This is a genomic window from Lysobacter sp. DMC97 (genome assembly GCF_056313745.1).
In genome coordinates, this window is sequence record NZ_JBQUZR010000005.1 from 230,687 (window position 1) to 461,372 (window position 230,686).

Annotated in this window: 191 protein-coding genes, 3 tRNA genes, 1 pseudogene and 1 riboswitch (2 of these 196 cut by a window edge); of the genes and pseudogenes, 73 read left to right on the forward strand and 122 right to left on the reverse strand. The window is 69.4% G+C overall.

The annotated features are described in order from the left end of the window. A protein-coding gene (locus ACT53Q_RS12700; protein WP_476187016.1) for a glycosyltransferase crosses the window boundary here: on the forward strand, positions 1–4,791 show its 3' portion. The gene continues 333 nt to the left of window position 1, outside the view; the window shows 4,791 of its 5,124 coding nt (coding positions 334–5,124); its start codon lies off the left edge, out of view; it ends in the stop codon at positions 4,789–4,791. Positions 4,792–4,818: 27 nt separating this feature from the next. Here ACT53Q_RS12700 and ACT53Q_RS12705 read toward each other — a convergent pair whose 3' ends face one another. The 10 genes from ACT53Q_RS12705 to ACT53Q_RS12750 all read right to left on the reverse strand — a co-directional run bounded on the left by ACT53Q_RS12705 (position 4,819) and on the right by ACT53Q_RS12750 (position 15,865). Then, entirely contained in the window at positions 4,819–6,087 is a 1,269-nt protein-coding gene (locus ACT53Q_RS12705) for a glutamate-5-semialdehyde dehydrogenase (RefSeq protein WP_476187017.1), read from the reverse strand. Further along, positions 6,084–7,253 (reverse strand): glutamate 5-kinase, encoded by a 1,170-nt coding sequence (gene proB, locus ACT53Q_RS12710; protein WP_476187018.1) that lies wholly within the window; start codon positions 7,251–7,253, stop codon positions 6,084–6,086. Before proB ends, ACT53Q_RS12705 begins: the two co-directional genes overlap by 4 nt. 7 nt (positions 7,254–7,260) lie before the next feature. Continuing rightward, positions 7,261–8,547 carry an argininosuccinate lyase gene (gene argH, locus ACT53Q_RS12715; RefSeq protein ID WP_476187019.1) on the reverse strand — a complete coding sequence of 429 codons (1,287 nt, stop codon included), beginning with the start codon at positions 8,545–8,547 and terminating at the stop codon, positions 7,261–7,263. Positions 8,548–8,715: 168 nt separating this feature from the next. Next, positions 8,716–9,684, reverse strand: a complete 969-nt coding sequence (argC, locus tag ACT53Q_RS12720) for an N-acetyl-gamma-glutamyl-phosphate reductase (protein ID WP_476187020.1) — start codon at positions 9,682–9,684, stop codon at positions 8,716–8,718. Beyond that, a complete protein-coding gene (locus ACT53Q_RS12725) occupies positions 9,665–10,282 on the reverse strand; it encodes a GNAT family N-acetyltransferase (protein ID WP_476187021.1) in 618 nt (205 codons plus the stop codon). The genes argC and ACT53Q_RS12725 overlap by 20 nt, the downstream gene beginning before the upstream one ends. Next, the gene (locus ACT53Q_RS12730; RefSeq protein WP_476187196.1) at positions 10,279–11,565 is read right to left on the reverse strand and encodes an acetylglutamate kinase; all 1,287 of its coding nucleotides are present in this window, start codon (positions 11,563–11,565) and stop codon (positions 10,279–10,281) included. Before ACT53Q_RS12730 ends, ACT53Q_RS12725 begins: the two co-directional genes overlap by 4 nt. A 68-nt stretch (positions 11,566–11,633) precedes the next feature. Next, the gene (locus ACT53Q_RS12735) at positions 11,634–12,758 is read right to left on the reverse strand and encodes an acetylornithine deacetylase (RefSeq protein WP_476187022.1); all 1,125 of its coding nucleotides are present in this window, start codon (positions 12,756–12,758) and stop codon (positions 11,634–11,636) included. Continuing rightward, positions 12,755–13,975 (reverse strand): argininosuccinate synthase, encoded by a 1,221-nt coding sequence (locus ACT53Q_RS12740; RefSeq protein ID WP_476187023.1) that lies wholly within the window; start codon positions 13,973–13,975, stop codon positions 12,755–12,757. Before ACT53Q_RS12740 ends, ACT53Q_RS12735 begins: the two co-directional genes overlap by 4 nt. A 135-nt stretch (positions 13,976–14,110) precedes the next feature. Continuing rightward, positions 14,111–15,115, reverse strand: coding sequence for an N-acetylornithine carbamoyltransferase (locus ACT53Q_RS12745; protein WP_476187024.1), 1,005 nt, complete (start codon positions 15,113–15,115; stop codon positions 14,111–14,113). A gap of 360 nt (positions 15,116–15,475) precedes the next feature. After that, positions 15,476–15,865, reverse strand: a complete 390-nt coding sequence (locus ACT53Q_RS12750) for a hypothetical protein (RefSeq protein WP_476187025.1) — start codon at positions 15,863–15,865, stop codon at positions 15,476–15,478. Positions 15,866–15,971: 106 nt separating this feature from the next. Between ACT53Q_RS12750 and cysS the strand changes: the two genes are divergently transcribed. From cysS to ACT53Q_RS12770, 4 genes are all read left to right on the forward strand, one after another. Further along, positions 15,972–17,363, forward strand: a complete 1,392-nt coding sequence (gene cysS / locus ACT53Q_RS12755) for a cysteine--tRNA ligase (protein WP_476187026.1) — start codon at positions 15,972–15,974, stop codon at positions 17,361–17,363. A 522-nt stretch (positions 17,364–17,885) separates the two neighbouring features. After that, a complete protein-coding gene (locus tag ACT53Q_RS12760; protein ID WP_476171770.1) occupies positions 17,886–18,329 on the forward strand; it encodes a SufE family protein in 444 nt (147 codons plus the stop codon). 10 nt (positions 18,330–18,339) lie between these two features. Next, positions 18,340–19,626 (forward strand): MFS transporter, encoded by a 1,287-nt coding sequence (locus tag ACT53Q_RS12765; RefSeq protein WP_476187027.1) that lies wholly within the window; start codon positions 18,340–18,342, stop codon positions 19,624–19,626. Positions 19,627–19,807: 181 nt separating this feature from the next. Then, a complete protein-coding gene (locus tag ACT53Q_RS12770) occupies positions 19,808–22,027 on the forward strand; it encodes a glycoside hydrolase family 3 N-terminal domain-containing protein (protein WP_476187197.1) in 2,220 nt (739 codons plus the stop codon). 79 nt (positions 22,028–22,106) lie between these two features. Here ACT53Q_RS12770 and dksA read toward each other — a convergent pair whose 3' ends face one another. Then, the gene (dksA, locus tag ACT53Q_RS12775; protein WP_476187028.1) at positions 22,107–23,111 is read right to left on the reverse strand and encodes an RNA polymerase-binding protein DksA; all 1,005 of its coding nucleotides are present in this window, start codon (positions 23,109–23,111) and stop codon (positions 22,107–22,109) included. 126 nt (positions 23,112–23,237) lie between these two features. Here dksA and yidD point away from each other — a divergent pair, with 126 nt between their 5' ends. Genes yidD through ACT53Q_RS12790 form a run of 3 tightly spaced genes read left to right on the forward strand, consistent with a single transcriptional unit; the run spans position 23,238 to position 25,700 of the window. Beyond that, positions 23,238–23,471, forward strand: coding sequence for a membrane protein insertion efficiency factor YidD (gene yidD, locus ACT53Q_RS12780; RefSeq protein WP_476187029.1), 234 nt, complete (start codon positions 23,238–23,240; stop codon positions 23,469–23,471). A gap of 7 nt (positions 23,472–23,478) precedes the next feature. Then, positions 23,479–24,834 (forward strand): dihydroorotase, encoded by a 1,356-nt coding sequence (locus ACT53Q_RS12785; protein ID WP_476187030.1) that lies wholly within the window; start codon positions 23,479–23,481, stop codon positions 24,832–24,834. Between the two features lie 38 nt (positions 24,835–24,872). After that, positions 24,873–25,700 carry a M23 family metallopeptidase gene (locus ACT53Q_RS12790; protein WP_476187198.1) on the forward strand — a complete coding sequence of 276 codons (828 nt, stop codon included), beginning with the start codon at positions 24,873–24,875 and terminating at the stop codon, positions 25,698–25,700. Between the two features lie 472 nt (positions 25,701–26,172). On the opposite strand, the gene ACT53Q_RS12795 is transcribed toward ACT53Q_RS12790, so the two are convergent. The 13 genes from ACT53Q_RS12795 to efp form a co-directional block, all read right to left on the reverse strand. Next, positions 26,173–27,714, reverse strand: coding sequence for a hypothetical protein (locus ACT53Q_RS12795; protein ID WP_476187031.1), 1,542 nt, complete (start codon positions 27,712–27,714; stop codon positions 26,173–26,175). A 221-nt stretch (positions 27,715–27,935) separates the two neighbouring features. Continuing rightward, positions 27,936–30,071, reverse strand: a complete 2,136-nt coding sequence (locus ACT53Q_RS12800) for a peptidase domain-containing ABC transporter (protein ID WP_476187032.1) — start codon at positions 30,069–30,071, stop codon at positions 27,936–27,938. After that, positions 30,068–31,321 (reverse strand): beta-barrel domain-containing protein, encoded by a 1,254-nt coding sequence (locus ACT53Q_RS12805; protein ID WP_476187033.1) that lies wholly within the window; start codon positions 31,319–31,321, stop codon positions 30,068–30,070. The genes ACT53Q_RS12800 and ACT53Q_RS12805 overlap by 4 nt, the downstream gene beginning before the upstream one ends. A gap of 16 nt (positions 31,322–31,337) precedes the next feature. Beyond that, positions 31,338–32,369 carry an MvdC/MvdD family ATP grasp protein gene (locus tag ACT53Q_RS12810; protein ID WP_476187034.1) on the reverse strand — a complete coding sequence of 344 codons (1,032 nt, stop codon included), beginning with the start codon at positions 32,367–32,369 and terminating at the stop codon, positions 31,338–31,340. 100 nt (positions 32,370–32,469) lie between these two features. Further along, positions 32,470–32,670 (reverse strand): hypothetical protein, encoded by a 201-nt coding sequence (locus ACT53Q_RS12815; protein ID WP_476187035.1) that lies wholly within the window; start codon positions 32,668–32,670, stop codon positions 32,470–32,472. A 257-nt stretch (positions 32,671–32,927) separates the two neighbouring features. After that, positions 32,928–33,866: a GTP cyclohydrolase FolE2 gene (gene folE2 / locus ACT53Q_RS12820; RefSeq protein ID WP_476187036.1), complete on the reverse strand. Its 939-nt coding sequence runs from the start codon at positions 33,864–33,866 to the stop codon at positions 32,928–32,930. A gap of 152 nt (positions 33,867–34,018) precedes the next feature. Beyond that, positions 34,019–34,717 (reverse strand): phytoene/squalene synthase family protein, encoded by a 699-nt coding sequence (locus tag ACT53Q_RS12825; protein ID WP_476187037.1) that lies wholly within the window; start codon positions 34,715–34,717, stop codon positions 34,019–34,021. After that, positions 34,714–35,409 carry a phosphoglycolate phosphatase gene (locus ACT53Q_RS12830; protein ID WP_476187038.1) on the reverse strand — a complete coding sequence of 232 codons (696 nt, stop codon included), beginning with the start codon at positions 35,407–35,409 and terminating at the stop codon, positions 34,714–34,716. Before ACT53Q_RS12830 ends, ACT53Q_RS12825 begins: the two co-directional genes overlap by 4 nt. Before the next feature lie 154 nt (positions 35,410–35,563). Then, the gene (gene ubiG, locus ACT53Q_RS12835; RefSeq protein WP_476187039.1) at positions 35,564–36,274 is read right to left on the reverse strand and encodes a bifunctional 2-polyprenyl-6-hydroxyphenol methylase/3-demethylubiquinol 3-O-methyltransferase UbiG; all 711 of its coding nucleotides are present in this window, start codon (positions 36,272–36,274) and stop codon (positions 35,564–35,566) included. 7 nt (positions 36,275–36,281) lie between these two features. Continuing rightward, positions 36,282–36,410 carry a hypothetical protein gene (locus ACT53Q_RS12840; RefSeq protein ID WP_476187040.1) on the reverse strand — a complete coding sequence of 43 codons (129 nt, stop codon included), beginning with the start codon at positions 36,408–36,410 and terminating at the stop codon, positions 36,282–36,284. A 108-nt stretch (positions 36,411–36,518) separates the two neighbouring features. Then, on the reverse strand, positions 36,519–37,874 hold the full coding sequence (locus tag ACT53Q_RS12845; RefSeq protein ID WP_476187041.1) for a TRZ/ATZ family hydrolase: 1,356 nt from the start codon (positions 37,872–37,874) through the stop codon (positions 36,519–36,521). Positions 37,875–38,044: 170 nt separating this feature from the next. Then, the gene (locus tag ACT53Q_RS12850; RefSeq protein WP_476187042.1) at positions 38,045–38,338 is read right to left on the reverse strand and encodes a hypothetical protein; all 294 of its coding nucleotides are present in this window, start codon (positions 38,336–38,338) and stop codon (positions 38,045–38,047) included. 169 nt (positions 38,339–38,507) lie between these two features. Continuing rightward, a complete protein-coding gene (gene efp, locus ACT53Q_RS12855; RefSeq protein ID WP_476187043.1) occupies positions 38,508–39,074 on the reverse strand; it encodes an elongation factor P in 567 nt (188 codons plus the stop codon). Positions 39,075–39,200: 126 nt separating this feature from the next. Here efp and epmB point away from each other — a divergent pair, with 126 nt between their 5' ends. From epmB to ACT53Q_RS12870, 3 genes are all read left to right on the forward strand, one after another. Beyond that, entirely contained in the window at positions 39,201–40,241 is a 1,041-nt protein-coding gene (epmB, locus tag ACT53Q_RS12860; RefSeq protein WP_476187044.1) for an EF-P beta-lysylation protein EpmB, read from the forward strand. Between the two features lie 90 nt (positions 40,242–40,331). Beyond that, positions 40,332–42,425, forward strand: coding sequence for an EAL domain-containing response regulator (locus ACT53Q_RS12865; RefSeq protein WP_476187045.1), 2,094 nt, complete (start codon positions 40,332–40,334; stop codon positions 42,423–42,425). Positions 42,426–42,601: 176 nt separating this feature from the next. Beyond that, a complete protein-coding gene (locus ACT53Q_RS12870) occupies positions 42,602–42,769 on the forward strand; it encodes a hypothetical protein (protein ID WP_476187046.1) in 168 nt (55 codons plus the stop codon). 85 nt (positions 42,770–42,854) lie between these two features. Here the strand turns inward: ACT53Q_RS12870 and htpX are convergent, their stop codons facing one another. Beyond that, positions 42,855–43,748 (reverse strand): protease HtpX, encoded by an 894-nt coding sequence (gene htpX, locus ACT53Q_RS12875; protein WP_476187047.1) that lies wholly within the window; start codon positions 43,746–43,748, stop codon positions 42,855–42,857. Positions 43,749–43,871: 123 nt separating this feature from the next. Between htpX and gluQRS the strand changes: the two genes are divergently transcribed. From gluQRS to ACT53Q_RS12900, 5 genes are all read left to right on the forward strand, one after another. Beyond that, a complete protein-coding gene (gene gluQRS / locus ACT53Q_RS12880) occupies positions 43,872–44,780 on the forward strand; it encodes a tRNA glutamyl-Q(34) synthetase GluQRS (RefSeq protein ID WP_476187048.1) in 909 nt (302 codons plus the stop codon). 117 nt (positions 44,781–44,897) lie between these two features. Then, entirely contained in the window at positions 44,898–45,638 is a 741-nt protein-coding gene (gene phbB / locus ACT53Q_RS12885) for an acetoacetyl-CoA reductase (RefSeq protein ID WP_476187049.1), read from the forward strand. Positions 45,639–45,819: 181 nt separating this feature from the next. Next, complete coding sequence (phaR, locus tag ACT53Q_RS12890) at positions 45,820–46,320, forward strand: polyhydroxyalkanoate synthesis repressor PhaR (RefSeq protein ID WP_476173470.1); 501 nt, start codon at positions 45,820–45,822, stop codon at positions 46,318–46,320. Positions 46,321–46,440: 120 nt separating this feature from the next. Next, entirely contained in the window at positions 46,441–47,181 is a 741-nt protein-coding gene (gene phbB, locus ACT53Q_RS12895; RefSeq protein WP_476187050.1) for an acetoacetyl-CoA reductase, read from the forward strand. 499 nt (positions 47,182–47,680) lie between these two features. Then, positions 47,681–47,854: a hypothetical protein gene (locus ACT53Q_RS12900; RefSeq protein WP_476187051.1), complete on the forward strand. Its 174-nt coding sequence runs from the start codon at positions 47,681–47,683 to the stop codon at positions 47,852–47,854. Positions 47,855–47,872: 18 nt separating this feature from the next. Here the strand turns inward: ACT53Q_RS12900 and ACT53Q_RS12905 are convergent, their stop codons facing one another. The 4 genes from ACT53Q_RS12905 to ACT53Q_RS12920 all read right to left on the reverse strand — a co-directional run bounded on the left by ACT53Q_RS12905 (position 47,873) and on the right by ACT53Q_RS12920 (position 52,439). Beyond that, positions 47,873–48,778 carry a TolB-like translocation protein gene (locus ACT53Q_RS12905; protein ID WP_476187052.1) on the reverse strand — a complete coding sequence of 302 codons (906 nt, stop codon included), beginning with the start codon at positions 48,776–48,778 and terminating at the stop codon, positions 47,873–47,875. Between the two features lie 4 nt (positions 48,779–48,782). Then, positions 48,783–49,580 (reverse strand): carboxypeptidase-like regulatory domain-containing protein, encoded by a 798-nt coding sequence (locus tag ACT53Q_RS12910; RefSeq protein WP_476187053.1) that lies wholly within the window; start codon positions 49,578–49,580, stop codon positions 48,783–48,785. After that, on the reverse strand, positions 49,577–50,473 hold the full coding sequence (locus ACT53Q_RS12915) for a M48 family metallopeptidase (RefSeq protein WP_476187054.1): 897 nt from the start codon (positions 50,471–50,473) through the stop codon (positions 49,577–49,579). The genes ACT53Q_RS12910 and ACT53Q_RS12915 overlap by 4 nt, the downstream gene beginning before the upstream one ends. 112 nt (positions 50,474–50,585) lie before the next feature. Next, entirely contained in the window at positions 50,586–52,439 is a 1,854-nt protein-coding gene (locus ACT53Q_RS12920) for a formylglycine-generating enzyme family protein (RefSeq protein ID WP_476187055.1), read from the reverse strand. A 103-nt stretch (positions 52,440–52,542) separates the two neighbouring features. Between ACT53Q_RS12920 and rnd the strand changes: the two genes are divergently transcribed. The 3 genes from rnd to ACT53Q_RS12935 all read left to right on the forward strand — a co-directional run bounded on the left by rnd (position 52,543) and on the right by ACT53Q_RS12935 (position 57,976). Beyond that, positions 52,543–53,649: a ribonuclease D gene (gene rnd / locus ACT53Q_RS12925; RefSeq protein ID WP_476187056.1), complete on the forward strand. Its 1,107-nt coding sequence runs from the start codon at positions 52,543–52,545 to the stop codon at positions 53,647–53,649. Positions 53,650–53,727: 78 nt separating this feature from the next. After that, positions 53,728–53,803 (forward strand) — tRNA-Ala (locus ACT53Q_RS12930). A gap of 159 nt (positions 53,804–53,962) precedes the next feature. Then, positions 53,963–57,976: a non-ribosomal peptide synthetase gene (locus tag ACT53Q_RS12935; RefSeq protein ID WP_476187057.1), complete on the forward strand. Its 4,014-nt coding sequence runs from the start codon at positions 53,963–53,965 to the stop codon at positions 57,974–57,976. A gap of 78 nt (positions 57,977–58,054) precedes the next feature. Here the strand turns inward: ACT53Q_RS12935 and ACT53Q_RS12940 are convergent, their stop codons facing one another. After that, complete coding sequence (locus ACT53Q_RS12940) at positions 58,055–58,927, reverse strand: HNH endonuclease (protein WP_476187058.1); 873 nt, start codon at positions 58,925–58,927, stop codon at positions 58,055–58,057. A gap of 72 nt (positions 58,928–58,999) precedes the next feature. On the opposite strand from ACT53Q_RS12940, the gene ACT53Q_RS12945 reads away from it, so the two are divergent. Continuing rightward, positions 59,000–59,395 carry a hypothetical protein gene (locus ACT53Q_RS12945; protein ID WP_476187059.1) on the forward strand — a complete coding sequence of 132 codons (396 nt, stop codon included), beginning with the start codon at positions 59,000–59,002 and terminating at the stop codon, positions 59,393–59,395. A 218-nt stretch (positions 59,396–59,613) separates the two neighbouring features. Here ACT53Q_RS12945 and ACT53Q_RS12950 read toward each other — a convergent pair whose 3' ends face one another. The 6 genes from ACT53Q_RS12950 to ACT53Q_RS12975 form a co-directional block, all read right to left on the reverse strand. Continuing rightward, entirely contained in the window at positions 59,614–61,098 is a 1,485-nt protein-coding gene (locus ACT53Q_RS12950) for an efflux transporter outer membrane subunit (RefSeq protein WP_476187060.1), read from the reverse strand. A 66-nt stretch (positions 61,099–61,164) separates the two neighbouring features. Continuing rightward, complete coding sequence (locus ACT53Q_RS12955) at positions 61,165–61,896, reverse strand: SDR family oxidoreductase (protein WP_476187061.1); 732 nt, start codon at positions 61,894–61,896, stop codon at positions 61,165–61,167. Between the two features lie 39 nt (positions 61,897–61,935). Further along, the gene (locus tag ACT53Q_RS12960) at positions 61,936–65,109 is read right to left on the reverse strand and encodes an efflux RND transporter permease subunit (protein ID WP_476187062.1); all 3,174 of its coding nucleotides are present in this window, start codon (positions 65,107–65,109) and stop codon (positions 61,936–61,938) included. Positions 65,110–65,321: 212 nt separating this feature from the next. Further along, complete coding sequence (locus ACT53Q_RS12965) at positions 65,322–66,539, reverse strand: efflux RND transporter periplasmic adaptor subunit (protein WP_476187063.1); 1,218 nt, start codon at positions 66,537–66,539, stop codon at positions 65,322–65,324. Then, on the reverse strand, positions 66,536–67,405 hold the full coding sequence (locus ACT53Q_RS12970; protein ID WP_476187064.1) for an SDR family NAD(P)-dependent oxidoreductase: 870 nt from the start codon (positions 67,403–67,405) through the stop codon (positions 66,536–66,538). The genes ACT53Q_RS12965 and ACT53Q_RS12970 overlap by 4 nt, the downstream gene beginning before the upstream one ends. Next, positions 67,402–67,647 (reverse strand): hypothetical protein, encoded by a 246-nt coding sequence (locus tag ACT53Q_RS12975; protein ID WP_476187065.1) that lies wholly within the window; start codon positions 67,645–67,647, stop codon positions 67,402–67,404. Before ACT53Q_RS12975 ends, ACT53Q_RS12970 begins: the two co-directional genes overlap by 4 nt. A 139-nt stretch (positions 67,648–67,786) precedes the next feature. On the opposite strand from ACT53Q_RS12975, the gene ACT53Q_RS12980 reads away from it, so the two are divergent. Then, positions 67,787–68,857 carry a LysR family transcriptional regulator gene (locus ACT53Q_RS12980; protein WP_476187066.1) on the forward strand — a complete coding sequence of 357 codons (1,071 nt, stop codon included), beginning with the start codon at positions 67,787–67,789 and terminating at the stop codon, positions 68,855–68,857. A gap of 95 nt (positions 68,858–68,952) precedes the next feature. Here ACT53Q_RS12980 and ACT53Q_RS12985 read toward each other — a convergent pair whose 3' ends face one another. The 4 genes from ACT53Q_RS12985 to ACT53Q_RS13000 are packed head-to-tail and all read right to left on the reverse strand — an operon-like array spanning position 68,953 to position 77,761. Beyond that, positions 68,953–71,127, reverse strand: coding sequence for a hypothetical protein (locus tag ACT53Q_RS12985; protein WP_476187067.1), 2,175 nt, complete (start codon positions 71,125–71,127; stop codon positions 68,953–68,955). 34 nt (positions 71,128–71,161) lie between these two features. Beyond that, positions 71,162–75,049: a hypothetical protein gene (locus ACT53Q_RS12990; protein ID WP_476187068.1), complete on the reverse strand. Its 3,888-nt coding sequence runs from the start codon at positions 75,047–75,049 to the stop codon at positions 71,162–71,164. A gap of 20 nt (positions 75,050–75,069) precedes the next feature. Then, on the reverse strand, positions 75,070–76,857 hold the full coding sequence (locus ACT53Q_RS12995) for a cytochrome c3 family protein (RefSeq protein ID WP_476187069.1): 1,788 nt from the start codon (positions 76,855–76,857) through the stop codon (positions 75,070–75,072). 4 nt (positions 76,858–76,861) lie between these two features. Further along, a complete protein-coding gene (locus ACT53Q_RS13000) occupies positions 76,862–77,761 on the reverse strand; it encodes a hypothetical protein (protein ID WP_476187070.1) in 900 nt (299 codons plus the stop codon). Positions 77,762–77,943: 182 nt separating this feature from the next. Here ACT53Q_RS13000 and ACT53Q_RS13005 point away from each other — a divergent pair, with 182 nt between their 5' ends. Then, positions 77,944–79,239: an NAD(P)-binding domain-containing protein gene (locus tag ACT53Q_RS13005; protein WP_476187071.1), complete on the forward strand. Its 1,296-nt coding sequence runs from the start codon at positions 77,944–77,946 to the stop codon at positions 79,237–79,239. A 24-nt stretch (positions 79,240–79,263) separates the two neighbouring features. Here ACT53Q_RS13005 and ccmI read toward each other — a convergent pair whose 3' ends face one another. The 5 genes from ccmI to ACT53Q_RS13030 all read right to left on the reverse strand — a co-directional run bounded on the left by ccmI (position 79,264) and on the right by ACT53Q_RS13030 (position 84,523). After that, complete coding sequence (gene ccmI, locus ACT53Q_RS13010) at positions 79,264–80,517, reverse strand: c-type cytochrome biogenesis protein CcmI (protein ID WP_476187072.1); 1,254 nt, start codon at positions 80,515–80,517, stop codon at positions 79,264–79,266. Further along, on the reverse strand, positions 80,514–80,972 hold the full coding sequence (locus ACT53Q_RS13015; protein WP_476187073.1) for a cytochrome c-type biogenesis protein: 459 nt from the start codon (positions 80,970–80,972) through the stop codon (positions 80,514–80,516). Before ACT53Q_RS13015 ends, ccmI begins: the two co-directional genes overlap by 4 nt. Beyond that, complete coding sequence (locus tag ACT53Q_RS13020) at positions 80,969–81,517, reverse strand: DsbE family thiol:disulfide interchange protein (RefSeq protein ID WP_476187074.1); 549 nt, start codon at positions 81,515–81,517, stop codon at positions 80,969–80,971. The genes ACT53Q_RS13015 and ACT53Q_RS13020 overlap by 4 nt, the downstream gene beginning before the upstream one ends. Beyond that, positions 81,514–83,517, reverse strand: coding sequence for a heme lyase CcmF/NrfE family subunit (locus ACT53Q_RS13025; protein ID WP_476187075.1), 2,004 nt, complete (start codon positions 83,515–83,517; stop codon positions 81,514–81,516). Before ACT53Q_RS13025 ends, ACT53Q_RS13020 begins: the two co-directional genes overlap by 4 nt. A 343-nt stretch (positions 83,518–83,860) precedes the next feature. Continuing rightward, the gene (locus ACT53Q_RS13030; RefSeq protein WP_476187076.1) at positions 83,861–84,523 is read right to left on the reverse strand and encodes a tellurite resistance TerB family protein; all 663 of its coding nucleotides are present in this window, start codon (positions 84,521–84,523) and stop codon (positions 83,861–83,863) included. A 305-nt stretch (positions 84,524–84,828) separates the two neighbouring features. Between ACT53Q_RS13030 and ACT53Q_RS13035 the strand changes: the two genes are divergently transcribed. Continuing rightward, a complete protein-coding gene (locus ACT53Q_RS13035) occupies positions 84,829–85,989 on the forward strand; it encodes a PQQ-dependent sugar dehydrogenase (protein ID WP_476187199.1) in 1,161 nt (386 codons plus the stop codon). A gap of 84 nt (positions 85,990–86,073) precedes the next feature. Here ACT53Q_RS13035 and ACT53Q_RS13040 read toward each other — a convergent pair whose 3' ends face one another. Then, positions 86,074–86,751: a TetR/AcrR family transcriptional regulator gene (locus ACT53Q_RS13040; protein WP_476187077.1), complete on the reverse strand. Its 678-nt coding sequence runs from the start codon at positions 86,749–86,751 to the stop codon at positions 86,074–86,076. 400 nt (positions 86,752–87,151) lie between these two features. Between ACT53Q_RS13040 and ACT53Q_RS13045 the strand changes: the two genes are divergently transcribed. Next, entirely contained in the window at positions 87,152–88,375 is a 1,224-nt protein-coding gene (locus tag ACT53Q_RS13045; RefSeq protein ID WP_476187078.1) for a lipase family protein, read from the forward strand. 18 nt (positions 88,376–88,393) lie between these two features. On the opposite strand, the gene ACT53Q_RS13050 is transcribed toward ACT53Q_RS13045, so the two are convergent. The 23 genes from ACT53Q_RS13050 to aspS form a co-directional block, all read right to left on the reverse strand. Next, on the reverse strand, positions 88,394–88,768 hold the full coding sequence (locus tag ACT53Q_RS13050) for a hypothetical protein (protein WP_476187079.1): 375 nt from the start codon (positions 88,766–88,768) through the stop codon (positions 88,394–88,396). 219 nt (positions 88,769–88,987) lie between these two features. After that, complete coding sequence (locus ACT53Q_RS13055) at positions 88,988–89,401, reverse strand: hypothetical protein (RefSeq protein ID WP_476187080.1); 414 nt, start codon at positions 89,399–89,401, stop codon at positions 88,988–88,990. A gap of 176 nt (positions 89,402–89,577) precedes the next feature. Further along, positions 89,578–89,653, reverse strand: a tRNA-Lys gene (locus ACT53Q_RS13060). Positions 89,654–89,722: 69 nt separating this feature from the next. Beyond that, positions 89,723–90,409, reverse strand: a complete 687-nt coding sequence (gene queC, locus ACT53Q_RS13065; RefSeq protein WP_476187081.1) for a 7-cyano-7-deazaguanine synthase QueC — start codon at positions 90,407–90,409, stop codon at positions 89,723–89,725. 13 nt (positions 90,410–90,422) lie between these two features. Beyond that, a complete protein-coding gene (queE, locus tag ACT53Q_RS13070; RefSeq protein WP_476187082.1) occupies positions 90,423–91,103 on the reverse strand; it encodes a 7-carboxy-7-deazaguanine synthase QueE in 681 nt (226 codons plus the stop codon). Positions 91,104–91,138: 35 nt separating this feature from the next. Beyond that, positions 91,139–91,912: a tol-pal system protein YbgF gene (gene ybgF / locus ACT53Q_RS13075; RefSeq protein ID WP_476187200.1), complete on the reverse strand. Its 774-nt coding sequence runs from the start codon at positions 91,910–91,912 to the stop codon at positions 91,139–91,141. A gap of 170 nt (positions 91,913–92,082) precedes the next feature. Beyond that, positions 92,083–92,631, reverse strand: coding sequence for a peptidoglycan-associated lipoprotein Pal (pal, locus tag ACT53Q_RS13080; protein ID WP_476172968.1), 549 nt, complete (start codon positions 92,629–92,631; stop codon positions 92,083–92,085). A gap of 69 nt (positions 92,632–92,700) precedes the next feature. Beyond that, a complete protein-coding gene (gene tolB, locus ACT53Q_RS13085; RefSeq protein ID WP_476187083.1) occupies positions 92,701–94,032 on the reverse strand; it encodes a Tol-Pal system beta propeller repeat protein TolB in 1,332 nt (443 codons plus the stop codon). Positions 94,033–94,179: 147 nt separating this feature from the next. Continuing rightward, positions 94,180–95,109 (reverse strand): TonB C-terminal domain-containing protein, encoded by a 930-nt coding sequence (locus tag ACT53Q_RS13090; protein ID WP_476187084.1) that lies wholly within the window; start codon positions 95,107–95,109, stop codon positions 94,180–94,182. A gap of 47 nt (positions 95,110–95,156) precedes the next feature. Further along, positions 95,157–95,594 (reverse strand): ExbD/TolR family protein, encoded by a 438-nt coding sequence (locus tag ACT53Q_RS13095; protein ID WP_476187085.1) that lies wholly within the window; start codon positions 95,592–95,594, stop codon positions 95,157–95,159. A gap of 65 nt (positions 95,595–95,659) precedes the next feature. Next, entirely contained in the window at positions 95,660–96,439 is a 780-nt protein-coding gene (gene tolQ, locus ACT53Q_RS13100; RefSeq protein WP_476187201.1) for a protein TolQ, read from the reverse strand. 5 nt (positions 96,440–96,444) lie between these two features. Further along, complete coding sequence (gene ybgC / locus ACT53Q_RS13105) at positions 96,445–96,951, reverse strand: tol-pal system-associated acyl-CoA thioesterase (protein WP_476187086.1); 507 nt, start codon at positions 96,949–96,951, stop codon at positions 96,445–96,447. Beyond that, complete coding sequence (ruvB, locus tag ACT53Q_RS13110) at positions 96,941–97,981, reverse strand: Holliday junction branch migration DNA helicase RuvB (RefSeq protein ID WP_476187087.1); 1,041 nt, start codon at positions 97,979–97,981, stop codon at positions 96,941–96,943. The genes ybgC and ruvB overlap by 11 nt, the downstream gene beginning before the upstream one ends. Positions 97,982–98,015: 34 nt before the next feature. Then, positions 98,016–99,047, reverse strand: coding sequence for an LLM class flavin-dependent oxidoreductase (locus tag ACT53Q_RS13115; RefSeq protein WP_476187088.1), 1,032 nt, complete (start codon positions 99,045–99,047; stop codon positions 98,016–98,018). Between the two features lie 90 nt (positions 99,048–99,137). Continuing rightward, positions 99,138–101,057, reverse strand: coding sequence for a potassium transporter Kup (locus ACT53Q_RS13120; RefSeq protein ID WP_476187089.1), 1,920 nt, complete (start codon positions 101,055–101,057; stop codon positions 99,138–99,140). A gap of 49 nt (positions 101,058–101,106) precedes the next feature. Beyond that, on the reverse strand, positions 101,107–101,694 hold the full coding sequence (gene ruvA, locus ACT53Q_RS13125) for a Holliday junction branch migration protein RuvA (RefSeq protein WP_476187090.1): 588 nt from the start codon (positions 101,692–101,694) through the stop codon (positions 101,107–101,109). A gap of 28 nt (positions 101,695–101,722) precedes the next feature. Then, positions 101,723–102,310 carry an LURP-one-related family protein gene (locus ACT53Q_RS13130; protein ID WP_476187091.1) on the reverse strand — a complete coding sequence of 196 codons (588 nt, stop codon included), beginning with the start codon at positions 102,308–102,310 and terminating at the stop codon, positions 101,723–101,725. Positions 102,311–102,369: 59 nt separating this feature from the next. Beyond that, positions 102,370–102,915, reverse strand: a complete 546-nt coding sequence (gene ruvC, locus ACT53Q_RS13135; RefSeq protein ID WP_476187092.1) for a crossover junction endodeoxyribonuclease RuvC — start codon at positions 102,913–102,915, stop codon at positions 102,370–102,372. A gap of 25 nt (positions 102,916–102,940) precedes the next feature. Then, a complete protein-coding gene (locus ACT53Q_RS13140) occupies positions 102,941–103,672 on the reverse strand; it encodes a YebC/PmpR family DNA-binding transcriptional regulator (RefSeq protein ID WP_476187093.1) in 732 nt (243 codons plus the stop codon). 75 nt (positions 103,673–103,747) lie between these two features. Continuing rightward, positions 103,748–104,413: an esterase/lipase family protein gene (locus ACT53Q_RS13145; protein ID WP_476187094.1), complete on the reverse strand. Its 666-nt coding sequence runs from the start codon at positions 104,411–104,413 to the stop codon at positions 103,748–103,750. Positions 104,414–104,507: 94 nt separating this feature from the next. Beyond that, entirely contained in the window at positions 104,508–105,101 is a 594-nt protein-coding gene (locus tag ACT53Q_RS13150) for an SGNH/GDSL hydrolase family protein (protein WP_476187095.1), read from the reverse strand. Then, the gene (locus ACT53Q_RS13155) at positions 105,098–105,613 is read right to left on the reverse strand and encodes an N-acetyltransferase family protein (RefSeq protein WP_476187096.1); all 516 of its coding nucleotides are present in this window, start codon (positions 105,611–105,613) and stop codon (positions 105,098–105,100) included. Before ACT53Q_RS13155 ends, ACT53Q_RS13150 begins: the two co-directional genes overlap by 4 nt. A gap of 102 nt (positions 105,614–105,715) precedes the next feature. Next, complete coding sequence (aspS, locus tag ACT53Q_RS13160; RefSeq protein ID WP_476187097.1) at positions 105,716–107,485, reverse strand: aspartate--tRNA ligase; 1,770 nt, start codon at positions 107,483–107,485, stop codon at positions 105,716–105,718. A gap of 133 nt (positions 107,486–107,618) precedes the next feature. Between aspS and ACT53Q_RS13165 the strand changes: the two genes are divergently transcribed. Continuing rightward, on the forward strand, positions 107,619–108,785 hold the full coding sequence (locus ACT53Q_RS13165) for a DUF3011 domain-containing protein (protein ID WP_476187098.1): 1,167 nt from the start codon (positions 107,619–107,621) through the stop codon (positions 108,783–108,785). 31 nt (positions 108,786–108,816) lie between these two features. Then, positions 108,817–109,482 (forward strand): DUF3011 domain-containing protein, encoded by a 666-nt coding sequence (locus ACT53Q_RS13170; protein WP_476187099.1) that lies wholly within the window; start codon positions 108,817–108,819, stop codon positions 109,480–109,482. Between the two features lie 71 nt (positions 109,483–109,553). On the opposite strand, the gene ACT53Q_RS13175 is transcribed toward ACT53Q_RS13170, so the two are convergent. Continuing rightward, a complete protein-coding gene (locus ACT53Q_RS13175; RefSeq protein ID WP_476187100.1) occupies positions 109,554–109,862 on the reverse strand; it encodes an FmdB family zinc ribbon protein in 309 nt (102 codons plus the stop codon). A gap of 238 nt (positions 109,863–110,100) precedes the next feature. Here ACT53Q_RS13175 and ACT53Q_RS13180 point away from each other — a divergent pair, with 238 nt between their 5' ends. Both ACT53Q_RS13180 and ACT53Q_RS13185 read left to right on the forward strand, forming a co-directional pair. Continuing rightward, on the forward strand, positions 110,101–112,413 hold the full coding sequence (locus tag ACT53Q_RS13180; RefSeq protein WP_476187101.1) for a glycogen debranching protein: 2,313 nt from the start codon (positions 110,101–110,103) through the stop codon (positions 112,411–112,413). A 563-nt stretch (positions 112,414–112,976) separates the two neighbouring features. Further along, positions 112,977–113,522 carry a hemerythrin domain-containing protein gene (locus ACT53Q_RS13185; RefSeq protein WP_476187102.1) on the forward strand — a complete coding sequence of 182 codons (546 nt, stop codon included), beginning with the start codon at positions 112,977–112,979 and terminating at the stop codon, positions 113,520–113,522. 19 nt (positions 113,523–113,541) lie between these two features. On the opposite strand, the gene ACT53Q_RS13190 is transcribed toward ACT53Q_RS13185, so the two are convergent. Further along, positions 113,542–115,557: an ABC-F family ATP-binding cassette domain-containing protein gene (locus ACT53Q_RS13190; RefSeq protein WP_476187103.1), complete on the reverse strand. Its 2,016-nt coding sequence runs from the start codon at positions 115,555–115,557 to the stop codon at positions 113,542–113,544. A gap of 182 nt (positions 115,558–115,739) precedes the next feature. Between ACT53Q_RS13190 and ACT53Q_RS13195 the strand changes: the two genes are divergently transcribed. Beyond that, positions 115,740–118,175 (forward strand): TonB-dependent receptor plug domain-containing protein, encoded by a 2,436-nt coding sequence (locus ACT53Q_RS13195; protein WP_476187104.1) that lies wholly within the window; start codon positions 115,740–115,742, stop codon positions 118,173–118,175. A gap of 87 nt (positions 118,176–118,262) precedes the next feature. Here ACT53Q_RS13195 and ACT53Q_RS13200 read toward each other — a convergent pair whose 3' ends face one another. Continuing rightward, the gene (locus ACT53Q_RS13200) at positions 118,263–119,195 is read right to left on the reverse strand and encodes a lipase secretion chaperone (RefSeq protein WP_476187105.1); all 933 of its coding nucleotides are present in this window, start codon (positions 119,193–119,195) and stop codon (positions 118,263–118,265) included. Positions 119,196–119,272: 77 nt separating this feature from the next. Then, positions 119,273–120,205: an esterase/lipase family protein gene (locus ACT53Q_RS13205; RefSeq protein WP_476187106.1), complete on the reverse strand. Its 933-nt coding sequence runs from the start codon at positions 120,203–120,205 to the stop codon at positions 119,273–119,275. A gap of 262 nt (positions 120,206–120,467) precedes the next feature. Here ACT53Q_RS13205 and ACT53Q_RS13210 point away from each other — a divergent pair, with 262 nt between their 5' ends. Further along, positions 120,468–122,114: a cation:proton antiporter domain-containing protein gene (locus ACT53Q_RS13210; RefSeq protein WP_476187107.1), complete on the forward strand. Its 1,647-nt coding sequence runs from the start codon at positions 120,468–120,470 to the stop codon at positions 122,112–122,114. 105 nt (positions 122,115–122,219) lie between these two features. On the opposite strand, the gene ACT53Q_RS13215 is transcribed toward ACT53Q_RS13210, so the two are convergent. After that, positions 122,220–122,654 carry a hypothetical protein gene (locus tag ACT53Q_RS13215; RefSeq protein ID WP_476187108.1) on the reverse strand — a complete coding sequence of 145 codons (435 nt, stop codon included), beginning with the start codon at positions 122,652–122,654 and terminating at the stop codon, positions 122,220–122,222. Positions 122,655–122,799: 145 nt separating this feature from the next. On the opposite strand from ACT53Q_RS13215, the gene ACT53Q_RS13220 reads away from it, so the two are divergent. Beyond that, positions 122,800–123,471 (forward strand): YceH family protein, encoded by a 672-nt coding sequence (locus ACT53Q_RS13220; RefSeq protein WP_476187109.1) that lies wholly within the window; start codon positions 122,800–122,802, stop codon positions 123,469–123,471. 14 nt (positions 123,472–123,485) lie between these two features. Here ACT53Q_RS13220 and clpB read toward each other — a convergent pair whose 3' ends face one another. From clpB to rluD, 5 genes are all read right to left on the reverse strand, one after another. Then, entirely contained in the window at positions 123,486–126,071 is a 2,586-nt protein-coding gene (gene clpB, locus ACT53Q_RS13225) for an ATP-dependent chaperone ClpB (RefSeq protein ID WP_476187110.1), read from the reverse strand. A 104-nt stretch (positions 126,072–126,175) separates the two neighbouring features. Next, positions 126,176–126,628: a thiol-disulfide oxidoreductase DCC family protein gene (locus tag ACT53Q_RS13230; protein WP_476187111.1), complete on the reverse strand. Its 453-nt coding sequence runs from the start codon at positions 126,626–126,628 to the stop codon at positions 126,176–126,178. After that, entirely contained in the window at positions 126,625–127,173 is a 549-nt protein-coding gene (locus tag ACT53Q_RS13235; RefSeq protein ID WP_476187112.1) for a DUF4166 domain-containing protein, read from the reverse strand. The genes ACT53Q_RS13230 and ACT53Q_RS13235 overlap by 4 nt, the downstream gene beginning before the upstream one ends. Next, on the reverse strand, positions 127,170–128,093 hold the full coding sequence (pgeF, locus tag ACT53Q_RS13240) for a peptidoglycan editing factor PgeF (RefSeq protein ID WP_476187113.1): 924 nt from the start codon (positions 128,091–128,093) through the stop codon (positions 127,170–127,172). The genes ACT53Q_RS13235 and pgeF overlap by 4 nt, the downstream gene beginning before the upstream one ends. Then, positions 128,090–129,079 (reverse strand): 23S rRNA pseudouridine(1911/1915/1917) synthase RluD, encoded by a 990-nt coding sequence (gene rluD, locus ACT53Q_RS13245; protein WP_476172937.1) that lies wholly within the window; start codon positions 129,077–129,079, stop codon positions 128,090–128,092. Before rluD ends, pgeF begins: the two co-directional genes overlap by 4 nt. A gap of 97 nt (positions 129,080–129,176) precedes the next feature. Here rluD and ACT53Q_RS13250 point away from each other — a divergent pair, with 97 nt between their 5' ends. Further along, a complete protein-coding gene (locus ACT53Q_RS13250; protein ID WP_476187114.1) occupies positions 129,177–130,064 on the forward strand; it encodes an outer membrane protein assembly factor BamD in 888 nt (295 codons plus the stop codon). Positions 130,065–130,143: 79 nt separating this feature from the next. Here the strand turns inward: ACT53Q_RS13250 and ACT53Q_RS13255 are convergent, their stop codons facing one another. The 7 genes from ACT53Q_RS13255 to sucC form a co-directional block, all read right to left on the reverse strand. Further along, positions 130,144–130,605 carry a hypothetical protein gene (locus ACT53Q_RS13255; RefSeq protein WP_476187115.1) on the reverse strand — a complete coding sequence of 154 codons (462 nt, stop codon included), beginning with the start codon at positions 130,603–130,605 and terminating at the stop codon, positions 130,144–130,146. Positions 130,606–130,650: 45 nt separating this feature from the next. Next, a complete protein-coding gene (locus ACT53Q_RS13260) occupies positions 130,651–132,285 on the reverse strand; it encodes an NAD+ synthase (RefSeq protein ID WP_476187116.1) in 1,635 nt (544 codons plus the stop codon). Next, on the reverse strand, positions 132,282–132,698 hold the full coding sequence (locus ACT53Q_RS13265) for an endonuclease domain-containing protein (protein WP_476187117.1): 417 nt from the start codon (positions 132,696–132,698) through the stop codon (positions 132,282–132,284). Before ACT53Q_RS13265 ends, ACT53Q_RS13260 begins: the two co-directional genes overlap by 4 nt. Before the next feature lie 340 nt (positions 132,699–133,038). Next, a complete protein-coding gene (locus tag ACT53Q_RS13270) occupies positions 133,039–134,049 on the reverse strand; it encodes a ribonucleotide-diphosphate reductase subunit beta (protein ID WP_476187118.1) in 1,011 nt (336 codons plus the stop codon). A 170-nt stretch (positions 134,050–134,219) separates the two neighbouring features. Next, entirely contained in the window at positions 134,220–136,559 is a 2,340-nt protein-coding gene (locus ACT53Q_RS13275) for a ribonucleoside-diphosphate reductase subunit alpha (RefSeq protein ID WP_476187202.1), read from the reverse strand. Between the two features lie 369 nt (positions 136,560–136,928). Continuing rightward, positions 136,929–137,170: riboswitch (cobalamin riboswitch) on the reverse strand. Positions 137,171–137,303: 133 nt separating this feature from the next. After that, positions 137,304–138,179, reverse strand: coding sequence for a succinate--CoA ligase subunit alpha (gene sucD, locus ACT53Q_RS13280; RefSeq protein WP_476187119.1), 876 nt, complete (start codon positions 138,177–138,179; stop codon positions 137,304–137,306). Between the two features lie 105 nt (positions 138,180–138,284). Next, a complete protein-coding gene (gene sucC / locus ACT53Q_RS13285; RefSeq protein ID WP_476187120.1) occupies positions 138,285–139,448 on the reverse strand; it encodes an ADP-forming succinate--CoA ligase subunit beta in 1,164 nt (387 codons plus the stop codon). 206 nt (positions 139,449–139,654) lie between these two features. On the opposite strand from sucC, the gene ACT53Q_RS13290 reads away from it, so the two are divergent. The 11 genes from ACT53Q_RS13290 (at position 139,655) to ACT53Q_RS13340 (ending at position 151,280) form a co-directional block, all read left to right on the forward strand. Beyond that, positions 139,655–141,256 (forward strand): sensor histidine kinase, encoded by a 1,602-nt coding sequence (locus ACT53Q_RS13290; protein WP_476187121.1) that lies wholly within the window; start codon positions 139,655–139,657, stop codon positions 141,254–141,256. 90 nt (positions 141,257–141,346) lie between these two features. After that, positions 141,347–142,765, forward strand: coding sequence for a sigma-54-dependent transcriptional regulator (locus ACT53Q_RS13295; protein ID WP_476187122.1), 1,419 nt, complete (start codon positions 141,347–141,349; stop codon positions 142,763–142,765). Positions 142,766–142,848: 83 nt separating this feature from the next. Continuing rightward, positions 142,849–143,601: a hypothetical protein gene (locus ACT53Q_RS13300; protein WP_476187123.1), complete on the forward strand. Its 753-nt coding sequence runs from the start codon at positions 142,849–142,851 to the stop codon at positions 143,599–143,601. 243 nt (positions 143,602–143,844) lie between these two features. After that, complete coding sequence (locus ACT53Q_RS13305; protein WP_476187124.1) at positions 143,845–144,294, forward strand: pilin; 450 nt, start codon at positions 143,845–143,847, stop codon at positions 144,292–144,294. Between the two features lie 114 nt (positions 144,295–144,408). Then, positions 144,409–144,858 (forward strand): pilin, encoded by a 450-nt coding sequence (locus ACT53Q_RS13310; protein WP_476187125.1) that lies wholly within the window; start codon positions 144,409–144,411, stop codon positions 144,856–144,858. A gap of 295 nt (positions 144,859–145,153) precedes the next feature. Continuing rightward, positions 145,154–146,881 (forward strand): type IV-A pilus assembly ATPase PilB, encoded by a 1,728-nt coding sequence (pilB, locus tag ACT53Q_RS13315; RefSeq protein ID WP_476187126.1) that lies wholly within the window; start codon positions 145,154–145,156, stop codon positions 146,879–146,881. 3 nt (positions 146,882–146,884) lie between these two features. Further along, on the forward strand, positions 146,885–148,147 hold the full coding sequence (locus tag ACT53Q_RS13320) for a type II secretion system F family protein (protein ID WP_476187127.1): 1,263 nt from the start codon (positions 146,885–146,887) through the stop codon (positions 148,145–148,147). Positions 148,148–148,165: 18 nt separating this feature from the next. Then, positions 148,166–149,029 (forward strand): prepilin peptidase, encoded by an 864-nt coding sequence (locus ACT53Q_RS13325; protein ID WP_476187128.1) that lies wholly within the window; start codon positions 148,166–148,168, stop codon positions 149,027–149,029. A gap of 274 nt (positions 149,030–149,303) precedes the next feature. After that, on the forward strand, positions 149,304–149,924 hold the full coding sequence (coaE, locus tag ACT53Q_RS13330; RefSeq protein WP_476187203.1) for a dephospho-CoA kinase: 621 nt from the start codon (positions 149,304–149,306) through the stop codon (positions 149,922–149,924). A 90-nt stretch (positions 149,925–150,014) separates the two neighbouring features. Further along, positions 150,015–151,070 carry an acyltransferase family protein gene (locus ACT53Q_RS13335; protein ID WP_476187129.1) on the forward strand — a complete coding sequence of 352 codons (1,056 nt, stop codon included), beginning with the start codon at positions 150,015–150,017 and terminating at the stop codon, positions 151,068–151,070. A 39-nt stretch (positions 151,071–151,109) separates the two neighbouring features. Beyond that, the gene (locus ACT53Q_RS13340; protein WP_476187130.1) at positions 151,110–151,280 is read left to right on the forward strand and encodes a DUF2256 domain-containing protein; all 171 of its coding nucleotides are present in this window, start codon (positions 151,110–151,112) and stop codon (positions 151,278–151,280) included. Between the two features lie 94 nt (positions 151,281–151,374). On the opposite strand, the gene ACT53Q_RS13345 is transcribed toward ACT53Q_RS13340, so the two are convergent. The 9 genes from ACT53Q_RS13345 to ACT53Q_RS13385 all read right to left on the reverse strand — a co-directional run bounded on the left by ACT53Q_RS13345 (position 151,375) and on the right by ACT53Q_RS13385 (position 165,813). After that, a complete protein-coding gene (locus tag ACT53Q_RS13345) occupies positions 151,375–151,917 on the reverse strand; it encodes an REP-associated tyrosine transposase (protein ID WP_476187131.1) in 543 nt (180 codons plus the stop codon). A 206-nt stretch (positions 151,918–152,123) separates the two neighbouring features. Further along, positions 152,124–152,504, reverse strand: a complete 381-nt coding sequence (locus ACT53Q_RS13350) for a hypothetical protein (protein ID WP_476187132.1) — start codon at positions 152,502–152,504, stop codon at positions 152,124–152,126. Between the two features lie 9 nt (positions 152,505–152,513). Continuing rightward, positions 152,514–157,622, reverse strand: coding sequence for an RHS repeat-associated core domain-containing protein (locus ACT53Q_RS13355; RefSeq protein WP_476187133.1), 5,109 nt, complete (start codon positions 157,620–157,622; stop codon positions 152,514–152,516). Positions 157,623–157,745: 123 nt separating this feature from the next. Then, positions 157,746–159,056, reverse strand: coding sequence for a Xaa-Pro dipeptidase (locus ACT53Q_RS13360; protein ID WP_476187134.1), 1,311 nt, complete (start codon positions 159,054–159,056; stop codon positions 157,746–157,748). A 100-nt stretch (positions 159,057–159,156) separates the two neighbouring features. Further along, positions 159,157–162,273: a fused MFS/spermidine synthase gene (locus ACT53Q_RS13365; RefSeq protein ID WP_476187135.1), complete on the reverse strand. Its 3,117-nt coding sequence runs from the start codon at positions 162,271–162,273 to the stop codon at positions 159,157–159,159. A gap of 140 nt (positions 162,274–162,413) precedes the next feature. Then, positions 162,414–163,334 (reverse strand): heme o synthase, encoded by a 921-nt coding sequence (gene cyoE, locus ACT53Q_RS13370; RefSeq protein WP_476187136.1) that lies wholly within the window; start codon positions 163,332–163,334, stop codon positions 162,414–162,416. Positions 163,335–163,340: 6 nt separating this feature from the next. Then, a complete protein-coding gene (locus ACT53Q_RS13375; protein ID WP_476187137.1) occupies positions 163,341–164,501 on the reverse strand; it encodes a COX15/CtaA family protein in 1,161 nt (386 codons plus the stop codon). Beyond that, positions 164,498–165,076, reverse strand: coding sequence for a hypothetical protein (locus tag ACT53Q_RS13380; protein WP_476187138.1), 579 nt, complete (start codon positions 165,074–165,076; stop codon positions 164,498–164,500). Before ACT53Q_RS13380 ends, ACT53Q_RS13375 begins: the two co-directional genes overlap by 4 nt. Then, on the reverse strand, positions 165,073–165,813 hold the full coding sequence (locus tag ACT53Q_RS13385) for an SURF1 family protein (RefSeq protein WP_476187139.1): 741 nt from the start codon (positions 165,811–165,813) through the stop codon (positions 165,073–165,075). Before ACT53Q_RS13385 ends, ACT53Q_RS13380 begins: the two co-directional genes overlap by 4 nt. A 69-nt stretch (positions 165,814–165,882) precedes the next feature. On the opposite strand from ACT53Q_RS13385, the gene ACT53Q_RS13390 reads away from it, so the two are divergent. Continuing rightward, complete coding sequence (locus ACT53Q_RS13390; protein ID WP_476187140.1) at positions 165,883–166,113, forward strand: twin transmembrane helix small protein; 231 nt, start codon at positions 165,883–165,885, stop codon at positions 166,111–166,113. A gap of 159 nt (positions 166,114–166,272) precedes the next feature. On the opposite strand, the gene ACT53Q_RS13395 is transcribed toward ACT53Q_RS13390, so the two are convergent. The 5 genes from ACT53Q_RS13395 to coxB are packed head-to-tail and all read right to left on the reverse strand — an operon-like array spanning position 166,273 to position 170,625. After that, positions 166,273–167,157 carry a cytochrome c oxidase subunit 3 gene (locus ACT53Q_RS13395; protein WP_476187141.1) on the reverse strand — a complete coding sequence of 295 codons (885 nt, stop codon included), beginning with the start codon at positions 167,155–167,157 and terminating at the stop codon, positions 166,273–166,275. 34 nt (positions 167,158–167,191) lie between these two features. Beyond that, a complete protein-coding gene (locus ACT53Q_RS13400; RefSeq protein ID WP_476187142.1) occupies positions 167,192–167,803 on the reverse strand; it encodes a cytochrome c oxidase assembly protein in 612 nt (203 codons plus the stop codon). Then, a complete protein-coding gene (locus tag ACT53Q_RS13405; protein ID WP_476187143.1) occupies positions 167,800–167,937 on the reverse strand; it encodes a hypothetical protein in 138 nt (45 codons plus the stop codon). The genes ACT53Q_RS13400 and ACT53Q_RS13405 overlap by 4 nt, the downstream gene beginning before the upstream one ends. Before the next feature lie 34 nt (positions 167,938–167,971). Continuing rightward, the gene (gene ctaD, locus ACT53Q_RS13410) at positions 167,972–169,588 is read right to left on the reverse strand and encodes a cytochrome c oxidase subunit I (RefSeq protein WP_476187144.1); all 1,617 of its coding nucleotides are present in this window, start codon (positions 169,586–169,588) and stop codon (positions 167,972–167,974) included. Between the two features lie 29 nt (positions 169,589–169,617). After that, positions 169,618–170,625: a cytochrome c oxidase subunit II gene (gene coxB / locus ACT53Q_RS13415; RefSeq protein WP_476187145.1), complete on the reverse strand. Its 1,008-nt coding sequence runs from the start codon at positions 170,623–170,625 to the stop codon at positions 169,618–169,620. A 289-nt stretch (positions 170,626–170,914) separates the two neighbouring features. On the opposite strand from coxB, the gene putA reads away from it, so the two are divergent. Both putA and ACT53Q_RS13425 read left to right on the forward strand, forming a co-directional pair. Then, positions 170,915–174,118 (forward strand): bifunctional proline dehydrogenase/L-glutamate gamma-semialdehyde dehydrogenase PutA, encoded by a 3,204-nt coding sequence (gene putA / locus ACT53Q_RS13420; RefSeq protein ID WP_476187204.1) that lies wholly within the window; start codon positions 170,915–170,917, stop codon positions 174,116–174,118. A gap of 258 nt (positions 174,119–174,376) precedes the next feature. Continuing rightward, the gene (locus ACT53Q_RS13425) at positions 174,377–176,788 is read left to right on the forward strand and encodes a Tex family protein (RefSeq protein WP_476187146.1); all 2,412 of its coding nucleotides are present in this window, start codon (positions 174,377–174,379) and stop codon (positions 176,786–176,788) included. 66 nt (positions 176,789–176,854) lie between these two features. Here the strand turns inward: ACT53Q_RS13425 and ACT53Q_RS13430 are convergent, their stop codons facing one another. Further along, positions 176,855–177,736, reverse strand: a complete 882-nt coding sequence (locus ACT53Q_RS13430) for a 2OG-Fe(II) oxygenase (RefSeq protein WP_476187147.1) — start codon at positions 177,734–177,736, stop codon at positions 176,855–176,857. A 235-nt stretch (positions 177,737–177,971) separates the two neighbouring features. Here ACT53Q_RS13430 and ACT53Q_RS13435 point away from each other — a divergent pair, with 235 nt between their 5' ends. The 7 genes from ACT53Q_RS13435 (at position 177,972) to ACT53Q_RS13465 (ending at position 185,192) form a co-directional block, all read left to right on the forward strand. Next, complete coding sequence (locus tag ACT53Q_RS13435; RefSeq protein WP_476187148.1) at positions 177,972–178,352, forward strand: BlaI/MecI/CopY family transcriptional regulator; 381 nt, start codon at positions 177,972–177,974, stop codon at positions 178,350–178,352. Beyond that, positions 178,345–180,219: a M56 family metallopeptidase gene (locus ACT53Q_RS13440; RefSeq protein ID WP_476187149.1), complete on the forward strand. Its 1,875-nt coding sequence runs from the start codon at positions 178,345–178,347 to the stop codon at positions 180,217–180,219. Before ACT53Q_RS13435 ends, ACT53Q_RS13440 begins: the two co-directional genes overlap by 8 nt. A gap of 218 nt (positions 180,220–180,437) precedes the next feature. Next, positions 180,438–181,388, forward strand: a complete 951-nt coding sequence (gene dusA, locus ACT53Q_RS13445; protein ID WP_476187205.1) for a tRNA dihydrouridine(20/20a) synthase DusA — start codon at positions 180,438–180,440, stop codon at positions 181,386–181,388. Beyond that, entirely contained in the window at positions 181,388–182,299 is a 912-nt protein-coding gene (locus ACT53Q_RS13450) for an arginine deiminase-related protein (protein WP_476187150.1), read from the forward strand. The genes dusA and ACT53Q_RS13450 overlap by 1 nt, the downstream gene beginning before the upstream one ends. A 154-nt stretch (positions 182,300–182,453) precedes the next feature. Further along, entirely contained in the window at positions 182,454–182,825 is a 372-nt protein-coding gene (locus ACT53Q_RS13455; protein ID WP_476187151.1) for a hypothetical protein, read from the forward strand. A gap of 165 nt (positions 182,826–182,990) precedes the next feature. Next, a complete protein-coding gene (locus ACT53Q_RS13460; RefSeq protein WP_476173290.1) occupies positions 182,991–183,677 on the forward strand; it encodes a response regulator transcription factor in 687 nt (228 codons plus the stop codon). A gap of 102 nt (positions 183,678–183,779) precedes the next feature. Next, a complete protein-coding gene (locus ACT53Q_RS13465; RefSeq protein ID WP_476187152.1) occupies positions 183,780–185,192 on the forward strand; it encodes an ATP-binding protein in 1,413 nt (470 codons plus the stop codon). Between the two features lie 42 nt (positions 185,193–185,234). Here ACT53Q_RS13465 and ACT53Q_RS13470 read toward each other — a convergent pair whose 3' ends face one another. Beyond that, positions 185,235–186,044 (reverse strand): M90 family metallopeptidase, encoded by an 810-nt coding sequence (locus tag ACT53Q_RS13470; RefSeq protein WP_476187153.1) that lies wholly within the window; start codon positions 186,042–186,044, stop codon positions 185,235–185,237. Between the two features lie 13 nt (positions 186,045–186,057). Beyond that, positions 186,058–186,348: a hypothetical protein gene (locus tag ACT53Q_RS13475; protein WP_476187154.1), complete on the reverse strand. Its 291-nt coding sequence runs from the start codon at positions 186,346–186,348 to the stop codon at positions 186,058–186,060. Between the two features lie 141 nt (positions 186,349–186,489). On the opposite strand from ACT53Q_RS13475, the gene ACT53Q_RS13480 reads away from it, so the two are divergent. The 9 genes from ACT53Q_RS13480 to rocF all read left to right on the forward strand — a co-directional run bounded on the left by ACT53Q_RS13480 (position 186,490) and on the right by rocF (position 193,137). Continuing rightward, complete coding sequence (locus ACT53Q_RS13480) at positions 186,490–188,364, forward strand: DegV family protein (RefSeq protein ID WP_476187155.1); 1,875 nt, start codon at positions 186,490–186,492, stop codon at positions 188,362–188,364. Beyond that, positions 188,361–188,759: a hypothetical protein gene (locus ACT53Q_RS13485; protein WP_476187156.1), complete on the forward strand. Its 399-nt coding sequence runs from the start codon at positions 188,361–188,363 to the stop codon at positions 188,757–188,759. Before ACT53Q_RS13480 ends, ACT53Q_RS13485 begins: the two co-directional genes overlap by 4 nt. A gap of 49 nt (positions 188,760–188,808) precedes the next feature. Next, positions 188,809–189,114, forward strand: a complete 306-nt coding sequence (locus tag ACT53Q_RS13490; protein WP_476187157.1) for a hypothetical protein — start codon at positions 188,809–188,811, stop codon at positions 189,112–189,114. After that, complete coding sequence (plsY, locus tag ACT53Q_RS13495; protein WP_476187158.1) at positions 189,111–189,740, forward strand: glycerol-3-phosphate 1-O-acyltransferase PlsY; 630 nt, start codon at positions 189,111–189,113, stop codon at positions 189,738–189,740. The genes ACT53Q_RS13490 and plsY overlap by 4 nt, the downstream gene beginning before the upstream one ends. Beyond that, a complete protein-coding gene (locus tag ACT53Q_RS13500) occupies positions 189,737–190,561 on the forward strand; it encodes a biotin--[acetyl-CoA-carboxylase] ligase (RefSeq protein ID WP_476187159.1) in 825 nt (274 codons plus the stop codon). Before plsY ends, ACT53Q_RS13500 begins: the two co-directional genes overlap by 4 nt. A 7-nt stretch (positions 190,562–190,568) precedes the next feature. Continuing rightward, positions 190,569–191,309 carry a type III pantothenate kinase gene (locus ACT53Q_RS13505; RefSeq protein ID WP_476187160.1) on the forward strand — a complete coding sequence of 247 codons (741 nt, stop codon included), beginning with the start codon at positions 190,569–190,571 and terminating at the stop codon, positions 191,307–191,309. Between the two features lie 2 nt (positions 191,310–191,311). Continuing rightward, positions 191,312–192,019, forward strand: coding sequence for a hypothetical protein (locus ACT53Q_RS13510; RefSeq protein ID WP_476187161.1), 708 nt, complete (start codon positions 191,312–191,314; stop codon positions 192,017–192,019). 93 nt (positions 192,020–192,112) lie between these two features. Beyond that, a tRNA-Thr gene (locus ACT53Q_RS13515) sits at positions 192,113–192,188 on the forward strand. A 25-nt stretch (positions 192,189–192,213) separates the two neighbouring features. Then, positions 192,214–193,137 (forward strand): arginase, encoded by a 924-nt coding sequence (gene rocF / locus ACT53Q_RS13520; RefSeq protein WP_476187162.1) that lies wholly within the window; start codon positions 192,214–192,216, stop codon positions 193,135–193,137. Between the two features lie 152 nt (positions 193,138–193,289). On the opposite strand, the gene ACT53Q_RS13525 is transcribed toward rocF, so the two are convergent. Both ACT53Q_RS13525 and ACT53Q_RS13530 read right to left on the reverse strand, forming a co-directional pair. Then, complete coding sequence (locus ACT53Q_RS13525) at positions 193,290–194,105, reverse strand: hypothetical protein (RefSeq protein ID WP_476187163.1); 816 nt, start codon at positions 194,103–194,105, stop codon at positions 193,290–193,292. Next, positions 194,102–194,449: a Rieske (2Fe-2S) protein gene (locus ACT53Q_RS13530; RefSeq protein WP_476187164.1), complete on the reverse strand. Its 348-nt coding sequence runs from the start codon at positions 194,447–194,449 to the stop codon at positions 194,102–194,104. The genes ACT53Q_RS13525 and ACT53Q_RS13530 overlap by 4 nt, the downstream gene beginning before the upstream one ends. A 97-nt stretch (positions 194,450–194,546) precedes the next feature. On the opposite strand from ACT53Q_RS13530, the gene ACT53Q_RS13535 reads away from it, so the two are divergent. The 6 genes and pseudogenes from ACT53Q_RS13535 to ACT53Q_RS13560 all read left to right on the forward strand — a co-directional run bounded on the left by ACT53Q_RS13535 (position 194,547) and on the right by ACT53Q_RS13560 (position 199,332). After that, positions 194,547–194,825: a hypothetical protein gene (locus tag ACT53Q_RS13535; protein WP_476173275.1), complete on the forward strand. Its 279-nt coding sequence runs from the start codon at positions 194,547–194,549 to the stop codon at positions 194,823–194,825. A gap of 63 nt (positions 194,826–194,888) precedes the next feature. Next, entirely contained in the window at positions 194,889–195,623 is a 735-nt protein-coding gene (locus ACT53Q_RS13540) for a fumarylacetoacetate hydrolase family protein (RefSeq protein WP_476187165.1), read from the forward strand. Positions 195,624–195,743: 120 nt separating this feature from the next. Further along, positions 195,744–196,157 carry a large-conductance mechanosensitive channel protein MscL gene (gene mscL, locus ACT53Q_RS13545; RefSeq protein WP_476187166.1) on the forward strand — a complete coding sequence of 138 codons (414 nt, stop codon included), beginning with the start codon at positions 195,744–195,746 and terminating at the stop codon, positions 196,155–196,157. Positions 196,158–196,311: 154 nt separating this feature from the next. After that, positions 196,312–197,745, forward strand: coding sequence for a M28 family peptidase (locus ACT53Q_RS13550; RefSeq protein ID WP_476187167.1), 1,434 nt, complete (start codon positions 196,312–196,314; stop codon positions 197,743–197,745). A gap of 55 nt (positions 197,746–197,800) precedes the next feature. Next, positions 197,801–198,115 (forward strand): annotated as a pseudogene (locus ACT53Q_RS13555) (RebB family R body protein); the annotation flags it as partial. 398 nt (positions 198,116–198,513) lie between these two features. Then, positions 198,514–199,332 carry a 3D domain-containing protein gene (locus ACT53Q_RS13560; protein ID WP_476187168.1) on the forward strand — a complete coding sequence of 273 codons (819 nt, stop codon included), beginning with the start codon at positions 198,514–198,516 and terminating at the stop codon, positions 199,330–199,332. On the opposite strand, the gene ACT53Q_RS13565 is transcribed toward ACT53Q_RS13560, so the two are convergent. From ACT53Q_RS13565 to ACT53Q_RS13575, 3 genes are read right to left on the reverse strand one after another with little or no spacing between them, the layout of a single operon-like run. Beyond that, positions 199,277–200,071 (reverse strand): TrmH family RNA methyltransferase, encoded by a 795-nt coding sequence (locus ACT53Q_RS13565; RefSeq protein WP_476187169.1) that lies wholly within the window; start codon positions 200,069–200,071, stop codon positions 199,277–199,279. The genes ACT53Q_RS13560 and ACT53Q_RS13565 overlap by 56 nt on opposite strands. 23 nt (positions 200,072–200,094) lie before the next feature. After that, positions 200,095–200,577, reverse strand: coding sequence for a ribosomal protein L7/L12 (locus ACT53Q_RS13570; protein WP_476187170.1), 483 nt, complete (start codon positions 200,575–200,577; stop codon positions 200,095–200,097). 16 nt (positions 200,578–200,593) lie between these two features. Further along, the gene (locus ACT53Q_RS13575; RefSeq protein WP_476187171.1) at positions 200,594–200,947 is read right to left on the reverse strand and encodes a hypothetical protein; all 354 of its coding nucleotides are present in this window, start codon (positions 200,945–200,947) and stop codon (positions 200,594–200,596) included. A gap of 76 nt (positions 200,948–201,023) precedes the next feature. Between ACT53Q_RS13575 and ACT53Q_RS13580 the strand changes: the two genes are divergently transcribed. Both ACT53Q_RS13580 and ACT53Q_RS13585 read left to right on the forward strand, forming a co-directional pair. Beyond that, entirely contained in the window at positions 201,024–201,569 is a 546-nt protein-coding gene (locus ACT53Q_RS13580) for an O-acetyl-ADP-ribose deacetylase (RefSeq protein ID WP_476187172.1), read from the forward strand. A 43-nt stretch (positions 201,570–201,612) separates the two neighbouring features. Further along, positions 201,613–202,092: a hypothetical protein gene (locus ACT53Q_RS13585; RefSeq protein WP_476187173.1), complete on the forward strand. Its 480-nt coding sequence runs from the start codon at positions 201,613–201,615 to the stop codon at positions 202,090–202,092. A gap of 19 nt (positions 202,093–202,111) precedes the next feature. On the opposite strand, the gene ACT53Q_RS13590 is transcribed toward ACT53Q_RS13585, so the two are convergent. From ACT53Q_RS13590 to ACT53Q_RS13650, 13 genes are all read right to left on the reverse strand, one after another. Next, a complete protein-coding gene (locus ACT53Q_RS13590) occupies positions 202,112–205,234 on the reverse strand; it encodes an efflux RND transporter permease subunit (protein WP_476187174.1) in 3,123 nt (1,040 codons plus the stop codon). Positions 205,235–205,237: 3 nt separating this feature from the next. Then, a complete protein-coding gene (locus ACT53Q_RS13595) occupies positions 205,238–206,320 on the reverse strand; it encodes an efflux RND transporter periplasmic adaptor subunit (RefSeq protein WP_476187206.1) in 1,083 nt (360 codons plus the stop codon). A 381-nt stretch (positions 206,321–206,701) separates the two neighbouring features. Next, complete coding sequence (locus ACT53Q_RS13600; RefSeq protein WP_476187175.1) at positions 206,702–207,706, reverse strand: class I fructose-bisphosphate aldolase; 1,005 nt, start codon at positions 207,704–207,706, stop codon at positions 206,702–206,704. Positions 207,707–207,817: 111 nt separating this feature from the next. Beyond that, the gene (gene fabD / locus ACT53Q_RS13605; RefSeq protein ID WP_476187176.1) at positions 207,818–208,675 is read right to left on the reverse strand and encodes an ACP S-malonyltransferase; all 858 of its coding nucleotides are present in this window, start codon (positions 208,673–208,675) and stop codon (positions 207,818–207,820) included. A gap of 147 nt (positions 208,676–208,822) precedes the next feature. Continuing rightward, positions 208,823–209,152 carry a DHCW motif cupin fold protein gene (locus ACT53Q_RS13610; protein WP_476187177.1) on the reverse strand — a complete coding sequence of 110 codons (330 nt, stop codon included), beginning with the start codon at positions 209,150–209,152 and terminating at the stop codon, positions 208,823–208,825. 530 nt (positions 209,153–209,682) lie between these two features. Next, positions 209,683–211,149 (reverse strand): pyruvate kinase, encoded by a 1,467-nt coding sequence (gene pyk / locus ACT53Q_RS13615; protein WP_476187178.1) that lies wholly within the window; start codon positions 211,147–211,149, stop codon positions 209,683–209,685. 104 nt (positions 211,150–211,253) lie between these two features. Next, positions 211,254–213,644 (reverse strand): SEL1-like repeat protein, encoded by a 2,391-nt coding sequence (locus ACT53Q_RS13620; protein ID WP_476187179.1) that lies wholly within the window; start codon positions 213,642–213,644, stop codon positions 211,254–211,256. Beyond that, the gene (locus ACT53Q_RS13625; RefSeq protein WP_476187180.1) at positions 213,641–215,692 is read right to left on the reverse strand and encodes a DUF3857 domain-containing protein; all 2,052 of its coding nucleotides are present in this window, start codon (positions 215,690–215,692) and stop codon (positions 213,641–213,643) included. Before ACT53Q_RS13625 ends, ACT53Q_RS13620 begins: the two co-directional genes overlap by 4 nt. 37 nt (positions 215,693–215,729) lie before the next feature. Continuing rightward, a complete protein-coding gene (locus tag ACT53Q_RS13630) occupies positions 215,730–216,404 on the reverse strand; it encodes an HAD family hydrolase (protein ID WP_476187181.1) in 675 nt (224 codons plus the stop codon). A gap of 401 nt (positions 216,405–216,805) precedes the next feature. Then, positions 216,806–217,804, reverse strand: coding sequence for a serine protease (locus ACT53Q_RS13635; RefSeq protein WP_476187182.1), 999 nt, complete (start codon positions 217,802–217,804; stop codon positions 216,806–216,808). 411 nt (positions 217,805–218,215) lie between these two features. Continuing rightward, the gene (locus ACT53Q_RS13640) at positions 218,216–219,391 is read right to left on the reverse strand and encodes a phosphoglycerate kinase (protein ID WP_476187183.1); all 1,176 of its coding nucleotides are present in this window, start codon (positions 219,389–219,391) and stop codon (positions 218,216–218,218) included. Between the two features lie 23 nt (positions 219,392–219,414). Beyond that, positions 219,415–220,989, reverse strand: a complete 1,575-nt coding sequence (locus ACT53Q_RS13645) for a DUF3999 domain-containing protein (RefSeq protein ID WP_476187184.1) — start codon at positions 220,987–220,989, stop codon at positions 219,415–219,417. Then, positions 220,986–223,790 (reverse strand): DUF2339 domain-containing protein, encoded by a 2,805-nt coding sequence (locus ACT53Q_RS13650; protein ID WP_476187185.1) that lies wholly within the window; start codon positions 223,788–223,790, stop codon positions 220,986–220,988. Before ACT53Q_RS13650 ends, ACT53Q_RS13645 begins: the two co-directional genes overlap by 4 nt. Positions 223,791–224,056: 266 nt before the next feature. Here ACT53Q_RS13650 and ACT53Q_RS13655 point away from each other — a divergent pair, with 266 nt between their 5' ends. After that, on the forward strand, positions 224,057–225,091 hold the full coding sequence (locus ACT53Q_RS13655) for a LacI family DNA-binding transcriptional regulator (protein WP_476187186.1): 1,035 nt from the start codon (positions 224,057–224,059) through the stop codon (positions 225,089–225,091). 134 nt (positions 225,092–225,225) lie between these two features. On the opposite strand, the gene ACT53Q_RS13660 is transcribed toward ACT53Q_RS13655, so the two are convergent. Then, positions 225,226–226,818: a sodium:solute symporter gene (locus ACT53Q_RS13660; protein ID WP_476187187.1), complete on the reverse strand. Its 1,593-nt coding sequence runs from the start codon at positions 226,816–226,818 to the stop codon at positions 225,226–225,228. A 349-nt stretch (positions 226,819–227,167) separates the two neighbouring features. On the opposite strand from ACT53Q_RS13660, the gene ACT53Q_RS13665 reads away from it, so the two are divergent. Both ACT53Q_RS13665 and ACT53Q_RS13670 read left to right on the forward strand, forming a co-directional pair. Further along, entirely contained in the window at positions 227,168–229,648 is a 2,481-nt protein-coding gene (locus tag ACT53Q_RS13665) for a TonB-dependent receptor domain-containing protein (RefSeq protein WP_476187188.1), read from the forward strand. Positions 229,649–229,729: 81 nt separating this feature from the next. Next, a protein-coding gene (locus tag ACT53Q_RS13670) for an alpha-amylase family glycosyl hydrolase (RefSeq protein WP_476187189.1) crosses the window boundary here: on the forward strand, positions 229,730–230,686 show its beginning. The gene runs 987 nt beyond the window's last position; 957 of the gene's 1,944 nt are visible here — the first part of the coding sequence; its start codon is at positions 229,730–229,732; its stop codon lies beyond the right edge, outside the window.

Consider the following 230,686-nt stretch of genomic DNA (forward strand, 5'->3'; position numbering starts at 1 on the left):
ACTCCGGATCACCTTGCCAACGGGCTAGAGGTCGCACTCGGTGGCGCCGAAATCATCGCCTCCGCATTCGTCAGGAGCAGCGAAGATGGAGGCGAAGTCATCATTGAGCCGCCAGACCTTCTGCTTGAGCACGAATTCAAAACCGGGAATCCAGGCATTCAAGCCAGCAACCTCATTGTTCGTCTAGATCGCCTGCTTCATGCGGGAATGTTCGACGAGTCCCTCTGCAGCTGCACCGATCGCGACATTCTGATAAGGCTGAGTCGTGTATCCGGAATACGCTACGGCACGACCTCCGCTGCAACAGCGCACCACGATGCCAGCCGTCATAGACTTCGGCTTTCAACACCAGGATCAGAAGCGCGCGAACGAGGGCTTTCTTCGTTTCACGCGAAGTACCTCCATGAGATGACAACGCGCGAAATTTCGGCATCAACGGAACGCGCCTTCAGACTGTTCGGCTGGTCACCTCCCGAGACCTCGCCACACGAACGCGAGGAGATCGACACCGGACCGGATATCCCCGATGAGATACACCTGATCGTCGGACTGATCTCGGATGGCTCTCGCGAGCGTTCACTGAAAGGGCTTTTCGATGACCTTTCAAAGCTTTCACATGGCCCCGGCTTCAAGGGACTGGAAGTCGTTGTCCTCGAAAACGGGGATAACAGTCCGAATTCAGCCGCCTTGGCAGCCTCCATAGCATTTGCCGCAACACACGGCCTCCGCGTCAGGCTGATTGAAACAGCCATGCGTGATGAATGCTTTGCAGAGGCGCTCGGAGCCGAAGCAGGGAGGAAGTGGGCGATAGCCCCCTCTCGCACGGCATTGCAAGCCTATCTTTACCATATCGCAAGGAACAGGGCGGATTCCGTCGTCTGGCTTCTGGACGACGACATGCGGATCGCCCCGCTTGTGGATTTGGGGAACGAGATCGTTCGCCACGAGCTTCCTCTCGCATGGCGACTGCAACAATTGCGAGAAGCAGGCGCAGACATTGCCATCTGTCCCTATACAGGTGCACCACCGTTACCGACCTTGAGTGCGCTACGCGTACAGATGGTAGATCTTGCGGCCACAATCAGGGCGCTGGCAAAGGAAAGTACTCAGACAGTGGCGCCGGACTTCAGGGAGCATAACCGGCGACTCCGGCAGGAACGTCGCGACTACTACTACGACTTGTCCCATATCGAAACCGACAGGCTTGAAACACCGTTCCTTTTCGAACGGGAGACGAATGGAGAATCTTGCAAACACATGATTGACCGGCTGATGGATCAGATCGAAGGGATACTCTCCGGGAGACAACTATTCAGGCCGCTGATAGCGAGATCAACGGAAATAAACAAATTTGCAATTCAAGAGAAAGGATGCTATCGCGGCGGAAACTGCTTTGTGTTCGACCTCGAAGCATTGGTCGACACCGACAATTCCGCTCCGGAAATCGGCGGACGTCCCACGCGAAGATCAGACATGATATGGGCACTCATTCAGCGTCACACCCATGGTCGCCGCGTCGTCACGGCATGCCTTCCCACCTACCATGCGAGGGAAGATGCCATTGAAGATCCTGAAAATGCGATCTCGGCCCTCGTAGACGACATCCGAGGGTACGCTATATATTCCGCCATGAGCGACGTTTTCACGGGAGCTTCTTCCGACCCGACGAAGCGCGCCATGAAGTATCTGGAAGAGCGAATTGCAGCGCTCAGGCTCTCGTTCCAGCGAATACATGCGCTTGCCGGAGAGGTGCGCAATCTTTCCTCTCACCCGATGCTCTTGCGGCATTCCGGCAAGCTGCTGGCAGTGATCGAACGCATTTCATCCACGACCGACGAAGAGACGTTTGAAAGGATAAGCTCCGCGTGCCGGCTGCTGACCCCGGAAGTCGTGAGGAAGTTCACCTCCGGAATCCTCACTCCAAACGAGACCAGTGCCGCAAGCAAGGTGAATCAGGACAAAATTCAAGGACACCTCAGAAAGGCACGCATAGAGAGTGCCAAGCGATGCCTCTTCCTCGGGCATCCTCGACTCCGACAGCATGCGGAATCAATCACCTCCCCTCGGATGCTCGGCATGGGAGAGGAGGGCGTTGTTTTCGAAGAAGGCGACAGGATCTACAAGATCTTCGACGGATGGGGCAAGACAGACGCAAAAAGCACCATACCCAGACTCGATCGGCTTTCACACCGGCTATCCGCAGCCGCCCCCCTTCCACCATTCGAATTAGTTCAGCTGGCAGGCACCGTATGGGCGCTCTCCTACCCCAGAAAAACGACAGCACCATACTCTGGTCAAATGGGTTTTGCACTGGTTCAAATGCTTTCTTCCCTGTGGCGAGCCGGGGTCGTCTGCTCGAATTTCCATCCAAAAAATATCCGTACCTTCGGCGATCAGCTTATTCTTGTCGATATCGGCAGAGATATCCTCTTGATCGAGGATGAACCCGATTTCATCAGCATCTTTGAATTGATGTGTCGGCGCGCATACCTGACATTTCGATGTTGGAACCGCAAAGGACTCGACGACATGATGCGCGAAGCAAAGGAGAGAACAGATCTGCCCGGCATGACGGGATATCCTGTCTTTTGGCTAGCTGTTCAGCACGCGGCCGGAATTGCGCCGAGCCCCGAGCCTGAACTCGATGCGATCACGCAGCTGGCACCACGCACCATCCTTGATTTCGGTTGCGGGAAGGGAAAACACGCCCGCCACTTGGCACAATGGGGCGCAAAGGTCGTGGCATATGACCCAGACCGGGCACTGCATCAAAGACTCAGGGCACAGCTTGAACCTGACGCACGCGTGGCCACGACACTACGCGATGCCTCTATAAATGACGGCCATGAACTCGTTCTCTGTCGACGAGTTCTTTGCCAACTCGATGCCGAGTCGGCTCGCGAATCTCTTGCGGAAATAAGATCACTTGTTTCCTTGCAAGGAAGTATTGTGCTTTCCCTCTGCCATCCCCTGCACGCACGCTCCATCAGAACGACGGAATGCGAGCCGATCACGGGATACAATCGATGTGAAGGCTCGCGGAATTCCTGGGGAAAACGGCATCGCAGTTCGAACAGAGTGCTGATAGAGTTCAGCCATCCAGAACGGACCATCAATCGGTGGATACGTCGCGAAGGACTCGAAGTCGTAGATCGCCGTGAACGAGAGGCGATCGATATCGACCGGATAGAGATCGGGCTCGACCTTCTCGTGCTGACCCTCAAGCCGAGCGAACGGGAGCCGACCACCCTTCTCATCAAGTGCTGCGCGATGGAAGCTGACCGTCTTCGGGATTGCGTGACACACCTCATCGAACAACTCGAGAAACCACACGCTTTCGATGAGGTCGTCCTTTCAATAGACTCGAGGACAGGAGGATTTCCACGCCAATACGCGCACCCAGACATGGATCTCCTCGTCCGCAACGCCATGAGCCTAGTCGACGACGGATGGATCGACCGGCTCATCCACGCCACACCCCATGAAGATGAAGCGAGACGACTAAACAGAGATTGGCTCGGCATCGACTCCGCATCATCGCATGCAAGCAATGGCGCCCCATTGCTTTCGGTCTTTTCCGCACTGGAAACCATCACAACCAGATGGGTCCTTCAGGTCGATCTCGATGTAATCATCGGTCGCACAGACTTTCGACATGACTACTTGGCCGACATGCAGTTTGCCGCCAAGTCCAACGCCGACACCGTCACTGTTTCGTTCAACATTGCGCAACGGCATAGCACACCCTATACCGCTGGCGCACCATGGCGCACGGAAGTCAGGGCGTGCCTACTAGACATCGATAAAATGAAGTCGATGTGCCCACTAACTCCTCACATGATCACGCCTCCAGCTTGGCATCGAGCGCTCGATGATGCGATCAAAAGGACCGGAGCTAAGTCGCTGCGCGGGGGAGATCATCGAACATTCTTCGTACATCCAGAAAATCACCACAAACGAGGAGACAAGAACACCTACTTCCATGCCGTTGATCGCATCGCTGGAGGCCACATCGCCAACACGCAATACGGAAAAGTTGATCTCTGCACGCCACCGGCGGCGTTCGAATTTGACTCCCGCACGGAGCGCTTCGTTTTCGTGGTGACGGGAAGAAACGTCCCCTTCCCGAGATTCAGGAGGTGCATAGACTCCATTCTCTCCCAGAAAGGAGATTGGGGCACCATCTTCATCGACGATGCATCGGACCCTGATCTTTTCAACGCTTACCGCTCATTTCTGGAACCACATAGCGAACACTTCACGCTCATCAGGAATCGCGAAAGACGCGGCCTTTTGGCGAACACAGCCGGAGCGATAAGGCTTCACCTCCATAACCCGGAGACGGTTGTCATCCTCCTGGACGGCGACGACTGCCTCATCGGAACCTCCGTACTCGAGATACTTGGGCAACACTATGCAAGGGGTGCGGATTTGACCGTAGGCACGATGCACAGATCCGACAAGGATGCCGACTACCCGGCAATCTTTGAACAAGCACGCCATCGACGTGGTGGCAATGTTTGGCAGCATTTGCGCACGTTCAAGAGATCGCTTTTCGACCGCATTTCAGATGATATGCTCAAAATCGACGGCGATTACGTCGAACTCGCCTCCGACTGGGCACTCATGCTTCCGCTCACCGAAATCGCAGCCAAACCCACGTGGATAAGGGACGTCATCTACTTCCACGAACCAAGCACGGATCGCGACGACGCATATCGATCGAAACGCGAAGAAGTCATTGCACGCCTTGTGAAGAAGCGAGGAATTTCTCCGGAATTCGCCCAATAAATCCGTGAGATGGAAACCTCGACAATACTAGACTCTGTTGCTCAGGTTCCGCGTCTGTCCTGCCCCACGGACGACAAACCGCTCGATCGTCAGCGACTCCGCGCCCATCGGGCCGTAGGCGTGCAGGCGGGTGGTGGAGATGCCGATCTCGGCGCCGAGGCCGAGTTCGCCGCCGTCGGAGAAGCGTGACGAGGCGTTGACCATCACCACCGCGCTGCACAGAGCATGGACGAAGCGCGCCGCGGCCGGGTCGTCGCGGGTGGCGATGACTTCGGTGTGATCCGAGCCGTGGCGGCGGATGTGGGCGATGGCGTCGTCGAGCGTGTCGACCACGCGCACGGCGAGTATGAGGTCGAGGAATTCCGCGTCCCAGTCGTCGTCGTGCACGGGCACGGCACCGGGCATGCACGCAAGCGCCCGCGGGTCGGCGCGCAGCTGCACGCCGCGCTCGGCCAGCATCGCCGCCGCCCGCGGCAGGAAGGCGTCGGCGACGTCCGCATGTACCAGCAGCGTCTCCAGCGCGTTGCACACGCCGGGACGCGACACCTTGCCGTCCAGCAGCAGGTCGAGCGCGAGGTCGAGGTCGGCCGCGGCATCGACGTAGAGATGGCAGACGCCCTTGTAGTGCTTGATCACCGGCACGCGCGCGTGCTCGGCGACGAAGCGGATCAGCCCCTCGCCGCCGCGCGGGATCGCGAGGTCGACGATGTCGTTGAGCTGCAGAAGTTCCAGCATCGTCTCGCGGCGCAGGTCGTCGACCAGCGTGATCGCCGCCGCCGGCACGCCATGCGCCTCCAGCGCGCGCTTGAGCGCACCGCCGATCGCGACATTCGAGCGCACCGCCTCCGAGCCGCCGCGCAGGATCACGCCGTTGCCGGCCTTCAGGCACAGCGCCGCGGCGTCGGCGGTGACGTTCGGTCGCGCCTCGTAGATCATCGCGATCACGCCCAGCGGCACGCGCACGCGTTCGATCGACAGTCCGTTCGGCCGCGTCTCGCGGCGCGTGACCATGCCGACCGGATCCGGCAGCGTCGCGACCTCGCGCACCGCGTTCGCGATCGTCGCCAACCGTGCGGGATCGAGCTTCAGCCGGTCCAGCATCGCACCGGCGATGCCCTTCGCTTCGGCCGCGCGCAGGTCTTCGGCATTCGCGGCGAGGATCACCGGCGCATCGGCATCGAGCGCATCAGCCATCGCGCGCAACAGCGCGTCCTTGGCCTCGGTGGACAGCGCCGCCACCGCCTGCGCCGCTTCGCGGCAGGCCAGCGCCTGCGCGCGGATCGTCGAATCGTTCATTCTGCGCGCTCCTTCTGCGGGGTGGCCAGCAGCGACAGGTCGTCGCGGTGGATGATGACGTCGCCGTAGTTGTAGCCGAGGATCGCTTCGATCTCCGGCGAACGCCGATGCACGATGCGGCGGATGTCCGCAGCGGAATACTGGGTCACGCCGCGCGCGATCGGCGTCGCGTCGGGCGCATCCGCGCGCAGGATCGACACGAGATCGCCGCGCCGGAATTCACCATACGCACCGGACACGCCGATCGGCAACAGCGACGCGCCTTTCTCGACCAGCGCCGTGGCAGCACCGGCGTCGACAAGGATCGCGGCATCAGGTTCGATCGGCGCATGCCGCAGCCAGTGTTTGCGCGCAGCGATGCGGCTGCGGCCGGCGACGAGTCGCGTACCGACGACGCGATTACCCGCCAGCGCACGCAGCGTCTCGGCACGCGTGCCGTTCATCAACACCGTGTCGATGCCTGCGGCAGCCGCACGCTGCGCCGCAACGATCTTCGTCCGCATCCCGCCCGTGCCCACGGCGCTGCCGGCGCCACCCGCCATCGCGAGGATGTCCTCGCCGATCTCGGTCACGGTCAGCACCGGGCGCGCATCGGTGTGCTTGCGCGGGTCGCGGTCGTAGAGGCCGTCGATGTCGGTGGCGATGAACAGCACGTCGGCATCAATCAGCGCGGCGACGATCGCGCCCAGTGTGTCGTTGTCGCCGAGCTTGAGTTCGTCGACCGAGACGGTGTCATTCTCGTTGACGATCGGCAGCGCACCGCAACGCAGGAGTTCCTGCAACGTCGCACGGGCATTGAGGTAACGGCGTCGGTTGCGCACGTCGTCGTGCGTCAGCAGCACCTGCGCGACGGGTCGCTCGAAGAAGCCCTGCCAGAACGCCATCAGCTTCGCCTGGCCGAGTGCGGCCAGCGCCTGGCGTTCGGCCATCGCGGCGCCGGGGCGCGGTGCGGCGTGCAGCATGCCGCGCCCGGCGGCGACCGCACCGGAGGACACGATCACGACCTCGCGGCCCTGCGCCTGCGCGTGGCGCACGAACGCGGCGAGATGTTCGGCGTTGCGCGGCGTGAGGCCGCCCTCGCCCGCCAGCAGGCTGCTGCCGACCTTCAGCACGGCGCGCTTCCATGCGGGCAAGGGTTCTTCGGTGAAGGCGGCGGGCGTGGTCATCGTGCTCTCACAGCGCGGCCAGTCGCGCCTTCAGCACGTCGAGCCGCAGCGCCGCGGCCGCACCGGGCGATGTGCGCGCGGCGAGGCTGGCATCGGGATCGCCCGCGGACCAGCGCGCGGGATCGGCGGCCTGTCTGTACGCGTCGCGGAACGGCACGCCCTGGCGCGCGAGGTCGACCGCGAGATCAGTCGCGTACATCGACGGATCGAGCGCGGCGCGCATCGCGTCGGTCTTCCATTCGAGGTTGCGCAGCAAGTCGGGCAGCAGTTCCAGCGCACCCAGGCCGCGGCCGAAGGCGTGGAAGATCGCGCCCTTGCTGAACTGCAGATCGCGGTGATAGCCGGACGGCAGCGACAACAGCTGTTCGATCTCGCTGCGCGCGGCGGCGACGCTGGCGTAGCTCGCGCGCATCAACTCGACGACATCGGGGTTGCGCTTGTTCGGCATCAGCGAACTGCCGGTGGTGTACTGCGCCGGCAGCGCGACGAACGCGAATTCGGCGCTGGTGAACAGGCTGAGATCCCACGCGAGCCGACGCAGGTCGAGCAGCGCCGAACCCAACGCTTCGACCGCGGCGATCTCGAACTTGCCGCGCGACAGCTGCGCGTAGGCCGCGGACAGTTGCAACCGGCCGAAACCGAGCGCTTCGGTCACGTGATCGCGATCGAGCGGCAGATTGACGCCGTAGCCGGCGGCGCTGCCCAGCGGATTCGCGTCGACCCAGGCCAGCGTGTCGCGCGCGCGCTGCGCATCGTCGATGAAGCCTTCGGCCCACGCCGCCCACCACATGCCCAGCGACGACACGACGGCGCGCTGCAGGTGGGTGTAGCCGGGCAGCGGCACCGACGCCTCGGCTTCGGCGCGTGCCAGCGCGACCTGCGCGCTCTCGACGCACAGCGCCTGCACCCGCGCGAGGCGATCCTTCAGCCACAGGCGCGTCGCGACCAGCACCTGGTCGTTGCGGCTGCGGCCGGTGTGGATCTTGCGGCCGGCGTCGCCAAGGCGATCGATCAGGCGCGCCTCGATCGCCGAATGGCCGTCCTCGAAGCGTTCGTCGAGCACGAAGTCGCCGTTGCGGAAATCCTCGGCGAGGTTGGTCAGTTCGACGTCGATGCCCGCGAGTTCGTCGGCGGCGAGGATGCCGATGCGCAGCAGGCCGTGCGCATGCGCACGGCTGGCCTCGATGTCGAACAGGAAGAACTCGCGATCGAGCACCACGTCCTCGCCGGCGAGGAAGCGCTGGATGCGCGCGTCGACCTGCACGCCGGGTTTCTGCCACAGGAGACCGCTCATGGGGTTGTCCTCCGAGGATGGATCATGCGGATCTGCCGAACACGCGGAACAAGAAAGCACCGTCATCCTCGCGCATGCGAGGACCCGAGCTCGATCGTTGGTCATGATTGGGTCCTCGCGTGCGCGAGGATGACGGTAGAGGGGGCGTGCGCAAAGCGGAAAACGCGTTCACGCCGGGATCCCCGCCATCTCGTCGAGCCCGAACGCGAGGTTGAGGTTCTGCAGCGCCTGCGTGGCCGCGCCCTTGAGGAGGTTGTCCTCGGTGGCGACGACGACGAGGCGGCGACCGTCGTCCGACAGCGCGAAGCCGCCGAGGTCGACGTGATGCTTCCCGGCGATCTCGCTCACCCACGGCGCGTCGTCGACCACGCGCACCAGCCGCTCGCCGGTATAAGCGTCACGGTAGCGCGCAAGGACGGCGTCGCGGGTCGTCGCCTCGCGCAGCGGCAGGTTCGCGGTGATGGTCAGACCGCGGAAATGCGGCGCGACGTGCGGGATGAACTCGACCGGATGGCCGAGGTGGCGCGTGACCTCGCGCTCGTGCACGTGACCGGTCAGCGCGTAGGGCATCAGATTGTCGCGCAACTTCTCCGGATCGTTCTTGTCCGACGGCGTGGTGCCCGCGCCGGAATAGCCGGACACGCCGAAGCACTGCACCGGGCCGGCGAGCAGGCCGCGCATCGGCGCCACCGCCAGTTGCATCGCGGTGGCGTAGCAGCCGGGATTGCTGATCCGGCGCTGACCACGGTACGCGCCGCGGGTGAGTTCGGGCAGGCCGTAGTACCACGTCTCGTCGAAGCGGTAGTCGGCGGAGAGATCCACGATGACCGGGTCGATGCCGGCCGCATCGAACGCTGCCACGCAGTCCGCGGCCTTGCCGTTGGGCAGCGCCAGCACCACCGCATCCGCGCCGAGCGTCGGCAGGTCCTCGTGCGACGGCGCGGTGTAGCGCAGCTCGCCGCCGACACCGTCATGGTGGTCGGCCACGCGCTCGCCCGCACGCTCGCGCGAGCTGACGAAGTGCAGGACGAAGCGCGGATGCGCGGCGATCAGGCGGATCAGTTCCGCGCCGACGTGGCCGCGGGCGCCGACGATGCCGACCCGGATCGGCGCGGCGTCAGTCATGGGGCTGGACATGCGAGGAGGCTTCCAGTTTCGCGCGCAGGTTCGCGGCGACCGCCGGCCACTCCGCGCGCAGGATCGAAAAGACGTGGGTGTCGCGCAGCGTGCCGTCGCGGTGGCGCATGTGCGCGCGGAGGATACCGTCGCGCTGCGCGCCGAGGCGCAGGATCGCCGCCTGCGAGCGCAGGTTCTCGTGACTGGTCTCGAGCGTCACCGATTCGCAGCCCAGCGTGTCGAAGGCGTGGCCGAGCAGCAACAGCTTGGCTTCGGTGTTGAGCGCGGTGCGCTGCACGCGCGCCGCATACCAGGTGTAGCCGATCTTCAGCCGCGGCACGCCGCAGTCGATGTCGTAGTAACGCGTGCTGCCGACGAGATCGCCGGCAGCATCGAACACCGCGAACGGCAGCGCATGGCCGGCGGCGCGCTGTGCGAGGGCCGCGGCGATGTAGGCCTCGGCCTCGCCGGCTTCGGGGCCCGGCACGCTGGTGAAACGCAGCGTCCACAGCGCGCCGTCGGCCGCGGCGGCGCGCAGCGCGTCGGCGTGATCCGCGCACAGCGGTGCCAGCCGCACGTGGCGACCAGTCAGCGTCGGCGTGGACCACGCGGCGCTCATGCGCGATCCACCAGCGTCGCGGGCCGCTCGCGGCAGTGCGCGAGGCAGGCGCGGATCGTCGTCATCGCCTCGCCTTCGGGATCGCCGAGGCCGTACCAGTAGGCGCGCCAGCGCGGCTGGCGGACGCTGCCGTCGGCTTCGGCGTCGTAGAAGGCGTTGACCTGGTTGCCGTGGCGCGAACGCCAGAACAGCCGCGGCTCGGCTTCGCGCATCAGCTGCCACACCGCGCGACCGAGGCCTTCGCCCTGCGCTTCGTCGAGTACCGCGAACTTGTCGAGGTACGGCACGCCGTTCTCCAGCGTCAGCACCACCGCGGCGCGGTAGTTCTCGCTGACCCAGGCGCGGTGCAGCGTCGTGCGCGTGAAGTAGTCGGACACCAGCGTGCGGCCGAACGCGGACTCGATCAGCGTGCGCAGACGATCGGTGTCGAGGTCGTCCCACGTGCGCGCTTCGAGCACGCGCTCGCCGCGGCGCACCAACGTGCCGGACCCCTTGTGCGTGAACAGTTCCTTCGCAAGTTCGTCCGGGCGCGTGATCGACACCGACGACGACAGCGGCAGCGCGTCCAGCAGCGACTTGATCTGCTCGATCTTCACGCGCATGCCGCCGTTGATCCACGGCTGCGCCATCAACGTGTCGTACTCGGTCGAGAGGTTGATCGAGTCGATGACGTTGCCTTCGCCGTCGAGCAGGCCGCCGGTGCCGGTGAGGAACACGATCTTGTACGGCTGCAGCTTCTGTACCAGTTCGTTCGCGGCGAAGTCGGCGTTGACGTTGAGGATCTGGCCGCCCGCGGTTTCGCCGAGGCTGGCGATCACCGGGATCGAGCCGGCCTGCAGGCTGGCGTGGATCGGCGCGAGATCGACGCGCTTCACCTCGCCGACCAGGCCGTAGGTGTCGCGGTCGAGATAATCGGCCTCGAACACGCCGCTGACGATCGACGTCGCGCGCGCGTCGCGCGCCTGCAGCGCCTCGACCAGCTTGAGGTTCTGCACGTGGAAGACCTTGCGCACGATCGCCAGTGCCTCGGGCGAGGTCACGCGCAGGCCGTTGACGGTGTGCTTCTCGATGCCCGCGGCCGACAGCGTCTCGTCCAACTGCGGACCGGCGCCGTGGATCACGATCGGCGTCAGGCCCACGTCCTGCAGGAACGCGAGCGACGACGTCAGCGCATCGAGATCGTCGCGCAGCACCGCGCCGCCGACCTTCACCACCGCGAAGCGCGCGGCATCCAGCTGCGAGAAGCGCTTGAGGTACTGCGAGATTTCCTTGGCGCCGGCCATGCTGGAGAGCAGACGCACGATGGTCTGCCGGGTCTGGGGGTCGTGGACCCCGGATTCGGGCAACAGGTTCATGCCGCTTGACTACCGGAAAGGATACGGACGATCGACGCGGTGTAGCGCTCGAGATCATCGAGCGCGACCCATTCGTCGGCGGTGTGGGCCTGGGCGATGTCGCCCGGGCCGTAGACGATCGCGTTCATGCCGGCGGCCGAGAACAGCGAGGCCTCGGTCCAGAAATCGACGGCGTTGCCGATCGGCAGGCCGAGGTCGTCGGCGAGGTCGCGCGCGGCGAGGCGGCGATTCTCCGCCTCGGCCACGTCGCCCGCAGGCAGCGACGGCCCGCGGAAGGTTTCCTGGTAACGCTCCAGCGTGCCCGGCGCGGCGCAGGCGCCGAAGCGCACGTGCAGGTCGTCGATGCCGTGCGACGGCAGCGGCCGGAAGCCGAAGCGCACCTCGGCGCTGGGCGCGATGACGTTCGCCTTGATGCCGCCCTCGACCTTGCCGATGTTGAAGCGCAGGCCGGTGAGCCCGCCGAAGCGGCGGTGCGCTTCGCCTTCGACCAAATCGAGCGCCTTCGCGCCCCAGCGCATCGCGTGGTGCAGCGCGTTGCTCTGCATCGCGTTGGCGCCGGAGGCATGGCCGGCGGCGCCGCGGAACTTCAGCAGCACCGAACTGATGCCGCGATGCGCGAGTACCGCCTCGCAGCGCGTGGGCTCGGCGACGATGGCGTCGCGAAAGGGATGACCAGCGGCGAGGAACGCGGCGATGCAGCGCGCGTCGTTCGCTTCCTCGTCGGTGGTGAACAGGAACGCGGCATCGCCTTGCGTGCGACGCGCGGCGACGATCAGGCCCGCGGCGGCACCCTTGATGTCGCAGGCACCGAGGCCGATCGCGCGGTCGCCGGTCACGCGCAGCCGCAGCGGGTCCGCGGTCCACGCCTCGGACGAGGGCACGGTGTCGAGGTGCACGTTGAACACCCGCGTCGGCTTGCCGCGCACCGCCAGCAGCGACACCGCGCCGTCGCCGTGGTCGGTGACGGTGCAGTCGAAGCCGGGCAACTGCGCGCGCAGGTAGCCGAAGATGCCGCCCGCCGGCACGATCGCGCGCGGCGGATTGCGGGTGTCGAACGCGACCAGGGCCGCGAGGTGCTTGAGGATCTCGTCGCGCATGTCGGTCGTCGCGGTCGCGCTCATTGCGCGCCGTTGACTTCGGCCCAGAGCGTGCTGCTCATGCCGAACAGCTTGATGAAGCCCTCGGCTTCCTCCACGCCCCAGTCCGCCGACTGCGCGTAGGTCGCGCCCTTGGCGTTGAGGATGTGCGGCGAACGCACGGCCACCGCATCGACGCGGCCGCCGCGGGTCTCCAGCACCACCTCGCCGTTGACCTGGCGCTGCGACGAGGCGAGGAAGGCTTCGAGGTCGGTCTTCAGCGGATCGTGCCAGAAGCCCTCGTACACCAGTTCCACCCACTTGCGCGCGACATCGGGCTTGTAGCGGTTCTGCTGCTTGGTCAGCACCGCTTCCTCCAGCGCGCGGTGCGCGGTCAGCAGCGCGACCAGGCCCGGCGCTTCGTACACGATGCGGCCCTTGAGCCCGATCGTGGTGTCGCCGGTATACATCCCGCGGCCCACGCCGTAGGGCGCGAACATCGTGTTGAGCCGCGCCAGCAGTCGCGCGCCGGCCATCGCGTTGCCGTCGATCGCCACCGCCTCGCCTTCGACGAAGCGCAGGGTCACGTGCAGCACCTCGTCCGGCCAGTTGCGGCGCGGTGCGCACCAGCCGCGCGCGCCGTCGCCGGGCGCTTCCCACTTGTCGATCTCGCCGCCGGACAACGTCACGCCCAACAGGTTCTCGTTGATGGTGTAGGCCTTCTGCTTGGCGCGCACGCCGAAGCCGCGCTCTTCGAGGTATTTCTGCTCGTAGGCGCGGGTCTGCGTGTGTTCCTTCTGGATTTCGCGGATCGGCGCGACGATGCGGAAATCGCCGCTGGCCTTCACGGCCAGGTCGAAACGCACCTGGTCGTTGCCCATGCCGGTACAGCCATGCGCGATCGCGTTCGTGCCCAGCTCGCGCGCCCGCGCGAGGCTGGCGTCGACGATCAGGTAACGGTCCGAGACCAGCAGCGGGTACTGGCCCTGGTAGGCCTCGCCGGCGCGCACGAACGGCTTGACGAAGCCGTCCCACAGCGCGGGGCCGCCGTCGACGGTGACGTGCGAGGCGACGCCGAGTTCGTGCGCGCGCGCCTCGATGTAGGCGCGCTCTTCGGCATCGACGCCGCCGGTGTCGGCGAACACGGTGTGGACGTTCCAGCCGCGCTCCTTGAGATAGGGCACGCAGAAGCTGGTGTCGAGGCCGCCGGAGAAGGCGAGGACGATGTCTTGGCTGGCGGACGCTTGGGTCGAAGCGGTCATTGCGTGGGGTCTCTTGTTGCCCCCTCCCCCGACGTGCGGGGGAGGGTTGGGGTGGGGGCGGGTCGATAAAGTCATCGGAAGGAGGCTTCGCCCCCATCCCGGCCTTCCCCCGCGAGCGGGGGAAGGAGACAACCATCACTGGTGCGCGAGCGCGGCCATCACCGCCTTCTGCACGTGCAGGCGGTTCTCGGCTTCGTCCACGGCGATGCAGTACGGCGCGTCCATCACCGCGTCGGTGGCCTTCACGTTGCGGCGCAGCGGCAGGCAGTGCGAGAACACGGCGTCGTGGGTCAGCGCCATCTTGCGTTCGTCGACCATGAAGTGCTTGAACTGGTCGCGGATGGGCTTCTCGGGCGCCCAGTTGCCGAAGTACGGCAACGCGCCCCAGCTCTTGGCATAGACCACGTCGGCGCCGGCGTAGGCGCTGTCGGTGTCGTGGCTGATGGTCAGCGAGCCGCCGCTCTCGGCGACGTTCTGCTCGGCCCAGCCCATGTAGCGTTCGTCGAGCACGTACTCCGGCGTGGGGCACAGCAGGGTCACGTCCATGCCCAGGCGGGTGGCGATGGTCAGCGCGGAATTCGCGACCGCGGTGTTCAGGGGCTTCGGATGGTAGGTCCAGGTCAGGACGTACTTCTTGCCGCGCAGGTCGTGGGTGCCGAAATGTTCCTGCAGCGCCAGCGCATGCGCCAGTTCCTGGCAGGGATGGGTGATCGTCTCCATGTTGATGACCGGCACCGTCGCGTACTTCGCGAACGACTTGAGCACGCGGTCTTCGCGGTCGATCGACCAGTCGACGAACTTCGGGAAGGCGCGCACGCCGATCAGGTCGACATAGCGGCTGAGCACCTTCGCGACCTCGGCGATGTGCTCCTCGGTGTCGCCGTCCATCACCGTGCCGAGGTCGAACTCGATCGGCCACGCATCCTTGCCCGGGGCCAGCACCACGGCATGGCCGCCGAGGTGGAACGCGCCCAGCTCGAAGCTGGTGCGGGTGCGCATCGACGGGTTGAAGAACACCAGCGCGATCGACTTGCCCTTGAGCTGGTCGCCCAGGCGGTTGCGCTTGAACAGCGCGGCCTGCGTGAGCACGGCATCGAGTTCGTCGCGGCTCCAGTCCTGGGTGTTCAGGAAATGCTTCATGGCGGGTCTCGGGAGAGGGATGTGGGGAATGGCGCGTGGAAAAACGAAAAGGCCCGGCGGGGAGCCGGGCCTTTCCTGGAAACTTGTGTCGTTGCGTAGGGACGACGTTCCGGATTACCCAGCGTGGATGTGGGGTTCCGGTCGGCGCGCGCGCGAGGTCATGCCGGAGGCCATCCGGGCGCTGCTCGTCGAGAGGGGCTGGGCGTGCGTCATGGGGGCGCATGCTCGCACGCGTGGCGCACGCGTGCAAGGGCGAAATCGGGGTTTTGGCTGCAACAAGCGAGGATTTCCGCCCCCTTTCCGACCAAGGTCGGAGGGACCGCCGGCGCGTTGCCGGCGGCTGCGCCGGGACCCCCGGGCTCAGCGGCGCTCGCCGGGCGGGATGTCGGGGGTGATCGAGATCCTGATCCGCAGGCGCTTGCCGGGGTCGACCGGCAGGCGGGAGCGGTATTTCACGCCGCGGTGGATGTAGTCGACGTCGTAGGCCACCGGTCGCTGGAATTCGCGGGTCACCCGCACCGGCCGGCAGTTGCGGTTGGTCGGGGCCACGCCGGTCGCTTCCGCCGGGTGGTCGCAGCGCTGCTCGACCGCCTGGGCGCGCAGGGTCTGGTAGACCGGCTCGACCTGCAGCACCTGCGCGTACTCGGTGCGAACGTTCGGCGAAATGCCCGCATCCTGCGCGCGCGCCGGCATGGCGGCGGTCAGGCAGGGAAGGAGGCCGAGGAAGAAGGCGACGGGATGGGGACGCATGGGACCGCCGAGTGTAGGCGGCCGGGCGATGCGCTGGCTGAATCGCGGCTGTCGTGACGTGTGCGGGACGGCTAGAATCGTGATGCCTTCCATGGATGACCCCCACATGTCCCTGCAGCTCTACAACAGCCTGACCCGCCGGGTCGAGGCCTTCGAACCCCGCGACCCCGCTTCCGGGCCGACGATGTACGTCTGCGGACCCACCGTCTACAACTACGTGCACATCGGCAACGCGCGCGGCCCGGTGGTGTTCGGCGTGCTCGCCGCCCTGCTCCGCCGCCGCTACGGCAAGCTGCGTTATGCCCGCAACATCACCGACGTCGACGACAAGATCAACGCCGCGGCAAGGGAACTGGAAGTTCCGATCTCGGTGATCACCGACAAGTTCGCCGCCGCCTACCGCGAGGACATGGCCGCGCTGGGCGTGTCCGGCGACTTCGCCCCGGACATCGAACCGGCCGCGACCGCGCACATCCCGCACATGATCGCGATGATCCAGCGCCTGATCGACAACGGCCACGCCTACGCCGCCGAGGGCCACGTGCTGTTCGCGGTCGACAGCTTCCCCGAGTACGGCAAGCTCTCGCGCCGCGACACCGACGAAATGCTGGCCGGCGCCCGCGTCGAAGTGGCGCCGTACAAGCGCAACGCCGGCGACTTCGTGCTGTGGAAGCCCTCCACCGAAGACATGCCGGGCTGGGATTCGCCCTGGAGCCGCGGCCGCCCGGGCTGGCACATCGAGTGCTCGGCGATGGCCGAGGCCCACCTGGGCGAGACCATCGACCTGCACGCCGGCGGCAACGACCTGATGTTCCCGCACCACGAGAACGAGGTCGCGCAGAGCGAGTGCGCGCACAAGCACGGCGAGACTCACGCGACGTTCGCGCGCTGGTGGCTGCACAACGGCATGCTGAACTTCGGCGGCGCCAAGATGGCGAAGTCGGTCGGCAACATCAAGCGCGTGCACGACCTGGTGCAGGAATATCCGCCGGAAGCGCTGCGCTATGCGCTGCTGTCGGCGCACTACCGCCAGCCGCTGGAATGGTCGGACGCGCTGATCGAGCAGTCGATCAAGACCGTCGAACGCCTGTACGGCACGCTGCGCGACCTCGCCGACGTCGAGGCGGCGGCGGCGATTCCCGACGGCGTCGAAGCCATGCTGTCCGACGACCTCAACACGCCGCAGGTGCTGGCCGAGATCGCCCGCATCGCCGGCGAGGCACGCAAGGCAACGGACGCGGGCGAACGCGCGCGCCTGAAGTCGGAACTGCTGGGCGCCGGCCTCGCCGTCGGCCTGCTGCAGCAGGCGCCCGAGGCGTGGTTCGCCCGCGGCGCGTCCGGCGACGACGACGCGCGCATCCAGGCGCTGGTCGACGAACGCAACGACGCGAAGAAGGCCCGCGACTTCGCCCGCGCCGACGCCATCCGCAAGCAGCTCGCCGACGAAGGCATCCTGCTGGAAGACACGCCGCAGGGCGTGCGCTGGAAGCGCGGCTGACGCCATTGCCTTCTCCCCGCGGGGGAAAGTGACGCGCAGCGCCGGACGAGGGTGCAGGATGCACGATGCCGATCCGGCATCGCGGCGACACCGGCCCTCTCCCCTGCCCCTCTCCCGACGGGAGAGGGGACAACATGCAAGAAAGGCATGCTGCTGGAAGAAACGCCGCAGGGTGTCAGATGGAAGCGGGCCTGGAATCACTCGCCGACGACGGATCCAGACCCGAAGGGCGACGCGCAGGAGGCGCGTCGTTTTCCGACCGAGCCATGGAGGGCGAGTCGGAAAATCCCGACTGCGGATCCGCCAACGGGTTCGCTTCGTCGGGGAAAGCGCTTTTCTTTGGTTCGTTTCTTTGACTCGCGCCATGCGCTCGCCCCTTCGGGGTCGGCTTCGCCGTTCGGGCATGCTTCGCACGCATCGTGGGCCAGCAAAAGAAATGAACCCGGCCGCGCAGCGGACGGAACGCTCTAGCTCCAGGGACGACGTCCGTCGCGGCTTCCGCCGCTCCTACAATAGCCCGCGATGACCACCTTCCCCCTCGAACCCACCGCCAGCGACGCCCAGGACGCCATCCGCGACGAGTTCGCGTTCTTCGGCGACTGGTCCGAGCGCTACCAGTACCTGATCGACCTCGGCCGCAAGCTGCCGCCGATGGACGATGCGCTGAAGACCGACGCGCACCGCCTGCACGGCTGCCAGTCGATGGTGTGGATCGTCGCCGACGGCGACGCGGCGCGGCTGGACTTCACCGCCGCCAGCGACTCGGCGATCGTCTCCGGCCTGATCTTCCTCGCCCTGCGCGTGTATGCCGGCCGCAGCGCGGAGGAGATCCTCGCCACCGAGACGCGCTACATCGCCGACATCGGGCTGGCGAAGCATCTCTCGCCGACGCGCAACAACGGCCTGGCCGCGCTGCTGGCGTTCATCAAGGCCCGCGCGCAGGCCGCCCGCGACGCGGCGCACTGACCGCGCCGCGATGGAAACCACCGACGCCGAGACCGCCGACCCCGCGCCCGCATCGGGTTCGCCATCCTCGGGTTCGCCGCTGCGCAGCCGCGCGTTCGTCGCGCTGATGGCGTACCGGCTGTTCACGATCCTCTCGTACCAGATCGTGGCGGTGACCGTCGGCTGGCACATCTACGAACTCACCCGCGACCCGTGGAAGCTGGGCCTCGTCGGCCTGGCCGAGGTGCTGCCGTTCTTCGCGGTGGCGCCGTTCGCGGGCCATCTGGTCGACCACCTGCCGAAGCGGCGGCTGGGCATCGTCGCCTGCCTCGGGCTGGCGATCACGCCGGCGCTGCTGCTCGCGATCGCGCAGGGCTGGCTCTCGGGCGGCGCGCCGCATGCACAGGCGTGGATGATCTACGCCGCGATCGTGTTCACCGGCGCGGTGCGCTCGTTCCTCGGGCCGGTCTACAACACGCTGTTCGCCCGCGCCCTGCCCCGCGACCGCTTCACCCGCGGGTCGAGCATCGGCGCGGTGGTGTTCCAGGCGGCGCTGGTGCTGGGCCCGGCGATCGGCGGCGTGCTGATCGGCGTGGCCGGCAAGTCCGTCGCCTACGCCACCGGCATCGCGGTCGCGCTGGCGGCCGCGGGCGCGCTGGTCGCGCTGCGCGTGAGCGAACCGCCGCCGGCCGAGGCCCGCGGCCCGGTGTTCGCCAGCATCGCCGAGGGCCTGCGCTTCGTGTTCTCGCAGCAGGTGATGCTGGGCGCGATGGCGCTGGACATGTTCTCGGTGCTGCTGGGCGGCGCGGTGTCGATGCTGCCGGCTTTCATCAAGGACGTGCTGCACGCCGGCCCGGACGCGCTGGGCTTCCTGCGCGCGGCGCCGGCGCTGGGCTCGGTCTGCGTGGCGCTGTGGCTGGCGCGGCATCCGCTGGAACGCAACGCCGGGCGCATCCTGCTGCTGGCGGTGGCCGGGTTCGGCATCTGCACGATCGCCTTCGCGCTGTCGCGCCACCTGCTGCTGTCGTTCGCGATCCTGCTGGCCTACGGCGTCTGCGACGGCATCTCGGTGGTGATGCGCTCGACCATCCTGCAACTGGTGACGCCCGACCACATGCGCGGCCGGGTATCGTCGATCAACAGCATCTTCATCAGCTCGTCGAACGAACTCGGCGCGTTCTACGACGGTGTCATGGCGCGGGCGTTCGGGCTGATCCACGCCGTCGTCATCGGCGGCTGCGTCACCCTGGGCGTGGTCGGCATCACCGCTTGGCGGGCGCCGAAGCTGCGCGACCTCGACCTGCGCGACCTGCATTGACCCTGCCCGCGCGCCGGCCGCAGGGCCGGGGCGGCGGGGTGACACGCTCGATGTAACCGTTTACATTCGACGACTCCGCCGGTCCGGAGTCGTCCGCATGTCGCATCCCGATGCCCGCAGGCCCGCGTCCGCGCCACGCCGCCATCGCCTCGCCCCGCCCCTGCTGGCCGCCGCGCTGACGATGCTCGCCGGTGCCGCCGGCGCGACAACACCCGCCGCGGGCGAGGACGCCTTCGTAGACGCCCTCCTCGCCCGGATGACGCTGGAGGAGAAGCTGGGCCAGCTCAACCAGCCACCCGGCCCCGACAACCGCACCGGCCCGGAGGCCGAGGCCGCCGGGCTGGACGCCATCCGCCGCGGCGAGGTCGGGTCGATCCTCGGCATGCAGGGCGTGGCGCGCACCTGCCGGCTGCAGCGGATCGCGGTGGAGGACTCGCGGCTGCACATCCCGATGCTGTTCGCCTACGACGTGATCCACGGCTTCCGCACGATCTTCCCGGTGCCGCTGGGCGAGGCCGCGAGCTTCGACCCGGCCGAGGCCGAACGCAGTGCCCGGATCGCCGCCACCGAGGCCGCCGCGCACGGCGTGCACTGGACGTTCGCGCCGATGGTGGACATCGGCCGCGACGCGCGCTGGGGTCGGGTGGTCGAGGGCGCGGGCGAGGACCCGTACCTCGGCGCGGCATTCGCCGCGGCGCGGGTGCGCGGCTTCCAGGGCCGCGACCTGGCCGCCGACGACACCGTGCTGGCCACCGCCAAGCACTTCGTGGCCTACGGCGCCGCCGAGGCCGGCCGCGACTACAACACCGTCGACATCTCCGAACGCACGCTGCGCGAGGTCTACCTGCCGCCGTTCCGGGCCGCGGTGGACGCCGGCGCGGGCGCGGTGATGGCGTCCTTCAACGAACTCTCCGGCGTGCCCATGCACGCCAACGGCGCGCTGATCGACGGCGTGCTGCGCCGCGAATGGAGCTTCGACGGCGTCGTCGTCAGCGACTACACCGGGGTGATGGAACTGATGCGCCACGGCGTCGCCGCCGATCGCGCCGCCGCCGGCCGCCTCGGGCTGGCCGCCGGCGTCGACGTGGACATGGTCAGCGATCTCTACCGTCGCGACCTGCCCGCCGAGGTCCGCGCCGGGCGCGTGCCGGAGGCGACCGTCGACGCCGCGGTGCGCCGCGTGCTGCGCGCGAAGTACCGGCTGGGCCTGTTCGACGACCCCTACCGCTACTGCGACGAGGCCCGCGAGCGCGCCCGCACGCTGACGCCCGCGCACCGCCGCGCGGCGCGCGAGATCGCACGCGAGACGCTGGTGCTGCTGAAGAACGACGGTGGCGTGCTGCCGCTGGCGAAGGACCTGCGCACGCTGGCGGTGATCGGCCCGCTGGCCGACGACCGCCGCGACATGCTCGGCAACTGGGCCGCGGAAGGCCGCGCCGAGGACGCGATCACCCCGCTGGCCGGCATCCGCGCCGCGGTCTCGCCGCGCACGCAGGTGCTGTACGCGCGCGGCAGCGACATCCGCGGCGACGACACCTCGGGCTTCGCCGAGGCCGCGCGCATCGCGGCGCAGGCCGACGCGGTGCTGCTGTTCGTCGGCGAAAGCGAGGACATGAGCGCCGAAGCCAACAGCCGCACGTCGCTGGACCTGCCCGGCGTGCAGCCGCAACTGGTGGCCGCGGTGCGCGCCACCGGCAAGCCGGTCGTCGCGGTGCTGTTCAACGGCCGGCCGCTGGCGATCGAGCCGCTGCAGCGCGACGCGGCGGCGATCCTCGAAGCCTGGTTCCCGGGCGTGGAAGGCGGCCACGCCATCGCCGACGTGCTGTTCGGCGACGTGAATCCGTCGGCGCGGCTGCCGATCACCTTCCCGCGCAACGTCGGCCAGGTGCCGATCCACTACGCGCACAAGAACACCGGCCGCCCGCCCAGCGCCGCCGACCACTACACCTCGAAGTACATCGATGCGCCGTGGACGCCGCTGTATGCGTTCGGCCACGGCCTGAGCTACACCACGTTCCGCTACGACGGCCTGCGCGTCGCGACGCCCGTGCTCGCCGCCGGCGAGACGCAGCGCGTCGAGGTGACGGTGACGAACACCGGCGCGCGCGAGGGCGACGAAGTGGTGCAGCTGTACCTGCGCGACGACGTCGCCAGCGTCACCCGGCCGGTGCGTGCGCTGCGCGGCTTCCGGCGCGTCCACCTGCGGCCCGGCGAACGTCGCGATGTCGCCTTCGAGTTGACCCTCGACGACCTGGCGTTTTACGGACCCGACCTGCGGCGCATCGCCGAACCCGGCACGTTCACGGTGTTCGTCGGCGGCAGTTCGGAAGCCACGCTGGAAGCGTCGTTCGCCCTGGGCGGCAACGCGCCCGTGCCGGTGCCCGGCACCTCGTCGCGCTGAGCGGGCCGGACACGCAAGGTGACGGCACGAAAAAGCCCCGCCGGAGCGGGGCTTTTCGTGGAGGCGTCGCAGACGGGACTCAGTCGCCCTGCTGCTTCTGCAGGTGTTCCCAGCGTTCCTGCTCGTCGATGGTGCGCTCGGCGGTGAGGCGGGCCTCCAGCCGGTGCAGGCCGATCTCCTCGCCCGAGTCGACGCTGTAGCCGTATTCGCCGGAGTCCACGCGCTTGAGCGTGCTGTCGATCTTGCCGATGAGCTTGCGGTAGCGGTCGCGGGTGCGCAGTTCCAGCGAATTCTCGGTCTCGCGGGTGGCGCGCTCGGCGTCGTCGCCGACGTCGCGCACTTCGTCCTTGAGGTTCTCGATGGTCTGCTTCGATTCCTCGATCAGCTCGGCGCGCCACTGCAGCAGGCGCTGGCGGAAGTACTCGAGCTGCAGCGGGCTCATGTACTCCTCTTCCGGCGACGGCTTGTAGCCGGCGGGCAGGATCGGGCGACCGGTGGCCTCGTCGACCTTGTACGGCACGACCTTCACCTGGTGCTTCGGCGCGGGCGAGGGCGAGCGCGAGGTCACCGCCACCGCGACCTTGCCGGCCGCCGGACGCGGGGTCACGGCAGGGGCGGAGGCCTTGGGCGCAGCGGTCTGGGTCGGCTGCGGAGCCGGCGCCGCCGGCTTCGACGACTTGGGCTGCGCGGCCGGCGGCGCGGGCGGGGTGGCCGGCGGCGGGGCCGACGACTTCACCGGCTTGGACGCCGACGCCTTGGCGGCGGGCGCCTTGGTCTTGGCGGGCACGGCGGCCTTGGCAGCGGGCGCGGGCTTCGCGGGGGCCTTCGCCGCCGGCTTGGCGGCCGGCTTCGGCGCGGGCTTGGCCGGCGCCGGCTTCGCGGCGGCCGGCTTCACGGGCGCCTTGGCAGCGGGCTTGGCGACGGCCTTCTTCGCCGCCGGCTTGGCGGCGGGCTTGGCAGCCGGCTTCGCCGCCTTCTTGGCAGCGGGCTTGGCCGCCGGTTTCGCGGCGGACTTGGTGGCGGCCTTCTTCGCGGGTTGCTTCGCGGCCTTGGCGGCCTTCTTCGCGGTTTTTTTCACTGCCACGTCGCGGAATCCTCTGAACTTCCCTTGAGGCGGGAAAGCGGGCTGTTATACCCTGCAAAGACGGCAGCGGCAACCTCGCATCCGGTTGCGTCCGCAGCCTGCAAACCCACGCCGGACCGGACTTCCTTGATCGACCGCCTGCTGATCGCCGCGCTCCGCTTCTACAAACGCTGGGTCAGCCCGCTGCTGGGGCAACGCTGCCGCTTCGTCCCCACCTGTTCCGAATATTCGATGGAGGCGATCGGTCGCTTCGGCGCCCTGAAGGGCAGCTGGCTGACCGTTCGTCGGCTGTCCCGCTGCCACCCGCTGTGCCCCGGCGGCCACGATCCCGTGCCGCCCGCGCCGCCCCGCTCCGGATGATCCCCCCATGACCGAGCCCGCCCCCACCCTCATCGTCAACGCCCGCCTGGTCAACGAGGGCCGCGAGACCGACGGCGACCTGCGCCTGGCCGGCGGCCGGATCGAAGCCATCGGTACCGGGCTGGTCGCACGCCCCGGCGAGACCGTGATCGACGCCGCCGGCCGTCGGCTGATGCCCGGCATGATCGACGACCAGGTCCACTTCCGCGAACCCGGCCTGACCCACAAGGGCGACCTCGCGACCGAGTCGGCCGCGGCCGTGGCCGGCGGCATCACGAGCTTCATGGACATGCCCAACACCAGCCCGCCGACGCTGGACAGCGCGGCGCTGGAGGCCAAGTACGCGGCGGCCGCCGGTCGCGCCCGCGGCAACTACGGCTTCTACATGGGCACCAGCACCGGCAACATCGACGCGATCCGCGCGCTGGACCCGAAGGCGGCGCCGGGCGTGAAGATCTTCATGGGCGCCTCCACCGGCAACATGCTGGTGGACGATCCGGTGATCCTCGACGCGGTGTTCCGCGACGCGCCCACGCCGATCATCACCCACTGCGAGGACACGCCGACGATCGACGCGCTGCTGGCCGAATACCGCCAGCGCTACGGCGACGACATCCCGGTGGAATGCCATCCGGACATCCGCTCGCGCGAGGCCTGCATCAAGTCGACGCGGCTCGCGCTGGAACTGGCGCGCAGCCACGACAGCCGGCTGCACGTGCTGCACATCTCCACCGCCGACGAACTGGCGCTGTTCGAGCGCGGCCCGCTGATCCGCGCCGACGGCAGCCGCAAGCGCATCACCGCCGAGACCTGCATCCACTTCCTGCGCTTCGATCGCGCCGACTACGCGACCCGCGGCAACTTCATCAAATGCAATCCGGCGATCAAGGACGCGAGCGACCGCATCGCGCTGACCGCGGCGCTGGCGGACGACGTGATCGACGTGCTCGCCACCGACCACGCGCCGCACACGCTGGAAGAAAAGCAGTCGCCCTACCTGCGCGCGCCCAGCGGCCTGCCGCTGGTGCAGTTCGCGCTGGTGGCCGCGCTGGAATGCGTGCACGAAGGCGCGCTCACCGCCGCGCAGGTCGTGCAGAAGTTCGCGCATGCCCCGGCGCAGTTGTTCGACGTGAAGGACCGCGGCTTCCTGCGCGAAGGCTACGCCGCCGATCTCGTGCTGGTCGAGGACGTGCCGTTCACCGTCGAACGCGCGCAGGTGCTGTCGAAGTGCGGCTGGTCGCCGTTCGAGGGCACGACCTTCCGTTCGCGCGTCGCCTCGACCTGGGTCAACGGCCATCTCGCCTGGGACGGCCGGCAGCTCGTGGGCGCGCCGCAGGGCCGTCGACTGGCGTTCGATCGATGATCCGCCGCGTGACCTTCCGCATCGCGACCATCACGCTGATGCTCGCGCTCGGCGCCTGCGGCACCGCGCCCGTGCGCACGCCCGCTCCGCCGCCCGTGGCCGTGTCCGCGGAAGCGCGCACGACACTGCCCGCCAGCGTGCAGCAGGGTTCGCTGGTGATCGGCCGCACCCGCGCGGATGCGCAGGTCGAGTACGCCGGCCGCCGCGTGCGCGTGGCGCCCGACGGCGTGTTCGCGTTCGGCGTGGGCCGCGACGCCGCCGGCCCGCTGGTCGTGCGCATCGCCTTCGCCGACGGCGCGGCCGCCGAGCACCGCATCGCGGTGACGCCGCGCGACTGGCCGATCGAACAGATCGACGGCGTGCCGCCGGACACGGTGAATCCGCCGCCCGACATCGCCGCGCGCATCGAACGCGAGCAGGCGTCGGTCGCCGCCGCGCGCACCCGCGACGACGCGCGGGAAGACTTCACGCAGACGTTCATGTGGCCCGTGGAAGGCCGCATCAGCGGCCGCTTCGGCAACCAGCGCGTCTACAACGGCACGCCGAAAGCGCCGCACTCGGGCATGGACATCGCCGCCGCGCAGGGCACGCCGGTGAAGGCGCCCGCCGCCGGCATCGTCACCTTCGCCGCACCGTCGCTGTACCTCACCGGCGGCACCGTGGTGATCGACCACGGCGCCGGCGTCAGCTCCAACTTCCTGCATCTCTCGCGCATCGACGTGCAGGTCGGCGACCGCGTCGAACAGGGCCAGGTCTTCGCCGCCGTCGGCGCCACCGGCCGCGCAACCGGCCCGCACCTGCATTGGGGCATGAACTGGTTCGATGTGCGGATCGATCCGCTGCTGGTGCTGCCGGCGGCGAAGTAAGGCCTGCTTCGCGATCCCGCACGGCTCTGCATCGCGCACGGCACGTCCCACACGCCGTCATCCTCGCGCATGCGAGGACCCAAGCCTGATCATCGCTGGAAGCAGGGTCCTCGCTTGCGCGAGGATGACGGATTTCTTGTCGATGCAGCGCCGATTCGGCGCCCTGGCATCGGCGCGTCGAAAAAGAACGGCCCGGCATCGCAGCCGGGCCGTCTTCGCTGCATGCGTCGAAGCGCTGACGGCTTCGCGATCCCGCACGCCAAGGCACCCCATGCGGCGCGATCCTCACACCGTCATCCTCGCGCATGCGAGGACCCAAGCCTGATCATCGCTGGAAGCTGGGTCCTCGCTTGCGCGAGGATGACGGGTTACTTGGCGGGGCAGCGACGATTCGGCGCCCTCGCATCGGTGCGTCGAAAAAGAACGGCCCGGCATCGCTGCCGGGCCGTCGTCGTTGCACGTACGGAAACGCTTACTGCTTGGTCGGTGCCGGTGCCGGTGCCGGTGCGGCTGCAGGCGGCGCCGCCGGCACGATCGCGTTGGACGGGATCGCCCACGAGAAGTCCGTCTTCGTGTAGTCGGCGAAGCAGGTCTTGCTGCCCGGCGGCGTCGACTCGGTGCAGGCGTTGGCCTTGAAGTCGATCGGCGCCTTGTAGCTGGCCGGGTAGTTCATCGTGGCGAGGCTGCCGTTCGACAGCGCGCCGGCGGTGGCGGTGCCGTGGCAGCTCATGCAGTTGCTGGTCTGGCCCGCGGGGATGCCCGACGACGTCTCCAGGAACGGGTTGAAGCAGATCACCATCTTGTCCGAGCTGTTGCCGTGGGTCTGGTTCCACGCGGTGCACATCGCGTAGTTGCGCCAAGTGCCCGTGACGTTCGCGGTCATGCCCTGCTTGCTGCCGGGGAAGTTGTTCGGCGCATCGTCGCCCGGCTGCCACCAGAACGTTTCCCACGTCCAGTTGACGATCGTCTTGCTGTTCACGTGCATGCCGACCAGCACGCCGTAGTCGCCCTTCGCGGCCTGCAGGTTCTGGCCGCCGTCGCCGGAGCTGTTGACCAGCGCGTTCCACGACGTCGCTTCGGCCTCGTCCATCTGGAAGCTGTAGATCGTCGACAGCGGCGCGTACAGGTACGTCTTGCAGGCCATGCCCGAGTTCGGAACCATCTGCGCGATCTGCTGCTCGGTGGCCGGCACCGGCTTGGTGTCGGGGCCGGCGGTGTTCGCCGGATCGAGCAGCACGCAGTTGAACCACGAATTCGGCACCGCGTTCGCGGGCGTGCTCGAGAACTCCGGCCCCATCCACAGCGGGATCGGCGTCAGCCCCTGCGCCTTCACCACGAAGATGACCGGCTTGGTCTCCATCGCGGTCGAGCCCTGGGTCGAGCCGCTGTCCGGCGTGTACGGCGCGTCCACCACCTTGCGGTCGGCGACCGAGGTGGGCGGCGTGGTGGTGGCCCACGAGGCGTTGAGGCTGCTCAGGTCGGTCGCGGAGATGTAGCTGTAGGGCGTGCCGTTGGTGGTCTGCGGCGTGCTCAGGTACGACACCATCGGCGGATTGAACTTGTTGAACGCGACCACCTGGCCGTCGCTGGGCAGCGACTTGCCGAGCCGGCGCGCGGTGTGGCCGATCTGGCTGGCGATGCGGAAATTGCGCGATGGGCGGCTGAGGCCGTTGCAGCCGGCGGCGCTGAAGACTTCGTTGGTGCCGCACCACGTTTCCCAGATCGGCAGCGCACTGCCGTTCCACTTCTGGCCGGAATCGCTGGTCATGCCGGCCCACAGATTCCAGGCGGCGGTCGTGATGTTGTCGATCTGCCAGGCATCGGCCCACGCCTGGAATTCGTCGCGGTTGCCCGGATAGCCGAAGCCGGCGGGCACGTCCATCGGCTTGATGCCGGCGGACGCGGGCGCAGGGACCGGTGCGGACGCCGGTGCGGGAGGCGGCGGTGGCGTTTCCTGATGGCAGGCAGCGAGCAATACCGCTGCGGTGGACAGCGCGAGCAGACGCGTCTTCATGTGACCTCCTGTGTCGAACGGTGATGGACGGGAATGCCTTGCGCCCCTGACTCCACGCTCCGCACCCCCTGTGACGGCAGCCGTCCACGACGCGCAGGCCGAGGACCGGGCGAGCATACGCAAGCGCGCACACGCCGACAAATGCACGCGCCATGCGCCGGCGTATGCGATCGGAAGCATCGATGTTGCGTCGCGGAAGATTCGTCGCGTGACGATCGCGCTCAGGCGCGCGCGGCGGCCGGGACGCTGCGCAGGACGCCGTCTTCGTGCAACTCGCAACGCGACGGTTCGACCAGACGCCCGCCATCGAGCAGCAGGCAGCGATCGGCGCTGGCGATGGTGTCAGGACGATGCGCGACGATGACGCGCGTCAGCGGCAGCGCGTCCACCGCCTCGTTGACGCGCCGCTCGCGGGCGACGTCGAGATGGCTCGTCGCCTCGTCGAGGAACAGGAACAGCGGATTGCGATACAGCGCGCGGGCCAGGATCAGCCGCTGGCGCTGGCCACCCGACAGCGAACTGCCCATGTCGCCGATCAGGCTGCGGTAGCCCATCGGCATCGCCGCGATCTCGTCGTGCAGGTCGGCCATGCGCGCCGCGGCCTCGACGCGCGCCTCGTCGAACTCGGGATCGAACAGCGCGATGTTGTCGGCGAGGCTGCCGGCGAACACCTGGTCGTCCTGCATCACCACGCCGGCACGCGCGCGGAAGTTGCGCGCACCGATGTCGACGAGATCGCGCCCGCCGATGCGGATGCGGCCTGACGTCGGCACCAGCAGGCCGAGCATGAGTTTCAGCAGCGTCGACTTGCCGCAGCCCGACGGGCCGACGATCGCCACCGATTCGCCCGCGGCGATGCGGAAGCTGCAGTCCTTCAGCACCCACGGCTCGCCATCGGCATAGCGGAACGACAGGCCTTCGACCTCGATGTCCTGCGCGGCCGCGATGTCGTACTCGTCGCCGGCATCGGCATCGGGCGCTTCCAGCAGGATGTCGCCGAGGCGGTCCGCGTGCAGGCGCAGCATGCGGAATTCCACCCAGCGATCGACCAAGCCCGCAGTGCGCTCGGCGAACTGGTCCTTGTAGGCGAGGTAGGCGATCAGCATGCCGACCGAGAAGGTATTGTCGATCGCCAGCAGCGCCGCGATCCAGATCACCACGATGCGCTCGACGCCGAAGATCAACTGGTTCGCCGAGCCGAAGCCGACGCCGAACCAGGCGATGCGCGCATCCTGGTCGACGGTCTCGGTGACGAGGTTCTCGTAGGTCGACCGGCGCTGCCCTTCCAGCCCCGAGACCTTCACGCTCTGCATGCCGCGCACGGTCTCCACGAGGTGCGTGTGCTGCCGCGCCGAGGCGTTGAGCTGGCGTTCGCCGAGCCGGCGCAGCGTGCCGTAGCCGGCCGCGCGCACCACGAGGTACAGCGCGACCGCGCACAGCGTCACCAGCGCCAGCTTCGCACTGTAGAACAGCATCATGCCCAGCGTGACCACGGCCATCATGCCGTCGATCACGGTCTCGACGAAGCTGCCGGTCAGCGTGCGCTGGATCACCTGCACCGAACTCATGCGCGACACCACGTCGCCGAGATGCCGCTTCTCGAAGAAATCCAGCGGCAGCCGGGTGATGTGCGCGAACACGTTCGACAGCCACTGCACGTTGAGACGCGAGGACAGGTAGACGATCGCCCAGCCGCGCAGCGCGCCGGTGCAGACCTGCAGCACCAGCGTCAGCAGGAAGCCCAGCGCGAGCACCACCATCAGGTCGCGATCGGCGGACACCAGCACCTGGTCCACCACCCACTGGGTGTAGAACGGCGCCAGCATCACGAACGCCTGCAGCGCCAGCGACAGCATCAGGACCAGCAGCAGCGAGCGGCGCAGGCCGCGGACGTCGCGCACCATCGCGCGCAGGCTCAACCGTTCCTCGTCCTCGACGGCGGCGAAGCCATCGCCCGGCGACAGTTCCAGCGCGATGCCGGTGAAGTGTTTCGACACTTCCTCGTAACGCAACGTCTGCCGGCCGGAAGCGGGATCGAGCACGGTGATCGTGCGCGGCCCGGCCTCCACCAGCACCACGAAATGGTTGAGGTTCCAGTGCAGGATCGCCGGCGTCTGCAGCTTCGACAGCTGTTCCAGTTCCAGCCGCAGCGGCCGCGGGCGGAAGCCCAGCTGCTGCGCCATGTGGATGATCCGGCCCAGCGTCGCGCCCTTCATCGACAGCGGGAAGCGCCGGCGCAGTTCGCGCAGGCCGATCTTCATGCCGTGCGCATGGCAGACCATCGCGATGCACGCGAGTCCGCACTCGGTCGTCGCCGACTGCAGGATCGCGTCCGGCGTCTTCGCGCGGCCGATCATGGCGCCCCCACGTGGCCGCGCAGCGAGTACAGCGGCTCGAACACCCAGTCGATCAGGCTGCGGCGTTCACCGAGGATGTCCGCCTGCAGCGCCATGCCCGGCATCAGCCGCTCGCGGTTGCCGTAAGCCATGACGTACTGCGAATCCAGCGCCACCACCACCTTGTAGGTCGGCGTGCGCTCGTCTGCCGAAGCGTCGGCGGGCACCGTCGCACTGCGGCCGACACGACGGATGGTGCCCATGTACTGGCCGAATTTCTGGAACGGGAACGCCTCGTAGCGCAGCCGCACGCGATCGCCCGGCGCCACGAATCCGATCGCCGAACTGGGCACGGTCAGCTCCGCCTCCAGCCGACTGTTGGCCTGCAGCACCGAGAGGATCGGCTGACCCGCCTGGATCGATTCACCGCGCTTGGCGATCTGCACCGACACCACGCCGTCGGCGGGCGCGAGGATCGCGACCTGCCGGTTCGCCGCCGATTCGATCGACTCCTGCTCCAGCGCGGCCAGGTCGCGACGACGCTCGGCGTCGGTGGCACCGGCGCGCAGTGGCAGTTCGCGCATCGACTGGTCGAGCTGCGCCATCTCGCGGCGCAGGCCACTGACCTGGCGATCGAGTTCGCGCAATGCGGACGTGCGCTCGATCACCTCCATTTCCTTTTCCTTCACCTGCAGCTCGCTTACGTAGCTGCCTTCGCGCAGTTGCGCCAGCTTCTGCCACAGCGCCCGCGCGATCTCGACCTTCTCGCGGTTGGCGACGATCTCGGCTTCCAGACTCGCGAGTTCCGATTCCATCGCGCTGCGCTGGCGCGCCATCGCGGATTGCTGCACGTCGAGCATCGCCCGCTGCGCGTTCGCGTCGCGCTCGACGCTGTCGCGGCGCACCGCGATCTGCTTGCCGATCGCGGCCAGCGAATCGCCGGCGGAGGTCGTCGCGCTCGGCACCGACACCACCGCGACGCGACGGCCCGCGGCCACCGCGCCCCCCTCTTCCACGCCGATCTCGCTGACCACGCCGGCCACCGGCGCGACCACCGTCGCGATGCCGCGGTCCGGCACGATCACGCCCTCGACCCGGGTGCGGCGCGTGTAGCTGCCGAGCACGAGGAAGACGACGATCGTCACCGCCGCGACGACCAGTGCAGACGCGATCCACCAGACCCGCATCGGCTGGACCACCGACACCGACCCGAGCGCAGCGAAACGCTGCGCGTCGACCGCTTCCCGCCGGAACAGCTCCCTGCGTGTCATCGCCGGTGCGGGTGACTCAGGCGCCGGCGGCGATGCGATCGCGCGACGCTTTAGGCGTCGCCTGCACCGCGGACAGCAGGCGCTGTTCGAACGCCTCGGCGAAGGTCTCGGTGACCTGGCCTTCGGCGACGTCGTCGAGCCAGCCCCAGGCGCCGTCCTGGTTGCATTCGAGGAACCACACGCGGTCGTCCTGGTCGACGATCAGGTCGATGCTGCCGCTGAACAGGCCCATGCTGCGCATGTAGCCGTCGATGGAAGCGCGGGTCGCGTCGCCGATCTCGTCGCAGGCGAAGCCGACGAAGCCGATGCCCTTGCGCCAGTCGACCTCGGTCACGCGGCTGTGCTGCGATTCGATCCGGAACGCATGCATGCGCCCATCGACGTAGACCACGCGCAGCTCGTGCTTCTTCTTGATCTCGTGCTGGAAGAAATGCGGGCAGTGGGCGACTTCCTGCTCGGTCGCGCCCAACAGGTCGCGTTCGGCGACACGCATCGTCATCACCACGTAGGGAATCTGTTCGCCCTCGCCGCTGGGCTTGACCTTGCCCGCGGACACCGACTTCATGATCATCTCGCCGCCGCATTCGCCGAGGAAACCCAGCGCGCGGTCGCGGTCGTTGGTGATCATCGTCTCCGGCACCAGCAGGCCCGCCTTCGCAGCCATCATCTGCTGGTAGGGCTTGATCATGCACTGGCGCGCGACCAGCGAATTGACCGCCATCTCGCCGTTCACGCCGCACAGCAGGCGGTAGAACGCGCGCCATTCCTGCGCCGCGTAGCCGCTGGAACGCTCGTCGCCCTGCACGTACAGGTGCGTGCCGGGCATGATCTTGGTGCGGTCCCACACCAGGTAAGGCGTGTCCAGTTTGCGACCGCAGAGTTCGAACGAGACGGCGCCGTACGCATCGGAGCGGAACACGAAGCGCGCGTCGTGGAGGTAGTCGACGACCAGCGCGTCGATGCGGCCGCGCCTGCGCAGGCTCTGCACGACCCGCTCGACATGCGGATCTTCCATGGTCCCCAGCACCACCAGCACGGGCTTGCTCATCTTCGCTCCCATCTCGCGTCGTCGCGTCGTTGCGTGTTCGTCTGTTCGAGGGAAGGGGCGATGGCATCGCCCCTTCGTTGTTCGGCTTGGACTGGCCGGATCAATCCTCGTCCTTGCCGTCGTCGCCACCATCCTGATTGCGGGTGATGGTCACGGTGTTGAGCTTGTAGTCGATGACGCGGACCATGCCGGTCGAACCGCCGATGGCCATGCCGCCCGAGACCTGCTCGATTTCGCTGCTTTCCAGCTCCTGCAGGTCGGCGCGATCCTTTTCGTGCTGCTTCAGAATGAACGGAATCATGTGGTTTCCTTGAATCCTTGAGGTTGATGGACGCCGGGCATCCGGCCGACACCCGGCCCGAGCCGCCACGGCGGGCCCTCCGCGACGGTTCGAGGGGGTATTCGCATCGCGGGGCGATTTCCGGACATGAGCGCGTGCGACCGCGTCGCGCGGCCGGCCTGTCATCGTCGTCATCGCGCGGACGGGCCGCGCCCGAACGAAAACGTCCCGGCCTCGCGACCGGGACGTGCGTGGAAGCGGTGCGGGCGGGCCGCGGCTCAGCCGGCGGCGCGGCCCCGGCCGGAGACCTGCGCCACCGCGTCGTGCGGATGCAGGCTCTCGAAGTGGGCGACGCGGGCCTCGTAGCGCAGCACGCGCGCGTCGTCGGCGAGCGCGCCGGCGACGCGGCGCGCGGCGTCCTCGCAGAACATCAGGTGCTCGGCGTTGAGCCGCGCGAACGCCTGCTCGTCCTCGCGCTTGACCGCGGTCTGCACCGGCGTGCCCAGCGCGGCCTCGACGCGGTCGATCCACTCCGCCATCGGCAGTTCGTCGAACGCCGGCTGCAGCGCCACGCGCACGTCGGCGCGGCTGCGCTGCGCATGCGGGGTGGCGGCGAGGCCGCGCGACGATGCCAGCCAGTCGCGCACCACCTGCGTGGACAGCGGATGCGCGGCGGCGAAATCCTCGGCGAAGCGTTCGGCGTTGAGCTGCCGCGACAGCGCGGCCGACGCCGGGCAGGTGCTGGAGTATTCGACCGCGAAGCCCAGCGTCAGCGCGAGATGGCCGTCGACGAGCGCGGCCTCGAGCTCGATCGGATAGCGCTTCCAGCCGGTATGTTCGCTGGCCAGCGCGCGGCGTTCCAGCAGCAGGTCGTAACGCAACGCCAGCCGCGCCGACACCGACAGCGCGCCCTGCGAATCGACGCAGGCCTGCAGCACGCGGCGCAGGCGCGCCGGGGCCAGGGTCTCGCCGGCCAGCGTGCGCTGGAGTTCGAGGTACAGCCGCGACATGTGGATGCCGCGGGCGTCGGGATCGCGCAGGTCGACGAACACGTCGACGGAGGCCGGCACCTGCATCTCGGTGCCGTCGGCGCCGCGCAGGCGCAGCGGCAGCGCGATGCCGTGCATGCCGACCCAGTCCAGCGCGCGCGCCGCGGCGGCGGCATCGCCGGCCACGTCGGGCAGGAGGCGGGAAGGCTGTGCGGGAGGCGGCGTCACGGGCGGCAGCGGGGATCGCGGAACGGACGGGCATTGTACCCACCGACGCCCGCGGCTTCGGCCACGGGCCGGCGCGGCGGCGCGGAACGATGCGTCTTGCCCGGGCTGAACGCGGCGGTGATGTGCATCGAATACGGGCCCGCGGGCGCCATTCAGCCGCGCGCGGCGCGCCAGCCGGTCCACAGCGCACGCAGCGGCGACAGCGGAACGACCTCGCCCGCGGCGCCAAGGCGCGCCAGCCGCGCATGCGCCAGCGCGTCGAGCACGCGCCGCGGGCGGGTGCCGGCGCGGACGGGCGCGGGCGCCGTGCGGGCCCACGCGCGGGCCGCGTCGACCGCGGTGTCGCGCGGCCACAGCGCGTGCGCCGCGAGCAGCGGGAAGACGTCGGCCGATGCTGCGTCGGGCGGTGCCACGGTCGCGCCTTCGCCGAACAAGACCGCCTCGGCGTGCGCGATCGCCGTCGCCAGCGGCCGCAGCCGCGCGATCGCGGCCGGGTCGTGCATGTCGGCGGCCAGCGCGTCGCGCACGGCTTCCAGCGCCGGCAGCGCGTCGGCCAGCGCGGCCCAGGGCGCCGGCCGCTTCTGCAGCGTGCGGCCGAGCGGATGCCGGCGCAGGCCCTTCGCCCAGCCGCGCAGTTCCTCCTGCCACCACGCCAGCTTGGCGAAGCCCGGCGTCGGATCGGCGCCTGTCCAGGCCGCGTCGGTCCATTCCTGCACCAGCGCGAACCATGCCTCCGCGTCCGCGTGCTGCGCCTCGGGCACGAAGGTGCGCGCGATGCGCCACTCCGGCCAGCGCCCGCGCCACTTGTCGAGGAACTCGTCGAGGACATCGTCGAGGCCGGCTTCGCTCATGGCGTGACGGCAGCGGTCGACGCGGCGGTCGGCCACGCGGCCGGAGCGAGCAGCGCGCGCGGATCCTCGAACAGCACGTCGCCGCCCCAGCGCAGCGGATCGTCGCCCGGCTGGCGATAGCCCCACAGCGCGACGATCGACGGCATGCCGGCGGCGCGCGCGGCGACGATGTCGCGCTCGTCGTCACCGACGTACACGCAGTCGCCCGGCGCGACGCCGATCACCTCGGCCGCGTGCAGCAGCGGCAGCGGGTGCGGCTTGCGCTCGGGCAGCGTGTCGCCGCCGATCAGCACGCCGCAGCGTTCGCTCCAGCCGAGCATCGGCATCAGTTGCTGCGCCAGGTATTCCGGCTTGTTGGTGACGATGCCCCAGCGCACGCCGTCGGCCTCGAGCGCGTCCAGCATCTCCGCGATGCCGTCGAACAGCACGCAATGCTGGCCGAGTTCGCGCTCGTAGGTGTCGAGGAACGGCTTGACCATCGCCTCGCGCGCGGCGTCGTCGAGCTGCGGCCACGTGGCGCGGATCATCGCCCGCGCGCCCTTGGACACGTGCGGGCGGAGTTCGGCATGCGGCATCGGCGGCTCGCCACGTTCGGCGCGCATCACGTTGACGGCGGCGACCATGTCGGGCGCGCTGTCGAGCAGCGTGCCGTCGAGATCGAACAGCGCGCCGCGGGGGAAACGGGTGGACATCAGGATGGGCTCCGATCGATCTCATGTAGAGCGGAGCAAAGCTCCGCTGCCCCTTCTCCGAAGAAGAAGGGCGCATCCGCGTGTCCGAGCATGGCGCCCTTGCGGAAAGGGGGCAGCGGAGCTGCGCTCCGCTCTACCGAGACAACGGGGAACATCAAGGCTTCACCGCGCAGGCGAGGTAGTTCACGTCGGTACGGCCGCCGACGCGCGCAGTGTGGCGCAGCGGGTCGTAGACGAGGCCGCTCACGTCCTCCAGCACGAGGTCCGCGGCGCGCAGCCACGCGCCGAGTTCCGACGGGCGGATGAAGTCGCGGTAGTGGTGCGTGCCCTTCGGCAGCATGCGCGCGACGTACTCGGCGCCGACGATCGCCAGCGCGAATGCCGCCGGCGTGCGGTTGAGCGTGGACAGGAACAGCCGCCCGCCCGGCTTCAGCAGCGTCGCGCAGGCGGTGATGATCGCGGCGGGATCGGGCACGTGCTCCAGCATTTCCATGCAGGTGACGGCATCGAACGTGCCGGGCATTTCCGCGGCCAGTGCCTCGACCGCGCTGAGGCGGTAGTCGACCTGCACGCCGGATTCGAGGCGATGCAGCTTCGCGACCTTGACGAGATCGGGCGCGAGATCGATCGCGGTCACGTCGGCGCCTTCGCGCGCCAGCGCCTCGCTCAGCAGCCCGCCGCCGCAGCCGACGTCGAGCACGCGCGCGCCGCGCAGCGTCGCACGGTCGCGCACGTAGCCCAGCCGCGCAGGATTCAGCGCGTGCAGCGGCTTCTGCGGGCCTTCGGGGTCCCACCAGCGATTCGCCAGCGCGTTGAACTTGTCGAGTTCGGCCTGGCTGAAGTTGTCGGTCGTCGTTGTGGTCATCATCACATCACCATGGCAGAGAACCATCCGTGGTGCGCTGTCCCTGCCCGTGCATCCATGCACGGGCGTTCGCCGGCGCATTGAACTTGTCGAGTTCGGCCTGGCTGAAGTTGTCGGAAGCGGTTGCGGTCGTCATGCGTTCACCGAAGTTGTATCCGCTGTCATCCCGAGCGCAGCGAGGGACCTGCTTTTGCGTTCGCGACGAGAGAAAAAGCAGGTCCCTCGCTGCGCTCGGGATGACAATTCAGAGGGAAATGGCCCCGATCCGTTCCTGCCACTGCCGCGCATTGGCGACGATGGCATCGAGATCCATGTCGACCAGCACGCGGTCGCGCAGCTTCGGCTTGCCGGCGATCCACACGTCGCTGACCTGCTGGCGGCCGGTGGCGTAGACCAGTTGCGACAGCACGTGGTGCAGCGGCTGGGTTTCCAGCGCGGACAGATCGACGCAGGCGAGGTCGGCCTGCTTGCCAGGCTCGAGGCTGCCGACGAGCGCGTCGAAGCCCATCGCCTTCGCGCTGCCCAGCGTCGCCGCGCGCAGCGCCGCGGCGGCGTCAAACGCGGCCGCGTCCTGCGCGACCGCCTTCGCCAGCAGCGCGGCCGTGCGCAGTTCGCCGAACATGTCGAGGTCGTTGTTGCTGGCGCAGCCGTCGGTGCCGATGGCGACGTTCACGCCTGCGGCGAGCAGCTTCGCCACCGGGCAGAAGCCCGAGGCGAGCTTCAGGTTGGATTCGACGCAGTGCACCACGCTCACGCCGCGCGCCGCGCACAGCGCGATCTCGGCGTCGGTGAGCTGGGTCATGTGCACGGCGATCAGGCGGTCGTTGACCAGGCCGAGCCGGTCGAGCCGCGCGATCGGGCGCTGGCCGTGCTTCTGCTGCGACTGCTCGACTTCCTGCGCGGTCTCGTGCGTGTGCAGGTGCACGGGGATGTCGAGCTGGTCGGCGAGCATGCGGATGCGCGCGAAGTTCTCGTCCGACACCGTGTACGGCGCGTGCGGCGCGAAGGCCGTCGCGACCAGCGCGTCGTGGCGCCACTGGTCGTGGACCTCGCCGGCGCGGTCGAAGTATTCGTCGTCGCTCTTCGCCCACGCCGTGGGGAAGTCGATCACCGGCAGGCCGACGCGGGCGCGGAAACCGTGGCGCTTGTAAGTCGCGGCCTGCACGTCGGGGAAGAAGTAGTTCTCGTTGCAGCAGGTGGTACCGCCGCGCAGCATCTCGGCGATCGCCAGCGCGACGCCGTCGGCCACGTACTCCGGGCCCATGATGGCGCCCTCGATCGGCCAGATGTGCTCCTGCAACCAGACCTTGAGCGGCAGGTCATCGGCGACGCCGCGCATCAGCGTCATCGGGTTGTGGACATGGGCGTTGACCAGGCCCGGGATCAACGCGCCGTCGGGGCGGGAGACGGTCTCCCTGGCCTCGAACCGGGCGCGGGCCTCGGCGATCGGCAGCACCGCGAGGATGACGCCGTCGCGGATCGCGACCGCGTGGTGATCGAGCACGACACCGTGGGGCTCGACCGGCACCACGTGCCGGGCTTCGATCAGCAGGTCGCAGGGGACGGGGGCGGCGGATTCGGCAACGGGCTGGTAGCTCATCGGCGCATTGTCGCATTCCCGGGTGACCGGGCGCGCGGCCGGGCGGGATGTCTGACCTCCACCTGCTCGGTAGAGCGGCCTTCAGGCCGCTGCTCCTGCCGAAGTCTGGAAAAGCAGCGGCCTGGTGTTCAACAGCCGAACGGCTGGTCAGGCCGCTCTACCGGGCCTGGTCACGGCCGCGGATGGCCGCAGGCGGCGCAGAGCTTTGCCTGTGGGGTGCGGAGCGGCTTGCCGCAGGCGACGCAGGGCGGGCCGAGGAGAGAGAAGCGGTGGTGCCAGAGGGCTTCGGGGGCAACCCCCGTCACGCCGGTCAGCTTCGCGAACATCTCCGACGCGGCCCAGTACATCTCGGGGATCGGGACGGCGTCGAGCCCGACATCATGTTGACGCCGATAGCGCTGGATGTTTCCGATGGCGCCGTCGAGCAGTGGCTCAAGTCGCGCCCACTCCTCCTCGTCGAGCATGGGGAGGTCCATCTTGCAGCGCCAGCAGTACACGGTTCTCGGCATGGCGAGCACCTCGGGGAACGACGAAGCCCGCCTTGCGGGGCGGGCTTCGGGAAGGCGGGACCCTCGCTTTCGCGAGGGTGATTGATTCGCGACGGGCGCGGCAGGGCCGCGCCCTGCGAATCAATCACTTCACGCGCGAGACGTATTCGCCCGAGCGGGTGTCGACCTTGATGATTTCGTCCTGGGCCACGAACAGCGGCACGCGGACCACGGCGCCGGTCTCGAGGGTGGCCGGCTTGCCACCGGTGCCGGCGGTGTCGCCCTTCACGCCCGGATCGGTCTGGACGATCTTCAGTTCGACGAAGTTCGGCGGCTGCACGTTGATCGGGCTGCCGTTCCACAGCGTGACCACGCAGGCTTCCTCGCCCTTCAGCCACTTGTCGGCGCCGCCCATGCCGGCCTTGTCGGCCTGCACCTGCTCGAACGACTCCTGGTTCATGAAGTGCCAGTACTCGCCGTCGCTGTAGAGGTACTGCATGTCGGTGTCGACGACGTCGGCCACTTCGACGTTGTCGGTCGCCTTCATCGTGAGTTCGACCACGCGGCCGGACTTGATGTTGCGGTACTTGATGCGGGTGAAGGCCTGGCCCTTGCCCGGCTTGACGTATTCGGTCTCGGTGATGACGCAGGGGTCGTTGTTGACCAGGATCTTCTGTCCGGTCTTGACGTCGTTCATGCCCAGGCTGGCCATGGGGTGCTCCTGAAAGAAGGTGTGCTTTGGTGGCGCCCCGGACCGGCCGCGGTCCCGGACGCTAGACTATGGGGCTGGGCCCCGGAACGCCGGCGCGTCCCGATGAACGACCCGACTGAACTCCCTATGATACCCGTTGCCCCCCGCCCGACGCAGCCCGCCGCCGGCGCCGACTGGAAGCGCCTCTGGCGCGACGCCGTCCGCGACCCGGCCGAACTGCTGGCCCTGCTGGACCTGACCGGCCGGGTCCCCGACCTGTCCGCCGACGCCGCGGCGCAGTTCCCGCTGCGGGTGCCGCGGGGGTTCGTCGCCCGCATGCGCCCGGGCGACCCGCACGACCCCCTGCTCCGCCAGGTGCTGCCGCTGGACGCCGAGCTGCGGCCGATGCCCGGGTTCGCCCTCGACGCCGTCGGCGACGGCGCCGCCAAGGCCGCCGCCGGGGTCATCCGCAAGTACCGCGGCCGGGCGCTGCTGATCGCCACCGGCAGCTGCGCTGTGCACTGCCGCTACTGCTTCCGCCGCCACTTCCCGTATGCCGAGGAGACCGCGGCCGCCGGCCAGTGGGCCGAGGCCGTGGCGGCGATCCGCGACGACGCGTCGATCGACGAGGTCCTGCTCTCCGGCGGCGACCCGCTGGCGCTGGCCACGCCGAAGCTGGCCGAGCTGACCGCGCAGCTGGCGACCATCCCGCACCTGCGCCGGCTGCGGATCCACACCCGGCTGCCGGTGGTGCTGCCGGAGCGGGTCGACGACGGCCTCGTCAGCTGGCTCCGCGCCCTGCCCTGGCCGGTGACGGTGGTGATCCACGCCAACCATGCCCGCGAGTTCGACCCATCGGTGGACGCCGCCCTCGCCCGGCTGCGCGCGGCGGGGGCGACCCTGCTCAACCAGGCGGTGCTGCTGCGCGGGGTCAACGACGACGTGCAGGCGCTGGCCGATCTCTGCGAACGCGGTCACGCTGCCGGCGTGCTGCCCTACTACCTGCACCAGTTGGACCGCGTGGCCGGCTCGGCCCACTTCGAGGTCGACGACGCCCGCGCCCTCGCCCTGCATGCGGCGCTGATGGCGCGGCTTCCCGGCTATCTGGTGCCGAAGCTGGTGCGCGAGGTCGCCGGCGACCCGGCCAAGCGGCCGCTGCTGCCGGACGCGGCGACGCCCTTCGGCTGACCGGCGCACGCCACGCGGGAGGGCGGACGCGGACCCGATCCCGTCGTACCATGGCGGTTCCCCCGTTCGACCTCCCCCCGGAGCCTGCGCATGTCCAAAAGCCACGATCCCGCACTGCGTCTGATGCTGGTCGATGACAGTGTCGAGGAGGCCGAGGGCATCGTCAGCGGGCTGCGCAACGCCGGGATCGCGGTGCGGCCGCTGCGGCCGACCACCGGCGACGAACTGACCCACATGCTCGTCGGCCAGCCGGTGGACCTGGTGCTGGCCGCCCATCCCTGCCGCTCCGTCCCGTTCGCCGACGTCGAGCAGCGGGTGACGACCAGCGGCAAGGACATCCCCCTGATCGCGGTGATCGAGCAGATCGACACCGACAGCTTCGCCGACCTGCTCGGCGGCGGCGTGCGCGCCCTCGCACTGCGCCACAAGCCGCCGCAGTTGCTGGCCGCGGTCCGCCGCGAATGGGCCGACCTCGAGGCCCGCCGCGCCCAGCGCGGGCTGGAGGCGCAGGTCCGCGAGACCGAGCGCCGCTGTGACGCGCTGATCGAGTCCTCGCGCGACCCCATCGCCTACGTCCACGAAGGCATGCACATCCGCGCCAACGCGGCCTACCTCGAGATGTTCGGCTACGAATCGTTCGAGGACATCGAGGGCATGTCGCTGCTCGACCTCGTCGCCCCCGAGCACGTCGCCGACTTCAAGCAACTGCTCAAGCGCATGAGCAAGGGCGAGACCCCGCCCGCGCGCTACGAGCTGGAAGCCCACGACATCGAGGGCAACAGCTTCCCGGCGGTGATGGAATTCACCCTCGCCCAGTACGAAGGCGAGCCGTGCCAGCAGGTGATCTTCCGCCGCCATGAACCCGCGGTGGACCCGGACATGGCGCGCAAGATGGAAGACCTGCGCCAGCGCGACCAGGTCACCGGCCTGCTCAACCGCCCGACCTTCCTGCACGCGCTGGAAGACGCCGTCTCCGACGCCGCCCGCAACGGCAGCCAGCACGGCCTGCTGATGATCGAGCCCGACCACTACCAGCGCCTGCTGCACGAGATCGGCCTGGACTCGGCCGACACGATCATGGCCGCGATCGCCGAACGCCTGCGCGGCGAACTGGCCGAACTGGGCGAACAGACGGTCGCCGCGCGCTTCTCCGAGAACACGCTGGCGGTGCTGGTGCGCGGCGGCGACTACACCGCCACCCACACCCTCGCCACCCGCATCTGCAACAGCTTCGCCGCCGAGGTGTTCGCGATCGGCCAGCGCTCCAGCGTCATCACCGCCAGCATCGGCGGCGTGCAGATCACCCAGAAGAACCCGATCGTCAGCCAGATCCTGGCCAAGGCCACGCAGGGCGTGCAGTCCGCGGCCGGCACCGGCGGCAACCGCGCGGACCTGTTCGACCCCAACGCGGTGGACCGCGCCGAGGCCGAGCGCATCCAGGCCTGGGTGCAGCGCCTGCGCGACGCGATCGAGCAGAAGCGCTTCGTGCTGCACTTCCAGCCGGTGATCAACCTGCAGGGCGACAACCACCCGGTCTACGACACCTTCCTGCGCCTGGACGCCGGCAACGGCGAACTGATCCCGCCCAACACCTTCCTCCAGATCGCGGAGGAGCACGGGATGATGGAAGAGATCGACCGCTGCGTGGCGGAGCGCGCGATCGAACTGATCGCCCAGCGCGAACACGCCGGCAAGCCGGTGACGCTGCTGATCAAGGTCTCGCAGGATTCGCTGGCCAGCGACGCGCTGGCGGCGTTCATCGGCGAACAGCTCGCCGCCCGCGGCGCCTCGGGCGAGTACCTCGCGCTGCAGTTGCAGGAAGCCAAGGTGTTCACCCACCTGCACGCCGTGCAGCAGTTCGCCGCGGCGGTCAACGCCTTCGGTTGCCGGATCGGGCTGGAGCAGTTCGGCGCCGGCCTCGACTCGTTCCAGTTGCTCAACCACGTGCAGCCGCAGTTGCTGAAGATCGACCGCAGCTTCATCGAGGACCTGCCGAAGAACGCGGAAAGCCAGCAGCGCGTGCGCGACATCGCCGGCAAGGCCCGCGACCTGGACATCCTCACCATCGCCGAGTTCGTGCAGGACGCGGCCAGCATGTCGATCCTGTTCTCCGCCGGCGTGGACTACGTGGAAGGCCACTTCCTGGCCGCCGCGGGCCCGGAGATGAACTACGACTTCGAGTAGGCCCGGACGACGCCCGATGCGCATCGACCTGCAGCCCGGCGAACGCCTGATCCGCGAAGGCGCCGCGAACCTCATGCGGGGCCGGGAAGCCGTGGGCGGCCGCCTGTTCCTCACCGACCGCCGCCAGCCACGCCTTCAACGTCGCGCGCGGCACCACCGACCTGCCGCTGGCCGACGTGGCCGGCACCGAACCGTGCTGGACGAAGTTCCTCGGCGCGATCCCGCTGCTGCCGAACTCGCTGGCGGTCCGCACCCGCGACGGCACCGAGTACCGGTTCGTGCTGTATGGCCGGCGCACGTGGCAGGCCGCCATCGATGCGCAGCGGCAGGCGATGCCGGCTTGAGCCGGCCACCGGACCGGACAGGAAAAAGCCCGCCTTCCGGCGGGCTTTTTCGTTCTCCCGCGGCGTCATGGCCGCGGCGCAGCGCTCACGACACCACGCGCAGGCCCGAGGTGGCGGTCGTCGGCGCGGCGTTGCGCAGGGCGGCGATGCGCTGCTGCAGCGGCGGGTGGCTGCGGAACAGGCCGGTGATGCCGCCGGAGATGCCGAACGCCTGCACCTGCTTCGGCAGCGTGCTCTCGCCGTAGGTCTGGGCCAGGCGTTCCAGCGCGGCGATCATCTTGTCGCGGCCGGCCAGCTGCGCGCCGCCGGCGTCCGCACGGAACTCGCGCCAGCGCGAGAACCACATCGCGATGATGCTCGCGAGCACGCCGAACACCAGGTCGAGCACGAACACCGTGAGGTAGTAGCCTGCGCCCACCCGGCCATCCTCGCGCACGCCGCCGAGGACACCGTCGACGATGCGGCCGATGATGCGCGCGGCGATGATCACGAAGGTGTTCAGCACGCCCTGCAGCAGGGCCATCGTCACCATGTCGCCGTTGGCGACGTGGCTGACCTCGTGGGCCAGCACGGCCTCGGCCTCGTCGCGGCGCATCGCCCGCAGCAGCCCGGTGGAGACGGCCACCAGCGCATGGTTGCGGTTGGCGCCGGTGGCAAAGGCGTTGATCTCGGGCGCGTCGTAGATGGCGACCTCGGGCATGCCGATGCCGGCGGCCTCGGCCTGGCGGCGCACGGTCTCGACCAGCCAGCGCTCGCTTTCGCCGTGCGGGTCGGAGATGACCTGCGCGCCGGTGGCCATCTTCGCCATCCATTTCGACGTCAGCAGCGAGATCAGCGAGCCGCCGAAGCCGAAGATCGCGGCCATGACCAGCAGGCCGATATTGCTTTGCGGGTTGAGTCCGAAGACCGCCATCACGACGCTGAAGACCAGCAGGACGGCGAGGTTGGTGGCGAGGTAGAGCGCGATGCGTTTGAACATGGCGGGACCCGGGGTCTCGTCGGAAGGAAAGGGAGTGACGTGTAGAGTGGGGAGCCGATCGCGCGGACCAAGCCGCGACCGCCCGTCACCGCCGTTGCATACAGTCGCCAGACAGCTTCCCGCATGCCTCTCGCCCCCCGATATCGCGGTCGTTTCGCCCCCTCGCCCACCGGCCCGCTGCACTTCGGCTCGCTGCTGACCGCGCTCGGCAGCTGGTTGATGGCGCGCCGGGCGGGCGGCGAGTGGTGGGTGCGGATCGAGGACCTCGACCCGCCGCGCGAAGTCGCCGGCGCCGCGGAGGCGCAACTGCGCACGCTGGCCGGTTTCGGGCTGGTGTCCGATGGCCCGGTCGTCCGCCAGCGCGACCGCCACGACCGCTACCGCGCGGCACTGGATCGCCTGCTGGCAGACGGCCACGCGTTTGAATGCAGCTGCAGCCGCGCGGCGCTCGCGGAAAGCGGCGGGATCCATCGCGCCTGCGTGGCCGGCGCCCGGGCCGGCCGCATGGCCGTGCGCCTGCGCGTACCCGACGGCAGCACGGTCGCATTCGACGACGCCCTCTGCGGCCGGTGCGTGCAGGACGTGGCCGCAGAGGTCGGCGACGTCGTGCTGCTCCGCGCCGACGGCTACTGGGCGTACCAGCTGGCGGTGGTCGTGGACGACGCCGACCAGGGCATCACCGACGTGGTCCGCGGCGCCGACCTGCTCGATTCCACCCCGCGCCAGATCCTGCTGCAGCGGGCGCTGGGCCTGCCGACCCCGGCCTATGCCCACCTGCCGCTGGTCGTCGATGCCGAGGGCCGCAAGCTGTCGAAATCGCTGGCCGCGGTGCCGGTGGACGGCGACGATCCGCTGCCGGCGCTGCGCCTGGCATGGCGCGCGCTGGGGCAGCCGCCCGGTCCGTTCGAGGCGCCGGGCACGCCGGCCCGGGGACTGGCGCGAGCGGTCGACGCCTTCGACCCGGGGTTGATTCCGCGCAAGCCCGTGCCGTTCGCCGCGGTGCACAATGGCGACACGATCGGCGGCGCATAGAATCCGATCGGATCGCACGGCGAGAACGGGATGCCACGACATCCCGCTCCCGGACACGACGCGGCGCCGGGTGCGACGCGGGCGAACAGGACATTTCACACCGGAGGGGTATCCAGCATGACCACACGCGTCGCACTCGTCACCGGCGGCACCGGCGGCATCGGCACCGCCATCTGCAAGCGCCTGGCCGACATGGGCCACAAGGTCGCCACCAACTACCGCAACGAAGAGAAGGCCAAGGCCTGGCAGGCGCAGATGAAGGCCGAAGGCTACGACTTCGCGCTGGCCAAGGGCGACGTGACCTCGCCCGACGAGGCCGCGGCGATGGTGAAGGACGTCGAGGCGCAGCTCGGCCCGATCGACATCCTCGTCAACAACGCCGGCATCACCCGCGACGGCACCTTCCACCGCATGACGTCGCCGCAGTGGACCGACGTCATCAACACCAACCTCAACTCGGTGTTCAACGTCACCCGCCCGGTGATCGAGGGCATGCGCGACCGCAAGTGGGGCCGGATCATCCAGATCAGCTCGATCAACGGCCTCAAGGGCCAGTACGGCCAGGCCAACTACGCCGCGGCCAAGGCCGGCATGCACGGCTTCACCATCTCGCTGGCGCGCGAGAACGCCAAGCTGGGCATCACCGTGAACACGATCTCCCCCGGCTACATCGCCACCGACATGGTGATGGCGGTGCCGGAAGAGGTGCGGGCCAAGATCGTCGCCGACATCCCGACCGGCCGCCTCGGCACGCCGGACGAGATCGCCTACGGCGTGGCCTTCCTGGCCGACGAGCGCGCGGGCTGGATCACCGGCTCCAACCTCGACATCAACGGCGGCCACCACATGGGCTGGTAAGCCCCCGACGCCGCGCCGGCCCCCGTCCGGAGCGGCACGGCCTGCGGGGTCCATGCGTGACCCCGGTCGCGTTCCCCGCCCCGGCGTTCTCCCGCCGGGCGGAGGCGATCCGCCGACGAGTTGCAACCCGGCCCGGGCTGCGCCATGCTCGCGGGCCGGCTCCCGCTAGAGTAAAGGCTCCATGCCCGTCACGCGGATCATCAAGAAGTACCCGAACCGCCGCCTCTACGACACCAAGATCTCCAGCTACATCACGATCGAGGACGTCCGCCAGCTCATCGTGGACGGCGAGGATTTCGAGGTGCGAGACGCCAAGTCCGGCGAGGACCTCACCCGCCAGGTGCTGCTGCAGATCATCGCCGAGCACGAACAGGACGGCGAGCCGGTGCTGTCCACGCAGTTGCTGAGCCAGATCATCCGGTTCTACGGCGACTCGCTGCAGGGCTTCATGGGCAACTACCTCGAACGCTCGATGCAGATCTTCCTCGACCAGCAGCAGCAGTTCCGCCAGCAGATGGGCGGACTGATCGGCCAGACGCCGTGGACGATGATGAACCAGCTGACCGAGCGCAACCTCGAGATGTGGCGCGAGTTCCAGCACAACCTGATCGGCGCCATGGGCCGGCCCACCGCCGCCAAGCCGAAGGACAAGGCCGCCACCGGCGGCAAGCACGACGACTGACCGCCGTCCCGCGCATCGCGCGCCGGCCCTGCGCCGCGCGCGGGCATGCGCGTGCCCGCGGGTCGCGCCGTCGCCCTTCCGTTTCCGTTTTCCAGTTTCCGTCTTCCCAGGGGATTCCTCATGCAACATCGCGTGGCCGTCGTGACCGGCGGCATCGGCGGACTCGGCACCGAGATCTGCAAGGCGCTCGCCCGCGCCGGGCACACCGTCATCGCCGCCGACCTCGGCGCCCGCGCCGAACGCCTGGCCGAGTTCGAGCGCGAAGTCGCCGGCCTCGACATCCGCTTCGAACCGGTCGACGTCTCCGACTTCGACGCCTGCGGCGCACTGGTGCGCAAGATCGAGGCCGAGCACGGCTCGCTCGACATCCTCGTCAATGGCGCCGGCATCACCCGCGACGGCACCCTGCGCAAGATGGAGAAGTCGCAGTGGGACGCGGTGCTGTCGGTCAACCTCGACAGCGTGTTCAACCTCTGCCGCCACGCGGTCGACGGCATGACCACGCGCGGCTTCGGCCGCATCGTCAACATCAGCTCGGTGAACGGCCAGACCGGCCAGTTCGGCCAGACCAACTACGCCGCCGCGAAGGCCGGCATGCACGGCTTCACGATGGCGCTGGCGCGCGAGGTCGCACGCAAGGGCGTGACCGTGAACTCGGTGTCGCCCGGCTACTGCGAGACCGCGCTGGTGATGTCGATGTCCGAAGAGATCCGCGCGGGCATCGTCGAGAAGGTGCCGGTGGGCCGCCTCGGCAAGCCGTCGGAGATCGCCCGCACCGTCGCCTTCCTGGTCGACGAGGACGCGGGGTTCATCACCGGCGCGAACATCCCTGTGAACGGCGGGTTGTTCATGAGTTTCTGAGGCGGGCTTCACCGCCTTTGCGACCTGCAATCGGCGGTGGAGAAGGCTGATTCACCACATCCGGCCTCTCATCTCCCCGTCATCCCGGCGAACGCCGGGATCCGTTCGATCGTTTCCGTTGTCATCCCGAGCCGCAGGCGAGGGATCTGCTTTTCTTCCGCGAAAGCCCGGAATCCTTTTCCGCGCTGGCGCGCGGGCCCCTTTCTTTTCAAAAAGAAAGGGGCGAAAGAAAACTCTTCAGTGCCGAGGCAAATCTGCCGTCGGGGACGTGGCCGGGATTTTTCGACGAGGCGTCCTGCCTCGTCGAAAAACGGCGGACCTCCTGTCCGCCGCCCGCCGGGTCTCCGGGCGCGGGAAGGGACATTGATCCTGCCGCGGCGTCAGGACGAATCGCGTGAGGGCGGCCGCCTCGATTGGCCATCAGCCACGGCCCCCATTGCAGCCAACCGACGCCCGCTCTACCTTCCCCGTCCTCCGTCCCGTCCTGCAGACCACCACGATGCTCCGACTCACGCCGCCCAGCACACCCGCCTTCCTGATCTCGCTGCTGCTCGGCGGCGCCGGCATCGCCGGGCGGCTCGGGTATTTCCCGATCGCCGCACCCAATGCGTTCTGGCTGCTGACCACCGCGTTCGCGCTGCTGCTGCTGTCGACGGTGTTCAAGGACCTCTGATCGCGCGCGATTGCGGCCTCAGTGCCGCGTCGCGAGGAAGATCACGAAGCGGTCGCCGGCCTTGCGGTGGAAGTAGATGCCGCGTTCGTCCGGGGTGAAGGCGGGCGCTTCGACGTGCCCGTCCAGCGCGACCAGCTTCGCCGCCGGACCGAACGGTTCGTTCACCGACCCGCGCTGCGCGATGTAGATCGACGCGTGCACCACGATGCCCGGCGGTGCGCGGGTGAACAGCAGAGTCAGGCCGTCCGCGGAGATGCACGGCGCGTATTCCAGCGCGTCGGTGTTGACGTTGCGCAGCAGCGCCGTGTCCTCGGGCTGCGGCGCGAAACCGTCGCCCTTGCGTCCGGCCAGCAGGATGTCGGCGGCCACCGGCCAGAGCAGGCCGAAGCGGCCGTCGACGTAGTAGAGATGTTCGCCGTCGGACGAGACGTCCAGGTCGAAGTTGATGTACCGCGCGCGCCGTCGCGACAGGCCGTGCAGCGGATGCACGCCGGACACTTTGCCGTCGGCGAACGTGCCGCCGAACAGGCTGATCCGCGTGTGGTCGTGGTCGCGCATCGACACGAAATAGAAACGGCCGGCGCGGTCCATCGTCGCGACGCCGTCCAGCTTCCCGCTGTTGGCGCCGGCGAGCCGGCCGAGGTAGCGGAAATGCGTGGCGTCGATACGCTCGGCGAAACGCAGGTCGGTGTCGACCCACGGCGCGTTGAGGTCGTTGAAGAACAGGTAGCGGCCGTCGCGGCTGAGGAACGGCTCCATCGCGTCGCCGTCGTAGCCGGCGATCGTCACCGGCTGCGGCACGTCGTACAGCCGCGAGGTCGCGGCTTCGCGTGCGCCACCGGGCGCGGACAGCGCCGCGACACAGGCCAGCAGACCGCAGGCGACCAGCCCGGCGACTCGCCACGCGCGCGCCGTGCGTGGCATGGCGTCAGTGCTTTTCGGCCTGCAGCACGACCGTGGCGTTTTCCGGCACCGGCATCAGCTCGGAATCGAGCTCGACCACGTCACCGTCGGCATGGACGTCGATGAACAGACGGTAGTTGAGCCCCTGGTCCCAGTAACGCTGCTCGGTCACGTAATGGTCGACATGCGTCGGCGCGTAGGGATTGTCCGCGACCTCCGACGAACCGACCTGCACCCGCTCGTTGTAGTAGCAGCGCAGCGAGGCATCCGCGTTCACCCAGTAGCGGCCCGGGCGCAGGTTGTTGAACTCGTACCGGCCGAATTCGTCGGTCTTCGCCGACAGGCCGTAGTCCAGCATGCGGGCGTCGTAGAACAGCACCTCGCGCTTCCCGCCCGACGGACGGGCGAAAGGATTCCGCAGCGCCGGCGTCGCCTTGTAGCGGTGCGCTTCCAGCAGGCCGACGTATTCGACGAGGTGCGGCGTCGCCGGGAACAGCGACAGTTCGATGCCGGCGTTGGCGCGCTTGCGGATCGCCAGCAGGCCGCGCGTGCGCCGGCAGTCGTCGTTCAACTGGTGGAACAGCACGCCGCGGACACGGCCGCTCCCGGGCTGCATCGCACGCTGCGCCGCCTGCGGATCGAACGCGTCGGCAGGCCGGAATTCGAGCGGACGCGCCGCTTCGGCCTGGCGGTCGGCGTTGTCCAGCAGGCGGCCGGCGAACGCGGGCGCCGCGACCAGGATCGACAGGAAGATCGGTGCCGCGACGGTCCCGGGGACACGAACGAACGGACGGGAACGATGGCGCGATGCGTGCTGGCTCAACGGCTTTCCTCGCAGAACTTCTTCCGGTATTCCATCGCCTTCGGCATCAGCGACTGCAGGTTGGCGATGCGGGTGCCCGGGTTCGGGTGGGTCGAGGCGAACTCCGGCTGCGAACGACCGCCGCTGGCCTGGTCCATGCGCTCCCACAGCGGGATCGCTTCCTCGGGGTTGAAGCAGGCGGCGGCGGCGAGCAGCAGGCCCATCTCGTCGGCCTGCGTCTCCTGCCTGCGTGCGTACGGCAACGAGCGGCCGTAGCCGTACACCGCCATCACCGCCTGCATCGACTGCTGGTCCATGCCGCTCATCGCGCCGGCCATCTGGCCGAGCTGGGTGAGCTTCTGTTCGGTCATGCGCTGCGCGCCGTGGCGCAGCAGCGCGTGGGTGATCTCGTGGCCCATCACCACCGCCATCGCATCGGCGTTCTTCGCCACCGGCACCAGCCCGGTGTAGACCGCCATCTTGCCGCCGGGCAGGCAGAAAGCGTTGACCTGGTCGGACTGCAGCACGTTCACGTCCCAGTCGAAGCTGTCCTCGACGTGCGGCGCCTGGCCGCCGTGCTCGGCGGCCAGCGCGTCGGACACCTGCGGGATCTTCGCGATCAGCCGCTGCGCGATCGTGCGGATCTGCTGCGCGACCTGCGAGTTCGGGTCGACCGGCCGCTCCTGCGACAGGATCTCCTGGTACGCCTGCAGGCCCATCGCCTTCTCGTCGTCGGGCGAGATGCTGCGGTCGATCACCACCTTCTCGCCGGTCAGCGGGTCGGTGCTGCGGTTGGAGAACCAGTAGTACGCGGCATAGCCGGCGAACAGGATCAGGATGATGAAGCGCGGGTTGATGCCGCGGCCGCGCGGACGGCCGCCGGACGACGCGTTGCCGAAGGGGTTCTGCTGCATGGTCTGTCCTCCCGGGCGCGGCGCCCTGCGCGGGGACTATAAGTGACTGGCGACACGAAACCGAAGCCGCACGACGGTTTTTTGCCGGCGTCGCATCGCGCACGGCGGCCGGCTACAGATCGCGCACCACCCGGAAGCCGGTCAGCGCGTTGGTGGCGTCGGACTGCGCCTGCCGGCGCCAGGCCGCCCGGCTCTGCGCCGGCGCGTTGCCCCAGGCGCCGCCGCGGATCACCCGCGTGCGGCAGCCGGGATTGATCCACGCCTCGCCGCTGGTGGGCGCGCGCCGGTAGCCCTCGTGCCAGCAGTCGGCCACCCATTCGCTGACATTGCCTTCCAGATCGTGGATGCCGAAGGCGTTGGCGCGGAAGCTCGCCACCGGCGCCGGCCCCCACCAGCCGTCGCCGTAGCCGACGAAGGCGTTGCCCCAACTGCGCCCGCCCGGGGCGTGGTCGCCGCCACCGGTGAGGTTGCCGATGCCCGGCGTCGGCGGCAGGTCGCCCCACGGATAGCGCCCGGGCCGGCCGCTGCGCAGGGCGTATTCGAATTCGGCCTCGCTGGGCAGACGGTAATGCTGGCCGCTGCGTTCCGACAGCCAGCGCGCGTAGGCCTCGGCGTCCTTCGCGCTGACGTGCACCACAGGCATCGTGTCCGCGGCGGGCCTGCCCAGGTAGTCGTGCCGCCAGTCCACGCCGCTGCGGCGCACGAAGTTGCCGGCGCGGTCGTCGTAGACCAGCGAATGCCCGCGCCGCACCGCCCGCGGGCGATAGCCGCTGGCCTGCACGAAGCGGCGGAACTGCTCCACCGTCACCTCGGTGCGGGCGATGGCGAAGCCGCGCTCGAAGCGCACGTAGCGCTGCGGGCGCTCGGCGTCGCTGGCGTCGGGCTCGATCCGCCGCGCCCCCATCAGGAAGCCGCCGTGCGGCACCACGATCAGCTCGGGCCCGCGGCCGCCGCCCTGCAGCGCATCGGTGAAACGCTGGCCCGGGCGCATCAGGCCATAGTGCGTGGCCAGGTCGATGCGCGTGCGCAACTCCGCGGCCGCGGGATCGCCCGGGCGGGCGATGCGCAGCATCTGCGCCAGCCGCGCGTGCGCGCCTTCGAGATGGTTCGGCCGATGCGGTTCGGCCAGCAGCATCAGGCCTTCGTCGCGCAGGCGGGCGACGTGGTAGCGGCGGATGTCCTCGACGATGCCGCGGCTGGTCTCCACCGTGTCCATGCCCGGCCGCACCGTCTTCGCCTGCCCCAGCCAGCGCTCGGCCTCGTCGAAATCCATGCGCGTCGCGGCGTCCTCGGCCCGGCGCAGCATCGCGCTCTCCACCGCGGCCACGCCCTGCGTCGCCCGCGCCTGCCCGGGCGAAAGGCTCAGCGCCTCGCGGAACCGCGCCAGCGCGCCTTCGCCGCGTTCGCCCAGCCGGCCGGCGGCCAGTTCGGCCTCGCCGTCGGTGTTCAGCGTCCACAGCCGTTCGGCGACCTCGACCTTGCGCAGGAACGCCGTGCCGTCCGGCCCCGCGTCGGCACCGACGGCGCGCAGCACCGCGGCCACGGCCTGCGCCCGATGCAGCGCGTCGGCATCGTCGCCGGCGTCGGCCAGCGCGGCCTCGCCGCTCTGACGCAGGCGGACCAGCGCGCGTTCGAGCAGCGCCCGCGCCTGCGCGTCCGCGGGGTCGCGATCGCGTAGGGCGAGCGCGAGGGGAATCGCGGCGTCGGCGTCTTCGTACAGCCGGCCTTCGGCCAGCGCCTGCGCCGCGCGACGGCGCGCGGCGGCCACGCCGGCGGCATCGATCGTCACCTCCGGCCGGCGCCATTCCAGCCGCGGCGCGGCGCCGGCGTCATCGCCGCTCACGGTCACCAGCCCGTCGGCCTGCACCACCGGCGCGGGCGTCTTCGCGGGCGCAGCCGGCGCTCGATCGCGGCCGCAGGCGCAGAGCAGCGCGAGCGCGAGTGCGCCCGCCGCTGCCTGCTTCATCATTGCTGCCGACCGCCGCTTCACGCCGGGCACCTTAGCGCATCGGGCATGACCGATGCCCGCACTCCGGTAGCATGGCGACTTTCCGCCGCAGGACCCGCCCTTGCCCCGCTGGATCGATTCCCCCGCCGACCTCGCCCCGCTGATCGCGGCACCGCCGGCCCGCCTCGCGCTCGACACCGAATTCGTCCGCGAACGCACCTACTGGCCGCAGCTGGCGCTGGTGCAGATCGCCCCGGGCGATCCCGACGCGAGCGACGACGACATCCTGCTGGTCGACCCGTTGGTGCCCGGCATGGCCAAACCGCTGGCGCGGCTGCTGTCCGACCCGCGCTCGCTGAAGCTGATGCACAGCGCCGGCGAGGACCTCATCTCCTTCCGCCACGCCTGCGGCGCCCTGCCCGCCCCGCTGTTCGACACCCAGATCGCCGCCGCGCTGTGCGGGATCGGCGCCGGGCTGGGCTACCAGCGGCTGATGGCCGAACTGCTGGGCGTCGAGGTCGACAAGGGCGAGACCCGCTCCGACTGGCTGCGCCGCCCGCTGTCGGCCTCGCAGCTGCGCTATGCCGCCGACGACGTGCGCCACCTCGACACCGCCTGGCGCCTGCTGCACGACCGCCTCGCCGCCGCCGACCGCCTGCCGTGGCTGGAGGAAGACTGCGCGCGGATGCTCGCCAACGCCGCCGACGACACCCCCGAACGCTGGCCGCACCTCGGGATGCGCTCGGCGCAGTTCCTCGACCGCGACGGCCAGATCCGCCTGCTGCGCCTGCTGCGCTGGCGCGAGGTCCGCGCCCGCGTCTCCGACCGCCCGCGCAGCTGGCTGCTCGACAACGAACTGGCGCAGGCCCTCGCCCGCACCCCGCCGCGCGACCTCGGCGCCCTGCAGCGCCTGTTCGACGGCCAGCCCAAGGCGCCGAAGAAGCTGGCGACCGAGGTGTTCGACGCCCTGACCACCCCGCTCCCCGACGAGGCCGAGCTGCCGCTGGCCCGCGGCGACGACCGCGACCGCGGCGTCTACAAGCGCCTGCAGCAGGCCGTGGCCGCCCGCAGCGCCGAACTGGGCCTGCCCGACGGCGTGCTGGCCTCGCGCCGCTGGATCGAAGCCCTGCAGGACGGCGAAGACTGGCCCGGCCCCCTCGCCGGCTGGCGCCGCACCGAGCTCGAACCCGCCCTCGCCGCCGAGCTGGCGGCGATTGGCAACCGCTGACGACCGCCTTATACTGCCCGTCCCGCGCGGGAGCCCACGCACTCCCCCGCAGCGCCAGCCGCACCGGCGTCGAAACATGGGGCCATAGCTCAGCTGGGAGAGCGCGTCGTTCGCAATGACGAGGTCGGGAGTTCGATCCTCCCTGGCTCCACCAAACAAGAAGCCGACCTTCACGGGTCGGCTTTTTTGTTGGCCGTGCATGCCCGGGGCAAGCATGTCCGGGACCGTGACCGGCGCAGGATCGTCCTGTCATCGGCCCCGTGTAGCCTCCGCGCTGGCGCGCATCGGCGCCCGGGCCAGGGACGAGGACGACATGCAGGCATTGCAGGTTTCGGACTACCAGACGCGGTTCTTCATCGAATGGGCGCTGCGCCCGGACGAAGACGGCTACAACGTCTTCGGCGTGTACCGGATCCGCGGGCCGCTGGACACCGACCGCTTCCGACGTGCCTGCGCGCGCTTCGTGCGGCAGCACGAGGAAGTCCGGGCCGTGTACGCGGAAGACGGCAGCGCCTGCCATCCCGCGGACCACGACTTCGACGCGCTCTTCCGCCATGTCGCCGCAGAGTCCGACGCCGACGCGATGCAGCACGTGGAAGACGCCCTGCGCGCGCCGTTCGATCTCGTGCACGGGCCGATCCTGCGCTTCCTGCTCGTCTCCGTCGGCGATGAAGAGCACGTCTTCACTCACGTCGCCCACCACATCGTCTGCGACGGCGAGATGCTGAAGATCCTCGGCGAGGACATCGCCGGCCACTACCACGCGCTCGCCTCGACCGCCGCGGACGACGACGACGCCGTCGACGTCGACACGCGCTTCCGCGACGCCGTGGCCGCGGAACAGCGACTGCTCGCGCAGGCGCGCGCGGGCGAGGCCGACACGTTCTGGCGCGACTTCCTCGGCGACGTGCCGACGCGCCTGCGGCTGCCGCTGCGGCCAGGCGTCGATGCGGACGGCTTCGATACGGGCAGCATCGACAATGATGTCGCATCGCGCCGCGTCGCCAGCACGTTCTTCGCGCTGTCGCCGGCGCAGACGCAGCGCCTGCACGACTTCGCCGAAGCGCGCGAGACCTCGGTATTCGTCTGCCTCGCGGCGATGTACGGGCTGGTGCTGTCGAAGTTCTGCCACCAGAAGCGCTTCTTCCTGCACTACCCGGTCAACGTGCGCCCCCCCGGCTGCGGGCGCGCCGGCGGCTGCTTCGTCAACAACCTGCCGATGAAGATGGAGGCCGATCGCCACGCGACGCTGGACGACTGGATCGCGGCGCTCACCGCGCAGCGCATCGAGGTGAAGCCGCACCAGCGCCATCCGTTCGCGAAGATCGCGAAAACACAGGCGCAGCAGGACGGCATGCCGCTCGACGGCATGCTCTTAAACGGCGCGTTCAACGTCGGCTTCGTGTCGACCAACCTGCGCGCGCGCAACGCGCTGCGGCTGGACGGGCTGGAGACGGAGACCGTCGACATCGCGCGGCGGCACGCGATCTACGACCTGTCGCTGCTGTACGACGGCCACGACGCCGGCGGCCTGCGCTTCCGGCTCGACACCCGTGCCGCGCTGTTCGACGACGGCTTCGCGGACGCCTTCATCGCGTCGCTGCGCGCGTTGATCGACGACGCCGTCGACCACGGCCACGCGATCGATCTCGCGCGGCATGGCGTGCTCGTCGATGCCGCGCTCGACGACGCCCTGCATCTCGCGAATCCCGACACACGCGACTACGACACCGACACGTCGATCCCGGCGCTGTTCCGCCGACAGGCCGCGCGCACGCCCGACGCGATCGCGACGATCGAAGCCGGCGGCGTCGCACGCACCTACGCCGCGCTGCGCGCCGACGTCGATCGCCTCGCCTGGCGACTGCTTGCCAGCGACGGCGCGCTGATCGGCATCCTCGCCGAGAAGGGCCATCGCCAGTCCGTGGCGACGCTGGCCGTCATGCAGTCCGGCCACGCGTACCTGCCGCTCAACGTGGAGTGGCCGCTGGGCCGCGTGCTCGACGTGCTCGCCTGCGGCGGCGTGCGCACGCTGCTGGTCTCGCGCGAGCAGCACGCACGCATCGCGCTCGACGCCGACCGCTTCGCGCAATTCGCGATCCTCGATCTCGACGACGACCTGTCCTCCGCGGTCGCCAACGACGACGCAGCTGACTTCCCGTCCGTCACCGGCGACGACATCGCCTACGTGATCTTCACCTCCGGATCGACCGGCACGCCGAAGGGCGTCACCATCTCGCACGCCGGCGCACTCAACACGCTGCACGCGGTGAACGAGCGCTTCGGCATCGGTGCGGACGACCGCGTGCTCGCGCTGTCCGACCTCGCCTTCGATCTCTCGGTGTACGACCTGTTCGGCCCGCTGCTGGTCGGCGGCGCCACGGTCTTTCCCGCGCAGGCGGACATCCGCCAGTTCGAATCACTCGCGGAGACGGTGCAGCGCCACCGCGTGACCGTCTGGAACTCCGTGCCGCAGCTGGCCGACCTGCTGGTCAACGCGACCGCGCTGCGCGACGGCGAACTGGACACGCTGCGGCTGATGCTGCTCAGCGGCGACTGGATTCCCGTCGGCCTGCCCGCGGACATTCGCAAACACTGCACGCGCGACGACCTGCAACTCGTCAGCCTCGGCGGCGCGACCGAAGGCAGTATCTGGTCGGTGTGGCATCCGATCGGCGACGTCGATCCCGCGTGGACCAGCATTCCCTACGGCCGCGCGATGCCGAACCAGACGCTGTACGTACTCGACAACGACGACGGCCTGCTGCCGGTCGATGCGCCCGGGCATCTGTGCATCGGCGGTGCCGGCGTCGCCGTGGATTACTGGAACGACGCCACGCGCACGGCCGCGAGCTTCTTCGTGCATCCGACGCTGGGCCGGCTCTACCGCACCGGCGACCGCGGCACGCTGCGCCGTGCCGGCCACATCGAGTTCGGCGGACGCACGGATTTCCAGCTGAAGATCCGCGGCTATCGCGTCGAACCCGGCGACATCGAAGCGCACCTGTCCGCGCATCCCGGCATCCGGCAAGCCGTCGTGCAGGCGATGCCGCATCCCGGCAGCACGCGCCGGTCGCTGGTGGCGTGGTACGTCGCCGATCGCCGCCTCGATGACGCCGCGCTGGCCGCGCATCTCGGCGATCGCCTGCCGGACTACATGGTCCCCGGCGCGTTCGTGCACGTGGCCGAACTGCCGCTCACCGCCAACGGCAAGGTCGATCGCACCGCGCTGCCGATGCCTGCCGCAAGCGACATCGCGGAGGCGCACGCCGCACCCGAAGGCCGCACCGAACACGTCGTCGCCGGCCTGTTCGCCGCGGTGCTCGGCCTCGAACCGGCGACGGTGTCGGCGCAGGCCGATTTCTTCCACCTCGGCGGCGACTCCATCGCCGCGGTGCGCCTGATCGGGCGCATCAACCGCGCCTTCCCGCACGCCGGCGTCCGCGTGATCGACGTCTTCCGCTTCCGCACCGTGCGCACGCTGGCCGACGCCATCGACCGCGACGGCCAGGAGCGTCATTCGCTGATCAAGCCGATGAACGACGCGACGTGTACGCGTCTGCTGTTCATGATCCACCCCGCCACCGGCGGCTGCGAGGTCTACCACGGTCTCGCCGAATTGCTGGTCGACGACTACCGCTGCTACGGCATCGACAACCGCAACCTGCACGGCGACACGCAGGTGTCCGACCTGCACGCGCTGGCGGAAAGCTACCTCGCGCTGATCCGCGCCGTGCGCCGCGAGCGCGGCGTCCCCGACGACGCGGAGTACACGCTCACCGGCTGGTCGCTGGGCGGACAGATCGCGTTCGCCATCGCCGCGCGCCTGGAAGCCGAAGGCGCCACCGCGATCCGCATCATCAGCCTCGACGCCATCCTCAACGACGGCGACGACGCCCTGCGCGCGATCCGCTCGCGCATCGCCGTGAACCGCGACGCCTTCCGCCGCGGCCTCGAAGCCCGCCGCGCCGAGAACCGCCTCTACGACAACGAGGACTACATCCAGCGCATCCTCGCCATGGTCGAGACCGAGAAGACGCTCGCACTGGCGCCCATCGGCCGCCCCCTCCGCCACACTCGTGTCCTGCTGTTCAAGACGATGCGCCCCTACCTCAACCTCGACATCAACCCCGACGCCGCCACCCTCAGCGACCACGTCGCCACCCTGCCCTGGAACAACGTCGACCACCTCGTCCACGACCCCGCCCGTCGCCACGTCCACCCCCTCGACTGCGACCACGGCACCCTGCTGCTCGAATGGCCGCGGATCGCGGAGGTGATCCGGGAGAGGTGCGGGGTGGAGAGGGGGGAGGCGGTGGGGGTTTGAGGGGTCGGACGGTGCGGCCTTGCGGAGATTGGTTGGCGTATTCGCCGCAGATTCTGCGGCGAATAGGCGCGGCTTAGATCACCGCTTGAACCGATGCTCCCGATGCCACCCGAGATAGAACGGGTGCGGCCTCCAATCTACGTTGTCCGGAACGACCAAGCGGCGCTCGGGCAAGATCAGCTTGTCGAGATCGTCCGGCACACCATGCGGAGAAATCAGCAGGTGGTAGTCGTCCTCGAACGCGATCAGTCCGCGATCGAAAAGCCAATGCGCGGTTCCGGTCAATGCGATGCCGTTGCGTACGGTGTCGGGGCCTTTCTTCTCGACGGGACGAATGTGCGCCGCCTGCACTTCCGGCCGACCGCCGCCATTGATGAGACGCAAGCCGGTGACCGCACAACGATTGTCATAGGCACGACGCACATGCCGCTGGAAGGCGCGATCACGAAACGGCCGCGCTACGACGCGCTCGATGATCGGGCGATCCGCGTATTCCTCAATGACGTCTGACACTTCCCAGGCTTCGCGCGTCACGGGAAATCCTGCGGCGAGAATTGCATCGAACTCGATGTCGGGCACGATACGAACCGATCGACCGAACGCACCTCTGTTCGTGCTGCCATCCGCCTTTTTCAGAATGGATTCGTAGTAGTGCCCGTTCTCCGAGAAAGGAACGACCCGATCAAACTCGATGTAATCGGCAACATCGACGTAGAAGTGGTCATCTAAAGCCTTGTCTGGGCGGATGCTGATGGCTCGCGCAACTGCGAAGTAGGAAGATCCACCGCCAGAGGGACGAGAACCGTCAGAGCGCCTTGGCTCGTAATAGACGATCAGATCGCCAAGAGACTCTTTGACCTGATTGAGGTACGTCTTAGGGAAGTGATACCACTGCCCGGTACTGTCTTTGTATTTGCTATTTTCCGACGCCGTGAAGACTGCTTTCGCCATTGCCTTAACCCCTGTCGCAGCCTGCGAGACTCGCGCCGCCAATCCTGTCGAAGCACTCGGCAGGAATCTACCATGGCAGCCTCACGCAAAGCACCCGCGGCCCACTGCGTTTTCGAGTACCTCTATCGCGATGCCGGCAACTGGAAGACCTTCGGCATGTTGTTGCTCAGTGGCACCGCCACGGACGAGGCCACATCCACCATCACGAAGACGCTCGACTGGAACAACACCTTTGTCGCCGAGCAGGTCGGCATCCCCTCGCTATGCCCGCAGCACTTCAAGGACTGCGGCTCGGACGGACCGGGCGACTTGGACCATGCCTACCATGAGTTCGACGCGCTGCGTCCAGCGACGGAGCAAGAGGCGCAGACGCTGACCGTCTTCGGATCGGTCGACGATCTTGTGAGGAAGTTCGCGCTCACCCATGGGAGCTGGAACGTTCGGCTCTCACCCAATGTGGATTGGTGATTGCGTCGCGCGTGCGGTCGTCTCCGGCGTATCGCCATAAGCACAATATCGAAGCGTAAGCATTCAAAGCTGGGTCCCGGCGTTCGCCGGGATGACGGCTTGGGGAACGACTCGCACGGGAGGATCTGGCGCTGGCGCTCGCCGACGGGGGCGAGGCGCGGTCGCTCCCTACCACGACATCACGCGGGGCGCGGCCTGCGCCGCGCCCCGCGCATGCCTTACTTGGCTGCGACCGGTCGCTCCGCCGGCAGCGTTTCCGGCCAGCCGCCGGCGAGGGCTTCGTACAGCGCGACGGCGCTGGTGGCGGTGCGGGTGCGGGCGTCGGCGAAGGCGTCTTCGGCCTGCAATCGCGTGCGTTCGGCGTCGAGCACTTCCAGCAGGCCTGTGGCGCCGGCGTTGAAGCGGACGCGGGCGAGGCGTGCGGCCTGTGCGCTGTCGTCGGCGGCCTGCGCCAGCAGCGTGTCCTGCTCGCGGGCGCGGGCGTGGCGCACGAGGGCGTTCTCGGTGTCTTCCAGCGCGAGCAGCACGGTGCGTTCGTATTCGGCGAGCGCGCCGGCGGCGTCGGCATCGGCAGCGGCGATGCGCGCACGCACGCGGCCGATGTCGAGGAACGACCAGTCCACGCCCAGCGCGACGAGGCGGGTTTCGCTGTCGCGCGTGAACAGTGCATCGGTGTCGATCGCCTGCGAGCCGATCAGTCCGCGCAGCGTGAACTTCGGGAACAGGTCGGCCGTGGCCACGCCGATGCGCGCGGTCGACGCATGCAGGCGCGCTTCGGCGGCGGCGATGTCGGGACGGCGGCGCAGCAGATCGCCCGGCGTGCCGGCCTCGATGCGCGCGGGCAGTGCGGGCAGCGGTTTCTCCGGCGAGAGTTCGGCGAGCAGCGCTTCCGGCGGACGGCCGGTGAGCACCGCGAGGCGATGCATCGCCAACGCCGCCTGCGCTTCCAGTTCGGGGATGCGCGCGGCGGTGGACGCCTGCTGCGTGCGGGCGCGGGCGAGGTCGAACGCGCTGTCGCGTCCGGCATCGTGGCGTGCCTGTACCAGCTTCAGCGTCTCGGTCTGCGTGCCGGCGTTCTCGCGCGCCACGTGCAACCGCGTCTGCAGGCCGCGCAGTTCGAAGTACGTGCGCGCCACGTCGCCGGCGATCGCGACCTGCGCGGCGGCGAGGTCGGCAGCACTGGCGGCCACGTCGGCGCGACCGGCTTCCACGTTGCGGCGGATGCGGCCGAACAGGTCGAGTTCCCACGCGGCGGAGGCGCCGACGCTGTACGACTCGGCGTCGCGATCGGCGCGCGCCACGCCCGGCGCCTGGTCGGCGCTGCTGCGTGCGTCGCTGGCGTCGGCCTGCGCGGTGAGCGTGGGGATGCGGTCGAACTTCGCGCCGCGCAGCAGCGCGTTGGCGCGGTCGTAGCGGCTGAGCGCGATGCGCAGGTCGTGGTTGGCGGTCAGTGCGTCCGCGACCAGCGCGTCGAGCTGCGCGTCGCCGAAGCCGTGCCAGAACGCGGTGTCGGCCGCCGGCAGCGGCGCGTCGGTGCCGATGTCGGACGCGGTGCCCTGCGCGAAGCGTTCGGGCATCGCCATCGTCGGCCGCACGTGGTCGGGACCGACGGCGCAGCCGCTCAGCGCAAGCGCGAGCGCTGCAACCTTCAGCAACCTTGTTTTCGACAGCGCGACCGAGGCCGCGCGCGACGGATGGGACATGGGAATTCTCCGTGGATCGGGGACGACGCGACGCGGGCATTCCCGCGTCGCGATCATCGGTGCGGCTTACCAGCGCAGCGTTTCGCCGAGATGGGTGAAGCTGCCGGTCGGGCCGTCGGCGTCGATCAGCGCCATCGCGACGCTGCTCTTCGCGCCGGTGACGATGTCGAGGTCGCCGTTGGCGTTCATGTCGGTCTTCACCGAGCCGGGATGGATCGCGTTGACCTTGATCGCGGTGTCGCGCAGTTCGTGCGCAAGGTGCACGGTCCAGGCATTGAGCGCGGTCTTCGACACGTTGTACGCCGGCACCTTGTAGTCGTAGATCGGCGACGCCGGATCGAGGTGCTCCGCGATCGAACCGAGCAGGCTGGACACGTTGACGATGCGCGCGGCCTCGGACTTGCGCAGCAGCGGCAGGAACGCCTGCGTGGTGGCGACCACGCCGAACAGGTTGGTGTCGAACGTGGTGCGCCACATCGACAACGCCTGTTGCGAAGGCGTCTTCTCGAAGTCGTCGATGAACACGCCGGCGTTGTTGACGAGGATGTCGAGGCGGCCGTGACGCTTGCCCACCTCCTCGGCGGCGGCGGTGATGCTGGCGCCGTCGTTGACGTCGAGCGCGATGGCTTCGACCGGCAGGCCTTCGGCCTGCAGCGCGCGCGCGGCCTGCACGGCCTTGTCGCGATCGCGGCCGGCGAGCAGCACGTGCACGCCGGCGGCGGCGAGCTGGCGGACGGTTTCGTGGCCGATGCCGCGGGTGGCGCCGGTGACGAGGGCGATGCGGGATTGCGAATTCATGGGAATGACTCCGTTGCGGGGGAATGAAGGAAGAGACGATCAGGCGTGCGGGGCGTGCGGCGCGTCCGCGGCCGGCGCATGCGAGACCAGCGGGCGATGCGCGAGCTTGCGCAGCGCCACGTAGAACACGGGGGTGAGGAACAGGCCGAACAGGGTGACGCCGAGCATGCCGGCGAACACGGTGATGCCGGTGACGGTGCGGATCTCCGCGCCGGCGCCGTGCGAGAACACCAGCGGCACGGTGCCGGCGATGAACGCGACCGACGTCATCACGATCGGGCGCAGGCGCAGGCGGCAGGCTTCGAGCGCCGCTTCCACGATCCCCTTGCCCTGCAGTTCGAGTTCACGCGCGAACTCGACGATCAGGATCGCGTTCTTGCACGCGAGGCCCATCAGCACCACCAGGCCCACCTGCACGAACACGTTGTTGTCGCCGTTGGTCAGCCACACGCCCAGCAACGCCGACAGCAGCGTCATCGGCACGATCAGGATCACCGCCAGCGGCAGCGTCCAGCTTTCGTACAGCGCGGCCAGCACGAGGAACGCCAGCAGCACCGCGAGCGGGAACACCACCAGCGCGGCCTTGCCCTGCGTCGCTTGCTGGTAGCTCAGGTCGCTCCATTCGATCGCCATGCCCGGCGGCAGCACGTGCTGCGCGAGTTCGGTGACCTTCGCCATCGCTTCGCCCGAGGACAGCACGCGCGGATCGGCCTCGCCCAGCACGTCGGCGGCGGGATGGCCGTTGAAGCGGATCACCGGATCGGGGCCGTAGGTCTGCCTGATCGTGACCATCGAGCCGATCGGCACCATCTCGCCGGCGACGTTGCGGGTGCGCAGGTTCGCGATGTCCTCGACATCGTCGCGGAACGGTGCGTCGGCCTGCGCGATGACCTGCCAGGTGCGGCCGAACATGTTGAAGTCGTTGACGTAGGCCGACCCGAGGTAGGTCTGCAGCGTGTCGAACAGGTCGGTCAGCGGCACGCCCTGCGCCTTGGCCTTCACGCGGTCGACCTCGGCATCGAGCTGCGGCACATTGGCCTGGTAGCTGGTGATCGGGAAGCCCAGCCCCGGCGTCTGCGAGGCCGCGCCCTGGAACGCCTGCACCGCGGTCTGCAGTTCGCCGTAGCCGAGGCGATTGCGGTCCTCGACGAACAGCGACCAGCCGGAGCCGTTGCCGAAGCCCTGGATCGGCGGCGGCATCAGCGCGAACGGGAAGCCGTCGCGGATCGCGCCGAAGCGCTGGTTGAGTTCGGCGGTGATCTCGGCCGCGCTGCGCTTGCGCTCGCCGAACGGCTTGAGCGTGAAGAACGCGACGCCGCTGTTCGGGGTGTTGGTGAACTGCAGCGGGTTGAGGCCCGGGAACGCGACCTCGCTGTCGATGCCGTCGACCTGCTTCGCGATCGCGGCCATCTGCTTCAGCGTGGCGTCGGTGCGCTCGATCGACGCGCCCTCGGGCATCTTCACGCCGGCGATGAGGTACAGCTTGTCCTGCACCGGGATGAAACCCGCCGGCACCGCCTTGAACATCAGGGCGGCGCCGACCAGCAGCACGGCGTACACCGCGAACACCGCGCCGCGGCGGCCGAGCGTGCGCGACACCGCGCCTTCGTAGCGTTCGGAATTGCGCTTGAAGAAGCGATTGAACGGACGGAACAGCCAGCCGAACAGGCGGTCGATCAGGCGCGACGGGCGATCCTTTTCGGCGCCGTGCGGGCGCAGCAGCTTGGCGGCCAGCGCCGGCGACAGCGTCAGCGAGTTGACCGCGGAGATCACGGTCGAGATCGCGATGGTCACCGCGAACTGCTTGTAGAACTGGCCGGTGACGCCGGTGAGGAAGGCCATCGGCACGAACACCGCGCACAGCACCAGCGCGATCGCGATGATCGGGCCGGACACTTCGCGCATCGCGAGGTGCGCGGCCTCCAGCGGGCTGGCGCCGTGCTCGATGTGGCGCTCGACGTTCTCGACGACCACGATCGCGTCGTCGACGACGATGCCGATTGCCAGCACCAGCCCGAACAGCGTCAGCGTGTTGATCGAAAAGCCCAGCAGGTACAGCACCGCGAACGTGCCGACCACCGACACCGGCACCGCCAGCAGCGGGATGACCGACGCGCGCCAGGTCTGCAGGAACAGGATCACCACCAGCACCACCAGCAGCGTGGCTTCCAGCAGTGTGCTGATGACCGAGCGGATGGAGTCGCGCACGAACACGGTGGTGTCGTAGACCGAGGTGATTTCGACGCCCGGCGGCAGGGCCTGGCGGATCTCGGCCATCTTCTCGACCACCGCGTCGCGGATCTCCAGTGCGTTCGCGCCCGGCGCCTGGAAGACGCCGATCGCCGCGGCGTTCTTGCCGTCGAGGCGCGCGCGCAGCGTGTAGTCGCCAGCGGCGAGTTCGATGCGGGCGACGTCGCGCAGGCGGACGATCTCGCCGTCGGCGCCGCTCTTGAGCACGATCGCACCGAACTCGTCCTCGTTCTCCAGCCGGCCCTTGGCGTTGATCGGCAGCAGGAAGTCGCTGCCGTTGGGCATGGGCTCGGCGCCGAGCTGACCGGCGGACACCTGCACGTTCTGCTCGCGCACGGCGCGCAGCACGTCGCCGGCCGTGAGGCCACGGGCCGCGATCTTGTCCGGGTCCAGCCACAGGCGCATCGCGTAGTCGCCACCGCCGAACGCGCGCGTGTCGCCCACGCCGGGGATGCGCGCCAGCGCGTCCTTCACGTGCAGGCGCATGTAGTTGCGCAGGTACAGCGAGTCGTACTTGCCGTCCTTCGACACCAGGTGCACCACCATCAGGAACACCGGCGACTGCTTCTGCGTGGTCACACCCTGCCGGCGCACGTCCTCGGGCAGGCGCGCGAGCGCCTGGCTGACGCGGTTCTGCACGCGCACGGCGGCATCGTCGGCGTCGGTGCCCGGCTTGAAGGTGACGGTGATCTGGACCACGCCGTCGGAGCCGGCGACGGACTTGATGTACATCATGTCCTGCACGCCGTTGATCGCTTCCTCCAGCGGCGTGGCCACGGTTTCGGCGATCACCTTGGGATTGGCGCCGGGATAGACCGTGCGCACCACCACCGAGGGCGGCACCACTTCGGGGTATTCGCCGATCGGCAGCAGCGGGATCGCGATCAGGCCGGCGGCGAAGATCACGATCGACAGCACCGCGGCGAAGATCGGTCGGTCGATGAAGAATCGGGAGAAATCCATGGGCGTTCCTGGTGACTGCGAGGCGGGCGATGGCAAGGCCGTGACGACGGCGGCCCGCGAGGACGGCGTGAAATCGGCATGACGGCGGGGACCGCCGCCTCCGCCGCCGGGGGAAGTCGGTCGGAGGACGGCGGGCGCCGGACGCGGGGGTACGCGTCACGCCGCGCGGCCAAGGGGAGGGAGCCGCGCGAGCGATGGGGGAAGGCAGGACGTCAGCGTGCGGCGACGGCCTTGTCGGCAGGTGCCGATGCCGGCTTGTCGGGCGACGGCGCCGTCATCGGCACGGGCTTCGGCGCCACCGGCATGCCGGGGAAGAAGACCTTCTGGGTGCCACTGATGATCACCGTGTCCTTCGCCGTGAGACCGGACGTGATCACGCGCAGGCCGTCGAGATCACGCCCGATCGTCACGTCGCGGCGCTGCGCGGTGTTACCCGGGCCCAGCACGTAGACGTACTTGCGGTCCTGGTCGGTCATCACCGCCTTGCCGTCGACCAGCAGCGCGCGCGACGACGCGCCGCCTTCCAGCTGCACGCGCGCGAACAGGCCCGGCGTGAACACGCGATCCGGATTCGGCACCAGCGCGCGGGCACGCACGGTGCCGGTGGCGGGATCGATCTGGTTGTCGACGAAGTCCATGGTGCCCGCGTGCGGGTAGCCGGACTCGTCCGCCAGGCCGACGCGCACCGCGTTGCGCATGGTGTCGCCGCCGCCGGCGCGCGCCTGCGCCGCATGGCGCAGGAACGCCTGCTCGTCGGTGTCGAAGTAGACGTACATCGGATCGAGCGAGACCACCGAGGTCAGCACCGAAGCATCGGCCTGGGCGAGGTTGCCGACGGTGACCAGCGCGCGTCCGGCGCGGCCACTGATCGGCGAACGCACTTCGGTGTACTGCAAATCGAGCCGCGCGCTGGCGACCGCGGCTTCCGCCGCGCGCACGGCGGCGGAACCCTGCGCGGAGGCGGCCTTGCGGGTGTCGAACTCCTCGCGCGAGATCGCCTTGGCGTCGATCAGCGCCTGCGCGCGGGCGCCCTGCGAACGCGCGAGCTGCGCTTCGCTGCGGGCACGGTCGAGTTCGGCCTCGGCGCGCGCCAGCGCCGCGCGGTACGGGCGCTGGTCGATCACGAACAGCAGCTGGCCCTTGCGGACTTCCTCGCCTTCGCGGAACGCGATGCGTTCGATGTAGCCGCTGACGCGCGGACGCAGCTCCACGCTGTCGACGGCGGCGACGCGGCCGGTGTAGGCGTCCCATGCGGTGACGTCGCGGTCGAGCACGCGCGCGACGCCGACTTCCGGCGGCGGCGGCGCGCCCGCGGCGGGGGCCGCTTCGCTGCTGCAGGCGTTGAGGGCGATGACCATCGCGGCGTTGAGCAGCAGCACGGCCAGCGGTGTACGGGTGCCCGATCGGGCGAAGGATCGACGGGAAGTCATGACGAGAGCGGGTCCTTGAGTCGGGGAGAGGACGTGATGCCGCGCAGCAGTGCGCGGGCGTCGTGCAAGGCGCGATCCGTCGCGATCGGGGGTGCGGACTCCGCCGCATCGATGTCGTCCGACCAGAACGCCGACGGCGTGCTGGCACCGCCGCAGGCGACGACGGCATCGGACGCGGATTCCGCACGGCTGGCCAGCGCCAGCGCACGCCGCGCCACCGCGCCGGGCGACGGCCAGCCTGCGCAGGCATGGCGGGCGTTCTTGATCGTGCGCAGCGGCGCATTCACGCCGAGCAGGTGCACGCGCACGCCGAGCGCACGCGCTTCGTCGTGCAGCACGCGCGCGAGCATGCGCAGCGCGGCTTCGGCGATGGAGTGGTGGCCGTAGCCGGCCCACGGGAAATCGGCGCCCGGGCCACCGACCAGCACGTAGCTGCCCAGGCCGGAAGCGGACAGTCGCGGCAGCAGCTGGCGCGCGGCGAACAGGTGCGGCAGCAGGTCTTCGTCGATGCGGCGGCGCAGGAACTCGCCGGGCTGGTCGAGCAGGCGCCCGCGCATCGGCGTGCCGCGGATGGCGGCGATCACGCCGGCGATCGGGCGATCCAGCGCGTCGAGGCGCTCGCCCAGCGCATCGCCGCCGGCATCGCTCGACAGCGACGCGACGAGCGGGGTGATCGGCGCACCGGGATGCGCGGCGCAGAGCGCGTCGAGGCCGTCGGCATCGCGGGCCACCGCCACCACCGCGTGGCCGTCGCGCAGGGCTTCGGCCACCGCGTCGCGGCCGACGCAGCCGGTCGCGCCGAGCACCACCAGCACGCCCGCGTCGGGGGTCGCCGGAATGGGATGATCCGCCATTGTCCCGCTCATGGGATTTTCTCTCCCGAAAACCGGACTTCAAGCACTTCGAGGCGGCCTTCGACCACCGCCTGCGCCCAGCCGCGGATCTGCCGGAACGCGACCCCCACGGCCACGACACCGAGCGCCCAGGCCCAGGCATCCTCGATTCCAACCAATTGATTGAAAAGGAAAGCCGTCGCCAGAATGACGTCGGCGACCAACAGCGCGATCAGGCCGGTCAGCAGCATCCGATGGGCAGGGACCGCACGCATGGCGGACTCCGGTGGCGGGAAGGGACGCTCAATCTAGGCGCCCGGGCCCGACTTGATTAGCCTATGAATCGCGGAATAATTATCCCTTCCGCGGTCCAATCCCCGGATTGGCCCATCCGCCCCTGCCCGGGAGTCCGTCATGCAGCGCGATCTCAACGACACCCTCGTCTTCGTGAAAGTGGTCGAACACGGCAGCTTCATCAGTGCGGCCAACGCGCTGCGCCTGCCCAAGACCACCGTCAGCCGCCGCGTGCAGGATCTCGAGACACGCCTCGGCGCGCAGTTGCTCCACCGCACCACGCGCAAGCTCGGCCTCACCGAGGCCGGCAGCGTCTACTACGAACACTGCCAGCGCATCGCGCGCGAACTCGACGAAGCCGAGAGCGCCGTCGGCCAGTTGCAGGGCGGCCCGCGCGGCTGGCTGCGCATGACCGCGCCCTACTCCATCGGCATCACCTGGATCGCGCCGCTGCTGGGCGAATTCCACGCGCTCCATCCGGAAGTGCGGGTCGAGATGGTGCTGAACAACGAACCGATCGACCTGATCGACCAGGAGATCGACGTCGCGCTGCGCGGCGGCACGCTGCCGGATTCCAACCTCGTCGCGCGCCGACTGTCGGTGTTCCGCACGCAGGTCTACGCCAGCCCGCACTACATCGAGCGCCACGGCGAGCCGCTGCACCCGGACGACCTGCAGCACCATCGCACGCTGGCGATGCCGAAATGGCGTCGCGGCGGACAGTATTTCTGGACGCTGAGCGACGGCGAGCGCACCGACGATTTCCGCATCGACCCGATCCTGGTCGCGAACGATCCGGGCGCGCTCAACGGCGCGCTGATCTGCGGCGAAGCACTGCTGCTGAGCAGCGACGTGACGATGAAGGCGCACATCGAACTGGGCCACGTGCAGCGCGTGCTCGCCGGCTGGATCGGGCCGGAGTACGAATTCAACGCCGTCTTCCCGCGCGGCCGGGTGACCTCGCCGAAGGTGCGCGCATTCGTCGACTTCCTCGTCGAGCGCCTGAACTTCGACGCCGACTACATGCAGGTGAAGTGCCCCGACCGCAAGCGCCTGCTCGCCGCGCAGGAAGCGTCGCGCGTCGCCAAGGCCGAACTCAGCAAGGCGCGGCGCAATGCCGATGCCCTGCCCGCCGCGGTCACGGAGGCGACGTTCGAGGACGATGCGAACGCGGTGCTCGCCGGGCGCTGACTGCGGTGTCGCCCGTGCATGACGCATGAGGCATGACGCACGAAAAAGCCCGGGCTTCCCCGGGCTTTTTCGCATCTTCAGCTGTCGCGCGCGGATCAGAAATCGTAGCGATAGCCGGCGTAGTAGAACAGCGACAGCAGGTCTTCGTTGCTGGCCTGCGCTTCGGTGCGGGTGCGCTCGAGGTTGAACTCCGCCTCGAAGGTGAGGTGTTCGGTGCGGTGGTAGGCGAAGCGGCCGACCGGCGACAGTCGCCGTGAGGTGGACCCGCTGCTGTTGTCCTGCACGTAGTACTTCAGGCCGGGCTCGATGATCCAGGCCTCGCCGAACTTCAGGCGCGTGGACAGGCCGAACAGCCAGGCGTCGTAGGCGCGGCTGGTGAGGTAGCTGGTGTTGAGCACGAACACGTCCGACGGCATGAACACGCCGGTGCCGATGACCTGCCCTCCGAGCGTGCGGATGTTGCCGGTGGCGTCGCTGGCCGGCAGCGTCGGCGTGGCGATGGTGCCGCTGACGCTGGAGATGCGGTAGTCCACGGCCGCCTGCCACTTCGGCGAGAACGTCATGGTGACGCCCAGCGACGACGCCCGCGCGATCGGGGTCAGGCCGATCGCCTGGCGCATGATCTGGTCGCGCGTCATCGTCTGCCCGAGCTGGGCGACGGTGGTCTGCGACTGGCCGAGCAGCGCATTGCTCAGCTGCAGCGTGGGCGCACGGCGGTAGTCGTAGAGGAAGTTGACCGCGAACTTGCCGCCCCAGCCGAAGTTGCCCTGCACCGAACCGATGTTGAGCTTGTCGAACATCACGTCGTAGTCGAGCAGGCCGAACACCGAGCGATTCGCGGCGAAATAGCGGAACTCCGCGCCGACCGCGCGCCGGTCGACTTGGCCCTCGGCGTCCTGCTGGATGCCGAACACGCCGATGCCGAGCGTGTCGTGGATGCGATCGGCATCCAGCGTGGCGCCGTAGAAGCGCTTGTCGCCGCCGAGGCCCGGCTCCACCAGCCGACCGGCCTCGAAGCCCGCGCGCAGCTTGTCGGTGCCGAGGCCGATGCTGGCCACGGCGCCGTCGAAGCGACCGAGCACGCCGCCGCTCGCCGCGGTCTGCCGGCCGAAGCGCGTGGCGAAGCGGCTGGTCTCGTGGCGCAGGTCGACGTAGGCGGACGACAACCGGTTCCGGTCCGGCTGGTCCTGGATGAAGCTATGGCGATAGGTGTCGCGCAGGGTGACGCGCGTGTCCCACGCACCGGCGCGATGGCGCAGGTTGTAGTTGACGTCGGTGACGATCGCGGACTGGTCGGTGGAGCTCAGCGACTGGCTGTCGATCTGGGTCGCGCCGGTCACCGGATCGGTGGTCGTGAATTCGTCGCGGATCTTCGACTTGCCGCCGTAGTAGTACTGCGAGACGCCGCCCCACTGCGTCGTCACCGGCTTGCGCGCGCGCGGGCCGCCGGTGCCGGCGGTCGCGGGCCCCGTCGGTGCTGCCGCCAGCGAGGCCATGCGCGCCTTCACGCGATCGGCACCGGGACCATCGGGATACAGCTTGAGGTACAGCTCGTATTCGGCGCGGGCGCGGTCCTTCTCGCCGAGCTGCTCGCGCGCGAAGCCGATCAGCTCCTGCGCTTCCTGCGTGAACAGGCCGGGCGGCATGTTGAGCAGGCGATTGAGTTCGGCCACCGCGTTCTCGTAATCGCCGCGGGAAGCGGCGTCACGCGCGGTGCGGATGATGTCGGCCTGCGACTGGTCGGACGCCGACAGCGGGCCGTTCACCGGCGTGGCCGGCGGCAATGGCGCCTGCGCCACGGCGGGCGCGCCGCGCGGCGGCTTGCCGGTGGCGCCGGCCGGCTTACGGAACGACATCACGAAGCTCTGTTCGTCGACGCCCGGCCCCGCCTGCAATCCCTTCACCGGGGCGCGGAACGACACTTCCAGGCGCTTTTCGGTGGGCTGGTTGGCTTCGCTGAAATAGCGCATCTGGAACGGCGGCGCGAGGTCGGAATCGCTCCAGCTGCGCGATTCCTCGAACACCGACCGGCCATCGCTGTTCATGCCGGTGAGTTCGAAATAGATCGTGATCAGATCGCTTCCGGACGACACCACCGCGCGCTTGAAGCGGACGTTCGCGTTGAACCGCACCGTCACTTCGGTGGTGTCCTGCGACGCGCTCACCGCGACGTCGTCGAAGATCTGCGCCATCGCCGCGGGAGCGGCGGTGACGAGCAGCAACGCGAGGGAGAGCGCCGCAAGGCGCGGGAAATGGCGGCGTGACGTCATCGGCAGGGGCATTCCGGATGGGTTTGGAACAGGATCAGAATTCGCCGTCGGTCGAGCGGTGCTGCCCGGTCCGTGTGCGCCTGATCGTGGAGAAGGTGGCATCGGTGTACTGGTGGCAGGCGCCCGAACAGTCCTGCAGTTCCTGCACGGTGTAGAGGATCGTCGGCGAATCGACCTTCTTGTGCGCGTCGGGCTTGAAGCGGTTGGCGTGGCAGCCGGCGCAGTTCGGGCGATAGCTGGCGTACTTCCACGGAATCACTTCGTTGTTCGTCGTGTGGCACGACGTGCAACTCAGCCCGGACTGGTGCGGCCGGTAGGCGATCGAGATGTGCGAGTAGGTCGTCGTCGGCAACCACGCGGTGGTGCGATGGCAGGCATCGCACGACTTCGTGGTGATGAAGTGGTTCGCGGACTTGCCGGTCGCGGTGGTGCCGTTGTGGCAGGTCGCGCACGAGCCCGCGGTCACGCCGCTGTGGCTGAAGGTCGCGGGAATCCACGCGGTCGTGCGATGGCAGACGTCACAGGACTGGGTCGTCGGCAGATGGTTCGCCGGCTTGCCGGTCGCGTTCGTGCCGTTGTGGCACGTGGCGCAGGAACCGGCGGTGACACCGCTGTGATTGAACGTCGCCGGGATCCACGCCGACGTGCGATGGCAGGCGTCGCAGGACTGCGTCGTCGGAATGTGGTTCGCCGGCTTGCCGGTCGCCGTGGTGCCGTTGTGGCACGTGGCGCAACTGCCTGCCGTCACGCCGCTGTGGTTGAACGTCGCGGGAATCCACGCCGTGGTGCGATGGCAGGTGTCGCAGGACTGCGTCGTCGGCAGATGGTTCGCCGGCTTGCCGGTCGCGTTCGTGCCGTTGTGACAGGTCGCGCAGCTGCCCGCGGTCACGCCGCTGTGGTTGAACGTCGCCGGGATCCACGCCGACGTGCGATGGCACGCGTCGCAGGACTGCGTCGTCGGAATGTGGTTCGCCGGCTTGCCGGTGGCCGTGGTGCCGTTGTGGCACGTGGCGCACGAGCCCGCGGTGACACCGCTGTGGTTGAACGTCGCCGGGATCCACGCGGTGGTGCGGTGGCAGGCATCGCAGGACTGCGTCGTCGGCAGATGGTTCGCCGGCTTGCCCGTCGCGCTCGTGCCGTTGTGGCAGGTCGCGCAACTGCCTGCCGTCACGCCGCTGTGATTGAACGTCGCCGGGATCCAGGCTGACGTGCGATGGCACGCGTCGCACGATTGCGTCGTCGGCAGATGGTTGGCCGGCTTGCCGGTGGCGGTCGTGCCGTTGTGGCACGTCGCGCAACTGCCCGCGGTCACGCCGCTGTGGTTGAACGTCGCCGGGATCCACGCCGACGTGCGATGGCACGCGTCGCAGGACTGCGTGGTCGGCAGATGGTTGGCCGGCTTGCCGGTCGCGGTCGTGCCGTTGTGGCAGGTGGCACAGCTGCCCGCGGTCACGCCGCTGTGATTGAACGTCGCCGGGATCCAAGCCGACGTGCGATGGCAGGCGTCGCAGGACTGCGTCGTCGGCAGATGGTTGGCCGGCTTCCCGGTGGCGGTCGTGCCGTTGTGGCACGTCGCGCAACTGCCTGCGGTCACGCCGCTGTGGTTGAACGTCGCCGGGATCCACGCCGACGTGCGATGGCACGCGTCGCACGATTGCGTCGTCGGCAGATGGTTGGCCGGCTTGCCGGTCGCGCTCGTGCCGTTGTGGCAGGTCGCACACGAACCCGCGGTCACGCCGCTGTGGTTGAACGTCGCCGGCGTCCACGCCGACGTGCGATGGCACGCGTCGCAGGACTGCGTGGTCGGCAGATGGTTCGCCGGCTTGCCCGTCGCGCTCGTGCCGTTGTGGCAGGTCGCGCACGAACCCGCGGTCACGCCGCTGTGGTTGAACGTCGCCGGGATCCACGCGGTAGTGCGATGGCAGGCATCGCACGATTGCGTCGTCGGGATGTGGTTCGCGGGCTTGCCGGCGGCGGTCGTACCGTTGTGGCAGGTCGCGCAGGAGCCGGCGGTGACACCGCTGTGATTGAACGTCGCCGGCGTCCACGCCGACGTGCGGTGGCACGCGTCGCAGGACTGCGTGGTCGGCAGATGGTTCGCCGGCTTGCCTGTCGCCATCGTGCCGTTGTGGCAGGTCGCACAGGTGCCGGCGGTCACGCCGTTGTGGCTGAAGGTCGCCGGGATCCACGCGGTGGTGCGATGGCAGGCGTCGCAGGCCTGCGTCGTCGGGATGTGGTTCGCGGGCTTGCCGGCGGCTGTCGTACCGTTGTGGCAGGTCGCGCACGAGCCGGCGGTGACACCGCTGTGGTTGAACGTCGCCGGTGTCCACGCCGACGTGCGGTGGCACGCGTCGCAGGACTGCGTGGTCGGCAGGTGATTCGCCGGCTTGCCGGTAGAGATCGTGCCGTTGTGGCAGGTCGCGCATGTGCCGGCGGCGACGCCGTTGTGGCTGAAGGTCGCCGGGATCCACGCGGTGGTGCGATGGCAGGCATCGCACGACTGCGTCGTCGGGATGTGGTTCGTCGGCTTGCCGGCCGCGGTCGTGCCGTTGTGGCACGTGGCGCAGCTGCCCGCAGTCACACCACTGTGATTGAACGTGGCCGGTGTCCAGGCGTTGGTGCGATGGCAGGCGTCGCAGGATTGCGTCGTCGGGAGATGGTTCGTCGGCTTGCCGCGCGCGGTGGTGCCGTTGTGACAGGTGGCGCAACTACCCGCGGTCACGCCGTTGTGACTGAAGGTCGCCGGCGTCCACGCGGTGGTGCGATGGCAGGCATCGCAGGACTGCGTCGTGGGAACGTGATTGGTGGGTTTGCCGGTGGAAATCGTGCCGTTGTGGCACGTGGCGCAGGAACCGGACGCCACGCCGTTGTGGCTGAAGGTCGCCGGCGTCCAGGCATTGGTGCGATGGCAGGCATCACAGGCCTGGGTCGTCGGAATGTGGTTCGTCGGCTTGCCGCGCGCGGTCGTGCCGTTGTGGCAGGTGGCGCAGCTGCCCGCGGTCACGCCGGTGTGATTGAAGGTCGCCGGCGTCCACGCCGACGTGCGATGGCAGGCATCGCAGGATTGCGTCGTCGGCAGGTGGTTGGTCGGCTTGCCGGTCGAGATCGTGCCGTTGTGGCAGGTCGCGCACGAACCGGCGGCGACGCCGTTGTGGCTGAAACTCGCCGGCGTCCACGCGTTGGTGCGATGGCAGGCATCGCAGGCCTGCGTCGTCGGAATGTGGTTGGTCGGCTTGCCGGTCACGTTCGTGCCGTTGTGGCAGGTCGCGCACGAGCCCGCGGTCACGCCATTGTGGTTGAACGTCGCCGGCAGCCAGGCCGTGGTGCGATGGCAGGCATCGCACGACTGCGTGGTCGCGATGTGGTTCGCCGGCTTGCCGTTCGCCGTGGTGCCGTTGTGGCACGTCGCGCAGCTGCCGGCGGCCACGTTGCGATGATCGAACTTCGCCGGTGTCCACGCCGACGTGCGATGGCAGGTGTCGCAGCCCTGGCTGGTGACGATGTGACCCGCGGGCTTGCCCGTCGCGGTGCTGCCGTTGTGGCAACTCGCGCAGGTGCGATCGGCCACGGTGGCGTGATCGAACATCGCCGGCACCCAGCCGCTGGTGCGATGGCACGCTTCGCAGCCGGTGGAAATCGGAATGTGCGACGCGGCGGGGCGCGTGGCGTCGGGCAATCGGCTGCCGTTGCCGTGGCAACTGGCACAGTCTTTCGGCGTGCCCTGCAGGATGCCGCGGTCATGGCAACCCTCGCAGCGCGCGGTGCGGTGGGCACCGGTGAGCGGGAAGCCGGTCTTCGCATGATCGAAACCGCCGGGCGTCGTCGCGCCCGACTTCGCCGCCCATGCAGGCGCGCAGAACAACAGCATCGTGAGCATCGCCAGCGCGGCGATGCGACGGATGCAGGCAGTCAGGACGGGCATCGGCGAAGTGTCCATGCAGGTCAGCGCGCGGCGGGGAGGAGGTCTTTGAACGAGGTGCTGGTGTGGCATCTCTCGCATCGGTTGCCGAACGACCCGTTATGGATGTCGTCCCCGCTGTGGCAGCTTCCGCAAGCTAGAGGCAAGGCTATCCGGTCTTTTTGCACTGTCTTGTGACATGAATCGCACTTCAAACTTGCGTGCGCACCCGATAACGGAAAACGAGTTTCATTCTCGTGGTCGAAACGCCAGAGCGACCACGCACGCGCGTTGTGGCACGTTTCGCAGGTGCTTCCCATGCGGCCGCGATGCGTGTCGTCCTTCGCATGGCAACCCACGCAGGCCTTCGGCGCGCCCTGGTAGAGCTTGTCCTGATGGCAGCCCGTGCATGCGGCCAACTGATGCCGACCGAGCAGCGGAAACGCGGTGCGATTGTGGTCGACGACGACCTTCTTCCACGCATCGGCAACGTGACAGCGCGCGCAATCGGTGCCGAGTTTCCCGCGGTGCGGATCCTTCGCGGCGTGGCACGATGCGCACTGCATGTCGAGCTTTTCGCGATGCGCATCGTTCTTGTGGCAGGCCTGGCACGCGAGTGGGCGATGGCCGCCGACCAGCGGGAAGCGGGTCAGCTTGTCGTGATCGAAGCTGATCTGCTTCCACGACGCGGCGTTGTGGCAACTCCGGCAATCGGTGCCGTTGCGGCCCTTGTGCTTGTCGTCCTTCGCGTGGCAATCGTTGCAGCCGGCGGCGATGCCGCGGAACGCCTTCGGTCCGCGATGGCAGCCGGAACACGCGGCCTCGCGATGCTTTCCGAACAGCGAGAACGACGTCTTCGCATGGTCGAAGCCCGGCGCGGGCTTCCAGCCGCGCGCCTGGTGGCAATGCTTGCAGTCGTCGCCGAGCGTGCCGGCGTGGGCGTCGTCCTTGCGATGGCAGGCCACGCAGTCGGTGGGGGCGCCGCGGAACACGTTCGGCTGGCGATGGCAGGCCGAACACAGCGCCGACGCATGCCGGCCGACCAGCGGGAAGCGCGTGGTGCCGTGGTCGAATTTCGTTTCCTTCCAGCCGTTCTCGGTGTGGCAGTTCGCGCAGTTGCTGCCCATCGCGCCCTTGTGCGCGTCGTCCTTGCGATGGCAGTCGACGCATTCCCCCCCGAGCTTCGCCTCCGCGAGCGGACGCGTGTGGCAGGCCGCGCAGCGCGCCTGCGCATGGCGGCCGCGCAGCGCGAACTCGGTGCGGCCGTGATCGAACTTGCCTTCCTTCCACACCGTCACCGCATGGCAGCTGGCGCAGTCGCGACCGAGCGTGCCCTTGTGGGTGTCGTCGTCGCGATGGCAGCCGATGCACGTGGACGCCGCGGCGCGGAACTTCGCCGGCGGCGCATGGCAACGATCGCAGGCCACCGCGCGATGCGCGCCGACCAGCGTGAAATCGGTCGAGACGTCGTGGCGGAACGTGTTGCGGTCCAGCTTCACGATGATCGCGTCGCGGCCCTTGTGGTCGGTGTGGCAATTGCGGCAGACCTTCGCGGCGCTGCGGCCGTGGAAGCCGCGGCGCGCGGCGAGGTCGGCGGCGACGTCCTTGTGGCAGGCCAGGCAGAGCGCGGGCTGCGCGTTCTTGTCGAACGAACGATGGCAGGCGGAACAGGTGCTTTCGGTCTTCGCGTGGGCGCGCACCACCTGCCCCGGCATCAGCATGTCCTCCAGCCCCGAGCCGCCGGCGCTCACCGAGGCCGGCATCGCGCACAGGCACGCCATCGCCGCGAGGACGAGGAGCAGACGCCTGAGCAGGGAGCGGGAATGATGCATCGGCTCAGTACATGTGCACGGCGACGATGTGCGCGATCACGCTGAAGACCAGCAGCACCACCAGCGGCACGTGCAGCACGTGCCACAGCGCGAACAGGCGCTCGAACGGCAGGAACTGCGCGGAACGTTGCACGGCAGCGATCGATTCGGCGACCAGCGCCTGCGCGTCCGGACGCAGCGGCGCGCGCGCAGCGCGGCGATCACGCGCCGCGGACAGTGCGCGCGCACGCGCGAGCCACGCGCGCGGCGCCAGCAGCAGCATCGCGTCGGGGCGCTTCCAGCCGCGGGTGTCGACCACGGTGGCACTGCGCAGGAAGTCGTCGACGATGGCGCGCACGTCATCGGCACCGTCCGCGGCCAGTCGTTCGCGCAGCTTGCCCAGCGCAGTCGCGGCATCGGTGCGCACTTCGCCGAGGCTGAGCGGGCGTCCGTACAGGCCGACGTGCAGGTGGCGGTAGAGAAAACGCCCCAGCAGGCCGCTGCCGGCGACGATCACCATGCACCAGAACGCGATCGCGGCGTTGAGCGAGCGCCAGTGCAGCGTGCAGTGCAGCAGGATGAGCGTCGGCCCGGCCACGCCCAGCACCATGTGCGCGGAGAACCAGCGACTGACACGCCCTGCCGACGACAGCAGGCGCACGCGCTTGCGCAGCGGATAGCCCAGCAGCGCGAGCATCATCAGCGCGCCGGCGAGGCCGAGGTAGTAACCGGTGTCGGAGCCCGGCGTGTACAGCCCCGAACGCGACAGCCACCAGATCGAGCCCGCCCACAGCGCGGTGAGCAGCACGCCCGCCAGCATGCGCAGGCGCGCGGCGCGCGCATCCGCCGACGACGCGTCGTCGCGTGCATCGTCGCGGGCAGGCCGGGCAGCAGGGGTGCGGAATGCGGAGTCTGGGCTGGACATGCAGACGCTCGACGTCATGCGCGTTCGTGTGAAGGGGACCGCACGCCCCCTGCGTGCCTTAAGCAACGTTAATCGATTGCGATGAGGCTTACATTAAGGGATCGCTTGCAATCGCATCGACGATCGTCGACAACTCCCGTCCTCCGGGGGATCTCCACTGCACCGAATACGATTTCTTGCGAATGACTATCAATTCTGCATACGCCTTCTACATCGTCCCCGTCGCGATCGCGCTGGTCTATTACGTGCGCCATCGCGTCCGCGCCGAGCGCGTCCACGTCGAGACCCTCGAGTCCTCGCTGCAGGCCGGCCTCACCGAACCGCCGTCGCTGCATCCGGTGATCGACACCGAACTGTGCATCGGTTCCGGTTCCTGCGTGCGCGCGTGCCCGGAAGGCGCACTGGGCCTGATCGCCGGCAAGGCGGTGCTGACCAATCCCAGTGCATGCATCGGCCACGGCGCCTGCCACGCGGCGTGTCCGGTCGACGGCATCACGCTGGTGTTCGGCACCGAGCGTCGCGGCATCGACATCCCCGACGTGCGTCCGAATTTCGAATCGAACGTGCCCGGCGTGTTCATCGCCGGCGAACTCGGCGGCATGGGCCTGATCCGCAAGGCCGCGGAACAGGGACGCCAGGCGATGGAGTCGATCGCGCGCATGCGCGGCGGTCATGCCGACCACGACGTGGTGATCGTCGGCTCCGGCCCGGCCGGCATTTCCGCGGGCCTGGGCGCGATCGAGAAGGGCCTGCGCTACGTGCTGCTGGAGCAGGAGCACTCGCTCGGCGGCTCGATCTTCCACTATCCGCGCAACAAGGTCGCGATGACCGCGCCGGTGAACCTGGCGATGGTCGGCAAGATGCGCTTCACCGAGGTCGGCAAGGAAAAACTGCTGGAATTCTGGGAAAACGTGGTGCTGCGCACGCGCCTGAAGATCCACTACGGCGAGCGCATGGAGTCGATCGTGCGCGACGGCGATGCGTTCGTGGTGCAAACACCGAAGGGAACCTATCGCACGCGCGCGGTGCTGCTTGCGATCGGTCGCCGCGGCAGCCCGCGCACGCTCGACGTCCCCGGCGAAGAGTTGCCGAAGGTCAGTTACCGCCTTGCCGATCCGGCGCGGGTGAAGGGCGAGCGCGTGCTCGTCGTGGGCGGCGGCGACAGCGCGGTCGAGGCCGCAATCGCCAGCGCCGAGCACGCGCAGAGCGTGCACCTGAGCTATCGCGGCGACGCATTCAGCCGCGTGAAGGTGAAGAACCGCGACAGGCTGGAACAACTGCGCGCCGCCGGTCGCGTCAAGGTGCTGCTCGGATCGCAGGTGACCGCGATCCACGCGAAGACGGTCGACATCACCTTGCAGGGCGAATCGACCGCGTTGCCCAACGACGTCGTGATCATCTCGATCGGCGGCGTGCTGCCGACCGACCTGCTCAAGAGCATCGGCATCCGCTTCGAGACGAAGTACGGCGAGGCCTGACGGCGCCCGGCGCCGCCGGCCCGGTCAGGGCACGACGGCGTCGATCGAGACGGCGATGACGTTGGCGTTGGTGGTGGCGGTCTCGACCGGCGTCGCCTGCAGGTCGCCGGTGTGCGGACTCGCGTCGCCGCTCTTCGACACGCGCGCGACCACGCTCACTTTCGGGAAGTTCGACAGCCGCATCGTCGGCACCATCGCGTCGGCGTCGCCGAGTTCGATGTCGGCCGGCAGCGCGGACACCTGCAGGCGCTTGATCGCCACCGGCATCGGCGGACCGCCGACGGCCTTCGCAAACACGAACACCGCATCGCCCGGCGCGGCCTTCGCGCGCAACGCGTCCGCGAGCGTCACCCGCAGGCGCAGCGTGCCACCCGCGGTCGCGGCCGCGGGCATCGACGCGCCACCCGCGGCCGGCGTCGCCACGGCAGCCGCATCGCCACCGGGCAGATGCGCGCGGGCATCGGCGATCATGCCGGTGACCGACTGCAGCACGTCCGAATCCGGACCGAGCTGCACGCGGATCTTCTCCCACGACGCGATCGCCTCTGCGTAGCGGCCCTGCTGGTAGTCGCTCATGCCCAGCAGCCACAGGCCGTCCTGGTTGTTCGGCTCGACCTGCAGCGCGTGGCGGATCATCTCCAGCGGCTTGCCGTCGATGCGGCGCTCCGGCGAATTCAGCGCGAGCGCCTCGGCGTACGCGATCTCGATCGCGGGACGATCCTTTGCCAATCCGTAGGCTTTCTCCAGCGCCTGGCGACCGTCGGCGTTACGTCCCATGGATTCGTAGGCGCGGCCCAGCAGCAGCCAGCCGTCGGCATCGTTCGGGTTCTTGTCGAGCTTCGCGCGCAGGCTGTCGATCGCGGCGCTCATGTCCATGCCGGGCTTCTGCGCGGCGTCGGCCGGCGGCATGCCACCGCTCGCGGGCATCGCGGCAGTCGCGGGCGCGCCGCTGATCGACACCGCATCGGGACGTCCGAGCATCGCGTACAGCCCGACCGCGGCCAGCGGCACCACGACCGCGATCGCGACCAGCACGCGCTTCGTGCCTGGACGCGCGACGTCGGCCGATTGCGGCGGCGCTTCGGCGTCCAGCGCGGCGCGCTTGGCCTCGAACTCCTCGCGCGACAGCACGCCGGCATCGAACGCACCCTGCAACGCCTTGCGTCGCGTCTGCAGGCCGTCGTCGTTGCCGCCGCGACGCGCGCGCAGCAGCGGCCACAGCAGTGCGAGCACCGCCACCAGCACGAGCACGAGGCCCGCGATCACGAAACCGATCATGCTTCCCAATCTCCCGACACGGGATCCGCTGCGGGATCCGGGGCCGCCCCTGCGGCCGGCGGCGACCGGCGCAGGATGCGGAACAACACGACACCGGCGATCAGCAGCATCGCCAGCGGACCGAACCACAGCAGCCACGTCGTGGGCTTCATCGGCGGCCGGTAGAGGATGAAGTCGCCGTAGCGATCGGTGAGGTAGCGCTTGATCTCGTCGTCGCTGGCGCCACTGCGGATCTGCTCCATCAGGTCGCGGCGCAGGTCCTGGGCGAGGCCGGCGGAGGAATCGGCGAGGCTCTCGTTTTGGCACACGAGGCAGCGCAGTTCCTTCGCCAGCGACTGGAAGCGCGCTTCCTCGGCATCGTCGCGGAACCGGATCGGGTCGATCGCCTGCGCGGCGAACGCGGCGAGCATCAGCAGCAAGGCCAGCGCGAAAGTCGGCAGCCGGCGGCGGGTCATCGCGAACCTCCCTTGCGCATCGCGTCGATCTGCGGCTTCAGCGTCGACGCCAGCGCCTCGGACGTGACCGCGCCGATGTGCTTGTAGCGCACGCGGCCGTCGGCATCGATCAGGAACAATTCCGGCGCGCCGTACACGCCGAGATCGATCGCCACCTGCCCTTCGAGGTCGGCCAGCACCATCGCGTACGGATTGCCGTATTGCGACAGCCAGCGTTTCGCGTCGACCGGATCGTCCTTGTAGTCGTAGCCGATCAGCGGCACGCCGAGGTTCGGCGCTTCGCGCATCAGCACCGCGCTCTCGTCGCGGCAGACATAGCACCAGCTGGCGAACACGTGCAGCGCGTAGGGCTTGCCGCGGAAGGTGCGGCTGTCGACGACGAGGTTCGGCGCGTCCAGCCGCGGCAGCGCGAACTGCGGCGCGGGCTTGCCGACCAGCGGCGACGGCACTTCGCTCGGATCGTGCGTGCGGATGTAGAGCAGGCCCGCGCCGAGCAGCGCGAACAGCGCCACGAAGCCGACGAAGGGCAGCATGCGTGCATTCATGCCGCGCCCTCGGCCGCGAGCACGGGCGTCGCCGGCAGCGGGTCGGGCTTGCGGCCGGGCACCGGTGCCGGTGCGGCAGCGCTCACGCGGCGGAAGCGCGGATCTGCGGCGACGAACAGGCCGCCGAGCATCATCAGGAGTGCGCCGGCCCACACCCAACGGATGAAGGTCTTGAGATAGACGCGCACCGACCAGGCGTCATCGGTGCCGCCCAGCGGCTCGCCCAGCGCAACGTACACGTCGCGGAAGGTGCCCGGCTCGATGCCGGCCTCGGTCTGCACGTTCGAGCCTTCGGAATACTGCCGCTTCTGCGGCCGCAGTTCGGCGACCTGGCGACCGTCGCGGAGGACGCGGATCACCGCTTCCTCGGCGATGTAGTTGGGGCCTTCGACGCGGCCCAGCGATTCGAAGCGGAAGCCGTAGCCGCCGACCTCGACCGTCTGTCCCGGCGCGAGGCTGAGGTCCTTCTCGACGCTGGTGCCTTCGGTGACCAGCACGCCGGCGAAGAAGATCGCCACGCCCGCATGCGCGAGCAGCATGCCGATCATCTCCGACGTGAAGCGGCGACCGGCGGGACGCTCGCGCACGCGCAGCAGCACGAACCGCGCGACGCCTACCGCCACCCAGCCGCCGGCCGCGGCGCCGAGCAGCGGCTTCCACGACGGCGCCGGCATCAGCGCCCAGGCCAGCACGACCGCGGCCACACCGGCGACGAACGCCGGCAGCAGGCGACGCAGCGCGGCGCGCGCATCGTCGGCGCTCCAGCGCAGCAGCGGGCCGAACGGCAGCATCAGCGCGATCGGCACCATCATCCACAGGAACATCGTGCCGAAGTACGGCGGACCCACCGACAGCTTGCCCAGTCCGAGCACGTCGCCGATCAGCGGATACAGCGTGCCCAGCAGCACCATGCCCGCGGCGCAGACGAACACGAGGTTGTTCGCCAGCAGCACCGCTTCGCGCGACACCGGCCCGAACGGCTGGCCGCCGGCGACCTTCGGCGCGCGGATCGAATACAGCAGCAGCGACCCGCCGACGACGATCCCGAGGAACACGAGGATGAACATGCCGCGCTCGGGATCGCTGGCGAAGGCGTGCACCGAGGTCAGCACGCCCGAACGGACGAGGAACGTGCCGAGCAGGCTGAAGGAGAAGGCGAAGATCGCGAGCAGCTGCGTCCACGCGCGGAAACCGCCGCGTTTCTCGGTGACCGCCTGCGAATGGATCAACGCGGTGCCGGCCAGCCACGGCATGAAGCTGGCGTTCTCGACCGGGTCCCAGAACCACCAGCCGCCCCAGCCGAGTTCGTAATACGCCCACCAGCTGCCCATCGCGATGCCCAGCGTGAGCGCGGCCCAGGCGACGTTGGTCCACGGCCGCGACCAGCGCACCCACTGGCGGTCGACCTCGCCGCCGAGCAGCGCGGCGATCGCGAACGCGAACGCCACCGAGAAGCCGACGTAGCCGGTGTAGAGCATCGGCGGATGCACGATCAGGCCGAAGTCCTGCAGCAGCGGGTTGAGGTCGTTGCCGTCCGGCACCGCCGGCAGCAGCCGCGCGAACGGGTTCGACGTGAACGCGGTGAACGCGAGGAAGCCGACGCCGATCAGGCCGAGGATCGCCAGCACCCGCGCGCGGAACACCGTCGGCAACTGCTTGCCCAGCACCGCGACCGCGACCGTCCACAGGTTGAGGATCAGCACCCACAGCATCAGCGAGCCCTCGTGTGCGCCCCACACGCCCGAGAGCCGGTAGTACCAGGGCAGGCGCAGGTTCGAGTTCTGCGCGACGTAGGTGACCGAGAAATCGTGGTCGAGCATCAGCCAGGCGAGGAGCGCGAAGGCCAGGGCCACGAAGAAGGCCTGCGCGAAGGCCGCCGGCTTCGCCACCCCCATCAGCAGCGCGTCGCCGCGATGCGCCCCGATCAGCGGCACCACGCCCTGCACGACGGCGACCAGCAAGGCCAGGATGAGGACGATTTGGCCAAGCTCGGGGATCATGCAGGCACTCCGGGGGTGGGGGTCGGGAACTCGTGGACGATGCGCATCGCCCGCGTCACGCGCGCTCCCTCGCGTCCGGCGCCCCTGTACGCCAGTGTCCGCAATGGCGCCGCCGAAGGGCGGCAGGCCATCGTCATCGCCCGCAGCGGGCGGCGACGCGCCAAGATGCCGACGGACCCAACCTTAAACCGTGACGTGCACCACGAAACATCGCCACGCCGTTCAGCGAGCGAGTCAAAATCCCACGAAGCCGGTCGCCGCTCAAGCGCGCCGGCCTACGACCATGGTCGCCTGCGGGACCGGTGTCCGATCGCCCGCGCGGCCGGACACGCCGGCCGGCGGCTCAACCCGCGGGGCTGCGCGCCTGCTGCTCCAGCGTCCCCTTCAGGCCGTCGTCGAGCTTCAACTGGCGCGCGAGTTCGTCGAGGTAGGCGCGCTCCATGAAGTTCTGCTCGTCGACCACCATCACGCTGGCGGCGTACATCTGCGCCGCGAGTTCCGGCGATGCGGCCGCGGCGGCGACCTCGGCCGGATCCAGCGGCTTCTGCAGTTCGGCCTGCAGCCACTGGCGGGTCTCGGCATCGGCGTCGAGGCGGACGAACTCGCCCTCGATGGTCGCGCGTTCGCGCTCGTCGACGTGGCCGTCGGCCTTGGCCGCGGCGATCAGCGCCTTCAGCAGCGCCTGGCTGTGGGTCTCGGCCTCGGGCGCCGACAGCGCCGGCGCGAACGGCGGCGGCTGGACGACCGCGGCACCGGCCGACGCGCCGTCCTGCTGCCGCTTCCAGTCGCCGTAGGCGCGGTAGGCCAAGGCACCGACCGCGGCGAGGCCGCCGAGCGTCGCCATCTTCCGTGCGCGCCGGTTGCCCAGCAGCAACGCGAGCGCGCCGCCGGCCAGCGCGCCCTTGCCGAAGTCGGCGCCGCTGCCGATGCCCGCACTGCCGGCGAGGTCGCCCGCGCTCTGCTGTGCGGTCTTGAGCAACTGGTCGAGGAATCCGCGGGTATCCATGATCGTGTTCCGGTTCGGGGGAAGGACCGCATTGTGCGCCCGCCCGGCGACGCGCCATCGGCTAGAGGTCATGCCGGCGATGCCCGCAGCGGCCGACGCGCGATCGCGTTCATGCAAGACGGCGCCGGCCCCGGCACCATGGCCGCGGGGGGATGCCGGGCGCGGACCGCGACTGCGGGACCTGCGCCCCCACGCCATGCTTCGAGGTCATCGCCATGCGCCCCCTGCCCCTCGCCCTGCTGTGCCTCGCGCTCCTGCCCACCGGCTGCACGCAGTCGCAGGATCGCCCCGCCGACGACAAGCGCCTGTCCGTGCGCGAACGCGCCGTCGCGCCGCGCGAGCGCGAAATCCCGACGAAGCCCGGCGCCGCCGCGGCGCCCGAGCTGCACCGCACCGGCGGCAACCGCCCGCCGACGCAACTGCCGCGCCCGCCGTTCACGGTCACGTCCTTCGCCAGCTTCAACGAACCGTGGGCGATGACCTTCCTGCCCGACGGCCGCCTGCTGGTCACCGAAAAGGCCGGGCAGCTGCGGCTGTTCGATCCCGCGACGAAGACCACCGGCACCATCACCGGCGTGCCGACCGTCGCCTACGGCGGCCAGGGCGGCTTCGGCGACGTGGTGCTGCATCCGCAGTACGCCACCAACCACCTCGTGTATGTCAGCTACGCCGAAGCCGGCGCCGGCGACACCCGCGGCGCGGCGGTGGCGCGCGCCACGCTCACGCTGAGCGGCACCGGCGGCAGCCTGTCCACGCCGGAAGTGCTGTGGCGGCAGACGCCCAAGGTCAGCGGCAGCGGCCACTACAGCCACCGCATCGCATTCGGCCCCGACGGCATGCTCTGGATCACCTCCGGCGAACGCCAGCAGGGCTCGCCGGCGCAGGATCTGAACACCAACCTCGGCAAGGTGATCCGGCTGTTCGACGACGGCCGCGTGCCGACCGACAACCCGTTCGCCTCGCGCGGCGGCGTGAGCACGCAGATCTGGTCGTACGGCCACCGCAACCTGCTCGGCATCGCCTTCGACAGCGCCGGCCGGCTGTGGACGCACGAGATGGGCCCGATGGGCGGCGACGAACTCAACCTGATCGAACGCGGCAGCAACTACGGCTGGCCGCTCGTCTCCAACGGCGACAACTACGACGGCACGCCGATCCCGCGCCACAGCACCCGCCCCGACCTCAACGCGCCGGAAGCCTCGTGGAACCCGGTCATCGCCCCCGCCGGCTTCGTCATCTACAGCGGCAACCTGTTCCCGTGGTTCCGCGGCCACGGCTTCATCGGCGGCCTCGCCTCGCAGTCGCTGGTCCGCATCCAGTTCGAAGGCACCACCGCCCGCGAAGCCGAACGCTACGCCATGGGCCAGCGCATCCGCGAAGTCGAACAGGGCCCCGACGGCGCGCTGTGGCTGCTGGAGGACGGCACGGGCGGGCGACTGCTGAAGTTGATGCCGGTGCCGCTGTAACGCATCGCCGGGCATCCGGCACGCGCCGCCGTGCGCCCTTGCGGCCCATGGCAGGCGTCGCGGTCTAGGCCTTGACGGGCTTCGCTACGCGTCCGCCGAAAGAGCGGCCGGACGCGCATCGGGCGCCTCCTGGGCGGCGTTGGATCCCGGATCCGCGATCATCGTCGCCGCCACCATGCGGCACAGCCGATCCTCCAGTTCCGGTGTGTCGAGCAGATCGGACTCCTCCATCACGGCCGACCACAGTACGGACGTCAACGACCGCGACAACACGAACTGGCCGGCCGGGGACAACGTCGCACCGTGGCCGGCCGCCAGTTCCGCCAGCGCGCGTGCGATGCAGTCATCGAGGACCCGCATGCCGGCAAGCATCCGCACGGCCATTCCCTTGCTGGTCACGGCGCGGACCACCGCCCGCAGCGTTTTCCGCTTGCAGCGCGCGTCGGCGACGAGCTCGCCGACCAGACACGAGACGGCCTCGCGGCAAGACCGGTCGCGGGAGGCCGCAAGCACCGCTTTCAGGCGCTCGATCAACCGGTCGCGATGCGCGATCGACATGGCCATCAGCAGCGAATCGCGATCCTGGAAATACTGGTAGAGCGTACCGATGCTGTAGCCGGAGACATCGGACACCCGCTTCATGGTGATCCTGTCGCTTCCCTCCCGCTCGATGATCTGCACCGTCGCCTCGTAGAGGGCGTCGACCGTGCTCTGGGACCGCGCCTGCCGGGGCCGGCGCCTGACGACTTTCGTGGCTTTCATGACGCCGCCCTGCAGCGGCCCGGCCTCGGGCGATTGCGGCAGTGGCGGCGACGCCGGCACCGCGATCGGCGGCCGCGGTGCGGCGGGGGCGAGGCCGCTGGCCGGGGAAGCGACGCCCGGGACGTGACGGGAAACTGAGGGCGCACGCGGAAATCGCGCTCCGGACTCGAAGATTTCCCAGCGCTGTCAATCACTTGAACGCAGTCCACTTGCGTACGGAAACATGAGCATAACGCGACTTGTCGCGCACCCGAAAGCTGACGAAACTGGGGAAGCCATGCATCGGAAGACGGCAGGAGAGGGCGCACGGCACGACCGCGCGGGTCGTCTGCGTTGATGGCGCACTTCCGGAATCCGGAAGCCATCGGACAAGACCAACAACACGACATCAAGGAAAGTCATGAAGAAAGCACGCAGTTCGATCAAGCTCGGCCTCCTGGCCGCGGGCATCGCCGCAACCACGATGGTGTCGGCCGGCAATGGCGTCGTCGCGACCCGCGCCGCCGCCGTGAAGCCCGACCAGGCCGCCCCGGCCGTCCAGACCAAGCGCATGCCGGTCATCGCGCTGACCCGCACGATGGGCGACGTCGGCTTCGAGATCTTCGACGGCCAGACGAAGCGCTACACGCTCGCCTCGCTGCCGAAGGACGCGACCGACGCCATCGTGTACATCGACGTCGACAGCGTCGAGATGAACCGGAAGAAGATGAAGGCCGTGCTCGATCTCGCCCGCGACCTGAACTGGGTCGTGATGGCGGAAAGCGGTTCGTGGAACGTGCCGCGCCTGCACGCTTTCGTCGCCGCGTACGCGCCCGAAGCGAAGACGCAGAACCTGCAGAACGTCGCGGTCCGCATCTCGTGGGACAACGGCCGTGCCGTCGCGACCGACCTCGCGCCCGACGCAGCCGCGGTCGAAGTGGGCATCGACTATGCGCAGACCTCGGCCGGCAAGGCGCTGCTCGCGAATACGTTCATGACCAAGACCATCGCCCCGGGCAGCAACTACGCCTGGTTCGCCAACAACGCCTACCAGGCCACCGCCAGCAGCCGGCAGGAAGGCACCCGCTTCTACTCGGTGGCGCTGAACCGCGACGTCGTGAAGGTCTGGAAGAGCACGAGCAACGGCACGACCGACTGCGTCGTCGCGTGGCGCGGCAGCTCGACCGCGGGCGACTGGCTGACCAACATCGAAAACCAGTTCGGCTCGGCCGTGGCCGTTCCGGGTGAGCCGGGCAATGCCGCGAGGATCGGTGTCGGCTACGCCGACCGGCTCAACAGCTACAAGGCCGCGGTCGATGCCGTCGCCTGCAACAACGTCTACCGCGTGACGGGCCACAGCCTGGGCGGCGCCATGGCCGAAGCCTATGCGTTCACCATCCGCGGCAAGGCACCGAACCTGGAAGCCTACAACCCCGCGCGCGTCGGCAATGCCAGCCTGCGCACGCAGCTGGTGTCCGCACTGGGCAGCGCGAAAGTCGAAGTGTTCTGCCGCAACCTGGACCCCGTGTGGACCGTGCCGATCGGGCTGGAGCACGTCGGCAACAACAACGGTTGCACCTACTGGGGCGCCTATGTGTCGATCATCAACCCCGTCGCCAACCACGCGATGAATCTGTGGCTGTAAGCGACTGCCGCTTCTGATTCATTGAAGATCGGCGATGAGACGTGGCGGACTTCGGTCCGCCACGTTTTTCCGAGATGGGTTGTAATCACCTTTCGATTTTCTCGGGTGATCGCCAACGAATGCATGTCGGCAACCGGCGACAGAATCCGCAATTGATCCGCACCAACGCACTGCGTTGTCGCCGTCACCCTTCGGCAAGCGCCACGCGCAGCGCAGAGAATGCAGCAGCACCACGATTGCGATCACCTCGAAGGGCTGTGCCAGCCAAGCGATACGGTACGACGCCCTCAGATCGTCGACATGATCCGCCAGCAACCGCCGCTGGCGTTCCAGCAAACGCATGATGAAGAAGAACGTGCCACCCGGCACGTATTCGCGGCGATAGCGAGGCATGGCCCAGCATGTCTACGCGCGCCATGACGCAACATCAGAAGAATCCGAAATACATCGGAGTTTCCAGCGATGCATGCGTCACCCGCAGAAGGTGCACCAAGGGCGCACCCTATGAGGCTTAGGGCGCTTCCGGCGCGCCGTCATGTGCGGGTTAGGGCCTTCCGGCGCGCCACCATGTACGGGTTAGAGGCCTTCCACCGCACCCGGGGTTACGAGCGTTTACTTTGAAAAGACATGATCATCATCGATCAGGAAAATCTTTTTGCCGATCACCATGTCTGACAACTTGAACGAACCGGTCTGGCCAAAGATGTCACGGACAATCACCCTTTCGCCGGCAACAGCGACCCTCGACGAAGAAATCTCGTAGAGCCCGAGATATTTTCCGCCCTTGAATACGACCAGCGCCCAGGACGTGGTCCCACCCTGGGTATTCGCTGAATGCATGTAGCTATAAAAGCAATAGTAGCCAGCCGACGCCTTGAGCTTGAATTCGCCGGAGGCAAGACCCGTGAACCCGCCGCCCCTCAACTCCCGCGAGAAATCAGCCCGCCCCGCAGGGCGGCAACCAGCGAACGCGCTGCCCCAGCCCGCAAGCAGGAGCACGAGAGCAACAGCCTTCACGGTCTTCATGGATGTTCCTTCGAATTCCCGCATTTGACGATTCCATTTTGCCCCCGCACTTGCATGCCCGACACAAAGTCGGCCTTGCCAACGACACATCGATCATCCATTTGCCACTGCCCGTGCATCACACGGATGCAGCGCATCCGATATCCATCGCGCAGGAACAAGGACGAAGGGGGAAATGGTGGGCCGTGAAGGATTCGAACCTTCGACCAAAAGATTAAAAGTCTTCTGCTCTACCGACTGAGCTAACGGCCCACATGTACCGGCGAGGCCGGCCTCGGCGTTGCGCCGAGGGCCGCATTCTAGCCCAATCCGCCGGGTGGGTCAGCCGACGTAGCGGGTGGGGTCGGCGACGCCCGCGGCGGCGAAGCCGTCGGCGCGGAGGCGGCAGGCGTCGCAGTGGCCGCAGGCGCGGCCGTCGGGATCAGCCTGGTAGCAGGAGACGGTCTGGGCGAAGTCGACACCCAGGCGCAGGCCTTCGCGGACGATGTCGGCCTTGGTCATGCGCATCAGCGGGGCGTGGACGCGGAAGGCGGCGCCTTCGACGCCCGCCTTCGTCGCCAGGTTGGCCAGCGCCTCGAAGCCGGCGATGAATTCGGGACGGCAGTCGGGGTAGCCCGAGTAGTCGACGGCATTCACGCCGCAGAACAGGTCGGTGGCGCCCAGCACTTCGGCCCAGCCCAGCGCGACCGACAGCATGATGGTGTTGCGCGCCGGCACGTAGGTCGACGGGATGCCGGCGCCGATGACGTGGCCGTCGGCGTCGGTGGGCACGTCGATGCCGTCGTCGGTCAGCGCGGAGCCGCCGAGACTGCGCAGGTCGACATGCACGGTCTTGTGCGCGGTCGCGCCCAGGGCCTGCGCGACGCGCGCGGCGGCGTCGAGTTCGGACGTGTGGCGCTGGCCGTAGCGCACGCTCAGCGCATGCGGGGCGAAGCCCTGCTCGCGGGCGATCGCGAGGACGACGGCGGAGTCCATGCCTCCGGAGACGAGGACGACGGCGGGTTTCATCGAAAGCGATTCCTCAACGGCCGGGGGCGTCGCCCCACAGGAGTTTGTGCAGTTGCAGCTGGAACTTGACCGGCAGGCGGTCGGCGACGATCCAGTCGGCGAGGTCGTGCGCGGCGACCTGGTCCTTGCTCGGCGAGAACAGCACGTCGCAGCGCGCGTCGAGGCGGTGCTCGGCGAGCACGGCGCGCGCCCAGTCGTAGTCGGCGCGATCGCAGATCACGAACTTGATCTGGTCGTGCGCGGTGAGCAGCGGCAGGTTCTCCCAGCGGTTGCGCGCGACCTCGCCGGAGCCCGGCGTCTTGATGTCGAGCACGCGCGACACCCGCGGATCGACGTCGGCGATGTCGAGCGCGCCGGAGGTCTCCAGCGAGACGACATGGCCGGCGTCGCAGAGCCGGCGCAGCAGGTCGAGGCAGCGTTTCTGCGCCAGCGGCTCGCCGCCGGTGACGCAGACGTGGCGGACGCCGTGGCCGGCGACCTCGTCGACGATGGCGTCGATGTCGCGCCACTCGCCGCCGAAGAAGGCGTAGGCCGTGTCGCAGTAGCCGCAGCGCAGCGGGCAGCCGGTCAGGCGCACGAATACGGTGGGCCAGCCCGCGTCGCGGGCCTCGCCCTGCAGCGAGAGGAAGATTTCGGTGATCTTGAGGCGCTCCGCCGTGGCAGCGGTCGGCGCCGAGGCGGTGTCGACGTTCACCCGCCCATTCTACCGGGCAGGCGGGCGCTCCCGCCTCACTTCACCCGCGACAGCTGGATCGCGCGGAGGCGGTCGTCGGCGCTGCGCGCGGCCTCGGTACCGGGATAGCGCGACACCACCTTCGCCAGCGTGACCTGGGCGGCGTCGAGCTGGCGCAGGCCGTACTGGCAAAGGCCGACCTTCAGCAGCGCGCCGGCGGCCTTGTCGTGGGTGGGATAGCGGTTGAGCAGCGTCTGGAACTGTTCCAGCGCCAGCGCGTAGTTCTGGGTGACGTAGTAGCTCTCGCCCAGCCAGTAGAAGGCGTTGGGCGTGAACACGCCGTTCGGGTAGGCGTCGAGGAAGGCCTGGAACGCGCGAGAGGCATCGGCGTAGCGGCCGGCCTTCAGGGCATCGAAGGCCTGGTTGTAGGCGCCGCGTTCGTCCTCGGCGCGGCCGGTAAAGGCCGCCGAATCGCCGTAGACGCGCGGCGCGGGTTCCTGCGAGGTCGCGGGCGCGGCGGCCGACGAGGTCGCCGGTGGCACGGCCGCGGGCGTGGTCGGCACGGGCACCGCCGGCGTGACCGGCGCGGGCGCAGCGTTCACCGGGGCGTCGCCGCCTTCGAGCCGGGCGAGGCGGCTGTCGAGATCGAGGTATTGGGTCTTCGACGCCTGCTTCTGCTGTTCGAGCTGCTGCTGCAGTTCCTCGACCTGGCCGCGCAGCGACTGCACTTCGCTCTTGAGGTCGCCGATCTGGTTGAGCAGGTCGAGGTTGCCCGAACGCATCGCCGACAGCTGCTGCTCCAGCGCGGTGAGCCGGTCCGACGTGCTCATCCGCTGCGCCGAGGCCGGCAGGCACACGCCGAGGGCGAGCACGAGGACGACGAAGGCCAGGGAACGCGGGAAACGACGGACATTCACGACGGCAGCACCTGATCGGCGGCGGGACGGACGGCAGACACGACGCGGGGCGCACGACGGCGCCCCGCGGATGGAACGATGGCTTACTTCGCGGTGTAGACGATCTCGACGCGACGGTTGCGGCCCCAGCACTCTTCGGTCGACTCGGTGCAGGTCGGACGCTCTTCGCCGTAGCTGACGACGGTGACCTGCGTACCGGAGCCGCCGTTGGCCTGGACCGACGACGAGACGGCGTTGCCGCGGCGTTCGCCGAGGCCGATGTTGTACTCGCGGCTGCCGCGCTCGTCGGCGTTGCCTTCGAGGGTCATGCGCGCGCTGGGACGGTCGCGCAGGTACTTGGCGTGGCAGGCGACGATGGCCTGGAATTCCGGCTTCAGCGCGTCCTGGTCGAAATCGAAGTAGACGACGCGCTCGCGGAGGCAGGCGTCGGTGTCGAGGTCTTCGGGACCGTACACGCCGCTGCGCGGGCCCATGGGGGTGTTGCCGATCCCGGAGGACGTGGTCCCGGAGGACTGGCTGGTGCCGGTGCCGACGGTGGCGTTGGTGTTCGGGTCTTCCTTCACCTTCTTCGTACAGGCGGCGGCGGTCACGCACAGGATCGCGGTGAGCAGCACTCGGGAGGTCGTGTTCATGCAGGGTCTCGGGTGGTCACGGGAGGGGTCGGAGGTGAAGAGGTACGGACGGCGCGATCGGTTGCGGCGTCAGCGCGGCAGGCGGTACGGGCCCCAGGCCGGCTCGCGCACGTCGCCGTTGGCGAGGACGAGACGCTGGCGGACGCGGGCATCGGCGGAGACGGCGTAGAGCACGCCCCGGCCACCTTCCCGCGCGGCGTACAGCACCATCGCCGCGTTCGGCGCGAAGCTCGGGGATTCGTCGAGCGAACCCGGCGACAGCATGGTCCAGCGCGGCGACCCCAGGCTGCGGTCGAGCATCGCGATACGGTACACGTTGCCACTGCCCTGTGCCACGGCCAGGCGCTTGCCGTCGGCGGACACGGTGGCGCGGGCGTTGTAACTGCCCTGGAACGTGACCCGGCTGGCCGATCCGCCGCCCGCCGGCGTCTGGTAGATCTGCGGCTTGCCGCTGCGGTCGGAGGTGAAATACAGCGAGCTGCCGTCGGCGCTCCACACCGGCTCGGTGTCGATGCCGAACTGGCTGGTGACCTGGGTCAGCGCGCGGCTGCCGAGGTCCATCACGTAGATCTCGGGATTGCCGCTCTTGGACAGCACCATCGCCAGGCGGCGGCCGTCGGGCGAGAAGCTGGGCGCGCTGTTGATGCCCTTGAAGCCGGCGACGACTTCGCGCGCGCCGGTGGCAATGTCCTGCACCACGATCGAGGAGTTGCCGCGCTCGAAGCTGACGTAGGCCAGCCTGCGGCCGTCGGGGCTCCACGCCGGCGACAGCAGCGGCTTGTCCGAGCGCACGATGGTCTGCGGGTTGTAGCCATCGGCGTCGGCGATCATCAGCGCGTACTGCGCGCCCTTGCCCACGCCGGTCTGCACGATGTACGCGATGCGCGTCCAGAACGCGCCGCGCACGCCGGTGAGCTTTTCGTAGATGGCGTCGGCGATCTGGTGGGCGACGTCGCGCATGGCGTTGGCACGCGCGGTCAGCGCGAACGCCAGCAGGCGACTGCCGCCCATGTCGTACAGCTCGTACTCGACGCGGTAGCTGCCGTCGGCGGCGTCCAGCACGCGGCCGACGACGATGTCGTTCTGCTTGAGCTGGCGAAAGTAGGCGAAATCGATGTCGGCGCCACGGCTCGGGCGCTGCGAGCCGAGGTCCGCCGGCGGCAGCGGCCGGAACTGGCCGGAGCGGGCGAGATCGGCGCGGACGACTTCCGCGATGTCGGCCGGCGGCGGCGTGCCGGCGCCCTGGTACGGCATCGGCACCACCGCGATCGGCGTGGCCGCCGCGTTGCCGCCGACGATGTCGATCTCCAGGCCACGCTGCTGGGCGGACGCGGCCCACGGCAGCAGGGCGAGCAGCAGCAGGCAGAGGACGAGGGCGCGATTCGGCAGGGACGTCGGCATGCGGGTCATCGGGAGTCGGGGCGGCGGGCGCAAGGGAGGGAGGCGACCGAGGGGACAGCTTGGCCGCGAAAACGGTCAGAAAGATGAACGGACCCGGACTCGGGCAGACCGCACGGACGTCCGCACGATGCGTCGAACAGGCGGCGATCAGCGGTCTTCGGCACGGAAATTCAGGATCAGCGTGCGGTTGAAGACGCTCTCGAAGCCCTGGTACGGCAGCGGCTGGGCCTTGAGCACGGCAGCCTCGACCGAGCGCCGGCCGGCTTCGTCGTAGGGGCAGGACGGGTCGACCTGGGCGTCGATCACGGTGCCGCCGGGGATCTGGCGGATCACGATCTTGCAGGCCTGCCCGGGCGAGACGTTGTCCGGGCGGGTCCAGTTGTCGCGGATCTTCTCCATCAGCGCCTGCCGGTACAGCTCGCCGGTGTTGGGATCGGCACCGCGCTGGCCGGGCGGCGCGCTGGCGGCGGCCGCGGCCGAGGCCTGCTGGGCGCGGCGCTGGGCCAGTTGTTCCAGCCGCTGCTGGGCGAGCGCGATCTCGCGCTGGTTCTGTTCCTTCTGGCGCTGGAGGTCGGCGAGCTGTTGCTCGCGCTGGCGCTGCATCTCGGTCTTGCGCTGTTCGGCCTGCTGGCGTTCGCGCTCGGCGGTCAGGTCGACCTGGCCCTGGCGCTGCTTCGCCTCCTGCTCGCGCTGCGCGGTGTCGGTGGAGGTCGCGTCCGGCTTCACTTCCTGCTGGTCGACCTTGTCCGGGTCGGGCAGTTGCTCCTGCGGCAGCGGCTGCGCCTCGGGCGGGGTTTCCTCCAGCGCGTCGGGCAGCGGCTCCGGCGGCGGCTCGGGGGTCGTCTCCGGCGGCGGCGGCTCGACCGACGCATCCGGCGCGGGCCGGGTCCGCAGTGCGGCGAGGACGTCGGCCGGCAGCGCGTTCGGGTCGATGACGTCCGCGCTCACCGGCTCGCCGGCCGACGACGGCGGCGAGCTAGGCAGCAACGACGCCAGCAGCAGCACCGCCACCGGCACGAGGTGCAGCAGCAGCGAGAAGCCGACCGCGAGCGCGGTGTCTTCGCGACGTTCGCGCATCTACGCCCCGCCCTGCCCCGCCGCGACCCGGCGCCCGGCGCGCGCGTTCATCGCGATTCCTCCGGCAGGCTCACGAGGCTCACCTTGGCGATGCCCGCGTCCTTGATCAGGTCGATGCCGCGCATGACCGTCTGGTAGCTGGCGTCGCTGGCGCCGTTGACCAGCACCGTGATGTCGTCGTTGCGTTTGTGCACCGCGCGCAGCTCGGCGACGAGATCCTTCGCGCCGACGCTGCGGTTGCGGCCGCGCTCGAGCATCAGCGCGTAGCCGCCGTCGGCGTAGATGCTGACCACCACCGGGTCCTTTGGCGTCTGCAGCGACTTCGCGCGCGACTGCGGCAGGTGGATGTCGGTGCCGAGGTTCAGCAGCGGCGCGGTGACCATGAAGATGATCAGCAGCACGAGCATCACGTCGATGTACGGCACGACGTTGATCTCGGCTTTCAGCTTGCGCTTGCGGCGACGGCCGGCGGCTTGGAGGGCCATGGTCGATGTCCGGTGAGGCGGGAGACGGGGACGATGCGGTCAACGATCCGCGGCGGGCCGCGGGGTCAGTGCTCGTCCATGTGCGCCTGGCGCTGGAGGATCGAGGAGAACTCCTCGGCGAAGGCGTCGTAGCGCACCGCCAGCCGCTCGACGCGGGTCGCGAAGCGGTTGTAGGCCCACACCGCGGGAATCGCCGCGAACAGGCCCATCGCCGTCGCCAGCAGCGCCTCGGAGATGCCCGGCGCGACGGTGGCGATCGTCGCTTCCTTCATGCTGGCCAGGCCGTGGAACGACATCAGGATGCCCAGCACCGTGCCGAACAGGCCGACGTAGGGGCTGATCGACCCAACGTTGGCGAGGAATTCGAGGTTGTGTTCCAGCCCGTCGAGTTCGCGCGAGGCGGTCGCGCGCATCGCGCGCTGCGCGCCTTCGAGCTGGCTGCGCGCGTCGACGCCGCGGCGCTGGCGCACGCGGTTGAACTCGCGCAGGCCGCCTTCGAAGATCGCTTCCAGCCCGCTGATGTGCTGCTTGCGGCCCGCGGCCTCGGCGTAGAGCCGGCCGAGGTCGCCGCCGGCCCAGAAGCGCTCCTCGAAGCCGTCGGCCTCCTTCTGCGCGCGATCCAGCACCCGCTTCTTGCGGAAGATGATGACCCACGACGCCACCGACGCCAGCAGCAGCAGCGCCATCACCGCCTGCACCGGCAGGCTGGCCTCGACGATCAGCTTCAGGTAGTTCAGGCCGGCCTCGGGCGCGGCACCGGCGGCCGGGGCCGCGGCGGACAGCGCCTGCGCCGGCAGCGGCTGGAGGTCGGTGGCCTGGACGGCGGCCAGCAGGACGGCGGACAACACATTCATCGCGGGATTCGCTCCACGTTCGGTTCGTCGCGCCGGATTTCGTCCGACGCGGGGGATTCCTGGGATCGCAGCATCGACAGCAGATCGTCCGGGATCGCCATCGGGCGGAAGGTCGACGCGTCCAGCGCCGCGACGCGCACCTCCGCATCGATCAACCGCCGGCCGTCGCGATCGATCGCCTGCGCGATCACGAGGCTGGCGCGGCGGCATTCGGCGAGCCGCACGCCGACCCGGAGGGCGTCGTCCAGCCGCGCCGGCTGGCGGAAGTCGATCGTCATCGCACGCACCGCGAACACCAGACCGTACTCGCGGCGCAGGCGTTCCTGGCCCCATCCCTGCGCACGCAGCCATTCGGTGCGCGCGCGTTCGAGGAAGGCCAGATACTGCGCGTGGTAGACCACGCCACCGGCGTCGGTATCCTCCCAATAGACCCGTGTCGGCCAGCTGAACCCGGCCGCTCCGGATCCGGACGGATCCGCGACCACCGCTGCGTCACGCGCCATCGCCGCCCTCCGCGAACAGGTCGCGCGCCGGCGCCTTCGGTTTCAGGCCGAAATGGCGATACGCCTTCTGCGTGGCCATGCGCCCGCGCGCGGTGCGCACGAGGAAGCCCTGCTGGATCAGGTACGGTTCGATCACGTCCTCCAGCGTGCCGCGCTCCTCGCTCAGCGCCGCGGCCAGCGATTCCACGCCGACCGGGCCGCCGTCGAAGTTCTCGAGGATCAGCTGCAGCATGCGCCGGTCGAGTTCGTCGAAGCCCTCGGGATCGACCTTCAGCATCTTCATCGCGGCATCGGCGACGTCGCGGTCGATGTGGCCGGCCGCGCGCACCTGCGCGTAGTCGCGCACGCGCCGCAGCAGGCGGTTGGCGATGCGCGGCGTGCCGCGCGAGCGCCGCGCGATCTCGCCGGCGCCGTCGGCCTCGCAGGCGATGCCGAGGATCTGCGCCGAGCGGCGCACGATGCGGGTGAGTTCCTCGGCGCTGTAGAACTCCAGGCGCTGGACGATGCCGAAGCGGTCGCGCAGCGGCGCGGTGAGCAGGCCGGCGCGGGTGGTGGCGCCGATCAGCGTGAACGGCGGCAGGTCGAGCTTGATCGAACGCGCCGCGGGGCCCTCGCCGATCATGATGTCGATCTGGAAATCCTCCATCGCCGGATACAGCACTTCCTCGACCACGGGCGAGAGGCGATGGATCTCGTCGATGAACAGCACGTCGTGCGGCTGCAGGTTGGTGAGCAGCGCGGCGAGGTCGCCGGCCTTCTCGATCACCGGCCCGGACGTGACGCGCAGGTTGACGCCGAGTTCGTTGGCGATGACGTGGCTGAGCGTGGTCTTGCCCAGCCCCGGCGGGCCGAAGATCAGCACGTGGTCCAGCGCCTCGCCGCGGCGCTTGGTGGCCTCGATGTAGATCGCCATCTGCTCGCGCACCGGCTGCTGGCCGAGGTATTCGTCCAGCCGCTTCGGGCGCAGGCCGGCGTCGACGAGGTCGTCCTCGCGGGTGGCGCCGGAGGCGATGATGCGGTCCGTGGTCATGCCGCCATTATGCCCGGCGGCACGTGCGACGCGGTTACGGCGCGGCCACGGCGACGGGCCGCACGGCCGGACCGTCCCCCGCGACGTCGCGGCACGCGTCGGCCGCCAGCTCGAGCGTGCGACGCCGCGCCGCGTGGTCGTAGAGGTTGATGGTGATCATCAGCTCGTCCGGGCGATGGCGGGCGACGAACCCGCCGATGCCGGCGCGCACGCCGGCCGCGTCGCCCATCACCACGCCGGACAGCGCCTGTTCGATCATCGCCTTCTCGTGCGGCTGCCAATGCGCCTGGATGTCGTCGACCGGCGGCGGGACCCGCCCGGGCTGGCCGCGGATCATGCGCAGGAAACCCAGTTGCTGGCTGGTGAACAGCCGGCGCGCCTCGGCGACGGTGTCGGCGGCGACCACGTTCAGGACCGCCATCGCATACGGCGCCGCCAGGTATTTCGACGGCTGGAACCGCTTCCGGTAGAGGGCCAGCGCCTCGTCCGTCAGCCCCGGCGCGAAGTGCGACGCGAAGGCGAACGGCAGGCCCATCGCGGCCGCCAGCTGTGCGCCGAACAGGCTGGAGCCCAGCATCCACACCGGCACGTCGATCCCGGCGCCGGGCACGGCCTGCACCGCCTGGCCGGGGCGCACGGGCTCGAAATAGCCCAGCAGCTCGGCGACGTCCTGCGGGAAGTGGTCGGCGCCGTCGCCGTAGCGGCGCAGGGCGCGCATCGTGATCTGGTCGGTGCCCGGGGCGCGGCCCAGGCCCAGGTCGATGCGGCCCGGATGCAGCGCGGCCAGCGTGCCGAACTGTTCGGCCACCTGCAGCGGCGCGTGGTTGGGCAGCATGATGCCGCCGGCGCCCACGCGGATCGTGCGCGTGCCGGCAGCGACATGGCCGATCAGCACGGCCGTCGCGGCGCTGGCGATCCCGGGCATGTTGTGGTGCTCGGCCAGCCAGAAGCGGCCGTAACCCAGGGCTTCGGCGTGGCGCGCGAAGTCCAGCATGTTGGCGAAGGCGTCGTGCGGCGTGGCGCCTTCGCTGACCGGGGCGAGGTCCAGCAGGGAATAGGGAATCATCGGCGACGACTATCCATGTGTGCGGCCACCGATTATGGGGGCCGCCGCGCGAATTGCCATGCCTGAGCCGGACGCGCCGGCGTCGTTCGGCTAGATCTGCACCTGCGCGCCCAGTTCCACCAGGCGATTGCCCGGGATGCGGAAGAACCCGGTCGCCGAGGCGGCGTTGCGATGCATCAGCGCGAACAGCTTGTCGCGCCAGACCGGCATGCCGCGGTGGGCGCTGGCGACGATGGTCTCGCGGCTGGAGAAGTACGTCGTGTCCATCGGGTCGAAGTGGATGCCGCCCTTGTCGCAGCTGCGCATCAGCGCCAGCGGCACGTCCGGCGTCTCCATGAAGCCGAAGCGGATCACGATGCGGTGGAAATCGTTGCCGATGGCTTCGATCTTCAGGCATTTCTCCTTCGGCGCGTACGGGACGTTGAGCGTCTCCACCGTCAGGAACACGTTGCGCTCGTGCAGCACCTTGTTGTGCTTGAGGTTGTGCAGCAGCGCGTGCGGCACCACCGACTTGTCGGCGGTCAGGAACACCGCCGTGCCCGGCACGCGCACCGGCGGCGCGAGCATCAGCCCCGGGAGGAAGCCGTCGACCTGGATGCCTTCCTTGCGGATCTCGGCGCGCAGCAGTTCGCGGCCACGGCGCCAGGTGCGCATCATGGTGAACGCGGTGATGCCGATGAACAGCGGCACCCAGGCACCGATGCCTTCGAGCAGCTTGGCGCCATTGGCGAGCAGGAACGCCAGGTCGATCACCAGGAACAGGCCGCACAGTGGCAGCACCCAGCGGCGGGTGTCGTGCCAGCGGGTGTAGGCGACGATCGCCAGCAGCAGGGTGTCGATCAGCATCGTGCCGGTGACCGACAGGCCGTAGGCGGTGGCCAGCGCAGTCGCGCTGCGGAAGGTCAGGGTCAGCACCACGACCGCGGCGAACAGCGTCCAGTTGATCGACGGCACGTAGATCTGGCCGATGGTGTCCTTCGACGTGTACTTGATCGCCAGCCGCGGCAGGTAGCCGAGCTGGATCGCCTGACGCGTCACCGAGAACGCGCCGGTGATCACCGCCTGCGAGGCCACCGTCGCGGCCAGCGTCGCCAGGATCAGCATCGGGATCTGCGCCCACGCCGGGATCGACATGAAGAACGGGTTGGCGACCGCGGCCGGGTTCTTCAGCAGCAGCGCGCCCTGGCCGAAGTAGTTGAGCACCAGCGCCGGCAGCACGAAGGCGAACCAGCCCAGGCGGATCGGCTTCTTGCCGAAGTGGCCCATGTCGGCGTACAGCGCCTCGCCGCCGGTGACGGTCAGCACCACCGCGCCGAGGATCAGGAACGCGTGCCAGTTGTGGGTCGCGAAGAAGTTCCACGCCCAGTACGGGTTCAGCGCCCACAGCACCGACGGGTTGTGCAGGATGTTGCCGATGCCGAGCACCGCCAGCGCGACGAACCACAGCATCATCACCGGGCCGAAGGCCTTGCCGACCTTGTCGGTACCGAAGCGCTGCAACGTGAACAGGCCGGCGAGGATGACCAGGCTGATCGGCACGACCCAGGTCTTGAAGAAAGGGTCGATGATTTCGAGGCCGGCGACCGCGCCGAGCACGGTGATCGGCGGCGTGATCATGCCGTCGCCGAAGAACAGCGCGGCGCCGAAGATGCCGAGGATGCCGACGGTGTAGCTCAGCCTCGAGCCGGAGCGCAGGCTGCCCTGGGCCAGCGCGGTCAGCGCCATGATGCCGCCCTCGCCGTCGTTGTCGGCGCGCATGATCACGATCACGTACTTCAGCGTGACCACCAGCAGCAGCGACCAGAAGCCCAGCGACAGCAGGCCCTGCACGGTCGCGGCGTCCGGCGTCAGGCCGAAGTGCTTGCCGAACATTTCCTGGATCGTGTACAGCGGACTGGTGCCGATGTCGCCGAACACCACGCCGACCGCGCCGAGGACCAGCGTGGCCATCGCCGTGCGGCCGTGGCCGTCCTGCGCGTGGTTGGAATCGTGGGAGGAGGATGTGCTCATCGGAGGAAACCGGATGGCCCTTCGGGTGCGTGGGAGTGGGGACGCAGAATCAGCGCAGCGCCGACTGCAGCGCCTTGCGGATGACAGTGGCGGCATCGTCGCCGGGCGCCGTGGCGTCGCGCGCCATGCGTGCGGCCTCCGCGGGCTTGTAGCCGAGCTGCTGCAGGGCGATCGTCGCTTCGGACTGCGCGTCGCCGATGGCGCCCGCATTGAGCGTGCTGCCGGCGCCGGCGAAATCGGCCGCGCGGTCGCGCAGTTCGACGACCATGCGCTCGGCGGTCTTCTTGCCGATGCCCGGGATGCGGGTCAGCGCGGTGACGTCGCCGGCCTGCACCAGCCGCGCGAATTCGTCGACGCTGACGCCGGACAGCACCGCCAGCGCGATCTTCGCGCCGATGCCGCTGACCTTCTGCACGTCGCGGAACAGACGGCGCTCGGCCTCGCGCAGGAAGCCGTACAGCGAGACGCTGTCCTCCTTCTGCGCGTAGTGCGTGAACAGCACGATCTCGCGCCCGACGTCGGGCAGGTCGTAGAACGTGCTCATCGGCGCCTCCAGCTCGTAACCGACGCCATGGACGTCGATCACCAGCCACGGCGGCTGCTTGTGGACGAGCACACCCCTGAGTCGACCGATCATGACCGTCTCCGTCGCGCGGCGGCGCGACTCACTCCTTCAACACCATGTCGATGCACATCACCGCGGCCATGATCAGGATGCGGACGTCGTCGTCCGGAGCCACGGCATCGGAGACCGACAGCACGTAGTTGTCGGCGCTGGTGAACAGTTCCTTGCCCAGGCCGGCCCACTTCTTGCTGACCCGCGCGAGTTCCTTGTCGCCCTTGAGGAACTGGAATTCCCAGCTGGTCCACTTGCCCTTGAGCACGCAGACCTCGTTCTCGCGGGCATCGAGCACGCGGAACGCACCGCCGATCGAGAACAGCTTCTGCTTGAAGCCGCCGATGACGCGGCCGTTCTCGTCCAGCACCTCGACCTTCGACAGGAACAGCGAGATGCCGCGGCGCACGGTCAGCGCCTTGCGGCCGTCGGTGCCGGTCAGCACGACCTCGAACGGGGTCATGCGCTTGTAGTCGGTAAAGCGGAACAGCTTGGTGAAGAAGCCGAGGTTGGGTTCGCGGCATTCCAGCAGCTTGGCGCCGCCGGACGGATCGAACACGTCGTAGTTGTTGGCGGCCTTGAAGATGCCGGCGTGTTCCTTGATCAGGAACAGGTTCTGGCGCAGGGCGGAATGCATGCGAACTCCGGAGGGAAACGAATGGGAAGGAGAGTGCGGGAGGTTGTCGGGGCGGGCGCTCAGCGCTTGCCCCAGGCCTGGCGCGTGCCCACGCCGAGCCGGCGCGCAGTCGCGCGCACGTGGGCGTGGGTGATGGCGACGGCGAGCGCGTCGGCGGCGTCGGCCTGGAGCTTGCCCTTCAGGTTGAGCATGAGTCCGACCATGTGCTGGATCTGGGCCTTGTCCGCGCCGCCGGTGCCGACGACGGCGAGCTTCACTTCCTTGGCGGCGTATTCGTGGACCGGCAGGTCGCGCAGGACCACGGCGCACAGCGCCGCGCCGCGCGCCTGGCCTAGCTTGAGCGCCGAATCCGGGTTGCGGGCCATGAATACCTTTTCAATCGCCACTTCGTCGGGACGATGGGCGTCGAGGATAGCGCCGAGGCCTTCGAGCAATCGCTTCAATCGGGCCGGGAAACCGCCGTGGCCATCGTCGTCGGCCTCGTCCGCCACCAGCAGCTTGATCGGCGCGTGGAACACGTGCGTCGCCTTGCCGGCCGCATCGACATCGATGATGCCCACGCCGGTGCGCTGCGAACCGGGATCGATGCCGAGGATGCGAGTCACGTCGATGCGCCCGGCGATCGCAGGCTCAGGCGTACGCGTCGGCGCCGAGCTCGGCGTTGGAATAGACGTTCTGCACGTCGTCCAGGTCCTCCAGCCAGCGCAGCAGCTTGACCACCTGCTGCGCGGTCTCGCCGGCGACGGGGCTGTCGTTGTCGGCGCGGTAGGTCACTTCGGCGATGTCGGCGGCGAGGCCCGCGGCTTCCATCGCGGCCTTGACCGCGGCGAAGGCGTCGGGCGAGGTCAGCACGTCGATCGCGCCGTCCTCGGGATACACCACCACGTCGTCGGCGCCGGCGTCGATGGCGGCCTCGGTGATCTTCTCTTCGTCGGCGCCGCCGGCGAACGACAGCACGCCGGTCTTCCTGAACATGAAGGACACCGAGCCTTCGGTGCCGAGGTTGCCGCCGAACTTGCTGAAGGCGTGGCGCACGTCGGCCACGGTGCGCACCTTGTTGTCGGTGAGGCAATCGACGATGACCGCGACGCCGCCGGGCGCGTAGCCCTCGTAGCGCACTTCCTCGTATTCGACGCCTTCGAGTTCGCCGGTGGCCTTCTTGATCGCGCGCTCGATCACGTCCTTCGACATGTTGACCGCGAGCGCCTTGTCGACCGCGCTGCGCAGGCGCGGGTTGCCGGCGGGATCACCGCCGCCGGCGCGCGCGGCGACGCCGATCTCGCGAATGATCTTGGTGAAGATCTTGCCGCGCTGCGCGTCGACCGCGTTCTTGCGCGCTTCGATGGAAGGACCTCTGCCCATGGGTGAACCGCACCTGAGTCGGAATGCCGAGCCGGGCATTTTACCCCAGTCCCGGGGCCGGCCACCGTCCACCAGTCATCCGGCGAAGCGGCCCTCGCGCAGGAACCGGGCGGTCCGGGCGGCGACCTCGGCCGACAGCACCAGCCCGCTGTGGCTGGCCGGGAGCACGCAGTGGTCGGTCAGGCCCTCCAGCCGGGTCTCGGCCACGGCCACGGTGCCGTCGGAGGCGCCGTCTAGCGTGGCGAACAGGCCGCCCAGGCCCTTGGCGCGGTCGCCGGCGATCACTCCGACCTCGGCCGAGCCGGTCCACGGCGGGCAGCCGCGCTCCAGCAGCGCCCGGCTGCGGCCCAGCGCCAGCCCCAGCGGCGGCCGCGCCGCCAGCCCGGCCGCGGCAGCACTGCCGCGCAGTGGCGACCCCAGGCAGACCACCCGCTGCACCGGCAGGTCGGGCGCCCGGCGCAGGGCTTCGAGGATGACCAGCCCGCCCAGACTGTGGCCGACCAGATGGCTCACCGGGTGGCGGCGCAGGTGCGCGATCAGCCGGTCGCCGGCAGTCTCGGGGTCGCGCCAGACGCTGGCGTAGCCGAAGACGGACGGCGCCAGGCCCTCCGCGCGCAGGCGCAGGGCGAACGGCGCCAGCCAGGCGCGGGCGTTCCAGATGCCGTGCACCAGCAGGACGGCGGGGGCTTCGGCGGGGGCGGGATCGGGAGTGGAATCGCGGCGGGAAGCGGACATCGACATCGGGTCGAAGCTCGGCGGTGGCGGGGGAATTCGTCCGGACATGGGCACGCCCCGGCGGCGACGCAACCATGCCGGAAGGGACAGGCCGTCGCGATCAGGGCGGCGGCGCGGCGGCCCGCAAGGCGTCGGCGACCAGCGTCCCGATCCGCGCGTAGCCGTCCGCGGTGAAATGCACGCCATCGGGCAACAGCAGGTCGCCGAGCGGCGCCTGCGACAGCGCGGCGTGCAGATCGTTGATGCGGAAGCCCGCCGCCTGCGCCAGCTCGACGGCGATGCGGTTGTACGCCGACACGTCGGCGGCGTACCGGCGCGACGCCTTCGCGGCGTTGTGCACGGCCTCGTCGATTGGCGTGGTCGTCGCCCAGATCACGGTCGCACCGCGATCGGCCAGCGCAGTGAAGATCGCGCGCAGGTTGCCGGCGTATTCGTCGGGCGTGGCGACCGGACGGCCGCGTCCGGGGTCGTGGCGCAGGTCGTGCAGGCCGCAGTTGAGGTGGATCAGGTCGAACGCGCCCGCCGGCAGCCACGCATCGAGCTGCGCACGCAGCTTGTGCGAGGACTCGCCGTTCTCGGCCGGCGACCACACCCGCCACGCCGACGGCAACGCGGCGCGCACGTACGGCTCGGCGCCCATGCGGATCGAATCGCCGACCAGCGCGACCCGCAGCGGGCGGGCGTCCACGCTCACGCGTCGCGCCGGAAGATGAACTCGTGGTCGTTGGTCTGGCCGACCGGGAACAGGTATTCGCCGACCCGGCCGAAGCCGTAGCGCGCGTAGAACCGCTGCGCGCCGAAGTTCTCGCTCCACACGCCCACCCACAGCGTGCGCGGGCCGTCGCGCAGCAGCCAGTCCATCGCGGTCTGCATCAGCCGCGCGCCCCAGCCGCCGTTGTGGGCGCGGGCGAGGATGTACAGCCGCTTGATCTCGCCGTCGCCCTCGCGCACGTCCGCGTGCGGCAGGCCGCACGGGCCGACGAGGATGTGGCCGATCGTCTCGTCGCCGTCCTCCAGCAGCCACACCGCATGGCGCGGATCCTCGAGCAGTTCGCGCTGCGTCGCCGGGATGTAGCTGGTATCGAGGAAGTACGCGAGGTCTTCCGGCGGATACAGCGCCCCGAAGGTCTCGGTGAAGTTGCGGCGCGCGATGTCGGCGACGCGTTCGGCATCGGCGGGCGTTGCGCGGCGGATGGCGTAGGTCATCGCGAACTCCTCTTTCCGGGACAGGTAGAGCGGCCTTCAGGCCGCTGTTTTTCGCTTGATCTCGAAAGAACAGCGGCCTGAAGGCCGCTCTACCAAAGCAGGTCACGCCTCGGTCGGACGCGGACGCACCTGCACATGCACCTCGGCCAGTTGCGCGTCGGGGATCGGCGACGGCGCGCCGGTCATCAGGCACTGCGCGGTGGTGGTCTTGGGGAAGGCGATGACGTCGCGGATCGATTCGCTGCCGGCCATCAGCGCGGCGATGCGGTCGATGCCGAAGGCGATGCCGCCGTGCGGCGGCGCGCCGTACTTCAGCGCGTCGAGCAGGAAGCCGAACTTCAGCTCCGCTTCCTCCGCGCCGATGCCCAGCAGGTCGAACACCGCGCTCTGCATCTGCGAATTGTGGATACGGATCGAGCCACCGCCGATCTCGTTGCCGTTGAGCACCATGTCGTAGCCGCGCGAGACCGCGGTCTTCGCGTTGGCGCGCAGGTCGGCGATGTCGTCGACCGCCGGCGCGGTGAACGGATGGTGCAGGGCGACGTAGCGCTGCTCTTCCGCATCCCACTCGAACATCGGGAAGTCGGTGACCCACAGCGGCTTCCAGCCGGCCTCGACGAGGTTCAGGTCCTTGCCCAGCTTCAGCCGCAGCGCGCCCATGAAATCGCTGGCGGTCTTGTAATCCGCGGCGCCGAAGAAGATCGCGTCGCCGGTCTGCGCGCCGGTGGCCTGCACGATCGCGGCCAGCGTCGCGTCGTCGAGGAACTTGGCGATCGGCGAGGCGATGCCCTCGCGGCCCTTCGCGGCGTCCTCGATCTTCATCCACGCCAGGCCCTTGGCGCCGTACTTCGCCGCGTGCGCGCCGCAATCGTCGATCTGCTTGCGGCTCAGCGCCGCGCCACCCGGGGCGCGCAGCGCGACCACGCGGCCGTCTTCATGGTTCGCCCAGTCGGTGAACACCTTGAATTCGCAGGTCTTCACGAGCTCGGCGATGTCGACGAACTCCAGCGCGATGCGCAGGTCCGGCTTGTCCGAGCCGTAGCGGCGCATGGCCTCGGCATACGTCATGCGCGGGAACGGGTCGGCCAGGTCGACGTCCATCACCTCCTTGAAGACGGTGCGGATCATCCCTTCGGTGGTGTCCTGCACGTCGCGCTCGGACACCCACGCGAACTCCATGTCGAGCTGGGTGAATTCGAGCTGGCGATCGGCGCGCAGCGCTTCGTCGCGGAAGCAGCGCGCGATCTGGTAGTAGCGATCGAAGCCCGCCATCATCAGGATCTGCTTGAACAGCTGCGGCGACTGCGGCAGCGCATAGAACTCGCCCGGATGCATGCGCGCCGGCACGAGGAAATCGCGCGCGCCTTCGGGCGTGGCCTTGGTGAGGATCGGGGTCTCGATGTCCTGGAAGCCGCGCTCGTCCAGCCAGCGGCGCAGCGCCTGCACCAGGCGGATGCGGGTGCGCATCGCCTGCTGCATCTCGGGGCGGCGCAGGTCGAGGTAGCGGTACTTCAGGCGCACGTCCTCACCCGGGTTCTCGTGCGCGTGGAACGGCAGCGCCTCGGCCTTGTTCAGCACTTCGATAGCAATGGGCACGATCTCGATCTTGCCGGTGCGGATCTTGTCGTTGACGGCGTAGCGCGCACGCACGGTGCCGGTGACGCGCACCGCATCCTCGGCGCCCAGCGCACCGGCGATCGCGAACAATTCGGGCTGATCGCTTTCGACCAGCACCTGCACGATGCCTTCGTGGTCGCGCAGGTCGACGAAGGCCTGGTGGCTCTGGGCGCGGGCCTTGTTGACCCAGCCGCACACGGTCACGGTCTGGCCGATCAGCGCCTCGTCGACGAGGCCGCAGAAATGGGTACGCATGGGGGAACTCCGGGTGTAGGATCGTCCGGCGTCAGCCGGGCCGCGCATTCTAGCGGTTGCGGCGCCCGCACGTGGCCGGAGCGGTCGGCGCGCGGGCCCGGCGCGCCATTCCCGCCGTCACGGAGACACCCGCATGTCCGCTCTGCCCCGCCGCACGTTCCGCCGCCCATTCCGGTACGCCCGGCACGCCCTGCCCGCCTTCGCGCTGCTCGCGGCGCTGGCCGCGCCCGCGCTGGTGCCGCTGTCCGCCGCCCAGGAACCCGGGGCGCCCGGCGACGTCGGCGCGCCCGGCATGGCCAAGGCCTACGCGCCGGAGCGCCTGTGGGAGCTGGACGAAGGCGCGCAGCGCCGTGCGATCGCCCAGGAATACAGCGACCAGTCCGACGGCCGCACCATCCCCGACGACCAGATGCGCTTCTACCTGGGCCAGGTGCGCTTCTCGCGCTGGACCTTCAGCCAGGTGCGCGCGGACATCGCCGAATCGCTGGCCGGCCACGGCGTCAGCGACGGGGCGGCGGCGAACACGATGCGCTGCGAGAGCAGCGACGGCCGCCAGCGCAACTGCACGACGACCTGGCAGGGACGCTCGAAGCTGGTACGGCAGTTGTCGAACACCGCCTGCGTGGAAGGCGAGAACTGGTCGTCGTCGCCGGGCCAGGTCACGGTCAGCGGCGGCTGCCGCGGCGAGTTCACCGAGGAACTGGACACCTCCGCCGGCGGCATCCGCTGCGAAAGCACCAACGGCCAGATGCAGACCTGCCCGATGCCGTGGTCGGGCAAGTCCAAGATCATCCGCCAGCTCTCCGGCACCCGCTGCGTGGCCAACCAGAACTGGTGGACCGCCCCGGGCCAGGTCCGCGTGACCGGCGGCTGCCGCGCGCTGTTCGCCTCGGTCGACGGCGAGACCGCGGGCTCGCAGATCCGCTGCGAGAGCCTGGACGGCAAATACCACGAGTGCGGCGACAGGCTGTACGGCACGCCGGAAGTGGTGCGCCAGCTCTCGGACACGCATTGCACCCTGGATCGCAACTTCGGCCTGCGCAACGGCAAGCTGTGGGTGAACCTCGGCTGCCGCGGCATGTTCAAGGTCAGCGACGGCTCGCGTGACGGTTACAAGGTCACCTGCGAGAGCGTGGACGGCAAGTTCAACGAATGCACCTGGGACCACAGCCGCGGCGCGCCGCGCCTGCTGCAGAAGCTGTCCGACCGCAGCTGCCAGCAGGGCTATTCCTGGGGCTACAACCGCCGCGCCAAGCTGTGGGTGAACTACGGCTGCCGCGCCGTGTTCGCGCCGCGCTGACCCGCTTCCCGCCTTTCCGGAGCCGCACCGCATGACGACCTTCCGCTTCCTCTCCGTCCTCCTCCTCGCGCTGGCCGCCACCGCGCCGGTCGCCCCCGCCGCCCGCGCCGAACTGTTCGACAAGGACACCGTGCGCTGCGAGAGCAAGGACACCCGCCGCGAGACCTGCAAGGTGTCCTGGCCCGGCCAGACCCGGCTGCTGCGCCAGTTGTCCGACACCGGCTGCATCGCCGGCCGCACCTGGGGCTCGGCCCCGGGCAAGGTCTGGGTGGCGGGCGGCTGCCGCGCCGAGTTCGGGCCGCAGTTCTCGGGCAAGGAAATCCGCTGCGAAAGCGCCGACGGCCACCACGAGACCTGCGGCCGCGATCTTTACGGCAACGCCGACCTGATCCGCCAGCTGTCCGACGCCCCCTGCCGCGAGGGCAGCACCTGGGGCCAGGGCAACGGCTCGATCTGGGTCGACAAGGGCTGCCGCGGCGTGTTCCGTGTGGGCCAGAGCAACGGCCGCTACAGTACCACCTGCGGCAGCGAGAACGGCCGTCGCCAGAGCTGCAGCTGGGACGCCCGCCGCGGCCGCCCGGTGCTGCTGGAGACGCTGTCGAAGTCGCCCTGCACCCAGGGCCGCAGCTGGGGCTACGACGCCCGCGGCGGGCTGTGGGTCGACGAAGGCTGCCGGGGCCGGTTCGGCGTGCACTGACGCCCGGGACCCGCAGCGCCCACGAAAAAGCCCCGCCGGTGCGGGGCTTTTTCATTGCGCCGAACGACAGGTCAGGTGCCGGCGGGCTTGGTGGCCGGCGCCGGGGCGGGCGCGGGAGCCGCCTCGGCCTTCGCGGCCGGGGCCGACTCGGCCTTGGGCGCGTCGCCCTTCTCGACGAGGTTGCGCTTGCGGTCGCCGTCCTTCTTGAAGTCGGTCTCGTACCAGCCGCTGCCGGAAAGGCGGAACGCCGGCGCGGTCAGCTGCCGGCGGACGCGCGGCTCGCCGCAGGCCGGACAGGTCTCGGGATCGGGGTCGGAGAGTTTCTGCAGGCGGTCGAAGGCATGGCCGCAGGCGTCGCACGCGAAGGCATAGATGGGCATGGGCGCGGAGAAAGGCTCGGAACGGGTGGGGAATCTGGCGTCCATGTTACCGATTTCAAGCGCAGGCCTCGCACGGAGGCGCACGAGCGGCGCGCCGGGGCCCTCGTCGGGCCCTCAAGGTGAATACGTTTGCACGTGCCCGCGAGGGCGGGCGCGACCGCGATGTGCGTTCGCACATCCGGCGATAGTGCCGGCGCGCGCAGGACCCGCGCGCCCCCACTTCCCGGAGAACACGACGATGCAGCACTGGATCAGGACCGTCGGCGCGCTGCTGCTGACAGCATGGCTGGCGCTATTGCCGCAAGCCGCGCACGCGGCGATCAACGCGCAGAACCTCGGCGCGAAATACGACGCCACCAACAGCAACATCACCTTCCGCGTGTATTCCTCGCGCGCCACCCGCATCGAGGTCTGGATCTACAAGACCGCCTCGGGCGCGCAGGAGAAGGTCAGCTACGTGATGACCAAGGACGCGGCCAACGTCTGGTCGAAGACGGTGTCGGTGGCGACCCTGCAGACCACCTACGGCATCACCGGCCCGGTCTATTACGGCTACCGCGCCTGGGGCCCGAACTGGACCTACAGCAGCGCCTGGACCAAGGGCAGCGCGACCGGCTTCGTGACCGACATCGACGCCAACGGCAACCGCTTCAATCCGAACAAGCTGCTGCTCGATCCCTACGCCCGCGAGATGAGCCAGGACCCGAACACGGCCACCTGCACCAGCGGCACGATCTACGCGTCCGGCGCCACCTACCGCAACCTCGACAGCGGCGCCTGCGCGCCCAAGGGCGTCGTGCTGGCGACCGACGCCACCTCGTTCGGCACCAAGCCCACGCGCGCCTTCAAGGACGACGTCGTCTACGAAGTGCACGCCCGCGGCCTGACCATGAACGACACCTCGGTGCCGCTGGCCAAGCGCGGCACCTACGCCGGCGCCGCGCTGAAGGCGTCGTACCTCGCCGGCCTCGGCGTGACCGCGGTGGAGTTCCTGCCGGTGCAGGAAACCCAGAACGACCAGAACGACATCGATCCGAACTCCGACGCCGGCGACAACTACTGGGGGTACATGACCCTCAACTACTTCGCGCCCGACCGCCGCTATTCGTCCGACAAGACCGCCGGCGGCCCGACCCGCGAGTTCAAGGCGATGGTGAAGGCGTTCCACGACGCCGGCATCAAGGTCTACATCGACGTGGTCTACAACCACACCGGCGAAGGCGGCGCATGGGGCGGCACCGACGGCCTGACCGTCTACAACCTGCTGTCGTGGCGGGGCCTGGACAACCCGACCTACTACTCGCTGACCAGCAACCTGCAGTACTCGTGGGACAACACCGGCGTGGGCGGCAACTACAACACCCACAACCCGATCGCGCAGAACATGATCGTCGACTCGCTGGCCTACTGGCGCGACACGCTCGGCGTCGACGGCTTCCGCTTCGACCTGGCCTCGGTGCTCGGCAACACCTGCGAACACGGCTGCTACAACTTCGACAAGATGGACGGCGGCAACGCGCTGAACCGCATCGTCACCGAACTGCCGCCGCGTCCGGCCGGCGGCGGCAGCGGCCTGGACCTGATCGCCGAACCGTGGGCGATCGGCGGCAACTCGTACCAGGTCGGCGGCTTCCCGTCGGGCTGGGCCGAGTGGAACGGCGCCTTCCGCGACGCCATGCGCAAGAAGCAGAACAAGATGGGCGTCGAGGTCGTCACCACCGGCACCCTCGCCTCGCGCTTCGCCGGCTCGTCCGACCTCTACGGCGACGACGGCCGCAAGCCGTGGCATTCGGTCAACTTCATGGTCGCGCACGACGGCTTCACCCTGAACGACCTCTACGCCTACAACAGCAAGCAGAACAGCCAGGCGTGGCCGTACGGCCCGTCCGATGGCGGCGAGGACAACAACATCAGCTGGGATCAGGGCGGCGTGGTGCTCGACCAGCGCCGCGCGGCACGCACCGGCATGGCGTTCATGCTGCTGAGCGCCGGCGTGCCGATGTTCACCGGCGGCGACGAGGCCCTGCGCACGCAGTTCGGCAACAACAACGCCTACAACCTCGACTCGCCGGCGAACTGGCTGTACTGGACGCGCAGCGCGATCGAGGCGAACCACCAGACGTTCACCTCGCGCCTGATCGCGTTCCGCAAGGCGCACCCGTCGCTGCGGCCGACCAACTTCTATTCGGCCTCCGACACCAACGGCAACGTGATGGAGCAGCTGCGCTGGTTCAAGCCGGACGGCGGCGTCGCGGATGCGGCCTACTTCGGCAGCAGCAGCAACCACGCCATCGCCTGGCGCGTCGACGGCAGCGAGTTCGGCGACAGCGCGAGCGCGATCTACGTCGCCTATAACGGCTGGTCGGGCAACGTGAACTTCACCCTGCCGTGGCCGGGCACCGGCAAGCAGTGGTATCGCGTCACCGACACCGCGACCTGGAACGAAGGCCCGAACACCGTCGTCGTGCCGGGTTCGGAAACGCTGATCGGCGGTGAATTCACCGTCTATGGATTGCAGGGCCGTTCGCTGCTGGTATTGATCGCGAAGTGAGTCCTCCGCATCGCGGGCGTGGCCGATGCCGCGCCCGCGATGCCGTTCCGCCCGCCGCAATGGCGAGGCGTGATCGATCTTCCTGACGAAGACGATCCGTCGCACGTATCGAAGCGACGCAAACCGGCCAACTCTGTCCCGCATCGACGCGGGACAGCATGCATTCCGACCGATCTGCCGCGTTGCGTCACACACCTCGACGCGTTGTGGAATCCAGGCACATCGCGTGTTGTCTTTCGTGGGCACGGCGCGTTCGAGAAACGCAACAGGCAACGATTCGCATCCACCCCGCTGCGTCGCACATGACGGGCGACGCAGCGATCCGCACGCGAAAATGCGTCCAACGTGCAGACTGCAATGCAGGAACTGCAACCGATTGCACGAAAATGCGGCGCGATCTGGCACCGCGCTTGCTCTTATCCGAAGCAAGGGAACACGACGTCGGAAGCTCGGCATCGCCCGGAAGGTCATCGAAGCGAACGCGCAGCGACGCCGCCGCGATCGACGATCGGAATCACATCCATGCAATTCCACCGGCGCCCCACGCCCGCGAGGTCGAATCGATGTTCACGTTCAACAGCCGCTCCACCGAAGCACGCGCCGCCCGCGACGACACCCGCACCCCGGCGGACGCGTCGCCCCCGACCGGCCACGATCCCGCGCTGATCGCGCATCTCGTCGCCGACCACGCGCTCCTGAAGGACCTGCTGGGACGGCTCGAGGATCTCGCGATCCATCGGCAGTACGCACGGATCCCCGGCACACTGCTGCGCTTCCGCGACGAAGTGGTGCGGCACATCGCGGAAGAGGATGCGCACTTCTACGGCCCGGTGCTGAACGCGCTGGAAAACGACGCCCCGGAACGGCAGCGGCTGGAGCGGGCACACGCGCGCATGGCCGGGATCGCGCGCCTCGCGCTGCTGTTCGTGAAGCACTACGACGGCATCTACGTGACCACCTCGACCCGCGAGGCATTCATGCGCGATCTCGACGTGGTCGCGTCGCTGCTGGCCGACCGCATCGAGCTGGAGGAAATGTCGCTGTACGCCCTCTACGAGCGGACGAACACCGCCGCCGCGACCGCGCCGCAGCTGCGCGTGGTCGGCTGAGCCGCGCCGGGCACGGCGCTCAGCCGTACAGCGCCAGCAGTTCGGATTCGGCCGCGTCCAGTTCGGCGCGCAGCGTCTGCTGCTCGCGGCCCAGATCGGCGGCGCGCTTGCCGCCATCGGCATAGGCCGCGGGTTCGCCCAGCTCCACTTCGATCGCCGCCAGCCGCGCTTCCAGTTCGGCGACGCGCGCCTCCAGTTTCGCCAGCTTGTGCGGATTGATCTTCTTCGCCGGCGCCGCAGGTGCGGGTGCCGGGGCCGGGGGCGCCACGGCCGGCTTCGCTTCGACCTTCTTCGCGTCGCCCTTCTTCGGATCGGCGGTGGCGCGGGTGCGCAGCCAGGCGGCGTATTCGTCGAGGTCGCCGTCGAAGGGCTCGACCACGCCGTCGGCGACGCGCACGAACGTGTCGCAGACCAGGCCGATCAGGTGGCGGTCGTGCGACACCATCACGATCGCGCCCTCGAAGTCGCTCAGCGCCTCGGCCAGCGCCTCGCGCATGTCCAGGTCGAGGTGGTTGGTCGGTTCGTCCAGCAGCAGCACGTTCGGCTGCCGCCACGCGATCAGCGCCAGCGCCAGCCGCGCCTTCTCGCCGCCGGAGAAGCCGTCGATGCTCTCGAACGCGCGATCGCCGGGGAAATACCACTTGCCGAGGAAGTCGCGGAACGCCTGCGTGGCGGTGTCCGGCGACAGCTCGCGCAGGTGGTCGATCGGCGAGGTGCCGGCCACCAGCGATTCCACCGTGTGCTGCGCGAAGTAGCCGATGCGCAGGTCCGGATGGGCGTAGCGCTCGCCCGCCAGCAGCGGCAGTTCGCCGACCAGCGTCTTCACCAGCGTCGACTTGCCGGCGCCGTTGGGGCCGAGCAGGCCGATGCGGTCGCCCGCCTCCAGGCCGAAGCCGACATCGTGGAGGATCGTCTTGGCTTCTCCTTCTCCCTCCGGGGGAAGCGCCTGCCCCGGACTCGATCCGGGGTGGCGCGCAGCGCCGGATGAGGGTGCGGCGGCCGCCGAAGGCGACGCCTGCCCGGGGCCCTCTCCCCAACCCCTCTCCCGGGGGGAGAGGGGCTTCAATGCGTAGCCGCAGTCCGCGTCATTCAATCGCATCAGCGCGAACGGCATCTTTGCCGGCGCCGGGAACTCGATCCGGAATTCGCGCTCGGCGCGCACCGCCTCGGTGCCGGCCAGCTTCTCCAGCCGCTTCATGCGCGACTGCGCCTGCTTGGCCTTGCTCGCCTTGGCCTTGAAGCGGTCGATGAACTTCTGCAGGTGCGCGCGCTCGACCTGTTCCTTCTCGAACGCGATCTGCTGTTGCCGCAGGTGCTCGGCGCGCTGGCGCTCGAACTGGGTGTAGTTGCCGACGTACAGCTTCGCCTTGCCGTCGTGCAGGTGCAGGATGTGGGTGACGACGTTGTCGAGGAACTCGCGGTCGTGCGAGATCACCAGCAGCGTGCCGGGATAGCGGCGCAGCCAGTCTTCCAGCCAGACCACGGCGTCGAGGTCGAGGTGGTTGGTCGGTTCGTCCAGCAGCAGCAGGTCGCTGGGCGTCATCAGCGCCCGCGCCACGTTCAGGCGCACGCGCCAGCCGCCGGAGAAGTCGGACACGGGCTTCGGATGCGTCTCGGCCGGGAAGCCCAGGCCGTGCAGCAGCTTGCCGGCGCGGGCGCTGGCGTCGTAGCCGTTCAGTTCTTCCAGCCGGTGGTGGGCCTCGGCGACGGCTTCCCAGTCCTCGGCCGCGAACGCATTCGCCTCGGCCTGCACCGCCGCGTGCACCGCGGCGTCGCCGCTCAGCACGAAGTCCAGCGCCGGGTCCGGCAGCGACGGCGTTTCCTGCGCCACGCTGGCGATCCGCGCCTTGCCCGGCAGGTCCAGATCGCCCTTGTCGGGCTCGACCTCGCCCATCAGCGCCGCGAACAGCGAGGACTTGCCGGTGCCGTTGCGGCCGACCACGCCCACGCGCCAACCGGCATGCATGGTCAGGTCGACATCGGACAACAGCAGGCGCTCGCCCCGGCGCAGGGCGAAATTGCGGAAGGAAATCATGGGGATGCGGGCGAGAAGAGGGAACGCGGGACCCGCGGCGGCGGGCGGCCGGCGATTGTACGCCGGGCCGCCACCGAACGTGACGGACATCTTTTCATGCCGATGCGTGCGTTGACCCCCCGGAAAGCCCTGTGCTACACCGGGGTCGGACAGCTCTGTCACCCCCACGCAAGGAACCCGTCATGATCCGCCATCCCCTCACGCTGGGCCTGCTGCTCGCGCTGAACGCCGCGCCGGTCCTGGCCCAGGCCCAATCTCAGGCCGAAACCCAGGACAAGACCACCGACGACAGCAGTCTCGAAACCGTGGTCGTCACCGGTACCCGCACCTCGACCCGCACCGTCGCCACCTCGCCGTCGCCGATCGACGTGATCACCCCGGCGGCGCTGGAAGCCACCGGCACCACCGAACTGGCGAACGCGCTGTCGCGCGCCCTGCCCTCGCTGAACTTCCCGCGCCCGGCCATCACCGACGGCACCGACGCCGTCCGCCCGGCGCAGCTGCGCGGCCTCGCGCCCGACCAGGTGCTGGTGCTGGTCAACGGCAAGCGCCGCCACACCACCGCGCTGATCAACCTCAACGGCAGCCAGGGCCGCGGCTCCTCGCCGGTCGACCTCAACGCCATCCCGATCTCCGCCATCCAGCGCGTCGAAGTGCTGCGCGACGGCGCCTCGGCGCAGTACGGCTCCGACGCCATCGCCGGCGTGATCAACATCGTGCTGAAGAACGGCGACGAAGGCGGCAGCGCGCAGCTGGTCGCCGGCCAGTACAGCGCCGGCGACGGCCGCAACGTGCAGCTGTCGGGCGACATCGGCCTGAAGCTGGGCGCCGAGGGCTTCGTGCACCTCGCCGCCGAAGGCCGCAACCAGGACCAGACCGACCGCGCCCGTCCGTACCGCCTCGCCCCCGGCGTCACCACCTGGCCGGCCACCGCGCCGCCGCCGGGCAAGGTCGTGCAGCGCTTCGGCGATCCGGAGATCGAACAGTATTCGTTCTCGGCCAACGCCGAGCTGCCGGTCAACGACGCCCTGACCTTCTACGGCTTCGCCAACGCCGCGCGCCGCGACGCGCTGTCCAACGGCTTCTTCCGCACCGCCGCCGACACCCGCAACATCCCGGCGATCTATCCGGACGGCTTCCTGCCGCAGATCCGCAACATCGCCGAGGACCGCGCCGCGGTGGTCGGCCTGCGCGGCCTGACCGTGCTCGACTGGGACGTGGACCTGAGCGTCAACTACGGCCGCAACGACCTGAGCTTCGGCGTCGAGCACAGCCTCAACCGCAGCCTGGGCCCGACCTCGCCGACCAAGTTCGACGCCGGCGACCTGCAGATCACCCAGCACGTGCTGAACCTCGACGTCTCACGCGGCTTCGACGTGAAGTGGCTGTCCGGGCCGCTGAACGTGGCGTGGGGCCTGGAATGGCGCGGCGAAGGCTTCCGCCAGTCGGCCGGCGAGCTGTCGTCCTACGTCAACGGCGGCGTGCTGCTGCCGGGCGGCACGCCGGCGCCGTCGGGCTCGCAGGTGTTCCCGGGCTTCCGCCCCTCCGACGCCGGCGACTTCAGCCGCGAAAGCTACTCGGCCTACCTCGACCTCGAATCGAACATCACCGACCGCTTCAACCTCGGCTTCGCCGCGCGCAACGAGAGCTACAGCGACTTCGGCAGCACCGCCTCCGGCAAGCTGTCGGGCCGCTTCGACTTCAGCGACGCCGTCGCCCTGCGCGGCACGGTATCGACCGGCTTCCGCGCGCCGTCGCTGCAGCAGCAGTACTTCCGTTCGACCGCCACCAACTTCATCGGCGGCGTGCCGTTCGACATCCGCACCTTCCGCGTCAATGATCCCGCCGCCATCGCGCTGGGCGCCGAGCCGCTGAAGCCCGAGAAGTCGCGCAACCTCAGCCTCGGTCTGGTGCTGAAGCCGGTGTCGAACCTGTACGTCACCATCGACGCGTACCAGATCTCGATCGACGACCGCATCATGCTGTCGGAGAACCTGACCTCCACCGCGGTGCGCGCCTACCTCAACGCCAACGTCGACCCGGCGCTGGGCGGCGGCCGCTATTTCACCAACGCCATCGACACCCGCACCCGCGGCGTGGACGTCATCGGCACCTACCGCTGGCTGATCGGCGACGGCAGCCTCGACCTCACCGCCGGCTACAACCACAACAAGACGACGGTGGAGCGCATCGCGCCGAACCCGGCCGCCCTCACCGCGATCGACCCGACCGCGGTGCGCATCGGCCGCGTGGAAGTGGGCCGGCTCACGGTCGGCGCGCCCAGCGACAAGTTCCAGCTCGGCGGCGTCTACACCCTGGGCAACTGGAAGTTCTCGGCGAACGCCACCCGCTACGGCAAGTTCAGCGTGCTGTTCGGCAACAACCCGGCCGACACCTCGCGCGACCAGACCTTCGATCCGCAGTGGACGCTGGACCTGGCCGGCACCTGGCGCCTGCGCAACTGGGACTTCACCCTCGGTGCCGACAACGTGCTGGATTCGTACCCGGACGAAGTGCTGTTCGCCAACGCCACCAACGGCCAGCTGCCCTACAGCGCCACGTCGCCGAACGGTTTCAACGGCGCGTACGTCTACGGCCGCATCGGCTTCAAGTGGTAAACCGCTTCGCCTGATGCACGACGACGACGGCCCCCGCTCGCGGGGGCCGTTTCGTTTCCGGGGAACGCAGGGCGACGCGCGAAGCGCTCAGCCGCCGGGCTTGAGCTGCCCGATCGCTTCCAGCGACACGATGCGCCGCTGCTCGGCGGCGTCGAAGCGCTGCGCGCGCAGCGCCGCGCGGGCCTGCACGCGGGCGGCCTCGGACAGGCGCGGGTCGGCGTCGATGCGTGCCCGTGCCTGCAGGTAGTCGGCGATGCGGGCGTCCCAGCGCGCGCGCTCCTCGTCCAGCTTCGCCAGCCGTTCGGCCGCGTCCTTGCCCCACAGCGCCTCGCGCGCCTCCGCGCGCTGGCGCGGATCGGCATGCGTGCGCGCGAGCTCGCCGTCCTGCGCCGCGACGAGGCTGGCGGTGTCGGCCTCCTGCCGCTGCGCGTAGCCGGCGTCGGCATCCAGCGCGGCGAGCCGCCGCGCCTTCTCGTCGGCCGACAGCGTGGTGTCGCCGGCGATGCGCATCCGCGCCAGCGTCAGCCGGCCCAGCGCTTCCTCGTCGGCGAAGAACGCGGTCGCCAGCGCTTCGCCCAGCAGCTCGCGGCGCAGGGCCACGGTCCGGTCGAAGCGGTCCTGCGGACTGGCGAGCGCGTCGATGCGTGCGTCCGCCAGTCGCTTGAGATAGGCGGCGTAACGATCGAAGTAGGCCAGCGCTTCCGCCGCCTGCGTCGCGCCGTGGTGCTGCTGGAGATGGGTCTGGAGCAGTTGCCGGATCTGCGCCGGGTCGCGCTCGCCGATCAGGCTGAGGTGGTAGTCGAACAGCCGCCGCATCGCCATGTCGGGCACGACCCGGCCGGCGGCATCGACCGACAGCCCGCCGTCGACCTCGCTGCCGCGCAGCGAACTCCGTGCCATCGAGAAATCGGCGGCGGCGCCGGAAGACGACGGCGCGGGCGACATGCCCGCGTCCGTCACCGGCGACATCGCCGCATCGCGCGCCTCGCCGGTCGGCGACGCCTCCGTGACCGGATGCATCGCCCGCCAGCCGCCGGCCATCGCCGCGATGCCCAGCACCGCGGCGATGGCAATGACAATCGGTCGTCGCCGTCCGCTCACAGACCGAGCGTTTTCAGGCGGTTCGCATGCGCGCGCAGCACGCTCGCGGGGCTGGAGGAGAACAGCCCGCGCAGGCCGAACACCTGGTTGACCTCGTCGAGATGGTTCCACGGGTAGTTGTCGCGCAGCACCGCGCCCCAGTGCGACGAGCAGCGGCCGACCAGGCCGTCGTTCGACTCGGTGCCGAACACCAGGCTGCCGGCGCCCAGCAGGCCGTCGCCGACGTCGAGGATGTTGGTGAGCACCGACGTACCGCTCATCGAGTAGTAGCGGATGCCGTTGACCGTTTCCGGGCCGCTGCCGCAGCTGGTCGTGGGCTTGCCCTGTGGATGGCGCTGGTTGAACGTGGTGGACCCGGCGGTGCTGAGCGAGGCCAGCGCGCCGAGCGCGTTCTGCGGATCGGTGTTGCCCGACAGCGCGCCGAGGAAGCTGCTGAACGCATTGACGAAGCCGGCGACGAGGTTGCGCTGCGGCGAGCCCGGCGGCAGCGTGGTGCTCAGCAGGTCGGCCATCGGCGCGCCGGTGTTCGGCGAGCCCAGCACCGTCACCGAGGCGACGAGATCCGGGCGCACCGACGCGACGTAACGCACCGTCGGGCCGCCATGGCTGTGGCCGATCAGGTTGAACTTCTGCACGCCGGTGACCGCGCGCAGCCGGTCGAGGTCGCGGATCAGCTGCTCGCCGCGGACTTCCGAGTAATTGCTGGCCGACACGCTGGCGGTGTAGACCTTGGCGCCGCCGGCCTTCAGCTCGTCGCCGATGCCGTACCAGTAGTCGTAGACGCCGAGGATCGAGTCGAACCCGAGCAGGCCGTGCACCAGCACGATCGGGTTCTTGGTCTGGGTATAGGTCGATTGCGCGTTGGCGACCATCGCGCTCAGGCACAGCATCAGGGTCGCCAACAGGCGAGCCCACGTCCGACGATTCATCCGCCCCTCCTGGGAGTCGTTTTCGATCAATGAAAATGAAAGGGAATGCCGCTTCGGGCTACCGCGGGCCAGGCCAACCTGTTCCAACCCGTTTCAATACGGTACCGAATGGCGACCGGACTGTAGGGGGGCGCCGGGGCGGCTGTCATTCTGCACAGCAGCAAATCCGGGCTGGAACCGCCGTCGGCACGCCGCGCCGTGACCGCGGTCGCGCCTGAACACGCAGACAGGGAGCACCGCGACCGTTCCGTATAGTGCAGGCATGCCCCATCACACCTCGCTCATCGCCATGCTGTGCGCCGGCTTCGTGCTCGCGTGCTTCTTCGGCCTGATCGCGCATCGGCTGCGACTGTCGCCGATCGTCGGCTACCTGTTCGCCGGCGTGATCGCCGGCCCGTACACGCCGGGCTTCGTCGGCGACCAGACGCTGGCGCCGCAGCTGGCCGAGATCGGCGTGATCCTGCTGATGTTCGGCGTCGGCCTGCACTTCTCCTTCCGCGACCTGATGGCGGTGCGCCGCATCGCCCTGCCTGGCGCACTCGTGCAGATGGCGGCCGCCACCGCGATGGGCTGGTTCCTCGGCACGCGGCTGGGCTGGTCGAACGCCGAGGGCGTGCTGTTCGGCCTGTCGCTGTCGGTCGCGAGCACGGTGGTGCTGCTGCGCGCGCTGGAATCGGTGCGCCTGCTCGACACCGACCGCGGCCGCATCGCGGTGGGCTGGCTGGTGGTCGAGGACCTCGCGATGGTGCTGGCACTGGTGCTGGTGCCGGCGCTCGCCGGCGGCGGCGATGCACGCGAGGGCGGCCTGCTCGGCCCGCTGCTGGTGACGTTCGCCAAGGTCGGCGCGTTCGTGGCGCTGATGCTGATCGTCGGCCGCCGCGTGCTGCCGTGGCTGCTGGAGCGCGTCGCCGGCACCGGCTCGCGCGAGCTGTTCACGCTGTTCGTGCTGGCCAGCGCCACCGGCGTGGCGTTCGGCGCGGCGTCGCTGTTCGGCGTGTCGTTCGCGCTCGGCGCGTTCTTCGCCGGCATGCTGCTCAACGAATCGCCGTTCGGACACAAGGCCGCCGAAGACTCGCTGCCGCTGCGCGACGCGTTCGCGGTGCTGTTCTTCGTCTCGGTCGGCATGCTGTTCGACCCGCACATCCTGCTGCGCCAGCCGCTGCAGGTGCTGGAGACGCTGGGGATCATCATCGTCGGCAAGTCGATCGCGGCCTGGGCGGTCGTGCGCCTGCTGGGGCGGCCCAACCGCGTGGCACTGACCATCGCCGCCAGCCTGGCGCAGATCGGCGAGTTCTCCTTCATCCTCGCCGGGCTGGGCGTGGCGCTGGGCGTGCTGTCGGAAGCCGCGCGCGACCTGATCCTCGCCGGCGCGATCCTCTCGATCGTGGTCAACCCGCTGCTGTTCGCCGCGATGGCGCGCTACACCCGCGAGCCGGACCTGCCCGTCGCCACCGCGACGCGCCCGCCGCAGGGCCACGTGCTGCTGGTCGGCTACGGCCGCGTCGGCACCAAGCTGGCCGACGTGCTGCAGCGCGCGGAGATCCCGTTCCTGGTGATCGACACCGACGGCGACCGCGTGATCAACGCCCGCGCCGCAGGCCACGCCGCGGTGCGCGGCAACGCCGCCGACGACGACGTGCTGGCCGAGGCGATGCCGCTGGACGCCTCGCTCGCGGTGCTGACCATTCCCGACGCGCTGGAGGCCGGCAAGGTCACCCAGCAGCTGAAGTCCGGGCCGCACCCGATCCCGGTGCTGGCGCGCGCGCACAGCGAGGCCGCGGTGAAGCACCTGCTGCAGCGCGGCGCCGATGCCGCGCTGCTGGCCGAACACGCACTGGCGCATTCGCTGGGCGAGATGATCGCGGCGATGCCGGAATACCGGCGCGGACAACTGCCGCCGGCGGGCTGAGCACGGGCGCGCCGATGTCGGACGCACCGAGGGCGGATGGCCGAATCGCAGGCGAAAAAAAGCCCCGGCCGGGGCCGGGGCGCAACAGCGTCGATGGAGGGAAGATCAACGCCGTTTGATCGTGAACTTGCTGAAGGCGACACCCAGCGACCAGCCTTCGCCCTTGCCCGACAGCGCCAGCGAGACATCGCCGTTGGTCATGGCCTGTGCCGAGGCGTTCTTCTCGGCACCGGCATGCGCTTCGGCGGTGGCGTAACTGCCGACGACGTCGCGGATGTCGGAGACGTTGGCGAATTCGCCGAAGCCGTTGTCGATGCGGTACTTGCCGACGGTGAGGCCGCCGCCCTTGGCGACGATCTTCACGTCCATGCTCTGGCCGTTGCTGCAGGTGACGGTGCCGCTGCCGCTGGCGGTCTTGTAGAACGCCGACCAGCCGGCCAGGTGGTACTGCATCTTGCAGGTGATGGTGCCGGCGGCCATCGCCGGCGCGGAAGCGAGTGCGAGGCACAGGGCCAAGGCACCGAGGCGGAGATTGCGCATGGGGAACTCCTTGCTGCCGCGGGCAGCGGACGGATCGGATGTGCACAGGCTGCCGCCGGCCGGATGAACGGCGACACAGCAACGGCCGGCATCACGCGCGATGCCGCTAGAATCGTGGGCTTCGCCCGATCGAGACATCGCGACCATGCAAGTTCCCTCCGCTGCCGATGCCCGTGCCCTGCCGCCGCAGCTGACACCCCTCGAGGCGCGCATCCTCGGCAGCCTGGCGGAGAAGGCGGCAACCACGCCGGACGTCTATCCGCTGACGGTCAACAACATCCAGCTGGCCTGCAACCAGAAGACCGCCCGCGACCCGGTGACGAGCTACGACACTGGCGAGATCGGCCACGCGCTGCGCCAGATGGAGCCGCGCGGGCTGGTGAAGTCGGAGTACGGCGCCCGTGCCGAGCGCTACCAGCACAAGCTCGAACGCGTCTACGACCTCACCTCGGCGCAGACCGCGCTGATCGCGCTGCTGCTGCTGCGCGGTCCGCAGACGCTGCACGAACTGCTGACCCGCAGCGAGCGGCTGCATCGCTTCGCGGGCGTCGACGACGTGCGCCACGCGCTGGAGCGCCTGGCCGAGCGTGACGCGCCGCTGGTGCGGCTGATGCCGCGCGCCGCGGGCCAGCGCGAGGATCGCTACGCGCACCTGCTGTGCGGCGAACCGGCGATGCCCGAACGCCTCGCCGACGCCGCGCCGTCGCGCGCCCGCGACGACGACATGGTCGACACGCTGCTGGCGCGGATCGAAGCGCTGGAAGCGCGCGTGGCCGCGCTGGAAGGCCGCGCCGGGGACGCCCCCGAGGCGACCTGAGTCCAGGCCTTCGATCAGGCCTTGCCGAACACCAGCCGCCCGGCATCGGCATCGACGCGCACGACGTCGCCGTTGCCGTAGTCGCCGCCGAGGATCTTCTGCGCCAGCGGGTTCTCGATCTGCTGCTGGATCGCGCGCTTCAGCGGCCGCGCGCCGTACACCGGATCGAACCCGACGTTGCCGAGGAAATCCAGCGCCTTCTCCGCCAGCTCCAGGCGGATGCCGCGCTCGGCCAGCCGCTTCTCCAGTCCGCGCAGCTGGATCTTCGCGATCTCGCGGATCTGCGCCTTGTCCAGCGGATGGAACACGACGATGTCGTCGAGCCGGTTGATGAACTCGGGCCGGAAGTGCGCCTGCACCACGCCCATCACCATGGCCTTCATCTTCGTGTAGCTCTCGGGCGTGTCGTCCGACGACAGCTCCTGGATCATCTGCGACCCGAGGTTGGACGTCATCACGATCACGGTGTTGCGGAAGTCGACCGTGCGGCCCTGGCCGTCGGTGAGGCGACCGTCGTCGAGCACCTGCAGCAGGATGTTGAACACGTCCGGATGCGCCTTCTCGACTTCGTCGAGCAGGATCACGCTGTACGGACGACGGCGCACCGCCTCGGTGAGATAACCGCCTTCCTCGTAGCCGACGTAGCCCGGAGGCGCGCCGACCAGCCGCGATACCGCGTGCTTCTCCATGAACTCGCTCATGTCGATGCGCACCATCGCATCGGTGCTGTCGAACAGGAACTCGGCCAGCGCCTTGCACAGCTCGGTCTTGCCCACGCCGGTGGGGCCGAGGAACAGGAACGAGCCGCTCGGACGATTCGGATCGCTCAGGCCCGCGCGCGAGCGGCGCACGGCGTCGGAGACGACCTTGATCGCCTCTTCCTGCCCGACCACGCGGCCGTGCAGCGCGCTTTCCATCTTCAGCAGCTTGTCACGCTCGCCTTCCAGCATCTTCGACACCGGGATGCCGGTCCAGCGCGAGACGACCTCGGCGATTTCCTCGTCGGTCACCTTGTCCTGCAGCAGCTGGAAGCCCTGCGTCTCGGCCGCCTGCGCGGCCTGCAGCTGCTTCTCCAGCTCGGGGATGCGGCCGTACTGGATCTCGCTCATCTTCGCGTAATCCTGACGGCGCTGCGCGGCCTCGAGTTCGAGCTTCGCGGCCTCGATCTGTTCCTTGAGCTTGGTCGTGCCGTGGACCGCGGCCTTCTCGGCCTTCCAGATCTCCTCAAGGTCGTTGAACTCGCGTTCGAGCTTCGCGATCTCGCCTTCGAGATCGGCGAGGCGCTGCTTCGAGGCGTCGTCCTTCTCCTTCTTCAGCGCCTCGCGCTGGATCTTGAGCTGGATGAGCCGGCGTTCCTTGCGATCGAGTTCCTCGGGCTTGCTGTCGATCTCCATGCGGATGCGCGACGCGGCCTCGTCCATCAGGTCGATGGCCTTGTCGGGCAACTGGCGATCGGCGATGTAGCGGTGCGAGAGCGTGGCCGCGGCAACGATCGCCGGGTCGGTGATCTCGACGCCGTGGTGCACGGCGTACTTTTCCTTCAGGCCGCGCAGGATCGCGATCGTGTCCTCCACGCTCGGCTCGCCGACGAACACCTTCTGGAAGCGGCGTTCCAGCGCGGCGTCCTTCTCGACGTACTTGCGGTATTCGTCCAGCGTGGTCGCGCCGATGCAGTGCAGCTCGCCGCGGGCGAGCGCAGGCTTCAGCATGTTGCCGGCATCCATCGAGCCTTCGGCCTTGCCGGCGCCGACCATCGTGTGCAGTTCGTCGATGAACAGGATGATCTGACCCTCGTTCTTCGAGAGATCGTTGAGCACGGCCTTCAGCCGCTCCTCGAACTCGCCGCGGAACTTGGCGCCGGCGATCAGCGCGCCCATGTCGAGCGACAGCACGCGCTTGCCGCGCAGGCCTTCGGGCACCTCGCCGTTGACGATGCGCTGTGCCAGACCTTCGACGATCGCGGTCTTGCCCACGCCGGGTTCGCCGATCAGCACCGGATTGTTCTTCGTGCGCCGCTGCAGCACCTGGATGGTGCGGCGGATCTCCTCGTCGCGACCGATCACCGGATCGAGCTTGCCCGACTCGGCGCGCGCGGTGAGATCGATGCAGTATTTCTCCAGCGCCTGGCGCTGGTCCTCGGCGTTCTCGCTCTGCACCTTCTCGCCGCCGCGCATGGCGTCGATCGCGGCTTCGAGCTTCGCCTTGTTCGCGCCCGCGGCCTTCAGCGCGCGGCCGGCGTCGCCGCCGTCGTCCAGCGCCGCCAGCACGAACAGTTCGCTGGCGATGAAGGCATCGCCGCGCTGCTGCGCCAGCTTGTCGGTGACGTTGAGCAGGCGCGCGAGATCGTTGCCGACGTTGACGCTGCCGGCCTGGCCGGAGACCTTCGGCAGCTTCTCCAGCGCTTCGCCGAGGCGTTCGCGCAACGCCGGCACGTTGACGCCGGACTGCGCCAGCAGCGGGCGCGTACCGCCGCCGGACTGGTCGAGCAGCGCGACCAGCAGGTGCGCGGGTTCGATGACGTTGTGGTCGCGACCGACCGCCAGCGACTGCGCGTCGGCGAGGGCCTGCTGGAACCACGAGGTGAGTTTGTCCATGCGCATGGCGGGGACTCCGGAAGAAGGGGGCGGCCGTGCCGCGATCTTCCGGAGATTGGGGCCGCGCCCTCGTTTCCAAGGTGCGCCGCGCACTACCGGCGGGGAACGAGTTACAGGAAGCGGTGCGCCTGCGCCGGGTCCGGCAGGCGGCAGGCGTCGTGCCGCCCGAACCAGCGGTAGCGATGCCGCGCGACGAAGCGGTACAGCGGATCGCGCAGGACCGGCGGCACCAGCACGGAGAGCAACGCCAGCCGCCACGCGCCGCCCAGCCCGGCCAGCACGCGACGGATGGCGACGGTGTCGGTCGACACCCGCGGCACCGGGCCGCGGTCGTGTTCGATCAGCAGGAACGACACCGGATCATCGGGATCCAGCCCGTGCGCCGAAAGCAGCGCGCGGCCGGTCTCGCCCTGCATCGCCGCGAAGCGGTAGCGCTCGCGGTGGTCGTGCTTCAGCAGGAAATCGACCCAGCCGTTGCACAGCACGCAGACGCCATCGAAGACGATGATCGCGCCGGACGGAGGCGCGTGGCCGGTGGCGTCGGGCGGGGACGGCGGCGTCACGGCACGTCCAGCCAGCCGCGGTAGTGCACCAGCAGGCCGGCGACCGGGAGTTCGGCGCGCACGTCGAACCGGTAGCGACCGTCGCGCTCGGATTCGCGCGCGATTACGCCCGTGAACCCGCGCGCGGGCAGCGGCAGCCAGCCGAGCACGCGCACCCGCGCGACCCGCCAGATGATGGCGCCGTCCTCGACATGCATCGCGAACCCGAACAGCACCGCGCCGAGGCGTTCGCACAGCAGGCCGGCCATCGCGCCCTGCCCGGCCCACAGCCGCGACGGCATGGCGCGGCCGCCGATCCGACGGACCCAGGCCTCGCGTCCATCCACCGCCTCGATCTCCACGACCACCGGCCCCGCGCCCGCCGGCGGCAGGTGCGTGACCCACGCGAACAGCCGCGCCAGCGGATGGCGGCCGCGTTCGACCACGACCTCGCCCTGCCAGCGCCCCGCGCCGGGCGCGAGATGCAGGCGCTTCACGGTGGGCGGCAGGATGTCGAAGTCCGGCCCCAGCACCCGCGGGAACAGGGGCGCCGCCGGGTCGGTCACCGGTCGATCCAGACCAGCGTCGCCATCCGTCCGGTGCGGGCGTCGCGGCGATGCGAGAAGAACCGCGCCGGGTCCGACAGCGTGCACAGATCGCCACCGTGGACGCGGGTCACGCCGACCTGCGCCAGCCGCATCCGCGCGATCGCCGGCAGATCGACCAACCAGTGGCCGGGCCGGGTCGGCACGAAGGCGCGCGCGGCCTCGGCGTCGTGGGCGAGGAAGCGATCGCGCACCTCGGCGCCGATCTCGTAGCGCTGCGGGCCCGCGCACGGGCCGATCCAGGCGATCAGCCGGTCCGGCGGCGTGCGCATGGCGGCGACGGTCGCTTCCAGCATGCCCGCGGACAGCCCGGGCCAACCGGCATGGGCGGCGGCGATCTCGTCGCCGGCCTCGGACGCGAAGACCACCGGCAAGCAGTCGGCGGTCAGGATCGCGAGCACGGTGCCGGGGGCGGACGTCACTGCCGCGTCGGCAACCGGCTCGGCGCCCCCACCCCAGCCCTCCCCCGCGCGCAGGAGAGGGGGAAGCACAACGTGTCCCTGCGGATCTCCCTGCCCCGCTTGCGGGGGCGGGGGAAGCACAACGCGTCGCTGCGGGTCTCCCTCCCCCGCCCGCGGGGGAGGGTTGGGGTGGGGGTTGGGGTGGGGGTCGCCGTCGACCCGCACCACGTCGATGCCATGGACCTGCTTCAGCCAGTGCGGCACGGCGGGCAGGCCGGCGAGGCGGACCAGCTCGGCGCGGTTGGCCTCGACCGTGGCCGGGTCGTCGCCGTCCGCGGCTGTGCGGTTGCCGAGGTTGAAGGTGTCGAACGGCGCCCGCGACGCGCCCGCGCCGTGGCGCAGCGTCGTGAACGCCTGCACGCCGGGCGGCGCCGGCCAGTCGGCGGGCAGGAAGGGGCCGCCGGTCGGCGTGCCGCTCACCGCGCGCGTTCCTCCGCCTCGCGGGTGTCCTCGCGCAGGGTCGCGACCAGCGCCTGCATGTCGGCGGGCATCGGCGCGGCGCAGCGGATCGGCTCGCCACTCACGGGGTGCACGAACTCCAGCACCTCGGCGTGCAGCGCTTGCCGGCGGAAGCCGCGCAGCGCGGCGACCAGATCCTCGGTCGCCTGCTTCGGCAGCTTCAGCGGCCCGCCGTACAGCGGGTCGCCGATGATCGGATGCTTGATGTGCGCCATGTGCACGCGGATCTGGTGGGTGCGGCCAGTTTCCAGCCGGCACTCCAGCAGCGTGTGGGCGCGAAAGCGTTCGCGCAGGCGGTAGTGGGTGACGGCCTCGCGGCCGTCCTCGCGCACCGCCTGGCGCAGGCGGTCGCGCGGGTGGCGGTCGATCGGCGCGTTGACCGTGCCGCCGGACACCAGCGCGCCAACCACCACCGCGAGGTACTGGCGATGGACCTCGCGCGCCGACAGCTGTTCGACCAGCGCAGTGTGCGCCGGCAAGGTCCGGGCGACGACCATGACGCCCGAGGTGTCCTTGTCGAGGCGATGGACGATGCCCGCCCGCGGCAGCGCCGCCAGCGCGGGGTCGCGGTGCAGCAGGGCGTTGACCAGCGTGCCGGCCGGGTTGCCGGCGCCCGGGTGGACGACCAGCCCGGCCGGCTTGTCCAGCACGAAGACGTGCTCGTCCTCGTGGAGGATGTCGAGCGCGATGTCCTCGGGCTCCGAATGGGTCTGGATCTCCAGCACCGCGGTCAGGCTGACGGTCTCGCCGCCGCGGACGGGATCGCGCGGCCGTACCTCGCGGCCGTCCAGGCGGGCGTCGCCGGACTTGATCCACTCCGCCAGCCGCGACCGCGAGTATTCGGGGAACAGTTCGGCCAGCACGGCGTCGAAACGCCGCCCGGCGGCCGCATCGGGCACCTGTGCGGTGCGCGGCGCCGGGGCGGGCGCGATGGGGGCTGCGGGCATGCGGGGACTCCTGGGGGGCGCGGTTTCGCGCGGTTAAGGGGGCTGGGCGGCCCGGGCTGCTATTATCGCCCGCTCGTCCCGCACCGCAGCAGCCCGCATGCTCCTTCGCCGCCCGTCGTTCTCCGCCTTCCTGCGTCCTGTCCTGCTGCTGGTGGTCCTGTTCGCGCTCGGTACCTCCGGCTGCGCCCGGATGCGGGGGGCGATGAAGGGCGAGAAGGCCAACGAAGGGGTCCCGGTCGCCGAGCTGTACGCCAAGGGCCAGCAGTCGATCCGCAACGGCAACTACGACAGCGCCGTGCAGACCTTCAAGCGCCTCGTCGCGCAGTATCCCTACGGTCCATACACCGAGCAGGCGCTGATCGAAACCGCCTACGCCCAGTTCAAGCAGGGCACGAACGACGACGCGATCTCCACGATCGACCGTTTCCTGCGCACCTACCCGACCCACCGCAACGCGCCCTACCTCTATTACCTGCGCGGCCTGGTCAACTCCAGCCGCGACACGGTCTTCCTGCAGCGGGTGTGGAAGCTGGACGCCAGCCGCCGCGACCTGGCGACGCCGCAGCAGGCCTACAACGACTTCAAGACCGTCACCGAGCGCTACCCGAACTCGCGCTACGCCGCCGACGCGGCCCAGCGCATGAAGGACCTGCGCGACCTGTTCGCCCGCCACGAGATCGAGAGCGCGCTGTACTACCTGCGCCGCACCGCGTGGATTGCCGCCATCGAGCGCGCCAAGTACATGCGCGAGACCTACCCGGACAGCCGCTACGACGCCGACGGCATCGCGGTGATGGCGAAGGCCTACACCCACCTCGGCAACACCGCGCTGGCCGACGGCGCCCGCCAGGCGCTGCAGCAGCGTGACGCGAACCACCCGTGGCTGGCCAACGGCGACGCCTGGCCGGACTACCCGTCGAACTTCCGCAAGCTCAACCCGTTCGCGCGCGAGCGCTCGGCGCTGGACAACGATCCGCACCACTGAGTCGTCCCGCATCGCGACGTGCATGAAGAAGCCGCCTCCGGGCGGCTTTTTCGTGGGCGCGGCATCCCGGCGAAGCGGCCTATAGCCGCTGTTCGGGCCGCAGCCACTGCGCCGGCTGTTCCACGACCTCGCCGACCAGCCACTGGCTGAAGCCGGACGCCTCGAAGTCGAGGCCGCCCTCCGGCCACGCCAGATCGATGCACCAGCGCCAGGGGCCGTGCGCGTCGGCGTCGATGGCCGCGTCCGGATCGTCGGCATGTCCCCGCAGCGGCTCGCGCACGATCCGGTCGATCGCGAACGGCGTCATCCCGGCACTGCACGCGACGTAGTCCAGCGCGAAGCGCAGGCCGAAGACTTCGTGGAACTGCAACATGGCCTGCGCGACGCGGAAATCGCCCGCCCCCTCGCGCGGCCAGTCCAGCAGGAAGTCGATGTCGAGCTGCAGTTCGGCCGTGCCATGCCCGCCTTCGACGATCCGGAACCCGTGCACGTGGACGTCGTGCCACGACATCCGGTCGAAGTCGGCGGTGTACCAGCGCATGCGGCGGCGGGTCGGAAACGGATGGACGGCGGGCCGGGGCCCGCCCTACGCGCCGTAGCCGTTGGTGATCGGGTAGCGGCGTTCGCGGCCGAAGGCGCGGCGCGAGACCTTCGGGCCCGGCGCGGCCTGGTGCCGCTTCCACTCGCTGATCCGCACCAGCCGCAGCACGCGGTCCACGGTCGCGGCGTCGAAGCCGGCGCGCACGATCTCGTCGCGCGACTGCTCCTGGTCGACGTGGCGCAGCAGGATCGCGTCCAGCACGTCGTACGGCGGCAGCGAATCCTCGTCCTTCTGGTTCTCGCGCAGCTCCGCGGTGGGCGGCCGCGAAATCACCGCCGGCGGGATCACGGGCGCACCACCGACGGTATTCCGCCAGCGCGACAGCGCGAACACCTCGGTCTTGTACAGGTCCTTGATCGGCGCGTAGCCGCCGCACATGTCGCCGTAGATCGTGGCGTAGCCGACCGCGTACTCGCTCTTGTTGCCGGTGGTCAGCAGCAGCCCGCCGAACTTGTTCGCCAGCGCCATCAGGATCGCGCCGCGGCAGCGCGACTGCAGGTTCTCCTCGGTCACGTCGACCGGCTTGCCGGCGAAGGTTTCCGCCAGCGCGTCGAGATAGCCCTGGAACGGTTTCTCGATCGGTACTGCGAGCAGCTTCACGCCCAGCGCGCGGCACTGCTCGTCGGCAAGATCGTTCGACAGCCCGGCGGTGTAGCGCGACGGCAGCCGGACGGCGGTGACATGCTCGGCGCCCAGCGCGTCGACCGCGAGCGCCAGCACCAGCGCCGAATCGATGCCGCCGGACAGGCCCAGCCACACGTCGGTGAAGCCGTTCTTGCCGCAGTAGTCGCGGATGCCGCGCACGATCGCCCGCCACGCCAGCGCGTCGCGGCTCTCGTCGCCGTCGTCCATCCACTGCACGGGCGCGAAGCGGCGCGTGTCGGCGTCGTGATCGACCACCAGCCACTGGTCAGTGAAGGCGGCCGCGGCCGGATGCACGGTGCCGTCGCCGTCGGCAACGACGGAGGCGCCGTCGAACACCAGCGCGTCCTGGCCACCGACGACATTGAGATAGGCGATCGCGGCGCCGGTTTCCTGCGCGCGCTGCGCGAGGAGCGCGTCGCGCTGCGCGTGCTTGTCGCGCTCGAACGGCGAGGCGTTCGGCACCAGCACCAGCTGCGCGCCCTTGCGCACGGTGCTGGCGATGGGCTCGGCGAACCACAGGTCTTCGCAGATGATCAGCCCGACCGGCACGCCCTTCACGTCGAACACGCAGTCCTCGCGGTCGGGGTCGACGTCGAAGTAGCGGCGTTCGTCGAACACCGCATAGTTCGGCAGCTCGCGCTTGCGGTAGGTGCGCTCGACGCGGCCGTCGCGCAGCACGCTGGCGGCGTTGTAGACCACGCTGCCGGCGGCCTCGGGCCAGCCGACCACGGCGACGATGCCGGTGGCCGCCTGCGCGATCGTCTCCAGCGCCTGCGCGCAGTCGCGCAGGAAGCTCGGGCGCAGCAACAGGTCTTCCGGCGGATAGCCGGACAGCGCCAGCTCCGGGAACAGCACGATGTCGGCACCGTGCTCGTCGCGGGCCTCTGCGATCATCGACGCGATGCGCTCGGCGTTGCGCGCCACCGCGCCAACGGGGAAATCGAACTGGGCGAGGGCGATGCGGAGGGTGGTCATCCCGCGCTCCCGTCGGTTCCGCGGGGCATCCACTCTGCACCATCGCTCATTGGCGGGAGAAGCCCGGAAGGGGTGAGCTTCGACAGCGATTCCAGGATCATGTCGCAAACGCCCTCGATCTGTTCCAGAGCCTCATTATTCCAGAAACGCAGGACCAGGAAGCCCTGCCGACGCAGCCAAGCATCCCGCTCGGGATCCCGCGTCGAACCGGCATGCTGGCCACCATCGATCTCGACGACGAGGCACCGTTCGATGCAGACGAAATCGACGACGTAGCGCCCGATCGGACACTGCCGGCGGAAGCGATGTCCCTGCAATTGCCGACGGCGCAGGCGTCGCCACAGCGCCGTCTCGGCATCGGTCATGTTCCGACGGAGTGCGCGCGCGAAATCGCGCTTCTGTCCTTCTCTCATCCTGTGCTCCCCGATCCGACTGTTCATGAGAGAAGTGGACGCCTCTCCGCATCTTTTGTCTGTCGGGAAATGCCGCGTGGTTGGATCAGGCGTAGCGCGCAGCGGCCCCCACCCCGGCCCTCCCCCGCAGGCGGGGGAGGGAGTGGAAAGTGGCGCGGCCTTCCTCAGGCGCCGCTTTCTCCTTGCTGCGTCGACTTCTTCTTACCGCGCAGACTTCCTGTTTCTGCGCCAATTCCTTGTGGCTGCACGTGCAACAGGCGACTGCCGCGACGCGCTCTTCCCCCTCCCCCGCCTGCGGGGGAGGGTCGGGGTGGGGGCATCACCCGTCGTTCACCGCCCCTCAGAACGCATCGTCGAACGCCACCGCGCCGGCGATGCCGACCTGGTACGCCGAGACGCGGCGCTCGAAGAAGTTCGTCAGTTCCTGCACGTCCTGCAGGTCGAGGAACGGGAACGGGTTCTTCGCGCCGAACTCCGGCGCCAGCCCAAGTGCGGCGAGGCGCAGGTCGGCGACGTAGTGCAGGTACTGGCGCATTTCACCGGGCGACAGCCCGTTCACCCCGCCCGACAGCACGTCGTCGGCGAACATCGCTTCGACCTCGATCGCCTCGTGCAGCATCCGGCGCACGTCGCGTTCCAGCGCGGCGTCGAACAGGCCCGAATCCTCCTGGCGCACGGTGCGGATCACCTCGAACGCGAACGCCATGTGCCCGGATTCGTCGCGGAACACCCAGTTGGTGCCGGCCGCAAGCCCCGGCAGCAGGCCGCGCGAGCGCAGGAACCACACGTACGAGAACGCCGCGAAGAAGAACAGCCCTTCGATGCAGCAAGCGAAGCAGATGAGGTTGAGCAGGAAGCGGCGGCGCTGCTCGCGGGTGTCGAGGCGCGCCAGCGACTCGATCGAATCCATCCAGCGGAAGCAGAACTCCGCTTTCGCGCGGATCGAGGGAATGGTCTCGATCGCCGCGAACGCGGCGTTGCGGCGTTCGGGATCGGGGATGTAGGCATCCAGCAGCGTGAGGTAGAACTGCACGTGCAGCGCTTCCTCGTACAGTTGTCGCGAGAGATACATCCGCGCTTCCGGCGCGTTGATGTGCCGGTAGAGATTGAGCACGAGATTGTTCGCGACGATGCTGTCGCCGGTCGCGAAGAACGCGACGAGGCGTTCGACGAGGTGACGGTCGGCCGGCGCCAGCCTGTGCTGCAGGTCGTTGAGATCGATGCCGAAGTCGATCTCCTCCACTGTCCACGTGTTGCGGATGGCGTCGCGGTACATGTCATAGAACGCGGGATAGCGCATCGGCCGCAACGTCAGCGCGAAGCCGGGATCGAGCAGGTGGGGCGTGGTCATGGGACAAGTTCTCCCCCTCCGCCGCATCGCGGGGGAGGGTTGGGGTTGGGGTGGGGGCGACGGGACGGAAGCGCATGCAATGCCCCCCATCCCGGCCTTCCCCCGCAGGCGGGGGAAGGAGACAAGCGCAAGGGAAAGAGACAAGCGCGATGCGGAAAGGCGCGAAGCCGTTATTGGCAGGCTTCGCAGCTCTCGGGGTTCTCGAGCGAGCACGCCAGCGCTTCCTGCGGCGAGAAATCGCGCGCCGTCGGCGTCGCGGCGGACACGGTGGCCTTCGCGATCCGCGTCGCCGGGCGCGAGCGCAGGTAGTAGGTCGTCTTCAGGCCGGCCTTCCAGGCGTACATGTACATCGACGACAGCCGGCCGATGTTCGGGCTTTCCATGAACAGGTTGAGCGACTGCGACTGGTCGATGTACGGCCCGCGTGCGGCGGCGAGGTCGACCAGCGCCTTCTGCGGCAGTTCCCACGCGGTGCGGTAGATCGACTTGAGCACGTCGGGCAGGCCGTCGATGCCCTGCACCGAGCCTTCGGCGAGCTTGATCGCGTCGCGGGTGGCGTCGGTCCACAGCCCGAGGCGCTTCAGCTCGCGCACGAGGTAGCGGTTGATCTGCAGGAAATCGCCCGACAGCGTCTCGCGCTTGAACAGGTTGCTGACCTGCGGCTCGATGCATTCGTAGCAGCCGGCGATGGAGGCGATGGTCGCGGTCGGCGCGATCGCGATCAGCAGCGAATTGCGCAGGCCGTGCGCGGCGATCCGCGCCTTGAGCGTCGCCCAGACGTCGCGTTCGGACGGATCGACGCCCCACAGGTCGAACTGCAATGCGTGCTGTGCGGCACGCGTCTCGGCGAAGGCCGGATGCGCGCCGTGGCGTTCGGCGAGGTCACACGACGCCTCCAGCGCATGCAGGTAGATGCGTTCGGCGATGCGCGTGGACAGTGCCAGCGCCTCCGCGGAATCGAACGGCAGGCGCAGCCGGAAGAACACGTCCTGCAGGCCCATCACGCCCAGCCCGACCGGCCGCCAGCGGAGGTTGGAGCGCCGCGCGGTCTCGATCGGATAGAAGTTCAGGTCGATCACGTGGTCGAGCTGGCGCACGGCCACGCGCACGGTCTCGGCGAGTTTGTCGAAGTCGAAGAGCGGCGCGCCGCGGTCGTCCTCGGCGACATGCTGCGCGAGGTTGATCGAACCGAGGTTGCACACCGCGGTTTCGTCGGCGGAGGTGACTTCAATGATTTCGGTGCACAGGTTCGACAGGTGCACCGTGCGGCCCGGGCCGACCTGGTTGCAGGTGCGATTCGAGGCGTCCTTGAACGTCATCCAGCCGTTGCCGGTCTCGCCCAGCGTCTTCATCATCCTCGCGTACAGCGCGCGCGCCTTGACCGTGCGCACCGCGAGCCCCTGCAGTTCGGCCTGCACGTAGGCGCGCTCGAACGCCTCGCCCCACAGGTCGACGAACGCCGGCACCGTGTCCGGATCGAACAGCGACCAGTCGCCGTCGCTTTCGACGCGCTGCATGAACAGATCGGGGATCCAGTTGGCGAGATTGAGGTTGTGCGCGCGCCGCATCTCGTCGCCGGTGTTGTCGCGCAGTTCGAGGAATTCCTCGATGTCCGCGTGCCAGGTTTCGAGGTAGATGCAGGCGGCACCCTTGCGCTTGCCGCCCTGGTTCACCGCCGCGACCGAGGCATCCAGCGTCTTCAGCCACGGCACGATGCCGTTGCTGCGGCCGTTGGTGCTGCGGATCAGCGCGCCGCGCGAGCGGATGCGCGAATACGCCTGGCCGATCCCTCCGGAGAACTTCGACAGCTGCGCGACGTCGGCGTAGCGCGCGTAGATGTCGGCCAGCGAATCCTGCGGCGAATCCAGCAGGAAGCACGACGACAGCTGCTCGTGGCGCGTGCCGGCGTTGAACAGCGTCGGCGAACTCGGCAGGTAGTCCAGCGACGACATCAGCCGGTACAGCTCCAGCGCATCGCCGGGCGTCTCGCTCAGCGCCACCGCGATGCGCATGAAGAACTGCTGCGGCGTCTCGATCACCGTGCGCCGCTGCGGATGCTTCAGCAGGTAGCGATCGTGCAGCGTGCGCAGGCCGAAGTACTCGAAGCGCCGCGTCCGCGCCGGATCGATCGCATCGTTGAACTTGCGCGCGTGCTGCTCCACCGTCTGGCGCAGGCGATCGTTGATCAGGCCGAGTTCCGCACCCAGCGCGATCGACTGCGAGAACGAATGCACGCCCTGCCCGGCCACTTCCTTGTCGATGCAGCCGGACAGCAGGCGCGCGGCGAGGCGCGCGTACTGCGGCTCGTCGGCGATGAAGGCGGCGGCGGTGCGGATCGAGAGTTCGTCGAGTTCGCGGGTGGTCGCACCGTCGTAGATGCCGGCGATGGTCTTCAGCGCGACCCGCATCGGATCGATGTCGTCGAGGCCGTCGCAGCAGCGCTGCACGGCGCGCACGATCTTGCCGACGTCGACGGGCTCGCGGCGGCCGTCGCGCTTGGTCACGGTCATGGTGACGGGCGCGTGCGGCGGAGTGAGGGCGAAGTCGGACTGGCGTGCGGTGGCGGGCTCGGCGCGCGCGGGGATGGTCGCGGCGGACGGGACAGGGGACGGGGCGAGGAGGGTGTCGTGGCGCATGCGGGCTCTCCGGGGAAAAGGAGAGGGAGCGGGAGCGGCGCATGCGACCGGGCGCGGAGGGAACGCGGACGGACGACCGGCATCGCGGGGGAACGACGGGTCGCGCACAACGCCGGCCCCCGCCCCCTCGGGCGGGCCTGCATCGACGCGGTGGCGGAACGGCACGCGCCGACGTGCGCACGCGGCGCATCGCACGACGTCGACCTGCGCTCCCCGCGGAGACGGTGGCCAGACGACGCCGGAAGGACGGCGTCGGTCGAGGCAGGTCTTCGGGCTCACGGGCACGCGACCGGAGTCGCACCTACTGCGCGTCGCTTCCCGGCCGGCCCGTTGCGGGCGAAGCCAGTGCCATTGACGCGGGTCGTTCCCAGTTACCGCTGCGGGGCAGCCCCGGAATGAGCCAGCGACCGAGGTCGCCTGCCGCACCGGGTTCCCATTTCAGCCGACTCCGGGCGGAGTCGGCACCTTCGACGCGCACAACATAATGGGCTCGTCGGCATGGGTCAACACAAAATGTCGTGGCCGCGGCGCCACCAAGGCAAAACGAAGGCCGCCCGGAGGCGGCCTTCGTCGGACTGCGCGGACCGGCGCGGTGCCGGGCGCGGATTGCTGATCGGATTACTTCGCCAGGCGCTTCGCGATGGCGGCGCCGAGGTCGCCCGGCGACTTCACCGTGGTCACGCCCGCCGCTTCCAGCGCGGCGAACTTGCCCTCGGCGGTGCCGGTGCCGCCGGAAGCGATCGCGCCGGCGTGGCCCATGCGCTTGCCCTTCGGGGCCGAGGCGCCGGCGATGAAGCCGACCACAGGCTTTGTGACGTGCTTCGAGATGAACTCGGCGGCTTCTTCCTCGGCCGAACCGCCGATCTCGCCGACCATGATGATGCCTTCGGTCTGCGGATCGTCCTGGAACAGCTTCAGCGCGTCGATGAAGTTGGTGCCGTTGATCGGATCGCCGCCGATGCCGATGCAGGTCGACTGGCCGAGGCCGGCGTCGGTGGTCTGCTTCACGGCTTCGTAGGTCAGCGTGCCGGAGCGCGAGACGATGCCGATCTTGCCCGGCATGTGGATGTGGCCCGGCATGATGCCGATCTTGCATTCGCCGGGGGTGATCACGCCCGGGCAGTTCGGGCCGATCAGCACGACGTCCGGGTAGCCCTTCAGCGCGTTCTTGGCGCGGAGCATGTCGAGCACCGGGATGCCTTCGGTGATCGCGACGATCACCTTGATGCCGGCGTCGGCCGCTTCCATGATCGCGTCGGCCGCGAACGGCGGCGGCACGTAGATGACCGAGGCGTCGGCGCCGGTGGCCTTCACGGCTTCGGCGACGGTGTTGAAGACCGGCAGGCCGATGTGCTCGGTGCCGCCCTTGCCCGGGGTGACGCCGCCGACCACTTTCGTGCCGTAGTCGAGCATCTGCTGCGCGTGGAAGGTGCCCTGCTGGCCGGTGAAGCCCTGGACGATGACCTTGGTGTTCTTGTTGACGAGAACGGACATGAGATTGGAATCCTTCAGGTTGTCATCCCGAGCGACGCGAGGGACCTGCTTCTGCTTTCGACGGCGGACAGCAGGTTCCTCACTGCGTTCGGAATGACATCAAATTCAGGCGGCGACGGCCGCGACGGCCTTCCGGGCGCCGTCGTTGATGTCGTCGGCGGGGATGATGGCGAGGCCGGAGGACTTCAGCAGCGCCTTGCCGGCGTCCACGTTCGTGCCTTCGAGACGCACGATCACCGGCACCTTCACGTCGACTTCCTTCACCGCGGCGATGATGCCCTCGGCGATCATGTCGCAGCGGACGATGCCGCCGAAGATGTTGACGAAGATCGCCTTCACGTCGGGATCGCGCAGGATCAGCTTGAACGCCTCGGTCACGCGCTCCTTGTTGGCGCCGCCGCCGACGTCAAGGAAGTTCGCCGGCTCGCCGCCGTTGAGCTTGATCACGTCCATCGTCGCCATCGCGAGGCCGGCGCCGTTCACCATGCAGCCGATGTTGCCGTCCATCGTGACGTAGTTGAGGTCGTGCTGGCTGGCCAGCACCTCGGTCTCGTCTTCCTGGCGGATGTCGCGCATCGCGGCCAGTTCCGCGTGGCGGAACGTCGCGTTGTCGTCGGAGTTGATCTTGCCGTCGAGCACGGCGAGGTCGCCGTTGGTGAGGATGGCGAGCGGGTTCAGTTCGACCAGCGCCAGGTCCTTCTCGTTGAACAGGCGGAACAGGCCCAGCATGATCTTCGTCAGCTGGCCGACCTGCTTGGCGTTCAGGCCGAGGGCGAAGCCCATGTCGCGGCACTGGTACGGCTGCAGGCCCTGGACGTAGTTCACGTGCAGGGTCTTGATCGCGTCGGGGTTCTCGACCGCGGTCTTCTCGATCTCGACGCCGCCGTCGGCGGAGGCGATGAAGGTGACCGCCTTGCTGCTGCGGTCGACCAGCACCGACAGGTACAGCTCCTGCGCGATGTCGGTGGCCTGCGTGACCAGCACGCTGTCGACCGGCAGGGCGACGCCGGCGGACTGGTAGGTCGACATCTTCGTGCCGAGCATGCCCTTGGCGTAGTCGCGGACCTCGTCGTAGGTCTTGGCGAGCTTGACGCCGCCGGCCTTGCCGCGGCCGCCCGCGTGGATCTGGGCCTTGACCACCCAGAAATCGCCGCCGATGGCCTTGGCCGCATCGACGGCCTCCTCCGGGGTGCGCGCGACGCGCCCGGCCGGGACTGCGATGCCGTATTCGGCAAACAACTGCTTCGCCTGATATTCGTGGAAGTTCATGTCGGTTCCATGCGGGAAAGGGCGAGCCGCACCGGGTGCGGTCGGCCGCGCGGCCACGGGCGCCGGGGACGGCGGAAAGGGGCGCGGACAGCTGGCTATTCTCGCCGATGCGCCCGGTCCGGGCCAGCCCGGACCATGGTCGAACGGCCTCGCATCCCTGCCGGTGCCCCCTATACTCCCGCCTTGTTCCCTCCAGGACCCCGGGTTTGAGCCGAACCCCAGCCCCCGCCACGCCGGCCCAGGACTACGCCCGGCGCGAGCTCTACCTGTTCGCGCTGTACCGGGTGCTGGAAGCCGGGCTGCTGGCGCTGCTGGTGTTCGGGCCGGTGGTCGCGCTCCCGCCCCGGGACGACCACGGGATGCTGGTCGGCGGGGTGGCCGCGGGCTATCTCGCCGCCGCGATCGTGCTGCTGCTGCATGCCCGGCGGGCGCGGACCACGCTGGCGCCGACGCTGGTCGGCGTGGGCATCGACATCCTGGTCGCCGCGATCGCGGCCCACGCGGTGCCGCAGGCGGCCTCGGGCGTGGCGCTGATGCTGCTGTTCAACGTCGGCTCGGCGGCACTGCTGCTGCCCCTGCGCCTCGGACTGGGGGTCGCGGTCTCCGCGGCGGCCGGGCTGGCCGCCGCCTACTTCTGGACGCTGGTCATCGAGCAGGAGCCGACCCGGCCGATGGCCGAGCTGATGATGTTCACCGTCAGCTTCCTGGCGATCGCCACCCTCACCCACCAGTTGCGGCTGCAGATGCGCGCCACCGAGGCGCTGGCCGAGCGCCGCGGCGCCGAGGCCACGCGGCTGGCCGAGGTCAACGAACTCATCATCCGGCGCATGCGCACCGGCGTGCTGCTGGTCGACCGCGAGGCGGAGATCAAGCTGGCGAACGAGGCCGCGATGCTGCTGCTGGGCGAAGGCGCGGCGGGCACGCGGCGGCTGGTCGAGGCCGCACCCGAGCTGGCCCTGCGCCTCAGCGAATGGCTGCGCAACGGCCTGCCCAACGACACCCCGCTGCGGCTGGGCAACGACCAGTTCGAGGTCGTGCCCCGCTTCGCCCGCCTGTTCGCCAAGGGCGACGACACCCTGATCTTCCTCGACGACACCTCGCTGGTCTCGCGCCGCGCCGAATCGCTGACCCTGACCGCGATGGGCCGGTTTTCCGCGAGCCTGGCGCACGAGATCCGCAATCCGCTGGCGGCGATCAGCTACGCCGCGCAGCTGCTGGAGGAATCGCGCGACCTGCCCGATGGCGACCGCCGGCTGGCGCAGATCATCCACCAGCAGTGTATGCGCACGAATGCCATCGTCGAGAGCGTGCTGGGCCTGGCGCGGCGCGAGCGCGCGACCGCCGAACACGTCGAGCTGGTGGCGTTCCTGCGCGGTTTCATCGAGGAATTCAGGCAGAGCGCGCCGGACGAGACCGACAACATCGCGCTGGCCGCGCCGCAGCCGCTGGTGCCGGCGCTGGTCGACCCCAAGCACCTGCACCAGATCGTCACCGCGCTGGTCCAGAACGCCCGCCGCCACGGCCATCTGCCCAACGAGGCCGCGCGCATCACCCTGCACGCCTACCGGCTGGACGACGCGCCGGTCATCGACGTGATCGATCGCGGCCCGGGCATCCCCGAGGCCGTCGTCCCGCAGTTGTTCCGGCCGTTCTTCACCACCTCCGAGCACGGCACCGGGCTGGGCCTGTACATCGCCCGCGAGCTGTGCCGCGCCAACGGGGCCACGCTCGAACACGTGCCGTTGCCGGGGGGCGGCTGCTGCTTCCGGATCACCATGCCCGGCCAGCACACGCTCCTGCCGGCCTGATCGCCACAGCACTGCTCTTTCGTCCAATCCATCGCAGAAACCGCTGTCCGAACTGCCGCGATTGGGCTAAAGTTGACGCAGGAGGGCACCATGGCCGAGCAACGCAGCGCGCTGATCGTCGACGACGAACACGACATCCGCGAGCTTCTCGTCGTGACATTGGGACGGATGGGTCTGCGCACGGACACGGCGCCGAACCTCGCCGTCGCGCGGGAAATGCTGAGCACGGTGGCCTACGACCTGTGCCTGACCGACATGCGCCTGCCCGACGGCTCGGGCCTAGACCTGGTCGCCGAGATCGCCACCCGCTTCCCGACCACGCCGGTCGCGGTGATCACCGCCTACGGCAACGTCGAAGCGGCGGTGGAGGCCCTCAAGAGCGGCGCCTTCGATTTCGTGACCAAGCCGGTCGACCTGACCGTGCTGCGCGGCCTGGTCCGCCAGGCGCTGGACCTCAACAGCAGCCGGCAGGCCAACCCCGAGGGCACACTGCTGCTGCTCGGCGAGTCCCCGGCCATGGTCGGCCTGCGCGAAACCATCGCCAAGGTCGCCCGCAGCCAGGCGCCGGTGCACATCAGCGGCGAGTCCGGCACCGGCAAGGAACTGGTCGCCCGCACCATCCACGCCCAGGGCTCGCGCGCGGCGGGGCCGTTCATCCCGGTCAACTGCGGCGCCATCCCGTCCGAACTCATGGAAAGCGAGTTCTTCGGCCACAAGAAGGGCAGCTTCACCGGCGCCCACACCGACAAGCCCGGCCTGTTCCAGGTCGCCGACGGCGGCACGCTGTTCCTGGACGAAGTCGCCGAGCTGCCGCTGCCGATGCAGGTCAAGCTGCTGCGCGCGATCCAGGAAAAGACCATCCGCCCGGTCGGCGCCAACACCGAAGTGCCGGTGGACGTGCGCATCCTGTCGGCCACGCACAAGGACCTCAACGTCCTCGTCGCCGAAGGCAGCTTCCGCCACGACCTGTTCTACCGCATCAACGTCATCGAGCTGGACGTGCCGCCCCTGCGCGAGCGCACCGGCGACCTGCCGCTGCTGTCCGAAGCCATCCTCAAGCGCCTGGCCTACGCCATGAAGCGCCGCGCACCCGGCCTGTCCCCCGACGCCGTCGCCGCGCTCGAGGTCTACCCATTCCCGGGCAACGTCCGCGAACTGGAGAACATCCTCGAACGCGCGCTGGCCATGGCCGACGGCGACGTGATCGGCGCCCGCGACCTGCGCCTGCCGAACGCGCCGCAGATCCTGCCGCAGGCGCCGGCGCTGACCCAGGCCCCCGCCCCGGCGCCCGCCATGATGGCGCCCGCGCCGGCCGCCGCCGACCCCCGCGGCGCCAATCCGCGCGACACCAGCACCAGTGCCCTGCCCTCGTTCATCGAGGAAATCGAGCGCAACGCGATCCAGCAGGCGCTGCAGGAACACCGCTACAACAAGACCAAGACGGCCGCCGCGCTGGGCATCACCTTCCGCGCGCTGCGCTACAAGCTGAAGAAGCTCGGGATCGAGTGACCGCGCCGCCGGCGGGCTTGCGGCCGCCGGTCCGCTGCGCATAATCGCGGGCCACCCCATCGTGCCCGCCTCGCATGACCCGCATGACCCGCTGGAAAGCCGCCGCGATCCACCTGCTGATCAGCTTCACCGTGGTCGGTACCGTCACCGGCCTCATCTACTGGCTCTGGTTCCCGTACGGGATGATCCGCATCGCCGGCATGGACCGGCTGCTGATCACGATGCTCTGCGTGGACATCGTCGCCGGCCCGCTGCTGACCCTGATCGTGTTCAAGGCGCACGACATGCGCCTGACCCGGCGCGACCTGGCCACGATCGGCGTGATGCAGGCGCTCTTCATGGGCTACGCCCTGCATACCGCCTGGATCAGCCGGCCGGTCTTCCTGGTCTGGTCGGTGGACAAGATGTACCTGCTCTACGCCAACGAGCTGGAGCCGCGCGACCTCGACAAGGCCCGGACCGCGGACACCCGCAGCCTGGCCTGGTTCGGCCCCCGGCGCTACGCCGTGGTGCTGCCGAAGAACCCCGATGCCCGCGCCGCCGTCTTCGCCGACCTCATCGCCCGCCAGCGTCCGCTGGAGCAGTTGCCGGAGCATTACGGCCCCTACGCCGACAAGCGCGCCGAGATCCTCAAGGTCGCGCTGCCGGTCGTCGCCAAATCGCTGCCGGAGTGGATGACACCGAAATCGCTGGACGATGCCGTCATCGACAGCGGTCGCCGCAGGGCCGACCTGCGCCTGGTGCCGATCCATTCCGCCCGGGCCGCCTCGATGCTGCTGGTCGATGCCCGGACCGCGGAACCGGTCACCACGCTCGCCCCGCCACCGGCCCACTGAACAGCTTTGCCGTTGCCGGGCAGGCACGTGACGCAGAGCGTCACTTTTGGCAATCCGGTTCTGTGAACCATGCCCGAACGTCGACGCAGGACCGGGAACCTGTCCGGTTCGGCAGACTGGCACGGGTTGTGCATATAGATACCCTGCACGTGCTCGGTAGCACGGGCGCCACGGACCGGAGCACCTTCCTGGTACGGGGCACGTGAAAACGTTCGCTACTCTACTCCCGAGGGAAAACTGATCATGAAGAACACCAAAGGCTTCACCCTGATCGAACTGCTGATCGTGGTTGCGATCATCGCCATCCTGGCCGCCATCGCCATCCCGCAGTACCAGGACTACATCTCGCGCACCCGCGCCACCGGCGCCGCCGCCGAACTCAGCGGCTTCCGCACCGCGGTCAACGTCTGCATCTCCGAAACCCAGACCAACGTGGGCTGCACCGCCGGCGCCAACGGCGTGCCGACCATCGCCAGCTTCACCCTGACCAAGAACGTGACCAAGATCACCAGCGTCACCGACGGCGTGATCACCGCCGAAACGGGTGCCACCATCTCCAGCGGTGGTGCCAGGCTGACCTGGCTCGACACCCCGAACGCGGCTGCCGGTTCTTCGAACATCACCTGGACCAACACCGGCACGGTCTGCAACCAGACCCGCGGCCTGCGTCCGGGCCAGGGCGACTGCCCGTAAGGTTCTGGCTGTCTGCTCCGGTACGACAAAAGGAACCCGGCCCTCGTGCCGGGTTCCTTTTGGAAACGAAGGATTGAACGAGTGCCTGCAACGGCATTCAAACAAGGGGACATCATGAAGAACACCAAAGGCTTTACCCTGATCGAACTGCTCATCGTGGTCGCGATCATCGCCATCCTGGCCGCCATCGCCATCCCGCAGTACCAGGACTACATCTCGCGCACCCGCGCCACCGGCGCCGCCGCCGAGCTCAGCGGCTTCCGCACCGCGGTCAACGTCTGCATCTCCGAGACCCAGACCAAGGTCGGCTGCACCGCCGGCGCCAACGGCGTGCCGACCATCGCCAGCTTCACGCTGACCAAGAACGTGACCAAGATCACCAGCGTGACCGATGGTGTGATTACCGCTGAAACGGGTGCCACTGTTTCCAGCGGCGGTGCCAGGCTGACCTGGGTCGACACCGCGAATGCGGTCGCCGGCAACTCGAACATCACCTGGACCAACACCGGCACGGTCTGCAACCAGACCCGCGGCCTGCGTCCGGGCCAGGGCGACTGCCCGTAAGATCTTCAGCGACATTTTCCCGTTCAGGACCCGGCCCATGGCCGGGTTCTTTTTTGGGCCGAGCTACCGTCGCCATTCGCCGGCAGCGCCCCATCCGGCAGCCGGGATGTGGCCTGCGTCACATCCGGAGCCGGTCCGCGCAAGCGTGACCCGGTTCACCCCTTCCTCAAACAATTGCACTCATCCGCTTGATCGCGCACGATTCCGGGTGGGGAATGGGATGCAAGCCGCGAACCGGCGCAGTAACCTAGGACGCTGACCCGGGCGACGCTTTCCGACAGGACGACCACTGACGATGAATTCGGCCGCGACCGCCAATCTGATCGGAATCACCGGCATCGCCCGGCGACTGGTGCTGGATGGCGCCCTCGACGAGACCACTGCCCGTCAGGCGCTCGACACCGCGACCCGCGAGCGCAAGCCCATCGCCGGCTACCTGCGCGAACAGAAGCTGGTCACCCCGTCCCAGCTCGCCGCCGCGAACTCGATCGAGTTCGGCATGCCGCTGTTCGATCCCTCGACCATGGACGCCTCGCAGAGCGCGATCCGGCTGGTCAAGGACGATCTGCTGCAGAAGCACCACGTGCTGCCGCTGTTCAAGCGCGGCGGCCGACTGTTCGTCGGCGTCTCCGACCCGACCAACACCGCGGCGCTGGACGAGATCAAGTTCCACACCAACCTGGTGGTCGAACCGATCCTCGTCGACGAGGACACGATCCGGCGCACGATGCAGGCGTGGCTGGAGAACAATGATTCGCTCGGGGGGATGGAGGACGCCGAAGGCCTCGACAACCTCGACGTCTCCGGCGGCGACGACGAGGCCGGCGGCAGCGAAGGCGGCGTCGACGCGAAGGGCGACGACACGCCCGTCGTCAAGTTCATCAACAAGATCCTGGTCGACGCGATCCGCCGCGGCGCGTCGGACATCCACTTCGAGCCCTACGAGAACGACTACCGGGTGCGCCTGCGCATCGACGGCATCCTCAAGCAGGTCGCGAAGGCGCCGGTGAAGCTCAACCAGCGCATGGCCGCGCGCCTGAAGGTCATGTCGCAGCTGGACATCGCCGAGAAACGCGTGCCGCAGGACGGCCGCATCAAGCTCAACCTGTCGAAGACCCGGCAGATCGACTTCCGCGTCAGCACCCTGCCCACGCTGTTCGGCGAGAAGGTGGTGCTGCGTATCCTCGACGGCAGCGCTGCGAAGCTCGGCATCGACAAGCTCGGCTACGAGCCCGACCAGCAGAAGCTGTTCCTCGACGCCATCCACAAGCCCTACGGCATGGTGCTGGTCACCGGCCCGACCGGCTCCGGCAAGACCGTGTCGCTGTACACCGCGCTGGGCATCCTCAACGAGGAAGAGCGCAACATCTCCACGGTCGAGGACCCGGTCGAAATCCGCCTGCCCGGCATCAACCAGGTGCAGCAGAACGCCAAGCGCGGCATGACCTTCGCCGCGGCGCTGCGCAGCTTCCTGCGCCAGGATCCGGACGTGATCATGGTCGGCGAAATCCGCGACCTGGAAACCGCCGAGATCGCGGTCAAGGCGGCGCAGACCGGCCACATGGTGCTGTCCACGCTGCACACCAACGACGCGCCGCAGACCATTTCGCGCCTGATGAACATGGGCATCGCGCCGTACAACATCACATCGTCGGTCAGCCTGGTGATCGCGCAGCGTCTGGCGCGCCGGCTGTGTCCGAACTGCAAGCGTCCGGCCGAGTTGCCGGAACACGCGCTGCTGGCCGAGGGTTACACCAGCGACGAGATCCACGAAGGTTTCACCCTGTACGAAGCGGTCGGCTGCGGCGAGTGCACCGGCGGTTACAAGGGGCGTACGGGCATCTACGAGGTCATGCCGATGACCGAGGCCATCCAGGCCATCGTCCTGCAGGGCGGCAACGCCATGCAGATCGGTGAGGTGGCGCGATCGGTCGGCATCCGCAACCTGCGCCAGTCCGCGCTGCTGAAGGCCCGCAACGGCATCACCAGCCTCGCCGAAATCAACCGCGTCACCAAGGACTAACCCATGGCCGCTTCCCGTTCCGCCGCCAAGACCGCCGCCTCCCCCGAACGCGCCGGCATCACCCTGCCCATGTACGTGTGGGAAGGCACCGACAAGCGCGGCATCAAGATGAAGGGTGAGCAGCAGGCCAAGAACGGCAACCTGCTGCGCGCCGAACTGCGCCGCCAGGGCATCACCCCGACCGTGGTCAAGCCCAAGCCCAAGCCGCTGTTCGGCGCGGCCGGCAAGAAGGTCACGCCGAAGGACATCGCCATCTTCAGTCGCCAGATCGCGACGATGATGAAGTCCGGCGTGCCGCTGGTGCAGTCGCTGGAGATCATCGCCAACGGCCAGAAGAACGTGCGCATGAAGAACCTGGTGGATTCGCTGCGCACCGACATCGAGGGCGGCTCGTCGATCTACGAGTCCATGCTCAAGCACCCCGTGTACTTCGACGAGCTGTACCGCAACCTGGTCAAGGCCGGCGAAACCGCGGGCGTGCTGGAGACCGTGCTCGACACCATCGCCACGTACAAGGAAAACGTCGAGGCGCTGAAGTCGAAGATCAAGAAGGCGCTGTTCTATCCGGCGATGGTGATCTCGGTGGCGATCATCGTCAGCGGCGTGATGCTGGTGTACGTGGTGCCGCAGTTCGAGGACGTGTTCAAGGGCTTCGGCGCCGACCTGCCGGCCTTCACCCAGGTGATCGTCGACCTCTCGCGCTTCATGGTCGCGTGGTGGTTCCCGGTGCTGATCGGCGTCATCGGCGCGGCCGTCGCCTTCATCTTCTTCTACAAGCGCTCGCTGGCGTTCCAGCACTTCCTCGACAAGGCCATCCTGCAGGTGCCGGTGATCGGCCAGATCATGCACAGCTCGGCGGTGGCGCGCTTCTCGCGCACGCTGGCGACGACCTTCAAGGCCGGCGTACCGCTGGTCGAAGCGCTGGACAGCGTGGCCGGCGCGACCGGCAACAGCGTCTACGAGAAGGCCACTTACCGCATCCGCGACGACGTCTCGGTGGGCTACCCGGTCAACATGGCGATGAAGCAGGTCAACCTCTTCCCGCACATGGTGGTGCAGATGACCGCCATCGGCGAAGAGGCCGGCGCGCTCGACACCATGCTGTTCAAGGTCGCCGAGTTCTACGAGATGGAAGTCAACAACTCGGTCGACGCCCTGGCCAGCCTGCTCGAACCGATGATCATGATCGTGATCGGCGTGCTGGTGGGCAGCATGGTGGTCGGCATGTACCTGCCGATCTTCAAGCTCGCGTCGGTCGTGGGCTGACGGCGTACCGGACCCGCAATGGCGTTTCTCGACCAGAACCCGGCGCTCGGGTACCCGATCGCCGCCGGCCTCGGGTTGCTCGTTGGCAGCTTCCTGAACGTAGTGATCCTGCGTCTGCCCAAGTGGCTGGACTGGGACTGGCGTCGCCATGCGCGCGAGGAACTGGGCCAGACCGACCTGTACGAGCCACCGCCGCCGGGCATCGTGGTCGAACCCTCGCATTGCCCGCACTGCGGGCACCGGCTGTCGTGGTACGAGAACATACCGGTCTTCAGCTGGCTGGCGCTGCGCGGCCGCTGCCGCAGCTGCAAGACGCCGATCTCGATCCAGTATCCGGCAGTCGAGCTGCTGACCATGCTGCTGGTGCTGGCCTGCGTGTGGCGCTTCGGCTTCGGCTGGCAGGGCTTCGGCGCGGCGCTGGTGAGCTGCTACCTCGTCGCCGGCGCCGGCATCGACCTGCGCACGCAGACACTGCCCGACCAGATCACGCTGGTGCTGATGTGGCTGGGCCTGATCGCCAGCGTCGACAACCTGTTCGTGCCGGCCAAGGCGGCGATCGCCGGCGCCGTGCTCGGCTATCTCTCGCTGTACTGCGTGCACTGGCTGTTCAAGCAGATCCGCGGCCGCACCGGCATGGGCGAAGGCGACTTCAAGTTGCTCGCTGCGCTGGGCGCGTGGGCCGGCTACAAGGCCCTGTTGCCGATCGTGCTGATCTCCTCGTTCCTCGGCGCCCTGATCGGCTCGCTGTTCCTGGCGATGAAGGGCCGCGACCACGACACGCCGATTCCCTTCGGCCCCTATCTCGCCATCGCCGGCTGGATCGTGTTCCTCTCGGGCGACACGATCATCGAGGGCTACCTGCACCTCAGCGGGCTGCGCTAGAGCGTGTCATGACCTTTTTCATGCGCCGCGAAGGCCATCCGCGGGTGCGAGCCAAGACGCGCGCCGCCGCCAAGGCTGGCCGCCTTAGCAAGGTGCGCAACGCCGGATCGCGCCCGCGGATGGCCTTCCCTTCGGGTTGCGCCCCTGTGGCGGCGATCCTGCGGCCCGCGGCTTGCCTTGGCCACCAGCCAAGGACTGCGCCACGGGGCCTTGTCTCGACGCCACAGGCTGCGCGACGCGACACATGAAAAAGGTCATGACACGCTCTGGCCCAATGTCCGCGTACCGCATCGGCCTGACCGGCGGCATCGCCTCGGGCAAGTCCGCGGTCGCCAGCGCCTTCGAGGCCCTCGGCATCGTGGTCGCCGACGCCGACCTCGCCGCGCGCGAAGCCGTCGCGCCGGGCAGCGAAGGCCTGGCCGCCGTGGTTGCCGCATTCGGCAGCGACGTGCTGGCCGCCGACGGCGGCCTCGATCGCGCCGCGATGCGCCGCCGCATCTTCGGCGATGACGACGCCCGCCGCCGGCTCGAAGCCATCGTCCACCCGCGCGTGCGCCAGACGCTCGCGCGCACCTGCGACGCGGCGGCCAGCCCGTACGCCGTCGCCGCGATCCCGCTGCTGGCCGAAGTCGGCGGCCGCACGGCCTACCCGTGGCTGGACCGCATCCTGGTCGTCGACGTCCCGGTCGAGGTGCAGCGCACCCGCCTGCTTGCCCGCGACGGCATCGACGAGGCCCTCGCCGACCGCATGATTGCCGCGCAGGCCACGCGCGCGCAGCGACTGGCCATCGCCGACGACATCGTCGTCAACACCGGCACGCTCGACGACCTGCGCCGCCACGTCGCGGCGCTGGATGCGCGCTACCGGGCGCTCGCGGACGGCACGCCGGGCTGATCCCGGCGATCGACGGATCGGCGATGGCCGCCCGGAAGCCATCGATACGTCCTATCCTCCGACATCGACGACCGCCCCGGACAAGGCCCCGTGCTCCGCAACCTGCATCTCCTGCGTGCCCTCGCCGCGCTCAGCGTCGTCTATTTCCACATCACCTCGAGCTCCGGCCTCAACCTGGCGTGGGACGTCGGCAGCCGCGGCGTCGACGTGTTCTTCGTGATCAGCGGCTTCATCATCGCCTACATCGGCGCGAAGAAACCCGAGTACTTCTTCGTCCGCCGCCTGATCCGCATCGTGCCGTTCTACTGGGCCGCGACGCTGGTCGTCTTCACCGCCGCGACCGTGCTGCCGCGCTTCTTCCGCAGCACCGACGCCAGCGTCGGCCATCTCGTGCCGTCACTGCTGTTCTTACCGCACCTGTCGTCCAGCGGCGAAGTGCAGCCGACGCTGATCCTCGGCTGGTCGCTCAACTTCGAGATGTTCTTCTACGTGGTGTTCGCGCTGGCGCTGCTGTTCTCCGCGCGCTGGGCGCCGATCCTGTGCGCAGCCGCGATCGTGGTCGTGGTCGCGATCGGCAAACTCGTCGGCCCGGTCTCGACCGCGTTCGATTTCTACGCCCGCACGACCAGCCTCGAATTCTGCTACGGCATCGGCGCGTACTACCTGCTCGACGCCTGCGTGCGCCGCAAGGCCGCGCTGGAGCGGAGCATGGCACTGAAGGCCGGCATCATCCTGGCACTGATCACCGGCGTCATCGCGATCGTGCTGTTCGAGCACGTCGCCAAGGATGCGTACCCGCGCTATCTCGCCGGCGGAATCCCGGCGGCCGTCATCGTCGTGTCGGCGCTGCTGCTGGAGCGGATCTTCGGCATCGCCACCCGCAGCCGGCTGTCGTACCTGCTCGGCGAAGCGTCGTACGTGATCTACCTGATCCACCCGTACATCGTGTTCGGCGTGCTCCGCCTCGCCGTGCCCGACGCGGCGCAGCTCTCGATGCCGATGACCATCGCCGTCATCGCCGGCCTGCTCGCGCTGACCAGCGGCATCGGCATCGCCCTGCACCTGCTGTTCGAGAAACCGGTGATGGCCTACCTGCGCGCGAAGCTGGTGCCGGATGCGCCGACGCAGGCGGTCGCTGCTGCCTGAAGTCGCAAATCCAGCCTCTCAGCCTGTCGACCGCATTACATGCCCCGGGGCATCCGCAAATCCGACCTGCCGACCAAGGCCTGCGCGACCTGCGGCCGCCCGTTCACGTGGCGCAAGAAGTGGGAACGGGACTGGGAGCTAGTGCGGTATTGCTCGGATCGGTGCAGGGGGAAAAAGATGCGCACGATTCGTGGAATCGGTAACGCGTAAGGTGGGCTTCAGCCCACCATTGCGACATATCTGCGGTGGCGAGCAATGATCGAAACGACACAAGTTTCTGATCGCTGCAGCGGAAATTCAATCGTCATGGTGGTGGGCTGAAGCCTATCCTGCGCCCCGACCTCTCGGGCATTCCGCCCCAACCGGCTTCGTAGGCGCCAAGTCGCACGTAACGATGAGATGAGGAACAGGGCCAGGCAAACGCGTTCGCGACCAGACCATGCTTGACCGCATTGAAATGGATGTCGTCGAAATGACGCCGGAAGTCGTCCGCGTCGACAATTCGATGTTCCCGGAAGCGGCGCTGCGAGCCTCCACGTTCCCGCTTCGCGACCCGCGACGCACGCCGCCGCTCGCCACATGGCATCCGCATCGAGAATGCCGATTTCACATGCGCCCAGCACACCGAGTCGTCGGCATCGCCGGGAGGCAGCGTCCAAAGGCAATGCAAGTGATCAGGCAACACGACGATGGCACCCACGACGAATGGGTGCGCGATACGCGCAGCCCGAGAGGCTCGACGCAATGCATGGATGAGCTCCGTCGACAGCGACCGCAGCCGCTCGGCGATGGCGACCGTGAAGAAATACGTGCCTCCCAGCACCCGACAGCGGCGATATTCAGGCATCCCGGCAAGATCGCCCGGCGACCCGCGTCTCACCATCGGAAACACCCCCACCCAACCGTCAGAAAAACCCGAGTCGTAGGATGGGCTTCAGCCCACCATTGCGACACGTCCACGATGAAGAGCGATGATCGAAACGGCACAAGACTTCGGTCATTGCCAAGTGATTCAAGCGGCAGAGTGGTGGGCTGAAGCCCACCCTACGGCCCTCAACGAATATAACTACTCCGAACATTTTCTAAGCGTCTTATATGCTTTTCGGCAAAATCAACATCAATCAAAATTGGTGAATTAGAGTCAGCCAAGAAGGATTTAACAAGCAATAATTCATCGTATATGGACAACATTAGAATAATTTCTTCAAAAAACAATTCGCTGCTTGAAAATATCATGGCCTTTATTTTATTTATCCTATGCTCTATGTCAAACAAGAATTTTTTCTCGTGCGCTTCAATTCCATCAAGGATTTTTATTCTAATTATTTTTTTTTCATTTTTATTTAAATTTCCATCCCCTGAAAACTCAATTATCGCGGCGTAAATATTTTTTGACGCCAAGAGGGAATTAATTTTTCCAAATTTATTTTTCATTGCTTGCTTTCAAAACCCATCCGGTAATGTTATTCCTAAATTAGACAAGTATCGAGAGTTAACAGTGGGATCATCAATGTGGGTGAAAATTCTGTTCCCAGATAAACTTCCAGAAGTCAGCATAAAAGAGTCCGGCCCCGTTCTGGAAACATAATTATATTTGAATTGTCCATCATGATACACAAGGAACCTTGCATCAGCAGTGACCGTATGCCTAACTGCAGCAGCATAGTACGCTCTATCTGAAAGTCCATTTCCATGACGCCGAACATGATCTTTCAAGTCGTAGAAACGGGGCCCTTTACTTGGACTTACCGCGGCTGCAGTAGCATAGGGAAACTTGATCGCTGCCCTAGTTATATCCCGAGCCAAGGATAAATTTTCGAGAAGCGGCTTTGAAGCATCAGCCAGACCGTCTAGTGCATCATAGTATTCTGCCGCACAATAATTCCCAAACTTTCTCTGAACGCCGGATTGCCCTTCTGCAATATCACCAAGAACATCCGCACAAAAGGTCGGATTCCTCAAGCATGTAAATGTGACAGAATCAAATCCAGGATTAAAAGCGTAAAGCAGGCCAGAAGGATCGGCAGAGGCGCCTGGAGCCCCGCCAGCATATGCAAATGAAGAGATACCGCCAGCCAACCCGATCGGATCACTCTCCACATACCGCCCGGTCGTAGCTTCATAATCCCTGAAATAGTTGTAGTTCAGCCCACTCACGCTGTCGTAGCGCTGGCCCGGGAAGCGCAGGTCGAACACGAACTGGGTCGCGTCGCCGTCCGGATCCTGGTTCGGCGCGGTCGTGCCGAAAGCTTCGCCGGCGAGATCCCACTTCCATACCGTCGTGCCATTGGTGCCGCGGGTCGGGTCGATGACCACGCGCGGCGTGCCCAGCGCGTCCGGCTGGATGTAGAACACCTTCTGGCTGGCGCCCGCGCCCGTGAACAGGCCGACCGGCAGGTCGCCGAACCAGATCGCCTGCTGCGTCGGTGCCGTCGCACCACCGTTGTCGTAATCGCCGATCCAGTGGCCGGCTTCGTCGTACACCGTGTATGTATTGGCCGTGCCGAGGGACTTCTGCACCTGCTCGCCGCGGCCGTTGTACACGTAGTTCATCTTGACGGTCGTGCCTTCCAGATACTGCGTCATCCGGTTGTGATCGCCGTAGACGTAGTTTTTGGTGATGGCGCCGGCCGGTACCGAGGTGGTGTTGCCGTTGAAGTCGTAGGCGCGCGTGCTGCTGCCAACCTGATCCAGACGATGGCTGGTACTCGGGTACGTGTATGTCGTGGTCGTGCCCGACACCGTCGCGCTGGTGCGGTTGCCGGTCTTGTCGTAGGTGTAGCCCTCCAGCACGGCGCTGGTGCTGCCATCCTGCGTCTGCGTCAGGCGGTTCAGGCCGTCATAGCCGAAGATGCGCTGCGGCGGTTCCGACTGGTTGCCGTCGCGCAGCTTCTTCAGATTGCCGACCTCGTCGAACTCGTAGCCGACACTCAGACCGCCCGTCGTCGTGTCCTGCACGATGCCCGGCTGGTAGTTCTGGTTGCGCGTACGGTTGAGCAAACGGCCCGTGCTGCCGCCGTAGCGCCACGACGCCGCCGGGCCGAACGGGTAGTAGCTCACGTTCGTCACCAACACCTGCCGCGTGCCTGTAGAGGTCTTCGCGCCGATCTCGGACACCCGACCCTGCGTGTCGTAGACGTAGTCGACGACGGCACCGTCCGGATAGATCGTGCTGGTCAGCTGGCCGGCTGCATTCCAGATGTAGCGCAGCGTGAAGGCGACGCCATTGGTGGTCTGCACCTTGCGCACGACATGGCCGAAGCGGTCGTAGCAGTAGACCGTGTTACCGCTGCCGTCGACGATCTTCGCCAATCGACCGGCGGTGAAGGTCTCGCCGGTGAGGCAGGCGGCCTGCGTCGTGTCCCAGGTGTAGGTGACATTGAGCGTGGACGCCGTCGGATAGCTGATGGCGGTGAGGCGGTTCAGCGCATCGTAGGTGTAGTTCGCGACCTTGCTGCGCGCGTCGGTCTGGCTGGCGCGGTTGCCGGCGCTGTCGTAGGTATAGCTGGCGACGCCGGTGTCCGGGCTGTCGAGCTGCGTCAGATCGCCGAAGCCGTTATAGGTATATTGCGTGTTCAACGACTTCGGGTCGGTCACCTTCGTGACTTCGCCGAAGAGGTTGTAGGTCATCTTCGTCTCGGCGGAGATTCCACCGACATCCGCGAGCGACCGAACGATACGGTCGAGTGCGTCGTAATCACTGTCCTCGACACGGCCCAAAGCGTCGCTGGAGAGATCGGGATTCCCGTTCTCGTCATACGTCAGCGACGCCGAGTGATTGTAGGCATCGGTGACCGACTGCAAGCGTCCGACCGTGTTGTAGGTCGAAGACAGCGTCCTGACGAGCGAAGAAGAAGCGTCATGCACTTCTTCGCCCAATCGATGACCCGCTGCGTCCAGCGAGTAGGCGATCGTGTTGCCGGAAGCATCCGCGATGCCAGTCAGTCGGTGCGCTGCGTCATAGGTGTAATTGGTATAGCTGCCATCCGGGAGCGTGATCTTCTTGATCTCGCCGCCCGGCCAGTATTCGAGCTGCACAATGCGGTCGTCGCTTTCGACAGTGTCATTGGCACCACGGATAAACGATGCCGTCAATCGACCACGGGCATCGTACTGGTAATCCGTCACGACACCGTTCGCATCCTTGAATGACAAGGGATTGCCGCGGATATCGTATTTGAGGAATTCGACGACCTGCCCGAGCGCGTTGGTGACCTTCCACAGATTCCCCTTTCGATAGGGACATCCTGCGGGATCGGTGGTGCAACTTGCGTGGCTGGAGGGGTAGTACGTGAACGTCACGGTGTCGGCAACATCGGTCCTCGGCCCGTCCACCGCCGTGAGCATGCCGAGGAACGGACAGGTCCCGGTATCGACATCGCTCTGCTCGCAATAGGTATGGCTGCTGGAACGCGTGGTGTTGGCTGCCACATCCCTGAGCGTGGTGCCGATCACCTGGTCGCGGCCGTTGTAGGCATATTCGATTCGTCTAAAAGCCTGATCGGACGCGTTCCTCACCTCGACCGAGGCCTTCTTCACGAAGTCGGTCGACCACTCCGTCACTGTGGACCTTTGCTCGGGATATCCCCAGGCTTCGATGAACGCGGTCTGGCGGCCAGCAGCGTTGTACTCCGTCCGGCTCGTGATCCCGCGTTTGTCCGTGTAGTTTCTCCACAGGCCATAGTAATTGTACTGCCAACTTTCATTTCCATCCGAAGAGACTGCCGTCAACGGACGACGATAGGAAGCTGTACTCCCAGCGGGCTCGAACGTATATGTCGTTGTACCGAGACCGGACTGTGTCACGGCAGTTTTGGATTGGGACTCATTGTCCAACTGATAATCGAGCGTCGTATCGTAAGCGCCACCCGCATGGACGCTGTGCACGACACGCCCGTGGTCGTCAAAGTAGTAGTTGCTGAGCCGAGCGCCGTCCTCGGAAGTAACACCCGTCAGGTAGTAAGCGAAGTAGGAGTCATTGCATCCGGATACCGCACCGACGCAGACATGGCCGGCCTCGCCATAATGGTAGTCACGATGTTTGCCGTCGGGATAGAGCACGGAAACAAGACGACCTGCGGCATCGTAGCTGTAGCTCGCAAGCGCCGTTCCCGACGCATCCTTCACCGCGGTGAGGCGATAGGAAGTGGGCAAATAGGTTCTTCCGGGAACAACGACACCACCATCTCCGGTCCCACCACCACCACCGCCGTAGTAGGCGGCCACATTCGCCCCAGGAATGACCAACGGCTGACCATTGGCAGGATTGATGTAGATGTTCTCTTCATATTCGAAGGAAAGCGAACGCCCGATGCCATCCACGACGGCGCTCATCCGCCCTTCGCCGTCATAGGAGAAATTCAGTGTGCTCGCGGGATCCTGGTTGTCACGAATCTTTTCGAGACGTCCGGTCGCGCTGAAGACCTTGTCGACCCCGCCCTCTCCATGCTGGACCCAGCTGCCGTCCGGCAGACCGCGCAGAAGTTGCTTCCTGTCGCTCGTGGACCGGTACATCACTGTACCCGAAACAGGCTTGTATTCTTCCCGGTTGTTGTTCTGGTTGCTGAACATGACAGGCTGACCGGACGAAGCCGGCAACGCCACATTGCTCGACCACGAATGAGACCAATTGAAGCCCATCTGGGAGAACGCGTACGCCTGCGCCTTCGATCGATACGTCCGCCCGAAAGAATGGCCCGCCCAAACAAAATCGGGCTCGAACAGCAATTTCTCGCCAGTAGCAGGCACACAGGGATGATCGGTGCGTATCGTGTCGCATGTACTGGCCGCGCGCCCGGTCTTGGAGATGACGAGATTGGTCGCATTCGCCTTGCAGATGAATGGCCAGCTTGCAGCGCCCCCGGCTGACAGCATGCTCATCGCCTTGTATCCAGAAGGACACCGGAACGCATACTGCTTCAAGATCGTTGTCTCGTTCTCGGACACAACGGAGCTGCATTGGCCGTTTGAATCCTTAACCCGCCACCTGAAGGCTATCCTTCGAGAATCGGTGGCTCTTTCGCCGTAGCGAACCACGTAATCGTACTGATACACCCCATTGACTTCATAGGCCTGCGGATCTCCCCAATAACTGAATGGGTTTTCAAAGCCACCCAGGACCTCGACTTCGAGGTTGCACTGGCCCGCCCACGGCGACGAGGTCATGAACCAGTCGTCGAACTTACCGACGACATAGGATTCATCTGCCCCAAGGCAGGTATTCTGAAGATTATCATTGGGAAAAGGGACCCCTGTCGGGGGGCAACTGAATCCATACCAGCCAGTGCGATAGCCACCCTCACCTGTCGCCGTTGCTGCCTTGCGGTCGACGCAATAGGAATAATTTGTCAGCCCTGGCGTCGATTGATCGTCAACGCCGCACTGATAAAGATCGTTTCCGCCCTTGCCCTGGTTATAAGCGCGCATGGCAGCTTCTGCAGCTTCCAGCGTTGCATAGCTTGAGCCATTCCAGTAATAAAAGTCCTGCGCTGAAAGCAGGTGCGCATAAAAGCCGAAAAAAATCAGCACACCGGCTTTTAAATACTTCCTCATGCCCATCTCCAGTGAATCTTCTTATTCCGTTTCGAAAAAAAGCGTCCGCATTCCGGAAAAGCCAAACTTCAGCCGGGAACCGGGGATGGGAGCCCAAGCCGCATCCATTTCCATCGCCCCGTTTTAATGCTTTTGATCGATTGAATATCCGCCCTTCATCACAAACCCGACTCGCTCCAACAAGGTCACATCACGCAAGGGATCGCCGGACACGGCGATGAGATCGGCGAGGCGTCCCGCTTCAAGAACGCCTCGATCGTTGCGGCCCAATGCATCGGCAGCGTTGATCGTCGCGCTGCGGATCGCGTCGACGGGGGTCATTCCGTAGCGGACCATCACAGCGAACTGCTTCGCATTCTCTCCGTGCGGAAAGATGCCGGCGTCGGTGCCGAAGACCATCTTCACGCCGGCGAGATACGCGCGACGGAAGTTCTCGCGCTGCAGGTCGCCGATCTCGCGATCCTTGCGCAGATTGTCTTCGAGCACGCCGTTCTTTCGACCTTCGCTCTGCGTGTAGTCGGTGTTGTAGATGTCCATCGACAGCCAGGCGCCGTACTGCTTCGCGAGGCGGATGCCTTCGTCGTCGATGAGGCTGGCGTGTTCGATGGTGTCGACGCCGGCGCGGATCGCGTCGCGGATGCCAGCGGCGCCGTGCGCATGCGCGGCGACCTTCAGGCCCCACATGTGCACTTCGTCGACCGCGGCCTTCATCTCGGCATAGGTCATCTGCTGCTGGCCGGGTTCGGTGTTGCGCGAGAACACGCCACCGGTGGCGCAGATCTTGATCACCTGCGCGCCGTACTTGCGGATCTCGCGCACGGACTTGCGCGCCTCGTCGGGCGTGTCGGCGTTGTACGGATTGCGGTCGTGCATCGACGGCGGGAAATACGTCGAATCGCAGTGGCCGCCGGTGGCGCCGAACGCGAAACCGGCCGGCACGATACGCGGACCGACGACCTTGCCCGCATCGATCGCCTGCTGCAGGCCGACGTCGTTCCAGTCTTCTGAGCCGAGATTGCGGATCGTGGTGAAGCCGGCGGCCAGCGTGCGCTGCGCCTGCGCCACCGAGATCGCGGACCAGAAGCGGTCGTTGAACTGGAGATAGGTGTAGCCGCTGTAGGTCGGATCGCTGTCGATGTGCACGTGCATGTCGATCAGCCCGGGCAGCAGGGTCATGTCGCCGAGGTCGTAGCGGCGCGCACCGGGCACGGCGTCGACGTGGCGACCGCCGGACGCGATCTGGACGATGCGATCGCCTGCGATGCGCACTTCGGCGTGGTCGAGCATGCGGCCGCTGCGCACGTCGAGCAGGCGCGCGGCAGTGACGATGGCGGCATCCTGCGAAGCGGCGGGCGCGTCCTGCGCGGTGGCGAGGCCTGCGGCGACCGCAAGGGCCAGGCCAATGAACGAAACGAACGGACGCGCGTGCAGCATGGTCGATCCCCGGACGAACGGAATCCCAAGCGTACGCGCGCATCAACGGACGGTCGAGGGCAGGTCGCCCGCACGCGCGGGCGACCTCGCCGGAGATCGGTTACCGCTTGTCCTTGCCCGCCTCGGGCTGCGGTGCCGCAGCGGTCGCGGGTACCGCAGCCGCATGGCCCTGCTCCGCCGCGAAGGCGTTGCGCACGGCGTCGACGCCGAACTTGCGCAGGCCGTAGTACTTCAGCACGACGCGGATCGGGCGCACGCCCGGATCGCCCGCGAACTGTTCGCTGAGCGCGAGCAGGTGCGCGAACTGCGCGGCCGTTCCGGCTTCCACCGACGACAGCAATTGCGCCGTCAGCACATAGTCGGGCACGCCGCCGGCGATGCCGAGTTTCGCGTCACCGAGACGCTCGATCGGCAGCGCGAGGATCGCGGCATGGTCGCGGGAGGCGATCGTGCGATAGGCGTCGAACACCGACACCACCACCGGCGCCGAAGCCGCGAGATCGGGCCGGATCGTGCCGCCGTCGAAGAGCACGAGCATGTCGTCGCGGGTCGTGCCCGCCCCGAGGATGCGCACCACGCGCGTCAGCGCCTGCTGCCACGCGGCCGATTCCGCCTGGGTGACCGGACGCCCGGCCATGCGCCGCAGCAGCAATGCATCGGCGAAGGTCTGCGTGGGCGGATACGCCGGCAGGCCGCCCATGTCGGGCGTGCGCAGCATCGCGTAGAGCGTCCGCGCCATCGCGATCTTCTGCAGGCGCATGTTGCCGCCGGCATCGATGAGCGGGCCGTTGAAATCGTAGGGCTGCTTCGCGACCAGTTCGTCGACCAGCGGCAGGCCCGCATCCCAGCCCATCGTCACGCCGAGCGCGTTGGCGCCGCGGAAGCGCGCGCGCGGCGCGTCGAGCGCGACGGTCGGATAGAAATCCGAGTACGGCGTGGCGCCGGTCGCGGTGAGATAGGCGTCGAGCAGCGGCTTGTCGGCGACTAGGCGCATGCGCAGCGCCATCGCATCGCCGAGGTCCACGCGCGCCAGTTCCTCCTGCACCACGCGCGGCGGGAACCGCGACATGTCCGGCTGGCGGATGGGGCTGCGGCTGGCGACCATCACGAAGTCGCCGGCACCGGCGGCGTAGAGCTGAATGTGCGGGAATCGCGAATTCAACGCCGCGGCCATCGTGGCGAACAGCGGGTCGTCGAGTTCGTAGGCGTGGATCCACTGCACCAGCACGCCATCGTCGGTCAGGTGCTGATCGAGGAACCGGTAGAACTGCTCGGTGAACAGGCTGGAAACGCCGCTGACCCATGGATTCGAGGGTTCGGAGACGATGGCGTCGTAGCGCTGGCCGCCGCGTGCGAAGTGCGAACGCGCGTCCTCGAACACCGGCACCATGCGCGGGTCGTTGTACGCGCGGCCGACGCGATCGCCGAAGTGGCGCGCGGCCTCGAACATCACCGGCTCGATCTCGATCGCTTCGACCCGCTTCGGCACCTTGCTGCCGAGGATGGTGTGCACGGTCAGACCCGAGCCCCAGCCGATCACCGCGATCTCTTTCGGGTCGCGCGCCAGCGTCACCGCGAGCACGCCGGCGGTGGCCATGGTCGGCTCGTCGCCGGTCGGGCGCAGCGAGAGGTTGGCGACGAGGCTGGCGTCGGGCTTGCCGTTGGTGAGGATCGTGCGCATGCCGTCCTCGGTCTGCGCCACGCCGATCGTCGCGGTCTTGCCGTCCTTGATGAAGATCGCGCGATCGCCCGACGTCCAGTTGATGCCGCCGGTGCGGTACACGCCGGACATCTGGTCGAGCGGATTGACGTGCCCGTGCGCGACCGCGAACACGATCGCGGCCAGCGAGGCGACGCCGAACGCCGGCACGCGCCAGCTGCGACGCGCGGTCTCGTCGCCCTTGTCGAACGCGAACAGCACGAAACCGAGCACGATGTCGAGACCGGCGGCGATGAAGATCGCCGAATACAGGCCGAGCACCGGGATCAGCAGGTGCGTGGCGGCGAACACGCCGACGATCGCACCCAGCGTGTTCACCGCGTAGACGCGGCCGATGCTGCGTTCGCCGTGGCCGGTCTCCAGCAGTGCGGTGGTGAACAGCGGCAGGGTCATGCCGGCGAAGAACGCGGCCGGCATCATCACCGCGATCGCGATCGCGGACGACGCCAGCGAGAAGAACACGTAGCCCTGGTCGGTGCGCGCCAGGCCCTGCATGAACCACGCCATCCAGCGGAACGAATTCGCGAATGCCGGCAGCGACAGCAGCGCGAATACGCCCATCAGGATCTGCGCGCCCGCGGCGACGCGGATCGGATCGGTGATGCGGTCCGCACGGCGACGTACCCAGCCACCGCCGAACGCGAGGCCGAGGATGAAGGCCGCGAGCATCAGCTCGAAGCTGTGCATCGACGTGCCGAGCGTCTGGTTGAGCGAACGCACCCAGCCGATCTCGTACACGAACGAGGTCGCGCCGGTGATGGCGGCGGCGGCCAGCAGGATGCGCTGCAGCGCCGACGTGCGCGTCGTTTCGGGCAAGGCGTGACGCGCGGCGGGCAGCTCGGCCCTTTCGCCTTCGGCGGCTTCGCCTTCCTCCAGCTTCGACAGCGCCAGCGCGATCATCGCCGCGACGATGTTCAGTGCGGCGGCGGCGAGGATGGTGCCCGGCAGGCCCACGCGCGGCATGATCACGAACGTGGACGCCAGCGCGCCGAAGCCGGCGCCGATGCTGTTGGCGAAGTACAGGCCGCCGAGCACGCGCATGTCGGCGGCGCGCGTGTTCTGCATGAAAGCGCTGCTCATCAGCGGGAAGGTCATGCCCAGCAGGATCGACTGCGGCGCCATCAGCAGCGCGGAGGAAATCCACAGGTAGGCATTGGCCGAACCGGCGCCGCCCAGCGCGGGCAGCACGCTGTCGTAGGTCAGGTGCTGGTAGCCGATGAACAGCGGATGGAACACCAGGCCGATCAGGCCGATCAGCAATTCGACCGCGACGTAGGCGCGCAGGAACGAGCGCGTGACCTGCGAGCGCCGGCTCGCCCACCAGGCGCCCAGCGACATGCCGCCCATGAAGATCGCCAGCACCAGCGTCTGCGCGTAGGCGGCGTGGCCGAGGATGAGGCCGAAGTACTGCGACCAGATCGACTGGTAGATCAGCCCGGCGAATCCGGACACCACGAAGGCGGCCAGCGCCCCGCGTTCGAAACGGCGATCGTTCATCGTTTCCCTCTCTCCCCGTGAAGCCCGTCCGCCGATGGACGGCCTGCCGCCCGCGGGCGGACACATGTGCGCCGCATGATGCCACGCCGGCGGAGGGGGCCGGAAGGCGAGGTTTCACGAAACGGGACGCGCGCCGCGGCTCAGCCGGCGGGCACGAACTCGAGCGCGGGCGCCGGCGTCAGCCAGGGCATCAGCCAGTGGTCGACCAGCAGGAACACGAACAGCGCCATCAAGTAGACCACGGAGTAGTGGAACGTGCGCATGGCGAAGAAATCGTCGGGCGGATCGAGCAGCCGCCACGCGTACCACAGGAACACGCCGCCCAGCACCAGCGCGCCGCCGAGGTAGAACATGCCGCTCATGCCCACCGCCCATGGCAGCACGGTCACCACCACCAGCAGTACGGTGTAGAGCAGGATCTGCCAGCGCGTGTAGGCCACGCCGTGGGTCACCGGCAGCATCGGCACCAGCGCGCGGGCGTAGTCCTCGCGGCGGAAGATCGCCAGCGCCCAGAAGTGCGGCGGCGTCCACACGAAGATGATCAGCACCAGCAGCAGCGCATGCGCCCAGTCCCATGGGTTGCGCATGCCGGTGACCGCGGCCCAGCCGAGCAGCGGCGGCGCGGCGCCGGCGATGCCGCCGATCACGATGTTCTGCGGCGTCGCGCGCTTGAGCCACGCGGTGTAGACGACCGCGTAGCCGATCAGCGACGCGAAGGTGAGCGCGGCGGTGATCGGATTGACCAGCGCGATCAGCAGCGTCATCGACACCGCGCCCAGCGCGACCGCGAACGCCAGCACCTGCGCGGGCTTGAGCGCGCCGGTCGCGAGCGGACGATGCGCGGTGCGCACCATCACCCGGTCGATGCGCTGGTCGATGAGATGGTTGATCGCCGCCGCGCTGGAGGCCGCCAGCCAGATGCCGAGGAACCCGAACACGCTCTCGCGCAGCGGCGGCAGCCCCGGCACGGCCAGGAACATGCCGACGAAGGCGGTGAACACGATCAGCGCCACCACCCGCGGTTTCGTCAGCGCCCAGTATTCGCGCATCGGGAAGGCCATCGCAGGTCAGTCCGCCGGTGGCCGGACGCGGGCGAGCAGACTCACCAGCAGGAACAGCAGCAGCGCGGCGCCCGCGTTGTGCAGCGTCGCCACCGGCAGCGGCAGGCCCAGCACGACGTTGGCGATACCCAGCCCCACCTGTGCCAGCACCAGCACGCCCAGCACCACGCCGGTCAGCCATAGTCCCGGCGTGCGCAGCAGGCGCCACGCCAGCGCCAGCAGGTACACGAACACGATCACCGCCATGCCGCGATGCGCCATCTGGATGGCGATGCGCGAGGCGCCGTCGAGCACGCCGCCTTCGTAGTCCACGCCGACGCCGCGCCAGAGCACGAAGCCTTCGCGGAAGTCGGTCGGCGGGATCCACTGGCCGACGCAGGTCGGGAAGTCGTTGCCGCAGGCGAGCGCGGCGTAGTTCGAGCTGACCCAGCCGCCGAGCGCGATCTGCGCACCGACCACGATCACCGCGCCGATCAGCCAGCGCCGCATCGTCGCCACGCCGGCGATGCGCACCGGAATGTCGGTCGCACGCCACGCCATCCACGTCAGCAGCGCGAACGTGGTCATGCCGCCGAGCAGGTGGCCCATCACCACGATCGGCTTCAGCAGCAGCGTCACCGTCCACATGCCCAGCAATGCCTGGAACACGATGGTCATCAGCGTCAGCGCGGCCACGCGGGACAGGTCGTCGTTGCTCCAGCGCAGCGCGGCCGCGAGCAGCAGCGCTTCGCCGGTCGCGGCCATGGCGAACGCCGCGTCGTGCTGCCCGTGCATGTACAGCGGGATGCCGACGCCGATGCACGCCGTCGCGGCCAGCACCCAGGCGACGCCGAACCGGCGGCGACGCGCGGCCAGCAGGGCCAGCAGCAACACCAGCGTGCCCAGCGTCGCGGCGAGATGGCGATGCACCTGCTCGCGCCACGCCTTGTGGGTCTCGAACGGGCGGATCGCGCTGGCGGCGTGCGAAGACGCTTCCGACATCGCCTGCGGCCACGTGGCGCGGCCGTAGCAGGTCGGCCAGTCCGGGCAGCTCAGGCCCGCGTTCGACAGGCGCACGAACGCACCGAACACGATCACGCCGAAGGCCAGCGCGACGGCCAGCCAGGCGATCCGGTGGAAATGGCGATACGGCGGAGACCGATGGGCCGCGGGGGTGAGCTCGTTCATTGCATCTTCAACAGTCGGGCGAGGTCCTTGCGCATCAGTGCGATGTCGGCCCCGGGCGGATAGCGGAGTATGACAAATCCGTACGGATCGACGACGTACACCGGCGCGCCGGCCGGATCGGTCGATTTCGGCAGGCGTGCGCGGAACGCGGCGTCGTCGGCCAGCAGGCGCATGCCCGGCGGGCGCACGGCGCCGGCCGGGTAATCGCCCAGCCACAGCAGCTCGATGTGCTCGGCGTCGCGGCCGAAGATCTCGCGCAGCTTCTCCAGGTCGGCCGCGCGTCGTACGCAAGCGTCGTCGCAGTGCGCGGGCGCCACCACCAGCAGGCGGCGCATGCGCGTCGTCGGCGCCCAGTCGTAGACGCTGCCGTCGGCCAGTCGCGGCGGGCTCTGGCGCAGGTCGATCAGCGGATCGAAGCGCTCGCCGTAGGTGGACGGGGCGGGAATCAGCCCGTTCATGTTCAGGAGCTTCGCGAGCAGGATCGGGCCGAAGAAGATCGCGACGATCGCGATCAGCACGCGGCGGCCGCGGCGGCGCTGCGCGGGATCGATCGGCGACGGGGAGGAAGCGTTCATGCGGGGACTCCGGGATTGCGTCGCCTGCGCCGCAGCGTGAGGACGACGGCCGTGATCAGCACGGTCGCCGACAGCGCGAACCACTGCACGGCGTAGCCGACGTGGCGTTCGGGCGGCATGGTGTTGGGCAGGATGTCGAAATCGCGCTCGAAGCCGAAGCCGGCTTCCGGCGCCGGCCGCAGCACGCGCGGCACCAGCGTGGGCGCGTGCAGGCGCGCGCGCAGCGCTGACGGATCGAGCCAGGTGACCAGCAGATCGCCGTCCGGCAGCGCCGCCGGTTCGCCCAGCGCCAGGCCCTTCGACGGCGGCGGCAGCAGCAGGCCGGACAAGCGGGTGCGGGGCGCGTCGCGCGGCACCGCCGGCATGCGCCGGTCGCCGGGAATCGCGACCCAGCCCAGGTCGACCAGCACCGCCGGGCCACCGGCGATCGTGAACACGCGGTAGGCGCGCACGCCGACCTGGCCGTCGCGGCCCTGGTTGTCGAGCAGCACCGCTGGCGCATCGACGAACCGGCCTTCGACGTCGACCCAGTCGTAGGCGCGGTCGCGTGCCGGATCCGCGGCCACGGCGACGGGCCGCGGCCGGCGATCCGACAGCGCCTGCGACGCACGCTGCAGCAGGTCGCGCTTCCATTCCGCACGGCCGAGCTGCCAGAAGCCGAGCGTGGCGAACAGCGCGGCGGCCGCCAGGGCGAACGCCCACAGCACGACGGGACGATGCCGCCAACCGGGCTTCATCCGCGCGGCCTCGCGGCTTGCGATAATCCCGGCTTCTGACCGCGCGATTCCGCGCAACGGGAGTACGTCATGAGCGATTCGTTGAAGACCCTGCTCATCGTCGGGTTTCTGATCCTGATCGTGTGGAATCTCGGCGCCGGCCTGTACTACATGCTGGTCGACAAGGGCCAGACCAAGCGCACCGTGAACGCGCTCACCCGGCGCATCGGGCTGTCGATCGCGCTGATCCTGCTGGTGGTGCTGGCGATCGCCATGGGCTGGATCGAGCCGCACGGCATCGGCCGCAATCCGGCGGGCTGAGCGAACCACCACCGCGACGGCGTCGGCCCTCCGACACCGTCCCGAAGACGAGAAGGCCGGCGTCATGCCGGCCTTCTGCTGTTCGGGGCATGGACCGGACCGCGCCGATCCCTGGCCGCCTGCGTGGATGCAGTGCCGGCGTCGCCGCCGGCCGCGCGATCAGAGCACGTAGACGAACAGGAACAGGCCCAGCCACACCACGTCGACGAAGTGCCAGTACCAGGCCACCGCCTCGAACGCGAAGTGGTTGTCCTTGGAGAAATGGCCCTTGGCGCAGCGCAGCCACATCACCGCCAGCATGATCGTGCCGAGGGTCACGTGCGCGCCGTGGAAGCCGGTCAGCATGAAGAACGTGGAACCGTAGATGCCCGAACCCAGCGTGAGGTTCAGTTCGGTGTAGGCGTGGATGTACTCGGTCGCCTGGAAGTACAGGAACAGGCAGCCCAGCAGCACGGTGGCGCCCAGCCAGACCAGCAGCGCGGTGCGGTGCGCGGCCTTCAGCGCGTGGTGCGCCAGGGTCACGGTCACGCCCGAGGTCAGCAGGATCAGCGTGTTGGTGAGCGGCAGGCCCCACGCCGGGATGGTCTTGAACGCACCACCGACATTGGCCGGACCGGCGCTCGGCCAGGCCGCGCTGAAGTTCGGCCAGAGGTTGGCGTTGGTCATGGCACCGTCGCCCTCGCCGCCCAGCCACGGCAGCGCGAACTGGCGGGCGTAGAACAGCGCGCCGAAGAAGGCGGCGAAGAACATCACTTCCGAGAAGATGAACCACACCATGCCCATGCGGAACGAGGTGTCGACCTGCTTGTTGTAGTGGCCGGCCAGGGACTCGGTGACGACGTCGGCGAACCACTTGAACAGGATCGCCAGCAGGCCGGCGAGGCCGACGAAGAACAGCGGCTTGCCCCACGACATGTGGTTCATCCAGCTCGCCAGACCGACCATCTGGGTGAACAGGAACACCGAAGCGAAGACCGGCCACTTGCTGCCATGCGGCACGAAGTAGACATTCGGATCGTGGTGATCGGCGTGGGCTTGGGCCATGGCGGTCGTCTCGGGGAAGATGCGTCGAAAGGGATCAGGGCGCGCTGCGGGGCGCGGCGGCAGACCCGCCCGGTTTCGCCTCGGTCAGGCGCGCGGTGAGCAGGTCGTTCTTGAAGAAGGTGTACGACAGGGTGAGGCTGTTCAGATCGTCCGGCAGATCGCGGTCGATCATGAAGCGGACCGGCATCTCGCGCGATTCGCCCGCGGCGAGCGTCTGCGCGGTGAAGCAGAAGCATTCGGTCTTGATGAAGTACTTCGAACCCAGCGCCGGCGCGACCGAGGGCGTGGCGCTGCCGACGATGGCGCGGTTGCTGGTGTTGCGGGCGTGGTAGGTCGTCTCGTACAGCTCGCCGGGACGCACCTTCATGCTGCGCCGGGTGGGCGAGAACTCCCACGGCAGCTTCGAATTGACGCCGGCGTCGAAGGTCACGGTGATCAGGCGATCGGAACGCCCGCCCTTGCCGGCCTGTTCGGCGGCGCGCGCGTCGCCCGGGCCCTGTTCGAGGCGGATGCCGAACACCTTCTCGCAGGCGATGCGGTACAGCGGGATCAGCGCGAAACTGAAACCGAACGCCGCCACCGCCACCGCGACCATGGCGCCGAGGCCGAACCGGCGGGAGCGCGGCGTGTGCGGTGCCGTGCTCATTTCATCACCACGTTCAGCACGACGAAGCCGACGTAGAACGCGGCCGCGATGCCCGCGAACAGCAGCGCCGTGCGTCGCGCGGAGGCGCGGCGGGCGGCGATCTGGTCTTCGGGCAGGTGCGGCTGCGTGGTCATGGCGATGATGTGCCCAGTGCGTGCGATCAGGACGTCAGTGCGTGATGTCGCCGTGGGCGAGGTCGCCCGCACCGATCACCGGCGGCGTCTCGAAGGTGTGGTGCGGCGCCGGCGACGGCACGGTCCACTCCAGGCCCTTGGCGCTTTCCCACGCGCGGGCCTCGGCCTTGGCGCCGTGCTTCAGCGAGTGGCGCAGCACGTAGGCCATCATGAACGGCGTGACGAACATGCCGAACGCGCCGATCGAGCTGACGAGGTTCCAGTCGGCGAACACGACGTTGTAGTCGGGGACGCGGCGCTGCATGCCGGCCAGGCCGAGGAAGTGCTGCGGGAAGAACAGCAGGTTCACGAACACCACCGACCACCAGAAGTGGAACGAGGCGAGCTTCTCGCTGTACATCCGGCCGGTCCACTTCGGCCACCAGTAGTACACGGCGGCGATGATCGCGAACAGCGCGCCGGTCACCAGCACGTAGTGGAAGTGCGCCACGACGAAGTAGGTGTCGTGGTACATCGAGTCGGCCGGGACGATGGCGAGCATCAGGCCCGAGAAACCGCCGATGGTGAACAGGATCACGAACGCGATCGCCCACTTCATCGGCGCCTCGAACGAGATCGAGCCGCGCCACATCGTGGTCACCCAGTTGAAGACCTTCACGCCGGTGGGCACGGAGATCAGCATCGTGGCGAACATGAAGTAGATCTCGCCGCCCATCGGCATGCCGACGGTGAACATGTGGTGCGCCCACACGATGAACGAGAGGAAGGCGATCGCCGCGGTGGCGTACACCATCGCCTGGTAGCCGAACAGCGGCTTGCGGCTGAAGGTCGGGATGATCTCCGAGACCACGCCGAACGCCGGCAGGATCATGATGTAGACCTCGGGGTGCCCGAAGAACCAGAAGATGTGCTGGAACATCACCGGGTCGCCGCCGCCCTTCGCGCTGAAGAAGGTGGTCAGGAAGAACTTGTCGGTGAGCAGCATCGTCACCGCGCCGGCCAGCACCGGCATGACCGCGATCAGCAGGAAGGCGGTGATCAGCCAGGTCCAGCAGAAGATCGGCATCTTCAGCAGGTCGACGCCCGGGGCGCGCATGTTGAGGATGGTCGCGATGATGTTGATCGCGCCCATGATCGAGCTGATGCCCATCATGTGGATGGCGAAGATCGCGAACGACAGGCTGTTGCTCTGCAGCGACAGTGGCGGGTAGAGGGTCCAGCCGCCGCTCGGGGCGCCGCCCGGCAGGAAGAAGGTCATCAGCAGCAGCGCGAACGCGAACGGCATGATCCAGAAGGACCAGTTGTTCATGCGCGGCAGCGCCATGTCGGGCGCGCCGATCTGCAGCGGCACCATCCAGTTCGCCAGGCCCACGAACGCCGGCATCACGCCGCCGAAGATCATGACCAGCGCGTGGATGGTGGTCATCTGGTTGAAGAACTCGGGCTTCACGTACTGCAGGCCCGGCTGCATCAGTTCGGCGCGGATCACCACCGACATCGCAGCGCCGATGATGAACATCACGAAGCTGAACACGAGGTACAGCGTGCCGATGTCCTTGTGGTTGGTCGAGAAGAACCAGCGCTCGACGAAGCCCTGCTTGTGGCCGTGGGCGTCGTGACCGTGGTCGAGATCGGCGTGGGTGGTTGCCATGGACGTGTACCTCGGAAAAGGAGCTGCGATCAGCCGGCCGACGGAGCGGCGGCTGCGGCATTCTTCTGGCCGGCGTCGGCGGTGGCCGGGGCGGCGGCTTCGGCGGCGGGCTTGGCATCGGCCGGGGCGGCGCCGTCGGCGGGCGCGGCCGGGGCGGCTTCGGGCGCCGGGGCGGGCGCGTTCTTCGCGCGCTCGGCGGCCAGCCAGGTGTCGAACTCGGCCTTCGGCACGGCCTTCACCACGATCGGCATGAAGCCGTGGTCCTTGCCGCACAGTTCGGCGCAGACGCCGCGGTAGAGGCCCGGCTGGTCGACCTGCGTCCAGGCTTCGTTGACGAGGCCCGGGATGGCGTCCTGCTTCCAGCCCAGCGCCGGCACCCACCACGAGTGGATGACGTCGTCGGCGGTGATCAGGAAGTGGATCTTGGTGCCGACCGGCACGACCAGCGGATTGTCGACGTCGCGCAGGTATTCCGGGTGGTTGGCGGTGCGCGCGTCGACGCCGCTCTGGCGAATCTCGTCGCTCTTGCGGTCCAGGCGGCTGGTGAAGGCGACGGTGTCGCCCGGCTTCTCGCCCGGGTACTCGTACTTCCACAGCCACTGGTAGCCGGTGATCTTCACCGTCATCTTCGACTCGCGCAGGTCGTACATCGCGAAGATCTTGTGGGTAGCCGGCACCGCCATGACGATCAGCAACAGCACCGGGACCACGGTCCAGACGATCTCCAGGCGGGTGCTGTGGGTGAAGTTCACGTCCGGCACGGCGCCCTTGGACTTACGGAACTTGACCATCGCGACGATCATCGCCGCGAACACCACCACGCCGATGCCGAAGCAGATCCACAGCGCCAGCATGTGGGCGTCGTAGGCGTTCTCCGACATCGCGGTCGCGCCCTTGCCCATGTTGAGCTGCCAGGGTTTCGGCTCGGTGGACTGCGCGATCGCCGCCACCGGCGCCAGCACCGCGGCCAGGGATGCGCACGCACCCGCCAGCAACGTCCGGCTCCCCTTCGTCCCACCCGCACGCGTTTGCACCATGGTCCAGAACCCCAAGCTGTCTCGACTCCGGAGAGCCGGTTCCGATCGACTCCCGACGGAAATCGATCTTCTCGAAATATTTTCAGGAATGCGCCACACCTGCGGCGGACGCGGGCGGATGCCCGGCCGGCCGCGGTTCGGCGCCCGGGAAACTTGAGAATGGTAGCCGTTCGCTGCGGCGACGGGCAAGCCGAACCGGCGCGCCCATCCGCCTGCGTAGGGGTGTGAAACGCCCCGGCGGCACTGCTAGTATCCGCGCCTCGCCGTCCTCCGGACCGCCGTGAACGCCCTGCTCACCCCCGAATTGCCGGCCGTCCCGGGCCCGTTCCGCGCCGCGATCACCGCGGCCTGGGTCCGCGACGAAGCCCTGCACGTCCGCGAACTGCTGGCTGTCGCCCGCCAGCCCCATCCCGACTGGAGCGCAACCGATCGCGCCGCCATCCAGGCCACCGCGGCCGACCTGGTCCGCCGGGTCCGCGCCCGCGCGCAGGACCAGGGCGCGATCGAAGCCTTCATGCGCCAGTACGATCTCGGCAGCGAGGAAGGCGTGCTGCTGATGTGCGTGGCCGAGGCCCTGCTGCGCATCCCGGACCAGGAGACCGCCGACCGGCTGATCCGCGACAAGCTGGGCGATGCCGACTGGAAGCGCCACCTCGGCCAGTCCGAATCGGTGCTGGTCAACGCCTCGACCTGGGGTCTGATGCTGACCGGCACGCTGGTCGACCTGGCCGACGACACCAAGCGCGACGTCCACAACGCCTTCAAGCGCCTGATCGGCCGCGTCGGCGAGCCGGTGATCCGGCTCGCGGTGCGCCAGGCGATGCGGATCATGGGCCATCAATTCGTGATGGGCCGCACGATCGGCGAGGCGCTCGCGCGCAGCCGCAAGGGCGCCAACGCCGCCTACCGCTACTCCTTCGACATGCTGGGCGAAGGCGCGCTGACCACCCGCGACGCCCTGCGCTACCTCGAAGCCTACCGCCAGGCGATCCACGCGATCGGCCGCAGCGGCAATTTCGCCGGCGGCGACGTCTTCGTGGCGCCGAGCATCTCGGTCAAGCTCTCCGCGCTGCACCCGCGCTACGAGCACGCCAAGCGCGCGCGCGTGTTCGCCGAACTCGGCCCGCGCCTGCTGGAATTGTCGCAGCTGGCGAAGGGCTACGGCATCGGCCTGACCATCGACGCCGAGGAGACCGATCGCCTCGAACTGTCGCTGGACCTGATCTTCGGCGTGCTGGCGGATCCTTCGCTGGCCGGCTGGCACGGCTTCGGCATCGTGGTGCAGGCCTACCAGAAGCGCGCGCCGTTCGTGATCGACCACATCGCCGCGCAGGCGCGCGCGCTGGGTCGCCGCATCCCGGTGCGGCTGGTGAAGGGCGCGTACTGGGACAGCGAGGTCAAGCGCGCGCAGGTCGACGGCCAGCCGGGCTACCCGGTGTTCACGCGCAAGCCGAACACCGACGTGTCGTACCAGGCTTGCGCCTGCCGCCTGCTGGGCGCGACCGACGCGGTCTACCCGATGTTCGCGACCCACAACGCGCAGACCATCGCCGCGATCCACCGCATGGCGTCGGTGCTGCTGGGCGCGGACGCCGCCGCCGGCAACGCGGCGTCGAAGTACGAGTTCCAGAAGCTGCACGGCATGGGCGACGACCTGTACGCCGAGGTCGTGCCGGCCGATCGCCTGAACGTGCCGTGCCGCGTGTACGCGCCGGTGGGCTCGCACGAGGACCTGCTGCCGTACCTCGTGCGCCGCCTGCTGGAGAACGGCGCCAATTCCAGCTTCGTCAATCGCATCACCGACGAGGCCGTCGCCATCGAGGACCTCGTCCGCGATCCGGTCGAGACCGTGTCGGGGTTCGAGAGCATTCCGCATCCGCGCATCGCGCTGCCGGTGGACCTGTACCGCAGCCAGGGCCACGAGAGGGACAATTCCATGGGCATCAACCTCGCCAACGACGCCGCGCTGCACGCGCTGGCCGAGCGCATCAACGACGCCGGCGCCGGCACCTGGACCGCCGCGCCGCTGGTGCCGGGCGCGCAGCCATCGGGCGAGAAGATCGCCGTCACCAACCCCGCCGACCGCCGCGAGACCGTCGGCCATTGGCTGCCGGCGGATGCCGCGACCGTCGAGCAGGCGCTGAAGAACGCCGTCGCCGCGCAGCCCGCCTGGGACGCCACGCCCGCCGCCAGCCGCGCCGCGATCCTCGAACACGCGGCCACGCTGCTCGAATCGCGCATCGCGACCTACATGGCGATGTGCACCAAGGAAGCCGGCAAGACCCTGTCCGACGGCATCGCCGAAGTGCGCGAGGCGGTCGATTTCCTGCGCTACTACGCCGGCCAGGCGCGCAAGCATTTCGCGCCCGAGGCCCTGCCCGGCCCGACCGGCGAATCCAACACGCTGCAGCTGTCCGGTCGCGGCGTGTTCGTCTGCATCTCGCCGTGGAACTTCCCGCTGGCGATCTTCATGGGCCAAGTGGCCGCGGCACTGGCCGCAGGCAACAGCGTGATCGCCAAGCCGGCCGAACAGACCAACCTGATCGGCTTCGCCGCGGTGAAGCTGCTGCACGAAGCGGGCATCCCCGAGGCCGTGCTGCAGTTCCTGCCCGGCGACGGCGCCACTGTCGGCGCCGCGTTGACCCGTGACCCGCGCGTCGCCGGCGTGGCGTTCACCGGTTCCAACGACACCGCGCGCGCGATCAATCGCGCCATGGCCGCGCACGACGGCGCGATCGGCGTGCTGATCGCCGAGACCGGCGGCCAGAACGCGCTGATCGCCGACTCCTCGTCGCTGCCGGAGCAACTGGTGAAGGACGCGATCTCGTCCGCCTTCACCTCCGCCGGCCAGCGCTGCTCGGCCGCGCGCGTGCTGTTCGTGCAGGAAGACATCGCCGACAAGGTCGTCGACATGCTCGCCGGCGCAATGGCCGAACTGAAGGTCGGCGACCCCGGCCTTCTGTCGACCGACGTCGGCCCGGTGATCGACGCCGACGCGCTGGCCCTGCTGGAAGACCACGCCGCGAAGATGGCGACGACCGCGAAGCAGATCGCGGTCGCCGCCACCGACGACAGTGTCGCGCACGGCACGTTCTTCGCGCCGCGCGCGTGGGAACTCACGTCGCTGTCGCAGCTGACCCGCGAGAATTTCGGCCCGGCGCTGCACGTGATCCGCTGGAAGGCCGACCAGCTCGACGCGGTCGTCGACACCATCAACGCCACCGGCTTCGGCCTCACGCTCGGCATCCACTCGCGCATCGACGAGACCATCGACCGCATCGTGCAGCGCGCGAAGGTCGGCAACATCTACGTCAACCGCAACCAGATCGGCGCGGTCGTGGGCGTGCAGCCCTTCGGCGGCCAGAACCTCTCCGGCACCGGCCCCAAGGCCGGCGGCCCGCACTACCTGCCGCGTTTCGCCACCGAGAAGACCGTCACCGTGAACACGACGGCGGCGGGCGGCAACGCCTCGCTGCTGACGCTGGGCGACTGACGTCGCCCACCATCGACGCAGCGACGACGAGGGCCGCGCAAGCGGCCCTTGTTTTTGTCATCCCGAGCGCAGCGAGGGACCTGCTTCTTCGCGAGATGGGTTGCGCGCCCGGACCAAAACCGCTCCCTCGCTGCGCTTGGAATGACAGACCCTGCGATTGCCTCCAATGCCTGACACATCCCCCGCGCCGGCGCCAGTCTGGTCCGCACTGCGCGCGGCGGTGACAATCGAAGGACAACGTCCAACCGCGAAGTCCCGATGTCCAGCACCGCCGCAACGCCAGAGTCACTGCCCGCTCCCGTCCGTCCCGCCGCCGCGATCGCGGCCGCCATCGCCGACACCATCGCCACCGAGATCGCCGCGCAGCCGGCGCAGGTGCGCGCGGCGGTCGGCCTGCTCGACGAAGGCGCGACCGTGCCGTTCATCGCGCGCTACCGCAAGGAAGTCACCGGCGGGCTCGACGACACGCAGTTGCGCGATCTCGAATCGCGGCTGGTCTACCTGCGCGAACTGGAAGATCGCCGCGACGCGATCCTCGCCTCCATCGCCGAGCAGGGCAAACTCACGAAAGCACTGCTCGACGACGTGCTCGCCGCCGACAGCAAGGCGCGGCTCGAAGACCTATACCTGCCGTACAAGCCGAAGCGGCGCACGAAGGCGCAGATCGCGCGCGAGGCCGGGCTGGAGCCGCTGGCGGATGCGATCCTCGCCGACCCGACGGTCGCGCCGGACGTGCGTGCCGCGGCGTTCGTCGATGCGGACAAGGGCGTCGCCGACGCGGCTGCCGCGCTCGATGGCGCACGCGCGATCCTGATCGAACGCATCGGCGAACACGCCGCGCTGGTCGGCGAACTGCGCACGTGGCTGCAGCAGAAGGGCGTGCTGCGCGCGAAGGTGCTGCCGGGCAAGGAAGCCGCGGGCGAGAAGTTCCGCGACTACTTCGACCACAGCGAAGCGCTGGCCGGCATTCCCTCGCACCGCATGCTCGCGCTGCTGCGCGGCCGGCGCGAGGAAATGCTGTCGCTCGACCTCGAACCGACGATGGACGTCGAGCAGGGCCACGCCTACGCCGAAGGCCGCGTCGCGCTGACGTTCGGCATCGCCGCGCAGGGACGCGCCGCCGACAAGTGGCTGGCCGACACCTGCCGCCTCGCGTGGCGCGCGCGCCTGCTGACGAACCTCTCGCTCGACCTCGTCGCCGCCGCGCGCGAGAAGGCCGAGAACGAAGCGATCGCGGTATTCGGCGACAACCTCAAGGATCTGCTGCTGGCCGCGCCCGCCGGCCCGCGCGCGACGCTGGGCCTCGACCCCGGCCTGCGCACCGGCGTGAAGGTCGCGATCGTCGACGCCACCGGCAAACTCGTCGCGACCGACACGATCTATCCGCACGAACCGAAGCGGCAGTGGGACGCGTCGATCGCGACGCTGAAGAAGCTCTGCGCCGTGCATCACGTCGAACTCGTCGCCATCGGCAACGGCACCGCCTCGCGCGAGACCGACAAGCTGGCCGGCGAGCTGATGGCGAAGCATCCGGAGCTGAAACTGACGAAGGTCGTGGTGAGCGAGGCCGGCGCGTCGGTGTATTCGGCGTCGGAACTCGCGGCGCGCGAATTCCCGAACCTCGACGTGAGCCTGCGCGGCGCGGTGTCGATCGCACGACGCCTGCAGGATCCGCTGGCGGAACTGGTGAAGATCGAGCCCAAGGCGATCGGCGTCGGCCAGTACCAGCACGACGTGAATCCCTACGCGCTCGCCCGCGCGCTGGACGCGAAGGTCGAGGACTGCGTGAACGCGGTCGGCGTGTTCGTGAACACCGCCTCCGCCGCGCTGCTGTCGCGCGTGTCCGGCCTCTCGGCGTCGGTCGCGGAGAACATCGTGGTGTGGCGCGACGCGAACGGCGCGTTCAAATCGCGGCGCGAACTGCTGAAGGTGCCACGCCTCGGCGAGAAGACGTTCGAGCAGTGCGCCGGCTTCCTGCGCATCGCCGGCGGCGACGAACCGCTGGACGCCTCGTCGGTGCATCCCGAGGCCTATCCCGTCGTCGAACGCATCGTGAAGAACTGCGGCCGCCCGGTGGCGCAGCTGATCGGCGACGGCGCGACACTGCGCGGCCTGAAGCTCGAACAGTTCACCGACGAGCGCTTCGGCCTGCCGACCGTGCGCGACATCGTCAAGGAACTGGAAAAACCCGGCCGCGACCCGCGTCCCGAGTTCAAGGCCGCACGCTTCGCCGAAGGCATCGAGAAGATCGCCGACCTGCAGCCGGGCATGGTGCTGGAAGGCGTGGTCACCAACGTCGCCGCGTTCGGCGCGTTCGTCGACATCGGCGTGCACCAGGACGGCCTGGTGCACATCTCCGCGCTCGCCGAGAAGTTCGTGAAGGACCCGCGCGACGTGGTGAAGGTCGGCGACGTGGTGAAGGTGAAGGTGATGGAGGTCGACGTGCCGCGCAAGCGCATCGCCCTCACCCGCCGCCTCGACGACGTGCCGGGCGAAGCCCGCGGCGGCAAGCGCGACGACGCGCGCGGTGCGGGTCGCCCGGACGATCGCAACAATCGTCCGCAGGGCCGCGATGCCCGCGGCGGCCAGGGTACGAAGCCGCGCCCGGGCCAGTCGGCGCCGCCGGCGAACACCGCGATGGCCGATGCGTTGCGTGCGCTGAAACGCTGAGGCAACGCGCTACAGTCGATGCGCCCCGCCGCTGTGCGGGGCGTGTCGATCTGCTCGAAGCGTTGCCTACTCGAAGTGGCCCTCGCGCAGCCACTTCGTCGCCACCCATTTCTCGCCGGCGATCACCGGCGCGCCGCCGTGCAGCGTGCGCGTGCGCGGGTCGGGCTGCTCGTAGGAAAAGAACAGTGCGCTGCCGCGCTTGGGCATGAAGCGCATGCCGAGATCGGGGAACGTGGTCTCGCCGCCGCGTTCGGGTTCGCGCAGGTACATCAGGAACGTCGCGATGCGCTGACCGCCGCGCGCCAGCACCGCTCCGGCACCGGGGCCGTTCGGATCGAAATAGTCGTAGTGCGGTTCGTAGCGGTCGCCCGGGCGGTAGTGCAGCACCTGCAGGTGCTCGCCGCGCTCCACCGGCCACGCCAGCAGGCGCGCGACGCGCGCTTCGATCGTGCGTACCAGCGCCGTCTCGCCGCGAGTGAAGAACATGCCGCGGCTGGTCCGCACCAGGTCCTTGCGGCTTTCGCCGGTCTCGATGTCGACGGTCAGCGAACGCTGCATGCGCGGTTGCGCGAGGTCGATCACCGCATCGCATTCGGCATCGCTGAGGAAGCCGTCGAACTGCATCACTTCCGGCGCGTCGATCGCGGCCATGACCGTCACCTGCCGGTCGCCCAGGTCCACGTGCATCGCGCCCTCGGGGACGATCGGCCTCGGCATCTCGGCCCGGCGCGGCAGCGCGGCCGGCGTCGCGGCGGCGGGCGCAGCGGTCGCCTGCGCGGCGGCGTCGGCACTGGCGCGGATCGACATCGCCTGGGCGATCAGGCCCATGGCCACGTCACGGTTCCAGCCGCGGTCCCGCATCGACCGCAGCAGCGCTTCGGCCGGCTGGCCCGCGCGAATCTGCTCGACCAGCCACTGCCTGATCTCGCGATAGTCGGCGTTGAACATCCTTTCTCCCTCGAATCCCCGCCATCAGGCCCGTGCCTGCACGCGCTGCGCGGGGGCCGCCAGCATAACGAAAACCCGTCGCCGGACCGCCGGCCGGAACGCAGGACTCCGCCCGGTCGAGCCGTGACGAATGGACCTAGACAAAATGTTCTAGACAATCCAGTCTAGACAACATAGTCTAGACAAACCGGTCCAGACGAATCAGTCCAGATCGAACCCAGCCCAGGACGCCCGCATGTCCCGCACGCCCCGCCCCACGCCGGCCGAACTCGAGCTCCTGCACACGCTGTGGCAACTCGGCCCGTCCTCCGTCAAGCAGGTGCACGAAGCCCGGCAGCAGGAACGCCCGGACCTCGCCTACGCCGCCGTGCTGCGGCTGATGCAGATCATGCACGGCAAGGGCCTGCTGACCCGCGACGAAAGCCAGCGCTCGCACGTCTACGCCGCCGCGCAGCCGCAGGACTCGCTGCAGACGCGGCTGCTGGACGACCTGATCCACAAGGCGTTCTCCGGCTCCGGCAAGGACCTGGTGATGGCGGCGCTGCGCAGCGGCAGCGTCAGCGATGCCGAACGCGAGGAAATCCAGCGCTTCCTGGAGGACACCCGCGATGTCTGACGCCGCCTTCGTCCCGGTTCTCGCCCGCGTCCTGATCGATTTCATCTGGCAGGGCGCGCTCATCGGCCTGCTGGCCTGGCTGGCGCTGACGCTGCTGCGCAATGCCCGGCCGCAGCTGCGCTACGCCGTGGCCTGCCTCGCGCTGCTGGCGTGCGCGCTGCTGCCGATCGCCCGGTTCGTGCTCGCGATCGGTTCGGTCGGCGATGCGCCGATGCCGGCCGGCACACCGTCGATGGCGATCCCGGCGCTCGCCATCGCCACGCAGACACTGCACGCCGGCGTCGTCTTCACCCTGCCGACGCCGCCGCCGGCCTCGATGGCCTGGCTGGTGGCGCTGTGGGCCGCCGGCGCCGGCCTGCTGTCGCTGCGGATGCTGGGCGGCGCGCTGTGGCTGCATCGCCTCTGCCGCGACGCGCGCAACGAGGCCGGCCCGTGGCAGGCGCGGGTCGACGACCTCGCCCGCCGCCTCGGCGTGCGCCGCGCGGTCGCGCTGCGGCTGACCGCCGACGGCGACGGCCCCGCGACCGCGGGCTGGTGGCGTCCGGTGATCCTGCTGCCCGCGGCCGTCGCGATGCACATGCCCGCGGACCTGCTGGAAGCGCTGCTGGCGCACGAACTCGCCCACGTCCGCCGCCACGACTATCTGGTCAACCTGCTGCAGCGGCTGGTCGAGACGCTGCTGTTCTATCACCCCGTGGTGTGGTGGCTGTCGCACCGCATCCGCATCGAACGCGAACTCGTCGCCGACGATCTCGCCGCCACCGCGCTGGGCGACGGCCGCCGCCTCGCCGTCGCCCTCGCGCAACTCGATCGTCTCGCCGCCGCGCCGCGATCGCCCTTCCCGCTCCCCGCATTCGCGCAAGCCGCGCACGGAGGTCATCTCATGTCCCGCATCCAGCGTCTCGTCCGCCCCTCGCGCCGCGCCATCGGCGGCGCCGTGCTCCCGCCCCTGCTCGGCCTCGCCGTGGCCGCGGGCGCGTTCTACGCCCACGCGCACCTCGCACCGAAGCCGGCACCCGCAGCTGCATCGCACGGCACTGCGCCGGTGAACGCCTCGGTGACCGCGTCACCGGACACGTCATACGTCGCCGCAACGCGCACCATCGTCCGCGCCGACGACCGCCACGACCAGACCGCCTATGCGCTGGTCCGCAAGGGCGAGGACGGCATGACGATGTCGGGCAGCCACGACGATCGCGACAACGACGACATCGAAGCGGCACGACGCGGCATCGACGGCGATTTCCTGTGGTTCCGCCGCGACGGCAAGGCCTACGTGGTGCGCGACACCGCCACGCTCGCGCAGGCCGACGCCGCTTGGGCGAAAACGCGCGAACTGAGCGCGCAGATGCAGGCGCTGAGCGCGCGCATGCAGCCGCACCAGGAGAAGATGCAGGCGCTCGGCGCACGCATGCAGGCGCTGCAGGTGGAGGTCGTCCAGCCGCCGGAAATGGAGGCCGCCCGGGTCGAAATGGAGCGTCTGGGCGAACGCATGCAGGCGCTTGGCGAACAGCAGGGCGCGCTCGGCGCGCGCATGGCCGGCGCCGACGACGCCGAACGCGATCGCCTGCAGGCGCAGATGGAAACGCTGTCGACGGAACAGGAACGCCTCGGCCGCGAGATGGAGCACCAGGGCGAGATCATGGAAGCCGCCGGCGAGCGGATCGAAGCGCGCACCGCGCCGATGGAAGCGATCGGCCGCGAGATGGAGGCCGCCGGCCAGCCGATGGAAGCGATCGGCAAGGACATGGAGGCCCTCGGCGACCGCATCGAGCGCACCGCCGCGGACGCCGAAGCCCGCACCCGCCGACTGATCGACGACGCCTTCGCGAAAGGCCTGGCGACGCCGGCACCGACGCGGCAGTGAGGCCACGGGGCCGGGCGCGCCTCGCCCGGCCCGCCACGGCCGTCGAAGTCGCGCGTTGTATCCTTGTGCGCCGCCCCGTGCGGCGCACGGCGCCGGCAGGGGCCACGCCCCGCCGCCCGCCCCACGCCCCGATGCCCACTCCGGACGCCCTTCCCACGACGCGCACACCGCCGGGCCGCACCATCGCCCCCGACGCCCTGCGCCTGTCCGTGGCGCCGATGATGGACTGGACCGACACGCACTGCCGGAACTTCCACCGGCTGCTCGCGCCGCATGCGCGGCTGTACACCGAGATGGTGCACGCCAACGCAGTGCTGCACGGTGACCGGGCGAAGCTGCTGGCGAAGGACGACACCCAGCATCCGGTGGCGCTGCAGCTCGGCGGCAGCGATCCGGCGCTGCTCGCCGCCGCCGCGCGGATCGGCGCCGACCACGGCTTCGACGAGATCAACCTCAACTGCGGCTGCCCGTCCGACCGCGTGCAGGCCGGCCGCTTCGGCGCCTGCCTGATGCGCGAACCGGCGCTGGTCGCGGAGGGCGTCGCCGCGATGATCGCGGCCGCGCCGGACACGCCGATCACGGTGAAATGCCGGCTGGGCGTGGACGACGACCACGACTGGGACCGCTTCCTCGGCTTCGTCGACGCCATCGCCGAGGCCGGCTGCGCGCACGTGATCGTGCATGCGCGCAACGCCTGGCTGCAGGGGCTGTCGCCGAAGGAAAACCGCGAAGTGCCGCCGCTGCGCCACGACTGGGCGCACCGGCTCAAGCGCGAACGTCCCGCGCTGCAGATCGCGATCAACGGCGGCATCGCCGACCTCGACACCGCGACCGCGCAGGCGGCGCTGGTCGACGGCGTGATGCTGGGCCGCGCCGCCTACCACGACCCGTACCTGCTGCATCGCCTCGACGCGGCGTGGTGGGACGGCCCGCTCCGCAGCCGCGGCGAGCTGCTGCGCGCGTGGCGGCCCTACGTCGAGGCGCAGCTCGCGCAGGGCGTCGCGTTGAAGCACCTCACGCGGCACGTGCTCGGCCTGTTCCAGGGCCAGCGCGGCGGCCGCGCGTTCCGGCAGATCCTCAGCGAAGGCGCGCACCGCCCCGGCGCCGACTGGGCGCTGGTCGAACGGGCGCTTGTGCCCACCGACGCCGCGCACGAGCGCGCCGCCTGATGCTCACCCGCGACGTCGACGCCTTCCTCGCCTTCGCCCGCGGCTGCGCGCCGGACGCCGGCCCGGCCACCTCGCGGGCGGCGTTCCTGGTCGCGCCGGACGGCTTCGGGCGGGCCGCGGAGTCCGCCAGCGACAACCGCTACATGGCCGATGCCGAGGCTTTCGACGCCGGCCGCGCCTCCGCCCAGCACCGCGAGCTGCAGCGCGCGCTGTCGACCGAACTGCCGGTGGTCTGCTTCGCCGGCGACCCGGCCACGCCCGACGCGGTCTTCCCGAACAACGTCTTCGCCACCGCGCCGGGACGGTCGATCATCGGCCGCATGCGCCATCCCGTGCGCCAGCGCGAAGCCACGCGCGCCGACATCCGCCGCTTCTTCACCGACACGCTGGGCCGGACGGAGATCGACCTGTCCTCTCAGTCCCATCCCTGCGAACTCACGGGCGCGCTGGCGATCGACCGCGCCCGCGGGCTGGGGTTCTGCGGGCTGTCCGAGCGCTGCGACGAGGCCGGGGCGCGGCTGATGCATGCCGCCTTCGGCCTGCGCGCGACCCTGCTGTTCGACCTCGCCCCCGGCGAGTACCACGTGAACGTGGTGCTGGCGGTGCTGGCCGGGCGGGCCGCGCTGGTCTGCCCCGACGGTTTCGCCGACGGGGCGCCCGTCGCCGCGCTGCGGGCGCTGTACGGCCCGCACGTCATCCCGCTGGACGCGCACGAACGCGCCGCGTTCGCCGGCAATGCCATCGCGTTGCGCGACGACAGCGTGTGGATGAGCGCCATCGCCGGGGCCGCGCTGACGCCCGCCACCCGCGCTGCGCTGGACACCGCGGGCTTCCGCGTCCGCACCGTGGCGCTGGACGCCATCGAGGCCGCGGGCGGGTCGCTGCGCTGCTGCGTCGGCGAAGTGTTCTGAGCGGCCACGCGTGCCCGCCCGCTGAACCCCGGCGAGGCGTCGTCGGCCCGTAAGAAAAAGTTAAGGACGGATTCACCGCCCGGTTTCGAGAATGCCCTTCCAACGCGCGATGATGTGTTCCGTCGATCGCCCGACCCGCTTCCGAGTGTCGCCCATGTCGCTCCCGTCCCGCCGCCTGTCGCTGTCCGTGCTGGCCGTCGCCTTGGCCGGTGCCACCCTGCCCGCCGCCGCCCAGCAAGGCGGACACGGCCGCCAGGACGAGTCGCAGGCGGACACCGCGCGTAATGGCAACAGCAGCAACGATGCCGTCTCCGATGCGGTCCGCCGTTTCGAGCGCGCCAATCGCGGCCAGGTCCTCAGCGCCGAGCGCATGCAGTTCGACGGCCGCGACGTGACCCGCATCAAGGCCGTGGGCGACGATGGCCGCGTCCGCGTCTTCATGGACGATCCGCAGCCCGCCGCCGACACGCCGCGCGGCCAGAACCGCGACCAGCCGCCACCGCGCCACCCCCGCGGCGAGCGTTGAACCGGCAACACCGGGATCGTGCGATTCGCACGTCGTTCCCGGCGTTTTTCCCGCGAATAAGCGAAATCTGAACAGGTCCGACCCGCCGCTCCCGGTGGCCATCGGCCGCGGCTATGCTCCGTTCCTGAACGAACTGCCGGCCCCCCGCCGCACCAGGAGCTCTCGATGCGCATTCTCCTCGTCGAAGACGAAGCCCCCCTCCGCGAAACCCTTGCCGCGCGCCTGAAACGCGAGGGCTTCGCCGTCGACACCGCACAGGACGGCGAAGAAGGCCTGTACATGGGCCGCGAAGTGCCGTTCGACGTCGCCATCATCGACCTCGGGCTGCCCAAGATGTCCGGCATGGAGCTGATCCAGGCCCTGCGCGCCGAAGGCAAGCAGTTCCCGGTGCTGATCCTCACCGCCCGCACCAGCTGGCAGGACAAGGTCGAAGGCCTGAAGCAGGGCGCCGACGACTACCTGATCAAGCCCTTCCACGTCGAGGAACTGCTGGCGCGCATCAACGCCCTCGTCCGCCGCGCCGCCGGCTGGAGCAAGCCCTCGCTGGAATGCGGCCCGGTCACCCTGGATCTCGCCGCGCAGACCGTCAGCGTCAACGGCAGCAACGTCGACCTGACCAGCTACGAGTACAAGGTGCTGGAGTACCTGATGATGCACGCCGGCGAGCTGGTCTCGAAGGCCGACCTGACCGAGCACATCTACCAGCAGGACTTCGACCGCGACTCCAACGTGCTGGAGGTCTTCATCGGCCGCCTGCGCAAGAAACTCGACCCCGACGGGGCGCTCAAGCCGATCGAGACCGTGCGCGGCCGCGGCTACCGCTTCGCGATCGCGCGTACCGGCGACAATTGAATCCCGACGCCTGCCCCGCCCCCGACGCCGCGCCGATGACGCGCGGCGTCGTCGCGTCCGTCGTCCGCACGGCGGCGCGCACGACCACAGGGATGCACCGCCATGCCGGCGCGTGACCGCTTCTGGCGTCCGCGCTCGCTGCAGACGCGGCAGTTGCTCGCGACCAGCCTCGGCCTGCTCGCCTTCCTCGCGCTCGCCGGCTACGCGCTGGATCATGCGTTCGTCAACACGGCGGAGAACATCCTCGAGGATCGTCTGCGCGACTACGCGCTGGACTTCGCCGGCAAGACCGAATTCGGCCGCGGCGGCGACCTCGTGCCGCCGATGGACAGCCAGTTGCCCGACCCGCGCCTCAAGCGCCCGGGCAGCGGCCTGTACGCGCAGATCGTGCTGCCGTTCGTGGTGTGGGAATCCGAATCCGCGCAGGGCCCGGAATTGCCGCCGGTGAAGATGCTGGCGCCGGGCCAGCAGGTGTTCGACGGGCCGATCGACATCGTGCGCGCCAACGGCCAGCGCGCCCGCGTCTACCGCTTCGGCTACGGCCTGGTGTGGCCCGGCGACGATCTCGCCGACGAGATGTCGTACACGATCTACATCGTCGAGGACACCGCGCGCCTGCAGAGCCAGCTCAACGTGTTCCGGCGCGCGCTGTGGAGCTACCTGGGCGCGGTCGGCGTGTTCCTGCTGGCGCTGCAGCTGATCATCGTGCGCTGGAGCCTGTGGCCGCTGCGCCGCGTGGTGGACGAGCTCAAGCGCGTGCAGCGCGGCATCGGCACGCGCATGAGCGAGCGCCACCCGCGCGAGCTGGAGCCGCTGACCGAAAGCATCAACGCGTTCATCGAGAGCGAGCGCGAAAACCTCGAGCGCCAGCGCAACATCCTCGCCGACCTCGCGCACAGCCTGAAGACGCCGCTGGCGGTGCTGCGTGCACGGCTCGACAGCGACGCGTCCGACGCGGAGCTGCGCAGCGACCTCGACCAGCAGCTGCGGCGCATGAACGACCTCGTCGGCTACCAGCTCAGCCGCGCGGCGTCCGGCGGCCACAAACTGTTCGCCGCGCCGATGCCGATCGAACCCGACGCCGAGGAAATCGTGCGCGGACTGGAAAAGGTCTACGCCGCGAAGGGCGTGTTCTGCGAATTCGAGATCGACCCGGACGCGCGCTTCTACGGCGAGAAGGGCGACCTGCAGGAACTGCTCGGCAACCTGCTGGAAAACGCGTTCAAGTGGGCGCGGTCAAGGGTGCTGCTGACGGTGAAGACCGGCGCCACCGCCACGCACCGCCGCCCCGGGCTGGTGATGATGATCGAGGACGACGGCCCGGGCATCCCCGAGGAAAAGATCGCGCACGTGCTGCAGCGCGGCGTGCGCGGCGACGAGCGCGTGCAGGGCCACGGCATCGGCCTGGCGATCGTGCAGGACATCGTGCGCAGCTATCGCGGTGCGCTGGTGGTCGGCGATTCCGAGGAGCTCGGCGGCGCCCGCTTCGAGGTCACGCTGCCGCCGGGCCTGTGATCAGGCGACTGCTATCAGGCGATCGTGAGCAGGTACCTCTGATCAAGTGTCCGTGACGACGTCGGTCGTGGCCGTCGCGACCGCGGATTTCGCGAACGGCGACGGGCCGTAGAAACGTTCGAGGTGCGCAGCCACCGTCGGCAGCGCCTGCCGCAGCCGCCCCGGCGCGCTGAAGTGGTATTCGCTGCACACCGCGAAGAATTCCTCCGGCGCCTCCGCGGCGCTGGCGTCGATCGCGGTGCGCCGGCCGGCGTCGACGCGCTCGGCGAAGGCGTCGTAGGCGGCCTCGAAATCCTGCACCCAGGCACGGCGCCACTCGCGCGGCAGCGGCGGCGTGCCGCTGAAGCCGCCTTCCAGCACGTCGAGCTTGTGCGCCATCTCGTGCACCGCGAGGCAGCGGCCGTCGCGGGGATGCTGCAGTTCGTGTTCGATGTCGGCCCACGAGAGGACCAGCGGCCCGTGCTCCCAGGCTTCGCCGTCCACTTCGTCGACGCCCTCCTCCACCAGCTCGAAGCCGTCGGTCTCGTAGACGTCGCTGTAGCGGCGCTCGATCTTGAACGCCTCGGGATAGACGATCAGCTGCGACCAGCCACGCAGGCCGTCGGTGCCGAACTCCAGCAAAGGCAGGCAGCACAGCGCGGCGAGCATCGCGCGCCGGTCGTCGTCGAGCGTCAGGTCCCCGACCGGGGTGAGGGTCTTGGCGGCGAGAAAGCGCGCGGCGAGGCCGGCGAGTCGGGCGTCGCGGACGGAGTCGAGTGCAGCGACCCACGGCACGGTGGCGCGCACGCGCGCCCAGCGCTCGGGGTCGATGACGGGGTCGGGACGGGAGAAGCGGTCGCGGAACCAGCGCAAGCTGGCGTCCGGATCAGCGGAACATGCCGGGCAGGAAGCGGTGCCAGCGCGGACCGCGGACCTGCAGCGAATCGCCGCTGCGGGCGCTGGGACGCGGCTTGCCGGTCGCCGGCGCGGCACTGCCGCGCTTGGCCGCGGGCTTGTTCGCGGGCGCCGGGTCGTTGTCGGCGTCGGCGGGCGCGACGTCCGGGCATTCGCTGGTTTCGCCGTTGGCCGAGGCCAGCGGTGCCGTGCGGGCGGCCACCGGCAGGCTGACGAGCGCGAGCACCAGGAGGGTCGGCAGGACGAAACGGGAGCGGCGCATGGCGGCGTCCAAGAAGGAAGAGGGCCCGAACAAGACGTCGACTATACCCTGCATGTGACCGTCCGGGGCTGGCCGAAAGATGAACGGCCGCTTGCTGCAACGCAGCAGCCACCGCCCCTCGGCTTGCGGCAGACTCCCGCCGTGAACGCCAACGCCCCCGACCCGCCGGGCCCGTCCCCGGCCTCGACCCTCACCGCCCCAGCCCTGCGCCGCGCGCTCATCGCCGGCGCCCGCCGGGTGATCGCCGCCCGCGACGGGCTGAACAAGATCAACGTCTTCCCGGTGCCCGACGGCGACACCGGCAACAACCTCGCCTTCACCCTCGGCAGTCTGCTCAACGGCGCGCTGAGCCGACGCAGCCGCCACATCGGCGAACTGCTGCGGCGGATCGGCGACGACGCCATCGACGGCGCCCGCGGCAACTCCGGCGCGATCCTCGCCCAGTTCCTGCATGGCGTGGCCGAACACGCGCGCAGCAGTCCGGTGCTGGACGCCGCGGCGCTGGCCGCCGCCGTCCGCCACGGCGCCACCAGCGCCCGCGGCGCACTGGCGCATCCGGTCGAAGGCACCATCCTGAGCGTGATCGACAGCTTCGCCGACGCGCTGGAAGAAGCCGCGACCGAGCTGCGCGGCGATCCGCGCCCCAGCTTCGCACGCGCACTGGCGCAGGCGCGCCGCGCGCTGGCGCGCACGCCCGAGCAGATGGCCGCACTGCGCGACGCCGGCGTGGTCGATGCCGGTGCGCAGGGCTTCGTCGACCTGCTGGAAGGCATCGCCGAGTTCGTCGAAGGCGGCCCGCGCGCACTGCGCGTGCGCGGCGTGCTGCGCGCGGCGAACGAGAGCGTCGGCGCGCACGACGACGCGCCGCATCCGCCGCACGACGAGGTCGATCCCGAGCGTCGCTGGTGCACCGAATGCCTGCTGATCGCCGACGCCGAGCGCGACGCGCCGATCGAGCGCGCGGCGCTGCGGGCGGCGCTGGACGCGATCGGCGCCGATTCCATGGTGCTGGCCGGCGGCGCCACGCGCATGCGCGTGCATGCGCACGTCGGTGCGCCGCAGGCGCTGTTCGACGCCTGCGCGGCGTTCGCGACGGTCGAAGGCATGAAGGCCGACGACATGCTGCTGCAGGCACGCAGCGTCGACCACGGCGACCGCGTCGCGATCGTGGTCGACAGCGCGGCGGACCTGCCCGAGGCCATCGCCGAACGGTTCGCCATCCACGTCGTGCCGGTGCGGGTGAACCTGGACGGTCGCGACCATCTCGACAAGATCGGCCTGGCCACCGGCGAGTTCTACCGGCGCATGGCGCAGGCGCGCGAACTGCCGCGCACCAGCCAGCCGCCGCCGGGCGATTTCCGGCGCAGTTTCGAATTCCTCGGCGCGCATCATCCGGCGGTGGTCTACGTCGGCCTGTCGCGCGCGGTGTCCGGCACGCTGCAGTCGGCCGAGCACGCGGCGGCGCGCGGCGGCGACGGCAAGGTGCGGGTGTTCGACAGCATCAACGTCGCCGGCGGCCAGGCGCTGCTGGCATGGCGCGCGGCGGAACTGGCCGAGGCCGGCGCCGACGCGGCGGCGATCCTGCGCGAGCTCGAACGCCTGCGTCCGCGCACGCTGACGTGGGCGATGGCGCGCGACATCACCCATGCGGTGCGCGGTGGCCGCATCCCGAAGTGGGCGGAACCGGCGGTGCGTTTCACCGGGCTCACGCCGGTCGCGAAGATGAAACCCGACGGCCGCTTGGCCGTGGCCGGCGGCCTGTTCGCGAAGGCGAAGGCGCCGGAAGCGTTCGCACGCTACGTGGCGAAACGCGCCACTCGCGCGCTGGGCTCCGGCACGCCGCTGCGCCTGATCGTCGGCCACTGCGACGCCCGCGCCGACGGCGAACGCCTGCGCGACGCGCTGTGCGCGCGGCTGCGCATCGACGCCGCGCATCTGGTCGAGACCGGCCCCGCCGTCGGCGCGCACGCCGGTCGCGGCACGCTGGTGGCGGCGGTGCAGCCGGTGGCGGAATGAACGGCCGCCCGCGGACGCTGCTCGCGGCGTTCGCGCTCGGCCTGCTGCTGGGCCCCGCGAGCTGGTGGAGCGTGCGACTCGCCACCGGCCGTTTCGAGCCCTTCGACGACAGCGCGGGCTTCTACCTCTGCCAGGCCGTACTGGCGCTGCCGATGGCCGTCCTCGCCTTCCGCAACGGCGTGATCGCCTCATTGCCGGCACTGCCGGGCGCGTGGGTCGGCATGCTCGGCTACGCATACGCCTTCGGCAGCGGCGAGAGCCGCGCGTGGATCGTGCTGCTGCTGTTCACGTCGCTGACGCTGCTGATGATCCCGCTGGCGGCGCTGCTGGCCGGCGGCATCGGCCATGCACTACGGCGACGACACGCACGGCAGCGCATGACGACGACGGCCTGACGGGCGGCATGCGATCATCCGCCGCGACGAACACGGACACGCACGACGCATGGGCTGGGCGACCGCCTACATCGAACGACTGAAGCAGGGCGAGACGGTGGCGTTCCGGCCGCGCGGCGGCTCCATGACCGGCCGCATCGAATCGGGCCAACTCTGCACGGTCGAACCGGTCGTCGACGCCGCGTCGCTGCGCGTCGACGACATCGTGCTCTGCCGGGTCCACTGCGCCGAATACCTGCACCTGATCAAGGCCATCGACGGCATGCGTTTCCAGATCGGCAACAACAAGGGCTACATCAACGGCTGGATCGGCGCGAACGGCGTGTTCGGCCGCCGCGTGAAGGCGGAACCGTGAGCGCGGCGCTGCTCGTCCTCGCCGCCTACCTGCTCGGCTCGCTGTCCGGCAGCCTGCTGCTCGGCAAGCTGCGCGGCGTCGACATCCGCACGCAGGGCAGCGGCAACGCCGGCGGCACCAACGCGTTCCGCACGCAGGGGCTGAAGTTCGCGCTCGGCGTGGTGGTCATCGACATCGGCAAGGGCGCGCTGGCGGCATGGCTGGGATTGCGCTTCGCCGAGGCACCGGATGCGGCCTGGCTGGCGTACGCGACCGCGTTCGCGGCGGTGGTCGGCCACGTGTGGCCGGTGTGGCACGGCTTCCGCGGCGGCAAGGGCGCGGCCACGGTGATCGGCGCGACGCTGGTGCTGTGGCCATCGGCGGTGCCGGTGCTGCTGGCGACGTGGATCACGGTGCTGGTGCTCACCGGCTACGTCGGCCTCGGCACGGTGCTGGCGGGGCTGGCGCTGGCCGCGCTCGCGACGCTGACGCATGCGGCCACACCGCGGCTGGCGTTCGCGCTCGCCGCCGCGGCGCTGCTGGCGTGGACGCATCGCGGCAACCTCGCGCGGCTGCGCGCCGGCACCGAATCGCGCTTCGAGAAGGCGCGGCTGCTGCATCGCCTCGCCCGGCGCGGACGCGCATGAGCGACGCCCTCGACGCGGACGCGATCCACGCAGCGCTCGACGTCGACGCACGCAGTGCGTTCGCCGCGATCGAGGTCGTCGACGTCATCGATTCGACCAACAGCGCACTGCTGCGCCGGCGCACGCCGGACGCCGGCCTCGCCGCACTGTTCGCCGAACGCCAGGACGGCGGCCGCGGTCGCCACGGCCGCGTCTGGGCCTCGCCGCCGGGCGCGAATCTCTATCTGTCGCTGGCGCGGACGTTCGCCGGCGATGTCGCACGACTCGGCGGACTGAGCCTGGTCGTCGGCGTTGCCGCCGCGGAAGCGCTGCACGCGCTCGGCGCGACCGAGGTCGACCTGAAATGGCCGAACGATCTCGTGATCGACGATGCGCACGGCGGATTGCGCAAGCTCGGTGGCGTCCTGATCGAAGGCGGGCTGCAGGACGGACGGCCGCGCGCGGTGATCGGCCTCGGCCTCAACGTGCGCATGCCGGCCGACGCCGCGGCCGCGATCGACCAGCCGTGGACCGACCTGCACGCGCTGCTCGGTGCGCGGACGCCGTCGCGCAATGTCGTCGCGGCGACGCTGCTGTCGCGGCTGGCGTCGGCGCTGCGCCTGTTCGATGCCGAAGGCCTGCGCCCGTTCCTGCCGCGCTTCGAGGCCCGCGACGCGCTGCGCGACATGCAGGTGACGGCGCGGATCGGCGAGCGCGAGGTGCTCGGCATCGCGTCCGGGCTCGACGACGACGGCGCGCTGGTGCTGCGCACGCGCGACGGCCCGCTGCGGCTGCACGCGGGCGAGGTCAGCGTGCGCCGGCAGGCGGGATCGACGACGTGAGGCGCGCATGAGCACGTGGCTGTTCGACCTCGGCAACACCCGGCTGAAGTGCGCGCCGCTGCGCGACGACGGCAGCCTCGGCGACGTCATCGCGATCGCGCACGACGGCGCATGCCTGCCCGACGGCTGGGACGCGGCGCTGCCCGCACGTTTCGACGCCGCGGCGCTGACCAGCGTCGCCGCGCCGGCGCTGCGGGTCGCGCTGCTCGACGCGCTGACCGCGCGCTGCGGGCGGCTCTCGATCGCGCGCACGGCGTCGCGCTGCGGCGACCTGCGCATCGCGTATGCCGATCCGTCGACGCTCGGCGCCGATCGTTTCCTCGCGATGCTGGGCGCCTGCGCGCGGCATCCGCGGGCGGCGACGCTGGCGGTCGGCATCGGCACGGCCCTCACGATCGATCTGGTCGACGACGACGGCCGGCACCACGGCGGCCGCATCGCGCCCTCGCCCGCGCTGATGCGCGAGGCGCTGCATGCGCGTGCGGCGCAGTTGCCTGAAACCGGCGGCGCGTTCCATGCCTTCGCCGACACCACGCCGGACGCGCTGCGCTCCGGCTGCGACGGCGCCGCGGCGGCGCTGGTCGCACAGGCGCTGCGAGATGCGGAAGCGCGGCTCGGCACCGTGCCACGCCTGCTGCTGCATGGCGGCGGTGTCGAGGCGCTGGCCGACGCACTGCCGGCCGACGGCGAGCGCGCGCCGTCGCTCGTGTTGGAGGGGCTGGCGGTCTGGGCGAGAATGCCCGGATGACGATGCGCGCCTTTCTCGTGCTGCTGGTGGTCCTGAACCTGGGGGCGGCTGCCTGGTGGCTGCTGCACACCGACCCGCCCGCGACGACGCCCGCGGAAGCGCCGTCGGGGGTCGCTCGGCTGTCGCTGGTCAGCGAACACCCGGAACTGCGGCCGGCGCCCGCGCCCGCCGCGGTCGACGACACTCCCGCCGAGGCCACCGCCGCGCCCGCCGCCGCGGCCGACCTCCCGCCGCCGCCGTCGAACGACACCTGCCTGCGCCTCGGCCCGTTCGCCGACGCCGTGGCCGCCGGCCAGGCGCAGGCCGCGCTGCGCGCCGGCGCCACCCGCATCGCGATCCGCGAACAGACGCAACCCGCCGGCCGTGATCGCGGCTGGCGTGTCTTCCTGCCGCCCGCGGCCGACCGCGCAGCCGCCGATGCCGCCGCCGGCCGCCTGCGCGCCGCCGGCTTCACCGACCTGCTGGTGGTCGGCAACGGCGCCGAAGCCAACAGCATCGCGCTGGGCCGGTTCAGCACCGAGGACCGCGCCCGCCAGCACGTCGCGGCCTTGCGCGCGGCCGGCTTCGACGCGAAGGCCGAAGCGCTGGGCGAGACCCGCAGCGCGTTCTGGGTGGAACTGGCCGTGGCCGGCGCCGCCGATGCCGGCGCCCTGCGCCGCCGCGCCGGCGCCGCGCAGGCCCGGCCGATCGACTGCGCCGGGCCGCGCTGACCCGGGCCCGAGGGCGGCCGCGTTCCGGGCGATCGCCCGAAAACGGCTGCTAGAATCCGGGTCCCCGATCCGCGGTCGCGGCATCGGCCCCGTGCCGGCATAGCTCAGCTGGTAGAGCAACCGCCTTGTAAGCGGTAGGTCGTCCGTTCGATTCGGACTGTCGGCACCATCTTCCCCCAGCCCCTGGACTCCGCATGCAGCGCAGCTTCCCGCCCGTGTCCCTGATCGGCGTGCCCACCGACATCGGTGCCGGCCACCGGGGCGCCCGCATGGGGCCCGAAGCGCTGCGCATCGCCGGCCTGGGCGAGGCGCTGGCCGCGCGCGGCATCGACGTGGTCGACCGCGGCAACCTCGCCGGCCCGGCCAACCCGTGGCAGCCGCCGGTCGACGGCTACCGCCACCTGCCCGAAGTCGTGGCCTGGAACCGCCTGCTGATGGACGCCGTCGGCGCCGAACTGACGGCCGGCCGCATGCCGATCGTGCTCGGCGGCGACCACTGCCTCGGCGTGGGTTCGATCACCGCCGTCGCCCGCCACTGCCGCGCCACCGGCCGCAAGCTGCGCGTGCTGTGGCTGGACGCGCACGCCGACTTCAACACCAGCACGGTCACGCCCTCGGGCAACGTCCACGGCATGCCGGTGGCCTGCCTGTGCGGCCTCGGCCCCGAGGCGCTGGTCCGCCTCGGCGGCGACGCGCCCGCGCTGCGCCCGGACGAGATCCGCCAGATCGGCATCCGCTCGGTCGATCCCGAGGAAAAGCGGCTGGTGAAGGACCACGGCCTCGACATCTACGACATGCGCTACATCGACGAGGTCGGCATGAAGCGCGCGATCGAGGAAGCGCTGGAAGACCTCGACGACGACACCCACCTGCACGTCAGCTTCGACGTCGACTTCCTCGACCCCAGCATCGCCCCCGGCGTCGGCACCACCGTCCCCGGCGGCCCGAACTACCGCGAAGCGCAGCTGGTGATGGAGATGATCGCCGACACCGGCCGCCTCGCCTCGCTGGACATCGTCGAACTCAACCCCGCCCTCGACAACCACAACGCCACCGCCGAACTCGCGGTCGACCTGGTGGAAAGCCTGTTCGGCAAGTCGACGCTGATGCGGGATTGAGCGCAGGAAATCCGGCGCCCGCCCGGTAGAGCGGCCTTCAGGCCGCTGCTTCCCACGGACACGTTGGCATGGAGCGGCCTGAAGGCCGCTCTACCGACAACCTGATGGAACAGGACGACGCAACCGGTACGCAATCCATTTGCCGCCAGCGGTCAACCGCCCGGATCGCCCGGCAGGATCGGGTAGACGCGGGCGATCGAGCAGCCGGCCTGCGCGGCGAGGCCGCGTTCGACGATGCGGCGGGCGATGCCGGCGCCGAATGCCAATTCGTCCTCGTCGCGCGAGAACACGGCGCGGTCGCCGGGATGGCCGCAGATCGCGGTGCCGCCGACCTGCGACTTCAGCACGAGCTGCGTCATCGTGCCCATCTCGGAGCAGACGCCGTTGAATTCGACGCGGTAATAGCGATGGCCGCCGCTGCGCGTCGGCGAGGTTTCGAGCACGAGGTCGCTGCCGTCGTCGCGCCAGCCGCGGACGTGGCGGGCGTCGACGCAATACGCCGTGCTGCCGACGAAACCGCGCACGCGCTTGCCGCGGACGACGATCGTGTCGAGGTCGTCCGCCGTGGGCTGCCTGTTGCGGGCCCGCAGCGCATGGTCGGCGTATTCGCGGGCGTCGATGCGGGCGACGTCGAGCACGGCGCAGCGACGGTCGCCGCGATCCAGCCATGCACCACCGCCGGTGCACACCTGTCCGCGCGGGCTGAGCAGGCGCGGCTGCTCCGACCACAGCGCGTTGGGGCAGCCTTCGCCGAGCGCGAGGCGCCAGCGGCTTTCATCGTTCAGGCGGACCACCAGCGTGCGCGCATCGCTCTGCCGCGCTTCACGGACGTCGCGCGCGCTGAAACACGCGGGCGCGGGCGTCGCCGATGCGGGTGCAGCGGCCGCGGCCGCCATGCCGTCGGCGAAGGACGCCACGGGCATCGCCAGCAGCAACGACAGCGCGAACGGGCGGGCAACGCGATTCATGGCGTCGCCAGGAACACGCCGTCGCCGATCACCGCCACCGCCACCGCGCGCAGCGACTGCCCGCGGCACGGGCCGGCGACGCACAGGCCGGCGTCGGGTTCGAACGTGGCGCCGTGCGCGGCGCAGACGAGCTGTCCCTTCGACAGCAGGAAGCGGCCCGGCGCCCAGTCGAGGCGGCGCCCGGCATGCGGGCAGATGTTGAGCCAGGCGCGGACCTGGCCGCCGCGACGCAGCACGATCAGCGATTCGGCGCTGCCGTCCACCGTGGCCTCGACCTCGGCCGGCACGCCGTCCGCCAACGCGGACAGCGCGATCAGCGGTGACGCTTCCGTGCCGGAGGTCACACCGGGGTTTAACGAAGTCCTCACACCATCCGTCATGAGCCGTCCGATACTGCGACCACTGGCCGCTGGCCGTCCTAGTGTGTCACGACACGCCCGCATGTTCGCGTTCCGCTCGTCCCGCCATCGCCGCCGTTTCGACGCCTTCTTCGCACCGCGCAAGCCGCGTCACCGCGTGCTCCGCGTCGTGCTCGCGCTGTTCGGCGTGGGCCTGCTCGCGGTGCTGCTGCTGTTCGGGCTGGCGATCGGCGCGGCGATGCTCACCGCCGGCCTGCTGTATCGGCTGTGGAAGCAGCGCAACAAGCCGCTCGCCGCTGGCGCGCCGCTGGACGCCGAATACCGCGTCGTGCGCCGTCCGGCGCTGACGGTCGGCCGCTGAGCGACTGAGCCAACCCGCCGCGGCCACTCGACGCCGTGCCCGCGCCCGCGCGATCATGCGGGCATGAACGATTCCGCTCGCGATCTCCTCCCGCCGCCCGCCATCGTGCGCGTCCCGGTGCGCGGCCACGATGTGTCCGGCGATTTCCCGGTGCGCCGCATCTTCTGCGTCGGCCGCAACTTCGCCGACCACGCCCGCGAGATGGGCGCCGCGGTGCCCGCCTCGAAGGCCGATCGCGGCACGCCGGTGTTCTTCACCAAGCCCGCGGATGCGCTGGTGATCGACGGCGCCGACGCCGCCTACCCGCCCGGCACGCAGGACCTGCACCACGAGATCGAGCTGGTGGTCGCGCTGGGCGAGGACGCGCCGCCCGGCGTGCTCGATCCCGAGAACGCCGGCGCGCTGGTGTTCGGCTACGGCGTCGGCCTGGACCTCACCCGCCGCGACCTGCAGGCCGCGGCCAAGGCCAAGGGCCTGCCGTGGGACATCGCCAAGGCGTTCGACGAATCCGCGCCGATCTCCGCGCTGCGGCCGGCCGACGAGATCGGCGCGCTCGGCCCGCGCACGCTGTCGCTGCTCGTGAACGGCACGCTGCGCCAGCAATCGACGCTGGACCAGCTGATCTGGGACGTGCCGGAGATCCTGCACGAGCTGTCGAAGCTGTTCGCGCTGAAGGCCGGCGACCTGGTCTTCATGGGCACGCCGGCCGGCGTCGCCGCGCTGCAGCCGGGCGACGTCTGCGAAGGCGCGCTGGACGACGTGCTGGCGCTGACCTGCCGGATCGCGCCGCCGCGCTGACGCCCGCACCCGGCGGCGTGTCCGCCGGTATGCTGCGTCGGAAAAAAGCCCGGGCCGACGCCCACGGGCCGCGACCGCGGCGATAGACTGCGCCCACATCCATCTCCGGGGAGCAGCGTCATGGGCATGATGTCCGAATTCAAGGAATTCGCGATGAAGGGCAACGTCGTCGACCTCGCCGTGGGCGTGGTGATCGGCGGGGCCTTCGGCAAGATCGTCAGCGCGCTCGTGGACGGCGTGATCATGCCGGTCATCAGCTTCCTCACCGGCGGCGTCGATTTCAGCAAGGCCGCCTTCGTGCTGAAGGACGCGGTGATCGGCCCCGACGGCAAGGAAACCGCCGCGGCGGTGGCGATCAAGTACGGCGCGTTCGTGCAGACGATCATCGACTTCACCATCGTCGCGTTCGTGCTGTTCCTCGTGATCAAGGCGATGAACCGGCTCAAGCGCGCCGAGGAAGCCGCGCCTGCCCCGGCCGCGACGCCGGAAGACGTGGTGCTGCTGCGCGAGATCCGCGACCTGATGAAGCGCTGACGCCGAGCCGGCGCAGCGCTGACGCAGCGAGACACTGTTTTCCCGCTCGCCGCCGGTCCCGGGACCGATGGCAGGGGTCCCCGGAAGCCGCGGGCTGCTACGCTCGCGGCTTCCGTGTTTTCGTGCGCCGGAACACCGGCCGGGAGAAGCGTCGATGCGTCAGAAGCTGTCGTGGTCCCTCGCCGTCGCCGTCGCGGCGATGTCCTCCGCCGCCGGCGCCGCCTCGCCGCCCGAGACCCGCATCCCGGACGCGGCCATGGCCACCGCGGCGCAGCTGCGCGAGACCGCGCTGCACGACCGCACCGCGTGGGACGCGGTCGAATCGCTGACCACCGAAGTCGGCCCGCGCCTCGCCGGCAGCGAGGCCGACGCCCGCGCCGTAGCCTGGGCCGAAGCGAAGTTCCGCGCGCTTGGCTACGACAAGGTCTGGCGCCAGGAAGTGACGTTCCCGAAGTGGGAGCGCCGCGGCGAATCCGGCGCCGTGCTCGGCGCGCACGCGCAACCGCTGCATCTCACCGCGCTGGGCGGCAGCCCGGGCGGCACGGTCGAGGGCGAGGTGGTGCGCTTCGCCGATCTCGCCGCGCTGGAAGCCGCGCCCGCGGGCTCGCTCGCCGGCAAGATCGCGTTCGTCGATTTCCCGATGGCCCGTGCCCGCGACGGCGCCGGCTACGGCGAAGGCAGCAAGGTCCGCGGTCGCGGCCCGTCGGCGGCGATCCGCGCCGGCGCCGCGGCCTACGTGATGCGCTCGGCCGGCACAGACCACCACCGCAACCCGCACACCGGCATCACCCGCTTCGACGACGGCCTGACGCCGATCCCGTCGGCCGCGCTGTCGGTGCCCGACGCCGAGCAGCTCGCGCGCCTCGTCGCGCTGGGCGCGCCGGTGCGCATCCGCGTCGCGCTGGATTGCGGCTGGGACGGCACCGCGACCTCGTACAACGTGATCGGCGAGGTCACCGGCCGCGACCGTAAGCGGCGCGACGAAGTCGTCGTCATCGGCGGGCACCTCGATTCCTGGGACCTCGGCACCGGCGCGATCGACGACGGCGCCGGCGTCGCCATCGGCATGGGCGCGGGTCGCCTCATCGCGCAGTTGCCGAAGGCGCAGCGCCCGCCGCGCACGATCCGCGTGATCGCGTTCGCCAACGAGGAGCAGGGCCTGTACGGCGGCAAGGCCTACGCCGATGCGCAAAAGGTCAACGTCGCCAGGCACCAGATGGTGGCCGAGAGCGATTTCGGCGCCGGCCGCATCTACGCCTTCGCCACCAGCGCGCCGCCGCAGGCGCAGGCCGCCGCCGCGCGCATCGCCGAAGCGCTGAAGCCGCTGGGCATCGACGCCGTGGCCGACGGCCATCCGGCGTCGGACGTGGGCGCGATCGCCGCCGAAGGCGCGGCGTGGGCCTCGCTGAAGCAGGACGGCACCGACTACTTCGACCTGCACCACACGCCGGACGACACGCTCGACAAGATCGATCCCGACGCGCTGGCGCAGAACACCGCGGCGTATGCGGTGTTCGCCTATCTCGCCGCCTCGGCCGACGGCGGTTTCGGCAGCGCGCCGAAGCCGGCGGAGACCACGAAACCCTGATCGCCGCACCGCACGCCGCGCCTTCGCCCTTCACTCCCGGATCAAGGACAGACCCATGGCATTCCCGACCGCCGTCAATTCGCAGATCACCGATTCGATCACCCAGGCCAACGTCAAGGTCCTCGGCGAAGCGCCGGCCATGGCGATGGGCAGTATCTACCAGTCGCTCGCGCACTCGACCGGCATCCTGTTCGAGAACGCCGTGGCTGCGCAGCAACAGCAGAACACGCTGGCGCAGGCCGCCGCGAACATGGGCGTGATGCAGATCTACAGCCTCGACACCACCGCCGCGGCTGGCGCTACCGAGAAAATCGCGCAAACCGGCATCGCCGACAATCTGACCAGCCTGCTGACCGTGCTGAATGCCTTCCGCATGCAGGCCGCGCCGAAGGCGATGGCGGCGGCGCCCGAGTCGGCGGCCGACACCGCCACTGCCGCAACGGCCCAGGTCGCGGTGGCGCCTGCCGCCGCGACCGATCCGGCCTCCGACGATGCCGGCGCGGCGGACATCGCGCAGCAGATCCGGGACGCGGTGACCTTCGTGAACGAGACCGTGCTCGGCAGCAGCAACGACTTCATCGCCGGCCTGCATGCGGCCGTCGACACGATGGCGCACGCGCTGCACACGATCGACCGCAGCGAGCACGAGGCCCGTGTCCACGTCCTGCAGGAAGCCGCGCTCGCCGCCACGCTCGCGGCGATGCTGCGCGAGCCGGAGAAGGCGAAGGAATACGAAGCGGTGCTGCAGGTGATCCAGCGGATGGAGTGATGCGCCGCTCGGCCGCCGTCCTGTGGTGCCTGCTCTGCGCCGTCACGTCGGCGGCGGCGCAGGACACGTTCGCGTTGCCGCCACCCGAGGTCGCGACCGCTCAGCACGTCCGGCTCTGGGCCACGCACTACAACGTGCATCCGGCCACCGTGGCGACGGCGGGCCTGCCGCTGCTGGATCTCGCTGGCGCGACGATCGGCCCGACGCTGTCCCCGCACGACTGGTGCCTCGCCGCGCTGGAAGGCACGGTCGCGGTGACGACGGACACCGGCACGACGACGTACAACTACGCGGGCAAGGCCGCTGACGCGCAGGTCGACTGCGTGCAGGTGCTGGCGCTGGATCCGGCCGGCAAGCCCTGGGCCGGCGCGCTCGGTCGTTCGCGCTTCAAGCGCTCGCGCGGGCCGTACGGCGAAGGCACGGGCGATTTCGATCTGGTGCCGTACCGCACGATCGCGGTCGATCCCGGGACACTGAAGTTCGGCACGGTGCTATACGTGCCCGGCGCGCGCGGCGTGCCGGTGACGCTGCCCGACGGCACGCAGGTCGCGCACGACGGCTACTTCTTCGCCGCGGACACCGGCGGTGCGATCAAGCAGACGCACATCGACGTGTTCTGCGGCGTCGCCACGTCGAACTGCTTCCCGGGCTTCGTGCACAGCGACGCGACGAAGACGTTCGACGCCTCGGTCATCGACGACGCGAAGATCGCGGACTACCTCTCGGGCCTGCACCGCCCGACCACCGACGCCGCCGCGACGCTCAGCGACGCCGCGCCCACGCCGCCAACAGCACCGCCGTCGCCGCCGCCACGTTGAGGCTCTCGACCGCGCCGGTGCCGGGGATCGACAGGCGCTGGTCGCAGGCCTTGGCGAGTTCGGCGTCCATGCCCTCGCCTTCGGCGCCGAGCACGTAGACCAGCCGCTCGGGCAGCTTCGCGGCGAACAGGTCGCCGCCGCCGCGCACGACGGTCGCGGCGAGGCCGAAGCCGGCGCCGTGCAGCTGCGCGATCGCGTTGTCCTCGCGGCCGAGGCGCACGAAGGGCACCGCTTCGGCGCCGCCTTCGGCCACGCGCGCGGCGGCGCCGGACAACGCCAGCGTCGAATGCTTCGGCAGCAGCACCGCAGCGATGCCGAAATGCGCGGCCGAGCGCAGGATCGCGCCGAGGTTATGCGGGTTGCCCACGCCGTCCAGCCACAGCGCGCAGCATGGACCGAGTGGCAGGTCGCGCAGCCACGTCGACAGCGGCGTCGGTTCCTCGCGCAGCACCTCGGCGACCACGCCTTCGTGGTGCGCGCTCGCGGCGAGCTTCTGCAGTTCCTCCGGCGCCACCACGCGGTAGCCGACGCGATGCGCGACGCACCACTTCAGCAGCGGCTGGAGCTTCGGGATGGTCGCTTCGGCGAGATAGAGCTTGCGGAGGGCCTGCGGCCGGCGTGCGAACACGGCACGCACCGCGTTCAGGCCGTACAGGCGGAGTTCGGCGTCGCGACGGCGACGCGCATCGCCGCCGGGCGCGGCGGGGGGCGGGTACGAAGACGGCGGGACCGATGACATCCCCGCATTCTACGCGCCGCGGCTCAGCGGCCGAACCACCACCAGGCCGCCAGCGCGGCCGCGACGACCAGCGCGAGGATCGGCCCGATCCCGACGCCGCTGCGGCCGGAGACCACCGTCGGCATCGGCGCCGCGGCCGTCGACCGTGGGCCGACGACACCCGCACCGCCAGCCTCGTGCGCCTCGACCAGATCCTTCGCTTCCTTCAGGCCGAGACCGGTCGCCTCGCGCAGCCGTTTGATCGCTTCGATCTTGTTCTCGCCGCGCAGCGCGTCCAGCACGTCGTCGGGCAGCAGGGACGCCGCGGCCTGCGACAGCCCCGCCGTCGACATCGACAGGCCCGGGAGCGACGGCAACGGCTGGCCGTTGGCGAAGGCTTCGACTGCCTCGTGCGCGGTCTTGAGGTCGATCCGCGCGGCTTCGCGCAGGCGCTTGATCGCGTCGATCCGGTTGCCGCGGGCGATCGCGTCGATCACGTCCTGCGGCAGCGAGGGGCGCGGGTCCATGCGGCGACGCCTCCGGTCAGTGCGACAGCGCCCAGACCACGGCGCACATCAGCACGATCAACAGCCACAGCACGCCGCGGCCGGGATGATCGCCGGGCATCACCGTGGGCGGGCGCGTCTCGTCGAACAGCGCCGCGGTGCGCCGCTCGGCGGCCTGCATCGACTGCGGTTCGGGCGTGCGCGGCGCGCCGTTGCTCACGCTGCCGTCCACCTTCGCCACCTGCGCCTCGGCCGCGAGCCGCTGCACCAGCGCCAGGGCGCCCCGGAGGTCGCCGCCGGTGGCATCGCGCAGCAGCTTGATCGCACCGGCCTTGTCGCCGCGCGCCAGCGCTTCGACCACGGCCCGCTGCACCTGGCTCGTCGTGTTCATGGCGGCTTTCCCGGAAGGCGGTCTCGTCGCAGCATAGCGCGTCCCCCGTCTCCCCGCGGGTCACGGAGCCGCCGCCATGCCCGTCGAGGTTCGTCTGGGCGACATCACCACGCTGGACGTGGATGCCATCGTCAACGCCGCCAACGCGGCGCTAGCCGGCGGCGGCGGGGTCGACGGCGCGATCCACCGCGCCGCCGGGCCTGACCTGTCCGCGGCCTGCAAGGCGATCCCGATGGTGCGGCCGTTCGTGCGCTGTCCCGTCGGCGAGGCGCGGATCACGCCCGGTTTCCGCCTGCCGGCGCGCTGGATCATCCACACCGTCGGCCCGGTCTGGCACGGCGGCCGCGAGGGCGAACCCGAACTGCTCGCGAGCTGTTACCGCGAAGTCCTGCGTCTGGCGATCGAACACGACATCCGGTCGATCGCGTTCCCCGCGATCAGCTGCGGCGTGTTCGGCTATCCGCCCGATCGCGCGGCCGAGGTCTCGGTGCGCACGCTGCGCGCGCATGCGCCTGCCGAGCTACGCGTGATCCTCTGCGCGTTCGACGCGGCGATGGCCGATGCCTATCGCCGCGCGCTGGCGACGACGGACGATGGCCGCGGTGGTTCCGATCCTGCGTAAGCAATCCCTGCGACGGCACAGGCGGCCGCATGCCGATCCGCGCATGATCCTCCCGATCGCCCGGATACGCGGAACAGGACACCGACCGCAAGGAGCCACGATGGCCATTCCCGCCCGCCCCGAACCCGCCGATCTGCGCATGGCCTGGGTGCACACCGTGCTCGCCGCGCTGTGCCTCGTGCTGGTGGTTGCCGCGATCGCCACCCTGAATGCCGACAACTGGGAACGGCGCCTCGCGACGACCGGCTTTTTCGCCTACTCGATGCTGCTGCATGCCTGTCTGGCGTGGGGCTTGCGCCGGGGCGAGGCGTGGACGCGCGAAGGCTCGATCGAGGCCGCCATGCGCCTGCTGCTGGCGTTTCCCTTCGGCACGATCATCGGCGCCGTCATGCTGGCCCACGCCTGGTCGGACGGCCACCGCACGCCGCGCCCGAAACCCCGCGTCCCGCTGATCGAAGCCTGGCCGGAAGCCGACCGGGTACGGGCGGCGCGAGACCACCGCGAACCCGAATCGCGCGACTGACGGCCGCGAAACGGCGGGCTCAGTGCCCGCCGACCTGCGGCGTCTCCGCTTCCAGCGCTTCGAGCTTGCGCTTCAGCGCTTCCGGCGAGCGCGTGTACGGCGCGATCACGCGGTAGAACGCGGGCACGACGAACAGCGACAGCAGCGTGGAGAACGCGACGCCGGCGATCACCACGATGCCGATGGTCGAGCGACTGGCCGAGCCCGGGCCGCCGGCGACGACCAGCGGGACCGCGCCGACGATCGTCGCCACCGACGTCATCAGGATCGGGCGCAGGCGCACCGTGCAGGATTCGAGGATCGCCTCGCGCACGTCACGGCCGTCGTCGCGCAACTGGTTGGCGAACTCGACGATCAGGATGCCGTTCTTCGCGGCCAGGCCCACCAGCATCACGATGCCGATCTGGCTGAAGAGGTTGAGCGTGCTGCCGCCCACCCACAATCCGAGCAGCGCGCCGGCCACGCCCAGCGGCACGGTCAGCATGATCACCAGCGGATGCAGGAAGCTCTCGAACTGCGCGGCCAGCACCAGGTACACCACCAGCAGCGCCATCGCGAAGGTGATCAGCACCGCGCCGCCGGCCTTGCGGAATTCGCGCGATTCGCTCTTCCAGTCGATCTGCGCGCTCGCCGGCAGTTCTTCCTTCACCGCCTGCTCGGTCCACGCGATCGCGTCGCCCATGCGGTAGCCCGGCGCGAGGCCGGCAGAGATGGTGATCGCGCGCAGGCGGTTGAAGCGGTTGAGGCTGCCGGCTTCGGCCATCTCGTCGATCTTCACCAGGTTCGACAGCGGGATCAGCGCGCCGTCGCGGCCTCGCACCTGGATCGCCGCGAGGTCGGACGGCGTCGCGCGCACGGCGCGGCCGGCCTGCAGCATCACGTCGTATTCCTCGCCGTTGTCGACGAAGGTGGTGACGCGGCGGCTGCCCATCATCGTTTCCAGCGTGCGGCCGATCTCGTTCACCGACACGCCGAGGTCGGCGGCGCGCGCGTGGTCGATCTCCACCCGCATCTGCGGCCGCGTTTCCTTGTAGTCGGAATCGGCGGAGAAGAAGTTCGGGTTCTTCTCCATGCGCGCGAGGATGCGGTCGCGCCACTGCGCGAGTTCGGCGTAATCGGGGCCGCCGATCACCAACTGAAACGGCTGGCCGTTGTTGCGGGTCAGGCCGGTGCGCAGCTGCGGATTCACGCGCACGCCGGGCAGGCCGCCGAGTTCCTTGCGCACCTGCGACACGACGTCGTCGGTGGTGACCTTGCGCTTGTCCCAGTCCTGCAGGAACACGATCGCCTGGCCGGTGTGCATTTCCTCGCTGGCGCCGAAGCTGCCCGGCACGCGCGTGTTGACGCGCTGCATCGGCTTGCCCGCGCCGGTGTCGCGCAGCAGGATCTTCTCGACCTGCTGCACCTGGCCGACGGTGTAGTCGAAGCCCGCGCCCTCGGGGCCGACCACGCTGGCGAAGAACACGCCGCGATCCTCCGGTGGCGCCAGTTCGCTCGGCACCAGCTTGAACAGCAGCGCGCTGCCGCCGAGCGCGGCGATCATCAGCACGCCGAACAGCCACGTGCGATCGAGGCTGCGGTCGAGCACGCGGCGATAGCCCCGCGACGTGCGGTCGAGCTGGCGCGCGATGAACGCATGGAAGCGGTTCGGGCGATCCGCCGCATGCGGATGCACCAGCTTCGACGACATCATCGGCGTGAGCGTGAGCGCGACCAGCGCGGAAATCGCGACCGCCGCGGCCAGCGCCACCGACAGTTCGCGGAACAGGCGGCCGGTGTTGCCTTCGAGGAAGCCGATCGGCAGGAACACCGCCACCAGCACCGCGGTGGTGGAGATCACCGCGAACGCAACCTGCGCGGTGCCGCGGCGCGCGGCGACCAGCGGCGGCTCGCCGAGGTCGGCGCGGCGCTGGATGTTCTCCAGCACCACGATCGCGTCGTCCACCACCAGGCCGATGCACAGCACCAGCGCCAGCAGCGTGAGCAGGTTGATCGAGAAGTCGAACGCGTACAGCGCGATGAACGCGGCGACCAGGCACACCGGCACCGTCACCGCCGGAATCAGCGCGGCGCGCGCGCTGCCGAGGAACAGCCAGATCACCAGCAGCACCAGCACGATCGCCTCGAACAGCGTGTCCCACACGCGCTCGACCGCGGCCTCGATGAAGACCGTCGTGTCGTAGGCGACGAAGATGCGCGTGCCCTTGGGCAGGCTCTTCTGGATGCGCTCGGCCTCGGCACGCGCGGCGCGGGCCACGTCGAGGCTGTTCGCGGTCGAGGTCTTGATGATGCCGAGGCCGATGTTCGGCTCGCCGTTGCTGCGGAAATACGCGCGGCGTTCGGACGAGGCCAGCTCGACCTTCGCCACGTCGCCCAGGCGGACGACATAGCCGTCCTTGCCCTTCGCGAGCGGGATCGTCGCGAACTCCTGCGGCGTGCGGTAGCTGCGTTCGACGCGCAGCGTGAAGTCGCGGTTCGCCGATTCGATGCGGCCCGCCGGCAGTTCGACGTTCTCGCTGCGCAGCGCGCTCTCGACGTCGCCGGCGGTGAGGCCGCGCGCGGCCAGCGCGTCGCGGTCCAGCCAGATGCGCATCGCGTAGCGCTGCTGGCCGCCGATGCGCACCTGCGACACGCCGTCCAGCGACGAAAGGCGGTCGACCACGTAGCGGTCGGCATAATCGCTCAGCTGCAGCGTGTCCATCGAGGTCGAACTCATGTTCAACCACAGGATCACGTCGGAATCGCTGTCGGCCTTCTGCACCTGCGGCGCGTCGGCCTCTTCCGGCAGGCGATCGGCGACGCGGCTGATCGCATCGCGCACGTCGTTCGCAGCGGCCTCGATGTCGCGCTTCAGCGTGAACTCGATCGTCACCGTCGAGCGGCCGTTGACGCTGCGCGACTGCAGGCTCTCGATGCCCTCGATGCCCGACAGCGCGTCCTCCAGCACCTGGGTGATGCGGGTCTCGACCACGCCCGCGGACGCACCGGTGTAGCTCACGTCCACCGACACCACCGGCGGATCGATCGCCGGCAGTTCGCGCAGCGTGAGCCGGCTGTACGACATCAGCCCGAGCACGATCAGCAGCAGGCTCATCACGGTCGCGAAGACCGGCCGTTCGATCGAGACGTCGGACAGGCGCATCGGTCAGCCCTTCGTCGCCGCGGGTGCAGCGCCGGCGGAAGGTGCGGCGGCCGGCGTGGACTTCGCCTCGACGAACTTGCCGCCCGGCCGCAGCTTGCCGGTGCCTTCGATCACCACGCGGTCGCCCGCGCGCACGCCGGAGACCAGTTCGACCTTGCCGTCGGCGCGCGCACCGAGCGTCACCGCGACCTGTTCGACGGTACCGTCGTCCTTCGCGCGGTAGACGTAGCTGTCGCGACCGATCTGCACCACCGCGATCTCCGGCACGCGCAGCGTCTCGCGCGCGACGCCCGGCAAGTCGACGTTGATCAGCATGCCCGGGCGCAGCAGGCGTTCGGGGTTCGGCAGGTCAGCGCGTACCGTCACCGCGCGCGTCGCGGGATCGATGCGCGCGTCGATCGCGGAGACGTTGCCGGTGAAGCTGCGACCCGGCCACGCCTCGGCGCGACCGCTGATCGGACGTCCCGGCGCGACCGTGGACAGCAGCGCTTCGGGCAGCGGGAAATCGACGTAGACGCGGGTGACGTCGTCGAGCGTCGCCACCGCGGTGCCCGGCGCGACCAGCGCACCCGGGCTGACCTGGCGGATGCCGAGCGTGCCGGCGAATGGCGCGCGGATGACGCGATCGGCGAGCTGCGCGCGGATCTGTCCGACGCGGGCGTTGGCGGCGTCGCGCGCGGCACGCTGGGTGTCGAACTGCGAGCGCGCGATCAACTGCTGCGCGGCCAGTTCGCTCTGGCGGCGGTAGATGCGCTCGGCGTCCTCGGCGTTGGCCTGCGCCTCGACGAGCGCCGCACGCTGCTGGCGGTCGGACAGCGTGACCAGCGGCGCGCCGGCGCGCACCTCCTGCCCGCTCTCGAAATGCACCGCGTCGACGAGTTCGCTGACCTTCGCGGTGATCGTCACCGACTCGTGCGCCTTCACCGTGCCGATCGCGGACGTGCGCTCGGCGAAGGATTCGGGCTGCAGGCGCAGCGTGGTGACGGTCGCGGGGCGATCGTTGCCGCCGGGACCACCGGGCTTGCCGGACGCGGCATCGTCCTTGCCGCCGCAGGCGGCGAGCAGGCAGGCGGCCAGGGCAAGCATCGCGACGCGCGCGATCACGCGGGCGGATGCAGCGCGGGCGGATGCAGCGGGACACGCGGCGCACCGGGGCGCCGCGTCCGTGGGCAGGCGTGGGAGCATCGGGCAGTCCATCGACTCAGTGATCCCGATTGTAGCGGCAGCGTTCGCGATTCCCGGCATTCGCGAATGGCTTGCAAAACGCATTGATCGTCGTGAAATCGGCGTTTTCCCGCGCAGAACGCGCATCCGCGTCGCGCACCCATGACCTTCGGCCTATGCCGGCGCGTCGGGGCAACGCTGCGTTTCGCGGCGCCGGAACGACGGACGCCGGCACGAGGCCGGCGTCCGGGAAGCGTTTGCGACGATCGCCTCAGGCGATCGCATGCGACCAAAGTCGAACGATCAGCCGCCCCACTGGCCCAGCGCGGCCAGGCCGTTGTCGCGGGCGCGAGCGAACACCGTCTCCTGCGCCTTGCCGAAGTTGCCGACGAGGTCCTGCGACCACAGCTTCAGCGCCGCCGACTGCATGGCGCGGCCGTACGAGAACGACAGCGGCCACGGGTTCGGACCCAACTGGTTCATCGCGTTGAGGTGCGCGGTGGCGTCCTCGTCGCTCTGGCCGCCGGAGAGGAACACGATGCCCGGCAGGATCGCCGGCACGGTCGAGCGCAGGCACATCAGCGTGTATTCGGCGACTTCGTCGACCGAGGCCTGCTCTTCGCAGTCCTTGCCGGAGACGACCATCGACGCCTTCAGGATGGTGCCCTGCAGGTCGACGTTCTGCTGGTACAGCGCATCGAACAGCGCGCGCAGCGTGGCTTCGGTGACGTTGTAGCACTCCTCGATGTCGTGCTCGCCGTCCATCAGCACTTCCGGCTCGACCATCGGCACGATGCCCTGCTCCTGGCACAGCGCGGCATAGCGCGCGAGGGCATGGACGTTGGCGTCGATGCAGGTGCCGGACGGCGTGTCCTCGCCGATGGTGATCACCGCGCGCCACTTCGCGAACTTCGCGCCGAGGGCGGCGTATTCCTTCAGGCGCTCGCGCAGGCCGTCGAGGCCTTCGGTGACGACTTCGCCCGGGCAGCCGGCCAGCGCGTGGGTGCCCTTGTCGACCTTGATGCCGGGGATGATGCCGTTGTCCATCATCACCTTGGCGAACGGCACGCCGTCCTTCGTCGACTGGCGCAGCGTCTCGTCGAACAGGATCGCGCCGGAGATGTGCTGGTTGAGGTTCGGCGTGGTCAGCAGCAGCTCGCGGTAGGCGCGGCGGTTCTCTTCGGTGTTCTCGATCCCGACGCCGGCGAAGCGCTTGGCGATGGTGCTGTTGGATTCGTCGATCGCGATGATGCCCTTGCCCGGGGCGACCATGGCGCGGGCGATATCGGCAAGCTGTTCGATGCTCATTGGAAGGGTCCTGGAGGAGCGGCGGGGAATCCCGGGATTATACCTGCCCCTCCTTCCTCGCCCCTCCCCCGCCGGGGGACCGGACCGGCTGTCCGGCCCGGGTGCCGGGGCTCAGGCCGCCCGGATCTGCTGGACCAGACGGGCGAGGACATTGCCCGGGCCCATTTCCTCGAAGCGGTCCACGCCCTGTGCCGCGAGGTAACGCACGCTCTCGACCCAGCGCACCGAACCGGTGATCTGGCCGACCAGCAGCGCCTTGGCCGCCGCGGCGTCGGCCGGGTACGGCTGCGCGGTGAGGTTGGCGATCACCGGGGTGCGCGGCGCGGCGAACTCGAACGGCGCGAGGAAGGTCTCGAACTCGCGCGCGGCATCGGCCATGTAGCGCGAGTGGAACGCGGCGCTGACCGGCAGCGGCATGCACATGCGCGCACCGGCGGCCTGCAGCAGCGGGCCGGCGCGGTCGATGTCCTCGACCGGACCGGAGATCACCGTCTGCGACGGCGAATTGAAGTTGGCGACGTCGGTCGCGACCAGGCCGTTGTCGCGCAGCACGTTCGCGATGATGCCGGCGTCGAGGCCGATCACCGCGGCCATGCCGCCGCCGCGCGCCTGCGACATCAGTTCGCCGCGCTTCTGCACGAGGCGCAGGCCGGTGAGGAAATCGAACACGCCGGCGGCCAGCAGCGCGTTGTATTCGCCGAGGCTGTGGCCCGCGAGCCACTGCGGCCGCGCGCCGTCGGCCAGCGCCTTCTTGGTGTGCAGCGCATTGACCACGTACAGCGCCGGCTGGGTGTAGCGGGTGTCCTTGAGCTTGTCGCCGGGGTCTTCGAGGCAGAGCTGGCGCATCGAGTAGCCGAGCAGCGCGTCGACGTCCTGCTCGATGCCGGCGTACTCGCCGACTTCGTCGAACAGGCCCTGGCCCATGCCCTTCTTCTGCGAACCCTGGCCGGGGAAAACGAATGCGAGCATGACGGACTCCGTGCGAAAGCTGAGGGGGAAAAGAGGAAAAGGACGCCGCGGCGATGCGAGGCGGGTCCGCATTCTGTACGCCGCGGCGGCGCGGCGGCAAGGCAGGCGACCCGGGGAGAAACGCCGGACGCCGGCGTATGGCGGACCTCAATCGACGACGAACAGGGTCGCGCCGATGTCGGTGGACGACCGGTGCGCCTCGGCGCCGTCGGCCACCTGGTAGCTCATCCCCGGCGTCAGCGTGAACACGCGGCCGTCGGCCAGCTCGGTGCGCAGTTCGCCGGCGAGGCACAGCAGCACGTGGCCCTTCTCGCACCAGTGGTCGGCGAGATAGCCGGGCGAATACTCGACCATCCGCACCCGCACCGCGCCGAAGCGCTGCGTGCGCCACTGCGCGGCGCCGGTCTCGCCCGGATGCACCGTGCGCTCGACCGCGGACCAGTCGGTGGTGCAGAAGGGAATGTCGTGGAGTTCCATGCGGGCCTCTTGGCGGTGTGCAAGGTGCGGGGCATCAGGGTCTGATGTATGCCCATGTTTGTCCCGGCAGATCATCGCGTGCTGATTCGGGCCATTTTCCGTCATCCCGAGCCGAAGGCGAGGGACCTGCTTCGTTCGTCATCCTCTCCCACACCTACAGCGTTCCTTCCGTCATCCCAGCGCAAGCCGGGATCCCGCTTTGAGGCTTTGTTGCTGTTCCTTGGGTTTCGCTCGCTGCCGCGAGCGAGTCACCTTTCTTTGCTTGTGCAAAGAAAGGGTGACCCAAAGAAAGCACACCCCGTCGGTCGCGACCGACGCTGCGCGTCGGGTGCACGGGCTTCGCGGGGTTTTTCGACAGCACATCCGTGTGCCGGTCGAAAAACGCGCGGCCTCCTGCCGCGCGCCCTGCGGGCCTGATCCGCGAAGCCCGTCGCGACCAGGGGCCCCGGCAAGTCAAGACCAGAACGGGCTCACGAACGTCGTCGGAACGGGAATGCCCAAGGATTTCGAAAAAATTGGGAGGCCCGGAATCAAAGCTCCCCCAACCCCTCGGCCATGCCGTCGTCACCGACCTGCAGCAGGCGCAGGGTGTTGGTGGCGCCGTGGGTTTCCATGTGCTCGCCGCTGGTGAACACCACGCGATCGCCCGGGCCGAGCAGGCCGGCCTCGACCAGCTTGCGGATGCTGCCGCGCGCGGCCTGGCGCGGGGTCTCGCCGCGGCTGTCGTAGTCCATCGGGAACACGTCGCGCATCAGCGCCATGCGGTGGCGCGCGGCGGGCACGCGGGCGAACGCGAAGATCGGCGCGCGGCCGCGGAAGCGCGACAGGAAGCGCGCGGTGCCGCCGGATTCGGTCATCGCCACGATCGCGCCCACGCCGATGTGTTCGGTGAGGAACATCGCGGCCATCGCGATCGCCTGGTCGGCGCGTTCGAGGTTGCGCGGCGCGTCCTCGAAGTCGGTGTCGTGCTCGAACTGGCGTTCGGCGCCGAGGCAGATGCGCGCCATCGCCTCGACCGCGCGCACCGGGTACATGCCGGCGGCGGATTCCTGCGACAGCATCACCGCATCGGTGCCGTCGATGACGGCGTTCGCCACGTCCAGCACTTCGGCACGCGTCGGGATCGGGCTGCTCACCATCGACTGCAGCATCTGCGTCGCGGTGATCACCACCTTGTTGCGTTCGAGCGAGGTGCGGATGATCTTCTTCTGCAGGCCCGGCAGTTCGGCATCGCCGATCTCCACGCCGAGGTCGCCGCGGGCGACCATCACCACGTCGCTGGCGTCGACGATCTCGACCAGGTTCTCGATCGCCTCGGCGCGCTCGACCTTCGCCACCACCCACGCATCGCTGCCGGCGGCGCGCGCCACGCGACGCGCTTCCTGCATGTCCTCGGCGTTGCGGCAGAAGCTCACCGCGATGAAGTCGGCGCGCAGTTCGGCGGCGACGGCGATCAGTTCGCGATCGCGCTCGGTCAGCGCGCCCAGCGACAAGCCGCCGCCCAGTTTGTTCAGGCCCTTGCGGTTCGACAGTTCGCTGTCGTTGAGCACGGTGGTGACGATGCGTTCGCCCTCCACCGCGGTCACTTCGAGCTGCACCACACCGTCGTCGAGCAGCAGCACGTCACCGGCGACCACGTCGCCGGGCAGGCCGAGGTAGCTCACGCCGACCTGGGTCTCGTCGCCGGGCGGCGCGTCCTCGCTGGCGACCAGCGTGAAGGTGTCGCCGGCACGCAGTTTCACCTTGTCGTTGGCGAACTTCTCGATGCGGATCTTCGGCCCGGGCAGGTCGACGAGGATGCCGACCTCGGTGCCGACGCGCGCCGCGGCGGCGCGCACGGCCTCGGCGCGCGCGACCTGCGCGGAGGGATCGCCGTGCGAGAAATTGAGGCGGACCACGTCCACGCCGGCGCGCAGGATCGCGTCGAGCACGCCCGGGGCGTCGGTGGCGGGGCCGAGGGTGGCGAGGATCTTGGTGCGTCGGCGCTGGAGGGTCATCGGGGATGGCAGGGCTTTGACGGGCGACCCGCAACGCTACCACGCCGGCCCGGCCGGATCGGCATCGCCGGGCGGTGCATACGTTCCCAGCGATGCAGCGGTCGTCAGCGCGCGGACTCGCGGTAGGCCTTGCCGGCGCGATACAGCGCGAGCCGGTCGAACATGCCCTGGCCGCCGTCGGGCCGGCCCTGCGCGTCCTTCGGCAGCGCGTCGATCGCCTGCTGCTGGCGCTTCGCCGCGCCCGCGATGTCGCCATTCGCGGCCTGGCAGGCGGCGACGGTGTCGAGTTCGCCCGGCTGCAGCGACGACGACGCGAGCATGCGCTGCGCCACCGCCCAGCCGGCGGCGGGATCGTAGGCGTCGTCGTAGGCCGACACGCACAGGATCCACGCCTGGCTGTTGCGCACCGCGTCGACATCGCCGCCCTTCGGATCGGCCTTGCGCAGCAGGTCCAGTGCGCGGCGGCGGCGTTCCGCGGTCGATCCCTTGCCCGAATGCAGCCACTGCGCCAGCGCGGTGCGCGCGCGGTTGGAGCCGGCGGCGATCGCGCGCTCCATCCAGCGCGTGCCGGCGTCCGGATCGGCCGCCACGCCGTCGGCGCCGTCCAGCAGCAGCGCGCCCAGCAAGGCCTGCGATTCGGCGTCGCCGCGTTCGGCATCCTCCTGCAGCAACGCCATGGCGCGTTCCGGCTTGCGCTTCACGCCGCGGCCCGTGATCGACAACTGCGCCAACCGCCGACGCGCCTGGGCGCCCGGCGCGCCGGGCATCGTCGCCATCGCCTCGTACAGGTTCACCGCGGTGGCGAAGTCGCCGTTGAGTTCGGGATGCCCGGATTCGTAGGCGGCGGCGAGATCGTAGATCGCGTCGACGTCGTCCGCGGCCACGGCCGCCAGCAGCCAGCGGGTCGCCGTCCGCCATTCGCCGCGCTTCCACGCGGCATGGAAGAGCGTGCGCATCGCCGGCGCATCGCCGCCCTGCGCCGCGGCCTCCAGCCAGGCCTGCGCCTCGGCCGTCATGTCCGCCCCTGTCTGCGCGCCCGGGTGCGCATCACGCACCTCGCGCCGCAGCACATAGGCCAGCTCGCGCTGCATCGCCGCGCTGCCCGCTTCCGCCGCCCGCTGCAGGGCGGCCCGGTACGCAGCGGCATCGCCGTTCTGTTCGTGGTATTCGGCCAGCATGCCGTAACCCAGCCCGGTGCCGTTCACCGCGGGGCGGGCAAGCAGTGCGAGATCGGCGGGCGAAATGCGGCTGCGCGGCTCCGCGATGCGCTGCCGCGCCACGCGCAGCGCGGCGGCGTCGACGTTGCCCGCCGCTTCGGCCAGGCGCAGGCGTTCCAGCACGAAGGCATCGTCCGTGGACCCGCCGCTGCGCGACTGCAGCAGGGCGTAGGCGACGCTGGCGCCGCGGCGGTACCAGCGGCGGTCCGCGGCCTCCAGCAGCGCCTGCGCGGCCTGCATGTCCTTCGCCACGCCCACGCCCTGGGCATGCGCCAGCGCCAGGATCACCATCGGCATCGCCTGCCGCTGTTCGGCCAGCGGCAACAGCGCGTCGACCAGCGGTTCGCCGCAGCCGGGCGTCCGCGCCTGGATGCACAGCGCCAGCGACTCGCGCAGCGAGGCGATGCCGCCGCGCCGGGCCGCTTCGCGCAGCGCGTCGAGGCGTTCGGCCACGGTGCCGGCTTGCTGCGCGGCCTGCATCGCGGCGATGTCCTCGCCGAGCACCTCGCCGGCGTCGCGTTCGCTCTTCACGAACGCGTCCACCAGGTCGTTACGCATGATCGGGAACCCGGCATGCTCGTCCTCGCGATCGACGGCGAAGGTGGCCTCGATGAAGTCGAACGCGAGATGGTGCTCGACCTTGGTTTCCGGATCCCAGGCGGCGACGACCAGCGGCATCGTGCGTTCCGGGCGCACCATCTGGTAGTAGTCGTAGCGGAACTCGTAGCCGAGCGTGGCCACCAGCGCGTACACGTCGCTGGGCGAAAACACCCGGATCGGCTTGCGGAAATGGCCTTCACCGGCGTTGGACAGCGCCAGCTTCGACAGCGCGGCCAGCGCCGCGGTCTCGCGCTCGGCCTGCGCCTCGTCGCCGAGCGCTTCGGCGCACAGCAGCGCGGCGCGATGCATCGCGATGCTGATCGGCAGATGCTTCACCGCCTCGCGCAGCGCGTCGCCGTGGGCGCGACAGGCCTCGGCATCGACGTTGGCGAGGGTGTAGCCCACCGCATCCATCGCGTCGTAGCGTTCGTAGGCATCGCCGAGTTCGCCGTGGGCGAGGAACCGCGTCCACGCCTGCGCCGGATCGGCCGCCACCTGCTCGGGCGTGGACCCCGCCAGCGCGCGCTCACGCGCCGCGGCTGCCGACGTCGCGTCGCCGCCCTTCGCACCGTCGGTCTTCGCCGCCCGTGCGACCGGCAGCGCGCAGGCGCAGGCCAGCGCGAGCGCCAGTGCGCACGAGGCCCGCGAATGGACGTGGTCCCGACGCCGGCCGCTCACTTCGCGTTCTCTTCCATCACCTCGCGCAGCAGCGCGCGCAGGCGTTCCTGGCGCTGCTGCGCGCCCACCGCGGCGGGCAGCGCGAAGCGCAGGGTCGCGGACAGGTCGTCGCGCACCTTGCGCAGTTCGGCCAGGTGCGCGGCCACCTTGTCCTGCGGCACTTCGCTGCGCTTGACGTCGAGTTCGTACACCACCGTCACCGACTTGTCGCCGACTTCCACGTCGCGGTGGAAGCCGAAGGCGTCGGCGCTGCGATCGGCGCGATCGGCGGTGAAGGTCGGCTTCCAGCGGTCCGGCAACTGCACGGTGATCTCGTGGCGATAGCGGCCGCGGTCGGCGAATTCGAGCGGGCCGTGTCGCTCCAGCGCATCGGGCAGTTCGCTCGCCGACTGCAGCGCCTCGGCGTAGACCTCGAGCGAACGCACGCCGGCGCTGTCGTCGCCGAACGGCGTCTTCAGCCGGTAACTTTCGCTGATGCGCAGGCGGTTGCGCTCCGGGTCGTCCTCGATCTTCGGCTCCGACAGGGTTTCGACGTCGCCGTAACGCTTGCGGTAATACTCCGAATAACGGCGTGCCAGCTCGTCGCCGCGCTCGCTCAGCGTGTTGCGGCGCTGGTAGTCGGCGGAGGCGCCGGTGTAGACGGTTTCGACCTCGAACGTCGCCTCGCGGCCATCGGCGGCGGGCACGAAGCGCTCCTTCACCTCGACGCCGGCGTTGCCCTCGCGCGGACGGGCGACCGTTTCCAGCGCGGTGACGCCTTCGGCCACCGGCAGCACCATGCCGTAGTCGCCGAGGTCGAACACGCGCGGATCGCCGCCCTGCTGGGCGATGGTGGGATCCACCCACACCGTCGCGCCGCCGATGCGGGCGCGCACGATCACGTGGTTGAACACCGACGCGCTGGGCACGAAATCGCCGATCGCGCGGCCGCGGTCGGTGGACACCAGCGCCGGCGCGGCCTCGATGTCCAGCCGGTGCAGCAGCGTGGTCAGCAGGTAGACCTTGTCCTTGCAGTCGCCGTAGCGGCGCTGCCATACCAGCCCGGGCGGATTCGGGCGATGGCTGTTGTCGCCGATCTCGATGCCGAAGTAGCGCACGTCGTTCTGCACCGCGCGCAGCGCCGCGGTCAGCCGCGCGGCCGGATCGGGCAGCGTCTTCCACTGCGCCAGGCGGCGTTCCAGGTCGTCGTCGAACGGCTGGTCGAAGCGCGGATACAGCGGCAGCGCCCAGCGCACCACTTCGCCCCAGCCACGGTCCGGCGCGATCTGCACCGTCGGGAACGGCTGGTACCACGCCGGATAGCTGTCCTCGTACACGGTGGCCGGCAGGTCGCGGGCCTGCACCTGCACGTCCTCGGCATCGGCGCCGTGGCGCACCTGCGGTTCCAGCACGATGTTCTCGCGATGCACGCGGAACTTCGTGCCCGGGTCGTAGAGCACGCGCAGTCCGCTGCGCAGGGTCGGGTTGCGCCAGGACAGCGTGGCCCAGTCGGACACCTGTCCGGCGAGGATCGGGTTGCTGCCGGCGACGCTGTAGCTCACCCGCACGATGTCGTCCACGCGCACGTCGTCCAGCACGATCAGCGCGGTGACGGTGCCGTCGGTCATGTCCTGCTCGAAGTCGGCCTCGCGCCGCGCCAGCGAGATGCGCTCGGGCACCAGCCGGTCCTGCCAGCGGCCGTCGCGCCGCAGTTCGACGCGATGGATCGTCAGCCGCTGGAACTCGGGATTGAACTCGATCTGGAAACGGCCGGCGTCGCCGAGCAGCGACTGCGACTTCGGCTCGAACACGTGCTCGGTGTAGGTGATGTCCTGGCCGCGGCGCCGGTCCGACTGCACGTCGTACAGCCAGTAGCGCCAGCGGCGGTCGTCGACGCCGGGCGCGCCCGCATCCCAGCGCGCGGGCAGTTCGCGGCGATGCACGAACGCCGGCTCCGCGCCGGTCTCGAACCGCAGCCCGCCGCTGACGTGTTCGGCCGCCGCTGCGGCCATGGACGCGCCCGACAGCGCGAAGAAAAGGGCCAGTGCCCAGCCCGGACGGAATCCCATGCCTCGCCCCCACCTGTCGTCGTGCGGCGACAGGCTACTACGAATGCATCGGCGCGCGAACGCCGTCGAGCAGCAGCGCAGGCAGGGCCTCCGGCGCGGCCGCGAGCGCATGCGCGCCCGCCGCGCGCAACTCGTCGGCATCGCCGAACCCCCACAGCACGCCGATGCCGCGCAGACCGTGGTGCGCCGCGCCGGCGATGTCCAGGTCGCGATCGCCGATCATCGTGCACAGCCCGGGCGCGGCCTCCGCGCCGATGCCGAACCGCGCCAGCGCCTCGCCGATCAGCTCGGGCTTGTGGCTGAGCCGGCCGTCCAGGGTCGCGCCGATCACGTCGTCGAACCGGCGCCCGAACGGCAGCGTGTCGACGATCCGCCGCGCGTGCGGCTCGTTCTTCGCGGTGACGACGGCGAGCCGGCATCCGGCCGCATGCAGCGCCTCGATCGCGTCGCCGATGCCGGCATAGACCACGTGCTCGGCCCAGCCCTCGACGTCGTAGCGCTCGCGGTACAGCGCCACCGCACGCTCGACGTCGGCCGGGTCGTCGAACAGCCGGCCGTAACTCACCCGCAGCGCCGGCCCGATCCAGCCACGCAGCGCTTCCGCGGGCAGTCCGGGATGGCCCATGCGGTCCAGCGAATACGCGACGCAGCGGGTGATGCCGACGGCGGAGTCGATGAGGGTGCCGTCGAGGTCGAAGAAGAGGGTGCGCATCGGAAATTTCTTGGAGAGGTGAGATCAGCATCGCAGAAAGCGACCGTGCCGTATCGGCATCGTCCTCGCGAGCACGCTGCGAAACGACGTCCACCCGCGATCGGAAACCCGGAGGGCGGCGGACAGGAAGTCCGCCGTTTTTCGACGAGGCAGGACGCCTCGTCGAAAAATTCCGGCCACGCCTCCGGCGGCAGATTTGAATTGGCCCTGAGTGTTTCTTTGGTGACTTTCTTTGCGCCAAAGAAAGTCACCCGCGCGCCAGCGCGGAAGCCGTTGATCTTCGCAAGGCCGGCAATCCCGAATCGAGCCGTGCCGACTTCCGTCGGCAGGACACAAAAAAAGACCCCCCGACGAGCGGGGGGTCCGTTTGCGCGACGCCGGAGCGCCGTGCGCAGGCGCGATCAGATACCGGCCTGGGTCTTGATGAAGCTGCGGATCGAGCTGTTCGACACGTGCGTGTAGATGCCGTGCTTGTTCGCACGCGCGCAGCCGTCGCCCCAGCTGACGATGCCCGTCAGGACGCTGCCCTGGGTCAGCGGACCGCCCGAGTCGCCCTGGCAGCTGTCCTTGCCGCCGGCATCGAAGCCGGCGCAGATCATGCGCGCGGTGATCTGGCCGTTGTACGAGTTGGCGTCGTTGCAGTTGGCCGTACTCACCAGCGGCACCGTCACCTTGCGCAGGTTGATCGGGAAGCTGCCGCCTTCGGTCAGCGCGCCCCAGCCGGTCACCAGCAGGTTGGTGCCGACCGCCGGATCGGCGGCGGCCAGCGTCGCGAACGGGATGCCCGAGGTCGACGACGACAGCGTCCACACCGCGACGTCGTAGTCCATCGTGCCGGAGTTCCAGCTCGGATGGATCACGATCTTGCTGACGTTGCGGCGGGTGCCGGTGCCGTCGAGGTTGCGGGTGCCGGTGAGCACCTGGACCTGGCTGGCGGTGACGAAGTCGCTGCAGTGCGCCGCGGTGACGATGACGTTGGCCTTCACCAGCGTGCCGCCGCAGAACTGGGCGTCGAAGTTGTTGGCGACGCTCTTGGTCAGCAGGGCGACCTGGAACGGATTGTCGGCCGCACCGGCGACGCTGCCGCCGACGATCTTCGGCGTGAACATCGCCTTCAGTTCGGCTTCGGTCAGCGGTTCGTCGGCGAAACGCAGGTTCTGCTGGGCGACGCGGAGCTGGACGTACTCGCGCATCCAGTTGCCGCGGGCTTCGACCGGCAGGCGGAGTTCGCCGCGGGCGGGGGCGTCTTCCGACAGGGTCTGCGGTGCGCGGGCCTGCGGCGCATTGGCGGGACGGGCGGCAGCGACCGGACCGCCGATGGCGGCGATGGACAGCGCGGTGAACGCCAGCACGGCGGCATGGCGGGCGGACGAGGGACGGGGGTTCTGCGTATTGCGCATGTGGGTTCCTCCTTGGACGAAATGGCGATACGAAATGGACCGCGATGCGAACGCGCGGCGAGGGCCGCGCGGGCGATCGGATCGGGGTGCCCTGCGGGCGACAGGCAAGCGGGTGGCGGGATGGAGCCACCCGGGTCACACCGGGCCCCCTTGATATAGCACGCCATTCGCGTCTCCACACCTGCGACGCGGGACGGCGGCGGATGCCGCCCTGTGCCGCGCGGGGCGCACGGCGGCGCGATGCACGCAGGAAGCCGGAAGCTGTGCGCCGCATGCCGCCAGCGGCGGCGATGCGGCAGTGATCCGGCCGTCATCGCGCGGCGATTGGATGCCGATTCGACGGCGAACGGACCGCGTTCGTGCGCGGCACGCCGCCGGGCGCCGGCCCGGCAGACGTGCTGCGACGCAGCGTCAGTGCGCGCGGGCCTGCAGCGCGGCGACGGCCGGCAGGGTCTTGCCTTCGAGGAATTCGAGGAAGGCGCCGCCGCCGGTGGAGATGTACGACACGTCGTCCTCGATGCCGTACTTGTCGACCGCGGCGAGGGTGTCACCGCCGCCGGCGATCGAGAACGCCGGGCTCGACGCGATCGCGCGGGCCAGCGTCTCGGTGCCCTTGCCGAAGGCGTCGAACTCGAACACGCCGACCGGGCCGTTCCACACCACCGTGCCGGCGGACTGGATCAGCGCGGCGTAGCGCGCGGCCGTGTCCGGGCCGATGTCGAGGATCATGTCGTCGGCGGCGACCGCATCGACCGCCTTCACCGTCGCCGGCGCATCGGCCTTGAACTCGGGCGCGACGACGACGTCGGTCGGCACCGGGATCTCGGCGCCGCGCGCCTTCGCATCGGCCATGATCTGCTTCGCGGTGTCGATCAGGTCGGCTTCGACCAGCGATTTGCCGACGCCGTGGCCCATCGCGGCGATGAAGGTGTTGGCGATGCCGCCGCCGACGATCAGCTGGTCGACCTTGCCCACCAGCGACGACAGCAGTTCGAGCTTGGTGCTGACCTTGCTGCCGGCGACGATGGCCAGCAGCGGGCGCGCCGGATGCTGCAGCGCCTTCGCCAGCGCGTCGAGTTCCGCCATCAGCAGCGGGCCGCCCGCGGCCTGCTGCGCGAACCTGATCACGCCGTGCGTCGAGGCCTGCGCGCGGTGCGCGGTGCCAAAGGCGTCCATCACGAACACGTCGCACAGCGCGGCGTACTTCCGCGACAGCGCTTCCTCGTCCTTGCCCTCGCCGACGTTCATGCGGCAGTTCTCGAGCAGCACCAGCTGGCCGGGTTCGACCTGCACACCGTCGACCCAGTCCTTCACCAGCGGCACGTCGCGGCCGAGCAGTTCCGACAGGCGCGCGGCGACCGGCGCCAGCGAATCGGCCTCGCTCCACACGCCTTCCTTCGGGCGGCCGAGGTGGGACATCACCATCACCGCCGCGCCCTTCTCCAGCGCGAGTTTCAGCGTGGGCAGCGAGGCGACGATGCGCTGGTCGGACGTGACCTTGCCGTCCGCGACGGGCACGTTCAGATCCTGGCGGATCAGCACGCGCTTGCCGGTCAGGTCAAGGTCGGACATGCGGAGGATGGACATGCGGGGCTCCGTGAGGGGATTCCTCAGGCGGAATCCGGGGGGTGATCGTGGGAATCGAACGGAGATTTTCCCTGTTCCGGCGGGCCGGCATCAAATCGGGCCGTGGGCGGCGGCGGCGCGGGCTCCGGCGGCGGCGGCGCGGCGTCCGCCTCGTCGGCACCGGCATCGCGCTGGCGCAGCAGGGTCAGCGCGAAGCCGCCGACCACCGCCGCACCGACCACGAGGAAGCCCCACAGCATCCAGCGCCGCCAATCGAGCGGCTTTTCGGGCTCGGCATAGGCCTGGGTGCCGGCCGCATCGGCGCGCGCGCCCAGCGTGGCCACCGGCGGCATCCAGTCGGCGCCCAGCCGCTTGCGCAGCGGCGCCAGCGCTTCTTCCACCGGCAGCGGCGGGCGGCGCGCGACGCGGCTGCCCGCGGCCAGCACGAACGGCCCGCGGCCCTGCGCCAGGAACACGAAGCGGTCCGGCAGGTACGCCACTTCCAGCTTCGGCGGCGGCGCCAGCGCGACCGGGCTGCGCACGCGCCAGTCGCGCGAGGCCATCGGCGCGGTCAGCACGAAATCCTCGTTGTCCACCTGCACGCCGCCCTGGCGCAGCCGGAACACCAGCGTGCGGCCCATCGGCACCCAGCCGGTGCGGTCGTCCGTCGCGGCGACGGTGCCGGGGCGCGCGTCGACGATCACGTCCGCGGTCGCGTTGTCCACGCCCAGACCGATGCCGACGCGGCCCACCGGCAGCGACGCCGGCAGCCGGTAGCGATAGACCTTGCCCTTGCCGAATTCGTCCGCGGCCTCGTTTTCGAACGTCGCCGTCACCCGCCGCCACGGCAGCGCCGAGGCACCGGCGCGCAACCGCCGCGCGGTGACCTGCAGGCCCGGCAGCGGATCGCCGTCGAGCTGGCGCAGGCGCAGGTAGCGCAGCCCGGTCGCCGGCAGCGCGATGTCGCGCCGCTGCAGCATCGCCCCGCCCTGGTGCAGCGAGACGACCGCGGCGGCGGCGACCAGCGTGTCCCAGTGCTCCAGGTCGTCGCTGCCGTCCACCGCGAAGCGGGTGCGGGCATCGCCGGTCTCGGGCCAGCGCAGCTGCAGCCGGTCGACCGTGGCCGGCCGCGCCGGATCGCGGTTGAGATCGGCGTCCAGCACGTAGTCGATCAGCGTCTGCGGCTGGCCGGCGTCGACGTTCGCTTCCAGCAGGTGCAGGCGCCCGGTGCCGTCGCGCTCCAGCCGCAGCGAGACATCGTCGCCGCTGCCATCGGCCGCGCGCGGCAGCGCGAAGATCGGCAGTGCGACCTCGGCCACGCCCGGCTGCGCCTGCGGATCGACCGTCAGCCGCGCCACCGGCACCGGCTGGCCGTCGGCGTTGAACACCTCGAAATCGCCGAGCTGCGGATCGACCAGCGCGGCGTAGACCTCGGGCGTGAGTTCGAACTGGCGCGCGGCGGCATTCTGGCCATCGGTGGCCAGCGGCCAGCGGTAGGCGTAGTCGCCGGGCGGCGCGGCCTGCGCCACGGACGCCGCACAGGCCAGCGCCACGGCGAGCGCGGCGCCCGCCGGCACCACGGCGCGGCGGATGAGACGACGACAGCGGGACACGATCATGCGACGGACTCCGTGGCGGCGCGCCGCGGCGGCGCCGGCGCGAAATACCCGACCGCTGCGCACAGCAGGCCGTAGGCGATGAACGAGACGATACCGAAAATGTCGCCGAGGTTGCCGCGGTCGACCAGCAGCAGCTTGAGCAGCACCACGCCCATCAGCACCGCGCCGGCGCCCCACAGCAGGCGCTCGCCGCGACGCGAGCCGAAGATCCAGCCGAGCACGCCCAGCACGCTCCAGACCACGGTCAGCGAGGTCTGCACCACGCTGTCGCCCAGCATCGACGGCGACCATGCGACGCCGCCCCAGTGGTGCACGCCGCGCAGCGTGGCGAAGGTGATCCAGCCGAAGGCGGCCAGCGCGAACATCGGCACGCCGACGCGGCCGGCCCGGTGGCTCGCCCACACGCCCTGCGCCAGCAGCGCCAGCGCCGCGAGCTGGAACAGTTCCAGCGGATTGAGCACCGTCACCCACGGCAACGGATCGCTGTCGCCCGGGAACAGCAGCGACAGCAGCCAGCCGAAGGTCAGCACCACGGCCGCCGACACCACCAGCACCGCGCGGTAGTCGTCGAAGCCGCGCGCCAGCGGCGGCGCCAGCAGCGACGGCCGCAGCCGCAGCGCCGCGGCGAACAGCAGCACCGGCAAACCGAGCGCGACGATGCGCCAGCCGTCGCCCATGCCCGGCACGTAGGCGGTGCCGGCGTAGCTGTCCCGATAGACCAGATGGAATGCGCCGAGCGCGATCGCCGCGATCCACGACCAGAACCAGCCGCCATGCGCGGCCAGGCGCACGAACAGGCCGGTGTCGCGCAGGCAGACCAGCGTGCGCCAGCCGGCGACGGCGAACAGCAGCCACGCCAGCGTGCCGCCGTGCGCGAACGGATGCTCGTGCGTGGCGGACTGGATCATCGCGAACGGCAGGCCGATCAGCAGCGCCAGCGCCGCGGTGCCGCCGAACGCCGTGAATTCCTCGACGCGACGCCGCACCTCGGCGGTCAGCCAGCCGGTGGCGACGAGGAACGCGAACAGCGCGTCGACGCGGTAGCGGTACTCGACGTGGTCGAGCACTTCCTGCGCACCGGCGAACGTCCACCAGCCCAGGCCCCACAGCGCGAACAGCGACACCACGCCGGCATCGAGCGTGCGCCGGTACGTCCACGCGGTGCCGAAGCCGGCGATCGCGATCAGCAGCGCGCTCATGAAGGCGGGATTGGCGATCGGCGTGGCCGAGGCGACGTCCATCGGCGAGAAGCCGGTGCTCATGCCGCCGACGCCGGCCACGTAGGCCACCGCCGCCGCCAGTTGCAGCGCCAGGCCCGTGAGCTGCGGCAGACGCTTGTCCTGGCGCACGCCCAGCCACACCAGCACCGCGCCTTCCACCGCGAACACGCTGGCCGTGGCCCGCGCCGACAGCGCCAGCGGCACCGCCAGCGTGGCGAAGCCCACCGCCAGCACCGCCCAGGTCTGCAGCAGCGGCGCGAAGCGCGCATGCCGGCGCAGCACGCCGGCCAGCGCGGCGTAGACCGCGGCCATCGCCAGCGCCGACAGCGCCAGCGGCATGCGGTCGTCGCCGAACGGCGCGCCGTGCAGCAGGCCGGCCTGCAGCGCGAACACCACCAGCGGCGTGCCGATCACCAGCGCGCCGTCGACCGAGCGGTAGACGTTGCCGTCGGCGCCGAGCGTGCGCCGGTGCGCGTAGAACACCGGGATCAGCAGGTACAGCACGAAGAACAGGACGAGGAACGGCTCGGTGGTCGCGAACTTCGCCGGCACGTAGTCGAGGACACCCCAGAGCGTGCCGATCGCGAAGGTGAAGACGAAGCCGAGCAGGTTGAGCAGCCGCCACGGACGATTCCAGGCGATGCCGAAGATGCCGAGGTTCAGCACCGCGTAGTACGAGAACAGCGCGACGTGGTTGCCGCTGCCGGTGGACAGCCAGATCGGCGCGAGGAAGCCGGCGAGGATGCCGAACACCGCCAGCGCCATCGACTCCTGCAGCACCGCCAGCACGCCCAGCCCGGCGACCAGCGCGATGGTGATCGCGAACGCGGCGCCGGCGGGGATCAGTCCGTAGAGCTTGAACGCGGCGAATGTCACCAGCATCAGCACGCCGATGGCGCCGCCCTGCAGCGACAGCGAGAACCCGCGGCGGGTCTCGCGCTGGCGCCAGGCGAACACCAGCCCGCCGAGCGCGGCGGCGGCGACGCCCGCCAGGCGCACTTCGATCGGCACCCGCACCCAGCCCTGGTCGCTGGCGTACTTCAGCAGCGACGCCACGCCCGCCAGCAGCACCAGCATGCCGATCTTCACCGGCACGTTGCCCTCGGTGAACCAGCGGCGGACGGCGTCGACCGCGCGGCCGACGGCATCGCCGACGACGTCGCGCTGCGGTTCCGGCGGGGTCCACTTCTGCGGCTGTGGCCGTGGCGGCAGCGGATCGGCCGGGCGCGTGGGCGATGCGGCGGCGGGCCGTTCGGGCAGCGGCGGCGGCACCGCGGCGGCCGGACGCACCGGCGACGGTTCGGGCGTGGGCACCGGTGCGGGTGCGGCCGGCGGCGGGACGAACACCGCGGGCGGACGCGCCACCGGCGTCTCGGCCACGGCGGCCGGCGCGGGCGCGCGCAGCGGCGCGGGGCGGGATTCGAGATCGGACACCCGCGCATGCAGGCCCTGCACGTCGCGTTCGAGCTCGTCGATCCGGGTGCGGGCGGTGCCGAGCTTGATCAGCGCCACCACCAGCAGGATGGGGATGCTCAGCAGCACCAGCCCCAGCAGGGTCAGAATCCCGGCCAAATCGTCCATCCTCCGCCCTCGTGCACCACAGCGGGTGCGACTACTTCAGGATCCGCCTCCGCGGGAGCCTTCGGCCCCGACCCTGAACAGGCGAACATGCCGGCAGCCTTCCGCATCGGCCAGCGAAATGCAACCGCAGCCCGCCGCCGTAGCGGTCCCGCCCGCTGGCGGTATCGTCAGCCGCTACCGGCGGCCTCCGGGCGGTTTCCGTGCAGGTTGCAGGTCCATTGCGCCGCGACTTGATCGCGATCGCGGTTATGGCGGAGGCTAGACACATGAACACTCCCCGCCGCCGGGTCTCGCAGCCGCCGACCAACCTGCAGATGTCGGACATCGCCCGGCTCGCCGGCGTGTCCGAATCCACCGTCTCGCGCGCGCTGAAGGACAGCCCGATGATCGCCGCCAGCACGCGCGAGCGGATCCGGCGGTTGGCCGAGGAGGCGGGCTACACGGTCAATCCGGTCGCCAGCAGCCTGCGCTCGCGGCAGACCGGGGTGATCACGGTGGGCGTGCCGCTGGTGCACGAGCGCGAGCCGCACCTGGTCGACCCGTTCATGATGACGATGCTGGCGCACCTCGCCGACACCCTCGCCGACCGCGGCTACAACATGCTGCTGGCGAAGATCGCGGTGCACCAGGACGGCTGGGTGCGGCGCCTGCAGCAGCCGGGCCGCAGCGATGGCGTGATCCTCATCGGCCAGAGCTTCGAGCACGCCGCGATCAACGAGGCGGCGCGCGCCGGCATCCCGCTCGCGGTATGGGGCTCGCGGCTGCCGAACCAGAAATACCCGGTGGTGGGCTCGGACAACCGCCTCGGCGGCCAGCTCGCCACCGCGCACCTGGCCGAACGGGGCCGCAAGCGCATCGTGTTCCTGGGCGACGAACGCCTGCCGGAAGTCGCGCACCGCCACGACGGCTATCGCCAGGCGCTGCGCGATGCCGGGCTGAAGGCCGCGCCCGAACGGCTGGTGCGCACCGGTTTCGGCGGCCCCGACGCCGAGGCCCGCATGGCCGAGGCGATCGCCTCCGGGCTGGCGTTCGACGGCGTGGTCGCCGCCTCCGACGTCATCGCCATCGGCGCGATGCGCGCGCTGTCCGCCGCCGGCCGCCGCGTGCCGGAGGACGTGGCGGTGGTCGGCTTCGACGACATCCTGCTGGCCGAACACGCGCACCCGCCGCTGACGACCGTGCGCCAGGAACTGGCCCGCGGCGCGGTCGCGCTGGTCGACACGGTGATCGCCGCGATCCGCGGCGACGCCCACGACTCCACGCTGCTGCCGCCGACGCTGATCGTCCGCGCGTCGACGTGACCCTTCGGGTTTGGTAGAGCGGCCTTCAGGCCGCTTGTGCGTTTACAGAGACGGGGCAGCGGCCTGGTGTTCAACAGCCGAATGGCTGGTCAGGCCGCTCTACCACTCGCGCGATCGGCGGCGATGACACGACGCTACCGGAACGTCCACACGATCGCCGCGGTCAGCGCCAGCAGCAGCACCGACTGCACGCGGTAGTTGCGCCACCATGGCGTGCCGGCCAGCGCGCGGGTCTCGTCGCGGTAGAACGCCGGCGTCCACAGCATCGCGTCCACCTGCCCCGCCGGCGGCGGCGCGGTGACGGCGCTGACCGCGATCAGCACGATCACGCTGAGCACGAACAGGATCGGCGCGACGAGCAGGAAATGCAGGCCCAGCGGCTGCGGCGACAGCACGTTCGCCCAGAACAGCGCGCCACCACCGACGAGCCCGGCGAGGATCGCCGCAGCGGCGCCCTTCGCGTTGGCACCGCGCCAGAACAGGCCGACCAGGAACAGCGCGCACACCGGCGGCACCGCATACGCCAGCACCGCCTGCAGGTACTGCCACAGCGACGAGAAATGTTCGATCTGCGGCGCCCACGCCACCGCCAGCACCATGAACACGATCGTGGTGATGCGACCCGCGCGCACCAGCGTCGCGCCGTCCGCGTTCGGCAGCCGCGGACGCACGAAATCCATCGTCACCAGCGTGGCCGCGGAATTGAAGGTGCTGGCGATCGACGACATGATCGCGGCGAAGAAGCCGGCGATGACCACGCCGACCAGCCCCGCGGGCAGCAGGTCGAAGATCAGCGTCGGATACACCAGGTCCGGGCGTTCGAGGTGCGGATACAGCAGGATCGCCGCCGTGCCCGGCAGCACCATCACGTACAGCACCGGCAACTTCAGCAGCCCCGCGAACAGCGCACCCCAGCGACCATGATCCTCGTTCTTCGCCGACAGCACGCGCTGGACCATGAACTGGTTGGTGCACCAGAAGTAGAAGCCCAGCAGCGGCACGCCCAGCACCAGACCCAGCCACGGCACGCCGGGATCGTCGATCGGGCGGATCAGCGACAGCCGCGCGGGATCCACCGCAGCCATCACCGCGTCCCAGCCGCCGGCCTTGTCGAACGCGAACACCGCGATGAACACCGACGCGCCCAGCAGGATCACCGCCTGCACGGTCTCGGTGTAGATCACCGCGCGCAGGCCGCCGGCGACGGTGTACACACCCGCCGACAGCGCCAGCACCGCGACGATCTCCCACAGCGGCCACTGCGGCAGGATCAGCTTGAGCATGATCGCGCCGCCGTACAGCGTGCCCGCGGTATCGACGACGATGTTGAGGAAGATGGTCAGCGCCGAGAAGTAGACGCGCGCGCGGCGGTCGTAGCGGCGTTCGAGGTATTCCGGCAGCGTGTACACCTGCGAGCGCAGCAGGAACGGCAGGAAGAACACGCAGAAGAAGGCGAGCACCACCGTCGCCATCCACTCGTAGTTGTAGACCGAGATGCCGGTGCCGTAGGCCGCGCCCGCGAGGCCGATCAGCGTGGTCGAGGAAATGTTCGACGCCAGCAACGCGAGGCCGATCACCGGCCAGGTGGTCGAACGCGACGCGAGAAAGTAGTCGTCCGCCGAGGCGCGACGCTTCGAGACGAGCAGGCCCAGGCCGACGATCCCCAGCGCGTACAGCGCGAGAACGACGAGATCGAGGGTTTCCAGATGGACGTGCAGATCGGCCATGACGGGCTCCAGGCGGACGCGGCGGGCGGTAGCGGACGCCGGCAGGAAGGGTCGCCGGCGGAGGGATACTGCGTCAACGCAATCGATTGTGCATGCTGCATCGCAACAGGATTTGCCCGTCTTCCGCCGCGGCGGCTGGCGGGTATCGGCATCCACGATCCGCCATATCAAGCGATATTTTCCCGCTTTTCATGCGGTTATCGAAAAACCGGGCGCGAAGCCCGCGGCACGCCACCCGACGGGCGGCCATTTTCGACAGAAAATACTTGCAATCGATTGCGTGACTCGCTATCACATCTCCGCCCGGCAGCCTGCCGCTGCCCATCTGACACCCGGAGATTCCGCCGCCATGCGCCACCCGTCGAAGTCGTCCCTGAAATGCCGCACCACCCTCCGCCCGCTGTCGTTCGCCGTGGCCTGTGCCATCGGCCTGTCGTGCGCGCCGGGCTTCGCGGCCGCGCAGTCGCAGGCGCCCGCCGCCGACACACCGACCGACGGCAACGACCTCGACGCCATCGTGGTCACCGCCACCGCCGGCGGCAAGTCGAAACTGCGCAGCAGCGTCTCCACCAGCGACGTCACCGCCGACACCGTCGAGCGCGCCGCGCCGCGCTCCACCGCCGAGATCTTCCGCAACCTCCCCGGCGTGCGCTCGGAATCCACCGGCGGCGAAGGCAACGCCAACATCGCCGTGCGCGGCCTGCCGGTCGCGGCCGGCGGCGCGAAGTTCCTGCAATTGCAGGAAGACGGCCTGCCGGTGATGGAGTTCGGCGACATCGCGTTCGGCAACGCCGACATCTTCCTGCGCTACGACGGCTCGGTCGATCGCATCCAGGCGGTGCGCGGCGGCTCGGCGTCGACGTTCGCCAGCAACTCGCCCGGCGGCGTAATCAATTTCATCAGCAACACCGGCGAGGTGCAGGGCGGCTCGGTCGGCCTGACCACCGGCCTGGACTACGCCAGCAATCGCGTCGACTTCCGCTACGGCATGCCCTTCGGCAACGGCTGGCGCTTCCATGTCGGCGGCTTCTGGCGCGCGGGCGACGGCGTGCGCGACGCCGGCTACACCGCCGAGAAGGGCGGCCAGCTGAAGGCCAACCTCACCCGCGACTTCGACAGCGGCTACATCCGCTTCCACCTCAAGCGCCTCGACGACCGCGCGATCGGCTACCTGCCGGTGCCCACGCGCGCGACAGGCAGCAACGGCAGTCCGCACTTCGGCGCCATCAACGGCTTCGACCCGGCGCGCGACACGCTGCAGAGCCGTTACTTCCGCAGCGACATCGGCCTCGACGGCAACAACAACCGCCGTCGCACCGACATCACCGACGGCATGCATCCGGACAGCACCGCGTTCGGCGTGGAAGCGCAGTACCGCTTCGGCGACGGCTGGCGCATCGACGAGAAATTCCGCTACGCCGACAACAGCGGCCGCTTCGTCGGCCAGTTCCCGGCCGAAGTCGGCACCGCGTCCGCGCTCGCCACCAGCGTCGGCGGTGCCGGCGCCACGCTGCGCTACACCAATGGTCCGAACGCCGGTCAGGCCTACACCGGCACCACCGTGCGCACGCATCTGTTCAACACCGAGATCAACGACTTCGGCAACGTCGTCAACGACCTCAAGCTGACCCGCAGCCTCGACACCGGCGACGGCAAGCTCGATCTCAGCGGCGGCTACTACCGCTCGCGCCAGAAGATCGACATGGACTGGGTGTGGAACTCGTACCTGCAGACGCTCGAGGGCAACGGCCGCTCGGCGCTGCTTGATGTCTACGACGCGACCAGCGCCAACCTCTCCGACAACGGCCTCTACGCCTACGGCGTGCCGGCCTGGGGCAACTGCTGCACGCGCCGCTACGCCGCCACGTACACGATCGGCGCGCCGTACTTCTCGCTGTCGTACGCGCTGGGCAAGCTCGACATCGACGCCAGCGTGCGCCGCGACACCGGCAAGGCGCGCGGCCACTACGCCGGCAGCGTGCAGGTCGCGAACGTCGACGTGGACGGCGACGGCGTGATCTCCGCGCCCGAACGCAACGTGTCGGAAGTGAACAACGCCGCCGCGTCGCCGATCGACTACGACTGGGGCTACACCTCGTACTCCATCGGCGCGAACTACCTGTTCCAGGACGACCTCGCCGGCTTCGCGCGGGTCAGCCGCGGCGGCCGTGCCAACGCCGATCGCCTGCTGTTCGGCGTGGTCCGCCCCGACGGCTCGGTGCGCGCGCAGGACGCCGTCGACATGGTCGACCAGCTCGAAGCCGGCCTGAAATGGCGTCGCGGCGGCCTCAGCCTGTTCGGCACCGCGTTCTATGCGAAGACGGAGGAACAGAACTTCGAACTGACCAGCCAGCGCTTCTTCGACCGCGTGTACAAGGCGCACGGCCTCGAACTCGAAGCCTCGCTGCGCGTGAACGAATTCTTCCTCAATGGTGGCCTGACCTGGACCGACGCGGAGATCAGCAAGGACGAAATCACGCCGGCGAACGAAGGCCACACGCCGCGTCGCCAGGCCGATCTCGTGTACCAGCTCACCGGCGGCTACCAGGCCGCGAACTGGACGCTCGGCGCGAACCTCATCGGCACCACCGATGCCTACACCCAGGACAACAACCAGCTGAAGATGCCCGGCTACACCCAGGTCAACCTCTTCGCCGATTACCGCTTCGCGGAGAACTGGGTCGTCGGGCTCAACGTCAACAACCTGTTCGACACCTTCGGCATCACCGAGGCGGAGGAAGGCGCGATCGTCGACGGCACGGAGAACATCATCCGCGCCCGCTCGATCCCCGGCCGCACGATCTCGGCCAGCGTCCGCTACGAGTTCTGAGCCCGCTGCGACGGGCGCGCGCCGGACTCTTCCTCTCCGGGACGGCGCGCGTCCGCCGCTTTTTCACTTTCGAACAGGCCCATGAACGCCTTGCGCATGCCCGACGACCCGCTCCGCCGAACGTTCACCGACGCCGTGCCCGCCGCACGGCGCGACCTCGCGCTCGCGCGCTGGGACACGCACGCCCCGCGATTGATCGCGGCACTGCGATCCACGTATGGCGATGCACCCGCGCTCGAAGACGCGCTGCGTATGCTCGTCGCCGGCATGGCCGCCTGCGCCGACGCGCGCACCGACGCGCTGCGCGCACTCGACCTCGCGCGCGAATGCGACTCGCACTGGTTCCTCGCCGCGGACATGCTCGGCTACAGCACCTACGTCGACCGCTTCGGCGGCTCGCTGCGCGGCGTCGCCGAGCGCGTGCCCTACCTGCAGCGCCTCGGCGTGCGCTACCTGCACCTGCTGCCGTTCCTGTGCCCGCGCGAGGGCGACAGCGACGGCGGCTTCGCGGTGCGCGACTACGACCGCGTCGATCCCGCACTGGGCGACGACGCCGACCTCGACGCGCTCACCGCGCGGCTGCGCGACGCCGGCATCAGCCTCTGCGCCGACCTCGTGCTGAACCACACCGCTGACGATCATCGCTGGGCACGCGCCGCGCGCGCCGGCGATGCGCATTACCGCGACTACTACCACGTGTTCCCAGACCGCACGCTGCCCGACGCGCACGAACGCACGCTCGGCCAGGTGTTCCCGCTCACCGCGCCCGGCAATTTCACCGAGGTGCCGGGACTCGGCCACGTGTGGACCACGTTCTATCCGTACCAGTGGGACCTGAACTGGGCGAATCCGATGGTCTTCGCCGAGATGGCGCTGACGCTGCTGCGCCTGGCGAACCGCGGCATCGAGGCGTTCCGCCTCGATTCCACCGCCTACCTCTGGAAGCGCCTCGGCACAGACAGCATGAACCAGCCCGAGGCGCATGCGCTGATCCAGGCGCTGCGCGCAGTGGTCGACATCGTCGCGCCCGGCGTGCTG

What these genes read in the sequence shown, in the direction of transcription:
- ACT53Q_RS12705 (WP_476187017.1), bottom strand. Translation starts at nt 6,087, where the DNA reads ATGAACGATTCGACGATCCGCGCGCAGGCGCTGGCCTGCCGCGAAGCG.
- proB (WP_476187018.1), bottom strand. Translation starts at nt 7,253, where the DNA reads ATGACCACGCCCGCCGCCTTCACCGAAGAACCCTTGCCCGCATGGAAG.
- argH (WP_476187019.1), bottom strand. Translation starts at nt 8,547, where the DNA reads ATGAGCGGTCTCCTGTGGCAGAAACCCGGCGTGCAGGTCGACGCGCGC.
- argC (WP_476187020.1), bottom strand. Translation starts at nt 9,684, where the DNA reads ATGTCCAGCCCCATGACTGACGCCGCGCCGATCCGGGTCGGCATCGTC.
- ACT53Q_RS12725 (WP_476187021.1), bottom strand. Translation starts at nt 10,282, where the DNA reads ATGAGCGCCGCGTGGTCCACGCCGACGCTGACTGGTCGCCACGTGCGG.
- ACT53Q_RS12730 (WP_476187196.1), bottom strand. Translation starts at nt 11,565, where the DNA reads ATGGCCGGCGCCAAGGAAATCTCGCAGTACCTCAAGCGCTTCTCGCAG.
- ACT53Q_RS12735 (WP_476187022.1), bottom strand. Translation starts at nt 12,758, where the DNA reads ATGAGCGCGACCGCGACGACCGACATGCGCGACGAGATCCTCAAGCAC.
- ACT53Q_RS12740 (WP_476187023.1), bottom strand. Translation starts at nt 13,975, where the DNA reads ATGACCGCTTCGACCCAAGCGTCCGCCAGCCAAGACATCGTCCTCGCC.
- ACT53Q_RS12745 (WP_476187024.1), bottom strand. Translation starts at nt 15,115, where the DNA reads ATGAAGCATTTCCTGAACACCCAGGACTGGAGCCGCGACGAACTCGAT.
- ACT53Q_RS12750 (WP_476187025.1), bottom strand. Translation starts at nt 15,865, where the DNA reads ATGCGTCCCCATCCCGTCGCCTTCTTCCTCGGCCTCCTTCCCTGCCTG.
- cysS (WP_476187026.1), top strand. Translation starts at nt 15,972, where the DNA reads ATGTCCCTGCAGCTCTACAACAGCCTGACCCGCCGGGTCGAGGCCTTC.
- ACT53Q_RS12760 (WP_476171770.1), top strand. Translation starts at nt 17,886, where the DNA reads ATGACCACCTTCCCCCTCGAACCCACCGCCAGCGACGCCCAGGACGCC.
- ACT53Q_RS12765 (WP_476187027.1), top strand. Translation starts at nt 18,340, where the DNA reads ATGGAAACCACCGACGCCGAGACCGCCGACCCCGCGCCCGCATCGGGT.
- ACT53Q_RS12770 (WP_476187197.1), top strand. Translation starts at nt 19,808, where the DNA reads ATGCTCGCCGGTGCCGCCGGCGCGACAACACCCGCCGCGGGCGAGGAC.
- ACT53Q_RS12785 (WP_476187030.1), top strand. Translation starts at nt 23,479, where the DNA reads ATGACCGAGCCCGCCCCCACCCTCATCGTCAACGCCCGCCTGGTCAAC.
- ACT53Q_RS12790 (WP_476187198.1), top strand. Translation starts at nt 24,873, where the DNA reads ATGCTCGCGCTCGGCGCCTGCGGCACCGCGCCCGTGCGCACGCCCGCT.
- ACT53Q_RS12795 (WP_476187031.1), bottom strand. Translation starts at nt 27,714, where the DNA reads ATGAAGACGCGTCTGCTCGCGCTGTCCACCGCAGCGGTATTGCTCGCT.
- ACT53Q_RS12800 (WP_476187032.1), bottom strand. Translation starts at nt 30,071, where the DNA reads ATGATCGGCCGCGCGAAGACGCCGGACGCGATCCTGCAGTCGGCGACG.
- ACT53Q_RS12805 (WP_476187033.1), bottom strand. Translation starts at nt 31,321, where the DNA reads ATGACACGCAGGGAGCTGTTCCGGCGGGAAGCGGTCGACGCGCAGCGT.
- ACT53Q_RS12810 (WP_476187034.1), bottom strand. Translation starts at nt 32,369, where the DNA reads ATGAGCAAGCCCGTGCTGGTGGTGCTGGGGACCATGGAAGATCCGCAT.
- ACT53Q_RS12815 (WP_476187035.1), bottom strand. Translation starts at nt 32,670, where the DNA reads ATGATTCCGTTCATTCTGAAGCAGCACGAAAAGGATCGCGCCGACCTG.
- ACT53Q_RS12825 (WP_476187037.1), bottom strand. Translation starts at nt 34,717, where the DNA reads ATGAGCGAAGCCGGCCTCGACGATGTCCTCGACGAGTTCCTCGACAAG.
- ACT53Q_RS12830 (WP_476187038.1), bottom strand. Translation starts at nt 35,409, where the DNA reads ATGTCCACCCGTTTCCCCCGCGGCGCGCTGTTCGATCTCGACGGCACG.
- ubiG (WP_476187039.1), bottom strand. Translation starts at nt 36,274, where the DNA reads ATGACCACAACGACGACCGACAACTTCAGCCAGGCCGAACTCGACAAG.
- ACT53Q_RS12840 (WP_476187040.1), bottom strand. Translation starts at nt 36,410, where the DNA reads ATGACGACCGCAACCGCTTCCGACAACTTCAGCCAGGCCGAACTCGAC.
- ACT53Q_RS12845 (WP_476187041.1), bottom strand. Translation starts at nt 37,874, where the DNA reads ATGAGCTACCAGCCCGTTGCCGAATCCGCCGCCCCCGTCCCCTGCGAC.
- ACT53Q_RS12850 (WP_476187042.1), bottom strand. Translation starts at nt 38,338, where the DNA reads ATGCTCGACGAGGAGGAGTGGGCGCGACTTGAGCCACTGCTCGACGGC.
- efp (WP_476187043.1), bottom strand. Translation starts at nt 39,074, where the DNA reads ATGGCCAGCCTGGGCATGAACGACGTCAAGACCGGACAGAAGATCCTG.
- epmB (WP_476187044.1), top strand. Translation starts at nt 39,201, where the DNA reads ATGATACCCGTTGCCCCCCGCCCGACGCAGCCCGCCGCCGGCGCCGAC.
- ACT53Q_RS12865 (WP_476187045.1), top strand. Translation starts at nt 40,332, where the DNA reads ATGTCCAAAAGCCACGATCCCGCACTGCGTCTGATGCTGGTCGATGAC.
- htpX (WP_476187047.1), bottom strand. Translation starts at nt 43,748, where the DNA reads ATGTTCAAACGCATCGCGCTCTACCTCGCCACCAACCTCGCCGTCCTG.
- gluQRS (WP_476187048.1), top strand. Translation starts at nt 43,872, where the DNA reads ATGCCTCTCGCCCCCCGATATCGCGGTCGTTTCGCCCCCTCGCCCACC.
- phbB (WP_476187049.1), top strand. Translation starts at nt 44,898, where the DNA reads ATGACCACACGCGTCGCACTCGTCACCGGCGGCACCGGCGGCATCGGC.
- phaR (WP_476173470.1), top strand. Translation starts at nt 45,820, where the DNA reads ATGCCCGTCACGCGGATCATCAAGAAGTACCCGAACCGCCGCCTCTAC.
- phbB (WP_476187050.1), top strand. Translation starts at nt 46,441, where the DNA reads ATGCAACATCGCGTGGCCGTCGTGACCGGCGGCATCGGCGGACTCGGC.
- ACT53Q_RS12900 (WP_476187051.1), top strand. Translation starts at nt 47,681, where the DNA reads ATGCTCCGACTCACGCCGCCCAGCACACCCGCCTTCCTGATCTCGCTG.
- ACT53Q_RS12905 (WP_476187052.1), bottom strand. Translation starts at nt 48,778, where the DNA reads ATGCCACGCACGGCGCGCGCGTGGCGAGTCGCCGGGCTGGTCGCCTGC.
- ACT53Q_RS12915 (WP_476187054.1), bottom strand. Translation starts at nt 50,473, where the DNA reads ATGCAGCAGAACCCCTTCGGCAACGCGTCGTCCGGCGGCCGTCCGCGC.
- ACT53Q_RS12920 (WP_476187055.1), bottom strand. Translation starts at nt 52,439, where the DNA reads ATGAAGCAGGCAGCGGCGGGCGCACTCGCGCTCGCGCTGCTCTGCGCC.
- ACT53Q_RS12935 (WP_476187057.1), top strand. Translation starts at nt 53,963, where the DNA reads ATGCAGGCATTGCAGGTTTCGGACTACCAGACGCGGTTCTTCATCGAA.
- ACT53Q_RS12940 (WP_476187058.1), bottom strand. Translation starts at nt 58,927, where the DNA reads ATGGCGAAAGCAGTCTTCACGGCGTCGGAAAATAGCAAATACAAAGAC.
- ACT53Q_RS12945 (WP_476187059.1), top strand. Translation starts at nt 59,000, where the DNA reads ATGGCAGCCTCACGCAAAGCACCCGCGGCCCACTGCGTTTTCGAGTAC.
- ACT53Q_RS12950 (WP_476187060.1), bottom strand. Translation starts at nt 61,098, where the DNA reads ATGTCCCATCCGTCGCGCGCGGCCTCGGTCGCGCTGTCGAAAACAAGG.
- ACT53Q_RS12955 (WP_476187061.1), bottom strand. Translation starts at nt 61,896, where the DNA reads ATGAATTCGCAATCCCGCATCGCCCTCGTCACCGGCGCCACCCGCGGC.
- ACT53Q_RS12960 (WP_476187062.1), bottom strand. Translation starts at nt 65,109, where the DNA reads ATGGATTTCTCCCGATTCTTCATCGACCGACCGATCTTCGCCGCGGTG.
- ACT53Q_RS12965 (WP_476187063.1), bottom strand. Translation starts at nt 66,539, where the DNA reads ATGACTTCCCGTCGATCCTTCGCCCGATCGGGCACCCGTACACCGCTG.
- ACT53Q_RS12970 (WP_476187064.1), bottom strand. Translation starts at nt 67,405, where the DNA reads ATGAGCGGGACAATGGCGGATCATCCCATTCCGGCGACCCCCGACGCG.
- ACT53Q_RS12975 (WP_476187065.1), bottom strand. Translation starts at nt 67,647, where the DNA reads ATGCGTGCGGTCCCTGCCCATCGGATGCTGCTGACCGGCCTGATCGCG.
- ACT53Q_RS12980 (WP_476187066.1), top strand. Translation starts at nt 67,787, where the DNA reads ATGCAGCGCGATCTCAACGACACCCTCGTCTTCGTGAAAGTGGTCGAA.
- ACT53Q_RS12985 (WP_476187067.1), bottom strand. Translation starts at nt 71,127, where the DNA reads ATGACGTCACGCCGCCATTTCCCGCGCCTTGCGGCGCTCTCCCTCGCG.
- ACT53Q_RS12990 (WP_476187068.1), bottom strand. Translation starts at nt 75,049, where the DNA reads ATGCCCGTCCTGACTGCCTGCATCCGTCGCATCGCCGCGCTGGCGATG.
- ACT53Q_RS12995 (WP_476187069.1), bottom strand. Translation starts at nt 76,857, where the DNA reads ATGCATCATTCCCGCTCCCTGCTCAGGCGTCTGCTCCTCGTCCTCGCG.
- ACT53Q_RS13000 (WP_476187070.1), bottom strand. Translation starts at nt 77,761, where the DNA reads ATGTCCAGCCCAGACTCCGCATTCCGCACCCCTGCTGCCCGGCCTGCC.
- ACT53Q_RS13005 (WP_476187071.1), top strand. Translation starts at nt 77,944, where the DNA reads ATGACTATCAATTCTGCATACGCCTTCTACATCGTCCCCGTCGCGATC.
- ccmI (WP_476187072.1), bottom strand. Translation starts at nt 80,517, where the DNA reads ATGATCGGTTTCGTGATCGCGGGCCTCGTGCTCGTGCTGGTGGCGGTG.
- ACT53Q_RS13015 (WP_476187073.1), bottom strand. Translation starts at nt 80,972, where the DNA reads ATGACCCGCCGCCGGCTGCCGACTTTCGCGCTGGCCTTGCTGCTGATG.
- ACT53Q_RS13020 (WP_476187074.1), bottom strand. Translation starts at nt 81,517, where the DNA reads ATGAATGCACGCATGCTGCCCTTCGTCGGCTTCGTGGCGCTGTTCGCG.
- ACT53Q_RS13025 (WP_476187075.1), bottom strand. Translation starts at nt 83,517, where the DNA reads ATGATCCCCGAGCTTGGCCAAATCGTCCTCATCCTGGCCTTGCTGGTC.
- ACT53Q_RS13030 (WP_476187076.1), bottom strand. Translation starts at nt 84,523, where the DNA reads ATGGATACCCGCGGATTCCTCGACCAGTTGCTCAAGACCGCACAGCAG.
- ACT53Q_RS13040 (WP_476187077.1), bottom strand. Translation starts at nt 86,751, where the DNA reads ATGAAAGCCACGAAAGTCGTCAGGCGCCGGCCCCGGCAGGCGCGGTCC.
- ACT53Q_RS13045 (WP_476187078.1), top strand. Translation starts at nt 87,152, where the DNA reads ATGAAGAAAGCACGCAGTTCGATCAAGCTCGGCCTCCTGGCCGCGGGC.
- ACT53Q_RS13050 (WP_476187079.1), bottom strand. Translation starts at nt 88,768, where the DNA reads ATGCCTCGCTATCGCCGCGAATACGTGCCGGGTGGCACGTTCTTCTTC.
- ACT53Q_RS13055 (WP_476187080.1), bottom strand. Translation starts at nt 89,401, where the DNA reads ATGAAGACCGTGAAGGCTGTTGCTCTCGTGCTCCTGCTTGCGGGCTGG.
- queC (WP_476187081.1), bottom strand. Translation starts at nt 90,409, where the DNA reads ATGAAACCCGCCGTCGTCCTCGTCTCCGGAGGCATGGACTCCGCCGTC.
- ybgF (WP_476187200.1), bottom strand. Translation starts at nt 91,912, where the DNA reads ATGAGCACGTCGGACCGGCTCACCGCGCTGGAGCAGCAGCTGTCGGCG.
- pal (WP_476172968.1), bottom strand. Translation starts at nt 92,631, where the DNA reads ATGAACACGACCTCCCGAGTGCTGCTCACCGCGATCCTGTGCGTGACC.
- tolB (WP_476187083.1), bottom strand. Translation starts at nt 94,032, where the DNA reads ATGCCGACGTCCCTGCCGAATCGCGCCCTCGTCCTCTGCCTGCTGCTG.
- ACT53Q_RS13090 (WP_476187084.1), bottom strand. Translation starts at nt 95,109, where the DNA reads ATGCGCGAACGTCGCGAAGACACCGCGCTCGCGGTCGGCTTCTCGCTG.
- ACT53Q_RS13095 (WP_476187085.1), bottom strand. Translation starts at nt 95,594, where the DNA reads ATGGCCCTCCAAGCCGCCGGCCGTCGCCGCAAGCGCAAGCTGAAAGCC.
- ybgC (WP_476187086.1), bottom strand. Translation starts at nt 96,951, where the DNA reads ATGGCGCGTGACGCAGCGGTGGTCGCGGATCCGTCCGGATCCGGAGCG.
- ruvB (WP_476187087.1), bottom strand. Translation starts at nt 97,981, where the DNA reads ATGACCACGGACCGCATCATCGCCTCCGGCGCCACCCGCGAGGACGAC.
- ACT53Q_RS13115 (WP_476187088.1), bottom strand. Translation starts at nt 99,047, where the DNA reads ATGATTCCCTATTCCCTGCTGGACCTCGCCCCGGTCAGCGAAGGCGCC.
- ACT53Q_RS13120 (WP_476187089.1), bottom strand. Translation starts at nt 101,057, where the DNA reads ATGAGCACATCCTCCTCCCACGATTCCAACCACGCGCAGGACGGCCAC.
- ruvA (WP_476187090.1), bottom strand. Translation starts at nt 101,694, where the DNA reads ATGATCGGTCGACTCAGGGGTGTGCTCGTCCACAAGCAGCCGCCGTGG.
- ACT53Q_RS13130 (WP_476187091.1), bottom strand. Translation starts at nt 102,310, where the DNA reads ATGCATTCCGCCCTGCGCCAGAACCTGTTCCTGATCAAGGAACACGCC.
- ACT53Q_RS13140 (WP_476187093.1), bottom strand. Translation starts at nt 103,672, where the DNA reads ATGGGCAGAGGTCCTTCCATCGAAGCGCGCAAGAACGCGGTCGACGCG.
- ACT53Q_RS13145 (WP_476187094.1), bottom strand. Translation starts at nt 104,413, where the DNA reads ATGTCGATGTCCGCTTCCCGCCGCGATTCCACTCCCGATCCCGCCCCC.
- ACT53Q_RS13155 (WP_476187096.1), bottom strand. Translation starts at nt 105,613, where the DNA reads ATGACCTACGCCATCCGCCGCGCAACGCCCGCCGATGCCGAACGCGTC.
- aspS (WP_476187097.1), bottom strand. Translation starts at nt 107,485, where the DNA reads ATGCGTACCCATTTCTGCGGCCTCGTCGACGAGGCGCTGATCGGCCAG.
- ACT53Q_RS13165 (WP_476187098.1), top strand. Translation starts at nt 107,619, where the DNA reads ATGTCCGCTCTGCCCCGCCGCACGTTCCGCCGCCCATTCCGGTACGCC.
- ACT53Q_RS13170 (WP_476187099.1), top strand. Translation starts at nt 108,817, where the DNA reads ATGACGACCTTCCGCTTCCTCTCCGTCCTCCTCCTCGCGCTGGCCGCC.
- ACT53Q_RS13175 (WP_476187100.1), bottom strand. Translation starts at nt 109,862, where the DNA reads ATGCCCATCTATGCCTTCGCGTGCGACGCCTGCGGCCATGCCTTCGAC.
- ACT53Q_RS13180 (WP_476187101.1), top strand. Translation starts at nt 110,101, where the DNA reads ATGCAGCACTGGATCAGGACCGTCGGCGCGCTGCTGCTGACAGCATGG.
- ACT53Q_RS13185 (WP_476187102.1), top strand. Translation starts at nt 112,977, where the DNA reads ATGTTCACGTTCAACAGCCGCTCCACCGAAGCACGCGCCGCCCGCGAC.
- ACT53Q_RS13190 (WP_476187103.1), bottom strand. Translation starts at nt 115,557, where the DNA reads ATGATTTCCTTCCGCAATTTCGCCCTGCGCCGGGGCGAGCGCCTGCTG.
- ACT53Q_RS13195 (WP_476187104.1), top strand. Translation starts at nt 115,740, where the DNA reads ATGATCCGCCATCCCCTCACGCTGGGCCTGCTGCTCGCGCTGAACGCC.
- ACT53Q_RS13200 (WP_476187105.1), bottom strand. Translation starts at nt 119,195, where the DNA reads ATGCATCCGGTCACGGAGGCGTCGCCGACCGGCGAGGCGCGCGATGCG.
- ACT53Q_RS13205 (WP_476187106.1), bottom strand. Translation starts at nt 120,205, where the DNA reads ATGAATCGTCGGACGTGGGCTCGCCTGTTGGCGACCCTGATGCTGTGC.
- ACT53Q_RS13210 (WP_476187107.1), top strand. Translation starts at nt 120,468, where the DNA reads ATGCCCCATCACACCTCGCTCATCGCCATGCTGTGCGCCGGCTTCGTG.
- ACT53Q_RS13215 (WP_476187108.1), bottom strand. Translation starts at nt 122,654, where the DNA reads ATGCGCAATCTCCGCCTCGGTGCCTTGGCCCTGTGCCTCGCACTCGCT.
- ACT53Q_RS13220 (WP_476187109.1), top strand. Translation starts at nt 122,800, where the DNA reads ATGCAAGTTCCCTCCGCTGCCGATGCCCGTGCCCTGCCGCCGCAGCTG.
- clpB (WP_476187110.1), bottom strand. Translation starts at nt 126,071, where the DNA reads ATGCGCATGGACAAACTCACCTCGTGGTTCCAGCAGGCCCTCGCCGAC.
- rluD (WP_476172937.1), bottom strand. Translation starts at nt 129,079, where the DNA reads ATGCCCGCAGCCCCCATCGCGCCCGCCCCGGCGCCGCGCACCGCACAG.
- ACT53Q_RS13250 (WP_476187114.1), top strand. Translation starts at nt 129,177, where the DNA reads ATGCTCCTTCGCCGCCCGTCGTTCTCCGCCTTCCTGCGTCCTGTCCTG.
- ACT53Q_RS13255 (WP_476187115.1), bottom strand. Translation starts at nt 130,605, where the DNA reads ATGCGCTGGTACACCGCCGACTTCGACCGGATGTCGTGGCACGACGTC.
- ACT53Q_RS13260 (WP_476187116.1), bottom strand. Translation starts at nt 132,285, where the DNA reads ATGACCACCCTCCGCATCGCCCTCGCCCAGTTCGATTTCCCCGTTGGC.
- ACT53Q_RS13265 (WP_476187117.1), bottom strand. Translation starts at nt 132,698, where the DNA reads ATGAGAGAAGGACAGAAGCGCGATTTCGCGCGCGCACTCCGTCGGAAC.
- ACT53Q_RS13270 (WP_476187118.1), bottom strand. Translation starts at nt 134,049, where the DNA reads ATGACCACGCCCCACCTGCTCGATCCCGGCTTCGCGCTGACGTTGCGG.
- ACT53Q_RS13275 (WP_476187202.1), bottom strand. Translation starts at nt 136,559, where the DNA reads ATGACCGTGACCAAGCGCGACGGCCGCCGCGAGCCCGTCGACGTCGGC.
- sucD (WP_476187119.1), bottom strand. Translation starts at nt 138,179, where the DNA reads ATGTCCGTTCTCGTCAACAAGAACACCAAGGTCATCGTCCAGGGCTTC.
- sucC (WP_476187120.1), bottom strand. Translation starts at nt 139,448, where the DNA reads ATGAACTTCCACGAATATCAGGCGAAGCAGTTGTTTGCCGAATACGGC.
- ACT53Q_RS13295 (WP_476187122.1), top strand. Translation starts at nt 141,347, where the DNA reads ATGGCCGAGCAACGCAGCGCGCTGATCGTCGACGACGAACACGACATC.
- ACT53Q_RS13300 (WP_476187123.1), top strand. Translation starts at nt 142,849, where the DNA reads ATGACCCGCTGGAAAGCCGCCGCGATCCACCTGCTGATCAGCTTCACC.
- ACT53Q_RS13305 (WP_476187124.1), top strand. Translation starts at nt 143,845, where the DNA reads ATGAAGAACACCAAAGGCTTCACCCTGATCGAACTGCTGATCGTGGTT.
- ACT53Q_RS13310 (WP_476187125.1), top strand. Translation starts at nt 144,409, where the DNA reads ATGAAGAACACCAAAGGCTTTACCCTGATCGAACTGCTCATCGTGGTC.
- pilB (WP_476187126.1), top strand. Translation starts at nt 145,154, where the DNA reads ATGAATTCGGCCGCGACCGCCAATCTGATCGGAATCACCGGCATCGCC.
- ACT53Q_RS13320 (WP_476187127.1), top strand. Translation starts at nt 146,885, where the DNA reads ATGGCCGCTTCCCGTTCCGCCGCCAAGACCGCCGCCTCCCCCGAACGC.
- ACT53Q_RS13325 (WP_476187128.1), top strand. Translation starts at nt 148,166, where the DNA reads ATGGCGTTTCTCGACCAGAACCCGGCGCTCGGGTACCCGATCGCCGCC.
- coaE (WP_476187203.1), top strand. Translation starts at nt 149,304, where the DNA reads ATGTCCGCGTACCGCATCGGCCTGACCGGCGGCATCGCCTCGGGCAAG.
- ACT53Q_RS13340 (WP_476187130.1), top strand. Translation starts at nt 151,110, where the DNA reads ATGCCCCGGGGCATCCGCAAATCCGACCTGCCGACCAAGGCCTGCGCG.
- ACT53Q_RS13345 (WP_476187131.1), bottom strand. Translation starts at nt 151,917, where the DNA reads ATGCCTGAATATCGCCGCTGTCGGGTGCTGGGAGGCACGTATTTCTTC.
- ACT53Q_RS13350 (WP_476187132.1), bottom strand. Translation starts at nt 152,504, where the DNA reads ATGAAAAATAAATTTGGAAAAATTAATTCCCTCTTGGCGTCAAAAAAT.
- ACT53Q_RS13355 (WP_476187133.1), bottom strand. Translation starts at nt 157,622, where the DNA reads ATGAGGAAGTATTTAAAAGCCGGTGTGCTGATTTTTTTCGGCTTTTAT.
- ACT53Q_RS13360 (WP_476187134.1), bottom strand. Translation starts at nt 159,056, where the DNA reads ATGCTGCACGCGCGTCCGTTCGTTTCGTTCATTGGCCTGGCCCTTGCG.
- ACT53Q_RS13365 (WP_476187135.1), bottom strand. Translation starts at nt 162,273, where the DNA reads ATGAACGATCGCCGTTTCGAACGCGGGGCGCTGGCCGCCTTCGTGGTG.
- cyoE (WP_476187136.1), bottom strand. Translation starts at nt 163,334, where the DNA reads ATGGCCTTCCCGATGCGCGAATACTGGGCGCTGACGAAACCGCGGGTG.
- ACT53Q_RS13375 (WP_476187137.1), bottom strand. Translation starts at nt 164,501, where the DNA reads ATGAACGAGCTCACCCCCGCGGCCCATCGGTCTCCGCCGTATCGCCAT.
- ACT53Q_RS13380 (WP_476187138.1), bottom strand. Translation starts at nt 165,076, where the DNA reads ATGAACGCTTCCTCCCCGTCGCCGATCGATCCCGCGCAGCGCCGCCGC.
- ACT53Q_RS13385 (WP_476187139.1), bottom strand. Translation starts at nt 165,813, where the DNA reads ATGAAGCCCGGTTGGCGGCATCGTCCCGTCGTGCTGTGGGCGTTCGCC.
- ACT53Q_RS13390 (WP_476187140.1), top strand. Translation starts at nt 165,883, where the DNA reads ATGAGCGATTCGTTGAAGACCCTGCTCATCGTCGGGTTTCTGATCCTG.
- ACT53Q_RS13395 (WP_476187141.1), bottom strand. Translation starts at nt 167,157, where the DNA reads ATGGCCCAAGCCCACGCCGATCACCACGATCCGAATGTCTACTTCGTG.
- ACT53Q_RS13400 (WP_476187142.1), bottom strand. Translation starts at nt 167,803, where the DNA reads ATGAGCACGGCACCGCACACGCCGCGCTCCCGCCGGTTCGGCCTCGGC.
- ACT53Q_RS13405 (WP_476187143.1), bottom strand. Translation starts at nt 167,937, where the DNA reads ATGACCACGCAGCCGCACCTGCCCGAAGACCAGATCGCCGCCCGCCGC.
- ctaD (WP_476187144.1), bottom strand. Translation starts at nt 169,588, where the DNA reads ATGGCAACCACCCACGCCGATCTCGACCACGGTCACGACGCCCACGGC.
- coxB (WP_476187145.1), bottom strand. Translation starts at nt 170,625, where the DNA reads ATGGTGCAAACGCGTGCGGGTGGGACGAAGGGGAGCCGGACGTTGCTG.
- ACT53Q_RS13425 (WP_476187146.1), top strand. Translation starts at nt 174,377, where the DNA reads ATGTCCAGCACCGCCGCAACGCCAGAGTCACTGCCCGCTCCCGTCCGT.
- ACT53Q_RS13430 (WP_476187147.1), bottom strand. Translation starts at nt 177,736, where the DNA reads ATGTTCAACGCCGACTATCGCGAGATCAGGCAGTGGCTGGTCGAGCAG.
- ACT53Q_RS13435 (WP_476187148.1), top strand. Translation starts at nt 177,972, where the DNA reads ATGTCCCGCACGCCCCGCCCCACGCCGGCCGAACTCGAGCTCCTGCAC.
- ACT53Q_RS13440 (WP_476187149.1), top strand. Translation starts at nt 178,345, where the DNA reads ATGTCTGACGCCGCCTTCGTCCCGGTTCTCGCCCGCGTCCTGATCGAT.
- dusA (WP_476187205.1), top strand. Translation starts at nt 180,438, where the DNA reads ATGATGGACTGGACCGACACGCACTGCCGGAACTTCCACCGGCTGCTC.
- ACT53Q_RS13450 (WP_476187150.1), top strand. Translation starts at nt 181,388, where the DNA reads ATGCTCACCCGCGACGTCGACGCCTTCCTCGCCTTCGCCCGCGGCTGC.
- ACT53Q_RS13455 (WP_476187151.1), top strand. Translation starts at nt 182,454, where the DNA reads ATGTCGCTCCCGTCCCGCCGCCTGTCGCTGTCCGTGCTGGCCGTCGCC.
- ACT53Q_RS13460 (WP_476173290.1), top strand. Translation starts at nt 182,991, where the DNA reads ATGCGCATTCTCCTCGTCGAAGACGAAGCCCCCCTCCGCGAAACCCTT.
- ACT53Q_RS13465 (WP_476187152.1), top strand. Translation starts at nt 183,780, where the DNA reads ATGCCGGCGCGTGACCGCTTCTGGCGTCCGCGCTCGCTGCAGACGCGG.
- ACT53Q_RS13475 (WP_476187154.1), bottom strand. Translation starts at nt 186,348, where the DNA reads ATGCGCCGCTCCCGTTTCGTCCTGCCGACCCTCCTGGTGCTCGCGCTC.
- ACT53Q_RS13485 (WP_476187156.1), top strand. Translation starts at nt 188,361, where the DNA reads ATGAACGGCCGCCCGCGGACGCTGCTCGCGGCGTTCGCGCTCGGCCTG.
- ACT53Q_RS13490 (WP_476187157.1), top strand. Translation starts at nt 188,809, where the DNA reads ATGGGCTGGGCGACCGCCTACATCGAACGACTGAAGCAGGGCGAGACG.
- ACT53Q_RS13500 (WP_476187159.1), top strand. Translation starts at nt 189,737, where the DNA reads ATGAGCGACGCCCTCGACGCGGACGCGATCCACGCAGCGCTCGACGTC.
- ACT53Q_RS13505 (WP_476187160.1), top strand. Translation starts at nt 190,569, where the DNA reads ATGAGCACGTGGCTGTTCGACCTCGGCAACACCCGGCTGAAGTGCGCG.
- ACT53Q_RS13510 (WP_476187161.1), top strand. Translation starts at nt 191,312, where the DNA reads ATGCGCGCCTTTCTCGTGCTGCTGGTGGTCCTGAACCTGGGGGCGGCT.
- rocF (WP_476187162.1), top strand. Translation starts at nt 192,214, where the DNA reads ATGCAGCGCAGCTTCCCGCCCGTGTCCCTGATCGGCGTGCCCACCGAC.
- ACT53Q_RS13525 (WP_476187163.1), bottom strand. Translation starts at nt 194,105, where the DNA reads ATGAATCGCGTTGCCCGCCCGTTCGCGCTGTCGTTGCTGCTGGCGATG.
- ACT53Q_RS13535 (WP_476173275.1), top strand. Translation starts at nt 194,547, where the DNA reads ATGTTCGCGTTCCGCTCGTCCCGCCATCGCCGCCGTTTCGACGCCTTC.
- ACT53Q_RS13540 (WP_476187165.1), top strand. Translation starts at nt 194,889, where the DNA reads ATGAACGATTCCGCTCGCGATCTCCTCCCGCCGCCCGCCATCGTGCGC.
- mscL (WP_476187166.1), top strand. Translation starts at nt 195,744, where the DNA reads ATGGGCATGATGTCCGAATTCAAGGAATTCGCGATGAAGGGCAACGTC.
- ACT53Q_RS13550 (WP_476187167.1), top strand. Translation starts at nt 196,312, where the DNA reads ATGCGTCAGAAGCTGTCGTGGTCCCTCGCCGTCGCCGTCGCGGCGATG.
- ACT53Q_RS13560 (WP_476187168.1), top strand. Translation starts at nt 198,514, where the DNA reads ATGCGCCGCTCGGCCGCCGTCCTGTGGTGCCTGCTCTGCGCCGTCACG.
- ACT53Q_RS13565 (WP_476187169.1), bottom strand. Translation starts at nt 200,071, where the DNA reads ATGTCATCGGTCCCGCCGTCTTCGTACCCGCCCCCCGCCGCGCCCGGC.
- ACT53Q_RS13570 (WP_476187170.1), bottom strand. Translation starts at nt 200,577, where the DNA reads ATGGACCCGCGCCCCTCGCTGCCGCAGGACGTGATCGACGCGATCGCC.
- ACT53Q_RS13575 (WP_476187171.1), bottom strand. Translation starts at nt 200,947, where the DNA reads ATGAACACGACGAGCCAGGTGCAGCGGGCCGTGGTCGAAGCGCTGGCG.
- ACT53Q_RS13580 (WP_476187172.1), top strand. Translation starts at nt 201,024, where the DNA reads ATGCCCGTCGAGGTTCGTCTGGGCGACATCACCACGCTGGACGTGGAT.
- ACT53Q_RS13585 (WP_476187173.1), top strand. Translation starts at nt 201,613, where the DNA reads ATGATCCTCCCGATCGCCCGGATACGCGGAACAGGACACCGACCGCAA.
- ACT53Q_RS13590 (WP_476187174.1), bottom strand. Translation starts at nt 205,234, where the DNA reads ATGCGCCTGTCCGACGTCTCGATCGAACGGCCGGTCTTCGCGACCGTG.
- ACT53Q_RS13595 (WP_476187206.1), bottom strand. Translation starts at nt 206,320, where the DNA reads ATGCTTGCCCTGGCCGCCTGCCTGCTCGCCGCCTGCGGCGGCAAGGAC.
- ACT53Q_RS13600 (WP_476187175.1), bottom strand. Translation starts at nt 207,706, where the DNA reads ATGAGCATCGAACAGCTTGCCGATATCGCCCGCGCCATGGTCGCCCCG.
- fabD (WP_476187176.1), bottom strand. Translation starts at nt 208,675, where the DNA reads ATGCTCGCATTCGTTTTCCCCGGCCAGGGTTCGCAGAAGAAGGGCATG.
- ACT53Q_RS13610 (WP_476187177.1), bottom strand. Translation starts at nt 209,152, where the DNA reads ATGGAACTCCACGACATTCCCTTCTGCACCACCGACTGGTCCGCGGTC.
- pyk (WP_476187178.1), bottom strand. Translation starts at nt 211,149, where the DNA reads ATGACCCTCCAGCGCCGACGCACCAAGATCCTCGCCACCCTCGGCCCC.
- ACT53Q_RS13625 (WP_476187180.1), bottom strand. Translation starts at nt 215,692, where the DNA reads ATGGGATTCCGTCCGGGCTGGGCACTGGCCCTTTTCTTCGCGCTGTCG.
- ACT53Q_RS13630 (WP_476187181.1), bottom strand. Translation starts at nt 216,404, where the DNA reads ATGCGCACCCTCTTCTTCGACCTCGACGGCACCCTCATCGACTCCGCC.
- ACT53Q_RS13635 (WP_476187182.1), bottom strand. Translation starts at nt 217,804, where the DNA reads ATGCGCAATACGCAGAACCCCCGTCCCTCGTCCGCCCGCCATGCCGCC.
- ACT53Q_RS13640 (WP_476187183.1), bottom strand. Translation starts at nt 219,391, where the DNA reads ATGTCCATCCTCCGCATGTCCGACCTTGACCTGACCGGCAAGCGCGTG.
- ACT53Q_RS13645 (WP_476187184.1), bottom strand. Translation starts at nt 220,989, where the DNA reads ATGATCGTGTCCCGCTGTCGTCGTCTCATCCGCCGCGCCGTGGTGCCG.
- ACT53Q_RS13650 (WP_476187185.1), bottom strand. Translation starts at nt 223,790, where the DNA reads ATGGACGATTTGGCCGGGATTCTGACCCTGCTGGGGCTGGTGCTGCTG.
- ACT53Q_RS13655 (WP_476187186.1), top strand. Translation starts at nt 224,057, where the DNA reads ATGAACACTCCCCGCCGCCGGGTCTCGCAGCCGCCGACCAACCTGCAG.
- ACT53Q_RS13660 (WP_476187187.1), bottom strand. Translation starts at nt 226,818, where the DNA reads ATGGCCGATCTGCACGTCCATCTGGAAACCCTCGATCTCGTCGTTCTC.
- ACT53Q_RS13665 (WP_476187188.1), top strand. Translation starts at nt 227,168, where the DNA reads ATGCGCCACCCGTCGAAGTCGTCCCTGAAATGCCGCACCACCCTCCGC.